Origin of the sequence: Anaerotruncus colihominis (assembly GCF_010206195.1) — a bacterium.
GTDB classification, from domain to species: Bacteria; Bacillota; Clostridia; order Oscillospirales; family Ruminococcaceae; genus Anaerotruncus; species Anaerotruncus colihominis_A.
Map to the genome: position 1 here is coordinate 460828 of NZ_VIQT01000009.1, position 230686 is coordinate 691513.

At 54.4% G+C, this 230686-nt stretch carries 231 protein-coding genes (1 of these 231 cut by a window edge); 75 read left to right on the top strand and 156 right to left on the bottom strand.

Annotated elements, in window-relative coordinates:
* Positions 1-124 precede the first annotated feature (124 nt).
* The 3 genes from FMM72_RS06400 to clpB form a co-directional block, all read right to left on the bottom strand.
* Positions 125-1720: a peptide chain release factor 3 gene (locus FMM72_RS06400; protein ID WP_160208350.1), complete on the bottom strand. Its 1596-nt coding sequence runs from the start codon at positions 1718-1720 to the stop codon at positions 125-127.
* A 333-nt stretch (positions 1721-2053) separates the two neighbouring features.
* Complete coding sequence (locus tag FMM72_RS06405; protein WP_162220908.1) at positions 2054-2542, bottom strand: GNAT family N-acetyltransferase; 489 nt, start codon at positions 2540-2542, stop codon at positions 2054-2056.
* 21 nt (positions 2543-2563) lie between these two features.
* Positions 2564-5170 carry an ATP-dependent chaperone ClpB gene (clpB, locus tag FMM72_RS06410; RefSeq protein WP_162220909.1) on the bottom strand — a complete coding sequence of 869 codons (2607 nt, stop codon included), beginning with the start codon at positions 5168-5170 and terminating at the stop codon, positions 2564-2566.
* A gap of 292 nt (positions 5171-5462) precedes the next feature.
* Here clpB and FMM72_RS06415 point away from each other — a divergent pair, with 292 nt between their 5' ends.
* Entirely contained in the window at positions 5463-6554 is a 1092-nt protein-coding gene (locus FMM72_RS06415) for a hypothetical protein (RefSeq protein WP_162220910.1), read from the top strand.
* Between the two features lie 49 nt (positions 6555-6603).
* Here FMM72_RS06415 and FMM72_RS06420 read toward each other — a convergent pair whose 3' ends face one another.
* The 24 genes from FMM72_RS06420 to FMM72_RS06535 all read right to left on the bottom strand — a co-directional run bounded on the left by FMM72_RS06420 (position 6604) and on the right by FMM72_RS06535 (position 31473).
* Positions 6604-7287, bottom strand: coding sequence for a YjjG family noncanonical pyrimidine nucleotidase (locus FMM72_RS06420; RefSeq protein ID WP_162220911.1), 684 nt, complete (start codon positions 7285-7287; stop codon positions 6604-6606).
* The gene (locus FMM72_RS06425) at positions 7253-8653 is read right to left on the bottom strand and encodes an alanine/glycine:cation symporter family protein (RefSeq protein WP_160209814.1); all 1401 of its coding nucleotides are present in this window, start codon (positions 8651-8653) and stop codon (positions 7253-7255) included. The genes FMM72_RS06420 and FMM72_RS06425 overlap by 35 nt, the downstream gene beginning before the upstream one ends.
* Before the next feature lie 200 nt (positions 8654-8853).
* Entirely contained in the window at positions 8854-9978 is a 1125-nt protein-coding gene (pheA, locus tag FMM72_RS06430; RefSeq protein WP_160209815.1) for a prephenate dehydratase, read from the bottom strand.
* A 17-nt stretch (positions 9979-9995) separates the two neighbouring features.
* A complete protein-coding gene (aroF, locus tag FMM72_RS06435; RefSeq protein ID WP_162220912.1) occupies positions 9996-11009 on the bottom strand; it encodes a 3-deoxy-7-phosphoheptulonate synthase in 1014 nt (337 codons plus the stop codon).
* 306 nt (positions 11010-11315) lie between these two features.
* Positions 11316-11612: a hypothetical protein gene (locus FMM72_RS06440; RefSeq protein ID WP_162220913.1), complete on the bottom strand. Its 297-nt coding sequence runs from the start codon at positions 11610-11612 to the stop codon at positions 11316-11318.
* Positions 11609-13069, bottom strand: coding sequence for a hypothetical protein (locus FMM72_RS06445; RefSeq protein ID WP_162220914.1), 1461 nt, complete (start codon positions 13067-13069; stop codon positions 11609-11611). Before FMM72_RS06445 ends, FMM72_RS06440 begins: the two co-directional genes overlap by 4 nt.
* Complete coding sequence (locus FMM72_RS06450; RefSeq protein WP_162220915.1) at positions 13066-13518, bottom strand: YaiI/YqxD family protein; 453 nt, start codon at positions 13516-13518, stop codon at positions 13066-13068. The genes FMM72_RS06445 and FMM72_RS06450 overlap by 4 nt, the downstream gene beginning before the upstream one ends.
* 37 nt (positions 13519-13555) lie before the next feature.
* The gene (locus FMM72_RS06455; RefSeq protein ID WP_162220916.1) at positions 13556-14611 is read right to left on the bottom strand and encodes a hypothetical protein; all 1056 of its coding nucleotides are present in this window, start codon (positions 14609-14611) and stop codon (positions 13556-13558) included.
* Positions 14612-14636: 25 nt separating this feature from the next.
* Positions 14637-15164, bottom strand: a complete 528-nt coding sequence (locus FMM72_RS06460; protein WP_160209821.1) for an RNA polymerase sigma factor — start codon at positions 15162-15164, stop codon at positions 14637-14639.
* Positions 15165-15461: 297 nt separating this feature from the next.
* Positions 15462-15758 carry a hypothetical protein gene (locus FMM72_RS06465; RefSeq protein WP_160209822.1) on the bottom strand — a complete coding sequence of 99 codons (297 nt, stop codon included), beginning with the start codon at positions 15756-15758 and terminating at the stop codon, positions 15462-15464.
* Positions 15759-15867: 109 nt separating this feature from the next.
* A complete protein-coding gene (gene purD, locus FMM72_RS06470; RefSeq protein WP_162220917.1) occupies positions 15868-17139 on the bottom strand; it encodes a phosphoribosylamine--glycine ligase in 1272 nt (423 codons plus the stop codon).
* Positions 17140-17153: 14 nt separating this feature from the next.
* Positions 17154-18374 carry a phosphoribosylaminoimidazolecarboxamide formyltransferase gene (locus FMM72_RS06475; protein ID WP_257432029.1) on the bottom strand — a complete coding sequence of 407 codons (1221 nt, stop codon included), beginning with the start codon at positions 18372-18374 and terminating at the stop codon, positions 17154-17156.
* A complete protein-coding gene (locus tag FMM72_RS06480) occupies positions 18343-19044 on the bottom strand; it encodes an IMP cyclohydrolase (RefSeq protein ID WP_162220918.1) in 702 nt (233 codons plus the stop codon). The genes FMM72_RS06475 and FMM72_RS06480 overlap by 32 nt, the downstream gene beginning before the upstream one ends.
* Before the next feature lies 1 nt (position 19045).
* On the bottom strand, positions 19046-19651 hold the full coding sequence (purN, locus tag FMM72_RS06485; protein ID WP_160209826.1) for a phosphoribosylglycinamide formyltransferase: 606 nt from the start codon (positions 19649-19651) through the stop codon (positions 19046-19048).
* A complete protein-coding gene (gene purM / locus FMM72_RS06490; protein WP_162220919.1) occupies positions 19645-20688 on the bottom strand; it encodes a phosphoribosylformylglycinamidine cyclo-ligase in 1044 nt (347 codons plus the stop codon). The genes purN and purM overlap by 7 nt, the downstream gene beginning before the upstream one ends.
* Complete coding sequence (gene purF / locus FMM72_RS06495; RefSeq protein WP_162220920.1) at positions 20685-22127, bottom strand: amidophosphoribosyltransferase; 1443 nt, start codon at positions 22125-22127, stop codon at positions 20685-20687. The genes purM and purF overlap by 4 nt, the downstream gene beginning before the upstream one ends.
* A 15-nt stretch (positions 22128-22142) precedes the next feature.
* The gene (gene purC / locus FMM72_RS06500) at positions 22143-22853 is read right to left on the bottom strand and encodes a phosphoribosylaminoimidazolesuccinocarboxamide synthase (protein ID WP_160209829.1); all 711 of its coding nucleotides are present in this window, start codon (positions 22851-22853) and stop codon (positions 22143-22145) included.
* A 45-nt stretch (positions 22854-22898) separates the two neighbouring features.
* Positions 22899-23396, bottom strand: coding sequence for a 5-(carboxyamino)imidazole ribonucleotide mutase (purE, locus tag FMM72_RS06505; protein WP_243151635.1), 498 nt, complete (start codon positions 23394-23396; stop codon positions 22899-22901).
* A gap of 315 nt (positions 23397-23711) precedes the next feature.
* Positions 23712-25061, bottom strand: coding sequence for an MATE family efflux transporter (locus tag FMM72_RS06510; RefSeq protein WP_160209831.1), 1350 nt, complete (start codon positions 25059-25061; stop codon positions 23712-23714).
* A gap of 52 nt (positions 25062-25113) precedes the next feature.
* A complete protein-coding gene (locus FMM72_RS06515) occupies positions 25114-26466 on the bottom strand; it encodes an MATE family efflux transporter (RefSeq protein WP_162220921.1) in 1353 nt (450 codons plus the stop codon).
* A 15-nt stretch (positions 26467-26481) separates the two neighbouring features.
* Positions 26482-28254 (bottom strand): ABC transporter ATP-binding protein, encoded by a 1773-nt coding sequence (locus tag FMM72_RS06520; RefSeq protein WP_160209855.1) that lies wholly within the window; start codon positions 28252-28254, stop codon positions 26482-26484.
* A 110-nt stretch (positions 28255-28364) separates the two neighbouring features.
* A complete protein-coding gene (locus FMM72_RS06525; protein WP_160209833.1) occupies positions 28365-28622 on the bottom strand; it encodes a TIGR03905 family TSCPD domain-containing protein in 258 nt (85 codons plus the stop codon).
* A 47-nt stretch (positions 28623-28669) separates the two neighbouring features.
* Positions 28670-30079, bottom strand: a complete 1410-nt coding sequence (locus tag FMM72_RS06530; RefSeq protein WP_162220922.1) for a cation:dicarboxylate symporter family transporter — start codon at positions 30077-30079, stop codon at positions 28670-28672.
* Positions 30080-30195: 116 nt separating this feature from the next.
* Positions 30196-31473: a serine dehydratase subunit alpha family protein gene (locus tag FMM72_RS06535; RefSeq protein WP_162220923.1), complete on the bottom strand. Its 1278-nt coding sequence runs from the start codon at positions 31471-31473 to the stop codon at positions 30196-30198.
* 255 nt (positions 31474-31728) lie between these two features.
* Here FMM72_RS06535 and FMM72_RS06540 point away from each other — a divergent pair, with 255 nt between their 5' ends.
* Positions 31729-33504 carry a sigma-54 interaction domain-containing protein gene (locus FMM72_RS06540; RefSeq protein WP_162220924.1) on the top strand — a complete coding sequence of 592 codons (1776 nt, stop codon included), beginning with the start codon at positions 31729-31731 and terminating at the stop codon, positions 33502-33504.
* A gap of 120 nt (positions 33505-33624) precedes the next feature.
* A complete protein-coding gene (locus tag FMM72_RS06545; RefSeq protein ID WP_162220925.1) occupies positions 33625-33921 on the top strand; it encodes a Dabb family protein in 297 nt (98 codons plus the stop codon).
* Positions 33922-33980: 59 nt separating this feature from the next.
* On the opposite strand, the gene FMM72_RS06550 is transcribed toward FMM72_RS06545, so the two are convergent.
* The 4 genes from FMM72_RS06550 to FMM72_RS06565 form a co-directional block, all read right to left on the bottom strand.
* Positions 33981-34658 (bottom strand): phosphatase PAP2 family protein, encoded by a 678-nt coding sequence (locus tag FMM72_RS06550; protein WP_162220926.1) that lies wholly within the window; start codon positions 34656-34658, stop codon positions 33981-33983.
* A gap of 47 nt (positions 34659-34705) precedes the next feature.
* On the bottom strand, positions 34706-35731 hold the full coding sequence (locus tag FMM72_RS06555) for a glycosyltransferase family 2 protein (RefSeq protein WP_162220927.1): 1026 nt from the start codon (positions 35729-35731) through the stop codon (positions 34706-34708).
* Entirely contained in the window at positions 35728-36906 is a 1179-nt protein-coding gene (gene glf / locus FMM72_RS06560) for a UDP-galactopyranose mutase (RefSeq protein WP_162220928.1), read from the bottom strand. The genes FMM72_RS06555 and glf overlap by 4 nt, the downstream gene beginning before the upstream one ends.
* A 452-nt stretch (positions 36907-37358) precedes the next feature.
* Positions 37359-38045, bottom strand: a complete 687-nt coding sequence (locus tag FMM72_RS06565) for an RICIN domain-containing protein (protein ID WP_162220929.1) — start codon at positions 38043-38045, stop codon at positions 37359-37361.
* A 513-nt stretch (positions 38046-38558) separates the two neighbouring features.
* Here FMM72_RS06565 and FMM72_RS06570 point away from each other — a divergent pair.
* Both FMM72_RS06570 and FMM72_RS06575 read left to right on the top strand, forming a co-directional pair.
* Complete coding sequence (locus tag FMM72_RS06570) at positions 38559-38939, top strand: desulfoferrodoxin family protein (protein ID WP_160210515.1); 381 nt, start codon at positions 38559-38561, stop codon at positions 38937-38939.
* 18 nt (positions 38940-38957) lie between these two features.
* Positions 38958-39140: a hypothetical protein gene (locus FMM72_RS06575; protein ID WP_160210513.1), complete on the top strand. Its 183-nt coding sequence runs from the start codon at positions 38958-38960 to the stop codon at positions 39138-39140.
* Between the two features lie 35 nt (positions 39141-39175).
* On the opposite strand, the gene FMM72_RS06580 is transcribed toward FMM72_RS06575, so the two are convergent.
* Positions 39176-39388, bottom strand: coding sequence for a hypothetical protein (locus tag FMM72_RS06580; protein WP_160210511.1), 213 nt, complete (start codon positions 39386-39388; stop codon positions 39176-39178).
* Positions 39389-39503: 115 nt separating this feature from the next.
* Here FMM72_RS06580 and FMM72_RS06585 point away from each other — a divergent pair, with 115 nt between their 5' ends.
* Complete coding sequence (locus FMM72_RS06585; protein WP_180322878.1) at positions 39504-39707, top strand: YdeI/OmpD-associated family protein; 204 nt, start codon at positions 39504-39506, stop codon at positions 39705-39707.
* Positions 39708-39763: 56 nt separating this feature from the next.
* Complete coding sequence (locus tag FMM72_RS16950; protein WP_006877216.1) at positions 39764-39913, top strand: hypothetical protein; 150 nt, start codon at positions 39764-39766, stop codon at positions 39911-39913.
* An 18-nt stretch (positions 39914-39931) separates the two neighbouring features.
* Here the strand turns inward: FMM72_RS16950 and FMM72_RS06590 are convergent, their stop codons facing one another.
* From FMM72_RS06590 to FMM72_RS06610, 5 genes are all read right to left on the bottom strand, one after another.
* On the bottom strand, positions 39932-41101 hold the full coding sequence (locus FMM72_RS06590; RefSeq protein ID WP_160210509.1) for an ABC transporter permease: 1170 nt from the start codon (positions 41099-41101) through the stop codon (positions 39932-39934).
* Positions 41098-42498, bottom strand: a complete 1401-nt coding sequence (locus FMM72_RS06595) for an efflux RND transporter periplasmic adaptor subunit (protein WP_160210507.1) — start codon at positions 42496-42498, stop codon at positions 41098-41100. Before FMM72_RS06595 ends, FMM72_RS06590 begins: the two co-directional genes overlap by 4 nt.
* A gap of 4 nt (positions 42499-42502) precedes the next feature.
* Complete coding sequence (locus tag FMM72_RS06600) at positions 42503-43351, bottom strand: carbohydrate ABC transporter permease (RefSeq protein WP_162220930.1); 849 nt, start codon at positions 43349-43351, stop codon at positions 42503-42505.
* Positions 43352-43378: 27 nt separating this feature from the next.
* Entirely contained in the window at positions 43379-44161 is a 783-nt protein-coding gene (locus tag FMM72_RS06605) for a carbohydrate ABC transporter permease (protein ID WP_367116952.1), read from the bottom strand.
* A gap of 77 nt (positions 44162-44238) precedes the next feature.
* Positions 44239-46707: an extracellular solute-binding protein gene (locus FMM72_RS06610; RefSeq protein ID WP_162220932.1), complete on the bottom strand. Its 2469-nt coding sequence runs from the start codon at positions 46705-46707 to the stop codon at positions 44239-44241.
* Positions 46708-46858: 151 nt separating this feature from the next.
* Here FMM72_RS06610 and FMM72_RS06615 point away from each other — a divergent pair, with 151 nt between their 5' ends.
* A complete protein-coding gene (locus FMM72_RS06615; RefSeq protein ID WP_162220933.1) occupies positions 46859-47539 on the top strand; it encodes a response regulator transcription factor in 681 nt (226 codons plus the stop codon).
* Positions 47532-48830: an ATP-binding protein gene (locus tag FMM72_RS06620; protein ID WP_162220934.1), complete on the top strand. Its 1299-nt coding sequence runs from the start codon at positions 47532-47534 to the stop codon at positions 48828-48830. Before FMM72_RS06615 ends, FMM72_RS06620 begins: the two co-directional genes overlap by 8 nt.
* Before the next feature lie 160 nt (positions 48831-48990).
* Here FMM72_RS06620 and FMM72_RS06625 read toward each other — a convergent pair whose 3' ends face one another.
* Together FMM72_RS06625 and FMM72_RS06630 are read right to left on the bottom strand one after the other, a co-directional pair.
* The gene (locus tag FMM72_RS06625) at positions 48991-49242 is read right to left on the bottom strand and encodes a hypothetical protein (RefSeq protein ID WP_160210493.1); all 252 of its coding nucleotides are present in this window, start codon (positions 49240-49242) and stop codon (positions 48991-48993) included.
* Between the two features lie 135 nt (positions 49243-49377).
* Positions 49378-49848, bottom strand: coding sequence for a hypothetical protein (locus tag FMM72_RS06630; protein WP_160210491.1), 471 nt, complete (start codon positions 49846-49848; stop codon positions 49378-49380).
* Positions 49849-50148: 300 nt separating this feature from the next.
* Between FMM72_RS06630 and FMM72_RS06635 the strand changes: the two genes are divergently transcribed.
* Complete coding sequence (locus FMM72_RS06635) at positions 50149-50922, top strand: HpcH/HpaI aldolase family protein (protein WP_160210489.1); 774 nt, start codon at positions 50149-50151, stop codon at positions 50920-50922.
* A 219-nt stretch (positions 50923-51141) separates the two neighbouring features.
* Here the strand turns inward: FMM72_RS06635 and FMM72_RS06640 are convergent, their stop codons facing one another.
* From FMM72_RS06640 to dpsA, 4 genes are all read right to left on the bottom strand, one after another.
* Complete coding sequence (locus FMM72_RS06640; RefSeq protein WP_347561251.1) at positions 51142-52053, bottom strand: TDT family transporter; 912 nt, start codon at positions 52051-52053, stop codon at positions 51142-51144.
* A 31-nt stretch (positions 52054-52084) separates the two neighbouring features.
* Entirely contained in the window at positions 52085-52609 is a 525-nt protein-coding gene (locus FMM72_RS06645; RefSeq protein WP_160210485.1) for a C-GCAxxG-C-C family protein, read from the bottom strand.
* 249 nt (positions 52610-52858) lie between these two features.
* On the bottom strand, positions 52859-53428 hold the full coding sequence (locus tag FMM72_RS06650) for a dipicolinate synthase subunit B (RefSeq protein WP_160210484.1): 570 nt from the start codon (positions 53426-53428) through the stop codon (positions 52859-52861).
* Entirely contained in the window at positions 53425-54312 is an 888-nt protein-coding gene (dpsA, locus tag FMM72_RS06655; RefSeq protein WP_160210483.1) for a dipicolinate synthase subunit DpsA, read from the bottom strand. Before dpsA ends, FMM72_RS06650 begins: the two co-directional genes overlap by 4 nt.
* A 288-nt stretch (positions 54313-54600) precedes the next feature.
* On the opposite strand from dpsA, the gene FMM72_RS06660 reads away from it, so the two are divergent.
* The gene (locus FMM72_RS06660; protein ID WP_162220936.1) at positions 54601-55440 is read left to right on the top strand and encodes a bacteriohemerythrin; all 840 of its coding nucleotides are present in this window, start codon (positions 54601-54603) and stop codon (positions 55438-55440) included.
* A 324-nt stretch (positions 55441-55764) separates the two neighbouring features.
* Here the strand turns inward: FMM72_RS06660 and FMM72_RS06665 are convergent, their stop codons facing one another.
* Complete coding sequence (locus FMM72_RS06665) at positions 55765-58188, bottom strand: serine hydrolase (RefSeq protein ID WP_162220937.1); 2424 nt, start codon at positions 58186-58188, stop codon at positions 55765-55767.
* A gap of 785 nt (positions 58189-58973) precedes the next feature.
* The gene (spoVG, locus tag FMM72_RS06670) at positions 58974-59300 is read right to left on the bottom strand and encodes a septation regulator SpoVG (RefSeq protein WP_160210480.1); all 327 of its coding nucleotides are present in this window, start codon (positions 59298-59300) and stop codon (positions 58974-58976) included.
* Positions 59301-59458: 158 nt separating this feature from the next.
* On the opposite strand from spoVG, the gene murC reads away from it, so the two are divergent.
* The 3 genes from murC (at position 59459) to FMM72_RS06685 (ending at position 64148) form a co-directional block, all read left to right on the top strand.
* Entirely contained in the window at positions 59459-60820 is a 1362-nt protein-coding gene (murC, locus tag FMM72_RS06675) for a UDP-N-acetylmuramate--L-alanine ligase (protein WP_162220938.1), read from the top strand.
* 778 nt (positions 60821-61598) lie between these two features.
* Positions 61599-63425, top strand: a complete 1827-nt coding sequence (glmS, locus tag FMM72_RS06680) for a glutamine--fructose-6-phosphate transaminase (isomerizing) (protein ID WP_160210478.1) — start codon at positions 61599-61601, stop codon at positions 63423-63425.
* Positions 63426-63458: 33 nt separating this feature from the next.
* Positions 63459-64148 carry an aspartate/glutamate racemase family protein gene (locus FMM72_RS06685; RefSeq protein ID WP_160210477.1) on the top strand — a complete coding sequence of 230 codons (690 nt, stop codon included), beginning with the start codon at positions 63459-63461 and terminating at the stop codon, positions 64146-64148.
* Positions 64149-64217: 69 nt separating this feature from the next.
* Here the strand turns inward: FMM72_RS06685 and FMM72_RS06690 are convergent, their stop codons facing one another.
* From FMM72_RS06690 to FMM72_RS06705, 4 genes are all read right to left on the bottom strand, one after another.
* Positions 64218-65006: an FkbM family methyltransferase gene (locus FMM72_RS06690; RefSeq protein WP_162220939.1), complete on the bottom strand. Its 789-nt coding sequence runs from the start codon at positions 65004-65006 to the stop codon at positions 64218-64220.
* Positions 64903-65298 (bottom strand): hypothetical protein, encoded by a 396-nt coding sequence (locus FMM72_RS06695; protein ID WP_162220940.1) that lies wholly within the window; start codon positions 65296-65298, stop codon positions 64903-64905. The genes FMM72_RS06690 and FMM72_RS06695 overlap by 104 nt, the downstream gene beginning before the upstream one ends.
* Before the next feature lie 62 nt (positions 65299-65360).
* Complete coding sequence (locus FMM72_RS06700; RefSeq protein WP_160210475.1) at positions 65361-67289, bottom strand: leucine-rich repeat domain-containing protein; 1929 nt, start codon at positions 67287-67289, stop codon at positions 65361-65363.
* A gap of 23 nt (positions 67290-67312) precedes the next feature.
* On the bottom strand, positions 67313-68302 hold the full coding sequence (locus FMM72_RS06705; RefSeq protein WP_162220941.1) for an asparaginase: 990 nt from the start codon (positions 68300-68302) through the stop codon (positions 67313-67315).
* Positions 68303-69308: 1006 nt separating this feature from the next.
* Between FMM72_RS06705 and FMM72_RS06710 the strand changes: the two genes are divergently transcribed.
* On the top strand, positions 69309-70478 hold the full coding sequence (locus FMM72_RS06710) for an iron-containing alcohol dehydrogenase (protein ID WP_162220942.1): 1170 nt from the start codon (positions 69309-69311) through the stop codon (positions 70476-70478).
* A gap of 268 nt (positions 70479-70746) precedes the next feature.
* Here FMM72_RS06710 and FMM72_RS06715 read toward each other — a convergent pair whose 3' ends face one another.
* From FMM72_RS06715 to FMM72_RS06750, 8 genes are all read right to left on the bottom strand, one after another.
* Entirely contained in the window at positions 70747-72108 is a 1362-nt protein-coding gene (locus tag FMM72_RS06715) for an IS4 family transposase (RefSeq protein ID WP_162220943.1), read from the bottom strand.
* A gap of 246 nt (positions 72109-72354) precedes the next feature.
* On the bottom strand, positions 72355-73107 hold the full coding sequence (locus FMM72_RS06720) for a metallophosphoesterase family protein (RefSeq protein WP_162220944.1): 753 nt from the start codon (positions 73105-73107) through the stop codon (positions 72355-72357).
* Positions 73108-73122: 15 nt separating this feature from the next.
* Positions 73123-74766, bottom strand: a complete 1644-nt coding sequence (locus tag FMM72_RS06725; protein ID WP_162220945.1) for a recombinase family protein — start codon at positions 74764-74766, stop codon at positions 73123-73125.
* Positions 74767-74795: 29 nt separating this feature from the next.
* A complete protein-coding gene (locus FMM72_RS06730; RefSeq protein WP_162220946.1) occupies positions 74796-75557 on the bottom strand; it encodes a recombinase family protein in 762 nt (253 codons plus the stop codon).
* Positions 75554-77119: a recombinase family protein gene (locus FMM72_RS06735; protein ID WP_162220947.1), complete on the bottom strand. Its 1566-nt coding sequence runs from the start codon at positions 77117-77119 to the stop codon at positions 75554-75556. The genes FMM72_RS06730 and FMM72_RS06735 overlap by 4 nt, the downstream gene beginning before the upstream one ends.
* 65 nt (positions 77120-77184) lie before the next feature.
* Entirely contained in the window at positions 77185-77334 is a 150-nt protein-coding gene (locus FMM72_RS06740) for a hypothetical protein (RefSeq protein ID WP_162220694.1), read from the bottom strand.
* A complete protein-coding gene (locus FMM72_RS06745) occupies positions 77331-79256 on the bottom strand; it encodes an ATP-dependent DNA helicase (RefSeq protein WP_162220948.1) in 1926 nt (641 codons plus the stop codon). The genes FMM72_RS06740 and FMM72_RS06745 overlap by 4 nt, the downstream gene beginning before the upstream one ends.
* A 389-nt stretch (positions 79257-79645) precedes the next feature.
* Positions 79646-79954: a helix-turn-helix domain-containing protein gene (locus FMM72_RS06750; RefSeq protein WP_162220949.1), complete on the bottom strand. Its 309-nt coding sequence runs from the start codon at positions 79952-79954 to the stop codon at positions 79646-79648.
* 482 nt (positions 79955-80436) lie between these two features.
* Between FMM72_RS06750 and FMM72_RS06755 the strand changes: the two genes are divergently transcribed.
* Positions 80437-80793 (top strand): helix-turn-helix domain-containing protein, encoded by a 357-nt coding sequence (locus FMM72_RS06755; protein WP_162220950.1) that lies wholly within the window; start codon positions 80437-80439, stop codon positions 80791-80793.
* Between the two features lie 132 nt (positions 80794-80925).
* On the opposite strand, the gene FMM72_RS06760 is transcribed toward FMM72_RS06755, so the two are convergent.
* The 6 genes from FMM72_RS06760 to FMM72_RS06785 all read right to left on the bottom strand — a co-directional run bounded on the left by FMM72_RS06760 (position 80926) and on the right by FMM72_RS06785 (position 85429).
* Entirely contained in the window at positions 80926-81069 is a 144-nt protein-coding gene (locus FMM72_RS06760) for a hypothetical protein (RefSeq protein ID WP_162220951.1), read from the bottom strand.
* 255 nt (positions 81070-81324) lie between these two features.
* Positions 81325-81972: an ATP-binding cassette domain-containing protein gene (locus FMM72_RS06765; protein WP_016215691.1), complete on the bottom strand. Its 648-nt coding sequence runs from the start codon at positions 81970-81972 to the stop codon at positions 81325-81327.
* Between the two features lie 11 nt (positions 81973-81983).
* Positions 81984-82172 (bottom strand): hypothetical protein, encoded by a 189-nt coding sequence (locus FMM72_RS06770; protein ID WP_016215690.1) that lies wholly within the window; start codon positions 82170-82172, stop codon positions 81984-81986.
* Positions 82173-82188: 16 nt separating this feature from the next.
* Positions 82189-83553 carry an ABC transporter permease gene (locus FMM72_RS06775; protein WP_016215689.1) on the bottom strand — a complete coding sequence of 455 codons (1365 nt, stop codon included), beginning with the start codon at positions 83551-83553 and terminating at the stop codon, positions 82189-82191.
* A 98-nt stretch (positions 83554-83651) separates the two neighbouring features.
* The gene (locus FMM72_RS06780) at positions 83652-84767 is read right to left on the bottom strand and encodes a sensor histidine kinase (protein ID WP_016215688.1); all 1116 of its coding nucleotides are present in this window, start codon (positions 84765-84767) and stop codon (positions 83652-83654) included.
* The gene (locus FMM72_RS06785; RefSeq protein WP_016215687.1) at positions 84764-85429 is read right to left on the bottom strand and encodes a response regulator transcription factor; all 666 of its coding nucleotides are present in this window, start codon (positions 85427-85429) and stop codon (positions 84764-84766) included. The genes FMM72_RS06780 and FMM72_RS06785 overlap by 4 nt, the downstream gene beginning before the upstream one ends.
* 322 nt (positions 85430-85751) lie before the next feature.
* Between FMM72_RS06785 and FMM72_RS06790 the strand changes: the two genes are divergently transcribed.
* Positions 85752-86246 carry a hypothetical protein gene (locus tag FMM72_RS06790; RefSeq protein WP_162220952.1) on the top strand — a complete coding sequence of 165 codons (495 nt, stop codon included), beginning with the start codon at positions 85752-85754 and terminating at the stop codon, positions 86244-86246.
* Between the two features lie 7 nt (positions 86247-86253).
* On the opposite strand, the gene FMM72_RS06795 is transcribed toward FMM72_RS06790, so the two are convergent.
* The 8 genes from FMM72_RS06795 to FMM72_RS06830 form a co-directional block, all read right to left on the bottom strand.
* Positions 86254-87759: a recombinase family protein gene (locus FMM72_RS06795; protein ID WP_162220953.1), complete on the bottom strand. Its 1506-nt coding sequence runs from the start codon at positions 87757-87759 to the stop codon at positions 86254-86256.
* Positions 87760-87889: 130 nt separating this feature from the next.
* Positions 87890-89134: an MFS transporter gene (locus tag FMM72_RS06800; protein WP_162220954.1), complete on the bottom strand. Its 1245-nt coding sequence runs from the start codon at positions 89132-89134 to the stop codon at positions 87890-87892.
* Between the two features lie 83 nt (positions 89135-89217).
* Positions 89218-89811 carry a uracil-DNA glycosylase family protein gene (locus tag FMM72_RS06805; RefSeq protein WP_162220955.1) on the bottom strand — a complete coding sequence of 198 codons (594 nt, stop codon included), beginning with the start codon at positions 89809-89811 and terminating at the stop codon, positions 89218-89220.
* 4 nt (positions 89812-89815) lie between these two features.
* The gene (locus FMM72_RS06810) at positions 89816-90733 is read right to left on the bottom strand and encodes a helix-turn-helix transcriptional regulator (RefSeq protein ID WP_162220956.1); all 918 of its coding nucleotides are present in this window, start codon (positions 90731-90733) and stop codon (positions 89816-89818) included.
* Positions 90734-90873: 140 nt separating this feature from the next.
* Positions 90874-91752 (bottom strand): DUF6017 domain-containing protein, encoded by an 879-nt coding sequence (locus FMM72_RS06815; RefSeq protein ID WP_162220957.1) that lies wholly within the window; start codon positions 91750-91752, stop codon positions 90874-90876.
* Positions 91753-91824: 72 nt separating this feature from the next.
* Positions 91825-93960, bottom strand: coding sequence for a CHAP domain-containing protein (locus FMM72_RS17135; RefSeq protein WP_257432145.1), 2136 nt, complete (start codon positions 93958-93960; stop codon positions 91825-91827).
* Positions 93961-94236: 276 nt separating this feature from the next.
* Positions 94237-96573, bottom strand: a complete 2337-nt coding sequence (locus FMM72_RS06825; RefSeq protein ID WP_162220958.1) for a VirB4-like conjugal transfer ATPase, CD1110 family — start codon at positions 96571-96573, stop codon at positions 94237-94239.
* Entirely contained in the window at positions 96566-96919 is a 354-nt protein-coding gene (locus FMM72_RS06830) for a PrgI family mobile element protein (RefSeq protein ID WP_162221069.1), read from the bottom strand. The genes FMM72_RS06825 and FMM72_RS06830 overlap by 8 nt, the downstream gene beginning before the upstream one ends.
* A gap of 101 nt (positions 96920-97020) precedes the next feature.
* Here FMM72_RS06830 and FMM72_RS06835 point away from each other — a divergent pair, with 101 nt between their 5' ends.
* Positions 97021-97353: a hypothetical protein gene (locus tag FMM72_RS06835; protein WP_162220959.1), complete on the top strand. Its 333-nt coding sequence runs from the start codon at positions 97021-97023 to the stop codon at positions 97351-97353.
* Positions 97354-97667: 314 nt separating this feature from the next.
* Positions 97668-97952, top strand: a complete 285-nt coding sequence (locus tag FMM72_RS17515; RefSeq protein ID WP_289805148.1) for a hypothetical protein — start codon at positions 97668-97670, stop codon at positions 97950-97952.
* A gap of 17 nt (positions 97953-97969) precedes the next feature.
* On the opposite strand, the gene FMM72_RS06845 is transcribed toward FMM72_RS17515, so the two are convergent.
* The 6 genes from FMM72_RS06845 to FMM72_RS06870 all read right to left on the bottom strand — a co-directional run bounded on the left by FMM72_RS06845 (position 97970) and on the right by FMM72_RS06870 (position 104197).
* Positions 97970-98815 (bottom strand): hypothetical protein, encoded by an 846-nt coding sequence (locus FMM72_RS06845; protein ID WP_162220960.1) that lies wholly within the window; start codon positions 98813-98815, stop codon positions 97970-97972.
* A complete protein-coding gene (locus tag FMM72_RS06850; protein ID WP_431603336.1) occupies positions 98816-99679 on the bottom strand; it encodes a DNA-methyltransferase in 864 nt (287 codons plus the stop codon).
* Positions 99680-99739: 60 nt separating this feature from the next.
* The gene (locus tag FMM72_RS06855; RefSeq protein WP_373925765.1) at positions 99740-100000 is read right to left on the bottom strand and encodes a formate hydrogenlyase; all 261 of its coding nucleotides are present in this window, start codon (positions 99998-100000) and stop codon (positions 99740-99742) included.
* A gap of 37 nt (positions 100001-100037) precedes the next feature.
* A complete protein-coding gene (locus FMM72_RS06860) occupies positions 100038-101834 on the bottom strand; it encodes a VirD4-like conjugal transfer protein, CD1115 family (protein WP_162221070.1) in 1797 nt (598 codons plus the stop codon).
* 163 nt (positions 101835-101997) lie between these two features.
* Positions 101998-102810 carry a DUF3801 domain-containing protein gene (locus FMM72_RS06865; RefSeq protein ID WP_162220963.1) on the bottom strand — a complete coding sequence of 271 codons (813 nt, stop codon included), beginning with the start codon at positions 102808-102810 and terminating at the stop codon, positions 101998-102000.
* Positions 102791-104197 carry a relaxase/mobilization nuclease domain-containing protein gene (locus FMM72_RS06870; protein ID WP_162220964.1) on the bottom strand — a complete coding sequence of 469 codons (1407 nt, stop codon included), beginning with the start codon at positions 104195-104197 and terminating at the stop codon, positions 102791-102793. The genes FMM72_RS06865 and FMM72_RS06870 overlap by 20 nt, the downstream gene beginning before the upstream one ends.
* 50 nt (positions 104198-104247) lie before the next feature.
* Here FMM72_RS06870 and FMM72_RS06875 point away from each other — a divergent pair, with 50 nt between their 5' ends.
* Positions 104248-104661, top strand: coding sequence for an EamA family transporter (locus FMM72_RS06875; protein ID WP_023348792.1), 414 nt, complete (start codon positions 104248-104250; stop codon positions 104659-104661).
* 2 nt (positions 104662-104663) lie between these two features.
* Here the strand turns inward: FMM72_RS06875 and FMM72_RS06880 are convergent, their stop codons facing one another.
* From FMM72_RS06880 to FMM72_RS16965, 39 genes are all read right to left on the bottom strand, one after another.
* On the bottom strand, positions 104664-104987 hold the full coding sequence (locus FMM72_RS06880; RefSeq protein WP_162220965.1) for a plasmid mobilization protein: 324 nt from the start codon (positions 104985-104987) through the stop codon (positions 104664-104666).
* Positions 104971-105756, bottom strand: coding sequence for a phosphoadenosine phosphosulfate reductase family protein (locus tag FMM72_RS06885; RefSeq protein WP_347561254.1), 786 nt, complete (start codon positions 105754-105756; stop codon positions 104971-104973). Before FMM72_RS06885 ends, FMM72_RS06880 begins: the two co-directional genes overlap by 17 nt.
* Before the next feature lie 224 nt (positions 105757-105980).
* Entirely contained in the window at positions 105981-106376 is a 396-nt protein-coding gene (locus FMM72_RS06890; protein ID WP_162220966.1) for a DUF6329 domain-containing protein, read from the bottom strand.
* 84 nt (positions 106377-106460) lie between these two features.
* Entirely contained in the window at positions 106461-106859 is a 399-nt protein-coding gene (vapD, locus tag FMM72_RS06895) for a VapD family protein (RefSeq protein ID WP_162220967.1), read from the bottom strand.
* 1 nt (position 106860) lies between these two features.
* Positions 106861-107163 (bottom strand): hypothetical protein, encoded by a 303-nt coding sequence (locus tag FMM72_RS06900; RefSeq protein ID WP_160572052.1) that lies wholly within the window; start codon positions 107161-107163, stop codon positions 106861-106863.
* Positions 107164-107248: 85 nt separating this feature from the next.
* Positions 107249-108037, bottom strand: a complete 789-nt coding sequence (locus FMM72_RS06905) for a DNA-methyltransferase (protein ID WP_243157735.1) — start codon at positions 108035-108037, stop codon at positions 107249-107251.
* A 40-nt stretch (positions 108038-108077) separates the two neighbouring features.
* Positions 108078-109052 carry a DUF3848 domain-containing protein gene (locus tag FMM72_RS17140; RefSeq protein WP_243157736.1) on the bottom strand — a complete coding sequence of 325 codons (975 nt, stop codon included), beginning with the start codon at positions 109050-109052 and terminating at the stop codon, positions 108078-108080.
* Positions 109049-109840 carry a DUF4406 domain-containing protein gene (locus FMM72_RS06915; RefSeq protein WP_162220968.1) on the bottom strand — a complete coding sequence of 264 codons (792 nt, stop codon included), beginning with the start codon at positions 109838-109840 and terminating at the stop codon, positions 109049-109051. The genes FMM72_RS17140 and FMM72_RS06915 overlap by 4 nt, the downstream gene beginning before the upstream one ends.
* Positions 109837-110043, bottom strand: coding sequence for a hypothetical protein (locus FMM72_RS06920; RefSeq protein ID WP_162220969.1), 207 nt, complete (start codon positions 110041-110043; stop codon positions 109837-109839). The genes FMM72_RS06915 and FMM72_RS06920 overlap by 4 nt, the downstream gene beginning before the upstream one ends.
* 77 nt (positions 110044-110120) lie before the next feature.
* Complete coding sequence (locus FMM72_RS06925) at positions 110121-110315, bottom strand: hypothetical protein (protein ID WP_162220970.1); 195 nt, start codon at positions 110313-110315, stop codon at positions 110121-110123.
* A complete protein-coding gene (locus FMM72_RS06930; protein ID WP_162220971.1) occupies positions 110312-111157 on the bottom strand; it encodes a hypothetical protein in 846 nt (281 codons plus the stop codon). The genes FMM72_RS06925 and FMM72_RS06930 overlap by 4 nt, the downstream gene beginning before the upstream one ends.
* 13 nt (positions 111158-111170) lie before the next feature.
* Positions 111171-111722, bottom strand: coding sequence for a hypothetical protein (locus FMM72_RS06935; RefSeq protein WP_162220972.1), 552 nt, complete (start codon positions 111720-111722; stop codon positions 111171-111173).
* Positions 111723-111756: 34 nt separating this feature from the next.
* Positions 111757-112194 carry a hypothetical protein gene (locus FMM72_RS06940; RefSeq protein ID WP_160572044.1) on the bottom strand — a complete coding sequence of 146 codons (438 nt, stop codon included), beginning with the start codon at positions 112192-112194 and terminating at the stop codon, positions 111757-111759.
* A 131-nt stretch (positions 112195-112325) separates the two neighbouring features.
* Positions 112326-113075 carry a phosphoadenosine phosphosulfate reductase gene (locus tag FMM72_RS06945; protein WP_162220973.1) on the bottom strand — a complete coding sequence of 250 codons (750 nt, stop codon included), beginning with the start codon at positions 113073-113075 and terminating at the stop codon, positions 112326-112328.
* 2 nt (positions 113076-113077) lie between these two features.
* Positions 113078-113563 (bottom strand): hypothetical protein, encoded by a 486-nt coding sequence (locus FMM72_RS06950; protein ID WP_162220974.1) that lies wholly within the window; start codon positions 113561-113563, stop codon positions 113078-113080.
* Positions 113556-114695: a methionine adenosyltransferase gene (gene metK, locus FMM72_RS06955; RefSeq protein WP_162220975.1), complete on the bottom strand. Its 1140-nt coding sequence runs from the start codon at positions 114693-114695 to the stop codon at positions 113556-113558. The genes FMM72_RS06950 and metK overlap by 8 nt, the downstream gene beginning before the upstream one ends.
* On the bottom strand, positions 114685-115050 hold the full coding sequence (locus FMM72_RS06960; RefSeq protein ID WP_162220976.1) for a hypothetical protein: 366 nt from the start codon (positions 115048-115050) through the stop codon (positions 114685-114687). Before FMM72_RS06960 ends, metK begins: the two co-directional genes overlap by 11 nt.
* Before the next feature lie 23 nt (positions 115051-115073).
* A complete protein-coding gene (locus tag FMM72_RS17520; RefSeq protein WP_162220977.1) occupies positions 115074-115841 on the bottom strand; it encodes a DUF3846 domain-containing protein in 768 nt (255 codons plus the stop codon).
* On the bottom strand, positions 115838-116317 hold the full coding sequence (locus tag FMM72_RS06970) for a hypothetical protein (protein WP_162220978.1): 480 nt from the start codon (positions 116315-116317) through the stop codon (positions 115838-115840). Before FMM72_RS06970 ends, FMM72_RS17520 begins: the two co-directional genes overlap by 4 nt.
* A complete protein-coding gene (locus tag FMM72_RS06975) occupies positions 116307-116702 on the bottom strand; it encodes a hypothetical protein (RefSeq protein ID WP_162220979.1) in 396 nt (131 codons plus the stop codon). The genes FMM72_RS06970 and FMM72_RS06975 overlap by 11 nt, the downstream gene beginning before the upstream one ends.
* A 24-nt stretch (positions 116703-116726) precedes the next feature.
* Complete coding sequence (locus FMM72_RS06980) at positions 116727-117245, bottom strand: gamma-glutamylcyclotransferase family protein (RefSeq protein WP_180322891.1); 519 nt, start codon at positions 117243-117245, stop codon at positions 116727-116729.
* Between the two features lies 1 nt (position 117246).
* Positions 117247-117498 (bottom strand): hypothetical protein, encoded by a 252-nt coding sequence (locus tag FMM72_RS06985; RefSeq protein ID WP_162220980.1) that lies wholly within the window; start codon positions 117496-117498, stop codon positions 117247-117249.
* A gap of 2 nt (positions 117499-117500) precedes the next feature.
* A complete protein-coding gene (locus FMM72_RS06990; RefSeq protein ID WP_162220981.1) occupies positions 117501-118469 on the bottom strand; it encodes an amidoligase family protein in 969 nt (322 codons plus the stop codon).
* A complete protein-coding gene (dcm, locus tag FMM72_RS06995; RefSeq protein ID WP_373925764.1) occupies positions 118466-119635 on the bottom strand; it encodes a DNA (cytosine-5-)-methyltransferase in 1170 nt (389 codons plus the stop codon). The genes FMM72_RS06990 and dcm overlap by 4 nt, the downstream gene beginning before the upstream one ends.
* Complete coding sequence (locus FMM72_RS16955; RefSeq protein ID WP_180322892.1) at positions 119625-119927, bottom strand: hypothetical protein; 303 nt, start codon at positions 119925-119927, stop codon at positions 119625-119627. The genes dcm and FMM72_RS16955 overlap by 11 nt, the downstream gene beginning before the upstream one ends.
* Positions 119920-120849, bottom strand: a complete 930-nt coding sequence (locus FMM72_RS07005; protein WP_162220982.1) for a ParM/StbA family protein — start codon at positions 120847-120849, stop codon at positions 119920-119922. The genes FMM72_RS16955 and FMM72_RS07005 overlap by 8 nt, the downstream gene beginning before the upstream one ends.
* Complete coding sequence (locus FMM72_RS07010; RefSeq protein ID WP_162220983.1) at positions 120846-121502, bottom strand: DUF4240 domain-containing protein; 657 nt, start codon at positions 121500-121502, stop codon at positions 120846-120848. The genes FMM72_RS07005 and FMM72_RS07010 overlap by 4 nt, the downstream gene beginning before the upstream one ends.
* Complete coding sequence (locus tag FMM72_RS16960) at positions 121499-122605, bottom strand: hypothetical protein (RefSeq protein ID WP_180322893.1); 1107 nt, start codon at positions 122603-122605, stop codon at positions 121499-121501. The genes FMM72_RS07010 and FMM72_RS16960 overlap by 4 nt, the downstream gene beginning before the upstream one ends.
* Before the next feature lie 2 nt (positions 122606-122607).
* On the bottom strand, positions 122608-123027 hold the full coding sequence (locus FMM72_RS07020; protein WP_162220984.1) for a synapsin-1 (Synapsin I): 420 nt from the start codon (positions 123025-123027) through the stop codon (positions 122608-122610).
* Positions 123024-123770: a hypothetical protein gene (locus FMM72_RS17150; protein ID WP_243157737.1), complete on the bottom strand. Its 747-nt coding sequence runs from the start codon at positions 123768-123770 to the stop codon at positions 123024-123026. The genes FMM72_RS07020 and FMM72_RS17150 overlap by 4 nt, the downstream gene beginning before the upstream one ends.
* Positions 123760-124683: a hypothetical protein gene (locus FMM72_RS07030; RefSeq protein WP_162220985.1), complete on the bottom strand. Its 924-nt coding sequence runs from the start codon at positions 124681-124683 to the stop codon at positions 123760-123762. Before FMM72_RS07030 ends, FMM72_RS17150 begins: the two co-directional genes overlap by 11 nt.
* Positions 124683-125054 carry a single-stranded DNA-binding protein gene (locus FMM72_RS07035; RefSeq protein ID WP_162220986.1) on the bottom strand — a complete coding sequence of 124 codons (372 nt, stop codon included), beginning with the start codon at positions 125052-125054 and terminating at the stop codon, positions 124683-124685. Before FMM72_RS07035 ends, FMM72_RS07030 begins: the two co-directional genes overlap by 1 nt.
* A gap of 86 nt (positions 125055-125140) precedes the next feature.
* Positions 125141-132553, bottom strand: a complete 7413-nt coding sequence (locus FMM72_RS07040) for a SpaA isopeptide-forming pilin-related protein (protein WP_162220987.1) — start codon at positions 132551-132553, stop codon at positions 125141-125143.
* 75 nt (positions 132554-132628) lie between these two features.
* On the bottom strand, positions 132629-133387 hold the full coding sequence (locus FMM72_RS07045; RefSeq protein ID WP_162220988.1) for a CAP domain-containing protein: 759 nt from the start codon (positions 133385-133387) through the stop codon (positions 132629-132631).
* A 103-nt stretch (positions 133388-133490) separates the two neighbouring features.
* Positions 133491-133868, bottom strand: coding sequence for a hypothetical protein (locus FMM72_RS07050; protein WP_162220989.1), 378 nt, complete (start codon positions 133866-133868; stop codon positions 133491-133493).
* Positions 133865-134674: a sortase gene (locus FMM72_RS07055; protein WP_162221075.1), complete on the bottom strand. Its 810-nt coding sequence runs from the start codon at positions 134672-134674 to the stop codon at positions 133865-133867. The genes FMM72_RS07050 and FMM72_RS07055 overlap by 4 nt, the downstream gene beginning before the upstream one ends.
* 34 nt (positions 134675-134708) lie before the next feature.
* A complete protein-coding gene (locus FMM72_RS07060; protein WP_162220990.1) occupies positions 134709-135653 on the bottom strand; it encodes a hypothetical protein in 945 nt (314 codons plus the stop codon).
* 177 nt (positions 135654-135830) lie between these two features.
* Positions 135831-136724 (bottom strand): toprim domain-containing protein, encoded by an 894-nt coding sequence (locus tag FMM72_RS07065; protein WP_162220991.1) that lies wholly within the window; start codon positions 136722-136724, stop codon positions 135831-135833.
* Positions 136725-136887: 163 nt separating this feature from the next.
* Positions 136888-137361 carry a translation initiation factor 2 gene (locus tag FMM72_RS16965; protein WP_180322894.1) on the bottom strand — a complete coding sequence of 158 codons (474 nt, stop codon included), beginning with the start codon at positions 137359-137361 and terminating at the stop codon, positions 136888-136890.
* A 440-nt stretch (positions 137362-137801) separates the two neighbouring features.
* Between FMM72_RS16965 and FMM72_RS07075 the strand changes: the two genes are divergently transcribed.
* A complete protein-coding gene (locus FMM72_RS07075) occupies positions 137802-138755 on the top strand; it encodes a CAP domain-containing protein (protein ID WP_162220992.1) in 954 nt (317 codons plus the stop codon).
* Between the two features lie 96 nt (positions 138756-138851).
* Here the strand turns inward: FMM72_RS07075 and FMM72_RS07080 are convergent, their stop codons facing one another.
* The 8 genes from FMM72_RS07080 to FMM72_RS07115 form a co-directional block, all read right to left on the bottom strand.
* The gene (locus FMM72_RS07080; RefSeq protein WP_160210669.1) at positions 138852-139868 is read right to left on the bottom strand and encodes an electron transfer flavoprotein subunit alpha/FixB family protein; all 1017 of its coding nucleotides are present in this window, start codon (positions 139866-139868) and stop codon (positions 138852-138854) included.
* Positions 139869-139886: 18 nt separating this feature from the next.
* Complete coding sequence (locus tag FMM72_RS07085; RefSeq protein ID WP_160210668.1) at positions 139887-140669, bottom strand: electron transfer flavoprotein subunit beta/FixA family protein; 783 nt, start codon at positions 140667-140669, stop codon at positions 139887-139889.
* Between the two features lie 16 nt (positions 140670-140685).
* A complete protein-coding gene (locus FMM72_RS07090) occupies positions 140686-141825 on the bottom strand; it encodes an acyl-CoA dehydrogenase (RefSeq protein ID WP_162220993.1) in 1140 nt (379 codons plus the stop codon).
* 138 nt (positions 141826-141963) lie between these two features.
* A complete protein-coding gene (locus FMM72_RS07095) occupies positions 141964-142806 on the bottom strand; it encodes a 3-hydroxyacyl-CoA dehydrogenase NAD-binding domain-containing protein (protein WP_160210666.1) in 843 nt (280 codons plus the stop codon).
* Positions 142807-142859: 53 nt separating this feature from the next.
* Entirely contained in the window at positions 142860-143636 is a 777-nt protein-coding gene (locus tag FMM72_RS07100) for an enoyl-CoA hydratase-related protein (RefSeq protein WP_160210665.1), read from the bottom strand.
* Positions 143637-143753: 117 nt separating this feature from the next.
* Positions 143754-144938, bottom strand: coding sequence for an acetyl-CoA C-acetyltransferase (locus tag FMM72_RS07105; protein WP_160210664.1), 1185 nt, complete (start codon positions 144936-144938; stop codon positions 143754-143756).
* Positions 144939-145175: 237 nt separating this feature from the next.
* Positions 145176-145529, bottom strand: a complete 354-nt coding sequence (locus FMM72_RS07110; RefSeq protein WP_162220994.1) for a hypothetical protein — start codon at positions 145527-145529, stop codon at positions 145176-145178.
* A gap of 32 nt (positions 145530-145561) precedes the next feature.
* A complete protein-coding gene (locus tag FMM72_RS07115) occupies positions 145562-146833 on the bottom strand; it encodes a DUF1576 domain-containing protein (protein ID WP_162220995.1) in 1272 nt (423 codons plus the stop codon).
* A 513-nt stretch (positions 146834-147346) separates the two neighbouring features.
* Between FMM72_RS07115 and FMM72_RS07120 the strand changes: the two genes are divergently transcribed.
* From FMM72_RS07120 to FMM72_RS17380, 3 genes are all read left to right on the top strand, one after another.
* Positions 147347-147892 carry a GrpB family protein gene (locus FMM72_RS07120; RefSeq protein ID WP_162220996.1) on the top strand — a complete coding sequence of 182 codons (546 nt, stop codon included), beginning with the start codon at positions 147347-147349 and terminating at the stop codon, positions 147890-147892.
* A 17-nt stretch (positions 147893-147909) separates the two neighbouring features.
* Positions 147910-148749 carry a deoxyribonuclease IV gene (locus FMM72_RS07125; protein ID WP_243157738.1) on the top strand — a complete coding sequence of 280 codons (840 nt, stop codon included), beginning with the start codon at positions 147910-147912 and terminating at the stop codon, positions 148747-148749.
* 123 nt (positions 148750-148872) lie between these two features.
* Positions 148873-149001 (top strand): hypothetical protein, encoded by a 129-nt coding sequence (locus FMM72_RS17380; protein ID WP_257432122.1) that lies wholly within the window; start codon positions 148873-148875, stop codon positions 148999-149001.
* Positions 149002-149055: 54 nt separating this feature from the next.
* Here FMM72_RS17380 and FMM72_RS07130 read toward each other — a convergent pair whose 3' ends face one another.
* Positions 149056-151155 carry a sensor histidine kinase gene (locus FMM72_RS07130; RefSeq protein WP_162220998.1) on the bottom strand — a complete coding sequence of 700 codons (2100 nt, stop codon included), beginning with the start codon at positions 151153-151155 and terminating at the stop codon, positions 149056-149058.
* Complete coding sequence (locus FMM72_RS07135; protein WP_162221076.1) at positions 151130-151825, bottom strand: response regulator transcription factor; 696 nt, start codon at positions 151823-151825, stop codon at positions 151130-151132. Before FMM72_RS07135 ends, FMM72_RS07130 begins: the two co-directional genes overlap by 26 nt.
* Before the next feature lie 212 nt (positions 151826-152037).
* Between FMM72_RS07135 and FMM72_RS07140 the strand changes: the two genes are divergently transcribed.
* Positions 152038-152226: a hypothetical protein gene (locus tag FMM72_RS07140; protein ID WP_160210658.1), complete on the top strand. Its 189-nt coding sequence runs from the start codon at positions 152038-152040 to the stop codon at positions 152224-152226.
* Positions 152227-152343: 117 nt separating this feature from the next.
* On the top strand, positions 152344-154338 hold the full coding sequence (locus FMM72_RS17385) for a BclA C-terminal domain-containing protein (RefSeq protein ID WP_279285980.1): 1995 nt from the start codon (positions 152344-152346) through the stop codon (positions 154336-154338).
* A 213-nt stretch (positions 154339-154551) separates the two neighbouring features.
* Here FMM72_RS17385 and rpsR read toward each other — a convergent pair whose 3' ends face one another.
* The 3 genes from rpsR to rpsF are packed head-to-tail and all read right to left on the bottom strand — an operon-like array spanning position 154552 to position 155703.
* A complete protein-coding gene (rpsR, locus tag FMM72_RS07150; protein WP_006877265.1) occupies positions 154552-154812 on the bottom strand; it encodes a 30S ribosomal protein S18 in 261 nt (86 codons plus the stop codon).
* A 57-nt stretch (positions 154813-154869) separates the two neighbouring features.
* The gene (locus FMM72_RS07155) at positions 154870-155328 is read right to left on the bottom strand and encodes a single-stranded DNA-binding protein (RefSeq protein ID WP_160210122.1); all 459 of its coding nucleotides are present in this window, start codon (positions 155326-155328) and stop codon (positions 154870-154872) included.
* Positions 155329-155349: 21 nt separating this feature from the next.
* On the bottom strand, positions 155350-155703 hold the full coding sequence (gene rpsF / locus FMM72_RS07160) for a 30S ribosomal protein S6 (protein ID WP_160210067.1): 354 nt from the start codon (positions 155701-155703) through the stop codon (positions 155350-155352).
* A gap of 300 nt (positions 155704-156003) precedes the next feature.
* On the opposite strand from rpsF, the gene FMM72_RS07165 reads away from it, so the two are divergent.
* The 13 genes from FMM72_RS07165 to FMM72_RS07225 all read left to right on the top strand — a co-directional run bounded on the left by FMM72_RS07165 (position 156004) and on the right by FMM72_RS07225 (position 164498).
* Positions 156004-156273 (top strand): hypothetical protein, encoded by a 270-nt coding sequence (locus FMM72_RS07165; protein WP_162220999.1) that lies wholly within the window; start codon positions 156004-156006, stop codon positions 156271-156273.
* 294 nt (positions 156274-156567) lie between these two features.
* Positions 156568-156780 carry a hypothetical protein gene (locus tag FMM72_RS07170; protein WP_162220853.1) on the top strand — a complete coding sequence of 71 codons (213 nt, stop codon included), beginning with the start codon at positions 156568-156570 and terminating at the stop codon, positions 156778-156780.
* Positions 156781-157060: 280 nt separating this feature from the next.
* On the top strand, positions 157061-157771 hold the full coding sequence (locus FMM72_RS07175; protein WP_162221000.1) for a rolling circle replication-associated protein: 711 nt from the start codon (positions 157061-157063) through the stop codon (positions 157769-157771).
* Positions 157758-158108, top strand: coding sequence for a hypothetical protein (locus tag FMM72_RS07180; protein ID WP_162220851.1), 351 nt, complete (start codon positions 157758-157760; stop codon positions 158106-158108). The genes FMM72_RS07175 and FMM72_RS07180 overlap by 14 nt, the downstream gene beginning before the upstream one ends.
* A 23-nt stretch (positions 158109-158131) precedes the next feature.
* Positions 158132-158320 (top strand): hypothetical protein, encoded by a 189-nt coding sequence (locus tag FMM72_RS07185; protein ID WP_162221001.1) that lies wholly within the window; start codon positions 158132-158134, stop codon positions 158318-158320.
* A gap of 49 nt (positions 158321-158369) precedes the next feature.
* Positions 158370-158537: a hypothetical protein gene (locus FMM72_RS07190; protein ID WP_162221002.1), complete on the top strand. Its 168-nt coding sequence runs from the start codon at positions 158370-158372 to the stop codon at positions 158535-158537.
* 42 nt (positions 158538-158579) lie between these two features.
* Positions 158580-158753: a hypothetical protein gene (locus FMM72_RS07195; protein ID WP_162221003.1), complete on the top strand. Its 174-nt coding sequence runs from the start codon at positions 158580-158582 to the stop codon at positions 158751-158753.
* A gap of 498 nt (positions 158754-159251) precedes the next feature.
* Positions 159252-160607 (top strand): hypothetical protein, encoded by a 1356-nt coding sequence (locus FMM72_RS17390; protein WP_279285981.1) that lies wholly within the window; start codon positions 159252-159254, stop codon positions 160605-160607.
* A gap of 74 nt (positions 160608-160681) precedes the next feature.
* Positions 160682-161914, top strand: a complete 1233-nt coding sequence (locus FMM72_RS07205; protein ID WP_162221004.1) for a MucBP domain-containing protein — start codon at positions 160682-160684, stop codon at positions 161912-161914.
* A gap of 180 nt (positions 161915-162094) precedes the next feature.
* Positions 162095-162913 carry a hypothetical protein gene (locus tag FMM72_RS07210; RefSeq protein WP_162221005.1) on the top strand — a complete coding sequence of 273 codons (819 nt, stop codon included), beginning with the start codon at positions 162095-162097 and terminating at the stop codon, positions 162911-162913.
* Between the two features lie 5 nt (positions 162914-162918).
* Complete coding sequence (locus FMM72_RS07215; protein ID WP_162221006.1) at positions 162919-163380, top strand: hypothetical protein; 462 nt, start codon at positions 162919-162921, stop codon at positions 163378-163380.
* A gap of 3 nt (positions 163381-163383) precedes the next feature.
* Complete coding sequence (locus FMM72_RS07220) at positions 163384-163638, top strand: hypothetical protein (protein WP_162220845.1); 255 nt, start codon at positions 163384-163386, stop codon at positions 163636-163638.
* A complete protein-coding gene (locus FMM72_RS07225) occupies positions 163638-164498 on the top strand; it encodes a zonular occludens toxin domain-containing protein (protein WP_162221007.1) in 861 nt (286 codons plus the stop codon). Before FMM72_RS07220 ends, FMM72_RS07225 begins: the two co-directional genes overlap by 1 nt.
* A 41-nt stretch (positions 164499-164539) precedes the next feature.
* Here FMM72_RS07225 and FMM72_RS07230 read toward each other — a convergent pair whose 3' ends face one another.
* Positions 164540-164797, bottom strand: a complete 258-nt coding sequence (locus FMM72_RS07230; protein ID WP_162221008.1) for a hypothetical protein — start codon at positions 164795-164797, stop codon at positions 164540-164542.
* The gene (locus tag FMM72_RS07235) at positions 164790-165092 is read right to left on the bottom strand and encodes a hypothetical protein (protein WP_162221009.1); all 303 of its coding nucleotides are present in this window, start codon (positions 165090-165092) and stop codon (positions 164790-164792) included. The genes FMM72_RS07230 and FMM72_RS07235 overlap by 8 nt, the downstream gene beginning before the upstream one ends.
* 544 nt (positions 165093-165636) lie before the next feature.
* Between FMM72_RS07235 and FMM72_RS07240 the strand changes: the two genes are divergently transcribed.
* The 3 genes from FMM72_RS07240 to FMM72_RS07250 all read left to right on the top strand — a co-directional run bounded on the left by FMM72_RS07240 (position 165637) and on the right by FMM72_RS07250 (position 168515).
* A complete protein-coding gene (locus tag FMM72_RS07240) occupies positions 165637-166689 on the top strand; it encodes an IS30 family transposase (protein WP_431603335.1) in 1053 nt (350 codons plus the stop codon).
* A gap of 23 nt (positions 166690-166712) precedes the next feature.
* Positions 166713-167159 carry a hypothetical protein gene (locus FMM72_RS07245; protein ID WP_162221011.1) on the top strand — a complete coding sequence of 149 codons (447 nt, stop codon included), beginning with the start codon at positions 166713-166715 and terminating at the stop codon, positions 167157-167159.
* Positions 167160-167552: 393 nt separating this feature from the next.
* Complete coding sequence (locus FMM72_RS07250; RefSeq protein ID WP_162221012.1) at positions 167553-168515, top strand: glycoside hydrolase family 25 protein; 963 nt, start codon at positions 167553-167555, stop codon at positions 168513-168515.
* 49 nt (positions 168516-168564) lie between these two features.
* Here FMM72_RS07250 and FMM72_RS07255 read toward each other — a convergent pair whose 3' ends face one another.
* Genes FMM72_RS07255 through FMM72_RS07270 form a run of 4 tightly spaced genes read right to left on the bottom strand, consistent with a single transcriptional unit; the run spans position 168565 to position 172004 of the window.
* Complete coding sequence (locus FMM72_RS07255; protein ID WP_257431077.1) at positions 168565-169593, bottom strand: XdhC family protein; 1029 nt, start codon at positions 169591-169593, stop codon at positions 168565-168567.
* Positions 169590-170387, bottom strand: coding sequence for a selenium-dependent molybdenum cofactor biosynthesis protein YqeB (yqeB, locus tag FMM72_RS07260; protein ID WP_162221013.1), 798 nt, complete (start codon positions 170385-170387; stop codon positions 169590-169592). The genes FMM72_RS07255 and yqeB overlap by 4 nt, the downstream gene beginning before the upstream one ends.
* A complete protein-coding gene (yqeC, locus tag FMM72_RS07265) occupies positions 170381-171088 on the bottom strand; it encodes a selenium cofactor biosynthesis protein YqeC (RefSeq protein ID WP_162221014.1) in 708 nt (235 codons plus the stop codon). Before yqeC ends, yqeB begins: the two co-directional genes overlap by 7 nt.
* On the bottom strand, positions 171075-172004 hold the full coding sequence (locus tag FMM72_RS07270) for a selenium metabolism-associated LysR family transcriptional regulator (RefSeq protein WP_160210070.1): 930 nt from the start codon (positions 172002-172004) through the stop codon (positions 171075-171077). The genes yqeC and FMM72_RS07270 overlap by 14 nt, the downstream gene beginning before the upstream one ends.
* A 264-nt stretch (positions 172005-172268) precedes the next feature.
* Between FMM72_RS07270 and FMM72_RS07275 the strand changes: the two genes are divergently transcribed.
* The 3 genes from FMM72_RS07275 to FMM72_RS07285 all read left to right on the top strand — a co-directional run bounded on the left by FMM72_RS07275 (position 172269) and on the right by FMM72_RS07285 (position 174590).
* A complete protein-coding gene (locus tag FMM72_RS07275; RefSeq protein WP_160210071.1) occupies positions 172269-172688 on the top strand; it encodes a GNAT family N-acetyltransferase in 420 nt (139 codons plus the stop codon).
* 241 nt (positions 172689-172929) lie between these two features.
* A complete protein-coding gene (gene selD, locus FMM72_RS07280) occupies positions 172930-173970 on the top strand; it encodes a selenide, water dikinase SelD (protein ID WP_162221015.1) in 1041 nt (346 codons plus the stop codon).
* A 95-nt stretch (positions 173971-174065) separates the two neighbouring features.
* Complete coding sequence (locus FMM72_RS07285) at positions 174066-174590, top strand: nitroreductase family protein (protein ID WP_180322895.1); 525 nt, start codon at positions 174066-174068, stop codon at positions 174588-174590.
* A gap of 74 nt (positions 174591-174664) precedes the next feature.
* Here FMM72_RS07285 and ilvA read toward each other — a convergent pair whose 3' ends face one another.
* Positions 174665-175864, bottom strand: a complete 1200-nt coding sequence (gene ilvA, locus FMM72_RS07290; RefSeq protein WP_160210073.1) for a threonine ammonia-lyase — start codon at positions 175862-175864, stop codon at positions 174665-174667.
* Between the two features lie 198 nt (positions 175865-176062).
* Between ilvA and FMM72_RS07295 the strand changes: the two genes are divergently transcribed.
* From FMM72_RS07295 to FMM72_RS07355, 13 genes are all read left to right on the top strand, one after another.
* On the top strand, positions 176063-177595 hold the full coding sequence (locus FMM72_RS07295; RefSeq protein ID WP_162221016.1) for a DUF1538 domain-containing protein: 1533 nt from the start codon (positions 176063-176065) through the stop codon (positions 177593-177595).
* The gene (locus tag FMM72_RS07300; protein ID WP_162221017.1) at positions 177596-178294 is read left to right on the top strand and encodes a transcriptional regulator; all 699 of its coding nucleotides are present in this window, start codon (positions 177596-177598) and stop codon (positions 178292-178294) included.
* Positions 178295-178861: 567 nt separating this feature from the next.
* A complete protein-coding gene (locus tag FMM72_RS07305; protein WP_162221018.1) occupies positions 178862-180133 on the top strand; it encodes a serine dehydratase subunit alpha family protein in 1272 nt (423 codons plus the stop codon).
* 64 nt (positions 180134-180197) lie between these two features.
* Positions 180198-181445: an ABC transporter substrate-binding protein gene (locus FMM72_RS07310; protein WP_347561258.1), complete on the top strand. Its 1248-nt coding sequence runs from the start codon at positions 180198-180200 to the stop codon at positions 181443-181445.
* Positions 181446-181744: 299 nt separating this feature from the next.
* Positions 181745-182620: a branched-chain amino acid ABC transporter permease gene (locus FMM72_RS07315; RefSeq protein WP_162221019.1), complete on the top strand. Its 876-nt coding sequence runs from the start codon at positions 181745-181747 to the stop codon at positions 182618-182620.
* A gap of 67 nt (positions 182621-182687) precedes the next feature.
* A complete protein-coding gene (locus tag FMM72_RS07320) occupies positions 182688-183692 on the top strand; it encodes a branched-chain amino acid ABC transporter permease (protein WP_306815396.1) in 1005 nt (334 codons plus the stop codon).
* Between the two features lie 125 nt (positions 183693-183817).
* A complete protein-coding gene (locus tag FMM72_RS07325; RefSeq protein WP_160210079.1) occupies positions 183818-184585 on the top strand; it encodes an ABC transporter ATP-binding protein in 768 nt (255 codons plus the stop codon).
* Positions 184579-185283: an ABC transporter ATP-binding protein gene (locus FMM72_RS07330; RefSeq protein WP_160210080.1), complete on the top strand. Its 705-nt coding sequence runs from the start codon at positions 184579-184581 to the stop codon at positions 185281-185283. Before FMM72_RS07325 ends, FMM72_RS07330 begins: the two co-directional genes overlap by 7 nt.
* 13 nt (positions 185284-185296) lie before the next feature.
* The gene (gene dhaK, locus FMM72_RS07335) at positions 185297-186286 is read left to right on the top strand and encodes a dihydroxyacetone kinase subunit DhaK (protein ID WP_162221021.1); all 990 of its coding nucleotides are present in this window, start codon (positions 185297-185299) and stop codon (positions 186284-186286) included.
* Positions 186287-186305: 19 nt separating this feature from the next.
* Positions 186306-186950, top strand: a complete 645-nt coding sequence (gene dhaL / locus FMM72_RS07340; protein ID WP_162221022.1) for a dihydroxyacetone kinase subunit DhaL — start codon at positions 186306-186308, stop codon at positions 186948-186950.
* A gap of 39 nt (positions 186951-186989) precedes the next feature.
* Complete coding sequence (locus tag FMM72_RS07345) at positions 186990-188672, top strand: sigma 54-interacting transcriptional regulator (protein ID WP_162221023.1); 1683 nt, start codon at positions 186990-186992, stop codon at positions 188670-188672.
* Positions 188673-188685: 13 nt separating this feature from the next.
* Complete coding sequence (locus FMM72_RS07350; RefSeq protein WP_160210084.1) at positions 188686-189174, top strand: L-2-amino-thiazoline-4-carboxylic acid hydrolase; 489 nt, start codon at positions 188686-188688, stop codon at positions 189172-189174.
* Between the two features lie 542 nt (positions 189175-189716).
* Positions 189717-190646, top strand: coding sequence for a chemotaxis protein (locus FMM72_RS07355; protein ID WP_160210085.1), 930 nt, complete (start codon positions 189717-189719; stop codon positions 190644-190646).
* A 127-nt stretch (positions 190647-190773) separates the two neighbouring features.
* Here FMM72_RS07355 and FMM72_RS07360 read toward each other — a convergent pair whose 3' ends face one another.
* The 9 genes from FMM72_RS07360 to FMM72_RS07400 form a co-directional block, all read right to left on the bottom strand.
* Positions 190774-192213: a 4Fe-4S dicluster domain-containing protein gene (locus FMM72_RS07360; protein WP_160210086.1), complete on the bottom strand. Its 1440-nt coding sequence runs from the start codon at positions 192211-192213 to the stop codon at positions 190774-190776.
* Between the two features lie 49 nt (positions 192214-192262).
* Entirely contained in the window at positions 192263-193432 is a 1170-nt protein-coding gene (locus FMM72_RS07365; RefSeq protein WP_162221024.1) for a SpoIIE family protein phosphatase, read from the bottom strand.
* Position 193433: 1 nt separating this feature from the next.
* On the bottom strand, positions 193434-195128 hold the full coding sequence (locus FMM72_RS07370) for a [Fe-Fe] hydrogenase large subunit C-terminal domain-containing protein (protein ID WP_160210088.1): 1695 nt from the start codon (positions 195126-195128) through the stop codon (positions 193434-193436).
* Positions 195125-195376, bottom strand: a complete 252-nt coding sequence (locus FMM72_RS07375; RefSeq protein WP_160210089.1) for a (2Fe-2S) ferredoxin domain-containing protein — start codon at positions 195374-195376, stop codon at positions 195125-195127. The genes FMM72_RS07370 and FMM72_RS07375 overlap by 4 nt, the downstream gene beginning before the upstream one ends.
* Positions 195377-195655: 279 nt before the next feature.
* Complete coding sequence (locus tag FMM72_RS07380) at positions 195656-196186, bottom strand: M48 family metallopeptidase (protein ID WP_243151665.1); 531 nt, start codon at positions 196184-196186, stop codon at positions 195656-195658.
* A gap of 67 nt (positions 196187-196253) precedes the next feature.
* Entirely contained in the window at positions 196254-196523 is a 270-nt protein-coding gene (locus FMM72_RS07385) for an acylphosphatase (protein WP_243151666.1), read from the bottom strand.
* 8 nt (positions 196524-196531) lie between these two features.
* Positions 196532-198016 (bottom strand): polyphosphate:AMP phosphotransferase, encoded by a 1485-nt coding sequence (gene pap / locus FMM72_RS07390; RefSeq protein ID WP_162221025.1) that lies wholly within the window; start codon positions 198014-198016, stop codon positions 196532-196534.
* Between the two features lie 133 nt (positions 198017-198149).
* A complete protein-coding gene (locus tag FMM72_RS07395) occupies positions 198150-198638 on the bottom strand; it encodes a 4'-phosphopantetheinyl transferase family protein (RefSeq protein WP_162221026.1) in 489 nt (162 codons plus the stop codon).
* Positions 198626-198985 carry a hypothetical protein gene (locus FMM72_RS07400; protein ID WP_162221027.1) on the bottom strand — a complete coding sequence of 120 codons (360 nt, stop codon included), beginning with the start codon at positions 198983-198985 and terminating at the stop codon, positions 198626-198628. The genes FMM72_RS07395 and FMM72_RS07400 overlap by 13 nt, the downstream gene beginning before the upstream one ends.
* Positions 198986-199135: 150 nt before the next feature.
* Here FMM72_RS07400 and FMM72_RS07405 point away from each other — a divergent pair, with 150 nt between their 5' ends.
* The 3 genes from FMM72_RS07405 (at position 199136) to FMM72_RS17395 (ending at position 200687) form a co-directional block, all read left to right on the top strand.
* Positions 199136-199963 (top strand): Cof-type HAD-IIB family hydrolase, encoded by an 828-nt coding sequence (locus tag FMM72_RS07405; RefSeq protein WP_160210094.1) that lies wholly within the window; start codon positions 199136-199138, stop codon positions 199961-199963.
* A gap of 38 nt (positions 199964-200001) precedes the next feature.
* Complete coding sequence (locus FMM72_RS07410) at positions 200002-200463, top strand: hypothetical protein (RefSeq protein WP_162221028.1); 462 nt, start codon at positions 200002-200004, stop codon at positions 200461-200463.
* Positions 200464-200552: 89 nt separating this feature from the next.
* On the top strand, positions 200553-200687 hold the full coding sequence (locus FMM72_RS17395; RefSeq protein ID WP_257431058.1) for a hypothetical protein: 135 nt from the start codon (positions 200553-200555) through the stop codon (positions 200685-200687).
* Positions 200688-200694: 7 nt separating this feature from the next.
* Here the strand turns inward: FMM72_RS17395 and FMM72_RS07415 are convergent, their stop codons facing one another.
* The 4 genes from FMM72_RS07415 to FMM72_RS07430 form a co-directional block, all read right to left on the bottom strand.
* Positions 200695-201726: a hypothetical protein gene (locus FMM72_RS07415; RefSeq protein WP_162221029.1), complete on the bottom strand. Its 1032-nt coding sequence runs from the start codon at positions 201724-201726 to the stop codon at positions 200695-200697.
* Positions 201723-202877, bottom strand: coding sequence for a hypothetical protein (locus FMM72_RS07420; RefSeq protein WP_160210097.1), 1155 nt, complete (start codon positions 202875-202877; stop codon positions 201723-201725). The genes FMM72_RS07415 and FMM72_RS07420 overlap by 4 nt, the downstream gene beginning before the upstream one ends.
* A gap of 64 nt (positions 202878-202941) precedes the next feature.
* Complete coding sequence (locus FMM72_RS07425; RefSeq protein ID WP_162221030.1) at positions 202942-204717, bottom strand: hypothetical protein; 1776 nt, start codon at positions 204715-204717, stop codon at positions 202942-202944.
* A 67-nt stretch (positions 204718-204784) separates the two neighbouring features.
* Entirely contained in the window at positions 204785-205450 is a 666-nt protein-coding gene (locus FMM72_RS07430) for an ATP-binding cassette domain-containing protein (protein WP_160210099.1), read from the bottom strand.
* Positions 205451-205622: 172 nt separating this feature from the next.
* Between FMM72_RS07430 and FMM72_RS07435 the strand changes: the two genes are divergently transcribed.
* Positions 205623-206486, top strand: coding sequence for a YitT family protein (locus tag FMM72_RS07435; RefSeq protein WP_160210100.1), 864 nt, complete (start codon positions 205623-205625; stop codon positions 206484-206486).
* Positions 206487-206591: 105 nt separating this feature from the next.
* Here FMM72_RS07435 and FMM72_RS07440 read toward each other — a convergent pair whose 3' ends face one another.
* Positions 206592-207443, bottom strand: a complete 852-nt coding sequence (locus FMM72_RS07440) for a class B sortase (protein ID WP_160210101.1) — start codon at positions 207441-207443, stop codon at positions 206592-206594.
* 251 nt (positions 207444-207694) lie between these two features.
* Here FMM72_RS07440 and FMM72_RS07445 point away from each other — a divergent pair, with 251 nt between their 5' ends.
* The 3 genes from FMM72_RS07445 (at position 207695) to FMM72_RS07455 (ending at position 210324) form a co-directional block, all read left to right on the top strand.
* Positions 207695-209206: a polysaccharide biosynthesis C-terminal domain-containing protein gene (locus FMM72_RS07445; RefSeq protein WP_162221031.1), complete on the top strand. Its 1512-nt coding sequence runs from the start codon at positions 207695-207697 to the stop codon at positions 209204-209206.
* A gap of 98 nt (positions 209207-209304) precedes the next feature.
* A complete protein-coding gene (locus FMM72_RS07450) occupies positions 209305-209745 on the top strand; it encodes a cell wall hydrolase (protein ID WP_162221032.1) in 441 nt (146 codons plus the stop codon).
* Positions 209746-209925: 180 nt separating this feature from the next.
* Positions 209926-210324 carry a hypothetical protein gene (locus FMM72_RS07455; RefSeq protein ID WP_160210104.1) on the top strand — a complete coding sequence of 133 codons (399 nt, stop codon included), beginning with the start codon at positions 209926-209928 and terminating at the stop codon, positions 210322-210324.
* A 90-nt stretch (positions 210325-210414) separates the two neighbouring features.
* On the opposite strand, the gene FMM72_RS07460 is transcribed toward FMM72_RS07455, so the two are convergent.
* The 5 genes from FMM72_RS07460 to FMM72_RS07480 form a co-directional block, all read right to left on the bottom strand.
* Positions 210415-211740 (bottom strand): MATE family efflux transporter, encoded by a 1326-nt coding sequence (locus FMM72_RS07460; RefSeq protein ID WP_160210105.1) that lies wholly within the window; start codon positions 211738-211740, stop codon positions 210415-210417.
* Positions 211741-211979: 239 nt separating this feature from the next.
* Positions 211980-213317 carry a uracil-xanthine permease family protein gene (locus FMM72_RS07465; RefSeq protein WP_162221033.1) on the bottom strand — a complete coding sequence of 446 codons (1338 nt, stop codon included), beginning with the start codon at positions 213315-213317 and terminating at the stop codon, positions 211980-211982.
* Between the two features lie 96 nt (positions 213318-213413).
* Entirely contained in the window at positions 213414-215732 is a 2319-nt protein-coding gene (locus FMM72_RS07470) for a xanthine dehydrogenase family protein molybdopterin-binding subunit (RefSeq protein ID WP_160210107.1), read from the bottom strand.
* Positions 215729-216214, bottom strand: a complete 486-nt coding sequence (locus FMM72_RS07475; protein ID WP_160210108.1) for a (2Fe-2S)-binding protein — start codon at positions 216212-216214, stop codon at positions 215729-215731. Before FMM72_RS07475 ends, FMM72_RS07470 begins: the two co-directional genes overlap by 4 nt.
* Before the next feature lie 13 nt (positions 216215-216227).
* Complete coding sequence (locus FMM72_RS07480) at positions 216228-217064, bottom strand: FAD binding domain-containing protein (RefSeq protein WP_160210109.1); 837 nt, start codon at positions 217062-217064, stop codon at positions 216228-216230.
* Positions 217065-217810: 746 nt separating this feature from the next.
* On the opposite strand from FMM72_RS07480, the gene FMM72_RS07485 reads away from it, so the two are divergent.
* From FMM72_RS07485 to FMM72_RS07530, 10 genes are all read left to right on the top strand, one after another.
* On the top strand, positions 217811-219013 hold the full coding sequence (locus tag FMM72_RS07485) for a CaiB/BaiF CoA transferase family protein (protein WP_162221034.1): 1203 nt from the start codon (positions 217811-217813) through the stop codon (positions 219011-219013).
* Between the two features lie 6 nt (positions 219014-219019).
* Complete coding sequence (locus FMM72_RS07490; protein ID WP_160210111.1) at positions 219020-220522, top strand: amidase family protein; 1503 nt, start codon at positions 219020-219022, stop codon at positions 220520-220522.
* Positions 220523-220545: 23 nt separating this feature from the next.
* Positions 220546-222066, top strand: a complete 1521-nt coding sequence (locus tag FMM72_RS07495; protein WP_160210112.1) for an acyl-CoA carboxylase subunit beta — start codon at positions 220546-220548, stop codon at positions 222064-222066.
* A 343-nt stretch (positions 222067-222409) separates the two neighbouring features.
* The gene (locus FMM72_RS07500) at positions 222410-224086 is read left to right on the top strand and encodes a PucR family transcriptional regulator (RefSeq protein ID WP_160210113.1); all 1677 of its coding nucleotides are present in this window, start codon (positions 222410-222412) and stop codon (positions 224084-224086) included.
* Between the two features lie 25 nt (positions 224087-224111).
* Entirely contained in the window at positions 224112-224987 is an 876-nt protein-coding gene (locus FMM72_RS07505) for a DUF2877 domain-containing protein (RefSeq protein ID WP_162221035.1), read from the top strand.
* A gap of 20 nt (positions 224988-225007) precedes the next feature.
* Entirely contained in the window at positions 225008-226561 is a 1554-nt protein-coding gene (gene fdrA / locus FMM72_RS07510; RefSeq protein ID WP_243151667.1) for an acyl-CoA synthetase FdrA, read from the top strand.
* A gap of 12 nt (positions 226562-226573) precedes the next feature.
* Positions 226574-226744: a fdrA domain protein gene (locus tag FMM72_RS07515; protein ID WP_160210116.1), complete on the top strand. Its 171-nt coding sequence runs from the start codon at positions 226574-226576 to the stop codon at positions 226742-226744.
* Between the two features lie 58 nt (positions 226745-226802).
* Positions 226803-228059, top strand: coding sequence for a DUF1116 domain-containing protein (locus tag FMM72_RS07520; RefSeq protein WP_160210117.1), 1257 nt, complete (start codon positions 226803-226805; stop codon positions 228057-228059).
* Positions 228060-228138: 79 nt separating this feature from the next.
* Entirely contained in the window at positions 228139-228939 is an 801-nt protein-coding gene (locus tag FMM72_RS07525) for a cyclase family protein (RefSeq protein WP_160210118.1), read from the top strand.
* 594 nt (positions 228940-229533) lie between these two features.
* Positions 229534-230214, top strand: coding sequence for a TIGR00266 family protein (locus FMM72_RS07530; RefSeq protein WP_160208235.1), 681 nt, complete (start codon positions 229534-229536; stop codon positions 230212-230214).
* A 229-nt stretch (positions 230215-230443) separates the two neighbouring features.
* Here the strand turns inward: FMM72_RS07530 and FMM72_RS07535 are convergent, their stop codons facing one another.
* A protein-coding gene (locus FMM72_RS07535; protein ID WP_160208234.1) for a 2-hydroxyacid dehydrogenase crosses the window boundary here: on the bottom strand, positions 230444-230686 show its end. The gene runs 702 nt beyond the window's last position; only the last 243 of its 945 coding nucleotides appear in the window; the start codon falls outside the window, past its right edge — the gene reads right to left on this strand; it ends in the stop codon at positions 230444-230446.

Genomic DNA, 230686 nt, shown 5'->3' on the forward strand with positions numbered 1-230686 from the left:
ACCGGAGCCTAATATATAGATATTATATCACTGCCCGCTGTAAAACAAAAGCCCTATTTTTTGAAGTAATTGTTAAAGAAAGGGCCGGAAATGCCCGCCCCTTCCCATTCTCCTGGCAATGCTGTCAAGACCTGCCGAATTCCGCAAGTTTCAGCCACGGATTTTTTTCCTGCGCCCATCGGATATTCCATTCATCGGTAAATAACAGAAGGTATCGGTCGCGGAAATCCTGTACAAGCTTTGTATCGGAGGTGATGTCAAGCTGCTTGGGATCGAATTCCTCATTTTCAATCCAGCGCAGATATTGATAGGAAAGGCCCTCCTGTCGGATTTCCACATTGTATTCGTTTTTCAGCCGGTACTCAAAAACGTCAAACTGGAGCGTGCCCACAACTCCGACAATGACCTCCTCCATACCGGTGTTCGGCTCGTGGAAGATCTGGATGGCGCCCTCCTGCGCAATCTGCATCGTGCCCTTGACAAACTGCTTGCGCTTGAGCGTATCGGTCTGACGCACCCGTGCGAAATGTTCGGGCGCAAAGGTTGGAATTCCCTGAAACTCAAACTTTTTATCCGGCATACAAATTGTATCGCCAATCGAAAAAATCCCTGGATCAAATACACCGATGATATCGCCCGCATACGCCTCGTCAATGATCTCACGATCCTGCGCCATCAATTGCTGCGGCTGAGACAGCTTGATCTTTTTGCCGCCCTGCATATGCAGGACTTCCATGCCTTTCTGAAAGCGCCCGGAACAAATACGCATAAACGCAACGCGGTCGCGGTGCGCCTTATTCATATTGGCCTGTATTTTAAAAACAAACGCAGAGAAACGGTCTTCAAATGGATCGATCACGCCAATACTGCTCTCGCGCGCGAGCGGCGGAGGCGTCATCTTGAGAAAGTCCTCCAAAAATGGTTCCACGCCGAAATTGGTGAGCGCGGATCCAAAAAACACAGGCGAAAGCCGGCCGTGACGCACCTGATCCATATCAAAATCATAGCTTGCGCCGTCAAGCAGTTCGATATCATCGACCAGTGTCTGGCGATGCGCGTCGCCGATCATCTCGCCGAGCCGTGTATCCTCCAGCGACAATTCCACCTTCTCCACTTGGCGCACGCCATTGGCCGCACCGTCGCCGAGAAACGAAATAATTTCGCGTTTATGCCTGTCATAAACGCCTTTAAACTCCTTGCCGCATCCAATCGGCCAGTTGACCGGATAGGTGCGGATCCCAAGCTCCTGTTCAATCTGCTCCATCAGATCAAACGGGTTGCGCGCTTCCCGGTCCATCTTGTTGACAAAGGTGAAAATCGGAATATCGCGCAGCAGGCAGACCTTGAACAGCTTGCGCGTCTGCGGTTCAACGCCTTTGGCCGCGTCGATCACCATGACCGCGGAATCTGCCGCCATCAGCGTGCGGTATGTGTCCTCCGAAAAATCCTGATGGCCCGGCGTATCGAGGATATTGATGCAAAAACCTTCGTAATTAAACTGCATCACCGACGAAGTCACCGAGATTCCGCGCTGTTTTTCAATCTCCATCCAGTCCGAGACGGCATGGCGGGCGTTCTTTTTTCCTTTGACCGCGCCCGCGAGCTGAATCGCTCCGCCATAGAGCAAAAATTTTTCCGTCAGGGTCGTTTTACCGGCGTCCGGATGCGAGATAATCGCAAACGTCCGCCGGCGCTCAATTTCGCTTCTGTAATCCGACAATCCGATTCCTCCAAAATATGACTGGCACGCCGCTGCGTGCCAGCGCTTACACATCAATAAATTTCACATAAAAAACAGGAGCCAAGGCCCCCGTGGTTCCCGTTGCGTATGATACCATGTCCGCGAAGCGGCATGGTATCATTGCCCATTGGGGCGGCAGCGGGCTGCGCCCGCGTATCACCCTGGCCATAAGGCGTAAAATAACCGCTCTGCGGTTATTTTACCATCTTTCCCCGCTGTGCGCAACTATAATCTTTAGAACGCTAAATCCTCCCTCACTCGAAAAAAACCGGCCGCCCAGCACAGAGCTGGGCGGCCGGAATGGCGGAACCATCAGATCAGCGGCTTATTGAACAGGAAAAGATCCTCATAATGGCCGTCCTTGAATCGATAGCCGTTTTTTGTCGCGCCGATCCGCTCAAAACCAAGTTTCTCATACAAGCGGATCGCCGCCGTGTTTGAACAGACGACAGCGTTAAACTGAAGTCCTACAAACCCGCGCTTCTTACACATTTCAAGCGAGTGCAGCACAAGGCGTTCGCCCATCCCTGTGCCGCGCGCGTCGGATGATACGCCATAGGACGCGTTCGCTATATGCGCGCAATGACCGGTATTATTTGGATGCAGGATATAAACCCCCACAATACGTCCGTCGCTTTCCGCAACGCCTGTAAACGACTGTGAAGCGAAAAACGCACGCGCCTCATCCGGTGTAAACGGCGTATCCTGCGGAAAGGCGTTGCCCTCTGCCACCACTTCATTCCATATTTTTGTGACTGCTGCAAGGTCCTTTTCCGTATACTGCCTGATAGTCGCTCCCAATGCTTTGTTATCCCCTCTCTGTCATGACTGCTTCGCCCGGATCGCCAGCGCGCCGCCGTTCATATACACTTCAAGATGCGTACCAGGCTCCAGATCGTCCGCGATGATCATGCGGGCCAGCATCGTTTCAACCTTTGTCTGCAAAAAGCGTTTGAGTGGACGCGCGCCGTAAACCGGATCGTATCCCTGATCGACGATATACGCCTTTGCATCCGGCGTCAACTCCAGCGTAAGCTGTTTATCAAACAGCCGATGCTGCAAATCCGCAACCAGCAGATCGACAATTTTTGTAATCTCCGTTTTTTGAAGCGGCTTATAAAATACAATCTCATCAAGGCGATTGAGGAATTCCGGACGGAACTGCTGCTTGAGCAGGCCCTCCACCGCGTCGCGCGCCTCCTGGGTGATGTTTCCAGACTCATCGATTCCGTCAAGGATATGCGGTGAGCCGAGGTTCGATGTCAGAATGATGATTGTATTTTTAAAATCGACCGTGCGTCCCTGCGAATCGGTGATGCGTCCGTCATCAAGCACCTGAAGCAGGATATTGAACACATCGGGATGCGCCTTCTCGATCTCGTCAAACAGAATAACAGAATATGGCTTGCGGCGCACCGCTTCAGTGAGCTGGCCGCCCTCCTCATAACCGACATATCCCGGAGGCGCTCCGATCAGACGGCTGACGCTGAATTTCTCCATATATTCGGTCATATCGATGCGCACGATGTTCCTTTCATCATCGAACAGCGCCTGTGCGAGCGCCTTGGCAAGCTCCGTCTTGCCGACGCCCGTCGGCCCGAGGAATAGAAACGAGCCGATCGGACGGCCCTGGTCCTGGATACCGGCGCGCGAACGCAGGATCGCTTCCGCGACCTTGGAAACGGCCTCGTCCTGCCCAATGACGCGTTCGTGCAGAATCGACTCCATATTGAGCAGCTTTTCGCGCTCTCCTTCCATCAGCCGCGCCACGGGGATACCTGTCCAGCGCCCGACAATCCGTGCGATCTCCTCCTCGGTTACTTTGTCGCGCAGAAGCGTCGAATCCTTCTCCGCTGTTTCCGCACGCTCCTCCTCCTCAAGCTCTTTTTTCAGAGCCGGGAGCCTGCCGTATTTCAACTCCGCAGCCCGATTAAGATCATATGTGCGCTCGGCCGCCTCAATATCGGCGTTTACCTGTTCAAGCTCCTCACGCAGCTTCTGCACCTTTGAAATAGCATTTTTCTCATTTTCCCAACGCGCCTTCATCGCCTTGAACTGCTCGCGCATCTCGGCAAGCTCCTTCTGGATCTCATGCAGATGCTCCTGTGACAGGCGGTCCGTCTCCTTTTTAAGGGCAGCCTCCTCAATCTCGTGCTGCATAATCCGGCGCGAAATTTCATCAAGTTCCGACGGCATCGAATCCATTTCCGTGCGGATGACGGCGCACGCCTCGTCTACAAGATCGATCGCCTTATCAGGCAGGAAACGGTCTGAAATATAGCGGTTTGACAAAACAGCCGCCGCGATCAACGCCTGGTCTTGAATTTTAACGCCATGGAACACCTCATAACGTTCCTTTAGCCCGCGAAGAATAGAAATTGTATCCTCGACGGTCGGTTCGGGAACCAAAACCGGCTGGAACCGGCGTTCCAACGCGGCGTCCTTTTCAATGTATTGGCGATATTCATTGAGCGTCGTTGCGCCGATACAGTGCAGCTCTCCGCGCGCCAGCATTGGCTTGAGCAAATTGCCCGCATCCATCGAGCCTTCCGTTTTGCCCGCACCGACAATCGTATGCAGCTCATCGATAAACAGGATAATCCGGCCGTCGCTTTTTTTAATTTCCTGCAAAACAGCCTTGAGGCGCTCCTCAAACTCACCGCGGAACTTGGCGCCTGCGATCAGAGCGCCCATATCGAGCGAAAAAATGGTGCGGTCCTTGAGGTTTTCAGGCACATCGCCGCGCACAATCCGCTGCGCCAGCCCTTCGGCGATGGCCGTCTTACCAACGCCGGGTTCACCGATTAAAACTGGGTTATTCTTCGTCTTGCGCGACAGAATCCGGACGACATTGCGTATTTCATTGTCGCGCCCGATGACCGGATCAAGCTTTTGCGCGCGCGCCTGTTCGACCAGGTCTGAACCGTATTTTTTGAGCGCGTCATATGTGTCCTCCGGCGTGTCGGAGGTGACGCGCATATTTCCGCGCACGCTCATCAGCGCCGACAAAAATGCGTCCTTTGTCAGATTAAACTGTGCAAACAGCCGTTTGAGCGGCTCGTTCGGCATCTCAAGCAGCGCAAGCATGACATGTTCAACCGAAACATATTCGTCTTTCATGCGGCCGGCGAGCTTTTCAGCCTGCACGAGCGCCTGATCGACCTCATGCGTGACATAAATCTTGCCCTGCTCACGTCCTGGCCCGCTGACGCGCGGCAGGCGCTTGACTTCATCGCGTGCGGCTTTTGCGACGGCAGCGGGGTCCGCGCCCATCTTCTTAAACATCTGGCCAATCAGGCCGTCCTCCTGTGCGGCAAGCGCGCAAAGCAAATGCTGTTGTTCGATCTGCATGTGGCTGTAATCGGTCGCGATGTTCTGGGCTTCCTGGATCGCTTCCAGTGATTTCTGTGTAAATTTCTGAGCGTTCACCGAACACCCCTCCTATATATTAAAAGTATTTTATACATTTAGCACTCTATACATCTGACTGCTAACTATATAGTACCCCTTTTGTCCGGAAAAATCAAGTCTAATTTGTAAACTTTAAAACAGACTCCGGCGCTTATTTTCCATTGTATTTGGGTTGTTTTTCACATAATCAAAACGTCAATATTTTAAAGGTTTTTTAACTTTTCGCAAATCCGGTTGACGGATGGATGATTTTGGAGCTATAGTTAGAAGTAGTCAAAGCACAGAATATATCGATAAGAAAGGGCTGCTTATGAAACAAAAATTTTCCGCCCGCATAGTGGCGCTTGTCTGCGCCTGCGCGCTCTGTGTTCCAGCGTTTGCCGCCGAAAGGGCGCATACCCTCTCTGAGCAATCCGAAGCCTCTGTCGGCGCAAAGGTCTGCGGCTATGAGCCGGTCCGCACCGACCCGACCGGCCGTTATAAAACGTATGGCAACACCGTCACGGTCGCGGCCTGTGAACGCGTTTACGACGACGCCGGCAACCTCTACCGCGTGACCGACAGTTCGTCGTTTAACGACAGCAGCGTGTTTACCCGCGCCATCAAAACAACGGTCGGCCCAATGTCCGTGGAGCGGATCAAGGCAGCCGGCGGCGAAATCGTCGGCTCCGGCGCGGCGTTCGTCATAACACTTAAGGATTACCTCGTTGACGAGGGGGTGACGGTCGGCTTTACTGTAACCTACACAGCGCAGAAAGATATTGAACTGCCGGTTGTGACGACCGGGAAGAACGCCGGCGCCGCTCAAACGCTCGATGTAAGCCGCGGCGCAAAAATCGTGCTCAACTACCGCGCGGATATCACTGGTGACGATCTATCGGTCAGCAGCTATCTGAAACCCCTTCCCGACTGGTATGGCGATGTTGTCTCCCTCAAGGAGGGCCCTTACGCGGTCGGCGCCGAGGACGTATTCCTCTATCCCAGCAAGGATGGCGAAAGCGACTATACCTGGGAGGACTCCGATATCATCGTCGCGGAGCTGAACGGGGGCGACTACACCTATATGTCGAAACTGTCCACGCGCCGTTCCGACACCGGCCGCGACCGCACCGCGCCGCTTGGAGAATACTATACGCGTTTCTTTTCAAACTATCCGTCTGTCAACGGCGCGGCATTGACGCTGACAAATCCCTTTCTCACCTACGATGGAGGCGAAACAATCCCGCACGGCGATGTGCATATCTATGAGGTGACGGAAACCGGTGATCTCCAGGATGTGACGAACCGTTTTACCTATGGAGAGGATTCAAATGGACGCGGCGCTTTTATCGCCCGTGTCGATAAACTTGGCCGGTATGTCTTTACAGCAAAGCCGATTGTATCGCTTGACGATCTGAAATAAGCATGAAAAGAGGGCCTGCAAGCAGGCCCTCTTTTTGTTTCGCGCTGATTTATGCGCCGAGCGCGATCGGCAGAAAGTCGGCAAGACGGCTCACGCGGTAATCACATCCAACTGTATCAACCGCGTCGTCCGGCGCAAACCAGCATGTTGCGACGCCGGCGTTTTTTCCGCCGGCCATATCCGAGGTCAGCGAATCGCCCATGATGATCACACGCGCGCGCGAAGGATTGCCAAGCGCCGCAAATACATGGTCGAAAAATTGAGCGCGCGGCTTGGGCGCGCCGATTTCCTGGGAAATGAAGATGTCCCGGATATAGGGCGCAATCGATGCGCGTGCAAGGCGCGACCGCTGTACTTCGGCCACGCCGTTTGTGACGATATACAGCGGCCGCTTTGCCGACAGCGTCCGGCAAAAGTCCTCCGCCCCATCCGTTAAAAAGGCCCCTTCCCCGAGCGCGCGCGTATAAAAACGGTTGACACGCGTGCAATCGGCATGGATGCCAAGAAACGCAAACAAGCTTTCAAACCGGCGCACGCGCAGCGCGTCCTGAGTGACAGCGCCCTGCTCAAACTGTTTCCAAAGCGCGTCGTTGATTTGATGGTACTGTTCAAGCACCCGGCTGTCAAACGGCGCGCCGAACGCCTCGCAGGTATGTTCCAGTGCTACGCGTTCCGCCCGGATATAATCGAACAGGGTTTCATCCGCGTCGAGTAAAATGATGTCGTATCCCATTTAACCGTCCCTTTCTTTTTCGCGCCAGATAAGCGCGCGTCGCCTGAAATACTTCTCTGGAAAGCAAGACGACTGCAATCAGGTTCGGGATCGCCATTAGACCGTTGAAGGTATCCGAGACACTCCAAACAAGCTTGAGACTGCCCGTGCAGCCGACCCATGTCATTACGATAAACAGAAGCTTATACGGCGTCAGCGCACGCCTGCCGAACAGGTATTCGACCGCGCGGCCGCCATAACATGACCAGCCTAAAATGGTTGCGAATGCAAAACAGCAGACCGCAATCGATATGAAGGCGCCGCCAAACCGCCCGAAACCCGACGAAAACGCTGCAACGGCCAGCTGAGCGCCGTCGCCTCCACCAAGATGCGCCCCGGAGGTCAGGAGCACAAGCGCCGTAATCGTGCACATCACAATCGTATCGAAAAACACCTCGAAAATTCCCCACATCCCCTGCTGAACCGGCTCCTTGACATTCGATGCGGAATTGATGATCACCGAGCTGCCAAGCCCCGCCTCGTTCGTAAAGACGCCGCGCGCCACGCCGAAACGGACCGCGTTCGCCATTACAGTCCCAGCCGCGCCGCCGCCCGCCGCCCGCAGGCTGAACGCCTCCCGGAAGATGGAGGTGAACGCGTCCGGTATCTGCGCGCGATTGAGGAAGATAATCACAAGCCCCCCGACTGTATAAAACAGCGCCATAAACGGCACGAGACGCTCTGTCACCGCTGCAACACGCCGCACGCCGCCAAGAATTACGACGCCGGAAACAGTGGCGACCGCAACGCCCGCCGCGGCCGGCGCGATCCGAAACACGTCGGAGAGCGCCCCCGCGATCGAATTGGCCTGCGTCATATTCCCGATACCAAAGGACGCCGCCGCACAAAACAGCGCGAACAGTACCGCCAGCCATTTCCAATGCAGGCCGCGTTCTATATATACCATTGGGCCGCCCACCCAGTCGCCTGCCTGATTGCGGTAACGGTAGAGGTTCCCAAGAACATTTTCAGCATATTTTGTCATCATACCGAGCAGCGCCGACACCCACATCCAAAAGACAGCGCCCGTGCCGCCGGCGACAATCGCTGTCGCCACGCCGACAATGTTCCCCGTGCCAATGGTCCCTGCAAGCGCTGTTGAAAGCGCCTGAAACTGGGAAATTGCATGGGGATCGCGATCATGCACCTGCCCGCCGCGTACAATCGCGCCAAGCGTGGAGCGTATCCACAGGCCGAACCTTCGAAACTGGAAAAAACCTGTTCCGACTGTAAAGTATGCGCCTGCCAACAGCATCAGGACGATCATTGCAGGTCCCCATACAAGGCCGCCAACCCATTCGTTGACCTTTGCGATCCACTGTACCATGCCGCTCCTCCCACGCCGCGCCTGATTTTATTATACCGGCGCGCGTTTTCTACGTCAATGCGCCGCACAATAAACGCCGAAGGCCGTGCCTTCAAAATATCATATGCGCGGCAGCGCGCTTAAAATGCCCGACGCCTCACAGGACAACAGGCTCCTGCCGGGCCGGCAGGAGCCTGTTGTAGATAAAACCGTTGCATCTTTCAAAGCGGGCGCGTATCGCTGCGGTAAGCGCCAAGCAACAGGAAATCGCGCGCGCCGCGCGAGATATCCGCGAGCACATCGCGCACATCCGCATGCCCGATGTCGCCTTCAAAGTCGAGATAAAACCGATAGTTCCACAGAATTTCCGGGATTGGACGCGATTCGATCTTAACAAGGTTGATGTGTCGTTCGGTAAAGTGGCGAAGCGTATTGTAAAGCGTGCCGGATTCGTTATCAAGCGTAAAAGCAAGGCTTACCTTGTCTGCTCCTTCAGGCTCCATCTCGCGTGCGATCACAATAAACCGGGTCGAATTGTTTTGATTGTTCTGGATATCCGGAGCAATCACCTCCAGACCGTAAAGCGCCGCCGCACGCGCGCTTGCAATCGCAGCCAGCGCCGGGTCGTTTGCGCGCGCGACGTGCCGCGCGCTGCGCGAAGTGCTGTAATAAGGCACATGCTCCCAGGCCGGATGCTGCGCAAGAAATGCGCTCGCCTGTTCGAACCCCTGTTCGTGAGAATAAACGGCACGTACCGTCTCAAGCGATGCGCCCGCCGTACCGACCAGATTTTGACTGATGCGCAGGCGGCGCTCTCCAACGATGAAAAAGCCATAGCTCCCCAGCAGGTCATAAACCTGTGTAATCGCGCCTGTCGAAGAATTTTCAATCGGCAGAACGCCATAGTCGGCGCGCCCATCCTTCAGCGCGGAAAAAACATCCTCAAATTCCTGGCTGGGTAGGCTTTCACGACCATCACCAAAATAATCAATCAACGCCTGCTCCGTGAATGCGCCCGGCGCGCCGTAAAATGCGACAGGCCCGCCAAGCGTATGCGAGCGGCGCGGAAACTCCAATGCACCGATGTCACGCCGCTGCGCCGCGCGGCTGATCGCCATGACGGCATTCATAAAACGTGTCGCTTCATCGACGTAATCTTTGTTGACAAGGCGGGCGGCTGCTTTTTCCAGAACCTCCTGTTCGCGTCCCGCCTGAAACACAGGCATCCCGCGTGTCTTCTTATACAGCGCTACCTGCCGTACAACGTCCATGCGCCGTTCAAACAGCAACATCAGCTGCGCGTCGATCTCATCGATTTCAGCGCGGTATCGTGTCAAATCATCCATACCGACACCTGCCCCGATCAAAGCTCGCGTCCGACCGCCGCCGCGATCGCACGCAATTCACGCATCAGTTCATCGAATACGGCCGGTTTGATCGACTGCTGTCCGTCGCAAAGCGCGTTGGCCGGATCGTTATGCACCTCAATAATCAAGCCGTCCGTACCGACCGCGACGGCGGCTTTCGCCATCGGCTCGACCATCCACCATTTTCCCGTCGCATGGCTCGGATCAACGATCACAGGCAGGTGGCTGAGCTTTTTAATCGCCGGAACCGCCGACAAATCGAGCGTATTGCGCGTATATGTTTCAAAGGTGCGGATACCGCGCTCGCACAGGATCACGTTCTCATTGCCGCCGGACATGATGTATTCCGCGCTCATCAGCCACTCCTCAATGGTAGCGGAAAGACCGCGTTTGAGCAGGATCGGCTTATGTGTATGGCCAAGCTCCTTGAGCAGCTCGAAATTCTGCATGTTGCGGGCGCCGACCTGGATGATATCGACATCCCGGACAAAAATTTCGATGTCGTATGGCGACATGATTTCCGTCACAATCGGAAGCCCTGTCTTGACGCGCGCCTCTTTGAGCAGCTCAAGCCCGTCGTATTTCAGTCCCTGGAAGGCATACGGCGATGTGCGCGGCTTGAACGCGCCGCCGCGCAAAAACATCGCACCAGCCTTTTTAACCTCCCCGGCGATCCCGCAGATCTGCGCTTCGCTCTCCACCGAGCAGGGACCGGCAATGATTGCAATCCGTCTGCCTCCAATTGGATTGCCGTTGACAGTGATCATTGATGGGTCCGGGTGGAACATCTTATTGGCCTTTTTGAACGGTTCAGCGACATGCATCACACGCTCAACGCTGCGGTTGGCCTCAATCCAGGTGTCATCAATCTTGCTCGTATCGCCGACAAGACCAAGAATAATCAAGTCCTTGCCGATCACGGGATTCACTTCGACACCCTTTGCAATCAACGCATCGGTGAGGCTGTCAATCTCCTTTTGCGGCGTGCCGCGTTTCATAATAACAATCATATCTGTTTCCTCCCTGACTAAGATCGCAGCGGGTCCTGTTTTCTGCAACAAAAAAGAGAACCCATTGCGTCAATGAGTTCTCTTGCATTTCTGCTTAAAAAGGCCGCAAAACAACCACACTACTCATCAAACACAATCCGATTTTCACAGCAAAAAAAGCCGGCGCTAAAGAAATAGCCCTGGCCCTGAAAGCTGTAAAATCGATTCTGTTTATCGATGACATGGTTCATTGCGATTCCCCTTAAACCACAATTGGTTTTCTTTATTATAGCAAACCTGCACAATCTGTCAAGCAATTATTTGAAATTACGAGCAGCAGCTCTGCAGCTGCTCTTTCATCCCGGCGTGATCTCCGGCATTGGCCAGCGCTACCAACATGCCGCCCGCCATAATCATGGTATCCCCGCGCGAAACCAGCTCACGTCCGCCGCACCGCATCGCAACTGGCGGGCAGTTATGCGGAAGCATCCGGTCGCTGACGCTTTTTCCGATGACATCCGGTCCTTGCCGTACCACCGCAAGCGTCAGAATCTTCTCGCTGGTATCCCCGGCACCTCGATACCCCGGCGGCGCAGAATATCTTCCAAGCGGCTCAAAAATCAAGAGGCCCCCTCCTGTAGCTCCAAAGCAACAACACTTGAAAGCCCGGAGACTGGCTCATAGATTCTGACACCATCCCCCTCTGGAAACAATTGGACCATCACCGCATAATTCTTATGGGAAAACGGAATTTCCACCCCTGTTTCCACCGTGCGCTGCTTCTGTCCCTGCGCATCAAATATATCGATCAACAGAGGCGTTTGCTCATCAAACGAACCGCTTTCACCCCAACCGCCTACGCGGTAAGCCACTATCCATCTTTGATTGTCCGTATCCCATGAGCAGCCGAGCGTGAACCAATCGGGTTCATTGGGCGTATCCCCATAATCAAATGCAAGCTGCTCCGCGGCCGGCGCTGCTGTATCAGCGTCATAAACCGTCATGGAACCAAGCCGGTTGACCAAAAACAGATGGCCCGGACCAAATTCCGGAATTGCCAGCCCGTCTTCATCGCTTAAATATGTCAGCGTCCCAGTGGCAGCGTCTTCAAGCACCAACTCGCTCCAAAACCCATCTCCAGCGCCGCCGGTTTGCGCGCTCCATAAAATTTTCTGCCCGTCGGCGCTTTGTGCGAGCTGTTCTTCCAACCGATCATGCGTATACTGGCGCTTCAGGCTCGCGCTCCCTGCTTCAAAGTCGATCAAAACAGACGTCGTCTCCGCATCTATACTGGCAGTCTGCGCCTGCGCATCCAGCATAAAAGCAATTGGGTCGCCGCCGTCGCGCGCGACATTGTCCAACCGCATTCCAAGCCCGGTGCCAAGCTTAGGCAACAAAACCGTCTTCAGGACCTCCCCCTCTCTTACAAGCCGGACGGCACGTTCCGGTTCATAATCATACAGCGCGAAAAACGCCCCGTCCATACAGACGCGCTGCGCAGGTTCCGACCGTACCTCTCCGGTTTCATCATTGATAAATATATAGGCGGGCCACAAATCCCCTGCATGGAACGAAATCCAATCCCCCTGATAGGCGCACGGCGCATAATCGAGCACCTCTCCCTCCATGGAATCGGTCATGGGCAAAACGTCTGTCCTGATCCGGCGCAAAGGCGTTCCATTCCGATCGAATGTCTGCACCTCTACCCAAGCGTCCTCACGATATGTCTGCCATGGATATTCGCCCCGGTACGCCGAGCAATTATAAATCGCTGCAAACTGTTCCTTTTCTTCATTCCATACCACGGATGACACAGCGAACGGACGCTCTGACGGCTCGCGCAGACGTAAACGCGTTTGTACCGCTCCATCCGGGGACACCGCCTCAATCCAGTCCGTTTCCGGAGTCTGTGCCAAAAGCGTCTCGTCTGGCATGGCCGCTGAGGGAGCTGAGGAAACGGTAAGCTGATCCGGCATGGCGGACTGTTCCAAACCTGTACCCGTGTCCTGCGGCGTGGCGGTGCGCGGCGCGCAGGAGCAGAGCAGGCAAGCTATCAACATGGCTGTGATAAACTGCTTCATTTCTCCACTCCCTCCTGATTGCATTGAAGCATCTCTTTGAGCGCTTTCTCGAATCGCATATCCATTTCCTCCGTCCTTTTTTTGACCCCGCGTGTACGCCCGCCAGCGCGCCGTACCTTCTGCCCGATGTGGCGTTCAAACAACAGGCGATCCATATTATCAGCGCTGTAGACCAAACCGTCCTGGTTAATCGCATGCGCCCCTCTGCCAAGCGCCATTGCGGCAACGCCGTAATCCTGTGTCACAACGATATCACCGGCACGCATGAGGTTGGCCAAATAATAATCCGCGCTGTCGCGTCCTGTATCAACAGTGACCACTTGACTATAACCGTCGCTGAACACATGGCTCGAATCCAGCACCATCACTACGGCGATTTTGCGCTGCCTTGCAAGGCGCGTGATGATAGCTTTAACAGGGCAAGCATCCGCATCGACCAGAATCCGCATTCAATCCCCCTCCTAAAAGAAAAAGCCGCAAAGCAAGTCACTCCGCGGCTTTTCTCGTTGTATCAATAATATTGTATAATTCCTGCGGTGAAAGATCGACTACATTGTAGCGGACAAGTATATCCGCCCCGTATAAAACGCCAATGTGGCCGTAATAAGCCTTTTTGTCGCCCGGCTCGCTGCTTGGCACCAAGCGCGCTTGTAAAATCTGTTCTGTTATATCCTCTGCTGAAAAAGTAGCGTTTCTACAGATTTCAGCCAGATTTTCAGGGATCGAATTGGCGTATGGCTTGGAATAAAGACGCAGATCATATGTTTCCGGCCGGGAGGTATCAACCACATACGCCTGCTCCGCTTCGGTCAGAATAGTGACACTCATTTGCAGTTCCTTGTTGCCGCCTGGCTGCGAAAACAGAACAGAAACACCGCTCCCACTTTCCATTCCATCGGAATAAACCGTTCCAACCGGTGCTTGTACCGGCACATAAGCACCATAGGTCTGAACTGCGCACGCATCGGAAAGCTCCAGTAGCGGAAGGAGATCGCCCGTCAGGGTATCGCTGTCAACAAGCTCCGCCGCACGGCCGGCGCCCACAGCAGGCGCATCAGCCGCTGCATCGGCAAACCCTGTCGGCTCCGCCGCCAAAAGGGGCGCTTCCCCCGAGGCTGGCGCAGCCTTTGGAGCCGCTGCGTCCATCCCCTCCTCCAGATCTTCCGGAAATACGGAATATTCCGCAATTCCCGCATCAGCCTCCATCGACACAGACTCATCCAATAAGGCAGCTTCTGCCGCGGGAGCCGCTGCACCGGCGCTTTGCGGCACAGCCGGGCGCGACATGGCATCGCCGCCCTGTCTTGACAGCATCACACTCGCGCCCAACGCCAAAACAAAACATGCCGCAATACTCACTCCCGCCCGCCAGCGGCGTTTTCGATGCGTGGATGTGGGAAAGGGAACCACATGATTTAACTGTTCACGCAGCACGTCCGCGTCGAGAGAATGCGGAAGACGAATACCACTGCTCAGTTCGTCAAACTGGCTGCGCAGCAAATCGATCGATTCCTGAATCTCTCTGTGCATATCGGAATTCATGGCTCGTTCACTCCCTTCCCAATCATTATTTCTCCAACTGTGCGCGCAGCTTTTTCAGGGTCCGATGCAGCTTGGAACTGACTGTCCCCTGCGGCGCGCCGAGAATTTCAGCTGTTTCACGCACCGTATACCCCTGTACAACAGCCAGCGCCACAATCTGGCGCTCCTGCGGAGAAAGCGTCTCCAGAGCAGAAAGCAACGCCATCTTTTGGGTGGAACGCGTCTCGACGCTCTCCCCTTCCTCGGAAAGGTCAAGGAAATCGTCAATATCCAATTCGTTGCGTCCTGATATGTACTGGCCAATTTTACGCTTGCAGCGGATGGAAAGTATCCGCATGATCCATGGCTTGAAGCTGTTCTCGTCGCGAAGGTTTGCGATGCCCTTATACGCCTCAATAAATGTTTCACTGACAACATCCTGCGCATCATGGGAATTGCCGAGAGAATAGAGCGCAACACGGTAAAGGTCGTCGGCAATCTGCCGGTAGACCTCCGCGAAACTGTCCTTATCCCCGCGCCGCGCCTTTTCGACGGCAGCAACATCCACAACCATGTTCTAACCCACCATTTTCATCAAACGGCTCATTGATACAGTGATCAAATTCCTGCATTTTACTGCATCCGTCTGAAAATATTTCACGCAAACCGCCTCTGCACGCAGGCGGCATCCGAGATGTTCTATCAGTATATCATATTTTCCGCCGGTTTTCTACTACAAAATACCCCACGGCCCGGATAAGCCTCCAACTGTCCGCCGGCGATTTTCCATCTGCATACATCCTTAAAAGCAACCATACCCAAAAGCACAAAACCGCGCCGGTAAGCGGGCTTTCGCCCGCTGGCCGGCGCGTCAGGCTTCAATGATGTCCGTCGGATTTTCAACCGTCAGAATCGCATATACGCAGGTGGTAATAACCGACAAAAAGTTGGCCAGCAGGTTGATCTGCACCTGTGTCAGGTTGTCGCACAGTACATTTGCGACCGTTGCCGCGACAAAAACAAACTGCGCGCCCTGCCCGCTCATCGCCTGCGGGTTTGCCAGCCCGCCTGCATTTCGCGGCTTGTTTGCAGCGTTTTGGGCTTCCTGGGCGATTTCGCCGGTTGACCCGGCCGCGGCGACGACGCCAGGCGCTCCTGTTTCCGCCATTGTGCGTCACCTCCTCACACCAGTTTATGCGAAAACGCACGTGCGCGTCATCCGTCCTCCATTTTTAAAAATCCGGCCGGGCATTGCCCGGCCGGATTTTTTCAATTGTTCATATTCGATTGCGGGCGCCGATGTCACGGCGCATATGCATCCCGTCAAAACGTATTTTTTCCGCGGCGCGGTATGCGTCCGCAATCGCGGACGCACCGTCCGCCGCGACACAGGTCACGCCAAGCACACGGCCTCCAGCAGTTTTGTAAATGCCGTCCTCGCGCTTTGTCCCCGCATGGTATACAGTTGCTCCCTCAATCTGTCCGTCCTCTCTAAGCCCATCGATCACAAGACCCGTCTCATATCCTGCGGGATAGCCGCCGCTGGCCAATACGACACAGGCCGCGCTCTCGTCGGAAAATCGGACTTCGATCTGTCCAAGGCGCTTTTCCCAGATCGCCTGCATCACATCAAAAAGATCTGTCTTTAAAAGCGGCAGGACAACCTGAGCCTCCGGATCGCCGAAGCGGCAGTTATATTCAATCACAGCAGGCCCCTTCGGTGTGAGCATCAGCCCAAAATACAGGCAGCCGGAGAATGGGCATCCCTCCGCTTTCATTGCGTCAACGGTCGGACGGAAAATGGTTTCCATACATTGCCGTGCAATCTCCGGCGTGTAACAGAGATTCGGCGCAACCGTCCCCATGCCGCCGGTATTCGGACCCTGGTCGCCGTCAAATGCACGCTTATGATCCATGGAGGAAACCATCGGTACGACCGTTTCGCCGTCACAGAACGCCAAAACGCTGACCTCTGGGCCAGTCAGAAACTCCTCTATGACAATCTGATTGCCGGAGGCGCCGAATTTTTTATCCTCCATGATGGAACGGATCGCTCTGGCGGCTTCATCAAGCGTGTTTGCAATGACGACGCCCTTGCCCAGCGCCAATCCGTCAGCTTTAATGACAACCGGGAATTCATTTTTACTGGTTACAAATCCGAGTGCCTCGGACGGATTTGTAAACGTATGGTAATCCGCTGTTGGAATACCGTACTTTTTCATCAGGTTCTTTGCGAACACCTTGCTGCCTTCAATCCGCGCGGCCGCACGGTTCGGGCCGAAAGTCGCGATCCCAGCCTTGTTCATCGCGTCGACCATGCCGAGCACAAGCGGATCGTCCGGCGTGACGACGCAGAAATCGACGCCGCGCTCCTTTGCCAGCGTAACCATTCCGTCAATGTCCGTCGCCTTGACAGGCACGCAGACGGCGTCCGCTGAAATACCGCCGTTGCCCGGCGCACAATAAATATCCGTCACTGCCGGGTTTTCACGTAGCTTGCGTATCAGGGCATGTTCACGGCCACCGCCGCCGACCACCAGAATTTTCATCGCAAACCCTCCCGTCAATGATGAAACAAACGGATACCCGTAAACGCCATCGCGATGCCATATTTGTCGCACGCATCGATCACATTGTCATCGCGGATCGAACCGCCCGGCTGCGCGATATAGCGCACGCCGGAGCGGCGCGCACGCTCGATATTGTCTCCAAACGGGAAAAACGCATCGGAACCGAGTGAAACACCGTCGAGTTGGTCAAGCCACGCGCGTTTTTCCTCGCGCGTGAGCGGCGCGGGCCGCTCAGTGAAGAAATGCTGCCACGCGCCGTCCGCCAGCACATCGTCGCTGTCGTCAGAGATATACACATCGATCGTATTATCGCGATCCGGGCGGCGGATATCGGATTTAAACGGGAGCGTAAGCACGCGTTCATGCTGACGCAACCACCAGTTGTCGGCTTTCTGGCCGGCCAGCCGCGTGCAGTGCACACGGCTTTGCTGGCCCGCGCCGACGCCGATCGCCTGGCCATTTTTCACGTAGCAGACAGAGTTGGACTGCGTATATTTGAGCGTAATCAGCGCGATGAGCAGATCGCGCCGCGCGCTGTCCGGAATCTCCTTGTGTGCTGTTACGACGTTTTCAAGCAGCGTCCTGTCGATTACAAGCTCATTGCGACCCTGCTCAAACGTCACGCCGAACACATCCTTATGCTCCACAGGCGCAGGGACATAATCCGGATCGATCCTTACAATATTGTAACCGCCGCCGCGCTTACCCTTGAGGATTTGGAGCGCTTCGTCCGTATAACCGGGCGCGATGATGCCGTCGGAAACCTCACGCGCGAGCAGACGCGCCGTCTGTGCATCGCAGATATCAGAGAGGGCCGCCCAGTCGCCGTAGGACGACATGCGGTCCGCGCCACGGGCGCGCGCGTAAGCGCAGGCGACCGGCGAAAGCTCCAGGTCGTCGACAAAGTAAATCTTCTTTTCAACCTCGGACAGCGGCAACCCCACCGCCGCGCCCGCCGGACTGACATGCTTAAAGGACGCCGCTGCCGCAAGCCCTGTCGCGGCCTTCAGTTCGCGCACAAGCTGCCAACTGTTGAGCGCGTCGAGAAAGTTGATGAAACCGGGTTTCCCATTGAGCACCTCAACGGGAAGCTCTCCCTCCTGCATAAAGATGCGCGCCGGCTTCTGGTTAGGATTGCAGCCATATTTCAGTTCCAGTTCCTTAGGCATAACCACGTTCCTCCTATTTATTTTTGTTGACGATGCGCGTCTCATGCCGGTCCGCCGCGACATCGATATACCGCACAAACAGCGACACCTTGTTTTCCTCATTGAGGCTGTCCCAGAGACATTCTGTAAACGAATCGATACCGCCCTCTATTTCCACACGCTCCGGCTCGCCTTCAAACGACGGCAGCGGATTGCCGTCGCCGCGGTACGTGTGCAGGAAATGGCCCTCGCCCGCAATTGGATTCTCATATTGGTAGAAATAACGCCGCGTCGAATCCGGATTGCCGTCCGCGCTTTTGAGAATCGACAGGCGATAATCGAATCCGTGCAGCAGCCCCGAGATGCGCGGCGTAAAGTTCGGCTTGTCCGGTTCAAAAGTCCGCGTGCGCAGAGCGTCTGCGAACGACTTGCCGCTGGACAGGAAGCTGTAAATCGTATCGGTCTGATCGCCGTTCGTAACGATGGTGTCGCCGCCAAGCACGCGCACCGGCGCATAGATGATCAGCGACGGATCGCTTAGTTTCGCGGGATCAAACGCCTCTGTGCGGATGCCCTCTCCGTCCACGACAAACACACGGTTGCGGCTGTTTTCACTGCGTCCCATGATAAAATACGCAACGACGGCATATCGTCCGTCCGCGCTGCGCCCAAGCACAATCCCGCGGCCCGGATACGGGTTTTCCCGCAGCAAATGTTCCAATTTCAAAAGTTCCATCTCATCGCACCTCCACCGCGTCACGGCAGACCAGCTCGGCCGCCTGTGGCAGCAGCAGCCATTCAGCCTGTTCCATCACGCGCTTTTGCAGTATTTCCGGCGTGTCTCCTTCAAGAACGTCGACCGCTTTTTGCAGGATAATCTGGCCGCCGTCCGTAATTTCATTGACAAAATGGACCGTCGCGCCCGTCACCTTGACGCCATAATCGAGCACTGCCCGGTGCACGCGCAACCCATAAAAGCCGTCGCCGCAAAACGATGGGATCAGCGACGGATGCACATTGATGATGCGCCGCGGATACGCCTTGACGATCTGCGGCCCCAGGACATACAGAAATCCCGCCAACACCACAAGATCGGCGCGCGCATCGGCAAGCGCCGTAAGCAGCGCCGTATCAAACGCTGCGCGCGTATCATAATCGTTTGGGCAAAGCACCTGCGTTTCAATTCCGGCGCGCGCCGCCCGCGTCAGCGCGAACGCATCCGGCTTCGAACTGATGACGCGCACAATTGCGCCGCTTTTGAGCACGCCGCTGTGCTGTGCGTCAATCAACGCCTGCAAATTGGATCCGCCGCCGGACACCAGAACGACGATACGCTTTAACACAGCTCAACACCCCTTTCACCGTCGTCAACATATCCGATCACCTTGGCGTTCTCGCCGTTCTCAGTCAGAATCGAAATGGCGCGCTGCGCGTCGTCCTTTCCGACTATCAGCGTCATGCCAACACCCATATTAAAGGTGTTGTACATATCGCGTTCAGGGATGTCCCCTGTTTTCTGGATCAGTTCAAACAGCGGGAGGCGGTCGACAAGGCGTTTGCAGATCATCGCACGACGGCCCTCAGGCAGCGAACGCGGGATGTTCTCATAAAATCCGCCGCCGGTGATGTGCGCGACCGATTTGACTGTCAACTGCTTCATCACGGCAAGCACGGGCTTTACATAAATACGCGTCGGCGCAAGCAGCGCCTCGCCGAGCGTCATGCCCAGGTCGTCGTAACGCTGAGACAGGACGCCGGGGCGCTCCACATCGAACACGCGGCGCACAAGCGAAAATCCATTTGAATGGACGCCGCTTGAAGCGATTCCAATGATCGCGTCCCCGGGCGCGACAGCGGAGTGATCGAGGATGCGCGCGCGGTCGACCGCACCGACGGCAAAGCCTGCCAAATCGTACTCGTCCGCTGCGTAAAAACCGGGCATCTCGGCCGTCTCGCCGCCGTTTAGAACGCAGCCTGCCTGCACGCAGCCCTCTGCGACGCCGGCCACGATCGAAGCGATCCTTTCCGGTACGTTTTTACCGCACGCGATGTAGTCGAGAAACAGAAGCGGCTTTGCCCCGCAGCAGATAATATCGTTGACGCACATTGCCACGCAGTCGATGCCGACCGTATCATGCTTATCCAGCAGAAAGGCAATTTTCAGCTTGGTGCCAACGCCGTCCGTCCCCGCGCAGAGTACAGGATGCGGCATATCAGATAAGTCCAGCTCGAACAGGCCACCAAAACCGCCCAAGCCGCCGAGCGCGCCCTTTGTCATCGTGCGCGCCACATGCGCTTTCATCAGCTCGACTGCCCGATAGCCCGCCGTTACATCCACGCCAGCGGCTTTATACGATTCCGAATAACTGTTTTCCATCATCTGACACCCCGTTTGTCCCTGTCGCTGATTTTACATTCAAATTTGTCCTTCGGCAGCTCCCCTGGCACATCGATCGGATATTCGCCTGTAAAACACCCCACACAAAAACCGCAGTTCGCGCCCTCGGCGATCGCCCGGACGCCATCTACGCTCAAATAGTGCAGCGAATCAACATCGATTGATTTGGCGATCTCGGGAATCGTCATCCGGCAGGCAATCAGCTTGTCGCGGCTGTCGATATCCGTACCAAAATAGCACGGATTGCGAAACGGTGGAGACGATACCATAAAATGGACCTCCTTCGCGCCAGCCTCACGCAGCAGCTTTATGATGCGCCCGCAGGTTGTGCCGCGCACAATGGAATCGTCGATCAGTACAACCCGCTTGCCGCGCACCGTCTCATTGATCACATTGAGTTTGATACGCACAGCGTCCTCGCGCTGGCCCTGCGTCGGCTGAATAAATGTACGCCCGACATAGCGGTTTTTGATAAAACCGACGCCGTACGGAATACCGGATTCCTGCGAAAAGCCAAGCGCCGCGTCAAGCCCGCTGTCTGGAACGCCGATTACGACGTCCGCCTCGACAGGATGCTCGCGATACAGAATACGGCCTGCGCGCTGGCGCGCCTCATGGACGCTCACGCCGTTGACAACCGAATCAGGACGTGCAAAATAGACGTATTCAAATACACAAAAACTGCTCGCTCCGCCGCAGTGTGTACGGATGCTGCGCAGCCCGTCCTCATCGGCGACAACAATTTCACCCGGCTCCACATCGCGCAAAAAACGCGCGCCAATGCTGTCGAGCGCGCAGCTCTCCGACGCAAAGACATAGCCCTTTTCAGTCGCGCCGATACAGAGCGGGCGAAACCCGTTGGGATCACGCGCGGCAATCAGCTTTTTCGGCGACATAATGACAAGCGAATACGCGCCCTTGATCGTATACATCGCCTTGGCGACCGCCTCCTCGATGCTCGGCGACAAAAGGCGTTCACGCGTGATAATATAGCTGATAACCTCGCTGTCGTTTGTCGTGTGGAAAATCGATCCGTTGTTTTCAAGCTGGCGGCGCAATTCGAGCGCATTGACAAGATTCCCATTGTGCGCGAGCGCCATCGCGCCCTTACAGTGGCGCACAACGAGCGGCTGCGCGTTGATGGCGCTTACATTTCCGGTGGTTGAGTAGCGGCAGTGGCCGACCACCATATTGCCGCGGCCAAGGCGATCGAGCGCCTCCCGGCTGAACACCTCGGGAACCAGTCCAACATCCCTGTGACAATTGATGACGCCGTCGTCGTTGACCGCGATTCCGCAACTTTCCTGGCCGCGGTGCTGCAAGGCATACAGCGCAAAATAGGCGCTTGTCGCCACATCGGCGCGCTCCTTCTCATAGATGCCAAAAACGCCGCACTCCTCATGCAATCCATTCACCAACATGCATTCCTCCCGCGTTTATTCCCCAAGCAGACGGCGCATCACCTCATGATAAGCGCCCTCGACGCCGCCCATATCGCGGCGGAAACGATCCTTGTCCAGCTTTTCACCGGTCCTGCTGTCCCAAAAACGGCAGGTATCGGGCGAGATTTCATCGGCGAGAATGATTGTCCCATCAGAGGTTTTGCCAAATTCGAGCTTAAAATCGATCAACTCGATATTGAGATCCTTAAGGTACGCCGACAGCAGCTCGTTGATACGCAGCGCGTAACCGGAAATCGTGGAAAGCTCCTCCGGCGTGGCCAGCTCCAGAGCGAACACATGGTAGTCGTTGATCATCGGGTCGCCAAGCTCATCGTCCTTATAGCTGTATTCCAGCACCGTCTTTTTGAGCTTTGTACCCTCCGGCAGGCCGAGGCGCTTAGAGAGCGAGCCGGCCGCAATATTGCGCACAATCACCTCAAGCGGTACAATCGTCACCTTTTTGACAAGCGTCTCGCGGTCTGACAGCTCCCTGATCAAATGTGTGGGGACGCCTTCCTTCTCCAGCATACGCATCAAGTGGTTGGAAACGCGGTTATTGATGACACCCTTTTCAGCAATGGTACCCTTTTTCTGCCCGTTGAAGGCTGTGGCGTCGTCCTTGTAGGAAACGATATACGCCTCGGGATCGTCCGTTTTAAAAACCTTTTTCGCCTTGCCCTCATAGAGCTGTTCGAGCTTTTCCATTTTTACCTCCACTGTGCATTTGTATTTTCCTTCAAAGCCCGCCTGTCAGCGGAGCTGTTCACGTAGCTTTTCGTCCTTTTCTGCCACCTTGCGGCGCATCTCCTCGCGGCGCACGGAAAGCTTGTAGGCGATCTCCGCATCCGTGATGCCGATGATCTGCGCGGCCAGGATCGCCGCGTTTTGCGCGCCGTCGATCGCGACCGTCGCAACGGGGATGCCGCCCGGCATCTGCACGGTTGCGAGCAGCGCATCCAGCCCGTCGAGTGCCGATGATTTGATCGGGATACCGATCACCGGCAGCGTCGTATGCGCTGCAAGCACACCGGCCAGGTGGGCCGCCTTACCCGCGGCGGCAATGATGACCGAAAAACCGTTTTCACGCGCGCCTGATGCGAAGGCGGCAGCCTCCTGCGGCGTCCGATGCGCACTGATCACGCGCGCCTGTACGCCGATCCCAAAGCTTTTGAGCGTATCGATCGCGGCGCGCACCACGCCCAGATCGCTATCGCTGCCCATTACGACCGCAACTTTTTTCTCAGCCATAATCAGATCGTCCCTTTCCATCGGCGAAAACCGCCATTTTCTGTAAATGAAAACAGGCTGCGATTGATTCGCAACCTGCAAAAACCCTATGGATGTCGATGGGCCGCCAAACCAGCGGCGGCCCATCCGCTCCGATTTTTCTGTCCGCAGATCTGAAAGCGCCGCATCCCACCGCCACCTCCCGCAAAAAGATACTTCCAGTTTACATGAAATCCCGACGCATTTCAATTGAAAATAAAGGGATTTTAAAAGATTGGAGACATCTTTTAAAATGCGTTGGCGTCTGTACACGATTTTGTAAACTAATACCACTTGTCATACTATTTTACCGTCCGACAAACGCGCATCCAGATGCAATTTGACCGGATAAAAGGCAAGAAATGTAAGCGCCTCCGCAGCAAACAGCGCCAGCCATACGCCTGTAAGTCCCCACAGAGACGAAAAAATCCACAGTGCGGCATATACCAGCACAATACCGCGCAGTACGGCGATCAGTGCCGTAATACGTGCATGTTCGGTGGATTGGAAATAATACATCAATATGGTGTTGAGTCCGGTAAACGGCAGGGACAAAAAGTACAGGACAACGGCAGGCGCGCCCATGGCTATGATCTGCGCGTCGCTTGAAATAAACAGTGTGATGATCTGCCCAGGGAACAGCACAATCAGCCCGAACACAGCCAGAGAAAACCCGAGCGCCGTGAGCATGGCAAAACGGTTGACCGTTTTCATGCGCCCATATGTGCCGCTGCCATAACTGATGCTGATGATTGGCTGCGCTGCCTGCGCCATACCGTTGAAAATGCCCTTGCCAACATAGCCGATGTTTGAAATAATTGAAAAAATCGCAACGGCTGTTTCACCGCTGACACGCAGCAGCGTCAGGTTGAACATCAAAATCACAAAGCCGGACGACGTTTCCAGCACGCCGGAACCGGCCCCATTGCGCACCATGCGGACAAAAAGCCGCGGCGAAAAAAAGCGCCGGGTAAAATGGACCTGATTATAATGCCGCAGAAAATGCAGACTCAGTAGCAGGCATGTCACAACCGGTCCAATAATCGTCGCAAGCCCCGCGCCGAATGTCCCCATATTAAGCGGCAGCACGAACACATAATCGAGCACAATGTTCAATATATTTCCCGTAGTGGCGGCAACCATCACAAGGCGCGGGTTCCCGTCGCTGCGCACAATGACGCACATGGAGCTTGAGAGCATATAGATAAAACTGAACGGGCTGATTGGAGCGAGGTAATCGACCACATGGTCTACAATCAGGTCTGTCGCGCCGAATAAATAGGCTATCTCGCGCAGAAAAAGCATCCCAAATACGGACAGCAGCGCCCCCAGAATCAGAACCGTCACAACCGCCATCGTAAATATACGGTTGACATTCTCCTCCTCGCCGCGGCCGCGGCATACAGAGATGGTTGTCGCAGCGCCCACGCCGACCATGATCGAAAATGTTGTGTAAACCGTAAAAATTGGCAGCGCAACATTGAGCGCCGCCAAACCATCCTTGCCGACGCCAAGACCGACAAAAAACACATCGGCCAGACAATAGCAGCAATGCGCTACCTGCCCAATGATTGTCGGGATCAGGTATCTGAAATATTCCGAACGGATTTCGGCGCGCCGGGCGCGCGCCGCGTTTTTTCCTGTCATGAACTCTGTCTCCCCCGCCAGTTTCAAGGCCATTTGCAAAAGCAGGCCGCCTTTATACCGGCGCATCCTTCACAATCGATTTATTTTTCCAACCACCGGTAAAAAACCGCACTCCGGAGATCAGCAGCCCAACGGTCCAGCCCATCGGGATTGACCACCAGATCGCGGCTTCACCCATCACAGCCGCCAGAAGATAGGCCATCGTCACGCGTGTAAAAAAATTCATCAACGTGCTTGCCATAAAGACACGCATATCGCCCGCCCCGCGCAATACGCCGTTAAAATCGCTCATAATTCCCATCACTGTATAGAACACGGACACAACCGTCAGGTATTCGACCCCTGCTCGAATCACATTTTGGTTGGAAACTGTATCGACGAACAGCCCGACAAACCGTGCGCCAAACAGCCACAGCACAATCGCCGTCAGTCCGCCGATCACCACGGTCAGCAAAATAGCGGTACGAAGCCCGCGCCGCACGCGTTCCGGTTTTCCTGCGCCGATGTTCTGCGCTGTAAACGACGAAACGGCGTTGCCGACATTGAGCATCGGCATAATAGCGATGCTGTCAATTTTGGTCGCAGCCGTATAGCCGGCGATGACGGCCGGCCCATAGCGGTTGACAAGCGCCTGTACGAACAAAAAACCCATCGATACGATCGATTGCTGGACGACCGACGGCACGGCGATCCGGCAGATATGCCGCAAACGCGCCGCCTCAAATAAGCGCGGGCGACCTTCGCACTTGATTGTATACAGGCGGCGCATTAAAATGGTCAGCGCCAAAACCGAAGCTGCCGCCTGAGCGATCAGCGTCGCCCAGGCGACGCCTGTCACGCCCATCGCGCAGCGGATCACAAACACCAAATCAAGCCCGATATTAAGCGCCGAAGAAAACGCAAGCAAATAAAGCGGGGTGCGGCTGTCTCCAAGGGCGTTAAACGCTGCTGTCGCAGTGTTGTACAAAAACATGAACACAACGCTTAACACATAAATCCGCAGATAATCGCACGCGTCGGTATAGATATCTGCAGGCGTATCCATCAGGCGCAGCACAGGCCCGCAAATCGGCAGACCAATCACCATAAGCAGAACACTCGCCGCCGCCATCGATGTCAGCGCCGTGAATATGGAGGATTTCATTTCGAGGCAGCGTCCCGCGCCATAAAACTGCGAAATCACAACCGAACAGCCGATAGACGCGCCCGTTGCAAATGCGATGAACAGGAATGTAAACGGATATGCGGCTCCAACTGCGGCAAGCGCGTTGGAGCCGACAAAATTCCCGACCACAACGGAGTCGACGATATTATACATCTGCTGAAAGATATTGCCAAAGATCATTGGCAGCGCAAATCCTATGATGATTTTTGACGGGCTTCCGACCGTCATATCCCTGATCATCCATACTCCTCCCGTCTACATCTCTGTGTACATGCTGTACAGACGATGATACAGGCCGCCCTTTTCCATCAGTTCAGCGTGCGTTCCCTGCTCTGCGATGCCGTCCTCGGTCAAAACAAGGATCAGCTGCGCGCCGCGGATCGTTGTCAGACGGTGTGCAATCGTAAAGGTAGTCCGTCCGCGGGCGAGCTGCTCAAGCGACTGCTGTACAATGCGTTCGCTCTCATTGTCAAGCGCGGAGGTCGCTTCATCAAGAATCAGGATCGGCGGGTTTTTCAAAAACACGCGCGCAATGCTGATACGCTGCTTTTGACCGCCGGACAAGCGCGCCCCGCGCTCCCCGACATAGGTATCGTACCCATCCGGGAACTCCATAATAAAATTATGCGCGCCGGCCAGACGCGCCGCCTCGGTGACCTCCTCGCGCGTCGCGCCGGGACGACCATACGCGATATTCTCATAAACGCTGCCCGCAAACAGGTAGACATCCTGCTGCACAACGCCGACATTGCGCCGCAGCGAATCGAGCGTCAGATCGCGGATATCCCTCCCATCGATCAGAATGCGGCCCGCCGTAACGTCATAAAACCGCGGGATCAGATTGCAAAGCGTCGATTTACCGCCGCCGGATGGACCGACCAACGCCACGCTGTCGCCTGGATGTACATGCAGATTGATATCGGAAAGCACGCAATGCTCATCGTCCGAATAATGGAAATTCACGTGCTCAAAGGCGATATCTCCCCGGACATCTCCAAGCGGCAGCGCCGCCGGCGCGTTTTTGATATCGACCGGCGCGTCAATGACCTCGGTAAACCGTTCAATCCCGGTCATACCGCGCTGGAATTGTTCGGTAAATTCCACAATACGGCGGATGGATGTCAGCAGCGCCGTCACATACAAAAGATACGCCATCAAATCGCCGGCCGTAATCTTGCCATCGATCATGAACAGCGCACCCGCAACAAGCACCGCCACATACATCAGCCCATCAAAAATGCGCGTCATGCTGTTAAAGCCGGCCATATAAAAGTACTGCTCCTTTTTGATATCAAGGAACCGCCCGTTGCCTTGGCTGAATTTTTCCTCCTCAATGGATTCGTTTGCGAAGGATTTGACGACGCGCACGCCAAGCAGGCTGTCCTCGACCTGCGCGTTCAGTTCGCCGATCTGGTTACGCGATTTTTTAAACGCGCGGCGCATACGCGTATTGAAATACATTGTGCATAAGAGCATAACCGGCAGCAGAGAAAAAATAATCAGCGTAAGAACCAGATTCGTATTTGCCAGAATTACAAACGACACGATGATTTTCAGAGCCGCGATAAAATATTCCTCCGGACAGTGGTGCGCGAATTCCGTTACATCGAACAGGTCGCTTGTAATGCGCGCCATCAGCTGACCTATTTTGGTGTGGTCGTAATAGGAAAACGGAAGCTTCTGCAAATGCTCAAACAGGTCGCGGCGCATATCTGTTTCGATATAAGCGCCCATCACATGGCCGATATTCTGCATATAGTAGTTGGCCGCCGCGTCGATGATACGCAGCACCAGATAAAGCCCTCCGATTTTCAGCACAAGCGCAACGGTCAGACTTGCCATATCGTTCATGCCGCGCTCCGTGATAAAGCGTACCATCAACGGCAGTACCAGTTCGCAGACCGTCGTCAGAGACGCACAGAACAAATCAAGCGCCAACACCCCCCTGTACTTTTTAAAATACGGGGCGAAACGCCGCAAAAGCGTGCTTGTTTTAATCTGTCGGTTCAAACTTCTTCCTCCCTCCATCAATTCAAGGCCGCGATGACATATTATAGCACAGATAACCTGCGAAAGCTACGTATATTTTCCACATAAAGAAGCGCCGGACCGAATGTCCGGCGCTTCTTTATTTATATTTATGCATTCAGTTCATTGTACTTTTCACGCACGGCATGCGCCAACTGCATTGAGCAGGAGGTTGTGTTGCTGCCGCAGGTGATATTGCTGAAATACTGTTCGATCTGCGAAACGGTCATTCCATTCACGACAGCACTGAGCGCCTTGAGATTGCCGTCGCAGCCGTCTGTAAACTTGATGTTGGTCACAACGTCGCCGTTGAGATCAAATTCGAGCTTCGACGGGCAGACGCCCTTGGGTGTGTATTCACAATGCATACGGATTCCTCTTTTCTGTTTAGATTGATTGCCGGACTGCCTGTTGTTCAACCCTTAGGCTTCGATTTCTCCTGCTTGAGGCTCATGTCCTGATAAGCCTTCGCATCAAAGGTGCCGACACGTTTGTCAACGATTAGAGCGTTTACAATCGATCCGGTAACGTTCAGCCAGGTACGGCCCATGTCGATCAGCGGATCGATCGCAAGGATCGGGCTGACCATCGCGAACGAGGAGGCCATTCCAACGCCGGACAGACCGACCGAGGCGGCCATGGTCGCGGTGCCGGGGATACCGGCGATGCCGAGGGAACCAATTGTGACAACGATAATCGTCATGACAATCAGCGTCACATCGATCGGCGTACCGGTAACGTTTGCAACATAGATAATGAGCAGCGACGGGAACACGCCGGCACAGCCCTGCATACCGGCAGTCGTGCCGAAACCAGCCACGAAGCTGGCTGTACCCTCATCAACGCCGAGACGCTTGTTAAGCGTTTCGATTGTCATAGGCAGGCAGCCGACGCTGGAACGGGACGTAAAGGCAAGCAGCATGCATTCAACCGATTTTTTCAGATAGAATACCGGATTGATGCTATGAACCGCCAGCGCGGCCAGCTGAATCACAAATTGAATCGCAACCGCCAGATACAGCACGACGATAAATTTTCCGACTTCGATGATACTCGCAACGCCTCTCTGCGCAATGGTGTTGGCCAGGAGCGCCATAACGGCAAACGGCATATAATCCAGAATCAGATTTGCCATATTGATCATCGTCTTATGAAAGCCGTTGATTACATTGAACATCGGCTCGCCGAATTGCGGAAATTCCTTGCCGACCCACCAAGCCGCGTAACCAAAGATGGCGGAGAAAAGCACCAATCCGATGATATTGCTGTTTACCATGCCGGTCACAATATTCGCCGGGATCAGGCCGCGCAGTGTGGAAACGATGGAGGAAACCTCTTTAATTTCGGCGGTACCCTCCGCAATGCCGCCGGCTCCGACATTAAAGGCCATACCGAGCGCCACGCCGACGGCCGCTGCGATGGCAACCATTGTCATCGTGGTGATGATGGTCACTTTGACAAGGCGGCCCATATCGCGGCCTTCCTGCATGTTGATGATGACCTGTGTGATCGACACCATAACGAGCGGCACGACCAGCATCTTGATCAGGTCAATAAAGCCGTTGCCAAACAGCGAATACCAGGTCGTTGTCTCGCTGACAAACGTAACCTCCATCGGATTGTCCGGAAATCCGGCGACCACCTGGATGACAAGGCCAAGCACCAGACCGATGCCGGTTCCGATCATAACAACCGCGGCAAAATCCATATGCTTTTTCCGGTACAGCACATGAATCAGGTAGAACAGCGCCGCCAAAACAATCAGAAATACGATCGTTTTCACATCGCTGATCATCAGGAAATCCCGCAAGAACGCACGACCCATATCAAGTCCTCCCTTTTTTCAGCTTCGCGGCTGGACTCTGTCCGGCTCCTGCAGCACGCACCACAAAACGCGCTCTCTTCCCTAAAAAGCATCTGCGTCAAAGCTGTCCGGCGCATTTATTTTTCAATCATTATATTCAGGATTTCAATATCTGTGGCTTTCATTCCTTCACGGCCAACCCGGCCGAGGCTTTCAATTGTGCCCTCGACATCATCCTTGACAAGCCCTTCGCCGGCGTGGAATGTCTTGGAGTTTTCCGTCATACAGTGGGCCATCACCGCCGCATCCACCGCCGACGCAATCTTTGCCGCGCAAGAGGATTTCGCTCCGTCGCAGACGATTCCCCCGACATTCGCAATTGTATTGGTGATTGTCATCGACACATCGTCCAGATCGCCGCCATACAGATATGTGATTGCCGCGCCGCTTCCACAGGCGGCGCTGACCGCGCCGCAGTATGCCGAAAGGCTTCCGATATACTTTTTCTGATGGATTGAAATCAGATTGCTGACCGCCAGCGCCCTGTAAAGCTTTTCATGTGAAACACCAAGCTCTTTGGCATATTCAATCACCGGCAGCGAAACCGTCATGCCCTGATTGCCGCTTCCGGAATTGATAACGACCGGGAGCGAGCAGCCGCCCATACGCGCGTCGCTTCCAGCCGCTGCTGCGGCACGCGCGCGGATTTTGACGTCGTTTCCATAATACTTGAGCAGTGTTTTTCCAACCTCCGCGCCATAATCGCCGGAAAGCCCTTCCTTTGAAATTGCGCTGTTCATCTCGATCTGGCGGTCGAGCACCTCGCGGACATCGTCAATTTTGACGCAATCTGCAAATTCCAGGATATCCTTGACGTTTAGCAGCGACTTATCAAGCTTAACCGCCTGATGCGGCGCAAGCTCCGCATGCTTGCCGACATCCCATTCCTCGCCGTCCTTCACAATGCGCGTGATATTCGTATGGCGGTTTGCAATTTCCACCTCGGCACTGTGTTTGCCTTTAAAAACTTTTGCGATAATGAACAGGTTCTCCACGTTTTCGACCAGATGGCACGAACAGAAATCCTCCTGCAAAAGCTCTTTTGTACGGTCGATATCCGCCTGTGTGACCGATTCGAGCACTTCCAGCTCTTTATTAGGATTTCCGCCGACCAACCCCAGGATACCCGCAACATCAATGCCATACAGGCCGCCTGAATTGGGCACGACAACGCCCTTGACATTTTTGATGATGTTTCCGCTGCACCACAGCTCCAGCCGCTCGGGCATTTCACTGAGCACGTCGCGCGCCTTGGCGGACGCATACGCAATCGCGATTGGCTCCGTGCAACCGAGCGCCGGCACCAGCTCGCTTTTCAGAATCGATACATATGTATCATATACTTTTTGGTCCATAGTTTCACTCCTTCCGAAAAATTTTGCTTTTGATGTACCGCTCTATTATACAGCAAAATCCATGCCAAACATCTCGATTTATACAAAAAATTATAAATTTTTTCTCTCCCACCCGATATTTTCTTGTTTTCTCAACGCGCTCTTGCCTGTCTTTCCAATTTTTTGCTTCTGGTTGACGAACCCTTCTTTTTGGGGTATCATAAAATTGTCCATAAAATTCCGATTTTAAGAACTGGCCGGCAGGAGGTTCTGACCATGGCTCCCAGCGCACTGCTTGCAATCCAGAATACTGTAATCGAATTTGCAGATGTCATTTCAGAGGTCACAGGCGTCAACGTCGATATTATGGACCGCGACTATATCCGTGTCGCAGGGTCCGGATTTTATGCCCTGCGTACCGGCGAAAGTATGCGCAGCCGGGCGAGTATATATGAGCGCGTTCTTGAAGACGCGCGGCCCATTGTCGTTTATAATCCCGGGCGCGATGAAATCTGCCGCGCCTGCGCCAACAGAGACTCCTGTACCGAAACCATCGAGATTGCTGCTCCCATCCGGCTGGCGGGCCATGTGGAAGGCGTCATCGGGCTGATGGCCTTTACTGAACGTCAGCGCGATATACTGCTCGAAAAGCTTGACAGCTATATCCATTTCGTTGAACAGATCGCCGACCTCATCTCCAAAAAGGCACAGGAAAACACGCAGATGCAGATGATCCGCATCTACACCGACACGCTTACGCAAATCCTTGACAGCATTGACCAGTGCGTTTTGATTTTAACGGATGATTTTTATGTACGCAGCGCCAATTCTGCCGCCTGCAAGAATCTACAGCTTCCGGAAAGCTGTCTTGGCACGCAGGTCCGGCTGCATTCTACAGGCGACAGCATCCATGGTATCACAGAGTACCGCATGGAATTGTTGGGGTACAGCTATTCCATCATGGGTGAGCTGTATCCGATGTATGTCGGTACAGCCGACGCTATACAGGTCTTGCTGTTCCGTGAAAAAGGGCAGATGCAAAATGATGTTTATGAGCTGACAAGCAGCACATTTGAACAATCGCTTGACAAAATCGTTGGCGCTTCCCCCGCGACCCTGCACTTGAAAGAACGGATTTTACAGGTTGCGCAGTCGATGTCCACTGTGCTGATCACAGGCGAAAGCGGTACCGGTAAGGAATTGGTCGCCAACGCCATCTGGAAAGCCAGTGAGCGCAAGGATGAAATGTTTGTGGCGCTCAACTGCGCCGCTATCCCTGAGGCGCTCCTTGAAAGCGAGCTGTTCGGTTATGTCAAGGGCGCGTTCACCGGCGCGAATCCCGGTGGACGCATGGGAAAATTTGAACTGGCTAACCACGGCGTACTGTTCCTCGATGAAATCGGGGATATGCCGCTGTATTTACAGGCCAAGCTCCTGCGCGTGCTCCAGGAGCGCACAATTACGCGCATCGGCTCCAATAACCAGATTAAAGTCGATATCCGCGTGATCGCCGCTACCAACAAGGACTTGTTGCGTGCCATCCGTGAAAATAAATTCCGTGAGGATCTTTACTACCGGCTCAACGTTATCCCGTTAAAAATTCCGCCGCTGCGTGAACGGCCCGAGGATGTTGACGATCTGGCGGCGCTCATGATCCGCCGGTACAGCGACCGCTTCCAAAAGCGTGTGCGCCGTGTAGACGTTGATGTGATGAAAACGCTTCGCCGCTATGCATGGCCAGGAAACGTCCGCGAGTTGGAAAATACAATTGAGTTTATGATTAATATGATGGATTCATCGGGCGTGCTGACCTGTGCAACCTTGCCGGACGCGCTGCGTGAGCATCCGGCCGGCGCAGTTGGCGCCGGTTCGGTCCCCACGCTTGAGCAGGCGGAACGGCAGGCAATTTTATGCGCGCTGCGTGTATACGGATTTGACACAAATGGGAAAAAAAACGCCGCGCGTCATCTTGGCATTGCCACCTCTACGCTTTATAAAAAGCTTGAAAAATATGGAATTCGTCCCGATTCCGATTTTGAGAATAATTCCTGAAATCGGAATGGATATTGCCCTAACCAATTGTTTATGATAGAGTATGTAATATCAATCAATTGATCTGGGGTGGTTTGCCTTGCATTCTGCCCTACAGCATCAAAAAAGGGGAGATTACATATGATCAAGCATATTGTTATGTGGAACCTTGAGGATGTCGCTGAGGGTAATTCCCGCGATGAAAACGCACGCCGCATCAAGAAGGGGCTGGAGTCTTTAAAGGACGTTATTGACGGAATCATTCATCTGGAGGTTGGCGTCAATGTCAATCCGAAGGGCTCTGACCTTGTCCTCTACTCCGAATTCGCTTCCATGGAGGCCCTGAAAGCGTATGACTGTCATCCGGAGCATCTGAAAATGCGTGAATTTATCCATAAGGTCATCACCGAGCGCGTTGTCGCCGATTATGAAATATAGAACGCGTTCGATATATAAATAACAGCGCCGGCCCCATTGGGGGCCGGCGCTGTTTATGATTATGCGGGACCTCGTGAGAGGCGGTGCGCGCGGCGCTGTACAAAATGATCACGGATTTGATCGAAACGGTATGCCAACAGATAAAGCGGAATGCTCAAAATGACAGCTGCCACCACATCGATGATCGAATGCTGTTTAATAAACACCGTGGAAAGACAGATCAAAACCATCAGAACGCCCGAACCATAGCGGACCGCACGGCTGCGCTGACCAATCTGTGACCGGTGGATTGCAATGTGAGCTCCGATCGAATTAAGACAATGGATGCTCGGGCAGACGTTGAAGGACGGATCCAGCAAATAAATCGTCCGTACCAGATCGGTAAAAATATTATCCCGTTTAAATATAAGCGGACGCAGAAACTGACCATTGGGAAGAATGGTGTAAATCAACAGACAAATGGTCATGCCTGTGAACAGAAAAGTGCACAGCTTTAAAAACTCTGTGCGCGACTGAAACAAAAAATATGCCATCGCCGCGGCAATGTAGAAAAACCAGATCAAATACGGAATTACAAATACCTCTAAAAATGGGATATAGCCGTCAATCCATGAGCACACCCACACCACCGGACGCACATTTTGCTGAAGCCATCCAAACCACAGCATATATGGAATGAAATACAGCAACAAAGCCGCATGCCGATACTTATACAAAAAATCTCCGATCGCTTTCATCGCAACGCCTCCAATATCATTTTGACCGTTTATGCGAAGCGGCCCTTTCAGTTGAATTTATACACACGACGGGCTAAACGATAGTTGCCAATGCTCAGCCGCCGTCCAAATTCACCTGGGAAATTGACAAATGTGGCAACAGACCGATAGCGGATCGGCGCATACCAATCCGGATTTTCCGTCTTCAGATATCGCCAGATATCAACACGCTTCTGCAATGCGGCGTCGCTGCCATCCAGTGTCAACAGGATGGTTGAAATGGTCATCATCATCGTGACATAGTTAAACATGTAGTGTGCAAGCTTGCGGTTGAGACGCTTGAGATCATCACTTTTATATGCCCGGATCATCAAACGCGTTATGAGCAACTGTTGGTCGACGCGGCGGATCATCACCGCTTCGTTGACCGACTGGTCGGCGCGTCCAATATAATAACGATACAGATCGGTATCAATGTAATAAAGCGTCTTGACATGCGCCAAAGGAATATATGCAAACAGATTGTCTACATAAAATGTGTGTTTCGGCAGCTCGAGATCACAGGCGCGCAGCAGCGCCGTGCGGTAAACCATCGTATGCATGAGCAGATACTGCCAAGGCTTGAACGCCTTTGTCTCCGACCAGCCAAAAATACGGTTGCGCGGCAGCGTTCTGCGATAACGCATCACACGGCTCCCCTGCTCCTCATGCTCATAAACGTAGTTGCACAGGTACAGGTCAATCCGTTTTCCATCCCTGATATGGCCGCGCATAACCGCCAGCAAACGCTTGACGCTCGCTACATCAACCCAGTCATCCGAATCGACGACTTTATAGTACAGGCCTGACGCATTTCGGATCCCCTGGTTGACGCCTTCTCCATGTCCGCCGTTTTCCTGATGGATCACATGGACAATATCCGGATATTTTTCACGATATGCATCGGCGATATGTCCTGTGTCATCCGTTGAGCCATCGTCCACAAGGATAATTTCAATATCCTCTGCACCGCCACAGGCCAACAACGTCGATATGCAGTGATCCATATACGCCTGGGAATTGTAGCATGGCACAGCGAATGTTATCAGCTTCAAACAGAACCCTCCAAATCCTGTAAAATTTTCTTTGAACGCGAAAGCGCCTGTCCAACAATTGCGTCCATATTATAATATTGATATTCCGCCAGCCTTCCTATAAGATAAAAACGAGACAGACCAGCAATTTGCTTCAAATAATGGGCATAAAGCGCTGCGCTTTTTTCACCAAGCACAGCATAATAGGGGATTTCCCCGCTGCCACCGGTATAGTCGCGCGCAAACTCCTTAACAATAGTGGTCTTATTTTCAATTTTTTGTGCAGAAAAATATTTAAATTCCGTAATTCTTGTAAAAGGCTGATCAACCGTATAGTTGACTGTAGCGCATGGCTGATACCAAGTAACCGGAAGTGTTTCAAACTGGAAATCCAATGTGCGGTATGGTAAACGTCCAAGCGAACAGCCAAGGAGTTCATCAAGCGCGCCTGTATAGACGACCACTCCTTCAAATGGAGCGTCTTCGAACCGGACGCCGGCTGTTGAAATATCAAGCATGGAACGCGCGTCGATGCCTAAACGCACCTCTATGCCGGGATGGTCGAGCAAACATTCAAACAACGCCGTATAGCCATCCCGCGGAATTCCCTGAAAACGATCCTGAAAATACCGGTTATCGCGTGAAACAAGTATTGGCACACGCGACAAAACAGACGGATCAACCGCATCCGGCGGCGTACCCCACTGCTTTTCTGTGTAACGGGCAAATACATTTTCGAAGATAAATGACGCAAGCTCCGAAAGCTCCGGATCGTCGGCCTGCCTCAATGTATGGATGAAAACCCGGCTGCCAGCGCCATATTGTTCCACGAGGCGCTGTTCCAGGCGCCTCGCCTTTTCAGTACTGAAAAGGGCGTCGATTGAATTGAGATTAAACGGTACAGGCACAAGCTTACCATGAATGTTTCCAAGCACCGTATGGCTGTATGGCAGCCACTCTGTAAAACGGCTGAGATAACGATAAACATGTTCGTCATTTGTATGAAAAATATGCGGGCCATAACAATGTATGCGTACTCCCGCCGCATCCAAACAATCGTACGCGTTTCCGCCGATATGCGGCCGCTGCTCCAGCACAAGCACCTGTGCGCCGCCCTGCTCGGCCAGTTCACGCGCTGTTACTGCTCCTGCAAAGCCGCTTCCGACGACGATCGCATCATACCGTTTTAATGTCATAATAAACTCCGTTTCTTTTTACATTCCATCGTAAAAGACGGTATCGTTTCATGGTTACTGTTCTATGCCCGCGAAGCGGCATGATATAATTGGCCATTTGGGCGGCAGCGGGCCACGCCCGCGTATCGCCCTGGCCATAAGCTTTGCGGCTATTATACCATGTCCGCGAAGCGGCATGGTATAATTGGCCATCAGGGCGGCAGCGGGCTGCGCCCGCGTATCGCCCTGGCCATAATCTGGTATAATAACCGCTTTGCGGTTATTATACCATACAGTTACCCTTCGTCAAGCACAGAACGACATCATCTAATCACAAAATACGTTCTTCTGTCGCATATCCTTATGATGTTAAATATCCCCTGCGACTCTTACAACGTATTTGACAAAATCTCAAAGGCGGCTAATCCCTACCAAAAAATCCGCGGGCCATGTATTGGTCCGCGGATTTAAAGTCATTCGCCTTTCTTTTCGTTGTCGGCCTTTGGAGCATCCTTCTGAACCGCTTTTGCCGCTGTCTTTGCAGCCTTTGATTCGGCCGCCTTCGTCTGTGTTTTCGCAGGCTTTACGACCTTTTCAGCCGCCGGTTTGGATGCTGTTTTCGCTGTTTTGGCAGCAGGTTTCCCGGCTGTCTTTGCAGCGGATTTTTTTGCGGACGAAGCGGCCGTTTTCTTTGCTGGTTTTTCAACAGCCGGTGCAGCCGGATCCACGATCTTCCACTGCTGATTGTCGCCACCCATATAATCCCAAATCTGAATGCCCGCTCCATCCTCTATTGACATGCCCACAACATCGAGGCAGCGTCTGGACAGCTCAGAGACAATTTTGCACAGGCCGTCGCCGACCGACTCAAGAATCCACTTCTGGTTATCGGCTCCAACATCCTCCCACAAATGAATCTGCGCACCGTTTTCACTGCCGGAAAGGATGACATCCATAACATCTTTGGTCGGCTTGCTGACAATCTGCCAGATATTGCCCTCAACCTGTTCAAAACTCCACAATTGGTTGTCATTTCCGGAAACACCGTGCATTTCAATTCGATTGTTCGGACAAGCAGTTATGGCCTTGCCGCTGCGTGCAGAAAGAATCATATAATAGACACCCATTTTAATTGCTGTATTCTCCGTTTTTCTGTTCATCACATACACTCCTTCACTCATACATTACTTTACCATTTAACCTGTCTATGGCTCTATGTTCATAAAATATACGGAACGTAACAAAATCGCTGTAATCAACGCATCGTGATTTCAAGGCATCATAACGACCCACCAAAGGCCGCGCCCGCGTATCGCCCTGGCCATAACGCTGGTATAATAACCGCTTTGCGGTTATTGTACCGTGATCGCGAAGCGGCATGGTACAATTGGCCATTTGGGCGGCAGCGGGCCGCGCCCGCGTATCGCCCTGGCCATAATATGGTATAATAACCGCTTTGCGGTTATTATACCACGTTCGTTTTATTTGTCAATTTTCTGGAAAGAAAAATAGTGACTATATACAAAAATATATGATCTATCACAAGATTGTGAACAAATTCAATGTCAGATTTCCCATATAAAGGTTCCGGCAGCATACTTCATATGCTCTGTATAAGCAACCACAAGCTGCAAACACTATTGATATTCATCAGGATTGGAGGTCCAAAAACAATGAATCAGCCAAAATTTTTCGCCACTAAGTCAGGCGACGTACTTGCTGCGCTGATCTGCGGCAACGGCAGCCTTAGCTGCGGCGGGCAGGCGATGGAATATCTGAATGCAAACACTTCCGATGGGGCGACTGAAAAGCACGTCCCTGTTGTTGAAATGGAGGGCGGTTCCCTCAAAGTCAGCGTCGGCAGCGCCTTCCATCCAATGACAAAGGAGCACAGCATTGGATGGGTCTGTCTTGTGACGCGCCGAGGCTGGCAGCTTCGTGCGCTGCCGGTTGACGAGGACCCGGTCGCGGTTTTCACTGTCGCCAGAGATGACAGTCCCGTTTGCGTTTACGCCTGGTGCAATCTGCACGGACTTTGGAAAACAGAGCTTTAAAATACGGAGGAAATAAATATGTCTCATAAAAAGAATACCACCGGTTTGAATGAACTTCTCAGCGCCGACAGCCGCGCGAAATCCTATTTTATGTCCCTGCCCGATTATGTTCAGGGCATGATCCAGCAGCGCAGCGACAATGTCCATAGTATGGACGAATTGCACCGTTATGCGGAAAACCTGCTTGCGGGTGACAAATAAGACGAGGGCGGGGCGGATGCGCCCCGCCCTCTCTTCTACATAGATTCAAGTTCTCTAACCAGCTGGTCCAGTCTGGCACGCGGCACATAGCGCGCTGCCATTTGCAGCGCGCCGTTCAATGTAAGTCCATTAACCCGCGCCGCAAGCGGGCTGTTTAATACTCCCGGAAAGGCGTTCTGTACTCTTGCCCGCACATCCGGCCGGGACAACAGTTCGCCGATCGTAATGCGTCCGCCTCTTAAATCCACTGCTTCGCCTTCTTTCATATGTCAGATAGTTCAGTTTATGCCGGATAACGCCAACAGTTCCCGCAACGTTTAAACGGACGCACAAGGTTTATACTAATCATTGAGGTGATTTTTTGTGGCCAACTATGTAAACGGTCCTGAAATTCCGATGGGACTGGGGATGGCGCTCGCCGAAAACCTCAACGCGATGGAATATTTCGCATCGCTTTCACCGGCACAGCAGTACGCTGTTATTGAACGCACACATCAAATCCGCTCCAAACAGGAAATGCGGGCGTTTGTCCAAAGCCTGCCATCTACACCGCCAGCAATTGGATAAATTTCTCTGACTGAACGCCCAGCAGACAGGATAAAATATGTTTGGAGGTGGTAAGCATGCCGGATTGTTTTAACGACCCGCAGATGCAGCAGTATTTCGCTTCTTTGCCAATGTATGTCCAAGAGACGATCAAGCAGAGCGCCGTAAAAATTACGACGGAGAATGAGCTGCGCAAGTTTGCAGAAAACCTCATGGGTTCTAACTGAAAACGGCAAAGGGCGGGATCAAACGATCCCGCCCTTTGCCGTTGTTTCCAGAAAGCGCCGGAGTATAAAGAAAAGCGGCGCGCAAATCCAAAGCATCCACGCTGTGCCGCCAGTGAGAAGTACGCCGCAAAAAGCGCTCAGCAGACACACAGCCAACGTAAAAAGAAAGTCCCCCAGTCCCGCCACTGGCGAGCGGCGCGCGCCGCTCCAAAAAAACAAGGCGCCGCAGCCAGCCAAAGCCGAACTACCCAGCCGGGTCAAAAGCAGGATATCTGGGCGTTCCTTTTTCATCCAGATATATTCCATCAGCTCCCTGCGGCGCTCCTCAAACAGACGCGCCCAAAATTCAAAATCGGACCACCGGGTCGGTACCAAATCCTGCGGGACAGCGGGGTGTACATCCATGATCCATAAATACAAAACCAGGACCGCCGCTGCTGCCGACATCCAACAAGCCATCCGTACCGGCCAGGCGCGCCTGCTATGCGCCATCGTAAGCCATGCACAGATCAGCGCGCCGCCCATCACGATACCGGGCAGACGCATAAACAGCCCACCCCAGGCTGCGATAGATTCAGTTGTAATGATCAGCGAGTCCGTGAGGCTATGCCGTGCAGCGAACTGCCGCGCGGCTTCACGCCCGGAAAGCTGCCCTGCGGTATCAAGCGTGATACGGTCAAACATCATTGTTTCGGAGGACGGCGCGCGCAGAACGACCGTGCCAGATAAAGACGCGAATACACCGCGCACTGTATAAACACGCTCATCGTATAATAGCTGCGCGCCAATCGGACTTTCATCGCCGTATAGCGCCAAAGCTGTCTCCCGGTCGATCAAGCAGCCGGAACGGTCCTCGTCGGAAAGCACGGCGCCGGACGGCAGCATCAGGGACGCATCGCCGCGCACCAACAGAACAGAAGCTGTACAGGACCGTCCGAGCTCCTTATTTTTAACTGTTTTCCGGTCATCCTGCCGCCAGACCGAAAACCTGACAGACGACGGCAGGCGTGCCTGTGTGTCAAACAACGCGTCCACGGCCGCTGCGTTGAGGGTATATCCATCAAGCCGAAGCACGGCGCGCCCGCCGCATTCAAAAGCTGCACGCGCATATGTAATCGAAAACGACCAGCAAATAATTGTCAACGCCAAGGCAGCCCAGCAGGGCGCGCGGCGCAGAAGGGCCGTCATTCAGCAGCCTCCACGCGCGCACGGTCGCCGCTGCCGATCGTTTTATTGCTTGTCACAATCACGTCGTCTGTGGAATCGAGCGCACCTGTGACGGCGGCGCGCGACTCATTTTTCTCCTGCACGGTCACATCGACGCGTTGGACGGTCTGTTCCGTTCCCAGCACAGTTTCTGTGGTCCGCAAAACATAAACATAATCCTGATTTCCATCGCTGTGCAGCGCGTCGACCGGGATGCAGGTCGGATAACTGGAGCTTCGCTTCTGTGCCGTCATGGATGCAAGCGCGCCGGGCGTCCCCTCACCCGCCGGCAAAAGCGCCGTCAGCCTGAGCCATCCGTTTTTTTCCTCAATGGCCACGATGCTTTCCACAACCGCCTCCACCTTTGAATGGTCAGGCAACGCCAACATAACCGCGTCGCCGGAGGAAATATATTTCTGCTCCTCCTTTGGGATTTCCGCTGTAAAACGCAGACCCGTTTCCTGACCGGCAAGCATCACAGCGGCCTGCGTCCCTGTCTGACCGCCAGCCTTGACATCAATCGAGGTCACTATGGCGTCGGACGGCGCCGTCACCTCGCCGCCTGCGGCCGAAAGTTCTGTCAAGCGTGCGATCTCCAACTGCTTCAGGCTGCATTCAACCGCTTGAATCTGCGCCTGATTATCAACATCTCTAAAACGCAAATCCTCCAGCGCGCGTTCCAGCTTCACCTGCTCGTCGCGCTGTTCGGCGACAGCCTCCTCGTAAGCTAGCTGTTTGGCCCGATAATCATCTCGCAGAGAGATATAGGTTGGATCGAGGTCGTAGTCGTTTAAATCCTCGTCCGCCTCCTCGAAATCCGTTTCATTTTTATAGTCGCGCAACGCGTTTTTAGCGCGGCGGCGGTCCTCCCCCGCCTGCTTGATCCGCAGGTCAAGCTTATCCGCAGCGATGTCAAAATCCTCCTGCGCGCGGATTTCAGCAAGCGCGTCGCGCTCAGCCTGCGTCTTTGCGTTCTGCTGCATCTGGCTGAGAGAAAGCTGGAGCTTTTGCAACTCCAACTGCTGTTCGGTCAGCTTGCGCGCGATATCGTCCGGATCGACCGTGAACAGGACATCGCCAGCCGCTACGCGCTCCCCGGCCCGGGCGCCCACGCTGCGCACGCGCATCCCTTCAAGCGTGAAAACAGCGATTTCCCCCTGCGCTTCAAGCGTCCCGTCGGCTTCGACGGTATGCTGCACCGCGCCGGACTCCGGATGCTGTGTCGTTACAACGGCGACCGTGAGAGAATCAGCGGCACGTGAAAGCACGGTACATACAGCCATAACCGCAAGGAATGCCGCCAGCCAACGCAACGCGCGCTTTCGCAGCGGGACAGCCGTGCGATCGGGGCTGTAATTGAGAACATCTTCAAGCTTCATCGTTTCATTCCTTTACACCGGCTGCAATGATGCCTTGTTCCAAATAGGTCTGCCCATACAGGAACACCAAAATCGCCGGAATCAGCGCCGTCACCGACGCGGCAAGCGCCAGCCCTGCACGGCCGGCTACAATATCCGGCAGATAGAGCGAAAGCGGCCAGAGCGAACGGTCTTTCAGAAATGTCATCGGCTGTTCTATCATGCTCCAGCATTCGAGAAAGCCGAGGACCATCGCCGACATGACGCCGGCCGAACCAAGCGGCAGGCCAATGCGCCAAAAGATTTGCCACTCGCTCGCTCCATCCAGCCGTGCGGATTCGATTAATGAATGCGGAATCCCGCGAAAAAACCGGTACATGATGAATACCGGGAAGGTGGAAAACACGGCGGGCAGTATAATTCCCAAGTGCGTGTCCAGCAGAGAAAAACGATTGAGTACCAGATAGTTTGATACCATCGTGACCTGAAACGGCATAAGCATCAAAACAATATAGAGCGTAAACAGCGCGCCCTTTCCAGGAAAATCGTACCGTGCAAACCCCCATGCCGCCGGAACGCCGACAAGTACCTGACCAATCAGGACGCCGGCTGTCAAACGGGCGGAATTCCAGAACATTACAAAGAACTGCGGCGAATCAAGCAGCAATTCCACATAGGGACGCAGCGTCGGATACTGCGGAATCAGGCTCCAGGAAGCGAATCCCTTCATATCGCCGAGCACAGGACCAAGCTTTTGCAGCACCTCCTGCGTCCCTATAAACGACCCGCTCAGCAAAAATGCGAGCGGAAACCACACCACGATCGACAGTATGATCAAAAAGAGTAAAATCAGCCACTTTTTCAGCCTGCGCATGAAATCCTCCCAACCCAGAAATCTTTTCTATTCTGTTTCCCATGCACGGCGCAGGAGCAGGATTAAAAACAGGATGACCCCAGCCGTCATCACCGCCCCGGCCGCCAGCTTATCCATGGAAAGCTCCCGGAACCAGTTGTTAAAAAGATGTTGGAGCAGGTACATGCTGTCATGCGGATAATCACCCGCTACAAGGTATGCTTCCCGGAACACCTTGAAGGCGTTGAGAAATGAAAGCACCGTGATGGTGAACAGGGACGGCAGCAGGTTTGGCAGCGTGATACGCCAAAAAATGGTCCACGCGCCTGCGCCGTCCACGGCGGCCGCCTCATAGATGGACGGAGAGATCCCCGCCAGCCCGGCCAGCCACAGCACCACATTATAGCCGAGATTTTTCCAGATATAACTGCCGACCAACACATAGAACGCTGCGCCGCTGTCCATCCAGGCGACGGGTTGGCCGCCGAATCGGTCGATCAAACCGTTCAACAAACCGTTTTGATGAAACAAAGCCTGCCACAACAGCACGACCGATGCGATCGGTACCGCCATTGGGATCAAAAACGTTGTTTTAAACACGCCGGCACACCGCGGATTTCCGTACAGTGCAAGCGCAACTGTCAGCGACAGCACAAGCAGCAACGGCATACAGACCCCCATAAATCGCAGCGTATTGCCCGCCGCGAGCTGAAAAGCCCTGTTTTCCAGAACCGAAGCGTAGTTTTGCAGCCCCACAAACATCCCGTTCATCGCGCCGAAAAATGAGCGGCGCACCACATCAAGAAATGGGACAAGGACGAACACAAACACGCCCAGTACGCTCGGAAGGATAAAGCAAATCCCTGCGCGGGCGCCGCGCCCGCTTATCCCGCGTATACTCAAACGCATTATTCAGAAAGATAGAGATTCAGTTTCTGCGTAAAGGCGTTAACCGTCTCATCGAGCGATTTTCTGCCTGCGAAGTAATCCTTTGTTTCGTCTGTCAGCATTTGCTCAATGACCGCATTGGACGGCGACGGCGTGTCAAGTCCCTCCAGCATCGCGGCTGTCTCCTTCATAAACGCTTCGGATGGCCAGCGCACCCTCATCTCAAGCGACACCTCCACGTTCTCGTCGTCGGTATAGGAGAGTGAGAGATACATTCCATCGTCATATGGCTGATACGGATCTTTTTGTACCCCGGCAAACGCATCCGCATTGACCGGCATCCCATCTTCAAAATCATTTTGCTGGATCTGCTGTGATAAAAGCAAATCGATAAACAAGAGCGCTCGATCCTGTTGTCTGCTGGAAGCGTTCACGCCCAGCACCGTGCGCGGTATAAAGACGTTTTGCGCCTGTCCCGGCAGCGGGGTCAGACGCCCCTGCCCCTTGTGCTGGATATACGCGTCGGGATAAGCGATATCCGCCATGGACAGTACTTCCCCAAGAGACGCCGCCAGCTTGTTGTAAGCCCATTTGATGCCATCCCATTTAAAATCAATGGCATTAAAATCAATGGCAGCCGAGCCGTCATCCTCCTGAAACTGCGGATCGTGTTCCAAATCTGTCAGGCGCTTGATGTCTGACAAAAATGCACGGATCTGTTCTGTGCGTACCGTACCGTCCTCGTTATACCACGCGGGCGAACACACAGGATAGAACACCGGCAGCAGGGCATTCGCAGACAGCTCCGCCAAAACGCCGCCGATCCGGCTGGATTCCAGCGTTCCCTCCTGCGCGATCAGCCAGTCGACAAACTTGGTAAGGTTCTTTGGATTGACACCGTCGTCCGCCAAAAGCAACGGCGCGCCGAAGCGGGCAGGAACCGCCGGCAATGTTCCATCTGTCTGCCGGTAGCTTTCAGCCACATTTTTCAGCAGTCCACCGGATGTAATACGTTCGTTATAGGTGGGCGCGAGATCAAGCAGCACGCCTTTTTCAATGTAAGAAGCGACCGGCATACCGTCCAGAATTAAAATATCAGGTCCTTCGCCTGCCAGCAGCTCGGTAGACAGTGTGCGCATCGCATCAGAAGCGGTCATGGCGCTGTCACTTGTGAGCGCCGCCTCGTAGCTTATGCGTACATCAGGATTTTGGCGCTGATAAACGCCCATCGCCTGACGAACGGTGGCGTTTTCATAGAGCGAAAAGACGCGCAGTTCCGTTGAGGGAACGGTTGGCGTATCAGCGGAATAGGCATAGTGAAACAGCGGCCACTCCCCCACATCGCCATAAAGCATCGTCACCAGACTTCCGTCGTCGCAGACGACCAGATTATACATCAAATATGACGGCATGGTCAGCGAGCACAGTTCGCCGTCGACCAGCTTTTCTGTTACGGATCCGCCGATCACATGGCGATAAATGCCGGTTTTGTCGGCAAAATAGAGCGATTCTCCGTCCGGGTCCAGCGCCATAGCCCGGGTGACGCTGTTCTCCCCAATGTTCATGAAAACACCGCGTGTCTCCTTGTCGTTTACATCGGCCGAGGCGGCGATGGTCCCAGCCTTTTCCCCTGTATTCAAATCGTACAGATCAATTTCCGGTCCGCCCTCCGAAACAGCAAGCGTGTTCTTAAAGCTGATGTAGGAGAAGTTCTGTGAAAAGTGATCCTCGAGATAACGGTTTTTTACCGCACCTGTCTCAGAGTCGACCTGGGCGATGCTGAAATAACAGTTTATCAGCAGATCTCCATTTTCCGCCACTTGCAGGCCGATTGGGCCCGCACCGCTTTTATCGGTGGGCAATTCCCAGTCGATCACGCGAATGGTTCCGTCCGGCGCGATATAGAGGAAGGTGTCCGACGGAATCTGCTCCTGCGTTTCACCGGTATCCTCCCGGCCGGCTTGCGCGTCTGCGGACGGCGCGTCGTCGAAGGACGCCTGTGCCTGTCCTTCCCCAGCTGGTGCGGACGCCGTCTCATCGGAAGTCGCGCCGCCCATCATCGCGTCGAGCTGTTCCTGTGTAATCGTCGAATAATAAAGATATAGACCGCCCTGGTTATCCCAAGCTGCGAACTGCATGTTTGAAAGCTCTGTATTCAGCTCCTCCGGCCAGGCGATTTGCTTTTGTGTCCAACGCGCTCCATTGTCGGAGGAGGTATACAGATACCATGGGCCGAGCATCCGGCCGGCATCGAGATTGCAGACCATCTCCAGCGTACCGTCCGCCAGCCGGGTCATGCCTGAAATATAACCGGCGCCATCCGGCACCGCATATTCCTCCTCTATGTAGCGTCCCATGGCAACGCCGTCGCCGCTTCCGTCCGGCAGACTGCTGCCGCCCGGCTGCATACCGCCGGAGCATGCGCTGAGTATAAGCATGGCGGCCGCCAGCATACATGCGGCGGCCCGTTTCAAAAAACCGTTCATCATTCGGCCTCCTGTTTTTCTGAATACAAACACTTTATCACACAAATCTCTAAGTTTTCTGCAAATTTAAAGAAACATTTTAGGAAGCTATGTTATACTAATTTCAGGTCAAATGGCTTGACCTTGAGTATGACAGCAGCAAGGAGGAACCGCTATGCGGATTCTGATTATTGAGGATGACGAAAAGCTGTGCGAAGCGATGCGTTTCGCACTTGAAAGGGAAGGTTATACTGTCGATGTATGCCATGACGGCGACAATGGGTTTCGCTGGGCACGTGAACAGGCGCATGATCTGATCCTGCTGGACCGGATGCTACCGTCTGCGGACGGTGTGGAGCTACTAAAGCGTCTGCGCGCGCAGGGGCATACGGCGCCGGTTCTGCTTGTGACGGCGCTCGGCGGTATTGGCCAGCGCGTTGAAGGGCTCGACGCAGGTGCAGACGACTATCTTGTCAAGCCGTTCGCCGTGGAGGAGCTGCTCGCGCGCGTACGCGCCATGCAGCGCAGGCCTCGTCAATGGGAAAGCGCACGTGTGCTTCAGGTTGGGGACGCCGCCTTTGACGCCGCACAAAAAACCCTCACTGGACCAGGCGGCGGCTGCTCTCTCTCCAAGCGTGAGGCCGCGCTTATGGAAATCCTGCTTGCAAATCACGGGCAAACCTTGCCGCGCTCTATGTTGCTGACACGTGTCTGGGGACCTGATGCGGAAGTGGAGGACGGCAATCTTGACAATTACATCCACTTTCTCCGCCGCCGCTTAAAAGCGGCCGGAAGCACCGTCTCTATCCGGACTGTCCGCGGCGTCGGTTATCAGTTGGAGGATGGCTGTGTTTGAGCAGCTTCGCCGCCGTTTGACGCTTGTCTGTACAGCCGTGACCAGCATTATCCTGATCGGTATGGCGGCCGGATCGTTTGCCGTCTCATCAGTGCAGCTCCGCGCGCGTGATGATAAGCTCTTTTTGAGCGATCTCAACGCGGTATTCTACCACCTTGCCAGTCAAAATGTGATCAGCCATACCTGGTATACACAGACGGAATCAAACACTGGTATGTTATTGTATATCGAGGACGGCGGCAAGCCCCTTCTCTACAACAACGCGTGGGACGACGGACTGCACGCCTCCCTGTCAGCCCGCACCAAAGCAGAATCGATGCGCCTGTTTGGGTTCGACGCGTCAAAGCCACCCCAAATGCGTGTGCAGCCGCAAACAGTCATTTTTATGATGAATGATCCTGTTCTCGGCCAATGCCGCGCGGCGGTTTCATCTGTACCGATTCCGGGAGGCTGGCTGTCGCTGTCGGCAGTCAAACCGCGTACAGCTGAGCGAATTTCGCTCCTTCGCCTCGGCGCGACCTTTGCGGTATTGACTGTGGTGGCAATTTTGCTGCTGTGGTTGTTCGCACGGTATTTCACAGCGCGCGCCATCAGGCCGATTGCCGTCAACCGGCAGCGACAGGCTGATTTTGTATCCGCGGCCTCGCATGAGCTGCGCTCTCCGCTCGCTGTCATACAGGCGAGCGTCTCGGCGGTGCGTGAGGCGCCGCCTGAACGGGCCGCGCATTTTTTCGACAGTGTGACCAATGAATGCGCGCGCATGAGCCGCCTGGTAGACGATATGCTAACGCTTGCCAGTGCGGACAGCGGCTCCTGGTCCATTATCCGCGAGGAAACAGATTTGGAAACCCTGCTGCTCAACGCCGCTGAATGGCACGAACCAGCCGCGGCACAAAAACAAATCCGCATCCATGTTTCCCTTCCCGACGATCCCCTTCCAAAATGCTGTTGTGACCGCCAGCGCATCGGGCAGGCGCTGGCGATCCTGCTTGATAATGCCGTCTCATATACGCCCCCCGGCGGTGAAATCAGGCTTTTTGCAGCCAGGCGGCGCGGCGGTATTGAACTGATCGTCTCCGACAACGGTCCCGGGATACCGGATGCGCTGCGGGAGCGTGTGTTTGAACGCTTCTACCGCGCGGACGTGTCGCGCAGTAAAAAGGAGCATTATGGACTTGGCCTTTCAATTGCGCGGGAAATCGCCTCTCTGCATCGCGGCAAGCTGACGCTGCGCGACACGCCCGGAGGCGGCGCGACATTTATCCTGTATCTGCCATGCGGCATCCAGTGACCGCCGGTCAGACTCCATTAACAAGCAGCGGGCCGCCCACTTCACATGGGCGGCCCGTCGGTTCATTTTCATTTTTTTAACAGCCCCTGGCTTCGCTTCAATAATGCAACTGGAAGTTTGCGGCAAATCGGCCCTGCGCCATAGACGGATCACGCCCCCCTCAAAGGCGTTGCGCCTGCGCCACAGCTTCCAGATGCGCGCGCAATTGCTCGGGCGTAATGTCCGTCCCATTAAAATCAACCGTCATATGCGCCCCATACTTTTTATTGACCTCGTTAACAACCTGTTGGTATTCCGGTCCGCGGCTGCCGCAGCCTGAGAGCAACAGGCCGCCCGCGCCCACGAGTGCCAGACATGCGAGTAAAAGGAACAGCCATGATATCAGGGTTCTGCCGCTGATCTGGTGTTTCATAATCCTGCCTCCCACTTAGGATCTGTTTTTAAGAAACATATGTTATGATAATAGATAACGATCCGGAACCGCGGATTTACACAAGAATTCAAAAATAAATTTCACAAAATATCATGCAGAATATTGCGCATGATATCAGCCAGAGACAGCAGCGCATGTCCGCATACCACATAATTTGCCAAACGAGCCTTCCAGCCGGGCTGCGACAGCCCATTCCGGCACACGCTGGATATGCGCCAATTCCCGCAGGGAACATCCATACACACAGATGAATACAACTGCTATACGCTCCTGAAAATCAAGATCAGATAAGTTTTTCAAAATCTCCATCGCACGCGCACTTTGCAAAGGTACAATTTCGTCTGAACCATATGGCTGCTGTGCGTACCGCATGCAAAGCGCAAAGAGATGGCGCGCCGCCTTGAGGCGAAAAACACGCTCATCAGCGACATGAAGCTCCAGAAACGCTGCGGTAAAAGCCTGGCCGGCCGCCTCCTCGGCCGCAGCGCGATTTCCAAGCAGATAAACCGCCGTATGGTACAGCCGCGGCATATAAAGCTGATGGAGCTGTTCGAACATATTGTCCACCGATGTTCGCCGCTGCATTTCAAATCCTCCTTTGTCGCATCAAATTGCTGTTATTACTAATAACCAAAATTCCCCCCGCTTGGGGACAGCATCCTGAAAAAAATAATTTTATTTTCCAACTGTATGACTCGATCTAATACAATGGTACAATATGTCGTTCCTCTTGTCAATAGGAAACCTGTGTGCCGTAAGTTATAACGAAACATATCCACATTTTTTAGTCAAAGGGTAGAATTTATCTATTTATATTGCCTTTCTTTGTCTATTGTATTACGCTATACCTGTACTACTATCATACATATGAACGGAGTGTAATGCGTGAACAGAGCCAAACAACTGATGGATAAATTTTCAAGTCCAGAACTTGCTGTCGGCGGCCATGTTTTTTTTACCGACGCTTCCATTTCCGAGGAAATGGCCTGTTGGGGATACGATTTCATCTGGATCGACGCCGAGCATGGCCCTTTTGACAAAGAAAAAATCCTGCAAAGCATTGTCGCCGCCAACAACGCTGGCGCGGCTGCGATCGTCCGGGTGACTGTCAACGATCCCGCCTTCATCAAGCCGGTTCTGGAAATGGGTCCGGACGGTATTATTTCCCCCATGGTCTGCACGCGTGAGGAAGCGCAGCGGTTTGCAGACGCGTGTCTTTATCCTCCAAAGGGCGCACGCGGATTCGGCCCTCGCCGCGCCAACCGCTACGGTGCGATACCAGGCGACAGCTATCTTGAAAACGCCTCCAAACGCTTTTTACGCATCGCCCAGATTGAACATATCAAGGCTGTTAAAAATCTTGAGGAAATCTTTCAGGTCGACGGGATTGACGCATATGTTGTCGGTCCAAACGACCTGTCCGGCTCCATTGGACGCCTGGGCGACACGCAACATCCTGAGGTTGTCGCTCTTTTTGACGAAATCGCACAAAAATGCAAAGCTGCCGGCAAAATTTTCGGCACCTCCATTGGACCAAACGACCGCCAATATATCCGGGATTGGATTGCGCGCGGCATCCATTTCATATCCTGCGGAGACGACATCTCCTTTATTGCCAACGGTACGCGTGATACCATCGCCTTTATTAAAGGCTGCTGATGGTTTACTGCTTATTCATTACAAAAACTATAAAGGAGGGCGAGAGGCAACAGCCTCTCGCCCTCCTTTTTCCCAATGCATGCTGATCTATTACTTAATATAAATCACTGCCACCGCTTTATGATCGATTGCCTGCCTGGGGCTGTTTAAAAAAACAAGATTTCCAAATATTTCTATTTTCAGGCAAACCCCAAACATCTTTGCTGCTGCGTATCCATTCTATTTCTGGCTTGCGAATAGGAAAATCATAAACCTGAAATAGGTATATATCACCAATAGGACCGCAATGACCGTCTCAATGAGCACCACATACTGCAAAAACGGCGCGGGACACCCCATATTCGCCATACAGGCCATGGTTTGTTTTGCAGCGATGGCGCTGATTACAAATGGAAAAGTGAACGCGGCATAGCTCGGATAAAACGGCAGCTTCAAATATCCAATCGCTTTTACCAATGCAAAGATATAAAGAGCTGTCGCAACCACAAATAAGCCCACCAGGAAGCTGTAAGATTTCGGCGACACAGATTGGATATAGCCGGCAAGGCAAAGGCTGGTGGGCGCTGCATAAATGCACAACAATGGCTTTGCAGGATCAGGGACTTTTGGAAATTTTATATATCTGTAAGTCACCAGGAGCAATAACAGGAGCAATGTAACAAATCCAAACCAGAATGCCGCACTGCCGATGGCCTGTTTTTCATAGACAGGCGCGGTGATCGCTGCAACTGCAATTCCCACATATACAATATAATAGCTTGCAAATACCTTCTCAATTTGTAATTTTATCAGAAACTTTATTGTGAAATATACAATCAATACAATATGAAGAACGATTGCAAGGAGCCAAATATAATATGCAGCCTGTCCGATCATCGGTTTCACATATGTACTTAAAATCATCAACGCCATGGAAAATGTCCCTGCGACGCTTGCCATGATCGGGTTATTCATATCTTCTTTGACTGCGTTTGGAAACATAATTAGCTTTAATATCACCAAAATAAGGAGAAACGCTGCAAAGACACCGCACAATTGACGAATTGTCTCCGAATAGCTTTGAAGCAAATTACCCAATGCGGCTGTTCCAAGCATCACTCCACAAATTGGGACTGGTACTTTCTTGATCATATTTTTCATCCCTTACAGGCGTGTTTTTTCGTTAAATTTCAGCTATACTGCGTCGCTGCGCAGGTGCATCAATCTCATCAATATTTTTAATACCAAGCTCACGGCAGACGATCTGCGCCACCTTCCATGCGCATAATCCCGTAAAGAATATACACTGCTCTTTATGTTCGCCCTGCCCCATGTTGAATTCCTTGGTCAAAACCCTACAACAAATAGCGTTTTTACCATTTTCCGCCTTAAACCAATCATGCAGCTCATGTGTCAGCTCCATACATTTGACGCTCTTTGGGTCTGCCGGACCGTTCTGTTCTGTGCGCCCAAAGAACATTCCCAGTGCCAAAACGCCGCCGTTAAACGCACCGCAGACACATCCTGATTTTCCCGCTCCCACCGCCATTCCAGAAGCCATCGCAATCACTTCCTCTGGAACATCCAGCTTAAATTCATCGCGCATAGCACTCATAAGCGCTTCACAACAATAATACCCGCCTTTAAAGCGTTTTTCTGCCTCTCTTTGTACAGCCCTTGGACTAATCTGCGTTACTCCGATATTCATCTGTTAACCTCCTCATTTTTGCAGCTTTCTATTTCACACAAAATAGAACCGCCCATCTGATGTTTTAATTTTATCATGCGTAATTTTTGAATTCAAATTATGATTTTCTATGCTAAATGTCTATAATATTTATTTTATCTATTGATCATCCTGTCAACGGATATATAAAACAGAACGGCACAGCCTGGCAGGCTGTGCCGTATAATAAAAAGGAACGGGAGCAAACAGAAATGGCGCCGCTTGGTACATTCAACTATATACCGGCTGAAGCTGCCGGCCCTTGAAGGCTTCCGACAGCGTTTCGTTGATCCGTTCAAAATGCGCCACCACGGATGCCGGTTTCCCATTTGGATCATCCTGCGCCATCGGGACAAAATAAACGTTGCGCGCATTCATAAGCTGGCCGATATTGCGCGCCGAAGCGCCAAGCGCATCGTTTGTCGAGACAGCCAGAATCAGTGGATTTCCGTTTCGCAGATTGGATTTCGCAGCCATTACGGGCGCCGTATCAGTGATACCGCCCGCCAGCTTGCCGAGTGTATTGCCTGTGCATGGCGCGATCACCAGCGCGTCAAGCAGATTCTTAGGGCCAACCGGTTCCACCTGTTCAATGGTATGCCAGACAGGTCTGCCGCAAATTTCCTCAATCTGTGCGCGCCAATCGGCCGCTTTCCCAAATCTATTGTCCGATATGTAAGCAATCGGAGACAGAATCGGGAACAAATCGTATGTAGAGGATAATTCCTCCAGGATGGGTATCACGCGCGCCCAAGTACAAAAGGACCCTGTCAATGCAAAACCAATCCGTTTTTTAGTCATACGGTTTCCTCCAATTCAGACAGGCAATTTTCAATCGTATGCAAAATAATTTCCCCCGCCGTGATCGGCGCCGTTTTTCCAGGAAGTGACAGCGCCCAAATCGTTTTAACGCCCAGCCTCCCGGCGGCCGCCAAATCCACGCCGCCTGGACGCGACGCCAAATCAATTACAAGCGCGTCACGCTTGAGGGTTGAAAGCACCGCCTCGGTCAATATACGCGCCGGAACGGTATTGATCACCACATCGGCTGCTCTGACGCTCGCTTCCAGCGCGTCCGTCCGCACTGCCCGACATCCTTCAGCTTCAATCTCCGCCAGGCTTCCATAGCTGCGCGCCGCAACCGTGACAGACGCTCCCATTCCGCGCAAAATGCGAACCAGCGCCCGGGCGATGCGTCCATGTCCGACGATCAGGCACCTGGAACCAAATAATGCGATAGGCAGCTCCTCCATTGCGATGGCGACAGCGCCCTCCGCTGTGATCACAGCGTTCTTGACAGCCAGTTCCTCCCGCTCAAGATAATCAATCATCTTAACGCCAAGCTGTTTGGCCAGAGCGTGCATCTCCGGACTGATCTTTCCGGCCAACACAGCCGCTCCTGGTCTCAAGGCCGACAAACAATCAGCCACACGCACACGCCGCGCGGAAAACGGCGCGCTGACAAATTCATCATCGGCGGTCAGCGGCAATGGAAATACAACAGCATCGCACAATGGAAGGATTTCGCTGGGTGTTTTTTCACAAATCAAGGTACGGTGCAGCGCCTCGTTTGTTTCCAATAGCAATGCGTAAACCGTTTTTCCCTGCGCCGCCAATTGATTTGCAACATGCGCCTGCCGTAAATCACCGCCAATGACGGCAAAGCTTTGATAGGAATGCATCATACAGCCCCCCAACAGGTCATTCGAATCATCAAATTGATATCCTATCCTATGAACAGCCGCGCCGTTGCGTGATTTATACCTGTTAAAGCACAGCCTTTGACGGTGGATATTAGGGGATGTTTGAAAAATCAAAATTTCCGAATTTTTTGCAAACAAGCCCTAAATACACAAGATTTGTCGATTTTATTTGACATCCGCTGAAAATAGTGTATGATGAGGATAACGAATCTTATAAAGGACTATATGCATCAGCATGGAATATGGCTTTCTATTTTGGGGGATGTCATCATGTGGAAAGAAAGTTACAGGATTGGTATTGATTTGATTGACCGGCAGCATGAGGAGCTGTTTCGAGTGACGGATACGCTTGTCCGGACAGTCGAAGCAAACGCAGACAAGCAGACATTCCGGCAGACTATCGCCTTTTTAAAGGACTATATGGTCCAGCATTTTCACGACGAGGAAGCCTATCAGGCGTCCATCCATTACAGCGGCATGGAGGAGCATAAAAAGGCGCACAGAAAATTCACCAGTATCATCCTCGATTATGAGCGCCGGTTGGCTGAATCCGATTTTGATACCCGTATTGTCAAGGATTTGGCCGGCATGCTGACTGCCTGGTTGATCTATCATGTCGCGGATGCCGACCAGCGTATTGCCAAAGGCGATAACAGAGCCGGACACACGCTGGCGCAATCATTGTTAAATATCTTTTCCGACAGCGCGCTCGATGTTATGGAAAAAATGGCTGGTTTTGGTGCAAACGACATTGAGGCGCAGCTTGTTGCTGACAAGCGTATTCAGGGCGACATTTTTGTTGAGATCGGCCTGATCGGTGACCTGAAGGGCCGTATCATCTTTGGATTCTCCAAAGAGCTGGCCTTTCAGCTGATCAAAATTATGACCTTTGTCAAACCGGCCGAGATCGACGAGCTTGTCTGTTCCGCGCTCGCGGAGCTTTCCAATATCACATGCGGGAACGCCGCGACAGCGCTTACAGAGCATGGAAAGGTCTGTGATATCAAAACGCCTGTTGTAACGGTTGAACCGCCGTGTGGATCGATCGATGGCATGATGCTCCAAACCAATGTGGGTGAACTGGAGATTGTTGTACAAATGGACGCTTAATCGTTAGGGCTTGTTTGAAAATAGAGTAATTGCCGGATTGTTCGCAAACAGCCGGAGAATACAAGGCAAAAAACTCAGGAATCCTTTCGGATTCCGAGGCTTTTTAACGCGGCGTTCGCCGCTGTTTGCAGAAAAAGACGGGAATTTTGATTTTTCAATCAGCCCCTAATCTGTCAATAAAAATGAAAGAACCGCCGGCCATGCCGGCGGTTCTTTTCGTATGAAATACCACAAAAAGTAATGGCGCCCATTGTCTGATCCTTTGGAACAACCGGCATTGCCGTACTGAAGGGCGGAAATAGAATCGGTGGTTTTTATGTGAAATTATAGCTGTGTGCGGCCATCCGCCGGCTGCTCCAACGCGTCCGAACGACGCGCCGCCCCCGGGCGCGGACGCGATTGGAGGGATGATGCTGAACGTTGTCTCAGAGGCGTTTGCGCATTCTCTGTATACATCGTCCTTCTGCGCGAGCGGCGCATCGCCTCGTCGTCGGCGCGCGGCACTGTCTCCATCCGCGAGCGGCGCGGCGGCGTTTCTTCCCCTTGGGCTGGCGGCGTCTCCCGCATGGGCGCTTCGCGGCCGGCAGGCTCCTGCGCGGATTCATCCTCCTGCTGTACAAGCGTGCGCCTGCGTGAGCGGCGCATTGCCTCGTCGACTGCACGCGACGCTGTCTCCATCCGCGAGCGGCGCGGCGGCGTTTCCTCCCCTTGGGCTGGCGGCGTCTCCCGCATGGGCGCTTCGCGGCCGGCAGGCTCCTGCGCGGATTCATCCTCCTGCTGTATAAGCGTGCGCCTGCGTGAGCGGCGCATTGCCTCGTCGACCGCACGCGACGCTGTCTCCATCCGCGAGCGGCGCGGCGGCGTTTCTTCCCCTTGGGCCGGCGGCGTCTCCCGCATAGGCGCTTTCTGATCGTCAGGCTCCTGCGCGGCGGCGTTTCCCGGCTCCTGCTGCATATTCTGTTGTGCGGCAAAATCACCGCGCGTCTGGGCCGGTTCCCATCTCATTTCCGGCTGCATCTGCAAAGAAGTTTTATGCATATCCGCAGACAGCTCCTCTGGCTGCGCGCGCAGACGCGCCAGCGTCGCATCGATTGTTTGTACAGCAGCTTCGATGCTCTGATCCGATGGCGGCGACGACAGCTCCTGCATCCTGACCGAGCCTCTGCGCCTTGTAGGCGGCGCGGCTGCCCGGCCGCCTGTCAACAGCCCTGGAGGAGGCGAAGCCCGGCGCGAAGCTTCCGGAGCCAACAAGCCCGGAGGCGGCCGCCAACGGGAGGGCGCGGTACGTGTGGACGGCGACACGGCTGGCGTCGGCACAGACCACAGATTGGATAGCTGCGGCGAGGCTGGCTCCTGCCTGACAGGTGGAGGTGGCTCCGGCGCCCGTATAACCGGAGGACGCTGCGTGGCCTTTTTTTCTGCGGCGCGCCGTTCACGCTCCTCGACCTGACGCAGGCGTTTATGCCGGCGCGCTTTATAACGCCAACGGATCCATGTGCGTATGAGCAGCCATAGCACCACCAGCGCGGCAAAAACAATGCCGGCCTTCAACACAACAGGCGGCAGCGAGAACCACCCGCCTTTGGCCACATCATCCGACGGTATAACAGCCGACTGTATCAATTCAAATGTCAGCGGAAACGCTCCGGCCGCACGATAGGCAGTGCGCACCGTTTCCGGAAAATAAAGCTGCACTTCGCCCGGCTGGTCCGCGGCCAACATATCTGGAATGGAAAGCTTTACTGACAGGTCATCGATTGTCACTCCCGGCGGCAGCAGAACGGGCATGTCCTCTGTGCGTGTCAGACGCGCCTGCTGCTGTGTACCATCCGCGCCGGTCAGAAGCACGGTTTTCGGCTCCACACGGTCCTTGGATACAACCGCACGGGTAAAATTATCAAATCCATAGTCCAAAATAGCTGTCGAATCGATATATTGCGCGTCAACAACACCATCGGAATGCATAACGATACAGATCAGCGTAACCCCATTACGCTCCGCGAGCGTCACAAGCGTGTGCCCCGCTTCCTCTGTCCATCCGGTTTTTCCTGCAAATGCGCCCGGATATGTGTCGTTGAGTGTAAACATATAGTTGCGGTTATTCAGCCGCCGTGCCTCCGACTGCTTATTTGTTGGCGGAATCTCATAGGCGGCGGCACCCGCCAACGAACGGAACTGCGGATGCTGCATAGCCGCGCGCGTGATCAAAGCCATATCATAGGCGCTTGTATAATGGGATGGATCAGGCAGGCCGTGTGCATTTGTAAAATGCGTGTCCTTCGCGCCAAGTTCCTTGGCGCGGTCATTCATCAGCATGGCGAACGCCTGTGTGCTGCCGGAAATATGTGCCGCCAGCATGTTCGCAGCATCATTCGCGGATTCGACCATCATGGCATATTCCAGCTGCTCCACCGTCAACTGTTCGCCGCCAGTCAACGCAATATGCGTGGTATTACGCGGTACGGCGGCCACAACCTCGTCTGTGACAGTTACAACGTCTCCCGGCTTGGCACGCTCCATCGCCAAAAGGCAGGTCATAACCTTTGTAATGCTTGCCGGATACATCTTTTTGTTCATATTTTTTTCAAGCAGGATTTGTCCCGTATCAGCATCAACCAAAATAGCCGATTCCGCATAAAGCTCCGGCGGATTGGACAACTTTTGCGCGTCGTCCGCAAATACCCCTGCTGGAAACAGCAGCGACAACGTCAGCGCCGCCAGCAGCGTCATCAACAGCCTTCTATACATGATTACCTCGTCGTTTACAATCAATTGTTCATTGAAATTTTCTGTACTTACAAGTACACATGATAGATTCTCCCTATCCGCACAGCAGCATGGAAAATCGCCCTGGCCATAGAAAGGCAGATTAAACACAGGGCGGCAGCGGGCCGCGCCCGCATATCGCCCTGGCCATGAAGGATAAAATAAACGCCCTGCGGTTATTTTATCATGTCCGCAAAGCGGCATGATAAAATTGGCCGTCTGGGCGGCAGCGGGCTGCGCCCGCGTATCGCCCTGGCCATAAAAAATAAAATAAACGCCCTGCGGTTATTTTATCATGTCCGCAAAGCGGCATGATAAAATTGGCCGTCTGGGCGGCAGCGGGCTGCGCCCGTGTATCGCCCTGGCCATGAAGGATAAAATAAACGCCCTGCGGTTATTTTATCATGTCCGCAAAGCGGCATGATAAAATTGGCCGTCTGGGCGGCAGCGGGCTGCGCCCGTGTATCGCCCTGGCCATGAAGGATAAAATAAACGCCCTGCGGTTATTTTATCATGTCCGCAAAGCGGCATGATAAAATTGGCCGTCTGGGCGGCAGCGGGCCGCGCCCGCGTATCGCCCTGGCCATAAAAAATAAAATAAACGCCCTGCGTTTATTTTATCACAATCAGGCAATCAATTTATAGGACTGTTTTTAAAATTCACAGATGATTTACAATTTTCACGACCAACACATGCCGCCGACATAAAAGCATAACAAAAACGCCCCTCCTTCTCAGAGGGGCGCCTGACAAATGCGTCTGTTTTTTTACTCTGCCCGTAGCTCACCATCCTGAGAATTGCCGCGCGCCTCCTCAAGCTGACGGGCGGCCGCCTGTGCTGCCATATGCTCAGCATAAGCCGACAAAATCGCGTCCTCCAGCTGACGGCGCGACCCAGTCGTAATCGGATGGGCGATATCGCGGAACACGCCGTTTTCATCGCGCCTGCTCGGCATTGCGACAAACAGGCGTTCCGGACCTTCTATTACCTTGATATCGTGAACGGCTAGTTCGCCGTCAATGGTCAATGAAACGAGCGCGCGCAGGCGTGTGTCTTGATAGGTGCGGCGTATTTTAATATCTGTAATCTGCATGGTGTGAATCCTCCCGTTGTATTGTCGGTTCCGGCTACAGATAGTTTCGGCGATTTTATAAAACTTATGCACCAATGCGCGCCGCCCTTGAATTTTTCACGAAATCAGCCTATACTACATAAAAATGGTTATCTGAATCTGATGGAGTTGAAATTACAATGTTAGATGGGAAAATCCTTCAAAACGCACGGCAAATCCATTTCATAGGCATCGGCGGTTCCGGTATGTTTCCGCTTGTACAGATCATGCAGCAGCAGGGATACAAAATCACAGGCTCCGACAACAATGAATCCGACACACTTGCGCTTGAGCGTGATATGGGTATCAATATCATGCTGGGGCAGCGTGCCGAAAACATAGCGGGCGCGGATTTGATCGTCTATACGGCCGCCATTATGGACGATAATCCCGAGCTACAGGCGGCGTTTGACTCCGGCGTGCCGACTGTCGAACGCGCGGAGCTGCTCGGTTTTCTCACCGGGCTTTACGAGGACTGCATCTGTGTTTGCGGCACGCACGGTAAAACAACGACAACCTCCATGCTCACACAGATACTGCTCGGCGCGGGACTTGACCCAACTGCCGTCATTGGGGGGAAGCTGCCCGCCATTGGAGGAAACGGCCGTGCCGGCGAAAGCAGCCTGATGGTCTGCGAAGCTTGTGAATTCAAAGATCATTTTCTTCAGCTCCATCCCGATATTTCCGTCATTTTAAATGTAGACGCAGATCACCTGGAATATTTTGGGACAATCGATAACATCATTAAATCCTTCCGCAAATTTGCCGGGATGACATCCAGAACCATTCTTGTCAATGGCAGTGATCCCAACTCCATGCGTGCGGTTGAAGGGATCAACGGTAAAGAGATCATTACCTTTGGATGGGACGAACAGTGCGATTATTATCCCGCTAATATCAAACGCAAAGGTGCGCGGGCCGAATTTGACCTTTGCTGCGGCGGCCGTGCGCTCACGCATCTGACGCTGCATGTCCCCGGACTGCACAATATCCTCAATGCGACAGCCGCCTGTGCCGCAGCCATCAAGTCCGGCGTCCCCGTCACTGCGCTCGGGGAACATCTGGCACAGTTTCGCGGCGCGGGGCGTCGCTTCGAAATTCTTGGCGACGTGCGCGGCGTTACAATCGCGGACGATTACGCGCATCACCCCGCTGAAATCGCCGTCACGCTGCGCGCCGCGCGCGAGATGGATTTTCGCCGGGTATGGGCCGTATTTCAACCGTTCACCTATTCGCGCACAAAGCTTCTGATGGATGATTTCGCAGAGGCGCTTTCTCTTGCCGACCGTGTCGTCATGTCTGAAATTATGGGGTCGCGTGAAAAAAATACCGACGGCGTTTATACAAGCCAGCTTGCTGAAAAAATTCCCGGCTCCGTCTGGTTTGCTGGGTTTGAGGAAATTGCTGATTACGTAATGGAGCACGCTGAAAGCGGCGATCTTGTCATTACGCTCGGGTGCGGCGACGTTTACAAGTGTGCCAAGCTGATGCTGAAAAAATAACCATTCACCATACAGAAAGCCGCGCGCAGGAACATCCCGCGCGCGGCCCTTTCTATTGCTGTGGCGCGTCCGAAGACGCCGCAGCCTCCTCACAGGACGCATATCAGCAGCAGGCTGGCAGCGAGTTGTTTTTTCACCTATTCGCCCTCCTTTACCTTTAACTTGGTACGCGCCTTTTTCCTCATTTTAGCAGGTTTTAACGCATAAATCCATTAAAAGCCGTGACGCGATCCCAATCGCGCGCATAGGATGGATTGCGTTTATGGGCGCTATTTGGTATAATTATACCGGATTATGCCCAACGATTCGCCGCTTGTGCGGCAACCGCCTTTTGACGGGCAATGATACCAGGCTTTGACCGGGGCGATACGCAGGCGCGGCCTGCTGCCCCCCGATGGTCAATGATATCATGCTGCTTCGCGGCCATGGTATTATAAAATACAATTCTGTTTGGAAAGGAGGGCAGGCTTAAAAATCAGAATGGAGGTGTGGCAATCAAATCATTTGTCAAAAGCGCCAGAACCGCCTAAGAGCGGTTGACGAGGCGGGAGGAAGATCGAAGGTTCGGCGGATGCCTCCCCGTCCCTGCTTCCGGACGCAGCCTGTCCGAAAACTTCCGGGCAACCGGATCGACAGACGGACCGGCGGGAAGCAAATCTTCTTAAAAACGATCCGCGTCCGGCCGCCGCGCGCGGCGCGGCCGGACCTTGATACATTGCGGGGCTGACCACGCACGCCCCGAGATCAAATTTACCGCGCGGGAAAGACAGGTAACAACATGTGCGGAATTGTAGGTTATACCGGCGGCAAAAGCGCCGTCCAGATTCTGCTGGATACGCTTTCAAATCTTGAGTACCGCGGCTATGATTCGGCCGGTATCTCTGTATTCGGCGATAGCGGCATTGAGACAGTCAAAACAAAAGGACGGCTGCAAAATCTGGCTGATTTGCTGGAACATGAGTATGCCAAGCTGTCCGGTCACTGTGGTATCGGCCATACACGCTGGGCTACGCACGGCGAACCGTCTGATCTCAATGCCCATCCCCATGCAACTGAAAAGCTTTCGCTTGTCCACAACGGCATCATCGAAAATTACCAGCAGCTCAAGGCGTCGCTCACAGCGCAGGGCTACACCTTTGTCTCACGCACTGACACCGAGGTCGCCGCAAAGCTGATTGATTCGCTCTACCACGGGGATCCGGTTGCCGCCATTATCAAGGCGCAGGAGCTGCTGGAGGGCTCTTATGCATTCGGCATCCTGTTTGCCGATCATCCAGGAGAAATTTTTGCCACGCGCCAGGGCAGCCCGCTGATTGCAGCGGCTGGCAATGGCGAGGCGTTCATCGCCTCGGATGTTCCGGCGATCTTAAAGTATACACGCGACTATGCTCTGATCGGAGAACGCCAGATTGTACGCGTCACAGCGGACGGCCTTTCCCTGTTCGAACCGGACGGCACTCCCGCTGAAATAAAGACGCTGACCGCCTCCTGGACGGTTGAACAGGCGCAAAAGGGCGGCTATGATCATTTTATGCTCAAGGAGATTTACGAGCAGCCGCGCGCGCTGGCAGACACGGTTCATCCGCGTATTTCCGACGGCCTGCCGTCGTTTGATTTGCAGGACGATATACCGGATGGCTTTTGGAAACAGTTTGATTCCATCTCCATCGTTGCCTGCGGCACAGCGATGCACGCCGGCATGATTGGTAAATCATTGATTGAGCGGCTCGCGCGGATTCCTGTCGAATGCGATATCGCCTCAGAATTCCGTTACCGCGACCCGATATTGACAAAACGCTCGCTTGTGCTGCTGATTTCACAGTCCGGAGAAACGGCCGATACACTCGCTGCATTGCGTTTGGCCCGCAAAAGCGGGGCGACAACGCTCGCGATTGTCAACGTCACTGGTTCTTCGATCGCGCGCGAAGCCGACTATGTAATCCATACATACGCCGGACCGGAAATCGCCGTCGCCTCCACAAAGGCATACTCCGTACAGCTTGCGATTATGTATCTGATCGCCATTCGCTTTGCGCTCGCGCGCAGCGCGTGTACAGGGGAACAGGCGCGCGCGCTCACGGCCGGGCTGCTCGACGCCATTGGACACACAGAACAGGTGCTTGGACTCGATGTGGAGATCAAAGAGTATATCCGCCGTTATGAATCGCTTCGCGATCTCTTTTTCCTTGGACGCGGTCTTGATTATGCGCTCGCGATGGAAGGCTCGCTCAAGCTCAAGGAAATCAGTTACATTCATTGTGAAGCATACGCGGCCGGCGAACTCAAGCACGGAACGATTTCGCTGATCACCGAAGGCGTGCCTGTTATCGCGCTTGCGACTCAGGAAAACCTGCTGCCCAAGATGGCCAGCAACATCAAGGAGGTGCGCAGCCGCGGCGCGGATGTGCTGTTTATCTGCAAGCGTGGTATGGCGGCAGACCGTGAAATTTATGAAAAGCGCCTTGAGCTGCCCGCGATCGACGATCTGTTCATGCCGATTGTCGGCGTGATCGTTTTGCAGCTTCTCGCCTATCATACGGCTGTTCTGCGCGGCTGTGATGTTGATAAGCCGCGCAACCTTGCCAAATCGGTGACTGTAGAGTAATTTGCAGACGATTGAAAAGAAAGGATCTTTTTTATGAAAACCATCGGCCTGATCGGCGGAATGAGCTGGGAAAGCACGGTGACATACTATCAGATCATCAACGAAACCGTCAGGCAGGCGCTCGGCGGCCTGCATTCTGCAAAGTGCCTGCTTTACAGTGTCGATTTCCATGAAATCGAAGCCTGCCAATCAAGCGGCGCATGGGAACAAAGCGGCGAACTGCTCGCCGACGCAGCGCGGGCGCTTGCCCGCGCTGGCGCCGACTGCATCGTGATCTGTACAAACACGATGCACAAGGTCGCCGGTCAGGTGCAGGATGCCGTCACAATCCCGTTGATTCATATCGCGGATGCAACGGCCGGCGCCCTGACTGACGCCAAAATCTATACGGCTGCGCTGCTTGGAACAAAATACACAATGACACAGGATTTTTACAAGGCGCGCCTGATTTCACACGGGATTCATGTTCTGACTCCGGAAGGACATGATATTGATACTGTCAACCGTATTATCTACGATGAATTATGTCTCGGCGTCATCTCCGGCGAATCGAAACGCGAATATCTGCGGATCATCGATTCGCTTGCGGCGCGCGGCGCACAGGGGGCTATTCTGGGCTGTACGGAAATTGGCCTGCTTGTCGGGCAGGCCGACACAAGCCTTGCGCTATTTGATACAGCCCGCATTCATGCACAGCGCGCTGCGTATTTCGCGCTCAGTTAAAACCAAAAAATCCGTCCGCAAACAGTATTGTTTGCGGACGGGTTTTTAATTATCTTTTAACATCCTTTATTATAAAACGGCATATAATACCGTCTCATAGGTCAGGGACCCATAATGGCGCAGGTAAAGCTTATATTCCGGCACAAGGCTTTTGATAAATTCCGCTATCTCAACAAAATCCTCCGGCTTATGATAAACACAAATGGCCAGCAGGGGCTTGTTATCAGCAATGGTACGGCGCGCTCCATGAAGCGCCTTCAATTCAGCTCCCTCGACATCCATCTTGATAAACGAGACGCGTTCCTGTTTTATGATTTGGTCCAATGCCACCATCCGCGTTGGAACGCCATTTTGGCTGTCAAGATGGGAATCTATCTGACCACATTCACTGAAATACAGCACTTCCTCCTTGTCCCACAGTCCGGCGGGGATCAATTCGATATTCTTTATGCTGTTTTCCTCGGCGATTTTTTGACAATTGATCATATTCAGCCGGTCAGGCTCAAACGCAATAATCTTATCATACAAGCCACCGGTGATTTCAATAAAGCGCAGATCCGTCCCACAGTCAAAGCACCCCGCATCGACAAAGGCGCCTCCTCCTGGGATCGGAAACTCAAAATACTGCTGTGGCACACCTGCGAGATGATCCTCCAGGAAATCCAAAATATGATCCGCCGGAAATCCATCGCGCAGCAGCGCAGCTCGAATTTCCTGTTCATAAAGCGGCGTCGTAATCAGCACATAGTCGTCTTTATGCTCTCCCATCAGTTTCTGATGGGAGAGCACCGGCTTTTTGTGGAAAGCCGGCTTTTTGCTTTTCTTCGCTTCGATCGCAAAATCCATAAATCTCCACATGTTCGGGATCTTCGGAAAATCGTTGCAGATATTCAAGTCCTCTGGTTCCCGCTCCGTAAAAAATGATCTTACGACCTGCCTCAACGATTTGTCTGCATCGCTTTGAAAAGCCCTTGGCGTGCGCAAGGGTCTGTTGATCGTAATTTCCGGACGTTCCCGCCAGATGTACTACATCGTCAAACGAACGGGTGATATCATAGGTAAGCCGCGCCTTGAAAACCTCCTTGGACAAATCGTCCTGCAAAAGGCGATACGCCTTTTGCAGACGTGCAAACGCATGGGCCATTGACATCAGTAAACAACCTTTCTTTTATGAAAATCCTGCCTCGCAGGCGGCTTTCGCATAACGGAACGCTATGCAACAGGGTTCTCCTGTGTAAACGCAACCTCCAGATGCTCAAGACCTTCAAGTGGCGAAAGGTCTGTGATGTAATTGTCACTCACATCAAGATAGGTCAGACTGGCCATCCCTTCAACAAATGAAAGGTCGGTTAATTCGTTGCCGCCCGCGCTTAAATAGGTCAGATTGGAGAGCTGTCCGACAAACGGCATCATATCCTGTACGGTCAGATCATCATAATCGATGGAGGTAAAAAATCCATCGCTCCAGACATCGACGTTTGCAACCAATTTCACCTCATCCATCGCAAGGCTGTGCAGATTGGTCAAATTTGCGATACCGCGGAAATCCCCGCCGATCGTGCATCCCGACAGATCCAGCAGCACCAAATTAGGCAGCGCATAGATATTTTCCGTTCCTCTCCACAGCTCCACACGGTTCAGCGTGAGTGCACGCAGATTTGTCATGGAGGGTAAAAATGTCAAACCGGAGTTCCCGATTGCATAGCCCGTGCCGCTCAAGCTCCAAACATTCGGAAGGGCGCCCAAAACGGAATAATCACCCTGGCAGTAGTAAAGCCCTATCTCCTCAAGCGAGACTGCGCCTGTAAGCGCTGACAAATCGTCAGCATTCAAAAGATTGAGTACGCGCAGATTCGGCAAATCCGACAGGCTGGGAATTGACTTCAGTTCGTCCGCGTCAAGCGTCAGTTCCTCAAGCATTGTGCAGCCGGACAATTCCGGAAGCTCGAGCAGCGCGTTGTTATCGCACGATGTAAACGACTTTAGCCCGGTCATACCGGACAAAAACTGCATCCGTTTGATCTCACTGTCCTCAATGGAAAGATGTTCAAGCTGCGGCATATTGTGCAGCGCCGAAAAATCCAGCTCCTCCTGATCTTCGATTGATAACGCGCGCAGGCTGTCCATTCCCGTGAGAAAATCAAGATTATAGAGGTATTCGTTGTAATTTAACTCCAATTCCTCCAAACCATCCAGGGCGGAAAGCGCGCTGAAATCGGAGATATCCGTGCTGTACAGGCCGAGCTTGCGCAGATGAAGCTGTTCGACGCCGTCAAGCGATTCGATGCTTCCATCCAGTGTCAGCTCGCTCAGATTGGGCATTCTGCTGAATACGGAAAAATCAGCAAATTCATAAGCCTGCCCCAGCGTCAACCGCTCCAGGTTAGGCAGCTGCATCACTTCAGACGGCTCGTAGGAAGCGCCGTCAATCATCAGATCCTTTAGCCCCTGGAACATCTGAAGTTCTCCAACGGATATCCAATCCGTTATGTCCTTCTCAAGCTGGAACCAACTGTATGTAGACGCATATACCTCCCCAGGATTGAAGCTGTGCGCATCCTGTGCAGGTTCAACCAGACTCAGGCCGATCAATATGCGTTCATTGCGGATTGTCCAATCGTCCGTAAAGGGATTGAGCAGCTCATTTGTTACACGCAGCCCGCGAATCCGGCCAAGCTCATCAAAGGATATTTCGTCTGCCGGCTTGTTAAAAAACATCGAGACAGCTTGTGACAGGACCGGATCGGTCAGCCCGCCATTTTTCTCGTATTCGGCGCGTAATTGCTCTAACCTGCCCTGCGCCGTCTGCTCGTGTTTTGGCGTTTGCGTCCACGGCGCTTCGATTTCAGACGCGCCCGAACCGGAAGCGCCAAGCATTTCCTGAAAGCCGATGCGTATGATGAGCATCAACCCAAGCAGGACCACAACAACGATGAATACAATCAGGCCGACCGCCACGCCGCTGCGCGGCGGCGGGACAGGACGCGCGTCTGAATTGCCGCCGGGGCGGGGCTGTGGACTGGATTCAGAGTGTGTCCGTGATGAGGATGCCCCACTGTACAGCACACAGCCGCAGCGCGTGCAAAATTCGTCACGGTCCGTATCATTACGTTTTCCACAATTTGGACATTTTATTTTCATCTCGATACCCCTTCCCCAAAACTTTATAAGGTAATCTCTCCGGCATAATCGGTTTCAAAGATGCGGCGGACATCCTCCAGACAATCCGTTTGGCCGAGCGCCCACATCAGCTTTGTAACAGCAGATTCTGTTGTCATATCACGGCTTTCAATCACGCCTGTACCGAGAATTCTGCGCCCGGCTTCATAGATAGAAAAATCGCTCCCGTCATAGAGGCACTGGCTGCACGTTACGACCGCCACGCCGTTTTCAACAAGACGGCGCACCTGTGCGGAAAGATCGCGCCGGATATAATGCATCCCACCCGCTCCGAACGCCTCAATCACAACGCCGCGATATTTCAGCTCAAGCAGGCTGTCAAAAATTCGGGGATTCGTTCCAGGAATCAGCTTGAGCAAAAATACATCGTTGCACAGCGCGTCGCGCAGGCAAACCGGGGCGGATGGCCGGACACGCCGGTTATACAGCCGCACACCGTTTGAAAGTATCTCTCCACAGTCGGGGCTGTTGACGCTTTCAAACGCGTCAAAACCCATTGTACGCACCTTGACAGCCCGGCATCCACCGATAATTTTATGATTGAAAGCAATATGCACACCGCACACACCGCTGTCAATCGCGGCGAGCGCCGTCTCCAGATTGGACCGGGCGTCCGACAACGGCATCCCAATCGGAATTTGTGAGCCTGTCAAAATAACGCCTTTATTCAGATTTTGCAGCATAAACGACAGCATTGACGCTGTATATGCCATCGTATCCGTCCCATGCGTAATAACGACGCCATCGTATTCAGGCAGCGCATCGTATACGCTGCGCGCAATTTGCTGCCATTCCTCCGCCTGAATATTCGAGCTGTCCAAGCTCATAAGCGCACGATAGGTCAAATTGTAATATACGCTCAATTCATCAAGTGTATGCAACAGCTCCGACGGCGCAGGCTGCGGTTCCAGCCCATCTTGCCCTGCGCGCGAGGCGATGGTTCCGCCTGTGGCGAGCAGCAGAATTTTTTTCATTTGCGGTTCACTCCATTCGCGGCGACCATCCATAACGCGCGGATTCGATCCAGCCATGACATGATCGGCCCAGCCATAAGGCCGTATAATAACCGCTTTGCGGTTATTATACCATGTCCGCGAAGCGGCATGGTATAATTGCCCATCAAAAGGCGGTTGCCGCGTAAGCGGCGAGCCGTTGGGCATGGCCCGGTATAATAACCGCTTTGCGGTTATTATTCCATGTCCGCGAAGCGGCATGGTATAATTGCCCATCAAAAGGCGGTTGCCGCGTAAGCGGCGAGCCGTTGGGCATGGCCCGGTATAATAACCGCTTTGCGGTTATTATTCCATGTCCGCGAAGCGGCATGGTATAATTGCCCATCAAAAGGCGGTTGCCGCGTAAGCGGCGAGCCGTTGGGCATGGCCCGGTATAATAACCGCTTTGCGGTTATTATTCCATGTCCGCGAAGCGGCATGGTATAATTGCCCATCAAAAGGCGGTTGCCGCGTAAGCGGCGAGCCGTTGGGCATGGCCCGGTATAATAACCGCTTTGCGGTTATTATTCCATGTCCGCGAAGCGGCATGGTATAATTGCCCATCAAAAGGCGGTTGCCGCGTAAGCGGCGAGCCGTTGGGCATGGCCCGGTATAATAACCGCTCTGCGGTTATTATACCACAACGGCAATCTCTTTCAAACTTGTCTACCGCTTTGCGGCAGTTAAACCGGCAAAGCCGGTTTAGGCTGTGGCGCAACATGTGCAGTCCGCTGCCTTGCAGCGGTTGCCACCGTCCGGCGGCAACCAGCGTTACTGTTTGCCCTGCGCATATTATACCGTTCAAAAGCCAATTTTGCAACGGATTGGCAAATCGTTCAAAAAAAGTAGAAAAAAATTCATATGTTTATGAGGTATATTTAACAAATTGGCCTTGATTTTTTGCTTTTTCAGTGGTATATTATAAATATCAAATTTGTTTGTTAAAAAACAAACAATCCCATCAATTCATACAGGAGGTTTACATAGCATGGCTCGTTTTACACTTCCCAGAGATCTCTACTATGGTGAACATGCAATCGATGAACTCAAAAATTTGAAAGGCTACAAAAAGGCCATCATTGTTACAGGCGGCAGCTCGATGAAGCGCGGCGGGTTCCTCCAGCAAACGGAAGACGCCCTCCATGCAGCTGGCATGGAAACGATGCTGTTTGAGGGCGTCGAGCCGGACCCCTCGATTGAAACTGTATTCAAGGGCGCTAAGGCGATGCAGGATTTTGGTCCGGATGTCATCGTTGCCATCGGCGGCGGTTCGCCGATCGACGCCGCTAAAGCGATGTGGGTTTTCTATGAGCACCCCGAGAAAACTTTCGACGATATCAAAGATCCCTTCACGATGCCGCGCCTGCGCGAAAAAGCGATCTTCGTCGCCATCCCTTCGACCTCTGGCACTGCTTCCGAGGTAACAGCTTTCTCCGTTATTACCGACTACTCCACCAATATCAAGTATCCTCTGGCTGATTTTGAAATCACGCCTGATATCGCAATTCTTGATACCTCCATTCCGCAGACCATGCCGAAGAAGCTGACTGCGCACACCGGTATGGACGCCCTGACCCATGCGATTGAGGCTTATGTCGCTACGGCGCGTTCCTCCTTCTCCGATCCCCTGGCGCTCAAAGCGATTTCCGATATTTTCGACGATTTGGTCGATTCTTACAATGGTAATATGGAGGCGCGCGGCCGGATGCATATCGCCCAGTGCCTGGCTGGTATGGCTTTCTCAAACGCGCTGCTCGGTATTGCACACAGCCTGGCGCACAAGACAGGTGCCGTCTTTGATATCCCGCACGGCTGCTGCAATGCGATTCTGCTTCCGTTTGTCATCCAGTACAATTCCCGCGCCTGCATGGAGCGCTATGCGCAGATCGCACGCGCCATCGGCCTGCCGGGCAGCACGGATAAGCAGTTAACGGATTCTCTTGTCAATGCGGTTCGTGAGATGAATAAAAAGCTTGGAATTGCGCAAACTTATCGTGAGAACGGTGCTACCGAGGAGCTTCTCAACGCCAACATTGATAAGATTTGTGAAAACGCGGTCAAAGACCCCTGCACCAGCTCCAATCCGCGTCCGATCGACGTCGAGAACATGAAAAAGGTTCTCCTTTGTGCCTTTAACGGCGATGACGTCACCTTCTGATTTTGCCTTCTCCTTTTCTTTCTCTCCATTTTTTCATCAATCCCCGTCTGGATTTCCAGGCGGGGATTGCTGTATTTTCCTTCTGTAGATAAAAAAGATGCACCTGGGTAAGCGCAATGTCAATAACCTAACAAGCAAGAGCTAAGAATTATCGTAAAATAGAGGGAAAGCACTGATGAGGGCGCTAGATGGGTCAGGAAATGGGCATGATAAAGTGGCAGATCAAACATCTGCAAAAGGCACGTAATATGAGAAATTCTTAAATAAATTATGGCAACCTGTAAAGGAAGCTGACAGGATATTTAACCGTCGGATGTCGAGGCGATGCCCGGCCTGGGCGTATAGGAGAAACAAATCTGGGAATGAGCGCCTCCAAATCAGTTGGAGCAACTCTTCCGAGAAAAAAGTTGCGGCAAATATGCGCGGCAGCAGAAAAGTTGGCCCTATAGGCATATTTGTTGCCGGATCGTTCAATGACTACGGACATGGAGATCAGCTCAGAGAAATTATACATGGTCAGGCGGGCAAATATCTCCTGAAGGATAAAGTCCGGCCTTTTGGCATGAAAGTGCGAGAGTCCAATGGTATATTTTAACTCGCGGAATGAAGTTTCGATCCCCCAGCGCATGGCATAGAGCTGCTTCAGTTCATCAGGAGGGAAATCAAGATTCGTCAGGACGGTCTCAAAGGATGAATCAGACAATTTGAAACGGACTACGCGAAACGAGATGATGTAAGGAGGAATGTCAAGCCCTTTTTTATTTTTCATGGGAAGATAATCAAACGTATAGTTGCGCAGCTGTTTGAACTCATTTTTGCTGCCAAGCAGGCCCTTGAATTTGTTCGTCTGCTTACGGGAAAGCGCAAGCCGGATCGGAACATCAAACTCGTCTTGGGCGGGAAGCTCTAACCCATTGACAATGCCGTTGCTGCTCCTGTCCTTGACTCGGATCAGGAATTTCCAACCTTTTTCCTGAATATGGGCAAGGACGTTATAGGACTCATAGCCTCTGTCAGCGATGATGATAGCAGGGTATGCGGCATTGGCTCTATCTACCATATCGCAGAGTGCGCGGCGCTCATCATACTGATGCCTGCCCTGAACAACAGCGTCCATGTAGATATGAGAGCAAAGGTCATATAAGGCGTTCAGGTGTTGCAGGTTGCAGGGTTTCTGTCCGCCAGAGCCAGGGATAAACGACGCGGTATCGTCAGGATTTGTGGGGGTGTGCAGGTCGGAGCCATCAACAGCAAGGAGCCGGAAGCCCTTATAACGGTTTGAGGCTCGAGTGTTTTCAACAAACAAGTGGAAGATAGTTTCCAATGCCTCCGGCAAAAGACGGCCGCGACGTTTTACAAAAGCCGGTTCGGATACCAGAGTTTTTGTGCAGCCAAAGTGTTCCATAAGCTCACAGGTGATACTGCTGCCTTTCAAGGACAGGATCAGAGTAATCAACTTTGCAAAGGGCAGCTTGACATTCCTGGTAAAATCTCTGCCTGGAGAACGCGCAAACAGCCATGAAACAGCGCTGACGGAACGGATCGCACTATACAGAGTTTCTCGTATACAGATTGCTTTGCTTGACATAGGAGAACCCCCTTGTAATTGATGAGGCGCAACACCTTTCAATTACAAGGGTGCTTTTTCGCCGAGGCGAAAAAGCACCCACAGTTTTTTCCTTTTGTCAAGTGTTTTTGAACATTCCATTCATATTTTTATTCAGATATCCCTCCATGGGCTTAGGTTATTGACATTGTGGGTAAGCGTTGCAGCGCAAGGAATTCAGGCACATACTGCCAGCCTGCGGCGAATTGTGGCTTTAACGGAAAAGAGTCCGGCAGGGCGGGAACAAGTTCCCGCCCTGCCGGACTCTTTTCACAGTTTAAGTTTAATGATTTGTTCGTAGAGCATCACATATTTCTTTTCTATGACCATATCCTCGTGGTAGTGTCCGAAAAACCAGTATTTGAACCGGCACCGTTGGCGTACCTCATCAAAGAACTCTGTTAGGGCGTCCCTCTGATAAAGCCCGCCGCTGAATATGTCCTGCACACTGGTGGGACAGCAGTGGGTGAGGATGTAGTCCACCTCCCAGCCCGCTCTGTCCAGACTGGCTCTGGTGGTCTGGTACTCATCCTCGCTGGGCAACTCATTCTTCCACCAGGACAGGTGGTTCACCCGGTACATCGCGCCCCTGGCGTCCAACTCCCTGCATTTCTTCTTAAACAGAGGATCGTCCGGCTCCAGGATGCCGTCCTGAATGTCATGGCTGCTGGCTCCGCCCATGGTGAAGAATCGTTTTCCGCCCAGGTCAAATATTTGGCCCCGTTCCAGCAGGATCACCGAGGGACGGATTCGCCGGATGCTTCCGCCTCGCCACTCCGCCAGCGGATATTTCCGCAGGGCATCGTAGTTTTCGTGGTTCCCGGTCACAAAGGCCGTGGTGAAGGGCCGTCCCTCCAGCCAGTCCAGGCCCTCGTCATCCCGCTCATCGCCGTGCCACACACAGCCGAAGTCACCTGCCACCAGTACGAGGTCCTCTTTTGTAAGGCCCTCCTGCTCGTAGAAGATTTCCGGTTGGAAGCGCCGGAGATCTCCGTGGAGGTCTCCCGTGATGTAAATTTCCATGGTGTATTCTCCTGATTATGTCCTGACAGCCCTGTCGATCTCAACATCGGTATATCGGAACTTGATGCGGATGGTTTCGGCATCCACAACGGTGATCCTCTCCACATACCTGCGGGTGATAGAATCATCGTACTCGGCAAATTCGGACTTCTGCTTCTTCAGCCACTCCGCCAGCTCCCGCAGTCTGGCCTCCTGACCGGCCCGCTGTTCCTCGTCCTGCTGGAGTGCGCCAAGCCGCCCCAGGATTGCCTGTTTCTCCTCCATGGTCGCCTTGAGCTGGGCGTTCAGTTCCTCGTTCTCCATGTCCTCCAGGACCTTGTCCAGCAGCTCCGCCTGCTGGGCGGTCAGCGCATCCAGTCGGTTGCGCAGGGTCAGCGGGTCGATGCCGTCCGCACTGCCGCCCTGCTGGACGATACTGGCGAGGTCCAGCAGTTCGTCCCCAAGGCCCTGCCCCGCCTGAACAAATTCGTTGATGCCCTCCAGGATGGCCTGATGCAGCTTGTCCTCATCCATGCTGGGTGAGTCGTGGCAGTATTTCGTTCCGAACTCCAGCCGGGAGACACACCGCCAGACGATCCGCTTTTTGCCGTTTCTGGCCCAGGTACATCGCTTGTACGGTGTACCGCACTCTCCGCACACCAGCAGCTCGGACAGGGCGTATTTGGCGGAGTATTTGCCCTGCTCGGTCTTACCTGTTTTCTGCATCACCTTCCGCTTGCTGGCCCTGCGGGCCATCTCCTCCCGCACCTGATAAAACATAGCCTTGGAGACGATGGCGGGGTGGTTCCGTTCCACATATACCATGGGGCGGTCACCCTGGTTTTTCTTCACCGTCTTGCTGATGCAGTCGGTGGTGTAGGTCTTTTGCAGCAGGGCGTCGCCAATGTAGCGCTCATTGGTCAGGATATTGCGCACCACCTGATACGTCCAGCCCTGGATGCCGCTGGCGGTGGGTACGCCGTCCGCCTCCAGCTCCCTCTTGATCTGTGCCAAGCTGCACCCGTCCAGGTAGCGGCGGTAGATGCGTTTGACCACCTCCGCTTCCTCCGGCACGATCTCCGGCTGACCGTCAGGCCCCCGCCGGTAGCCCAGCAACTTCGAATACTGGAAGGGGACGTTCCCCGCCTCCCGGCTCTTTTGGATGCCCCAGATTACGTTTTTACTGATGGACTCGCTCTCCGCCTGGGCAAAGCCGCTGAACAGCGTGAGCAGGAACTCGCTGGACTCGGTCAAAGTGTTGATATTTTCCTTTTCGAAGATCACACCGATGCCGTTGGCCCGGAGCATCCGCACCACCTCCAGGCTGTCCACCGTGTTCCGGGCGAAACGGGAGAGGGACTTGGTGAGGATCAGGTCAATTTTGCCTCGCTTGCAGGCGGCAATCATCTTTTTAAACTCCACACGCTTTTTCATGCTTGTGCCGGTGATGCCCTTATCGGCGTAGATGCCGGCCATCTCCCAATCGGGGTTCTCATCGATTTTCTGGGTGTAGTAGGCTTTTTGGGCGGTGTAGCTGGTGAGCTGCTCCTCACTGTCGGTGGACACCCGGCAGTAGGCGGCCACCCGCTGGCGGCGGCCAGAGGCCCGTCCGGGGACCGCCGCCTGTTTTGTGGCGGGAATGACGTGTATCCGCCGTTCCTGCTGTGCGGTTTGTTCCATGATGGCTCCTTTCCCAATCGTCTTGCCAATTACCTGAAGGTCACTGTCACCGCGTTCTCCGCGGTGATGGTGATATATCTGATTGCCTGATCGTAGTCTTTTTCCTTGAGCAGGCGAAGGATATCCGTTGAGGTCATCTGCGTTGGGAAGCAGGCGTACCGGGCAGAGATACCCTGCATGATCAGGGCAGTCACCTCCTCCGGGTGTTCCGGCTTCTCCAGACCCCGGTTGATGGCGTTGGTCAGGCGGACGGAGTCCTCGGAGGGAGCATAGCCCGGAGAGTCCGCTGGAGGCGTGTACTCCGCCGCTTGCCGCTCCACCTCCGACAGCAGGTCCGCATCGGGAATGGTGACGCTCATGCCGCACCCGTCACAGTGGAATCGAAGGGTATCTCTCCAGTAGTTGTTTGTGATCCGGCGCAGGCTGTGGCCGCAATGACCGCAGTGAAGCTTTGGGGTCAGGCACAATGCTGGATGATTTCCCCGCTTGCGGGTCCTTTTTTCTTTCATTGCCTGTGCCATGCGGAAGGTCTCATCAGCTATAATCGCTGGGTAGTCGTGCGCTCCCATATAGCGTGGATTTTCAAGCGCCTGCCTGACTCGGTTTTTATCCCACTTGGGGCTTTCCGCACTGTAACAGTAGCCCTCCGTATTTAAGGCGTCCGCAATCTGATCCCGGCTTTTTCCCGCGAGGTAGAGGGAAAATATCCGTTTTACTCCCGCTGCTTCCTGGGATTGGGTAACGATCATCCCGCTCTGTATCCGATAACCGTATGGCATTTTTCTGTTCATCTCGTTTCCCTCCAGAGCGGTTCAGCCACATCAAAGCCGCCTCTCAGGCGGAACCGCAGAACATGGTCGGTATCCACTGTGATTTTCTCAACCATCTCGTTGAACAATTCCTCATCGAACTCATCCATCTGTTCCGGCCCTTGATGAAGTGTTTCCACAGTCTGACGCAGGGCATCCGCCATTTCGCTGATGTCATCATTTCTCAGCAGTCTCCGCCGTTTGGCCCGGAGCTGGGTCAGCTGTGCGTCCAGGGCGGCCAGCTTGGCGGCACAGGCGTCCGCGTCCAGCAGACCGCTGGCGCGGAGTTTGCTGATCTTATAGTTCTGTTCGGTAGCCTGGGCGATGGCCCGATTGACCTCCAGCATGGCTGGATTCTCCCGCTGCACAGCGGATTCCAGAGCCTCCATCTGGTCAAGAGCGGGCCGCAGGATGATGCCCTCATGGAGCCGCAGCTTGTTGTACATCCGAATAAAGGCCGTGTAGATATCTCTCTCCCGGACAGACAGGTTTGGGCAGGCGCCCTTCCCATTCCTATTGCCGTCTTTGTGGCCTGAACAGACCCAATTATTTGCCCCGTGCCGGTCAACCGTGCGGTAAAATGTTGCGCCACACTTTCCGCAGATCATTTTCCTCGTCAATGGGAATTTGGACGGCGCAGAAGCGGGCGCTTTTTTCTTCTTTCGGAGGGCCTGCACTTTGTCGAATATTTCCTGGCTGATGATAGCGGGATGACTGTTTTCTATATAGAACTGATCCACTTCGCCCCGGTTTTTCACGCTGATGTATGGAAATCCGGTTGTAAAAGTTTTCTGACATAGGGTATTGCCTGTGTATTTTTCGTTTCGCAGCCAGCAGGCGACAGCATACGGTATCCACGCTGTCGCCCCGTGTTTCTTGGGAACACCTCTGCGGTTCATTTCTTCCGCGATTGCGACGATGCCCTGTCCGTTCAGATAGGATTCAAACACCCAGCGGATCACTTCCGCCTCCTCCGGCACGATCTCCAGCCGTCCGCCTCCCGCGTTCCGGTATCCATACGGTGGGCTGCTTGCTATGAATTCACCCCGTTCCATTCTCCGGCGATACCCCATGCGGATATTCTGTGAGATGGACATGGACTCCTGCTGGGCCAGGGAACCGGAAACGCTCACCATCAATTCTGTGGTGAGCGTTCCGGTGTCAATATTCTCTTTTTCAAACTGAACGGTCACGCCCAGCCGCATCAGCTCCCGCAGAGCGGCAAGGCAGTCCTTGGTGTTCCGGGAGAAGCGGGAGATGGACTTGACCAGCACCCGGTCGATCTTGCCCTTCCGGCAGTCGGCCAGAAGCCGGTTGAAGTCCTCCCGCTTGTCCGTTTTCGTGCCGCTGGCCGCTTCGTCAGCGTAAATGTCCACCAGCTCCCAGCCCTCATGCTGGCTGATCAACTCGGTGTAGCTGCGGATCTGGGAGGCGTAAGACGATGCCTGCTCATCGAGGTCCGTGCTGACACGGCAGTATGCCGCCACCCGAAGGGTATCGGGCCTGCCCTCGCTGGGCGGGATGATGGTGATATTCTTGCTCATCTGGCGTGGCCTCCTTTCCTCTGGGTACCGACAACACTACCACACCTTGGCGGGAATAGCTATCACTATTCCCAAACAGTCTGGGGGCGGTACTTGTCCCGCGCCAGCCGTTTGGCGGCGTACAGTTCCTCCAGAGTCAGCAGTCCAGCGGCGGCGGCCTTTTCCAGCAGGCGGGTCAACAGGATATACCGCAGTTCGCTCTTTGTGTCGATCATGCGGATGCCTCCCGGAAATAGTCCGGCCCTTTCACCTGCTGAATAAATCGTGCCACGTCCTCCAAGCTGCCGGTAATCGGCATCTCCGGCAGGGCGGCCAGCGCGTCCTTGCTGTAACGCTTGCCCTGGGCGACCCGCTCATCCAGGATCGCCACCACGCAGGTGTCGGTTTCGGTGCGAATGGCCCGCCCGAAACCCTGCTTCAGCTTGATCTGCATCTCCGGCACTACCACCGCCTTGATGAACAGTCGGAGGGTGGGATGATTTTCCCGCTCCTTTTCCTTCAGAGCGTCCGGCACGGCGAAGGGCAGGCGGGGGATGATCAGCAGGGATACACAGTCGCCGGGGAAGTCGAATCCCTCCCAGGCGGCCCCCGCCGCCAGCAGCACACTGCCGGGGCTGGCCTTGAACTGCTCCGTGGTATGGATGGCGCTGCGGCCCATGGTGAACAGCGGATAGCGCAGGCCGTGGCCCGGCAGACGTTCCTTCACCGCCGACATGGCGGCGTAGGACGTGAACAGCGCCAGGGCATGGCCTTGGGCCGCGTCCAGCAGGGCGGCGATCTCCTTCGCCAGTTCGTCATAGTAGGCGGCTTTCTGCCTGGGCGGAAATTTGGGTAAGTACAGCAGACAGTTTTGCCGGTAGTCGAAGGGCGAGGGGGCGACAGACTCCGTGACTCGGCTGTCGGTCAGCAGGCCCGTTTCCTCCTTGAATCGCCGGAAGTCCTTGCCCACAGCCAGGGTGGCAGAGGTGAGGACGGCGGGCCGCTCCTGCCGCCAGAGCGTCTGACGGAGCTGGGCGGTCAGGTCGGCAATGGTGGCGCACAGCATGGTGCCGCCATGGGTATCCTCCTCGGTGTAAAACACCATATCCGGGTGGCCCTGGTGGAACAGGGCCACGCTGGAGGAGACGTTCTTCAGCCGCCTGCGGGTTGCGGGTGTCAGCAGGCCGTGGAGCTGCCGGTTGATCACCGTCAGGCTTCGTTCCGGCGTGGCCAGCGATTTTTGGTAGTGGTTGAAGGGTTTGCCCTCTGGCGGGCGGTCCAGCTTCCGCAGCAGGGACTTGGTACTTTCGGTCAGTACTTCCGCTGCCAGCAGGAAGCGTTCTCCCCGCAGGCTGTGGGTGAGGGCGTGGATATCCTCCGCCGCCAGGGTCACCCCGAACATCTGACGAGCTGTCTCTGGCAGCTTGTGGGCCTCGTCCATGATGAGGGCGCAGGCATCCGGCAAAATGGGCTTTCGCCCGCTGCCCCGGTGGATGGCATCCGCCAGCAGCAGGTTGTGGTTGCAGATCTGGAAGAGATACCGCCCGGAGTCACAGTCCTCCAAAAATGCGCGATACCGGCAAACTTCCCGTCCGCAGTCACAAATCCGGGGGACGCAGACGCGCTCCCGGTCATAGCCGCTGAGATGGGCCGCCTCGTCCATGTCAAGCTGTCCCCGCAGGGAGAGCAGGGCCGCGCCGGCTTTCCAGTTCTTCTTTTGAAGATCCAACTGGCCCAGCCGCTGTTCCAGCCGCGCATCGCAGACGTAGTGGGACTTCCCCTTGCGGATCACCGCCTGGAGGGGCTGGACGATTATGCCGTCCTCCGTCAGCACATCGGACAGCAACGGGAGATACTCGTCCCGTGCCGCGGTCTGGAGGGCAATGCTGGATGTGGAGACGAGGATGGGCTTCGCTCCCAGCCCGCAGGCGGTCCGGAAACGGCTGTACACCGTCCCGGCCACCAGGTAGGCGTAGGTCTTGCCGATCCCCGTCCCGGCGTCGCACAGGGCGATGCCGCCCTCCAGCATGGCGTCCAGCATCCGGTGGCAGAGCGCCGCCTGTTCGGGGCGCTCCGCCATGTTCCGGGTGGGGAAAAGGACTTTGAAGATCCTATCGATTTCGTTATGGGCATTCTGCCTGTTATTATCATAATTCATCCGTAAAATTCCCCTTGTTGGTTCATTTTCTCTTAGGTACTCATCGTATTCTCAGCTCGACCCCCGATGAGATATAGGGAACAGTAGCGGATAAGGCTTGGCAGACCTTCACGGACACATTCCAGGGGTCTCTACTGCTTTCAACCCAGGGGATGGCGGGCAGCTTTGCCAGAGCCGCCCCGCACAGGCTTTATCGCGGCCCGGAGGAAGCAACGCTCCCTCCGGGTCATGGCGCGCACTGTGCGTCTGTCCGTGTGGTGATCCGTACTGCTGGTATGAAATTGTCAAGGTGCAGGGGCTTTCGCCTTGGTTATATTGTAAAGGGCGCGGCTTCCGCTGAATAGAGAACGATAGACACACTCCCGTGACCATTGGACACACCCGCCGTCTTAAAGGTTGGCCTGGAGTGTTGTCAGTCGGTCGATCAATTCGGCAATTTCCTTTTTTAACTGCACCATGCTTTTATGCTCCAGTGCATTGTCTCGTTCCGTGCCAAGGATGAGCGAGTCCATGGAGATATGGAAAAACTCGGAAAGCTGTATGAACAAATCTACTGAACAGCCTTTTGCCCCGGACTCGATCCGGCTCAAATAGCTTCGATCCATATTCAGTGCCTTGGCCATCTGGCCCTGGGTGTACCCATGTTGGATACGAAGGCTCTGGATATATGCGCCGCTACGTTTTGTGTCATAATTCATTTGTATGTACTCCAATCTTAAAATTCGGGGCTGTGCGGTTTGAGATTGGAGGTCATGGGTATTCCGCTACGTAGGGCAGCCATTGGCATCTGTGTACCAGAAAATTCGGCCAAAAACGACAAAACAGAGCGCCAGACAGTCTTAGAGACCGTCCGGCGCTCTGCATTTCTATGCATATGCTATCAAAGCACAGATTTAATACATACTTTGATGCCGATTCATGGATAGAAAGATGCCACAAGGAAAACGCAATTTTTTTGAGAACTTGTCCCTCAAAATCAAGAAACCGCCCATAGCACTCCTTTTCGGCATTTCATAGGCGGGCAGCACAAATAGGCCCTGCCGTGAAAGCCGTTTTTTTAATGCTTCCAGCAGAACCTCTTATTTTCTGAAATGGATATTAAAGTATGTATTTTTTACATACTATAAGGGAATGTATTTCCGCTTTCCGGCACGATAGAATATATTTGAGGTGAGTTACTATGCCGGAAACCAAATTACGATTTTTAGGAAGCCAAATTCGTGCCGCAAGAAAAAGAAACCATCTAACCCAGCAAAAATTGGCAGATAAAACTGGCTTGGCAATTAAAACCGTCCAAGAAACGGAGAAAGGTAAGAAAAATGCTACATACGATACACTTTCCAGGCTGATCGAGTGTCTGGGCATATCGGCAGACACATTGTTTCCAACAAAAACACCGATTTCAGATGAAAAATTGCAGAACCTTATCAGGAAGGTTCAATCATGCAATGCAAAAAATCAGGAAATACTGTTGAATACAATCAACTTTCTGGCGGATCAACTGTTATCTGAGCAGGAAAAAAACGATTCCGATTAAATCCAGTAAGGGTTAGCTTTTATCCCTGCTGGATTTTTAGTGAAAAAAGCGGTAGCAAGGGCAATCACTCCCTTGCTGCCAGCATGGCTCTTTCAACAGAAAGTTGATTAGTGTATTCACTTTAGCTGCCATTCAATAGTCTACCGGCTCGTCGGAGTAATGCTTCTCCGCGTTGGCCTTTGCCCGTTTGAGATTTCTGCTGAAATTCCGGGCCACTGTCTTGGTAAAGGAATCCACCATGGCAATGATCCGTTTTTCGTCAGAGGGAGACATCATGCCGCATCCCTCCTTTTTTGCAGATTTGAGCTGGTTAGTCTGTTTCGCCTCCTCACATAACCAGAACACATCTCAAGGGTGCAAACCGGAAAGTTTTTGAAAAATATTTTGAAAAAATTTTTTTGAGTGTATAAATCTATCTAAAAACTGGTTAAGAGCCGCACATACAATTTCCCTCCTTAGACAAAATGGGCCAATCCGCACAAGGCAGACTGGCCCATTTTGGCAAGTGCTTGTCTTGCCCTGAAAAATAAGTTATGAAGATTTCTCGCTTTGCTCTATCTGTAATTCACCCTTTTTCAGCCGGAACACCACATCCGCCTGTTTTGCCAGCTCACCTGAGTGGGTAACAACTATCACGCATTTCTTCATCTGATGGGCGCTTTCTTTCAAGATTTCCGTAATATCCCCAGCCGTATCCTCGTCCAGATTGCCGGTAGGCTCGTCCGCCAGAATCACCGGAGCTTCGCTTGCGAGCGCCCTTGCAATGGCTACCCGCTGCTGCTGGCCGCCGGAGAGTTTCAGCACGTTCCGTTTGGATTCCTCCCTCGTCAGCCCCAGCCGTTCCAGAAACGGGAGTGCCGGTTTCTTTGAAGTCAGCCGGACATTCTCCTGCGGGGTCATATAGTCAATCAGGTTGTAGCTCTGAAAGATAAAAGAAACATTCTTTTTCCGATGGCCTGCCAATCCGGCCTGTGCAATGTCTTTCCCTTCAAACAGGATATTCCCGCTTGTGGGGCTGTCCAGACCGCCCAGCAGGGATAGAAGGGTTGTCTTGCCGCACCCGGACGGGCCGAGAATGGCATACATTTTTCCCGCCTCCATCTGCGCATTGATCCCTCTCAGCACCTTCCTCTTTTTGTCATAAGAGTATGTTAGATTTTGCAGTTCCAAAATTCCCATAGAGGCACCTCCTATTCACCTTCGGGCACAAATTCATAGTCAAAATCATAGTCCTTTACTTTATCCGGCACCTCGTAATCTATGATGGGCGAGCCGGATTGCTCCTGCGTTTCGTCTGATTTATTCTCCTTGGGGGTACACCCTGTGAACAGCAATCCCACAAAAAGGAGGACAGAAAACATTTTCCATACTTTTTTCATATCGTTACCGCCTTTCTCAGCTCATTTTCGATAGAATTTCCCGCGGTTTCAGCCGCATGACGGAAATTGAGGATATTCCAGCGGATACCGTTACAATCCCGATCCCCAGCAGGAATAGGAGGCCCATTTCCTCAAGCTGTACACGAACCTGTAATTCCGGGGTTTCGATTTCCGGCTCACCGGTATCTGTTCCGGCCTCCCCACGGGTTCCGGCAGATAAGCCGTCTTCCTGCTGCGCCTCCGTTACCGCCTGCCCGGATTGCAATACGTTTCCCATCTGGCCCGCAATGGCGCTGGCGGAGAAATAAGAGAGGGAAAATGCTAATATCGCAATCAGCAAAACCTCGGCAATATACTGCCCTAAGATGGACAGCTTGCTGATCCCAACCGAGAGCAGGACGCCGGTTTCATGGATGCGGGTTCTGGCCCACATGGTTAGAATGAGCGAGAGGATGGCGATGCTTACAATCAGCGCGATCATCAAAATGGTGGATACCAGCTCCGATAACTGTTCCAAAGAGGACGCGGCGTTTTCATAGTCCTCGTTGTCAACCAGAAAAGAAAAGCCTTTCCAGTCCACGCCGCTGATTTCCTTTACTTTAGAAATGATTTCCTCCATGTTCTGCGGGTCGTTCACCGATACCGTCAGCTCGTTAAAGCCCTGTATTGCGGGGCCGTTTTCGTAAGCCACCAAAGTGGCAAGGTCGGTGATGATAAGGTTTTGTATTTTATCGTAGGTTGTCACCTGATCGTTGATGCCTTCGATTTCTTTTGGAGAGAACAGGCCCACAATCTCAATCTCCACGCCTTTGTCCGTCTGGATTTTGTCACCAATTTTCAGGCCGTTTTTCTCAGCCAAATCCTTGCTGATCAGCCCCTTGTTTTTGTCGTCCGGCAGGATATGCCGCCCCTGCGTCAGCGTAAGCTGCCCGGAAGTAAACCGGGTAAGCTCCTCGCTTTTCCATGTGCTTAAAATCTTTGAGGATGCGCGAAATTCTTCCTCAATGGGGATATTGCCGGTAAATAGTTCCAGAGAGGGGAACGCCGCCAGCCCCTCCACGGTGGCGCTGCACTCCTTGATCCCCTCAATTTCCCGGATTTGCTCTACCAGCTCCGGGCTGATCTGCTGGGTGGAATACATCAGGGTTCCGCCCTCCACGCTTTCCACCTTCAAATAGGGGTTGTTTTCCGTGTAGTCAAAGCCAATGAGAAAACTCCCGCCAAGGCTTTGCCGCAGCTCCTGCTGGGCGGCTTTCGAAGCGTTCCCCAGTGCCAGAGCGGTCAATACAAAGGTTGCCATCACCAGCAAGATGACAAAAAGAAGGATACTCTTGCCCCTCTTGCGGACGATATACAGCCACGCTCGATTCATAAAGTTCATAGAATGACCTCCGTTTCATATAGGATAAGTGTTGCAACGCTGACAGCATAGCACCCCAATATGGAACCAGTATGAAACGGATAAAAAAAGCCATCGCTTTATGGGAGATAAAGGGTAAAGCACATTCCCGGCGGGTTTTTGGTCGCCTCAAATTGATAGGGCATCCCAAGGGCCTTTGAAAGCGTATCTACAATATATAATCCCAGCCCATTCCCTCCATCTTTGCGATCTCTGGCAAAGTCTGGGCGGTAGAACGGCTCAAATACATGGGCCAGCTTATCCGGCGGGATGGGCGTACACTCATTTTCTATTTTTATCTGTCGGGCGTTCAATATAACGGTGATCTTGCATCCCGGCTTTGTGTAAGCGACCGCATTGGAGAGCAGGTTAGACAGGATCTTTTCAAGGCTTTTCTTTGACGTGTGGACAGGGCACTTTCCCTGTATGCTGAAAGAAAAGTCGAGTCCCTTTGCCTTCGCAATCAACTGATAGGGCTCGCAGATTGCCGGAAGACGCTCAGACAGGTCAAAGGTTTCCGCGTCCTGTTTCTCCTGTGTAAAATCCAGCCGGGAGGTATCCAAAATTTCTTTAATCATAAAGGATAGCTGCCCGGTAATCTCCTTACATTCCAACAGACAGCGATCCCGGTCTTTGTATTTTCCAATGCCTAAGATCATGTTTTCCAAAATCGCGTTCAGGGCAGTCACCGGCGTTTTCAGCTCATGGGAGGCGGCCCGCAGGAAATCAATTTTCAACCGTTCCGCCTCACGGACGTTTTGCTTTTCTTCCTCCAGATTTTCAATGGTGGAAAGCAGGCTGGCATACAGCTTATTGACGCGGGCGGCCAGCTCGCCAATCTCGTCCTTCGTATGCACCACGCAGGCTGCAGCCTTATCCAGCTTTTCCATCTTTTCCGTTGTAACCGCAATCTGCTTGATCGGCCTCGTCATGGCTCTGGAAAACAACAGGGAACACCCAGCGGAAATGATGGCGCAGCAAAGCAGGGATACCGGCAGTGCTTTTCCGATAGCGGATTTTATCAAAATACCAGTATTCACATCACTCTCAATAATGGCTCCTTCCACAAAACGGTTGGTGCTTACGGTCATTTGCGGCGCAAGCACATAGAGAAAAACATGAGCCATCACGGTGACAAACAGCATTACCAGAAAGGTGTATAAGAAGATTTTAGTAAAGAGCTTTAAATTTCTCATGGGTGTTCCTCATACTTGTAGCCAACGCCTTTTACCGTTACAATCCGGTTAAGACTCAGCTTTTTCCGTAAATTTTTAATGTAGGTATCAATCGTGCGGTCAATGATGGGGTAATCATATCCCCACAACTCGTCCAAGATCTGCGACCGTGTAAGCACCAGACCTTTATGCTCTATCAGCAATTTCAGCAGGTCGATCTCCTTTGGTGTCAGGTCAATAGGGCCGCCCGGCCCGGAAGCAGTATAGCCGCCAAAATCCACCGTAATATCGCCCATCTGAATTTGTTTCAGTTCCGGACTTTTCCCACACCGCCGCAGCAGGGCCGTCACCCGTTTTCCCAGCAAAAGCATGGAAAAGGGCTTTGTGATATAGTCGTCCGCCTGTTCATCAAAGCTGGCCGCCTGAGTAGGCTCATCGTCAAGGGCGGTAAGCATTAAGATAGGAATGTTGCTTGTTTGGCGCAATTCTTTTAATACCTCCAAACCGGTTCGCTTCGGCAGCATAATATCCAGAACCACTAAATCAACCGATTTCTCCCTTGCAATCTGCAAACCCTGTTCACCATCAAGGGCCGACAAGGTAATATGCCCTGCGGATCTCATATATTCACAGATTGCCTCGTTGGTGGCAGTATCATCTTCCACAATCAATAAAACAGCCATTTTTACACCTCCTCACATTATTATACCAAAGCAATATGGAAACAGTATGAAATGCTTTGTGTCAGATTGACAGTGTACTGAACTTAATGGGAAAAAGCAAGCCTTTCATAACGGATCAATCCACACAAGGCAGACTGGCTCATGTTGACAGGAAACTGGCCCGCCTTGCTGTAAGTGAAATACTTTCCCTATTTACTATTTCTATTAGATTCAGAAAAAAAGTTACTTTATTATCAAAAAAGCCTTGCTTTTCCACCCGTGATGTGTAAGCTGTCACTCGCAAGGCACAAGCCAAGCACAAAAATGAAAGGTGGAAAATAAAATGAAAACAGGAAAAATCACAGCGAAACTGAGGGACGCAGTTCCGGTTTGCCTCATGGTAAACGGCGAGGAAGTCAAACGGTATAAGAACATTGAGCTACCGGATATGCTTAAAGAGGTGGAAATGACCGACTTCCATTTCAACGTACACATGGATGGAAAAATCACCTTTGAAATCCACTATGAAGAAGGTGTATTGCCGGAGGTATTCCCGGAAGCCCGAACCAGAGTAAGCCGGGCGGCAAGAGCCGTCGCCAAGACGGCTATGCCGCAGCCTGCGGAGGACGAGGCGGCAGAGAAAGTAGAAACAGAAGCCACGACAGAAGAAAGCCATCAGACAGACGAAATCCCGGCAGAAAATCCAAGCGAATCTATTACCGAGGAAACCGAGCCGAAAGGTATCGAAGCTATATACGACCTTTCTTGTTTCGCAGATTCGTCCCTGGTACCATCTCTTGACAAGGGCATACAGCCCATAGTCAAGTGCGATGAATAGTTGAAAGTCAGATTTTCCACTCAATGGCGACACATTCACCCGTGGCGCGGATTTGAGAAATAAGGCTGTCGGCCACTTGCCGCCTGTCATCGAAGTCAATTTCTTCCCAGCGGTTGAGATACACCGATAACCGCTCGATCTGTTCCGGCGACATACTTTCCGCAGACAGGGCCGCGATTTCCTTTGACAGCGTTTGCCGCTGTGCGTCCAATTCCTCAATCTTGGTGTTGGCGTAGGAGATCAAAACCGCGCTGGCCCCGGTCAGGGTATTCAACAGCTTTTCGATTTCATCTTCCATATGGGCCAATTCCACCTTTAAGGCGGTGAGCTTGGGATTAACCGTTTCCCGCTTGCCTGTCAGGGTATGGAATTGAGCCATCTTTTTTACCATTTCACCGTAAATAAACTGCTCAAATTCCCTTGTGCGGAGCGTCCCACAGCCCGGACAGCTCTTGTTGTCCGCCCGCTTGGAGCATCGCAGGTATTGAACGCCTGACGGGTTCCCCACGCTCATTAAGGCGTACCCACAGCGGCCACACTTCACTTTCCCGGCCAGCCAGGTATTTTTCGCCTTGCGCCCGTTCTGGAATGTGGTGTTTGCCATCAGCTTTTTCCGACAGCGGAGCCACACATCCGCCGATACCAGCCCCTCGCTGGGGGCCACCACAAGGATCTGGTCTTTCAGGTGTTTGTTTTTCCGTGCCTGTACATCCCGGCCCTGGTAGAGATAACAGCCGTTTGTCCCCGCGAAGTCAGCCGCCTCGTTGATCACCACCGTACCCTGGCCTTTGAAAAATTCGTACATTTCCAGGTCGGCCTGGGCGTAAATGGGGTTGCGGAGCATTTGGGAGATAAAGCCACGGGTCAGTTCCTTGTCGTAAATCAGGATGCCCTCGTCCGCGAAGTGCCGGGCGATGTCCCCGAAAGAGGTGGAGGGCTGGGCGTACATTTCAAACATCAGCCGGGCGATGTCCGCCGTTTCCGGGTCGGGCTTCATCATTTTTGTGCGGATGCCCTGAATGGTGGTGGGTTCCAGTTGGAAGCCGAACGGGGCCGCGCCGCTCATGTGAAAACCGCGCTGGCAGCGGGAATAGTAAGCGTCCGTCACGCGCTTCTGAATGGTTTCCCGTTCCAGTTGGGCGAACACGATGCAGATGTTCAGCATAGCCCGGCCCATCGGGGTTGATGTGTCAAACTTTTCTGTGGAGGACACAAACTCCACGTTGTACGCCTGAAAGGTTTCCATCATGGTTGCGAAGTCCAGAATGGAGCGGCTGATCCTGTCCAGCTTGTAGACCACCACCCGCTTAATCAGGCCCCGCTTGATGTCGGCCATCAGCTCCTGGAATTTGGGGCGGTCGGTGTTCTTGCCGGAATAGCCCTTGTCGGTGTACTGGCGGAAGTTACCTCCTCTCAGCTCGTACTTGCAAAACTCGATTTGACTTTCAATGCTGATACTGTCCTTGCGGTCTACCGATTGCCGTCCGTAAATTGCATCTTCCCGAATGTTCATTTGGTACTCCTTTCCGTTTCAGGAGCTACCAAACCTTACACCCACTTTGTCCAGCCACTCAGATACCAGCCGCCGAAACAACGGTTTCCTATTTCCCGTTGAGCAGATGATGGTTTTTCATTGGGACGTTCTACAAATGGCGATAAGCTTTTTTACCAATATAGCCTACGGCTAATATTGAGGCTGAGGTCAAAAACATTATAGCTGGGAGATGATTTATAAATTTTTCATATAGAAAGCCATAGAACAAAATTCCTGTGGGTAGGGCAACACTTACTATTGCTGAATAAAAGGACATTATACGACCTAACATATCATCAGGCACATTCTGTTGAATGGCTGACATAATAAAAATCCCCGCTATGCTTGCACTTATGAAAACAACAATGCTAATAATTACAAATATGATATAGATCAAATTTGGTGAGAATTTGAACAAAAGACTACTGCCAAAAGCCGCTATGGATATGCCCATAATCCAAAACAGCCAATAGATTTTGTCCGTTCTGAATTTATTAGCAATTATTCCGGCAATTATCCCGCCTATCAGTCCGGCTGCTCCCATAAAAGCCTGTGACAGACCATTTAACACAGAGCTTAAATTAAGTACAACTCGAATTATGAATGGTGCGCCTGTTGTAATTAAGGGCTGTATCAAGAAAACAAACACAGTATTTAGGAGGATTGCCTTGAAGACATATATTTGTTTTGATGTTAGGAAATAAAGGCTTTCACCCAAGTCCTTTTTTATTGCGTGTAACGGGTTGCTAATTGGGGTCAATGTGATCTTCGGTATTTTTACGAACGCCTCAAGGATAGCGGCAGAGAAAAAGCAAATGGCACATCCCCAAAAGATAATTCGTACACCCTGCAAAGTTGTCTTTCCGACTACGCTATAAAGCAGTCCCGCTAATAATGGCCCAATCAGATTAGCAAGCATATTTATTTGACTTACGATAGCATTGGACTGTATAAGGTGATGTTTTTCTTGAATAAGCGGTATGCTTGATTGTACAACAGGAGTTTCAAAAGAAGATACAACTGCCAATCCCACCATGATAATCGTTATCCAAATAAGTACATTAGAAAACGATAATGAAAGCACTAACAGAACAGCCATAATACCATACAAGCCGTCTAAAGCAATCATAAGATTTCTCTTATTATTGCGATCTGCTATAATACCAGCGATAAGAGATAAAAAAACAGGTGGTAGGTAACTTATCGCGGTAATTGTTCCAAATAAAGCGGCAGAGCTGGTTAAATCAAGTATCAACAAAGACACAGTAAATTTGAGTAAGACGGTTCCAAACATTGATAAAGCCTGCCCTATTATCAAAAGTACAAAGTTTTGGTTTAATGCTTTTGCTTTCATACCCTACCCCTTAAAGTTTTTCTATATTATATAAAGAAAAGCCTGACAACGGTTGTCAGGCTTTCAGAATTTTTATATGGGCTTTACTTGATTATTTCTAACATAGTTGCAATATCCTCGGTTGCCATTGTTACTTTTGATTTTTCGATCAGGATGTTTCCCCCTGTCATTATATAAGACGGCATAACTCTAATGCCCTCATAATAGATTTCGCTACTCCGCAATTTGTAGGTGGAAACAGCGGGAATAGCATTTTTCTTTGTTGCCTTTTTCGTAATCATGTTAAAGGCTTTTTTTGCAACATCACCCATGAGCATAATAACCTTTATATTGGGGAATAAAGCAAGCTCCTCTTCCAAATAGGGCAAACTCTTTTCAATGCTGCTTTTATCGATGGCATATTCTGTCTTAGGCGTTTTTACAGCATTTGTAATATAGATACCCATTCGCAATGCGTCTTGTATGGATGTAACCTCTGCTCCCGCCCTCTGCAAAAGAGGGATAGTGGTTTTCAGATAATCAGCATCAGGGCCTCCATAAAAATCCTGCACAGGATCAGCGGGGACAACTTCATTTATCATAATTGCCCTGATCGTAAGCGGGTCAATATCAATGTCATTTAGATATATGCCGCTTGCTATACCGGCTTTCGTTTCAAGTGCTTTCTTAATATTCATATCTTTATTCTCCTGTATGGTGCTTTCTTGCGGCCTCATGTTTTTCTTTCAATGATTGACGCACAGACTCTGGCTGAATTATTGTTACTCTGTCTCCAAATGACATAAGAAAATCATAAAGCCAATTATTTTCTGGCAGGGTGAACTTAACAGTATATCCGTTCTCATGCTCTATAATGGCTGCATCGTCCAGCGTATCAAATAACCGATACCCAACATCTAAGGTAAATTCCAATTCCAAGTCTATCAATTCCCCGATTTCCTCTGGCATTGGAAAAACTGAATGAAATTGATGTATATCTGTTTTGCGTTCAAAATGTACTTCGGTTAAAAATAGATTTTTCATTCTTGAAAGACGAAATAACCTATTCTCATTCCTTAACAGACAAAAAGCGTATAGATACCATGCCTTATCCTTGTATACCAATTTGTACGGATATACGTTTCGTTTGCCACTATCCCTGGAAGAATTGTAATAATCAAATGTGATTTCGCGGTTTTCAAATATAGCTTGTTTTAGTAGTCTAAACAATCTATTTTCATTTTCTGCAACACTACCCCAACGTGAAAAATCCACATCAATCCAATCCGTTAATCTGGTTTGAAAAACTGCACCGATTTTTTTCAGAATAGTATCCACCTCTGGGTATTGAACGGCTGATAGACTTTGTAAACCAGATAATATCTCTAACTTTTCACTATCTGAAAAAAAGGATTTATCAAGGACATAATCATCAAGAAACTGTATTCCGCCGTTTCTTCCAGTTGTAACATAGATAGGAATACCCGCACTACTCATAACGTCCACGTCACGATAAATCGTGCGAACAGACACTTCAAATTTTTCTGCTAATTCGGGAGCAGTAGCACGTCCCTTATCCAATAGATAATACAAAATTCTAAATAGTCTGCTTTCCTGCAACTTATCACCCCCCATAGCTTGATTATATTTTATAGGTTACTGTTAAGGTGGAGGGTTTTATTATACCTCATCTGGTTTACCTTTGCAACGATATAGACATGAAATAAAATACTACTAAAATATAAAATATCGTTTCGTTCTCATATTCCATCTCCGCCGTAGAGATCGTGGTTGACCTGGGCGGCGTAGTGGTTCTCAATGGTGGCCGGGGCGTTGTACAGCACAGTCAGCAGGTACTGCTTCATGTTCCGTACCTGGGTGGTGTTCTCCCGGAGGCAGTCGAACACGAAGCGGATATGTTCCCCGTCCAGCTTCAGTAGCCGGGACTTCACCACCGCTTGGGGGAAATCGTTCCCAGCCACCCGGATATTTTTCTTTTTGGAGCAGACCGTCTCCACCATCAGCTCCACCATCTCGTCCAACTGTGCGGCGTCATAGGGATGCTCCCGCACGAAATCGTCATAGCCGATGTTCTCCCGGATCATCTCCCGATAGGTGTCCATTTCGCCCTGACTCACTCCGCTGCTCCTGCTCCGCTTCCTTCCCTTCGCTTCAGATGGCTGTGCTGGCACAGACGCAAAAGCCGTGGGAAGGGATGAAGGGAAGGGAAATGATTCCGTAATTTGTGAATCAGTTATTTTGTTTTTGTCTTTATTTAATTGCGTTGTGTCCTCCAACGTTGGATTTTCCGACGCAGGTTCCTCCAACGCAGGCTGGGCCGAAAAAACAGGCCGTTCCCGGATAACGTACTCAGTCCCTTGCAGATGACCTTTTTCATTTCTCACACGGGAGCGGGTGACATACCCGGCTTTCTCCAGCTCCACCACGGCGGCCCGGATAGCGTCCTTGCCCTCCAGGCTGATGCGGGTGAGGCCGGCCAAGGTATAATCCCAATCTTCCGGGAGACTAAGCATCAGGGACAGCAGGCCCTTTGCCTTGAAGGAGATGGTCTTATCCCGCAGGTGGTAATTGCTCATGACGGTGTAATTCTGGGTGCGTTCCACACGAAAAACTGCCATAACATTTCACTCCAACTTCATAAAAATTAGAGCCGGGAAACAGGACAATCCTGTTCCCCGGACTCTTGAAAATTAGTTATAAATAGGGCAGCCATAGCCCCAGATCTCATAATGGCCCACACTATAGCTGCGCTGGCGGCAGCTATCGCCGGAGTTGCCCTCCACGGTGTAGACCACGCCATTCTCCACCCGCTCCACGATGCCCACATGGTCCGGCACATCGTCCTGCGGCCCGGAGCCGCCTTTATTGTTCCAGTCAAAAAATATCAGGTCTCCGGGACGTGGCTCATAGTCGCCATCCTGCCACTGGCCCCGGTCTTTAAACCAATTAGAGCCGCCTGTGCAGCCGGCGAACTTGGGAATCACTCCAGCGTCAATGTAGCCGCACTCGTTGGCGCACCAGCTCACGAAGCAGGCGCACCACTCCACCCGGCTGTTGAAGCCGTACCAGCTCCAGTAGGGCTGGCCGCCCACGTTGCCCACCTGGGACAGCGCCACGGCCACGATCTCGCCGCTGGAGCCGTAGAGGAGGTTGTGCCACATATCACGGGTGGCCGCTGCCAGCAGCTCGTCCAGGGCGGCGTTCTGCTGGCCTGTGAACGCATAAAATACCCGCATATCATCTGGGGTCCTGGGCGTGACCGTGATGGTCAGTACCTTCTCCGTCCAGGCGGGTGTTTCATCCTCGGCAGGATGCTCTACATCCGCTTCCGCAGAGGTGATCTTGGTCATATCCCAGAACACCACCCGCAGCTTCTCCACCGTAGCCGTGTCCAGGACGGCCACAGACACGCCGTCTGATCCGCTGGCAGTCTTGGCGGCGAACACCGCGAACACATCCGCCCAGGAAGGTGAGCCGCCCTGGATCTCCACCCGGTCATAAGTCCCCCCGGCCTGGAGGGCGGACAGCCTGTCTGCGTACTCTCTGTTAATCTGGGCGATCACCGCAGTGGGGGATGCCGCGTCCGGGGAGCCGCTGCCGTCCGAGAAGAAGATGCCGAAGGGCGAGGCGATGAGCAGGCCGATCATGCAGATCACCAGCACCACCACAATCACCACCCAGCCCCCGGCGGCGATGGCGGCGATCAACTCCTGCATGGCCGCAATGGCCGCTTTTATCGCCGCCACGGTGGCTTTCGCCGTGGCCTTGGCGGTGGCCGCCGCCGCTTTTGCTGTGGCACGGGCGGTCTGTACGGCCCGCTGGGTGGCCTTTACGGTAGCTTGGGCAGACTTTTGGGCCGTCTTGACCGTCTGCTGGGCAGTTTTCGCCGTCCGCTGGGTGGTTTTGATGGCCTTTCTGGAGGAGCGTTCCGCCGTCTTTATGGCATGGCGGGCGGTGCGCTCCGGCACTTTCCGTGCTGAACGTGCCGTTTTGACGATGGTTTTTCCACTTTTCTGCACAGGCCGGGTATCGGGATTCCCCGGACTCACCGGCTGGCGAACAGGGTGGGCTGGCGCATATCCGCGCCCGCTGGACGCATGGCCGCGCTGCACCGGAACAGAGGGTGCCGTGTTTCCAGAGCCCTTGCCCTGCGGAACAGAGCCATTGCCCAAACGCTGGGCCTCCGCCCGTTTCACAGCGGCCCTCCGACCCTGTTCCTTCGCAAAGCCCTGCTGCCCCTGGGTAAACGCCTGGGGTGGCTGTTCCGGGGCCTCTGCGGGCTGCCGCTGGATGTAGGCGTCCTTTGTCTTGATGGACAGCCGATCAGGCGTCCCTGGCCTATGGTCAGCAGGAGGAGCGGTGCTGTCACCAGAGGGGTTGCTGATGACAGCATCCCTTGTCTTGATATTCGGTCGCTCCTCTCTCACCCGTGGGGCCGATCCCGCATCCGAGGGAATACCCTGGACAACAGTCTCCCGAATCCTGACCTGGGGCGGCCCCGATCCGGCCTGTGGCGCGGGCGGCGTATCCGGGCGGGAATCATCATGCAAGGCGGACTTTCTTGTTTTGATCCGCCTCTGCTTCATCCGCTCCCCAGGGAATGGTCCAGCACTGGCGCCGCCCTCCCTGGCGGAAACAGCTTCCCTTGTCTTGATCCGGGGACGCTCCTGCGGGGACGGCTCATGGGACGGAGGCTGTTCCCCTGGGGCTTCCGGCGATGGCGAGTCTGCCGGGATCTCCTGCGTGGGTCGGTCTGCGGTGGTGCGCGGCTCCCCATCCTCCTTCCGGCTCTGGGCGGACTTTTTCTTCTTCAGCAGAGCTTCCACACCGCGCCGCGCCTGATAGGCCCCACGGGCGGCGGTGTCCTCGATTCGGCCGCCGCCGTAGTCGCTGGCCTGCCCCCGCTGGGCTGTCTCCCGGAGTTGGCCCCGCAGGCGTTCCGTACCGTCATCCAGCCCACGGCGGACAAGTTCTTTCGGCGTAGACGTAACCTTCTCTTTTAATTTGCCCTTTACTGTGCGTTTTTCTTTGATTTTTGCGATGATCTATCACCTCCCACAACGGGGAACAGGGCCGCAGACACGGCCCTGTTCCCGATATTCTCACGATGTCTCCTGCTCCGATAATTTGGTGGTCATCAAGCGGTAGAGCCGGTTCTTGGGGAAATTGTCCATAAACGGCACGATGGCGCTGCCGCACTTGATGAGGCCCCTGCCGAAGTCCACGTTGGTGATGTAGGAGAGCTGGTTGTCCGAGATGTTCAGCAGCCGAGCCAGCTCCGCCCGGTCGGTGGCCGCCTGGTTCAGCATGACCAGGAACTCGCTGTTGGCCAGCATGGTTCTGGCGGTGTGGGACTGGAGCAGATCATCGACATTCTGAGTTAAACCAGTACAGCAGGCACCGTACTTTCTGACACGTTTCCACAGGGTAAACAGGAAATTTGCGCTGTATTCGTGCTGGAAAAGGAGATAAATCTCGTCAATATAGACCCATGTGTTCCTGCCCAGCGCCCGGTTTCGGATGACCCGGTTAAACACGCTGTCCAGCACCACCAGCATCCCCACCGGCAAGAGTTGCTTACCCAGATCCCGGATGTCGTAGCACAGGATACGGGCGTCTGTGTCCACATTGGTGGGCTTGGCAAAGGTGTTGAGGCTGCCCTCGGTGAACAGCTCTATCGCCAGGGCCACGTCCCGCGCCTCCGGCTCAGACTGGCGGAGCAGCTCGGCGTGGAAGTCCTGGAGGGTGGGGGCTTTCCCCTGGTAGCCGCCCTTGATGTAGCTGTGGTAGACGCTGGCGGTGCAGCGGTCGATGATGGATTTCTCTTTGGCGGACAGCAGCCGGTCCCCCATGAGCTGCTCACACAGGGACAGCAGGAACTCGGATTTCAGCACCACAGGGTTCTCGCCGTCCCCGTAGCCCTGCTCCATGTCCATGGCGTTGATGTGGTTGGGGGAGGTGGCGGAAATATTGATCACCTCGCCGCCCAAACCTTCAATGAGGGGCCGGTACTCGCTTTCTGGGTCGATTACGATGATATCGTCATCGGTGGAGAGGGCCAGATTGACCATCTCCCGCTTGGCGGTGAAGGACTTGCCGGAGCCGGATACACCCAGGACGAAGCCGTTGCCGTTGAGCAGTTCCTTCCGGTTGGCGATGATGAGGTTCTTGCTGATGACGTTTTGCCCGTAATACACCCCGCCCTGGTCCCGCACCTCCTGGGCCTTGAAGGGCATGAGGACGGCCAGCGCCTCGGTGGTCAGCGTCCGCAGGGCATCGATCCGCCGCAGGCCCAGAGGAAGGGCTGTCACCAGCCCGTCCGCCTGCTGCCAGTTCAGGGTGGAGAGCTGGCACAGATGCTTCCGGGCGGCGGACTGGAGGGCATCCGTGTCGCTGTCCAACTCCTCTTTGCTGTCCGCCAGATGCACCAGGGTCACCACGGCGAACATCATCCGCTGATCGCGGGTGGTGAGATCGTCCAGCATCTCACGGGTTTCTTTCCGCTGCTGTTCCAAATCGTAAGGAACAACGGCGGAGAAATTGTTGTTGCTGTTCTGCCGCCGCTGCCAGTTGGTCACGTTGGTCTCAACACCGAGGAGCCGGTTCTGCATCTCCCGGACGGCCTCATCCGTGGGGACGGGGATCACGTCAATGGACAGCATCATGGTGCGGTTCAGTGCCGTCAGCTCGGAAATCATGCTGTCCTTGATATAGCTGGCGTACTCCTTGAGGAACAGCACCCGGCCAAACTTGTCCCCCATGACAAAATAGTCCTTCTTGAACTCCAAGCTGTCCGGGCAGATGGAGTCTTTGAAACTGTGGCCCTTCCGCATCAGGTCCCGCAGATCCACATGGAACTCCGTTTCCTCGCCGGTGCGGTAGAAGTCGTGCAGCACCCGGAGACGCTCCACCGCGTCCAGTTCCTCGCTGTGGGCGTCCAGGTGGCTCAGGCGGGTGGTGACGTCCGCCGTCACCCGGTCGAAGAAGGCGCGGGCCTCCTCAATGGTCTTGCGGTGGACGGAGAGGGTGATGTACCGCTCCTGCACCACGCTGTTGGAGGAGTCGGTGACCTTGTCCATGAGCATGGCGTTGTACTCCGCCCGGTAACCGTCCAGATAGTCATCCTGCCGGGGCAGGAGGATCTTCTGCTCGAAGTCCTGGCGGTTGAGGCGCTTGTTGTTGATGGTCAGTTTGGTGGTGGAGCCGGTGTCCAGGGCGTTCAGCAGCTCCGAGTAGCCCAGGAACATGGACGTTTTGTCCTCTTTCGAGGCGATGGCGTAGTTGATGTCCGAGAAGCGGATGGTTTTGGAGAACTTGCTCCCGAACTGGAAGATTCCATCCGGCCACAGGCGGCGGATGGGGATGGCGTCCTGCACGGACTTGGGGAGGACAAAGCCCTCCCGGTCCTGCTTCAGCGTATTTTGCAGGGTTTTAATCAATTTTCAATGCCTCCTTTACTGCGGAATACTCCATCGCCTGGGCGTAGAGGTTCTCCGCCCGGAACACCAGCTTTCTGGGATACAGCAGCTCCGAGCGGATGACGGCGAGGAGGAAGCGTTCAAAGGTCATGCCGTTGTAGGTAAAAAAGCCGCAGAGGGCGAAGGGGAAGGCGGCCAGGACGCAGATCCAGCCGATTTCCCCGCTGCCCACCACGTTGCGCAGGCCGAAATACAGCCCCACCGCCACCAGTACGGCCAGCAGGGCGAACAGGAACTGCCGCAGGGACAGCCCGAAGAACAGGCTTTCCTGGTAGTCCCGGACTTCTTTGTTGATGCGGACTTCTATGGGTGATCACCTCCAGAATGAAAGAATCGGCAGACAGACCGTTGCAAGGCCCGCCTGCCTATGGTAAGATGCGACAAACCAGAAAAAGGGAGGTCTGTCACATGACGCTGTTTATATTTGGATTTGGTTTGATGTTGCTGCCCATCCTGTTCCGGCTGGCCGTGAAGCTCCGCTTGGGCATCCCCATGCTCTACGCAGTCCTGATGCTCACCGTGTTCCACGGCTGGTATCAGGCTCACATAGCCCTGGCGGACGGCATCTTTTTCGCCCTGATCGGCCTCACTGCCCTGTCCTGGGTGGTGACGCTGCTCCGCCGCCTCTGGGAACTGCTGGAGGATTGGCGGGAGGAACGGGCCATGGCGGAGCTGCTGGCCTACCGCGTCCGGCAGGCCAGGGCCGCTGGCGAGTATGCCATTGACACCCAAGGACTGTGACGTTGATTTTATCGCTCTCCTGTGCTACAATAAGGCAGCTTATTTAAGGGTGAGGAGGCGGATTAGTGAAGGGTTTCAGCCGAAAAAATCTATTATTTTCCCTGTGCGGACTTAACTGCGGACTATGCACCATGCGATTGGGTGGACATTGCGGCGGGTGCGGCAATGGAAACCAATCCTGCAAAATTGCCCGATGCAGTTTGGAACATGGGGGCATGGAGTATTGTTGCGAGTGCCCTCAGTATCCTTGCGAAAAGTACGAGAAGATTGGCGAATACGACTCCTTTATCACCGCACGGAGGCAAAAAGCCGATATGGAAAAACTGCGGGATATCGGAGCTGAGCGCTATAATGCCGAACAGGGGGAGAAGGTGCAGTTGCTGGAGTATCTGCTTTCTTCCTGCAATGACGGGCGCAGGAAAACGCTCTTTTGTCTGGCAGTCAATCTGCTGGAGCTTTCCGATGTGCAAAGTGTCGTTGATCAGCTTATGGCATCTGATCTGCCAACCGTGAAAGAGCGTGCCGTGTATGCAGCGTCACTGTTCCAAAAAGCTGCCGATGAAAAAGGAATTTCCTTGAAATTGAACAGGAAAAAGTAACCGTATTTCTTGATTTGTCAGCCCAGCCCCATCAGTTCCCGGATCAGCCTATCGCTCATTTTGATGCAGCCCACCAAGACAAGCATATTAAAAATCACCTCGCCTACATAGTTCCACACGATGGTGGCCGCCGCCAGGGTATCGTCCGCGATGGCGGGCGGTGTGGAGGCAAAGGCCGAGAAGATCACACAGGCTAACACGATGATGCAGCCCTCCAGACAGATGGCGGCGTAGCTCTTGAGAAAGGCAACGCCAATACTGCTGGAGGGCTGTCCCGCGAAGCTGGCCATGGGGATGGGCGCGATGGCCGTGGCGAGATAGAGCTTGAAAAACCGGGAATAGACGGTTAAAATCATGATCAGGGACAGCACCCAAATAAACAACGACCCCAGCAGGGTAATGGCCCAGAGGGGGATGCTCTCCAAAAAGCCTACGTCCTCGATGATGGTTACCATCTCGGCGGGCAGAGTGGTGTCGGTGAGTGCCGACAGCCCGGAGGCCGTCATGATGGTGGAGATTATCCCCTGGGCCACCTTGAACAGCGCCGTCATCAGTTCCATCCCGTGGGTCACCGCCGCCTGGGCCAGCACAAAACGGATAAAGCACTTGAATACCATCTCCGGCTTCTTTAATTCCGTAAAACTCGAGCAGGTTTTGACGATGCCCATCACAAAGAACAGCACCAGCAGGGCGCAGCCGATGGCTTGGAGCGCGCCGTTGATACCTTGGATGACCGTCCAGACTCCGCCGCCCTTGAACTCCTCCGGGGTGGTACTGAGGAGCTGCCAGATCTCCGCCAGCTTCCCGTTCCAGGTCCCCAGGGCGGAGTTCAGGTTGTCCACGATCCAGTTTCCGCTTCCCACTCACACCACCTCCTTTGCGTCCGAAATTCGTTTCGCGGCCATGGCGCAGTAGTCCGGGGATAGGTCGATCCCGATAAAACTCCGGCCCAGGCGTTTCGCCACAGCGCCGGTTGTACCGCTGCCCATGAAGGGGTCCAGCACCGTGCCGCCAAGGGGGCTTCCCGCCAGGATGCAGGGTTCCACCAGCTTCTCCGGGAACACCGCGAAGTGCGCCCCCTGGAAGCTGCTGCTGGGGACTGTCCAGACGTCCCGCTTGTTCCGGCCCAGCGGGTTGAGGGGAAGTCCGGCAAAGTTCCCCCTTTGCGGAAGGTGTCCGGCATCCAGATCAAAGCTGGAGGCACAGCCTGACGGATAACTCCGGCGTTCTCCCGAACGGGTGGGTGTGATGAAGGATTCCCGGATGGCATCGGCGTCAAAATAGTACCGCTCTGATTTGGACAACAGGAAGATATATTCGTGGCTTCTGGTGCAGCGGTCCCGGACTCCCTCCGGCATGGCGTTGGGCTTGTGCCAGACGATATCTTGCCGCAGATACCAGCCATCCGTTCGCAGGGCCATGGCCAGTGCCCAGGGAATGCCCAGCAAGTCCTTGTTTTTGAGGCTTCTACAGTTTTTCCGGCAGTAGCTGTCGCCTATGACGAGCCACAGGGTCCCGTCCTTCCGCAGTGCCCGCCGCAACTCCCGAAACACCTGGACAAGCCGTTCCAGATACTTCTGGGGCGTTGGCTCCAATCCGATCTGCCCCTTTATCCCATAGTCCCGCAGTCCAAAATAGGGCGGCGAAGTAACACAGGTATGGACACTCTCCGCATCCAGTGTTCGGAGCTGTTCCACGGCGTCGCCGCTGATCAATCGTTCAAATATGGTCAATCACCTCCCCTAAAAGGCGGAGGGCGCGGATGCGCCCTCCTGCTGCTATTTTCCTCATCCGCCCGTGATGAGGGTGAGGATCTCCTTCGTGAAAGTTATGACAATGCCGCCGGCGATGGTGAGCATACCGTTGGCCCGCTGGGAGGGGTCGTGGCTCTTGAGGGACAGGCCCAGCTGGAGGATGCCGAAGCCAAGCAGGATCAGGCCGATGGCCCGGATCAGGGAGAAAATGAACTCGCTCAGATTCTCCACAATCTGGAGGGGATCGTCCGCCGCGAAGGCGGGCACGATCATGACGGCCATGGACAGCACCATGCAGGCGAAGAGGGCGAAGGCCCGCTTGGCGCGGCGCTCAATCTTCTTCTGGCGCTCCAGGGTGTTCATGGGCTTCTGGGACTTCTTCATGATCTTCATAGGTTGCAGTCTCCTTTTCTTCATCAGATGGTTCGGTTTCCGGGGCGAACAGCGGTTCCCCCTGGAACTTCAGTTCAGGCTTTTCCTGATGGTGGATGTAGGGCGGCCCACCGCCGTCAACGGTGTGACGGATGGCGGGGTGTTCGGTCAGCTCGTACTTCAGATCCATCACCGGCTTGGTGCCCCGGATGAACAGGATGGCGTAGCGGTTGTCCAGCCCACGCACCTCATCTGGAGTCAACAATTCGCGGCCGCTCATTTGAAAATTGGTGGAGTACGATCCGGATTTGCCCTTGGTCTGACCGTGGGTGCGGGTGTCAATCGTGGCTTTCCCAAGGGCCTCTGAGATGTACTTGTGGGTGGACGATTCGTTGCCGCCCAAGTACAGAATTGTGTCACTATTGCCCGGAATTGTCTCCCAACTATCCTTAAAAAGTTCCTTGATTTGTGCCATGTTCTGAATAATGGTGCTTGCCGAAATGTTGCGGGAGCGCATGGTGGCCAGCTCACGGGTGAAGCCTGGGAGGGGCATGGCGGCGAACTCATCCAATATAAAGTGGACGTGGCAGGGCAAGGCCCCATGGTGGATCTGGTCGGCGCTGTAGTAGAGGGCCTGGAACGCCTGGGCGTAGAGCAGGCTCACTAAAAAGTTAAAGCTCTGGTCGTTGTCGGGTATGACGGCGTAGAGCGCGCACTTCTGCTCCCCCAGGGTGTAGAGGTCCATATCGTCCCTGTCGGTGATGGCCTTGATCTGAGGCAGGTTGAAGGGGGCCAGCCGGACGGCGGTGGACACGAGTATGCTTTTTGAGGTCTTGCCGGCAGCCATTTTGAAGACTTTGTACTGCCTCACCGCCACACTGTCCGGCTTCTCCCGCTCAATGGCCTGGAAGAGCAGATCCAGGGGCGAGACGTATTCCTCGTCCTCCTCCTTGACCTCGGCGTACTCCAGCACCCGCATCACCATGGAGAAGTTCTGTTCGTATTCCGGAGCCTCCTGCCACAGCATGAGGATGATGGCCTGGAGCAGAGCTGTCTCTGATTTCTCCCAAAACGGGTCGGAATTGTGACTGTTTTTAGGCGTAGTCGCTTGAATCAGGTTGTTTACCAGCCGGAGAGCGTCCTTTTCGTCCCGGATGTAGCGGAAGGGATTATAGCCGTCCGACTGCTCCAGGTTGACGAGGTTCAGCACCCGGATATCGTAGCCCTGGCTTTTCAAATATCCACCCGTAGCCAGCAGGACTTCGGACTTGGGGTCCGTGATCACATAGTTGGTGTTGGCCTCCAGGATATTCGGCTTCACATAGGTTCTCGACTTGCCCGCACCGGAGCCGCCGATGACCAGCACGTTGAGGGAGCGGCGGTGCTTGTGGGTATCCAGCCCCAGGCGGACGTTTTTGGTCAGCAGCTTGTTCTGTTTCTGAGCGAACATAGCGTTGACCTGCCGGGGGGAGGCCCAGGCGGCGGAGCCGTGTTCCTCGCCGTCACGGGTTCGGCCCTGCTGGTCGGCGTAGAGGCATATCCCCATGATGTACGCCCCGGTGCAGACCAGGATGGTCACAAGGCTGTGATTCGTCCACTGGATGCGGAAGGGGTGTTCCATGGCCGCCGTCAGGTTGGCAATGATGTCGGGCAGGCCACCGCCCAGGGACTGAGCCAGCAGCAGCGCCGCCCAGACCACGGGAATATAGAGAAATAGGTAAACGGCGAATTTACCCGTCCGGGATGGTTGATTCAGATCTTCCTCACCTCCAAAAAATACAGCAGCCCGAAGAATCTGCGCCTTGACAGATCCTCCGGGCCTGTGTTACGATAGCTGCGGTACTTCCCTGTGATCCTAACGCACGTTTTTATTGGGATTTTGATCCCTCTTGTGCTGTGACCGCAGGGGAGTATCTTTTTTATCTTGTTTTGGGCCTGTTTTTTGCAACAGTTTTTGCTTTTTCTCTGGCCGGAGCGGACGGTCTCCTCACCTGCGCCCGATGCGCCTCCAGACGCGCCGCAATGGAGGGACGCTCACTCGTCCCCCTCGAAGCGCCGCTCTCTTTGGGCATAGAGGAGTTGATTTTTGTAACGTGCGAGTCTCGTTCCGACCGAGAACCGTTTTTTCCCTTGTTCTCCTGACGCTGGGCCACAGGGGCCTGCTGGCGGCCCTGGTCTGGGGACCGCTGGGATACCTCTTGCTGTGGCGGCGCTGGCCTTACAGTGGCCTCCTGGGGCCTGCGCTCCTGCCGCCTGACCTGCACCTGCTCCGGGGCATCACGTTCCGGGGCCTGCCGTTCATGAAATACCTCATACCCCCTCTGGAGCGGCTTGGCGGGCCTGCGCTCCGGCTCCGGGGGCAGGGTGTAGAGGATGCGCTCAAAAATGGCGTTGGCCCGTTCCAGTTCTGTCACCGGCAGGATCACGTCCAGCACCTTGCCCTTGTCATCCTTGTCTTTGATGACCGAGAACAACAGCTTGTGCTTTTTCGCCAGCTTTTTAAACTGCTTGTATTGCTCCGGCGTCATGGGGAACCGGCGCAGATCCCGCGTCTCCCGCAGCATCTTGCCCATGTTGACCTTGCCGGAGAGGACTTTGCGGTTACTGGCCAGCGCCATGGTCAGGGCCAGCAGGTTCTTCAGGGCCGAACCGGACAGCCGCACCATTACCTCCGTGCTGGAGAGCATCATGCGCACCATCTGGTCAGCGGCCTCACCGCCTCCTACGTTCATCTCGTTCCACCTCCTTGGTGTGTTCTTCGATTTTATTGATGTCATGTTCCATCTGGGGCAGCCGGTCTAAAATGTCACGGCAGAGGGCCAGCTTCTTCCGTTCCACCCGGATCTGCCGGTTGACCTCCGCCACCTGTTCATAAATTTCCGCCTTTTCCGCAGAGAGCCGTTCTCTGGGGATGCCGCACTGTTCCAGCACAGCCACCGCATCCATGTACCGGGCGTACTCCGTCTCCATCCCGGACAGGCCGTCCTCGTAGAGCTGTTTGGCCTGGGCCAGAGCGGACACATCCGTCAAAGCGTTGTACAGCCTTTTCCGTTTCATTTTCCGCACATTGAGGATCGTGCGCTGCTTGGTCAGGGTGGCCAGCGCGTCCTCTGTGCGGGCCTGGAGCGCCGCCGCGTCCCCCTGGGTGGCGATACCGTTCTCCCGGAGGAAGTCAAACTGCTCCCGGTATCGCTCCGCCTGCATCACCTCCTGCCGGAGCTGGGGCGTCATCCGGGGCGGATACCGCCGCTGCCCGATCTTGCCCAGGACGTAGAGGTAGTGGACGTACAGCGCCATAATTCCGGTATATTTCGGATATTTTTTGTAGGGCTTGTAGGCTGGCCGGTAAATGACGGCGGGCCTGCGTCCGGCCTCGATGTCCCCCAGACCGCTCTGGATGGCGGCCCGGATGCCCTCCTCGGTGAACAGCGGATTTTTCCGGCCTGGGTACATGAACCGATCCTGGCCACGCAGGCGGAAGCCCAGGCGGTTGCCGTGGCTGATCTCCCACCCCATGTGTTCCATGAGCATAAAGAAGTGGCCCAGGTCGTTGGCGTCCTCAATGGCCGTCCGCAGGTCCGCCTCCAGCATGGAGCGGAAGGTGGGCTGGCCCCTGGACTGTCGGAGCCATTCGATGTAGCTGACCGCCTTGCCAGAACTGCCCTCCATGATGATGGACAGCCCATGCTCCCGGCACAGCCGGTCCGAGGTGGCCCGGATCTGCTGGTAGTAGCTCTGGGTGTTGCTGTGGTACTTCTCGCCGGTGTCCGCGTTCACAGAGTTGAAAACCAGGTGGGCGTGGATATGCTCCCTGTCCACATGGACCCCGATCACCGTCTCGTACCCCGGCAGATGCTCTTTCGCAAACTCTGTGGCGATCTCCAGAGCCTGCTCCGGGGTGATCTCCCCAGGCTTGAAGGACTGGATGATGTGATAATACTGCACACCATCTTCCTTGCCGTAGGCCCGCTTGGTGTCCAGCATCTGGCGGCACTCCCGGCCTGGGTCGCAGTTCAGGTGGGCAGTGAGGACGCGCTCCTGGGTCTTGTCCCCGTTGAGGACGTAGTTGATGCCCACGTCCAGTCGGCCCTTCCGGGCCAGGATTTTTGTGATAGCCATGTTCCTGACTCCTGTGGTATAATGATCCCAATAAACTTTAGGAGAAAAATATGTGGTTTTTATTTGCGTTAGGCTCGTCCATATTTGCGGCGCTGACCTCGATTTTAGCCAAGATCGGCATTGAGGGGGTAAACTCCAACCTTGCGACAGCCATCCGCACCTTCGTTGTGCTGCTGATGTCCTGGGGGATGGTGTTCATCACGAACACGCAGGGCGGCATTGCGGAGATCAGCAGGCGGAGTTGGCTGTTCCTGATCCTGTCCGGTATTGCCACGGGAGCCTCTTGGCTGTGTTACTATAAGGCCCTGCAAATTGGTGAGGCATCCAAGGTGATACCCATCGACAAGCTGAGTGTTGTGATTACCATGATCCTGGCGGCTGTCATTCTGCATGAGCAGTTCACGCCCAAGTCCATTTTGGGCTGTATCCTGATTGGGGCCGGAACGCTGTTGATGGTGCTGTAACGCTATTTTTTAGCGATCTGATACATCAACTCGTAGACCTGATCCAGCAGGTATAGCCCCCGCTTGGCGTCCTCGGCCTTGGCAATCCCGGCGTTGACGCTGCGGGCGATCTGGTTAATATTGTTGCCGATGTGGTGGATCTCCGTCCGCAGCTCCTTGATCTCCTGGGAGGGGCGGGCGCGGACGGGCGTACCTTCGATCAGCCGGACGAGATAGGCCCTCCGGGAGAGGCCGCACTGCTTGGCCTGGGCTACCAGCCGCTGGTACTGCGCCGGCGTCAGTTCGATGTGGACATGATGCCGGCCACGCTTATCTGCTCTGCTCATGCCGCCTCCTTTTTCCCTTGGGAGAGCTGCCGCTGTTCTCCGCCTGAATTTCCTGTTCAAACACTTTTTCCAAATCAAACACATTGCCATAAGGGACGCCCTTCCGGCTGTAGGGCTTCATAGGCATGGGGATCTGGGCCTGCAGCCCCTTCAGCTTCTCCCAATATTGAGGCAAAAACTGATAAATATTTTTCAGTTCCTTCCGGTTCTTATTTTTACAGCACCAGCAGGACACCCTGTCCAGGATGTCATACAGCCGGACACCATTCTCCTCCCAGAAAAATCCCCGCTCATAGCAGAATGCCAGACAGTCCGCCTCCGTCATCCCCGCATCGGCCAGGGGCGAACACTTGGGGGCCTCCAGCCGTTCCAACCGTTCCGGCTCGTCCGCGGCGATGCCCACATAGTGGACGTCTGCGTCCAGGGCTACACCGTCCAGGGTGCGGGTCTTGAGCTTGGTTCCCCAGCGGCAGGGGCCGCCGCACCAGCCGTAGCCCAGATGGAAGCCGTTCTTTTTGGAGTCAACTGGCCTGTCCAGCATATTGTATAAAAACGGGACACCCGGCTTCACCTCAGTGAACCGGATGCCCCTCTGCTCCAAGACCGGCTTGATCCGGTCCCGGATATGATAAATGCAGTCAAATTCCATTTCCGAATTGTAAAAAATCACTTCGTCCAATGGCATTTTCTTTTCCAGTAACAGCAGTAACATGGCTAACGAGTCCTTGCCGAAGCTCACGCTGGCGTAAAATGCCACTCTGCGTTTCACGCTCCCTTCTGCGGCTCCGCCGTCGATCTTCCGCCCGCAGGCGGCATAGGGGACAGGGGGATGTTCCCCCTGCAAGCGCGCAAAATGTACATTTGCGCTATGCTTGCGCCCTCACCGCCCAGGGGGCGGTGAGGGCCTTGGCCCCGCCGCTGGCGGGGCTGCGTTCCAAGCGGTAGATTGATTGGAATGGGCGGGCGGAGCCCGCTCTCTTGAAGGGAAACTCATTACCGCTCCCGCTGGCTCCGGGGCTGCCGGAGCTTCAGGTCGTAGTGGTCTACCGGCACATCACGCAGATCCAGGCTCCGCTTTTCGGGGACATAGCACGAATACCGGGCGTAGTTGTAGCCTTGGCAGTCCACCAGGATACCGTCCCTGCGGCCCCTGGTGGTCACCAGCAGGCAGCGGGTCACTCCTTTGTCGTAGCCAGTCAGGTGCTTATTGGGGATGAGGAAGGGCATATCCCGCAGCAAATTGGCGGAAAAATTCTGAAACTGCTGGCCGGTCAACTGGAGGATCTTGACCACCTCCACCAGGATGAGCTGGGCGGTCTTAACCTCCACCAGCTCCTGGGCGTGGCTGGCTTTGAAGAAGAAACAGCCGCAGATCGTAGATTTTGGCAACTTCCCACCTCCTGTTGGGTGTAATAGATTCACCCAGATTTCTGTAAAAAAGAGAAGCAAGGTGAATTGTATTCACCCTGCCGTCTATCGTTCCTGCATTGCTTTTCTGTTTTTCTGCCGTCCCCGCCGAACAGGCGGCGGCAGGAGTTCAGTGGGCGGCGTATGGTCGCGCAGCAGGCCCAGGAGGCTGTGCCGCGCCCCGATGTTTGTTGCCGTGATTTCCCTGACGCAGTGCCGCAGCCAGGGAAGCTGTTCCGCCATCTTCTGGGTCAGGAGGGCAACGTCCAGTGCAGTCAGCTTCTCCGTGGAGACATACACGGAATACTGTCGCCGCTCAAAGCCGTTGGTCTCCATGAACCGCTGGATATCCTTGTAGGCCCGCTTGAAAAACTGCGGGTCCCGGCCCGTCTCCTTGCGGGGATAGTGCTGTCTCAGCGCCTCCTGGCTCAGATCGAAGGTGATTTCTTTCCGGCTCATCCCCATGTTACACAGCACCCCGTGCCTTTCCGGCCTGGGCGAGTACGTCCTCCTCGCCGTCCTCATCCTGCCAGACGCAGGCGGTGGCGCAGGCCATGAACCAGTCCGAGCGCAGCAGAGACAGGATAATATCCCACATACACGCGAAGTCATCGCCGTGGCCCTTGTCCTGGAAGGACAGGGGGTCACCCTCGGAGACACAGGGCAGGCTGTGGGCGGCGAACAGGCTTTTTACCGTCCGGTGAACATCCTCCAGCGTGTGGCCTCGCCGCTCTACGGCGGCTTTGTCAAAGGAAAATTTCACTTTCATTTTGCGACACCTCCTGTTGTTTGGTAGCCCACATCATACCGCACCTTTTTGACAATATCCAGATGAATCGGCAGACAGTTATCGGTCACGCCGCCTGGGCCAGCTCCTGGGCGATCCGCTCTCTGGCGAGGCGGGCGTACTCGTCTGTCACCTCAATGCCGGTGGCGGTGTAGCCCTCCAGCACAGCGGCCAGGATAGTGGTACCGGACCCGGCGAAGGGGTCCAGGATGCGGCCACCCGGCTCGGTGATCCTCACGATGTCCCGCATGAGCTGGAGGGGCTTTTCCGTCAGGTGGATGCGGTTCTGGGGGTTGCCATACTTGAACACCCCCGGCAGGCAGGGGACGGGGCGGTTGATGGGCATATCGCCGTTGGACCCCCAGACGATGTACTCGGCCTGCTGGCGGAAGCGGCCCTTCTGGGGGCGGGAGTTGCCCTTGTCCCAGACAGCGGTGCCGCGCCAGATCCAGCCCGCCCACTGGAGGGCGTCCGAGGCGGCGGGGAGCTGCCGCCAGTCAATGAACATACACACCGGCGCTCCGGGCTTGCACAGCTTCCGGGCGTCCGCCAACCACTCCGCCGCCCAGCGGGTCCAGGAGCGCTGGTCCTTGGCGTCCCCCTCGAAGGGCGGAGGCGCGTGGTTCCCCATGCTGGAATACTTCTTGGCGGTGGACTTGTTCTTCTCCGCCTGGGTGCGGCCTCCGGAGGCGTAGGGCGGATCGGTGATGACGGCGTCGAAGATTCCGGGGGAGAAGCCCCCCAGCAGCTTCAGGGCATCGCCCTGGATGATCTCCCACGTCGGCACAAGCTTCGTATCGGTCGTTTCCACCTTGCGGTGAAAAGCTCCCTCACTCCGCTGCGCCTCCTTTCCCATTGCGACTCGCTCCGCTGGACTCGCAATGGGGGCCCAATTATTATCGCTCATGTGTGTTCCTCGCTTTCTTCTTGTTAGATTTTTGGGGTATAGCAGGCGGAGACAGCTCTGTCTCCACATACTCGCTGATGATATTGAGGGCTTTGCTGTAGTCCCCGCAGGTGGTGACGCGCTGGACCATGTGGCTGACCAGATCCCCCATGCCCGCCTCTTTCAGCAGCGAAGAGGCTTTGCCCATGACCGCAAAGATGTTGCCGTCCATTCCGATCAGGCTCATGGTGGGCTTTTGTCTGGACGGCTGGTGCAGAAAGCCGCCCAGCCGGTTGGGGACATAGTCGGACAGCCATGTGCCACCGTATCGGTCATGGGTCTGGATGCGCCACATGGCGAACTTCCCGATATTCAGTTCCGTATCTCCAAAGGGAAACAGCAGACAGGTCACCCCATCGTGCCGGAAGGATACGACATTCTCTAATTTGCCGCCGTCCAGCAGAATGCCGGCCTCGGTGAGTTCCCGGTTGATGCCGTCCACCCACTCCTGGGGGTCGCCGCCGCAGCCCTGGAGGACGAGGCCCTCCTGACCCTCCATGCGCCGCAGGTCCTCTGCGTTGATCTGTTTCACATCGCTCATGGGATTTTTCCTTTCCGCCAGATTTTCAGGCTGAACAGCGCCGCCCACGTCCTCCGGGGCCTGGGCAAGCTGCTCTTTTTCATGCAGTTCTCTGTCACGGATCTCCCACAGCATATGGCCCATCTCACCGCTGTGGTCGTAGCCGGTGATCTCGGACTCCCAATAGCCGCGCACAACCTCCAGTGGATCGTCAAATCGGAGCAGAAATTCCACGTCCTCCTCATCGCAGGCATCCAGCAGCTCCTCATGGAGCTGCTGGGCGGCGGTGATCTCTGGGGCCATGGCAATCAGCTCAGAAACTGTTTTTTCTTGAAGAGATTCTATAAAAGCTGTGTAGTTTTCATCCAGCCGCTTCTTCAGGGTGTCCTTCCGTTCACTGCTCATCGCGCACCTTTGCCTTTCCGGGGTACCTGCCTGCGGGGCGGGCTGTGCCCAATGGTCTGCTGGTCAGTCTTGACCTCAATGCCCAGATCCATGGCGTGGCGGATCTCCGCCCACATTCCCTCCGTCCACTCCGGCCCGTAGACATTGACCTGCTGACAGGACTCCACCAGCCGCAGGCCCATCTCCTGCGCCGCCTGATCCTGCTGGGGATTTTCCGGGTCAGCGACAGGCGGGAACATGAGATGGGGGCAGACAGGGATGTCGCCCGCCTGGAACACCTCCTGGGCTTTCTGGCGGGCGAACTCAATATTTTTCTCCACATCACCCCGAAGAGGGGCGCAGATGTACACCAGCTTGGGGCCGTCCTGGTTCTGGACGCGCTCCTGCTGCCGGTCCCGGAACACATCCAGGTATTGCTTGGCGGCCTGCCGGATCGTTTCGTAGTCCGCTTCAGTGGGGCGATAGGCGTACCACTCAAACTTCCCATAGTCCTCCCAGATGTGGGGAGTCACCCCGCTGCGGAAGTTGGGGTTGCCGGGGACAGGCTTCTTGCCCAGCAGGTCTTTCAGCTTCAGCGTCAGAGTATCCACCGGCCCGTCCGTGCGGTTCAGCACCGTCAGCTTCAGGGCATTGTACTCGCCAGAGATGTGGGTGGAGATAAACTGCGCCCGCACCCGCAGATCCCGGCCCAGCGTTCCGAGACACGCCCAGCCCGAACAGGCGGGGTTGTCAAAGGTCTTTCCATCTCCGAACAGATGCCACAGCTCCTGCTCAAAAAAACTGCTCATTTTTCACATCCTTCCTCATAAATGATGTAGTATTCGGTATCGTCATTGCCCCAGCGGATGGTTTCCATGCACTGTAATTCTCTGACCAGCCACCCGGCTTCGCCCATGACGGCGGCCACATCGGCGGCCCGGACACAGCGGACAGTCCGTTCGACCCAGCTTCCACGGGGCTTGATTTTTGCGGTGAATGCGTTCCGTTTCATCCGCCTGAACGCCGGGGAGGATGCCTCCACAGACATTCCAAAGGTTGTCCCGCTGAATTCCCTCATGTGAAGGTCCATTATTCTTTCTGCGCCTCCTCATCCCTGCGGTAAAGCGGACAGGTCATGCAGACCGTGCTGTTGGGCAGCTCATAGTGCCGCCCGGTGAACAGACACGCCCGATTGTCACAGCCGCTGTCCACCCGCCAGGGAGCCTGTTTCCGCTTCCGGCTGTGGACGCAGGTTTCATAGCCATGCAGATTTCTGATTTTCATCTGTCCCGCCCTTTGGTTCCACGCTTTTTCTTGGGAGATTTTTCCTGCTCTATGTGGGCCGGGAGAGGTTTCTGGCTGTCCTTGTCTACAGCCGGAAGCTCGTCCGGGTCACGGTATTCATAGCTATTCCCATCCGCAGTCAGGCACAGGTCATAGTCAGAGAGATCGGTGTCCATGATCTCCGCCGCCATCTCATAGGCTTCCCGGCTGCCGCCTTCCGGCACGTTGATGTCGATAACCTCGCCGCCCTTCATCGTCATCTCGCCCACATTGTAGCCGATGTTTTCATCCGCCCAGCGGTAGGTGATGGTCTGCTCCGGGTACTTCCTGGATAAAAGCGTTACGATTTTTGGAACAGAATCCCAGGCAGTGAAGAATACCATGGTATGGTCATCCTCTCGCAGTGGGCGGGGCTGATAGGCGTTCCATTTTGTCCCCCAATTGAGATTGCACCACTCATACCATGTGGGGCTGCCGAACCGTTGGACATTGCTGTATGCCTGTTCTCCCAAGGCCCAAGTCACCGGGTCGGCCAACCGTTGCTTCTGGTACAGCTCCTCGCACTTATGAAGAGCCAGCGCATATTCCGCAGGGGTCAGCCCCGGTTTCTGCCGCTCCAGATCCGCCAGCGTGTGATGATACTCCCGTACCAGCTTCAGCCCCCGATCCGTTCTGGTGCCGGCCTCCATATCCAGCTCCTTGGGCATGGGAAGCAGTTTGTTAAAATCGATACTGCCCAGGGGCTGGCCATCCATCCGCATATCATGGAGCATCCGCTGAAAAGCGGCCAGTGCCGTGCTGTCCGAACCGAATGTGATCTGATTCGTGATATTGTTTGGCATTACGTCCTCCTTTCTACCATCGCAGGTGTTCTTCCGCCCCGCAGCGGCGGCAGGACAGGGTGCTGGTCCCGTTCTCCGGGTCCGCTGTTTCCTTCCACAGATGGCCTTTAGCCTCGCAGATCATTATTGTCTCCAGACACTTCCGGGCTTCGGCAATGACCTCCGCCTGGAGCTGTTCCATGGTTGGCATCGGAAGTCCCTGGGACTTATAGTCATTGATCAAAGCGCCGATATCCATTTGAAAAAGATCCAGTTCCATATATTGGGTCAGACGTTCCTGCAGCTTCGCCTCGTCCACACACGGTTCCATGGGTGTCTGGGGCAGTTCCAGGCCGCAGTCCGCCATGGTTTCCAGAAGCCTCTGGCGTTCATCGGCGCTCAGGCTGCCGTCCTGACAGGCGGCCTCGATCTCACCGGCAATCTTCAGCAGCTCGGTTTTCTGTGCGTCCGTCAGGGAGAACCCGATCATGATTTTTGTGACATCAAATATCTGAGCGTCAAATTCCTGGTACTTGCTTATGGTACACACCTCCCTATGATCTGCGGCAGCAGGGGAGCTGTCCAATCGGACAGTCCCCCTGCTGCGCAAGATCGTGTTTTCATTTGCCCGCGGACTCCACCGGCCCGTTCCGATCCAGCCACTCATCGAAGTCCAGGGCGTCCGCCAGCAGGAGCGCCATCTGGTGGATGGCGGCCCGTTCCTGGGCATCGTCCAGCCGGACGGCGGTCTCGAACAGGCCCCAGATCAGTTCGGCGGTCATGGGGCCATCGTAGCACTCCAGGAGCTGATCGTCCGGCAGGGCGGCCTTGCCGCTGGCGGTTGCCAACAGCTCCTTCTGGTGCTGGATCAGGGCGGTGCTGCTCTCCAGCAGCTCCTGGGGCAGCCCCCAGGCTTTGACCGTCAGGGCCGCGCCTGTCTCCAACAGGGATACGTCCGCGGGCTTATCCTGGGTACCCAGGGCCAGCAGGTTGACGGCCTCCGTAGTGATCTGTAAAAGCAGCTTTTCCGGCGCGGGGTGGCGCTCGTATCTCGTCATTTCGCTCGTCCTCCTCATCATGATTTTGTGGCTGTGCCAGCAGCAACGATACCAGCTTTTACCGGGAAAAGCTATTCACGATACCCAACAAGAATGGACTGTGAAAACCGGGCAATACCAACAATTCCTGGCTATGCCGCCGCCTGTGCGGTTTCCTCGTCCTCCTGCCGGAACATGGCGTCGATGTCGGAGAACTTCTGGGTGCGGTTGAACTTTTCCGTTGTCTTGCCGGGAATGGCCTGCAACTCCAGCATCCTGGCCCACAGGTCCGGGTGGCAGTCGTAGAGGTGGCGCAGCTCCGCCCGCTTGGCGTTGGGGCAGAACCAGCACCCGCCCCGGTCGGTGAATTCGTAGACAGGAGAAAGCAGCCCCGCGTCCTCGCAGAGCTGCCATGCGTCCTGTTCCGTAAAATTGTACTTAGCCAGCAGAGAAACCTGCCTGCCGTTCTCCAGACGCAGCAGCCGTTCCTGCTCATCTTTGGCGATGCCGATGTATTGGACCGTCCCAGGCGGCAGGGTTTTCTGGTACCGCTGGATGGGCCGGACCTTGCAGTCCCGCTGAACAGCGCACCGCCCACAGATGGGGAAGGAGCGCACCATGCCCTTCTTCGGGCCGCGGGTCACCCGCCCGGTGAACAGCTCCACATAGGTCTTTTCCGAGCGGAGAACGATTATTTTTACCCCCATCCGCTCCAATGCAGGAATAGCGGTGTTGTAGATGAAGTCCCGATGCTCCGGTACCTCACCGGAGATACCCTTGTCAAACATCACTTCGCAATAGACCGCCTCATCCAGAGGCACCCCATGCTCTTTTGCAAGCAAAATGGTGGCCAACGAATCTTTCCCGAATGAGCATGAGGCGATAAACTTGGGCCGCTCCACTGTCACCGCTCCTGTCTGGGCGCTTTCTTTTTGGAAGCGGTCTTTTGGCCAGACTTATCCTTTGCCGGAGACTGCTTCTGTGCCTTGTCCTTTGTGCCGAAGATCGCATCCTCCAGCCGATCCAGCCACGTCATGTCCGCTTCCTCAGCTTTACATTCGATTTTCCTGATCTTACAGCCAAACTCCTCCAGCGCCTCCTGAACACACTGTACACTGTAGGTGGAGAAGCTCTCCGCTTCAGCCTCGTTTTCATCATGGCAGTGAAAGGTATATTCCAGATGCACCATACGGCCATCAAACTGGAAATTGAGATCGCTGGAGACATAGCCGCTGCCCAAGGTGTTGTCCTTCTCATAGACTTCCTTAACGTGCTGCACAAATTGCTTCTGCACATCCGGGAGCAGCAGCATATTGAATTCGCCAGAACCGTCAAAGTCGAGACGGAAACTCACTTTAGTCTGAACATCATAATCCATTCCGTCATCCATTGGAGCGGTCACCTCCCACAGCGTCCACCAATACGGCGGCCCGGTCCGTCTGCTCCCAGGGGGCGTCCTGGTGAGTAAAGTGGCCATAGTTGCAGAACTGCGCGAAGATGGGCCGGTCCAGCCCCAGGGCGGAGATCATCCCGGAGGGGGTCAGGTTGAATGCAGCCCGGACGGCCTGCTCCAGCACAGCCTCCGGGTACTTCCCGGTCTGGTGGGCGTCGATGTCCACCGCCACCGGCTCGGCCCTGCCGATGGCGTAAGCGAGGCTGACGGTGCATTTCTCCGCCAGCCCAGCGGCCACGATGTTCTTGGCGATGTATCGGGCCATGTAGGCCCCGCTGCGGTCCACCTTACTGCCGTCTTTGCCGGACAGCGCCCCGCCGCCATGGGGGACGAGGCCGCCGTAGGTGTCCGCCATCAGCTTCCGGCCCGTCAGGCCGGTGTCCGCCTCGAAGCCGCCCAGCACAAACCGCCCGGAGGGGTTGATGAACACCTCCGTTTTCGGGTCGGGATACAGATCCCGCAGGGCGGGGACGATGACGTGCCGGGTGATCTTCCGGCGCAGCTCGTCCAGATCCTTGTCCGCGTCATGCTGGCAGGAGACCACAACGGCGGCGATCCGGCAGGGCTTACCGTTCTGGTACTCCACGGATACCTGGGCCTTGCCGTCCGGCCCCAGGCCCTGGATGGTCCCGGTTTTCCGGGCGTTGGTGAGCAGCAGGGTCAGCCGGTGGGCCAGCACCACGGGCAGAGGCAGGAGTTGGGGCGTTTCCGAACAGGCGTAGCCGTACATGATGCCCTGGTCGCCGGCGCCCATCCGGGTCTCCTGAGCCACAGCGCCGGCGATGTCGCCGCTCTGGTCATGGGTGATGACCTCCACCTCATAGTCCGGCCCATAGCCGGTTTCCCGAACAGTCTGGCAGACGATGGCCGGGATGTCCGGCAGCTCGGCGGCGGTGATCTCCCCGGCCACGATGATCTTCCCTGCGGTGGCCATGACCTCGCAGGCCACGCGGGCAGCGGGGTCGTGCTTCAGGCAGGCGTCCAGGACGCTGTCGGCAATAGCGTCGCACAGCTTGTCCGGGTGGCCCTCGGTGACCGACTCGGCGGTCAGAATGTAGTTATCTCTCATAAAAGATATTTTTCCTTCCTTTTTGTTTTTTGGTAGGCGTCCCCACATCAGGCTCCCGGCATTGGGGCAGATCGAAGCCCAGAGAGCGGATCTCCTGATCGGACATTTCCAGGGTGTCATGGAGGATGCCGTACAGCTCGGCGCTGTCATACCGCTCTCCCATATAGCCGATGATGGCCTCCATCAGTTCCCGCTGGGGTTCCAGGGATTCCGCCGCCTTGGTCAGCGCGTCGGCGTAGCCGTGGAGCCATGCGGCATTGTAGCTGTCCTGGTTCGGCTCCTGATTGGCGCGGATATGGGCCAGCTCTGCGGATGCTGAGACCGCCGCGATGCTGGACAGGTTGTAGTCAGGCATATGCCCCCTCCCATCTCACGGCGTTATCGGTCATGACCGTGTCCCTTCTTCTTTTCCTGGTTCCCACGGGCCTTGTCCGGCTCTCTTACGGGGTCCGGTTCCAGTTCCTCCGCAAAGCAATCGATCTTTTCTACTTTGCAGCCAAATCCCTCCAGCCGGTCCTGCACATCCCGCACACACTGTTCCGAGAATACCTCGGCACTTGTCTTGTCTTTCTCCTGGCTGGCAAACGTATAACGAACTTCAGCACAACCATCCCGGAAGTCAAAGTCCAGCCCCCCGACTGTCCGCTCCGCCAGAGGTGTGTCCTCGTTAAACACTTCTGTGACGTGGCTGATGAACGCATCTTTTGATTCAGCGGCTTCCTGCCCGTCACGAGCAAATCGGAACGTCAATTGGCAGTCTACAGCGAAGTCCAGCATGGTGGCCTCCGGCGCGATCTCTGCCTGGGCGGCAGGGCGCTCCGCTGTTACGACCATGACGTTGTCATAAAGGGCCTTGTATCGCTGGATCTGATCATCCGTAAGAGAGATGAAGTCCTCCGGGCCAACGCCAGCCAGAAAAAATGTCCCGCAAATCATCTCGTAGGGGACGCCCCGGTCGTTGGTCAGGGGGCGGTTATAAGGCAGACCCAGATTCCGCCCCTCCTCATTGCACACCAGGGCCACGTCATCCCGGAAAGGATAGACGGCCTGGATGTGTCCGCCCACGAGCGCCTGCATAACCTCCAGCGTATCGGAGATTTCCCTCACCTCGCAAGGCTTCATCGGCTCCACTACTAAAATTTTCATGTTCGTTCACCTCGATTTTTCTTCTTTTTTATCTTCTTTCGATAGGTATAGTTAAAATCCGGCTTGGGCAGATCCTCCCTCATCCGGTCAACCTGATAGCAGAAGATGTGGAATTTCCTCTTTTGCGGGAAAAAACGCAAATGATACCGATGCCGCTGGGTGTCGATGCGGAAAGCGTAGAAGGTCTGCCTGCCGGACATCCGCGCCTGGGGATGCTCCAGGCAGAATTGCCGCATAGATTGAAAATCCTTCAGCGGCCCATCCTGCTGCAATGCTTCAAACAGGTCCCGCAGTTCCGTATCAAAAGCGGGGGATTTCAGGGCATCGTTTCCCCTGATCCAATCGGTTGTTGTCCCGTTGCCGTCAAACACACCCCGCAGGCAGCCCACATGGGCGGCCTCCTGGAGCTTGGTCGTGAACAGCGGAGAGACATCGTCCTCCGGCACATCGAAAAACGGATATTTTTCACCGATCATGGTACTTGTTCCTGTCTTTTTTGGGGTCCCGCGCCGGTGTTTGGGGAACAGGCGGGCGCTCCTGTTCCCGATCCATCTCCCGCAGCATCTTCAGTGTGTCCCGGAAAGCCAGATACCGCTGGATCTGTCTGGGGTCATCGGTCAGGGTACGGACCGTCTCCCACAGGGGACTCCCGTGGTGGCTGATATCCTCCTGCACAACAAGGGCGGGGCGGTCCCCGCTCTCATCCAGCGCGACACATTGGTCCCTGCTCTCCTCCGCGTGGCTGTAGAGGCCGTAGGCCACGCCAATGACCTTCATGGCCTCCAGCGCGTCCACGGTGGTATAGACGCTGCCAGTGCTGATATGCACCTCGCCGGTCAACGAGATTTTTTTACTGGACATAGTGTTTCTCCTCCCATCATGACCTCAGCGGTCATGACCGTCCCGCCGTTTCGGCGGCTTGGGGCGGTCAAAAATGCTGGCGTTGATCCGTTCCGTCTCCTGATGCACCTCCCGCACAGCGTGTTCCCATGCCTTTTTCAACGCAGACACCGGCAGTCCGTTCTGTTGGTAGCCCTCCAGGATACCGTTGTAGTAGGACTCGGCGGGCAGCATGGGTTCCCGGAAGCGGTCATCCATAATATAGGCCATAACAGACAGAGAGCGGCCCTCGCTGTCCCGGACGATGACCATCTTCTTGTCATAAAAGCGGGGATAGCCCTCGTAGCGATCCAGGGAGCGCTCACACGCCGGGGTGATGCTCCACAGCAGGCCCTGGACGGTCTTGCCCTCCTTGGGGGCGATGGTGGCGAAGCCGCCTCTGCGGAACAGCAGTTCCCAGCCCTCCAGTACCACCGGCCCCACCACCGAGGCGTCCGGGCAGCGGTACTCCATCTGGCCCAGGTTGATGTTGCTGCCATAGGCGAAATACAGTGTATTTTCCATCTCAGTTCTCCTCCAGAATGACCAGCGCCCCGGCCTTGGCCAGATGGGCGAACATGGCCAGCGCCTGCCCCTCCACACCGGAGTCCGGCAGGGGGCAGTCCAGGTCGGTGGTCCGGATGAAGTTGCTCCGAAGCTGGTAGATATAGCTCTCCGTATCCGGGTACTCGGTGGGGTCGAAGGTCTGCTGCCGGAGCTGCTCCATGATCTCCGTGGCGCTGCCCTCATAGGTGCGCTCGTCAATGCAAATTTTCATTGTCATCTCTCCGTTTCACGGCGGTTTTTCTTCTTTTTATTGACTTCATAGCTGTCCTTATCGTGTCGCCACGCCCTATCTCCTTCCAGGTGGGCGAGTAAATGGTCACGGGTGTGCTTGAACTCCTCGCCGTTGAGCCCCAGCCGCACCAGCCAGACCCGGAAGGTGAACAGCTCGTTCTCGCTGTGGGTCTTGCGCATGACGGTGCTGCGCTGGGCGATGGCCTGGGCGGAGATGGCGAGGCACAGGTTGACGTATGCGGCCACCTTCCCGGCGTGGAGGGTAGAATTAAAGCACCGCCATTCCACGGTGCCGCGGTAAAAGACAGAATGCAGATTTAAGGCGTGGTATCTGGTCCAGTTATAATGTTCTCTGTCTGCCACATCCCCCTCATACCAGACTTGTTCCAGTTGGGTGAGGTCTGTGGTTTCATCTGAGGACAGTGTCCGGGCCTGCCGCAGCATGGGTTCCCGTACCTTTTTGCACCAGCGCTCTGCTCTGGACTCGCTCACCTGCAAGGCTTTGAACAGGATATCCTCTTTGGAATACATGATGCCGATCAGGTTCTTCAGGCTCTGGCGGTTGTGATTGGAAGCATCCACATGGACGTGGATGCCGCAGGAGCCGTTGGCCTTGGCCCCGGCCTTTCGCACCCGGCGCACACATTCCTGGAGCTTGGGCAGTTCGGCGTAGGTCAGCTTTGGCGTGACCATCTCTACCTGATACTCGCCATCACTGGTGGATCTGTAACCGAAGTCTATTTTCCGCTCCCCACGGATACTGCTGTCGCTCATCAGCTTCCACACCTTGCCCTCCGGGTCGGTCACGCCCCAGGTGTCGTAATAGGTCCCCAGGTATTGGGGCGATGTCCCAAAATAGGTGGCCAGAGCTTCAGCGGCCTGCCTGCGGGTGATGCCCGTCATCTCCACCTCCACACCGAAGCATTGGTCCTTGATGCCGATCTCACTCATGCGGCCGCATCCTCCCTTCGGAGCTGTTCATCCACCGCCCGGATTCGGCGGCCTATGGCCTCAATCACATTGACGGTGACAGAATTGCCCGCCTGTTTATACGCCTGGGCGTCCGAGGTGATGGCCAGCAGGCGGTCGATCTGATCTTCTGCGAAGCCTTGGAGCCGGAGACACTCCCTGGGCATGAGGCGGCGGATACGCCCGCCCCGTTCCACGATGCCCTGCACACTGGCGGCGTCATGGGCCAGCTTGCTCACCCGGCCCGCTCTGGTTCTGCTGTTTGGAAATCCCAGGTCCACGCTGTCGCCGGGGGCGGCCTCCGCATAGCCCTGTTTGGTTCCCTCTTTGATAAGCAGCACCCCGGATCGCTCAGCTCTGTGGTTGGAAAGGGTGGTCTGCCCGTACCGGGCGGTGAGGCACCGGGCGGTATCGGTCCGTCTGGGTTCCCCAACAGACAGATCCACAAAGGCGGCGTCAGGCGGAATCAGGTACAGTCCTGTTTTGGCTCCGGTGCCGCCTGAGCCTGCGGTTTGGGTGCAGGCGACTCCTGCGATATCGTAGACCCGGTATCCCTGCGCTCCTCCAATGAGCTGTATAAGAGCCTTGCCGTCATTTCCGGGGAGAGGAAATACCTGGCCGGCGCATCGGGGATCAAGATATCCGACAAGGAACAGCCTTTTCCGCGATTGAGGAGTCCCGTGGTCTGCGCTGTTGCACACATTCCATTCGAGACCATACCCCAGCTCATGAAGCGCGGCGAGGATGGTCGCAAACGCCTGTCCCTGGTCATGCTGTAAAAGGCGGGGAACATTTTCAAGCAGCAGATACGCAGGCTTTCGGGCTTCAGCCAGTCGGGCAATCTCAAAGAAGAGAGTTCCTCTGGGGTCAGCGAAGCCAAGTCGATTTCCTGCCGCTGACCAAGATTGACAAGGAAATCCGCCGCAAAGCAGGTCGAAGTCCGGCATTCCGCCGGGGTCAATTTCTCTGGCGTCTGGATAGTATACTTCCTCCTCTCCGATGTCATGGATGGCACGGTAGCTGGCGTCGGCGTACTTGTCGATCTCGCAGTGGCCGACACACTGGAAACCGCCCGCGCGGGTCAGTCCGGCCCGGAAGCCGCCGATCCCCGCGAACATATCAAAATAACGGATCAGATCATTCGTCACCTCCATCATTCTGCAGCGCAAGCAGAAAGCCGAGGACGCTTTCATCCACGTCCCCGGCCTGCGGCTGCTCGGTTTTTTCTTGTGCTGAGATAAATTCCACGTCCCGCAGTTCCTCCCGGATGACCGCTCGGATCTCCTCCAGCAGCCTGTCCCGCCTATGTCCCTTGCAGATCATCCGGCACAAAGCGTCTGTCCGCTGGCCAGCGGGGATAGCGCGGATGATGCCCCACGCCTCCCGGTGGTGGGGCGTGGAGAGGTTCAGCGAGAGGTTCACCCGCCGCTTCTCACCCATTGCCAACGGCCCGCGACAACTGGCCCACAAGGCGTTCGTAGCCTTTGGCGTTCAGACATACGTCATCCAGGATAAAAGGCCGGCAAAGGCCGTCTGTGGCCCCAACGTGGCGCTTCAGCAGCGCCGCCCCGCCGCCCAGGAAGACGGCGGGCATGGCGCGGGCGTCCAGACCGCTCTCCGTGATGGCGGACAGCAGGCGGCGGACATAGGCCCCAGCTTCTCGATGGATGATCTCCCTGGCCTGTTCGCCCATGCTGCCTGCCTCGCCCCGGAGGATGCTTTCGATCTGTGCCGCCGTCATGGACAGACCCAGGGCGCGGCGCACCTGCTCCGCGATCTCATCCAAGCAGCGGATCATGCCCAGCTCCAGGCTCCGGCAGGTGGCGGCGTTGGGGACGCGGTTGTCCAGCCGCATCAGGTCTACCGTCCAGCCCCCGATGTCCGCCACAATGACGGAGGGTTCGTCCAGCAATTCCTGCTGGGCCAGCACGGCGGCGTACCCCTGGGGGAACAGGGACACCTCCGCGATGGTGACGGTGTAGGCGATACCCTCGTAGCGGAAGGACACCGGCTGGCCGTCCCGGAGCAGGTAGGCCCGGAACTTCTTCTTGTCCCGCCCGAAGCTGGTGAGGGGCAGGCCCGCCGCAAGATGGACAGCGGCGGTGGGTTCCGCACCCCGGTGGGCCAGCTCTTTGGCAATAGCGGCGAGGGTCAAGAGGTAGTAGTCCTCTGTGACCGTTTTGTCTTTCTGGAGCGGCTGCCGCCCGCTGCCCACCACATAGAATTTGCCGCCGCATTCCAGTACATCTTTGCTGGTGTAGGGTTCATGTTCGTACTGAACCAGCCCGGTGGGGAACGAGAAATGCGTTGTTTTCATAGCGTAGTAGCCGTGGTCCACCCCGATGGTGATGGTCTCGCTCATCTGGAATCACCCCGATCCTTCTTGATTTTTTTGCTTTTCTGAGCGGTTGCGCGGGCCGCTCTAATCTCCAAACTGTTTATATTCCAAGTGCCGATGTTCACCCCTTCTGGCATATATCTCTGGCACAGGCGGGGCAGATAGACCTGTGCGTCGGCGGCGTCATAGGGATACCCGATCCCATCGCCGTACACGATGTCCTGCTTCAGTTCCGATTTCAGAGCGTCATACCCAGCCGGGTCAAAATCCTCATATATCTCTCGGCCCGTGAGTTCCTCGTAGGCGCGGTCCCCCATGTGGGGGAGACAGACAAAGCGCTGATCCTGATAGTCCGCCGCATCAGCCAGGGAGTCCGGGTCCTTCAGCGCCGCCATGTACACCTCCCGGCCCTGGGCGATCAGCCAGCCCCGGAAATCGATGAAACCGTCATCCGTGCAGCCACCGCGCTCCATGACGGAGGCGGCGGTCCACAACCCGTACTGATAAGCCAAGCTGGTGTAGGCACAGGCAATGTCATCAAACTTTTTCGCCTGCTCCGGCCCCAGGTCCATCAGCCGTTCCATCAGCCACTCGCTGGGGCCGCCCGGATGCTCCTTCGCCTGGGCAATCAGCGCCCAGAAGGTGTCCTTGTTGACCTCGGTGATTCTGCTGCTCATCGCGCGTCACATCCTCGTTTCGGTTGATGCGTGGGACGGCTGGGCGATTTCTCCGGTTCCAGTTCCTCTTTTGTCAGGATAAAAAAGTCCTTGTCACGCCAGAAACTGATGTACATCTCTCCAGATGAGGTCTTGTGGGGATGCTGCTCATAGCCCATGCCCCAGCCGCCCACATACTGCGCCGTACAATACTCCTTCAACTCGGCCAGTTCGAGCAGGGTAAGTTCATCCTTGATCTGGCAAACGGCAACGCCGTATAATTCACCGTCTATGACTTCCACCGAAGGGAACAGCGAAACGACCTTTTCATTCACAGCCTCCAATCCGTCATAGTAGACCATGAGGCCCCTTTTTTCCTGCTCTGGTGTCAGTTCGTCCTTGAGTCCTTGAAGGATTGCGTCACGAAATTCGGGGGCAGACAGTTCATCCCCTGCCAGGAGTCGTGAAGCAGATTCGCCCCCTGCCATCTCTGCTCTTAAAGGGCTGTACAGCTTCAATTCTGTTACTAAATTCGCTTGCGGATCGGGTGCTAAAATATCTTGAAATCCCATTCGTTCCAGCACCTTCCCATAGAGCTGCTTTTCAAATGCCTGGTATTCGGGGGTGGAGGTGTCCACCTCCCGCAGCGTGGCGGCCTCGTAGGTGGTGCCGGGGATGATATCCCAATCCACCGCCTGGAAGTGAACGGCGGTCAGCCAGTCTAAAAGCTGATGCCCACTCATCTCCTCAAACAGTCCGCGGTTGTCCTCATAAGGGAAACAGGACGGCACATCGATTCCCGTCAGTTCCTTCGCCATGCGGTACAGCGTGAAGCCGCTGGGGTCCATGTCGGGGGAGATGGCATCGTAAAACCGTTTCAACTCCTCCGGCGTGGACAGCCGGGGGCAGAACTCCTCCAGGGCGGCCTGGAGCGCCTCTGCTTTGCTGGACAGAAACTTCGTGTGGTCCTTTTGCTCATCCAATGTGAACCACAGCGATTCGCACGTTTCCCTGCTCTGTTCCAGCTCCTGTTGGGCCTGCCGCAGCTCAGACCGGGCGGTCTCCAGCTCGGCGCGGGCGGCGGGGTACTCCCGGATGGCCCGGATGATGTCTTTCAGTCCCATCCTCACCCCACCTTTCGGAACCGGGAGAGCAGTTGATCCAGCACACGGATGCGGCCCCGCACCTTCCCGGAGGATACGTCCAGCCCCTTCATCTGGCGCCGGATGCGGTAACGGATGGCTTTGAGGTCTTGCCGGTCGCTGCAGCACTCTATCACGATGTACTCGCTGCCGCGGGCCAGCACCTCCCGCCTGCCGTTCTCATCCCGGATGCTGGACATCAGCCGCTGGCCCAGCCGCTTCCGGTAGCTGTTCTGGAGAGCTTCCGCGTCCCCGGACACACCATGTTTTTTCAGAATGGCGGCGATCTCCCCGGAGCTGATCCGCATATTGGCGGACAGCACGTCCATGATCTCGTCCTCCGCCGCAGGGGGCAGGAGGGGCTTGGGAGGCCCCGCCGCCCGCGCGGGCTGCTGTTTGCTCATCGCTCCACCCCTTTCTTTTTACGAGATTTTTTGATATTTTCTGGATGCCCCGGCAGCGGTACCCCAACATCCTCCGGGCAATAGAGATACATCCCTTTGACGGCATGGGCCTGCTCGGAAACGAAACCGGCAGGCGCGTCCTCCGGGCTGGCCGCCGCCAACACAGTCCGTTTGCGCCGGTCCTTCCGGGAGGTGTAGCTGTATTGATTCTCCCCGTCCCGGTAGATATGGAGGCCCTCCGGCTCCCCGTGCTGTCTGGCATAGGCGGTTACAGCGTCTTTCTCCGCAATAAACATGGGAATGACGCCCTTCTGCAGCTCCGGGCCGATACTGTTGACGTAGCGGATCATCTCCCGGATATCCCGGCAGTCAAACTCCGGCGCGTCAAAGCCGTACCGCTCCGTGACCAGCGCCCACTTCATGCGCTCATGAGGACTGTCCAAGGAGATCACAAAATATTTCCCATCCCGATTCCCGGACAGCGGCTCGAAGCGGGCATCGTCATACAGCGGCCCATTCAGGGGGCAGTTGTTCTTGAACCAGACGTAGTAATTGTCCAGGATAAACGGGTCGGTGATGCCCATGACCACCCGGCCTATCTTCTTCAGCCGCCCGGCCAGGGCGTGATCCTGGCAGAACCAATCGTACCAGCCCGCCTTGCATTGTGTGGCGTAGTCGGAGCGCTCAAAGGCCCCGGCCCGGAACTGTTCCTGCCACTGGCGGACAGACAACTCATCCGGCATCGCCGTCACCTCCCGGCAGCAGCGTTTCCAGAATGCCGGCGATAGCGGTGAACACCTCCGCCAGCTCACGGGCGTCCTTCATACTGTCCTCGATCTCCTCCCGCGTCATGCGGGTACATTCCGCCCAGATGCGGACGTTTTCCTCTGTGGGGGTCAGCAGCACGGCCTTTTCAAAGGCTTTGCAGAACAGATCAGCGATTCTGCCCCTTCGGTCGGCCTCCGCGTCACACTGCCGGATCTCCTTTTTCGCCTTTTCCAGCTCCACCGCCAGGGCGGCGGCTTCCTCCCGCTGCTCCTCCGGCAGCTCCCGCACCTGCCGGGTGATGTTGTAGCCCTGGTGGATGGACAGGTCGCCGCTGTCCAGGGCCTCCTTCACCGCAGGAGGGGCGTGTTCATTGATCTGCATCACCTTGCCCATGGTGCGTTCCCCCAGGCCGACAGCGTCCGCCAGTTCCTTGCGGGTATCCACAGGATCAGAGTGGACTTCCGGCAATGTTGCCGAAAGTCCACTATCATACTGATTCCCATGGTATTCCTGCTGATTGGCCCTCGCCCTGGCCTCAATGTCTGGCTTCAGCCGAAGGGCGATCTTGCCCAGCTCCCACTTGTCCAGGTTGCGGCGGCCCTTCTGGGTGTCCAGCGCCCACTGCTTGGCCTCCAGCATATCCTCAAACGAGAACACGGCCATCTGGTAGGGCAGGCCGTGCTGTTCGCACAGCCTCTGCCGGTTGTGGCCGTCAATGACCACCATGTCCTCGTTGACGATGACCGGGGAGTAGCAGCCGTTTTTCAGAATGTCCGCCTCCAGGGCGGCGAGCTGCTCCCCTGTCAGCGGGGGGAGCAGTTCAGCCATCTCAGGCAGGACGGTGGGGCTGCGATCGGTGCTGCTGTAGATGGTGCCGGTGTTCCGCATCAGGCCGCCTCACTGGCACAGCCATCCTCGCTGGCCGCGCCAACGGCCTCATCCACCTTCCGGGGGGACAGGAACTCCACCTCGTTGGCCTTGATGAGAAATCCCGGCTGGCGGGTGGGGTCCTCCGCGAAGGTGATGGTTTCGAAGTCGCCGGAGGCGGCCAGCTTGCAGCCCTTCCAGGCGAAGGCGGCGCACCGCTCCGCCAGCGCGCCCCGGACCTTGATGGAGATGAAGTCGGTGAGCTTGTTGCCCTCCCGGTCCCGGTAGCGGCGGTCGGAGGCGATACGCAGGATGGCGTAGGGCTTGCCGTCCTCATGGCACTTCAGCTCCACATCGTTGGTCAGGTTCCCGATTGCGGTAATTTTCAGCATAGCTATTCTCCTTTTTCAAATGATGTTATTTATAATGTATAGGGGAGCCGCCTGTTGGCGGCCCCCCTGGGTGCGAATGGGAGGGATCAATATCCGGTCTTGGGCAGCGGGGTGGGCTTGCCGTAGACGGTGGTCACCCAGCGGCTGATGGCCTGCACCCAGACCCCATTGTACACACCGCCCACATCCGCGATGTTGACGAAACTGCTGCCAGCGGTCAGGCCGGCCACGGCGGTACACTTGATCTGGGGCTTCTCCACCTGGGCGAAGCCAGCGGGGGCCTGCCCGAAGACGAACATCACTTCCGTCACCCGCTCATTGGCCGCGAGGCCCAGGGCGGCGGGGGATGCCTGCAGGGTATAGTTTCTGCTGGTGGACAGGTTATCCGCCAGTGTCCGGTACTCGCCGCCGTTCACCCGGTAGGTGATCTTATACACGCCGGGGAAGTTGTAGGTGCCGGTGACGATGGTGTTCAGCCGCACCTGGGCGGGGAGCGTATCCCTCCAGTAGAAGGACTGGAGCATGACGTTGGAATTGTTGGCGATGCCGGACAGCACATAGTTCACCGGCTGGCCTGCCATGGCCTCCCTGGGTCCGGTCTTGGTGATGGACACCCCGGTGGTCAGGCTCTTGTTGGTCACCTCGAAGCGGAGGATCTGGCCCTCATGCTCCAGGTAGGCGGTCAGCTCGGTATCGCTCACGCCGTAGTTGGCAGGGGCCTTGGTCTCCCGGATGGTATAGCGGCCCAGAGGCAGGGGCTTGGAGGAGGCCAGACCGCGCTGGTCGCTCTTGATGGTGTCCACAAGGTTCCCGGCCTTGTCGTAGATCTCGAACACAGCCCCCTCCAGCGGGGTACCCGCAGGCAGACCGTTGGTGGAGTTGTAGTCGGCGGACTTCTTCACGATTTGGATCTGAGCGGTGATGGGGATGTTTTTCCACTCCACCAGGGTGGTCTCGCCAGCGGTCACATACACGGTTTTCATCTGGGTATCGGGGACGTAGCCCTCGTTCTCCAACTCCCGCAAGTAGTACCGGCCAGAAACCGTCAGGTTCTCGATGTAAACATACCCGGAATTGTCGGAGGTGTACTGCCCGATGGGGGCGTTGGCGCTGTCATACAGCAGGAAGGTCACGCCCTGGATGCCTTTGCCGGTGACGCTGTTGGTCTTGTGGATGAGAATGCCGCTGAAAGGCTTGTTTTCCACAGTCAGCGTGGTGTTTTTGCCATTTTTCATGGTGAAATAGTGGCGCGTGGCGTCCAGCTTGAAGCCCTTCGCCGCCTCGGTCTCCACCGCGTAGTAGTCTCCGGCGTCCAGCTTGAGGGACACCCGGCCATCGCTGCCGGTGGTGACTGTCTCCACCAAGGCATCATCCGAGGCGCGGCGGATCTCGAAGGTCACGTTGGGGATGCGCTTCTCCTTGTTCCCCTCTACCACTTTGATGAGTTCAAAGGTGCCGATGGGGTCATTCTCGAACACCAGATCATTGCCGCCGTTGGTTCCGCCGCCCACATTGGTGCTGCCGCCAGTATTGCCGTTGGTGGTCCCGCCTACGGTTCCGCTGTTCACAGAGTTGGAGCCGTTTTTCACGATGATGGTCTGGGGCGTGGGATTGAGAACATAGCCGTCCGGCACTTTGGTCTCGGTGACCACCACGGTGCTGCCGGGAACAAGGCCCGTCACAACGACAGTCCCATCCTTGCCGGTAGTATAGCGGCCCAGCACAGTGCCGTTGCCGTCCTTGACCGTGAACTCGGTGCCGGGAATCGGCTTTCCGGTGACGGAGTCCAGCTTGGTCAGGGTCAGGCTGCACAGGGGTTCATTCAGGAACGTGAGGGTCTGGGTATCCAGGGGGTTGACGGTGACCGTTTGGGTCTGGGTACTCTGGTCAATGACATAGCCGGGGGCGGGCTTGGTCTCCTTGACCACCACCGTGCCGGTGATGCCGCTGATACGGATCTCACCCTTGTCATCGGTGGTGTAGAGGCCGTTGCTGCTGAGATGCCCGTTGTCGTTATCAACGTACCCGCCGTTGGCGTAGGTGAGCTGGAATTGCGCGCCAGGGATGAGCGCGCCGGTTACGCTGTCCTTCTTTTGGATGACCAGGGTCCCGGCTTTCTTGTTCCAGAAGATGAGTTCGGGGGCCTGGGGGCCTGCGGTGATCTTCACGCTCTTGGGTGTTCCATCCAGCACATAGCCGTCCACGGTCTTGATCTCCCGTGCGGTGATGGTGGTTCCAGGCTCCAGGTTCTCCACCACGATCTCCCCGGCGGCATTGGTGTAAAACACGCCATCGCCGGGGCCAACAGGTGCGCCGCTGCCGTCTGTGATCTTGAAGGCCACGCCAGCGAGAGGCTCATTAGCGGTCCCCTCAATGTACTTGCGGATCGTGAGGTTCACAGTGGGGTCATTTTCAAAAGTCAGGTCGTTGCCATTGCCGGTATTGGTGCTGCCGCCAGTATTTCCTCCCGTGGTTCCGCCGCTGTTCACGGTATTGGAGCCATTCTTCACAATGATGGTTTTGGGCGTGGTGTCCAGCACATAGCCATACGGCACCTTGGTTTCGGACACCACCACAGTGCTGCCGGGAACAAGGCCCGTTACAACGACAGTCCCATCCTTGCCGGTGGTGTAGCGGCCCAAAATCGTCCCGTTACCGTCCTTGACCGTGAACTCAGTGCCGGGAACAGGCTTGCCGGTGACGGAGTCCAGCTTGGTAAGGGTCAGGCTGCACAGGGGTTCATTCAGGAAGGTGAGGGTCTGGGTGTCCAGGGGGTTGACGGTGACCGTCTGGGTTTGGGTACTCTGGTCGATGACATAGCCGGGGGCGGGCTTGGTCTCCTTGACCACCACGGTCCCGGTGACACCGTTGATGCGGATTTCGCCCTTATCATCGGTGGTGTAGAGGCCATTGGAGGACAGGTGGCCGTTGTCGTTATCAACGTACCCGCCGTTGGCGTAGGTGAGCTGGAACTGCGCACCAGAAATGAGCGCGCCGCTCACACTGTCTTTCTTCTGGATGACCAGGGTTCCGGCCCGCTTGTTCCAAAATGTCAACTGCTGCGCTTCGCCGCCCTTGATGAGAATATCCTGGGGAGTTCCATCCAAAACGAAGCCCTCCACGGTCTTGATCTCCCGCACCTTCACGGTGGTGCCGGGTTCGATGCCCTCCAGCACGATCTCACCGGCCTTGTCTGTGTAGTAGATCCCATCGTCCGGGCCGACAGCGCCGCCGTTGCCGTCTACAACCTTAAAGGCCACGCCGGACAGCGGTTCGTTCTCAGTTCCCTCGATAAACTTCCGAATAATCAGCGTAGTGCCCGGTTCATCGTCAAAGATCAGGGTGTTGGCCACGCCGGTGCGCACCACAGTATTCTTAGGGGTCTCGTCCAAAATGTACCCGTTGGGGGCCTTTTTCTCGGAGACGACCACAGTGGAATTGGGAGCCAGCCCGGTAACGGTGACAGTGCCGTCCGTGCCGGTGGTGTAGAGGCCGTTATTGGGGCCGATCACATGGCCGGAGCTGTCCCGCACCATAAACTCAGCGCCCCTCAGGGGCTTTTTGGTTACCGCGTCCCGCTTCAGGATGGTCAGGGTGCAGAGAGGGTCGTCGTAGAAGCGCAGGGTCTGGGTGTCCCCGGCGTTGACCACAACCATCTGGGGCGTGGGGTCCTTGCGGTAATTGTCCGGAGCCTTTTCCTCAGACACCACATAGGTTCCGGGGAGCAGCTTGGACAGCACGATCTGCCCGTTGACGTCGGTGGTGTAGAGGCCGTTGGAGGAGGTCATCCCCTCGTTGTCCGGGGTCAGTTCACCGTTGGCAGTCATCACCTTGAACTGCGCTCCAGCCAGGGGCTGACGGGTCACGCTGTCGTACTTCTCAATGATCAGGCCGCCCTTGCGGGTGTTCTTGATCACCACGGTCTGGGTGTCGCCGCCCTGCCCGATGACCACGTTGGTGGAGGGCGTGTCGATGACATACCCGCCGTCCGGGGCCTTGATCTCATTGATCACATAGGCGCCGGGGGCCAGATTGGTGATTCTGATCTCTCCCTGAGCGTCGGTGGTGAAAATGCCGTTCTGGGTCAGGGTAGACGAGCCGATGACCCCGTCCAGGCCCACCTCGCAGCCAGCGGCGGTGGTGATTCTGAACTCCGCGCCGGGAAGCACCTCATCGGTCTGGCTGTCCCGCTTTTGGATGATCAGGCTGCCCTTCGGCTGATTTTTGAAGGTGAGGGACACGGTTTTGCCCGCCTGGATCTGGATGGTCTGGCTCTGGGTATCCAGGATGAAGCCAGCGGGGGCGCGGACCTCGGTGACTACCACGCTCTTTCCCGGCTTCAGTCCGGGGATGCGGATCTCGCCATTTTCGTCTGTTCTGAAAATGCCGTTGGAGTCGCCAATCAGGGTCCCGTCCGCGTACATGATCTTGAACTCGGCGTTCTGGAGGGTCACGCTGGGGTTGGTGGCGCAGACCTTCCGAATGAGCAGGATGCCGTCCGGGGCGTTGTCGAAGGAGACGGTGACCACGTTCTGCTCACCCTTGTCGGAAATATAGACCGTTTCAGAGGCATTGATGATGGAGTAGCCGTCCGCCGGGTCGATTTCCTCCACGATGTAGGTGCCGGCAGTCAGCCCGGTCCAGATGGCGGTTCCGTTTTTCCCGGTCACCTTCGTACCGATGACCGTGCCGCCAGTGCCGGAAGTGCCGCCCAAAAAGCGGAGCTGGAAGGTACAGCCGGGGAGGGCCTCATGGGTCACGCTGTCGTATTTCTCCACTACGATGGCGTTTAACGGCTCGTTGAAAAAAGTGAGCGTCTTGCTCTCGCCGCCGTGGAGGATCACCTTCTGGGTGAGAGGTTCCTTCATCTGGAAGCCGGGAGCAGGCTCCACCTCGGTGACGGTGTATTCTCCGGGGTACAGCTTCTTTCCTTTCTCGTGGAGCTTGATCTGGCCGCTGGCGTCGGTGACGAAGATGCCGAAGTCCATGGAGGCGGGAGCGCCCGCAGCCTCACCATTGCTGGTGTAGGTCACACGGAACTTGGCGCCCTCGATGGGAGCGCCGGCCACGCTGTCCTCCTTGAAAATGGTCAGCTCCGGGGTCTTGTGGTTGCGGAACACCACCGTTTTCTCATCGCCAGGGTTCAGGGAGATAGTCTGCACCCGGTCGGCGTCCTTGTCCGGCAGGTAGTAGGGGGCGGGGACGGACTTCTCCGTGATGCGGTAGGTTCCGGGATCAACACGCAGAGCCACTGTGCCGTCCGGCCCGGTTCTCCAATCATCCTTGTAGTCGCTGTCAATGCCCTCCACGGTGAGGACCGTGCCGGGGACCGGCACTCCGGTATCGGCGTCGATCTTCGAGAGAGTCAACAGGGGCTTCTTGCTGTTTTTGAAGATCAGGGTCTTTTCATCGCCGCCGTTCAGGCTGATGGTCTGGGTCCGGCCGGCTTCGTCCTCCGGCAGACAGTAGGGTTCGGGGACGGACTTCTCCGTTACCCGGTAGCTGCCGGGGGCGACGCGCAGAGTGACGAAGCCGTCCGCCTCGGTGGTCACATCCTGGCGGTAGTCGCTGTCGATGCCCTCCACGGTGAACACAGTGCCGGGAATGGGGGTGTTGGACCCCTGCTCTACCTTGGAGATTTTCAGGACAGGCTGCTTCAGGTTGTCAAAGACCAGCTCCTTGCTGTCTCCGGCCCCCAGCCAGATCGTCTGGGTGGGTTCGTCTCCCACCACATAGGGATCAGGGACGGACTTTTCCGTCACCTCGTAGCTGTCCACAGGAATATTGGAGAGGACCGCCCTGCCGTCCGGCCCGGTGGTCACATCGTTGTGGTAGCCGTAATGGATGCCGCGAATTTCAAAATGAGTGTTGGGGATCACATCCCCGGTCTGCGCGTCCCGTTTCAGAATCGTCAGATTGGGGAGCCGCTTGTCGGAAGCTGTCACGGTGACCGTGCCGCCGCCGTTGACAGTTGCCTGATCCACATGGGCGATTACCGGCTCGGTAAGGGTGGCCCAGGGAGCCGGTACGGACACCTCCACGAAGGCGTACATCCCCTCGGTCACATCGGTGACGGTGATGGAGCCGTCCGCTTTGGTGGCCTCCGTGCCGATAATCTGTCCATCCTTCACGATGTTGAACACAGCGCCAGGGAGAGGGTTATCAGAATCGTCTTTTTTGATGAGACGTACCTTTACCTTGGCGTCATTCTCAAAAACCAGGGCCACGTCAGTTTTGCCGTCCCATACAAAGGTCTGCTTGGTCTTATTCACATCGGGGCTTTTGGTGTACCCCTCCGGGGGAGTGACCTCCTCGGCGGTGTAACTGCCCAGGGGCATATCCTTCCAGGGCACGTCCGTCAGGTAACCGCCCGCGCCGGTGACGTAGGTCCCGGTGAAGTCGTTGTCCACGCCCTCGATTTTAATGACCGCCCCAGCGAGGCCCCTGGTGGGATCGTCCGCGTCCACCTTGCGGATACTGCCCTCGCCGGTGATTTCAGGGGTGTCCGTAAAGGTGACGGTCACAGTTTTATCGCTGCCGCTGGGCAGAACAACATACTGAGGCCCAGGATTGTCGATCTCATAGCCCTCCGGGGCCTCCAGTTCGGTTACAGCATAGGTGCCGGCCTCCAAATTGGGTACGGTCACAGTGCCGTCGCTGCCTGTCACCACTTCCTTGGAGTAGGAACCGTTTTCGGAGGCAACAAGAAAACGCGCTCCGGGCAGAGTCTTATTGGGATTGGTGGAATCCACCTTCTTGACCGTCAAGCTGTACTTTTCACGGGTGACGTTCAGTTCCCCTACCATGACGGCCTGCACATCATTGGAGGGGTGGTAGCTGGAGCCAGGGCCTGTGTAGGCGTACTCGTAGACCTCACACTCGCCCCATACACCCTGCGCACCCAGGTCGAGGATATACTGCGCCCGGTCCCGGAACGATCTGCCGTCCATCGTCTCGTCAATACTGGAATAATTGGTGTGTTCCAGATTGTTGTAGACGCACAGCAGTTCCTCAGCGCAGGCAACCACAGGGTCGGACAGCAGACCGGCCTTGTAGCGCCAGACGATGGCCTGGGTCCAGGAGTTCATCGTCCATGCGTAGTTGCTGTCCCACACATCATCTACACCCAAAGCCTTGGCTTGATCAGTAAAGACGCCGGTGGAGTGGGCGTAGAAGTACGCCATCATGGTTTTGACGGTGGGGTCGTTGACCGGCTTGGGACTCCCCCAGGTGTGGCCCTCCAGTGACCAGCCCATGCCCTTGCCCTTCTCGGCACAGAAGCCCATGGTGCTCTTTCCGTTAAGTCCAAAGTGCATCTGGTGCAGATGGCAGGTACCCAGAGCTGGGGACTCATACTTGACCCCATTGTGGGTGCAGTCGTCCATCTTGATGGTGTCCGGCGTGGCGGCGAGGGCTGTGCCGGGGAGCAGGCCCAGCACGCAGACCAGGGCCAGCAGAGCCGCGATCAGGCGGGTTCGGGGAAAATGGAACTTTTTCATAGCTTGTCAGCCTCCTTTTTGACAGAAAACGGCCCTCCAGCTTGCGCTGGAAGGCCGTTTTGGTTTTATTTTCGCTTACGCATAAAAATTGACGCTGTTTGGGATTCCGACGAACATGTAGCAGTAGGTGATGCCGTCGTACTGGGTCACACCCACGCCGATGCAGTCGCATCTTGAGTCGATCATGGTCTCGAAGTGACCGGGAGAGTTGATCCAGTTGTCGACGGCGCGCCGGGCGGCGTCGTCTGTGCCGGTGAACACGGTGAGGTTATCTCCGAAACCGTAGGGGTAGCCGGCGTCAGCGGCGGCTTGGCCCTCCTCTGCGGCGTGATGCCAGGTGTAGCGCCGGTCGGAGCAGGCTTGGGCGGCGGTCATCAGGGCCTCGCTGACCGGCAGCTCCGACACGCCGTTGGCCTTGCGGGTCTGGTTGATCAGGCGAATCAGCTCCTGCCGTATCTCCATGTTGTCCGGCTGGATTGCGCTGTCTGGGCTGGCAGGTGCATTGGCGGAGCCGACTGTGAGCGTCAGGGTTCCAGACGCTCCGGCTCGGTTGGCGGCGGTAATCTCTGCGGTTCCCTCCGACTTGGCGACAGCTACCCAGAAGGTCAGCACCTGCTCCACCGCCACGATATCCGGGGCGCTGGAGGTAACGGTGTACTCCTCACCGCTGGGGCCGATGATGAGGCTGCTGCGCTCTCCCACCTCCAGGGTACTGCCCTTGTAGCTGCTTACCCGAATTGTGTCAGGAAAGTCTGCCGCCTGGGCGGGGACAGCCAGCAGGGCCGCGGTCATGGTTCCAGCCAGCAGCAGGGACAGGATTTTTCTGTTTTTCATGCTCAATTCCTCCGTTTCGTAATATGGTGGGGCTTTGCAAACCGAACCATACCACAGAAGGCGGGGAAAGTCGAACACAATCCGCAGACAGTTTTTAGCCGTATTATCTCGTCATGGAACTGCGGCGGTGTGGCTTTTTCTTTGTTCCTGCCTGCTGGCTATCCCGCTGCGGTGTATCACCGCACAAGATTCTGACACAACGGATGAGGGCCTCGTCCTGGGGACGATCCAGCCCCGTCAATTTCAGCCACTGATCCGCCACAGCTTTCAGCGGGTCCTCCAATGCCAGCAGGGCCACAGCGTCCGATTCCGTAACCAGATCCTGGAGTTTAGCCGCTACATTCCGGGCTGCAAGGATATTTTCCAAATCGTCCTGCCGCTTACCGGGCGTACTGGCCTCCCAGCCCCGCGCAAGCCGCGCAAAGCGGTTGGCCAATACCTGCGCCAATTCCTCTATGGCACTCTGGTATTCCACGCTCATCCTTCCACCGCCGTGACCTTCCAGCGGTACTCCGGCTGGTCCATCACGCAGGTATAGAGCGTCACCCGGTTGTCGGTGGTGGGGGCGGTGCCGCTGGAGTCGTTCACGCTAACCTTCTCCACGCTGGCAACGGAATAGGTCCGGGTCCCCAGCAGGGTGGTCAGGGTGATGGTGTCGCCAGCCTCCAGAGTATGAATCTTTCCGAAGTGATTGTTCACCCCTCGGTTATGTCCGGCGAAGCAGACGTTGCCATCCCAGATGCTGGTGTTGGCGAAGTGGCCTGCGCCCTTCTTCAGCGCGGCGCTGTCCGTACCCTGGTAGACCTTGACGGTCAGGTTGATGGCGGGGATCTTTAGCGTCCCCAGGCTGCCGTTGCTGTAGTAGAGATCGTCTGTCACCTCGGTGTAGCCGCCCGTGGTATTGCCCTGGGCGATGTCGGTGGGGTTGCCGCCGGGGATCTGGGTCATGGTGACATTGCCGCTCACCGAGGGGTACTGGCCGGGGATGACGGAACTGCCCGCCGTCCCTCCGTTGATGTTGGCACTGCCCACCTGATTCACCAAGCCGCCGGATAGTGCGCCGGGGACGAGGTTGGGGGTAAGGTACTCGCCGCTGCCGGGGAGGTAGCTGGTGGGAGTCCCGAAGCCGGGGGCGGTCAGGGCGGTGTTCTTGCTCCGGTCCACATTGGGGTTCTCCCACTCGTAGATGGTGTCATCGCTGGTGGGCTGGCCGAAGAGGTAGTCCTCCGGGGCGTCAAAGGTGTACTCCAGGGCGCTGGCCTGGGTGACGCACAGGGCGCACAGCATCATGGCCAGCAGAAAACTTCGCAATTTCAATCGATCATCTCCTCTCACGGAATTTTTTGTAAGCGAACACACCTCCAGCGCCCAAGGCCAAAACCACCACGCCAATCATCACAGGGCGTTTCAGGCCGGACAAATCCACAGGCTCTTTGGCGGTGTCCGGGGTCTCCGTCTGGCCGGGGTCAGAGTCGTGCTGTTCATCGCCGTCAGGGGCTTTGGACTCCTCCGGGGCCTTTTCGCTGCCGAAGATGGCGGTGTAGGTGACCACGGCACAGTTGGCCTTGGACACCTCGCCGGTGTAGCTGGCGCTGACGGTGTAGCCGGTAGCGTACCGGCTGCTGGCGGTCCCGGTATAGCTGGCGGTGGCGGTGTACCGGGTGACAGGGTTGCCCTCGCCGTCCACATCGGCGGTCTCGCTCCACTTCACATCCCCCAAGGTCAGGGTCTTGCCCTTGTCCTCGATGCTCTTGGGGATGAGGGAGGTATCCGCTTCGGACAGGTTGGGATAGCTGCGGCTGGCGGAGAGGGTGCTGGTCTTGGTGGCGTAGCCGTCCGTGGTCACCTGGACGCTGGTGTGGTCCAGCCGCAGGATGCCCACATAGCCGTCCTCTGTGGTCACCTCCATCTCCGCATCCAGCCGCTGGAGGATAGTCTCCAGATTATTGGTATCGCTGGCCTGGGTGATGGTCTCGGTGTGGGTCTGGATGTCCACCCCCACCTCGTCCTTCCGGGTCATGTCCAGCAGATAGTAGCGCCGCCCGTTGCGGATGAAGTCCTCGGTGGGGATGAGGCTGGGATCGTCTGCCAGCGAGAGCTGATAGGTCTTGTTGATCCGCAGCTCGTCAAAGTCGCCGTAGGTGTATTCCTCCACGGAAATGGGGTAGTAGCTGGCGCTCTGGCCCGTGTCCTCTGCGGCCAGGGCGGTGGCGCTTCCGGCCATGACGAGGGCAAGGGCGCACAGGATGGTGAAAATGCGTTTCATGGTATTTTCCTCCGTTTTTTCGTATTTTTTAGCCTGGATGATGAATTATCTGGCAGCGGCCTGACTGCGTCGTCGCAAGCTCCGTATCCCTCGTCCCGCCGCAAGCGGCAGGACTCGCTCACTTCGCTGCTCCTCCTTTTCCCACGGCACCCGCTTCGCTGGGCTGCCGTGGGAGCCCTATTTCCCCCTTTCTCTGGTCCGGCCTCGCTGTAGCAGGCACTCGTTCCAATCCTTGCCTTGGGCAGGGGCGCGGACGGATACGGTGTAGCCTTTTTCTGCGTACTCCGCTTGGAACTTCTCTGTGGCTTCCCTCCCTGGCCCGTCCGCATCCAAGCACAGAACGATCCGCTTCAGGTGTGGATTCTCCCGCAGGTAGGTGTCCAGCGGGCCTTGGTACAGGCCGCACAGAGCCACGGCGTTGCTCCGCACCTGCCGGTGCAGGGTACAGAAGCTCATCAGGTCGATGGGAGCCTCGAACACCGCCACCCAATCCAGGGCCGGGTCGCAGGGGAGGCGGAAGGCCACGTTCTTGTCGCTGCCTACCGCATCACCCTTGAAACCGGAGCCGTTCAGGTCATAGGTGCCGCGCTTGCTGGCGAACACCGGCTTACCGCTGACCTCCCGGCCCACGAACACGCAGTTGTGGTGCAGGCTGTCCTCATAGAGCAGGCCGGAGTCGATGAAGCCCCGGATGACCTGGGCGGAGATGCCTCTCTTTTGAAGATAGGCAAACACTCGCCGCTGATCTGCATGGGCGATGGGCAGGGTGAAGACAGGTTTTTCCTTCTTCTGGACAGGCTTGGGGTGGGGGATGGGGGAGTCCCTGGCGCGGCCTCCATTGAACTCCAGCAGGTAGTTCACCGCCTCCCGGAAATCCTTGCCGCAGAACTCCTGCAAAAACGTGATGGCGTCCCCGCCCGTGCCGTTGGAGTAGCGCTTCCAGGTCCGGCGGTCCTTGATGCGGAGGCTGTCCATCTCCCTGGTGGTGTGATACCGGCTGCCCAGGCGGCGGACGGTGTAGCCCAAGTGTTCCAGCAGGTCCGGCAGGTCTGTCCCCTTGGCGGTCTCCATCTCTTCGTCCGTGAATTTCCAGAAATCCTCTGGGTTTGGGGTTCGTCTCGTAGTAGTCACCTCCTTTGGCGAAAACGAAAAGAGGCCCCCAGAGCATCCCGGTCTTGGGATGCTCTGGGGGCCTCTCATCTGCTGTTTGGTTGTCGCCGCCTCACACGGCCCACTACGCGCTCAACGCGGCGGGGGTGTCCTCCTCCTGGGGCTGGGCGCTGCCGTCCTCCGACCCGGCCTCACAGGGGCTGACACCGGCCTCGTCCACGTCCATCGGCTCACTCATGTTCAGCACTCCGATGATTGCGTTCAGGACGAACTCCCGCTGGGTGACCTTCCGGCCCAGGCGGGCGCTCTCTCGCTCCAGGTGCGCCTTGATCCGCTGAAAAAGTTCTTCATCGATTTGGAAGGCCAGGGTTCGATTCTTGCCATTCGTCATAGCTGCATTTCCTCCATTTTCTTTCATTTCATAGTATTCGAGTAACAGATTGGTGATGTACTGCGCGGTGGTCAGGCCCGATTCCTCTCTGGCCTCCGTTACTCGGTCGTGGAGGCTGAGTGGTATCTGAGCGCATAGGTTCTTTTTTTGCTCCATACTGCTGTTCTCCTTTCCGCTGATTGCAAGGCAAGTATAGCCGAAAGGCATTGAGAAAGCTATTACCAACACCACCAAAGAACCAGAGTGCAAATGAAGCAAATGTAACAGTGGTGGGAAAACAAAAGCCCCCAGAGCTGCCAGACTTTTCCGGTCACTTTGGGGATAGGCGGATAGCGAGTTTACTCCATCTGTAAAAGGTGGATTTTGCATCTCTGGTGCGTAATTTTTTTGAAACGGGAGACCGTTTTGAAAAAGCCAACTTTTTGATTTTCTTTCCCGCCTCAATGTTTCTCTTTTGCATGAAATATGTGATTTTATTTTTCTGTTTTTGGGCGGTATCTTTTTCATCTATACAAGGTTTGGAAAAATTAACGATGCGTTCATTGTACCGCCCCGCAATTTATGTTAATATAAATATGTTCAATATTTGTTTCACCCTAAAATGCTGTATTCTTCCGGCATTTTAAGGTTTTGGAAGGAGTTTCCCTATGAAGAAATATGCATATATATTGGCATTGTTGGTTCTTTTTTCCGGCTGTTCTGCATTACAGGAAAAGCCGGAACCGTCGTCTGTCTCCGCCGTCTCCTCCCTGGCCTCGCCAACAGCTCCAGACGAATCCAGCGGTGCATCCGCGCAGGAAGATACCCAAGCTGCGCGCGCCCAATTGTACAGCATGATTATGAATACATCCGCTGATATCTCCAAAATGGATCAGAGCGTGACTGATGCTTTGATTCGTTTGGCGCAAGCTCTCCCAGCTCAGCGGACTGCCGTCCAGGAGGAGGCGCCAGCCGAACCAGTGGTGGTATCGCCGGACTCTGACGAGCAAATTTCGGCTCAAGCAGAACAGCAGCCTGCCGTTCAGGAGACGCCTGTAACGCAGATGCCATCCGCCCAGGAAGCAAGCGCGCCCCAAAAAGATACGGCGCCTGCTCAGCCGGCGGATACACAGCCGGCTGATACGATTGAGGAACCTGTCTTAAAACCAAAAGCGACTATTTCCAGCACCAATTTTTTAAGCAAAGTCGAGGACCAGGTGTTGGCGCTTATCAACGAGGAGCGCATAAATCAGGGGTTCAGCCCGCTTACCTCCGATCCGGACCTGAAAACGTCCGCACGTATTCGCAGCAAAGAACTTTATGAAAGCGGGACGTTCGCACATCAGCGCCCAAATGGTGATGAATGGAGTACTGTAATTACACAGGATGTGCCAATTAAATTCATCGCAGCTGGCGAAAACCTTTGTACCACCGCTTACAACGATCCTAATCTAAACAGCGCCTATGACGCACAGTTTTGGTTCGATCGCTGGTATAACAGCCCGGATCATTATGAAAATATGGTGCGGCCCAATTTTACACATGTGGGTGTCGGAATTTATTGTATGGAGAAAGACGGCTTCATTTACGCTTACGCTACCACGATTTTCGCAGAATTTTAAATTTGCATTGCTACAATCAACACCGTTCTGAAAAAGAGCGTGCAATCCGAATGGATTGCACGCTCTTTTCAACAGTACACTTGCTCTACAAAAGCTTCAGGCATTCTTGGAAGCGCGGGCTTTCTTGACCTCCTCGGTAAAGAGGGGCAGAATCTTGCAGACATCGCCGACAACACCGTAATCAGCGACCTCAAAAATCGGAGCAGCCGGGTCCTTATTGATCGCAATAATGATATCCGATTCCTCCATGCCAGCCAAATGTTGAATCGCGCCGGAGATGCCACAGGCAATATAAAGATTCGGACGGACGGTCTTGCCGGTCTGGCCGACCTGACGATCCTTTTCCACCCAACCTGCGTCGACACAGGCGCGAGAGGAAGAAATGGTTCCACCGAGCGCCTCGGCCAGTTCTTCGAGCATCTTAAAGTTTTCTGGGCAGCCGACGCCGCGACCGCCGGAAACAAGCACTTTCGCATCTTGAATGTCCATCTTCTCGCTGACCTTCTTGATCACCTCGACGATTTCGACATTTTTATGTGCGGCGATGTCTTTCAGCTCAAAGTTTTCAACCTTGCATTCCGCACCTTCGATCGGGCTGATGCGCTGCATCACGCCCGGACGTACCGTCGCCATCTGCGGGCGGTGCTCAGGGCACAGGATCGTCGCCATGATGTTGCCGCCGAACGCCGGACGGGTCATCTGAAGATTCTTTGTCTCCGGATCGATCTCAAGGCCGGTGCAGTCGGCTGTCAGACCGGTATGTACGCGCGCGGAAACACGCGGAGCCATATCGCGGCCGATGGCTGTTGCGCCATAGAGCACAACCTCCGGCTTGTGCGCTTTGATGACCTCAGTCATCGCATACGCATACGGCTCAGTCATATACGTCTCCAGAGCCGGATCGTCAACGACGATCACACGGTCTGCGCCGTATTTGGCCAGCTTCTTCGTCAAATCCCCGACCTGATGGCCGAGCAGAACGGCTGTGACCTCCGTGCCGAGATCAGCGGCGAGCGCCTTGCCCTTGCCGATCAGCTCGTAGGAAACGCCGGTGATTTTATTGTCAACCTGCTGCGCGAAAATAAACACGCCTTTGTAATCAGATACAGCCATTTCGTTCACCACTTTCCATTACAGAATGAATTTTTCATGAAGCCTGTCGACCAGCCAGTTGGCCGATTCCTGCGGGTCGAGGGTCACAACGGTGCCCTTGCCCTTGACGGGCTTCGTGAACGATTTGAACACGCGTGTCGGCGAACCCTTGAGTCCGATGTTGCTGTCGTCGACCTTCAGGTCCGGGCGCGTCCAAACCTTGACTTCCTTCTCGCGGTATGCGTCAAAAATACCGCCCGGCGTCATATAACGCGGCTGATTCATCTCGCTGAGGGCGGTGATCAGGCAGGGCATCTTACATTTGACGATGTGATAGCGATCCTCATACTGGCGCTTAACAACAACGCTGTCGCCTTCAATCTTGAGATCCTCGGCATAGCTGATGTTCGGCAGTCCCAGATGCTCGGCGATCTGCGGACCGACCTGAGCTGTATCGCCGTCGATGGCCTGACGGCCGGTGATGATGAGATCATATTCCAGATTCTCGATCGCGGAGGCAATCGTGGAGGACGTGGCCCATGTATCGGCGCCGCCGAACGCACGGTCAGTGACGAGAATAGCCTCGTCAGCACCCATCGCAAGCGCCTCGCGCAGAGCAAGATCAGCCTGTGGCGGACCCATGGAGACGATCGTGACATGCGCGCCGTACTGATCTTTCAGCGCAAGCGCGGCCTCAAGACCGGCCTTGTCGTCAGGGTTGATGATGCTCGGAACACCTTCGCGGATCAGGGTACCGGTTACCGGATCGAGCTTGACCTCGTTGGTATCAGGTACCTGCTTAATGCAGACGATAATTTTCAAGACTTGCAACTCCCTTCTACTTCAGAAACCCGCCGGAAATAACCATACGCTGGACCTCGCTGGTGCCCTCGTAGATCTCCGTAATTTTCGCGTCGCGCATCATGCGCTCGACGGGATAATCCCTTGTGTAACCGTATCCGCCAAAGAGCTGCACGCATTTTGTGGTGACTTCCATCGCCACTTCCGCGGCAAACAGCTTGGCCATGGCGGCATCGGTGGAGAAGCGTTTCTTTGTATCCTTGGCGACGGCTGCGCTGTAAACAAGCAGACGCGCCGCTTCGATCTTCGTCTTGAGATCGGCCAGCTGGAACTGTGTGTTCTGGAACGCGGAAATCGAGCGGCCGAACTGCTTGCGCTCCTTGACATATTTAACCGTCTCGTCAAACGCGCCCTGCGCAATACCGAGCGCCTGCGCGGCGATGCCGACACGGCCGCCGTCGAGCGTCGTCATAGCGATTCCAAATCCCTTGCCCTCCTGGCCAAGCAGATTCTCTTTCGGAACGATGCAGTTCTCAAAGATCAGCTCGCAGGTGGAGGAGCCGCGGATACCCATTTTAAGCTCCTTCTTACCAATGGAGAAACCAGGGAAATCCTTCTCGACGATGAACGCGGAAATACCCTTGACGCCCTTCGATTTATCGGTCATCGCAAAAACGATATAAACATCGGCCTTACCGCCGTTGGTGATAAAGATTTTACTACCGTTGAGCACATAATGATCGCCTTCAAGGACGGCCTTCGTCTGCTGACCGGAAGCGTCTGTACCGGCGTTCGGCTCCGTCAAACCAAACGCGCCAAGCAGCTTGCCCTGTGCCATCGGAACAAGATACTTTTTAATCTGCTCCGGGGTACCGAATTTCTTAATCGGATCGCAGCCAAGCGACGTGTGCGCTGAAACAATAACGCCTGTGGTGGCGCAGACGCGGGAAAGCTCCTCCACGCAGATCGCATAGGTCAGAGAATCGCAGCCTTGGCCTCCCATATCCTTCGGGAACGGAATACCCATGAAACCGAATTTCTGCATCTTAGCGACCGTCTCAGCCGGGAAACGCTCCTCCTCATCGACCTCCTGGGCCAGGGGCTTCACTTCTTTTTCAGCGAAGTCACGGAACAGCTGTCTTGCCATTTCCTGCTCTTTGCTCAATACAAAGTCCATGCAAGTTCCTCCTAAGTTCATCTTTAAACGCTCTTGCGCCGGGGAAGAAAAACCCCCTGGCGCGGGGCAGACCGCGCCGGGCAAAGGCCCCGCGCGGTCCTATAAGCCGGATGCGCCGCACCCGTGTGATCCTGTCTCTTACTTTTTGCTGTAATCGTAGAAGCCCTTGCCGGTCTTCATGCCGAGCAGCCCGCCGCGGACCATTTTGCGAAGCAACGGATGCGCGCGGTACTTCGGATCGCCCGTCTCAGCCAGCAAAACATCCATGATCGCCAGACAAACGTCAAGGCCGATCAGATCACCAAGCGCCAGCGGTCCCATCGGGTGGTTCGCGCCGAGCTTCATGGCGGTGTCGATACCTTCAACAGAAGCGACGCCGTCGGCATAGATGCCGATCGCTTCGTTGATCATCGGAACAAGGATCTTGTTGACAACAAAGCCTGGAGCCTCGTTAACCTCAACAGGGACCTTGCCGATCTCCTTTGTGATCTCGATGATCTTAGCGACCGTTTCCGGTGTAGTATGCGCGCCCGAAGTCACTTCAACAAGCTTCATGACAGGCGCAGGATTGAAAAAGTGCATACCGACGATCGCACGGTCCAAGCCCTGCGACATCTCGGTCAGGGAAAGAGAAGATGTATTGGAAGCGAAAATCGCATCCTTTTTGCAGATTGTCTGGAGCTTGCCGAACAGTTCCTTTTTCAGGTCCATCTTCTCAAGCGCAGCCTCGACAACGAGATCACAGTCGGCAACCTTGTCGTTGAGTCCTGTGGTGATCTTTGCAAGAACCTCGTCCATTTTTGCCTGCTCCATGCGGCCTTTGGCAACCTGCTTGGACAAAGATTTCTCAATCTTCTTTTTACCGCCCGCAGCAAATTCCTCGGTGATGTCGCACAGGACGACCTCGTAGCCGTCCGTTACGGCGAACGCCTGTGCAATACCGGAACCCATGGTGCCGGCGCCGATGACTCCAACTTTCATAGCTATGTAACCTCCATCTATTTTTAATTGCATCCGCAATAAAAAGCTGTGACTTACTTGTTCTCAAACGGGTCGGGCTTGCGCTTTTCAACGAACGCGGTCATCGCATTGCGCTGATCCTGCGACTCGAAACAGCTTCCAAACAGCTCCTCCTCGACCTCAATCGCCTTGTCCATATCGACCTGCAAGCCGTCGTTGATCGCTTTCTTTGTCGCGCGGACCGCGATCGGCGCGTTGCGCGCAATCTTTTCAGCCAGCTTCATCGCTTCATCCATCAACTGGTCAGCCGGATAGACGGCGTTGACAAGTCCAAGCGCAAGCGCCTCGGGCGCTTTGATCTTGTTGGTCGTGTAAAGCAGTTCTTTTGCCTTGCCCACGCCGATGATGCGGGCCAGACGCTGCGTGCCGCCGAAGCCGGCCGTAATGCCGAGTGAAACCTCCGGCTGCGCGAATACTGCGTTTTCCGAGGCGATACGGATATCGCAGCTCATGGACAGCTCGCAGCCGCCGCCAAGCGCAAATCCGTTGACCGCCGCGATAACAGGTACCGGCAGCGTTTCAATCTTGCGGAAGATATCGTTGCCCTTTTTGCCGAACGCTTTGCCTTCGGCCTTGCTCAGGCCGCTCATCTCGCCGATATCCGCGCCTGCCACAAATGATTTCTCACCCGCGCCGGTCAAAACAACGCAGCGCGTTTCATCGACGGAGATCGCATCAATCACTTTCTCCAGATCTGCCAGAACCTCGCTGTTGAGCGCATTGAGCGCCTTGGGACGGTCGATCGTAATGACGCCGACAAAACCCTTCTGCTCATAAGTGACAAAACTCAAGTTTGCCGCCTCCTTCATATTTGCGCCTATCCCTGCCAAACATGCACGGGATGAACGCTTTCAGACAGACCAAGGCCCCCGGAAATCCGGAAGCCTTCGTCCGTTCGGTATTTTAAATCACTGGATGTTTTCGACGATTTCGGAAACGCCCATGCCGCCGCCGACGCACAGCGTCGCCAGGCCGAGCTTGGCATTGCGGCGCTTCATCTCGTAAAGCAGTGTGACTAGGATACGGCAGCCGGAAGCGCCAACCGGATGGCCGAGCGCGATCGCGCCGCCATTGACGTTGACCTTGGACGCATCCCAGCCAAGCTCAATGCCTACGCCGAGCGACTGCGCGGCGAACGCCTCATTGGCCTCAATCAGATCCATATCATTGATTGTATATCCTGTCTTTTCAAACACTTTACGGGTCGAGAAAGCAGGTCCAATACCCATGACGGACGGATCGACACCAGCGGAAGCGCCAGCAACAAACTTCGCCAGCGGTTTCACGCCAAGCTCTTTCGCTTTCTCGGCGCTCATAACAACGATCGCAGCGGCGCCGTCGTTGATACCGGAAGCGTTCGCGGCGGTCACAGTGCCGTCTTTCTTAAAGGCGGGTTTGAGCTTGGCCAAGCTCTCAGCGACAACGCCGGCGCGTGGGAACTCGTCCGTGTCGAACATGACCGTGTCCTTTTTGACCTTGATCGGAACGGGAACGATCTCATCCTTGAACTTGCCGGCCTTCTGAGCGGCTTCGCATTTCTGCTGGCTGCTGGCGGCAAACTCATCCTGCATTTCGCGGGTGATGCCGTATTTCTCGGCGACGTTTTCAGCAGTGATGCCCATGTGATAGTTGTGGAACGCATCGGTCAACGCATCGTTGATCATCGTATCAACAAACGTACCGTTGCCCATGCGGTAACCATAACGGCCCTGCGGAAGCGCATACGGCGCGCCGGACATATTCTCCATACCGCCTGCGACAATGATGTCGGCCTCACCGCTGGCAATCAGAGATGCCGCAAGATTGACACACTTCAAACCGGAACCGCAGAGGTTATTGAGGGTCGTGGCCGGAACCTCGACCGGAATGCCCGCGTGAAGCGCGGACTGGCGCGCGACGTTCTGTCCCTGGGCAGCCTGCAAAACGCAGCCCATAAAGACCTCTTCGACCTGCTCGGGTTTAACTCCCGCGCGGTTGAGCGCCTCTTTGATGACAATTGCGCCGAGCTGCTCGACAGGGACATTGGCGAGCGAACCGCCGAACTTGCCGATTGCGGTGCGGCAGGCACCAGCTAATACAACTTCTCTTGACATGTTTACGCCTCCGATATTATATTTTTATTGGTTAACAATAAAAAGCATAAAGAGATTCCACACAGCGGCTTCTGCCGCCATGCGCTTTTCAGCAGCGGACAAACCCTTCGGTTTTTATTATACGATAAAAATTTTATAATTGCTATCTTTTTAACAAAGATTTCAGACGAAATTTATAGTTTGTACAAATATTGTGCCTGTCCAGTTTTTTCCTTTGTAAATTATCCACATCTATGCTCATTCTCTGGCCTTATAGAGCACCAACGAAACGCTGTCATCCTTAATTTCAAGCTTTCTGCATTCCACCATCTGCCCAATCAGATGCAGTTCTGTATCCTGCCCAAGGCCGCTTACACCCGCAAGCTGCCAGAAAAATTCCTCCAGCCCCTCATTGCGCTGCGCATTATTGAAAAAGCGGTCCAAATCGTCAATTTTCTTGCGCTGCGCCGGATCATAATTGCTCTCAAGCGACAGTTCGTAACCGTCCTGCTGTTTTTCCAAATCTATACGCACACCGCCTGAGCCGGCGCTGATAAAAAAAACGATCAGCTCGTCGATCACTTTTGTCATTTTCCTTGCAGTGGCATTCATGCCGATCCCCTCCTTTTTACCGCTTTCACGGCTCATGTTTCCTTGCGAAGCGACTCAATAAGCGGCACGAGGACAATGCATACGAGCCCCGCAGAAAACCCGTTATTGTAAAGATTCAGCCCTCCGTGCAAAAATCCCGTGTTAAGTACAACGGAAGCGTGGACCGCTCCCGCCAGCATCCCCCAGCCCCAGCCGAACTGCCCCGCGATCGGCGCCAGGCCTGTTGCAAACAATGCAGCAAGCAATGTGTTGGGCTCGTCAAGCGTCCATACCGTAAAAATAGAACTGACAATGACACCCAGAATAACAGGCGCAATGTTTTTCAGATGCTTACCGAACGCGCCAAACCCGCAGATTGTAAAAATTCCTCCGATCGTCGGGCCGTTCAGCTCTCCTCCAACAAACAGCACATATGCTGTCGCAGCCGCTCCGACACAGGCCATATTCATCATCGTGACCGGAAAGCCATCGTGCAGCACAAAGTCGGCCACCAAGCGTCCGGAATGGCGCATAATGCGCAAAAATCCCCGCGGGCTGTGTCCATTCCAAAGAAAGCCGGCCGCGCCCATCACCCCGAACAGGCAGAACAAAAAAGCCGCCAGCGGCAGGTTATTGCCCTCGCTCCATTCAAGACGCGTCTCAAAAACATGGCCGAACGATTTAAAAAAGGAGGCGAGCACCATGCCGATCAAGCCCGCTGTAAAGCCAACATTATAGAGATTGTACCCCTGATGGACACGCAATGTAAACGACGCTACAGCCGGAAGGATAAAGCCGATTCCCACGCCGATTCCCACGCCGACCATATACCACGCCGCAGCGTTTTCGCCGCCTACGTTGACAATCTCCGTCACCACCGGAGAAAGCGCAGTGCCAAACAGCGATATGTAAATATAGCGCCCGAACGGTTCCTGTCGGAACCTTGCATAAAGAAACCCGCCAAAAATAATCGGGAAAATATTCCATATATCTTTGCCAAACAACGAAAAACCCGCCATCAGAAAAAGACAAGCGATGCTAATTCCGGTGAAGTGCATACGCAATAGGCACAGAAGCCCAATACAGATCAACATTACAAGCCCTGAATTGACAAACGCAGCGCCCATGCCTCCGATTGCAATCGAGTCAGTGATCAAGCCGGCCTGCGAACGGATAATCCGCCAGATACCGCCCACAATTCCGGCAGGTGTATCCCAAAAGAAACCGAATACAATCAGCGACATAGCGAACACCACGAGCGCAGCGGCAATCCGCGCGCTCTGGAGCTTTTCTGGACTGTCGGATAAAAAGGCTCGCAAGCACATCTCCCCTATACGTCAAACGATTGAACCTATGCTGAAGGTGTGGCACAATTATTTTATCATGCCCGCAGCGCGGCATGATAAAATTGGCCATTAGGGCGGTAGCGGGCCGCGCCCGCGTATCGCACTGGCCATAAGGCGTATAATAACCGCTCTGCATTTATTTTAACATAGATCGTCCGTTTTGGGAACGGTGTTTTTGTAATTCTTTCATATTTTTTCCGAATCGTTCCACCTGTTTAATATTCAATTACTGAAAAAATCAAAAATCCTTCAATTTTGCATTTATGGAAAAGACGTTGTATAGTATAATAACCATAAAGTGGTTATTATACGCCTTATGGCCTGGGCGATTCGCCGGCGCGGCCCGTTGCCGCCCCGATGGCCAATTATACCAGTTATGCTCAGCGGCTCGCCGTTTGCGCGGCAGCCGCCTTTTGAAGTATGCCGGTCTATGGGGGACGCCATTATATCAGAAACTGGAAGCGCCCCCCTGTCATGGTTGGAGGAATTGCCATGCCGCAACGTATCCATGTCGTCCCTTATGACCCAGCTTGGGAACGTCTGTTCAATGAGGAAGCCGCTTTGATCAGTCAAATTATCGGTCCGAATCTGGACTGCATCCACCATATCGGCAGCACAGCGGTTTTAGGGCTGTGTGCCAAACCGATCATTGATATGCTTCCTGTGGTATCTGATCTATCCGCTGTCGACAGCCAAACCGACGCGTTTTCGGCTGTCGGGTACGAAGCGATGGGTGAATTTGGAATACCAGGACGCCGCTATTTCCGCAAAGGCGGTGACCGGCGCACGCATCAGCTTCACATCTTTGAAAAAAGTAATGTACGGGAAATCGAGCGGCACCTTGCATTCCGTGACTATTTGCGCGCGCATCCAAAAAAGGCGTATGAATACGGCGCGCTGAAAAGCCGGCTGGCCGCGCAGTATCCCAACAGCATCGACCGGTATTGCGACGGCAAAGACCAATTTGTCAGGCAAATGGAAAGGGCCGCGCTTCTCTGGCGCCGCGGGCAAACCGGCGCTGCTTTTTTGAATGAATGATGGTCAGGAGGTTGTTTATGTATATCGGTTGTCACCTGTCCGCCGCCAAGGGCTATGCACATATGGGCAAGGACGCACTCTCCATCGGGGCGAATACCTTTCAGTTTTTCACCCGAAATCCGCGCGGCGCGCGCGCCAAGGCGCTCGATTTGGACGATGTGCGCGCGCTTTTGGAGCTGATGGATGTAAACGCCTTTGGCACAATCGTCGCCCATGCGCCGTACACACTCAACGCCTGTTCGTCAGACCCGCATCTGCGGGAGCTTGCCCGTGATATGATCGCGGACGATCTGGAGCGGATGGAGCATTTGCCCGGAAACCTCTATAATTTTCATCCCGGCAGCCATACCGGACAAGGTGTTGATTCAGGCATCGTCCAAATCGCAGACATGCTTAACAGCGTACTGCGCCCCGGCCAGCGCACAACCGTCCTTTTGGAAACGATGGCCGGAAAGGGCAGCGAGGTCGGCAGCCGCTTTGAGGAGCTGCGCGCCATTCTCGACCGCGTCACGATCTCCGAACGGATGGGCGTCTGTCTTGACACCTGCCATGTATCGGACGCCGGCTATGATATTGTGAACGATCTTGACGGCGTGCTTACGGAGTTCGACCGTATAATCGGGCTGTCGCGTCTGCGCGCCGTCCATCTGAACGACAGCATGAACCCGTGCGGCAGCCGCAAGGACCGCCATGCCCGCCTCGGCGAAGGGACGATCGGTGTTGAAGCGCTTGTGCGCGTTGTGTGCCACCCAGCGCTCAAAGGTTTGCCCATCTGCCTTGAAACGCCGAATGAATTGCCCGGTTATGCGGCTGAAATCCGCCTTTTGCGCGAACGCTGCGGTGATTTGGACATGTGACGGGGCATTTTGCACTCCGGCTGAATGACGCGCTGTTTTCAGGGAATGATAACCGCGCCGGACCGCGATGGCGGACCGGTCAGTAAACGGAGCGCACGCTCCGCGTGCAAGGTGGTATCACCGATGGCAAAGCAGGGTATGAAACGCCCGGAGGTTGGGCCGAAGCAGAAAAACACCGTACCGCCCGTCCCGGAATTGCAGGGCGGCGCGAAACGTACAAAGGAAAAGGCCAAGCCTGTTACAGAAAAATAACGCTGACGCGCGGCGGGGTATATACCCCGCCGCGCGCCTCTCTTTTCCACATGCTTACTCGTTTTCTACGCTATCAACGGTGGTAACCGGCGCTTTTTCCTGAGACAGCTGCTCCTGCGGATCGTCTGGCAATCCGCAGGGCGGCCCGTCATTCTGCGGTTCATATGCTTCCTGTTGTATTTGTATGGCTTCCAATGCTTCCGGCATATCCTGAGCACAGAGCGGCAGCGTGACGATCGCTTTAAACAGGTCGCCGTCAAGCTCGATACGCAGCGTTCCGCCGCTTAACTCCGTGAAGCTTTTGGCGATCGCCAATCCCAGGCCGCTCCCCTCTCCCGTGCGTGATGCGTCGCCGCGCTGGAATCGCTCGACGATATCGTCGGCCGAGAAGGTCATCTCATAGTTGGCGATATTTTTAAAGGAGACTTCCGCCGAATCCCTATCCCGGCGAACAGATACATAAACACGCGTGCCGGACATGGAATATTTCAGCGCGTTGCCAAGCAGGTTTTCAAACACACGATGCAGCATCTTTCCATCGGCCCACACAAACAGACGCGCAGCTGCAAACTGCGGCTTGATTTCAATGCCGCTGGTACGTGCATCCATCTCCGCGATCGTCTGATCGACAAGCGACACCACGTCAATCTGTTCCGGATGCGCATCGATCGCCCCACTGTTCGCCTTGGAGATTTCAAAGAGATCCTGTACAAGGTTTTTTAACCGCTTCGCCTTCTGATCGATGATTTGGACGTAATCATTGGCAAAATCGGGGCTGAGCTGTTCGCGTCCAAGCAGGTCGACATAATTGATGATCGAGGTCAGCGGCGTCTTTAAGTCGTGCGATACGTTTGTGACAAGCTCAATCTTCATACGTTCGCTGCGCATCTGCTCCTCGACAGCGCGGTTGACTCCATCCATGATATCGTTGAGATCTGCTGCAAGCCCTGCAAAATCGCCGTTTACACAAAGAGGCTCGCACAGGCTGCCGCTGCGCATCTGTTCCACATAATCGACCACACGTCCAAAGTCGTCCATATTCCGGTTATACTCCCGCACATAGCTAAACAGCAGAAACAGCCCCAACGCGGCCAGCACCAGAACAACCGCAATCCAGATTTCCTCGATCCAGTCCAACAAGATCCAGGCCGTCAGAAAGCCGGCCGGAACCGCAAGCACACATTCCGCAGCCAGAAGCAGGATCAGCCGCCGTTTCATTCGCGCCAAAAAATCATGTCTGCTCTCCAGCCCGCGCAGAAAACGCGCGGCCGACATAAAGCTGTTGTTGGAAAAGAACGCCTGTATCCCATTGACAGACAGATCTGTGAGCAGCAGCCAGGCGCACCAGAAGCAAGCAAGAATGACGGCTAGCCCGGGGAGCGTCCCAATTTCGCGGAACGCGAATGTATCCACCGCCGTCCAGGCGCCAAACGTCAGCGATCCCAGCAGCAGCATCAGCTTTGGCTCCATCCAGATATGGCCAAGCGCGGCCGCAATGCTGCGATGCGCCTCGGCGAGCGTGCGGCGGCGCACCAGCGTGCACAGCAGAATAATCAGCGCGACAGCGACAACCGCCGCCCCAGCCGCAAGGAGCATGGACGCATAATACCATTGATAATAGGCGTCATAGATCAGGCCGTAATTCACAAGCCCGCTTTCAGGCCGTATTGCCAAACAGAAGGAATTCTGCTGCTCCGACCCCGGCCATTGATAAGCGGCCGCGTTGGAGCCTTGGCCGCGCGATGTCTGCATTTGCTGCGTGATAACGCCATCCGCGGCATAGATCACGTGCGCATAACCTGCGGCATCCATATTGCTGTTTACCCGCTCATACATCGCCTTGGCCGTTGCATCGGAAACAGTATCCGACCAAAGCCGGAAGGATCTTCCTTCTATAAAGTAATCAACGTTTAAATCATTGCGCAGCGTAAGCCCTGCGTCTCCATCCGGGCCGTTTTCGGCAATTGCATAAGCGTCTGCAATCATTCTGTTGACTGCCTGCTGGTAGCGCGGCGTCTCTTTATAATCAAGCGCGATCACGCCGGCCGCCCACAGATACAGCCCTCCGGCCATGGCCGCAACCACAATTGTCAGCGACAGTGCAAACAGGACGAACGCTGTTCCCGGCCTAGATTTTTTCAATTTTGTAGCCAATGCCCCACACCACCTTTAAATATTTTGGTTCCTTTGGATTGATCTCGATTTTCTCACGGATACGGCGTATATGAACCGCCACCGTATTTTCAGGCGCAAAGCTTGGTTCGTTCCAGACGCGTTCATAGATCTCATCGATCGGAAACACTCTCCCCGGATGGCGCATTAAAAGCTCGGTGATCTTGTATTCGATCGGGGTTAGCTTGACCTCTTCACCATCGACCTCCAATCGTTTCTGCTGTACATCAAGCGTCAGACCGCCGCAGACGATCGTTTCCGCAGGCCCGCCGCGGTCGCGCGCCGTGCCAAGCGTTACATAGCGCCGTAACTGGCTTTTGACCCGTGCAATCAGCTCCAGGGGATTGAATGGCTTTGTGATGTAATCGTCCGCACCAAACTCCAGGCCAAACACCTTGTCCGCGTCCTCGCCTTTGGCCGATACAAGAATGATAGGGATATTATTGCGCTCACGCAGCTTCAACATCGCTTTAATCCCGTCCATCTTCGGCATCATAATATCCATCAGAATCAAATGGATTGTATGGTCCGCGACGATATCAAGCGCCTGCAGCCCATCGTAGGCCTTATAGATCGTCAGGTTTTCCCGGCTCAAATAAATTGCGATTGATTCGACAATTTCACGGTCATCATCCACCACCAGCACACTCAACTTTTCCTCCATGATCCCATTCCCCCATCTGGAAATTCACGATATAGCCGTGTTGTGCAACCCCAGTATAGCACAAATTACGCCCCGCTTCGCGTTGATCTGATTATATACAGCAGTTCTTACCATCTATTCGACAAAATCCTTACAATTTTCTTAAGGAACTGTTTAAATTACATCAAGTCAGGCAATACTTTGTGTGAGGTGAAGCTTCCATGAATAACCAGAAACCGGCAGCCGGAGGGTTAGCCGTTCTGCTCAAAAAAAACGGCCAGGCACATCAGTACTATACATCGCTGCCAAGCTATGTGCAGGATCTCATCGGACGGCGTTCCGTTGATATCCACTCAGAATACGATCTGCATCGTTGTGCAGATAGCATTCTATACAGCCTGTCGAGGTAGGACACTGCGTCCTGCCTCTTTTTTATTTGTATATCTCTTTTCGGAACAGTTTTACAATCCCGTGCATATTTTGTTGTGGGGGATTTCCCATCATCCTGATTAGGAGGTATTCTATTTATGAATAGATTCACCGGCATGAACTTTATGACAAACGCCGGCCAGTCCTGTCCTACGCCTTGCCCGCCGCCTTGTCCGCCCCCATGTCCCGGCCCGCCCGGACCAGTCGGTCCGACCGGAGCCACAGGTCCACAGGGACCGATCGGACCAATGGGACCGCAAGGTCCTGTTGGTCCAATGGGGCCACAGGGCTTTCCAGGAGCCACGGGACCAACGGGACCGCAGGGTATTCCTGGCAGCGCGACCATGACTGGCGCGACAGGACCAACCGGGCCTGAGGGTCCTCAAGGACCTATGGGACTGCCCGGACCTGTCGGCCCGCAGGGACCGCAAGGACCCGTCGGCGGAACCGGACCGCAAGGCCCGATCGGCGCGCCTGGCGCAACCGGCGCAACCGGTATGACTGGACCGACTGGTCCAACCGGCGCAACTGGCGTAACCGGACCGCAAGGCCCACAGGGGCTTATCGGTTTGCAGGGGCCGACCGGTGCGACTGGCCCGACCGGTGTAACAGGGCCGCAAGGCCCAATTGGCGCGGCAGGCCCGCAGGGCTTTGTTGGACCGCAGGGACCACAGGGCGTCGTGGGGCCAACCGGCGCGACCGGACCACAGGGAGCGCCCGGCCCAACTGGACCGCAAGGTCCACAAGGAATTCCTGGCGTAACTGGAGCCACCGGACCACAGGGACCGATTGGCGCCGCCGGACCGCAGGGATTCACAGGGCCGACTGGACCCACTGGTTCAACGGGATCAACAGGTCCGACAGGTCCGTCAGGAGCGACTGGTTCAACCGGTGTGACCGGACCAACTGGGCCAACCGGCGTCCCAGGCGCGACCGGCGCTACTGGCGCCACTGGCCCGCAGGGGCCGATCGGTTCAGCCGGACCACAGGGCATTGTTGGTCCCACAGGTCCGACCGGGCCGCAGGGGTCCACAGGACCGACTGGAGCTACCGGGGCCGCCGGCGCCGCTGGCGCTCAGGGTATCGCTGGGCCAACTGGGCCGCAGGGGCCCACGGGACCCACCGGCGCGACTGGCGCCACTGGGGCCGACGGCGCTCAGGGTATCGCTGGTCCGACCGGGCCGCAGGGACCCACGGGACCGACCGGCGCGACTGGGGCCGATGGCGTTGCCGGTGCTCAGGGTATCACTGGGCCGACTGGGCCGCAGGGGCCCACGGGACCCACCGGCGCGACTGGGGCCGACGGCGCTGCCGGCGCTCAGGGTATCGCTGGTCCGACCGGGCCGCAGGGACCCACGGGACCGACCGGCGCGACTGGCGCCACTGGGGCCGACGGCGCTCAGGGTATCGCCGGTCCGACTGGGCCGCAGGGGCCCACGGGACCGACCGGCGCGACTGGGGCCGACGGCGCTGCCGGCGCTCAGGGTATCGCCGGTCCGACCGGGCCGCAGGGGCCCACGGGACCGACCGGCGCGACTGGCGCCACTGGGGCCGACGGCGCTGCCGGTGCTCAGGGTATCGCTGGTCCGACTGGGCCGCAGGGACCCACGGGACCGACCGGCGCTATCGGACCGCAGGGGTTGATTGGCGCAACTGGCGCGACAGGTGCAACCGGACCAACAGGCGTCAACGTAACCTCCAACAGCATGAGCGCGCTGAACACCAGCGGCGCTACCATTGCGGTGGTATTGGGAGGAACCGACATTGCGCTGCCTGATGATCAGCTTTTGGACAGTTTTACTGCAACTGGCGGAAACACCGTGTTTACCGTCCCTGCCACAGGAACCTATCTCGTGAGCTATTCCGTCAGCCTTACAGCGGCTCTTCTCCTGTCTTCCAGAATTCTGCTAAATGGTGCGCCCTTGTCCGGTTCTGTGGTGTCCCCTATCGCGGCTACCAACCGCTTTGATAATATGCAGATAGTAAATCTCGCAGCCGGCGATACGTTGCAATTGCAACTATTCGGTCTTTTGGGGGCTGCTGTTTTACAGGGAGGTACGGGAGCTAGCCTGAATGTTGTCCGGTTGGCTTAACCGATTTCCTATTTTCCTAATAAAAACGGCCGCACAGGTCTGCAAGGGATTACAGGCGCTACCGGACCGCAGGGACTGATTGGTACGACTGGTGCAACTAGTCCCGCAGCTACACCGGCAAGCCGCACCTGTGTTCAGCAGATGCGCAATATCTTTTTCAATAAAATCAAAAAGCGCGCCGCCCAATAGGGGCGGCGCGCTTTTTGATTTTAATTAATCGCTGATATAAGGCAGCAGACCGATATGGCGCGCACGCTTGATTGCAAGCGTCAATTGACGCTGATGGCGCGCACAAGTACCTGTTACGCGGCGGGGAACAATCTTCGCACGCTCGCTCAGATACCTTCTCAGGCGAGGCACATCCTTATAATCAATCGGGCCGAGCTTGTCGACACAGAAAGCGCAGACCTTTTTCCTGCCTTTCCGGTTTCCGCGCGGGCCGCGGCTATCCCTTTCGGATCTCTCATAAGCCATGGTTCAAACCTCCTTATAAACATGTAAAACAAATCGGAACAAGCAAATGGGCGCCTGTTAGAACGGCAGATCATCCGAATCAGACGAAATCTCAGAAAAATCACCCATGTCACCGCTGGCATAGGAAACAGACGGTTCCGCTGGCGCCTGAATCGGCGCCGGCGGAGAAAATGGCTGCGCAGAAGCACCGCCGGCGGGCTTGCTGTCAGCGAAATAGACATTATCGGCGACAATTTCAACCGCTGTGCGTTTATTTCCATTCTTGTCCTCATAACTACGCGTTTGGATGGAACCCTCGAGCGCAATCATACGACCCTTTGTAAAGTACCGTGTGACAAACTCTGCGGTCTGCCTCCAAGCGACAATATCAAGAAAATCAGCCTGCCGCTCGCCGCCTTTGGAATTAAAATTCCGGTCGACAGCAATCCGAAACGAGGTCACCGAAACGCCGTTCGGCGTCTGGCGCAGCTCCGGGTCGGCAACAAGGCGGCCCATGAGAATCGCTCTATTCAGCATCACGGCGCACCTTCCTTTGTCTTATTCCTGGGCGGCGGGAGCCTGCTCGTCCGCCGCAACGGGCGCCGGCTTCTCCTCCTCCGGTTCCTTCGCAACGATCAGAGAACGCAGGACGCCGTCGGTAATCTTGTAAATACGGTCGAGTTCAGCCGGGAAATCAGGTTTGGACGTGAAGTTGATTACCACATAGTAACCGACTGTTTCATCGTTCATCGGATACGCAAGCGCGCGCTGGCCCCACGTATCAACCTTGGTGATTTCGGCGTTGTCGGTGATAAGCGTATTGAACTTTTCAACGAGCGTGTTGACGCCCTCCTCACCGTTCTTCATGCTGAGCACCATGACTGTTTCGTAATTTGCTGTAAGCTGTGCCATTTGAACACCTCCTTTTGGACTTTAGGCCCTGCCTCTGCGGACAGGGCAAGGATGTTTGCGCCCTCCGGACAGGCCGGCTGGCTAACTAGTAAATTATAGCAGTCATCCGCGCATTCGTCAAGGGTTATCCAACAAAATTTCCAAGCTTGAAAAATGTAATATTAAATGCGAAAGGAAAGCGCGACAAAAAGCGCGGCCTTTCGCAATTTTTTATTTACCTCTGGCGCGCGATTAAGCACAAAACTTTTGTTAAAAATGGTATCCGCGCCGGAAAAACACTAAGACGAGGGGGGTACAACAATGGCGGAAAAGTGTCCGTGCCGCATGTGTAATAACGCACGAGTAGATGACGAACTGACGGAAGATAACGACCTTTCATATTTTTCAGTTGGAAAATGTGAGAAGCCGTTCCGCATTCAGCTTGCATCAGGGGACGGTAAGCCTGTAAGACTTTTATTTGAATTTTTATTCGGTAAACGGTGGTCTACAGTAGCGGTTTATTACCCGAAACACTGCCCTAATTGCGGCAGAGAGCTTTTGGAGTATGGCCCGGCGCAAGATTTTAGATGAAGCCTGGACAGAAGATGACAGCTGCGCCGGGCAGTCCCGCCATTATCAAGCAAGCAGGAGGTGTGTCATTTGTGGGTTTATACATATGTTCACGCAACAAGCGCAACCGGTTGACAGCAGGCCGCCTTTATGAAGGCAGCATCGCTTACTACGGCCGCACGCCGTATTTGTACTGCACAGACGATTCCGGGAAACAGAGGATTTATCCCGAGGCTTATTTTGTGAGAGCGGGTGTTTCATTTGCCGGGAAAGCCCAAACGCAAACACAAACCAGATAACAGGAGGAACACAACCATGTATGAGACAACCATTTTAAGCGTACAACAGACGACTTTCAAGGGCAAAGACGGAGAACCTGACCGGATTATGTGGAAGGTTTACTGCGCTGACAGCACGGGCGCGGTCGGCTGCATCTATTCCACGAAGGAACGCAAAGCCGGAGAATTGGCCCAACTTGACCTTGTGGTAAACCGTGACGGTCGGTTTACCGCAAAGCTTTTGGATTAGCCCGCCTTTTGGGGGCGGCATCCATAACCGGGGCGCCGCCCCCGGAGGGGGCGCTACTTGATAAGTGCCACAAAGTGTCATCACATCAGATGATTGCATTTTGTCCCCGGCAATGGACTATGAAGTTAAATACAACTGCAAAGTCCGCTATTTTCCTGACAACCAAATCAAGATCACATGCTTTTCAAGGCCGGTATTCAATCCACTGAAAGCCGAACCTTACGGAACCGAACCAAAAGAACCCGTATCCTTAAAAGAATACGACCCGGAGACTGGCGAAATGGCTTATAAATTTGTAGAAGGAAAGACAATTTACTCCCCGTTTGAAGGCCGGTACGTACCGATCACCTTGTATAAAGAGCCGGGAGAAAAGAGGACGCGCACTGACAGCGTCAAGCGGGCAATTGATAAGGCGTTTGAAATCGGGCTGGCCAATCAGTTCCGGTATTTCATAACGCTGACGCTTGATCAGGAGAAGATCGACCGGTACGACACGGCGAAGATTTACCCGAAGCTGCGCGTCTGGTTAAGCAACATGGTACAGCGCCATAAAATGGATTACCTTCTGTTCCCGGAATACCATAAGCCCCGCCCGGGCGAAACCGAATGCGCAATTCACTTTCATATGCTTGCAAACGCGGACAGGCTGAATCTTTCCGACAGCGGCAGACAGACGGAGAATGGGCAGGCGATTTACAACCTTCCGGGCTGGAAGTACGGCTTCAGTACCGTCATAGAGCTGGACGGACGGCCCGCAATCATCAAGTATGTGACGAAATACATCACCAAAGGCAATGAGAAGATTTTTGGCAAGTTCTATCTTTCAGGCGGCAAGACGCTCAAACGGGAAGTCCCCGCCGAATTCATGAATATTGATTACGCATCGTTCGAGGGGCAGGAATACGCAATCCCCGGCACGGGTATGCGTGTCAAATACAAGACGTTCAATTTAGATTGGGACGAAGGGGAATTGCCGCATGAACCGTCATAACCGCTTTACCCCGCAATGGGTGTTCCTGCTTTGCGGCACGCTGCTTGTTTTCATCGCGCTGTTTCTGGTTCTTCCTGTCGCCATATCCGCCGAGGATACCGAACCGGAAATGATGGACGTGCAGTCCGGCGCGGGATGGATTTACCCCGAGCCTGTTCTGGATTCAGGCGGCGCGGATTCCTTACAGCTTACAAGCCAACAGCTTGACGATCTCGCGGCTTTGCGCCGCAATTCGGATATTGTCCTGTACGGCGTATTCCCCGTTGCTGTCAGCCTGATTCTGCTGATATGGGGTGCGGTCTGGTTTTACCGCACCTTCATAGAAAGCGGTTTGTAAATCAAAGGAAAGGAGGAAAGCCCATGCCGACAATGGTAATCCTTGATTCGGGCGTCCCGCCGTCCGTACTGACGCCAGAGGACATGACGCCGATCATGGACAGCATAACCGCCAATATCGGGGTGCTGCTCCCGATTGTGCTTGGCCTTGCGGCGGTCTTTATCGGGATTAAGATTGTGCCGTGCCTGCTCTCCCGTTTCACCAGATTCTGATTGTTCCCGCCACAGCGGTAACATAACAAAATTTTAAAGGAGGTTTATCATGGACAAACTGCCGACAATTGCCATTACGGAGGAAATGCTGACGCCGCTTGTTGAGGGCGTTGTCGCCAACATCGGCGTGATTTTGCCGATTGGCCTTGGCCTGTTTGCAATCTTCCTCGGCATCCGCATTATCCCCGGCCTGATTTCGCGTTTCGTTCGCATGTGATAGCGGCGATGAGACAGCAAAAATTTCAAGGGAGGTGCAGCCATGCCCCAAACTACGCTTCCGTTTCCTGACATTACGCAGGATTTGCTTGTTCCAATTCTTTACGGCATTTACGCCAATATGAGCACGATTCTGCCGATCGGGGTTGGCTTGTTTTCAATCTTCCTTGGCATCCGCATTATCCCCGCTGTACTCTCCCGTCTGTTTCACACGTAATCAGCGCCTTGCGGCGGCGGCCTGACAAGGCCGCCGCCCATTCTTATCAGGAGGGATTTAACAATGTGTATCTGTCTGACCGCTTCGCAGGCTGTCTTGGAACAGATTGCAAAACAATTCGGAATATTGGCCGCCCTGTTTTTCCTGTTAGGTATTACGTTTTCTGTCGGATGCACATTCGGCGCGAAGCTTTTATATTCTCTTTTCCTGACCATCAAAAATAAAAAGATAAGGAGGGAGTGTAATGTTTAATTCTCCAATTCTCATGCAGGCCGCGACCGCAATCATGTTATCGGGTGAAAGCCGCATATCTCCATACATCGCAAACCGCAAGGAATACGTTCCATGGAATCCGATGTTTCTTGAGGAAGGGAAGGATGTGATTAGATATTACGTCGGTGTTGCGTTCAACGTCGGCTTATGGGCATTTTTTGTTATTTCTTTGGTATATATTCTCATTAAGATACTTGACAAATATTCCAGATAGGCGGTGACAATATGAAACGTTTTCTTTCCATCTTTACAGCCGCTTTCCTGCTTCTCACCTGCTCCATACCTGCGTTTGCCGACTGGTCGGACGACAGCGCGGACAAAGTCTTTATCCCGGATGTACCGTCGTTTGTATCCCCAAACGGCAATACAACTGTAAAGTTTGAGACTACCAACAAAGATATCCAGTCTGACTTTATAGACAATTTAAGCGACGCGCCGTATCTGGTGCTTTTACGGCAGGAGCTTACAAACGGCTACTACGAGGGCAAATACATCGGCGACGACCGCCGCTGGTGGGTGTACATTGTACGGTTCCCAACCCAAAAGCCCGCAAGCACGCTTTTAGGCGAATTTTCTTATCGCAATCCGCGCGACGCTGACCCGATGCAATTCATGCCGCATGTGCAGGGGGCAAAGTACATCCTTTTGCAGTACGACTTTAAAAAGGACAAGCTGATTTGCAACAACCAGATTTACGACGCGACGCAGATGCTTCATTTTTCCTATGTGATCGATGCGTCGCCGCTGGCCGGTTCGATTCCGAATTATCCGTTTAAGAATACGCTTGTCGCTTCTGCCGCCAGTTCGGGGAAATTCAACGTACTGCCCGAAAAATTCGAAATACCTGTCAACGGGAAAGACATCAACCGGTATTATGACTGGTGGCTTCCAATCCGCACAGGGACGATGCCCCCGGAGATTACAGACCCCGATCCTGACCCTGACCCCGACCCGGATATCAATATAGATACGGACGGCGACGGGATACCAGATGTCAACATCGATACAGACGGGGACGGCAAACCGGACGTCAACATTGATACCAACGGGGACGGCAAACCGGACGTCAACATTGATACCAACGGGGACGGCAAACCGGACGTCAACATTGATACCAACGGGGACGGCAAACCGGACGTCAATATCGATACGGACGGCGACGGCAAGCCGGACGTCAACGTCGATACGAACGGCGACGGCAAGCCGGACGTCAACGTCGATACGAACGGCGACGGGAAACCCGACGTCAACATAGATACGGACGGGGACGGCAAGCCGGACGTCAACATTGATACGGACGGCGACGGGAAACCGGACGACAACATAGACACAGACGGCGACGGCTGGCCGGATGAAAACGTAAAGCCGGGAGGTTCCGGCGGCGGTCCCGGTGGGGGCGGCGGCGGAACTTCCGGCGGTGGATTGGATATCCCGCCGAAGGATGACGACTGGGACTACAAAGGATGGCACTTATTTGACCCGTTCGACTACGACTACACACCCCCCCGGCAGTTCGTGGGACGATTACGACCCATTAGACGGGTACGACCCGTTCGGTTCTTCTATCCCGTGGGAATTTGATATCCCGGACGACAATATTTACCATTACCCTTGGTGGGTGCCTGACTGGGCAAAAAATACAGGAGTGATGATTCATGAAAAAATGGAAACGGTTCTTAGCGAGTGTCTGCGCAGCCGTATGCGCGGCGGGCTTTTCGCTTCCTTCCTTCGCGGCTGACCGGCCGTTTAACCATTGGGACAGGATTTCCCAGGCGCTTTCAGATATCAACGGTTTGATTGGCACGAATGATCTAAACGATATGGAAACGCTGGCTGCGGCTGTACCACAGGTTGTTTCTGTTTCGGATTATCCGGATATTGCGGAAAACCTGACGAAGGTTTCTGACGGGGTATATTCGTTTGATGTATATTTAGCTAACGCAAAGGCAGAAGCGCAGGAAGCATGGAAAACGGTCATGGACGAATGGCAGGCCGATGATAATTATGTGATTTTCTTTTCATTTAGAGGTACTGTTTCCAGTCCCGCATTTTTATCCGTAGATGCTGGCCCTGTTTCATCCCTTTCTTTGTCAAACGGTATTTTATCGCTTTCTTCTGGATATTCTTTCACTTTCAGACCGGATGGGACATTCTATTCATTCAACAGTTCTCCCGTTTTAGGCCGTGGCCGTATCTTCTTCAACAATTATGCTTTCCCGGAGAATACAAGGGGCGATTATCCATATTTCGGAGATATGAGCGAGCTCCAGGTAATAGATGACTTGGACAGGGAACCGGAAGCGCCGACAGAGCACATCCTGACCATCCAATACCAGTATGAGGACGGCTCGCAGGCTGCTGAACCGGCTATTAAAACATACGAGGCCGGGGCGGCGTATCAGGTTGTATCGCCTGTTATCGGCGGTTTTTATACCGATCAGGCAATTGTATCCGGTACGATGCCCGATAACGACCTGACGGTTACTGTTACATATCTTCCTGTTCCGGGCGAACTTTTATACACGCTGTCGGTTGTCTATCAGTTTTCAGACGGTGCAGCAGCGTCCGATATCGTAATCAAGCATCTGGAGGCTGGCGCGCCGTATTCCATCGTCTCCCCCGTCATTACAGGCTACACAGCGGATAAGCCAACAGTTTCCGGAACGATGCCTGAAAATGATTTAAGGATTCTTGTAACCTACAATAAGAATTCCGGTTCTGAGAGCGGCGGCATCCCCGGGGAATTCCCTGATATCGGTGGTCATATAGACTGGCACGACCCGTTCGCGTGGTTTGACACTGCGTCTGGCGTGGATTGGCATGACCCGTTTGCATGGTTTGACATTGCGGCGAACGTTGAATTTCACAATCCGTTTGCCTGGGGGTGATTCTCATCAATGAGGAATATGTTGTTTTCTCTATGGATGCGCTTAACGAAATGTCGTTTACTCTCTGGACGAACATTGGCGCTATTTTCAATGTCTGTCTTTGGACATTTATGACTGTCTTAGTTGTTTATGTCATTTTGCAAACCGTTAGTCATATTGGCCGATAGAGGGGGCGACCAATTGAAAAAATCCGCTGTTTTTCTGGCAGTAATCCTTCTGCTGGCGTTCTGCTCCGTTCCGTGCTTCGCGGAAATCCAATGGCCGCCGCCCAATTACAACATGCCCCGGACTGTGTTAAGCGAATCGTCTTTTGATTATCTTTCCGAAAGCCTCAAAATCTCATACGGGGCGCTCTCCAGCACGGGGCTTCGGATAGCTGGCGTTGTGTTCTCCGTCTGCCTGATCTCCGGCATTTTCCTGCGTCTGTTCCTTGATAAGCTGAACCTGTATAACAGCGTCTGGAAACGGGAATTTCACCGCAAAGTCAAGGCCGAGGACAGGCGGCGCAACCTTGATTCCATTGTTGAAGATCGCGTCGCTGAAATGGAAGTCGGCTTGCTTGCAAAGGCACGTTTCCGGCTGCGCAATCCACTTGCGGATTTGAACGAAAAAATCTATCAGCGCGAATTATCCTATCAGGCAGATCAGGCAATCCGCCAACGCCATCCTGAACGCGCTTATGAGGAGGCCATATACAGGCGGCAGATTTCAGCGGCGGCGGGTATTGAATTTGTGCGCCGCAATCCGGTTTTGTCCGCTGAAAGCAGGATTTCCAGCCGTGAAAACAATTTTGTTGCCGAAGGGCTTTTCAGGCAGCGCAATCCAAATTATACGGTGATGCGCAAGGTGGACGACCGGTTCCTGTCAGATGAGGCTGACAAGCAGTACAGGGAACAATTCCCTGAACGATATGACCAGCGGCGGGAAATGTACGAAAACCTTTCCCGTGAATACGACGAAGCGCGGCACAGGCGTCCCCGCCGCCGCCGATGGAGGTAATACGGATGCGCAAAAAAAGCCTGATTATCCTTGTAGCCGTGCTGGTCGCGTTTACGCTGTCCGTCCCTGTCCTTGCTGCGGACGGCCAGAGCCGGGGATTTTTTGACACGCTCGCAGACATCGGGATGTTTATCCGTGATCTGTTTGTACCGGACGGCAATTATTTCAATGACCAGCTTTCCAGCTTAAACGACCACATCAACAGCCGCTTTGCGGGGCTGGGGCAGCTTTACCAGATGATCAACGACTTTTTCAGGGTGCTTGCCAGCCCACCCGACATAAGCCTTAGGCTTACAATACCGAACAATTTTCTATTTCCCGGCTATCGCGGAACAAGGGTTGACTTCTTTGCATCAGCTCGCCCATATATAGATTTTCTTCGTAATGTTTTAAACGCGAGCGCCTGCTTGTTTACTGCGATTGCCTGCTATCATAAATTGCGGCATTTCTTCACCGAGGAGGGATAGCGCGTGATCATTGAGTTTTTCTGCAACATCTTCTTTGCGCTGGCACACTTTTTAATCAACCTGTTCCCGAAATTCCCCAGCTTCAGCGGCCTGAATATGTCCATGTCGCCGCTGCTCTATGTGATCAAATTCGTCAACATGTTTGTATCCGTTTCCCTTCTCAGCCGCTGCGCTATCATCGTGCTGATCGTCTATAATCTCAAATTCGTCTGGTCTATTCTGATGTGGTTAATCCGCAAGATACCGGGGGTGTCATAATGATTGATTTGGGTTCTGTGGTTGGAAACATGTTCGCGCCAATCGGCGCTTTTCTCGGTCTGGTTATTAAAATCATCGTCTGCGGCGGCTGTGCGCTCCTGTTTGGCGCGCTGGCCTATTTCTTCATCCGGTATCATTTTAACCCTCTGCGGCTGCGTGTGGACGATCTGCGCGCGCCGTACATTAAAAACAAATGGCTTGATCTGTTCCGCTGGCTGCTCGTTGATTTCCTTGAACGCGACCTGCACCGGGGCGAATTCAACGAATATGGTTTCACGTTTTATGTAGGCCGCCAGGGCGCGGGCAAAACCATTTCCATGGTGCGGTATCTGGAGCTGATGAAAGAGAAGTACCCCAAATGCATCATTGTAACCAACTTTGCTTATTACCGCTCCGACCATATTATGACCGACTGGCGGGACATGCTGACGCTTCGCAACGGCACGGACGGGATTATCTTTGCAATCGATGAAATCCATTCGGAGTATTCGGCCAAAAGCTGGAACGACGTGCCGGAATCGCTTCTTTCCGAGGTATCCCAGCAGCGCAAGCAGCGGGTGAAGATTGTGGCGACGGCGCAGTTTTTTACACGGGTCGCAAAGCCTTTGCGCGAACAGGCCGCGACGGTGGTTAGCTGCTCCACCTGGGCGGGACGGCTGACCAGAAACCGCGAATACGATGCACTCCAATATGCCATGGTCATTGAAAACCCGGTTGCGGTCAAACGCAAGGTCAAACCGCTGCGCAAGGCAAGCTTTGTGCAGTCCGACGCTTTGCGTGCCTGCTATGATACCTTTGAAAAGATTCGGCGCATGGAAAAAATACAATTCTCCCCGCGTAAAGACCGTGGGGACAATTAACGCAAGACAGCCGCCCCGGCCGGGGCGGCTGTCATTTTCCTTTATGGCCTAAATGGATATACGCTTTCATTTGGCAAGCTGTCGTAAAGCTGTACCCAGTAGCCGGGCATCTTCTCCCACATTTGGCGGCGCACGTCGAATTCGGCTGTTACTTCCGATTCCACGACGGAGCATGGCACGCCGTTGATCTGCTTCTTGCGGACATGCTTTTCGATTCGTTCCAGCTTTTGCGTCAGGTAATTATACCGGTATTCGCAGCGTTTGGCGGGGTAAATATCGCTATATACGGGTTCATTCATGGCAATTTCCTTTCAGATTCTCAAGTCTCTTAGCCAAACGCTCAAGTTTGTACTTTTCCTCCTGCGTGGTATCTCCATAGATCAAACGCATCTGGTCTATCATGATCTGTACGTCCGCAATTTCCTCCCGGATATTCGTCAGCTCGTGTTCATTACAGGTTTGTCCAAACCGGTCATTCCTGCGGTATTTCAGCAGCGCCTTGGTCAATTCGCTGCATTCTTCTATGCAGATGTCGGTCTGTGCATCCTTCCCATAGGCCGCAATGGCTTGCTTTATGATTTCGTTTCTATTCATGTTTTCCACTCCTTATTTGTTGACAAAATTCGATTGATTTGCTATTATTTGGGTGGATAAAGAAACCGCCTTTTTGCTATTGGTTAAAGGTTGTGCTTTATTCCGCTATCCGCAGATACCATGTGCCGTCATGGTATCTACAGAAGTAGCGGTTTTGCGGGTTTGCCATGATAAAACACAGCAGGTCGTAAAGCCGTTTGCTTTGCACATTCTCACCGCCTTTCTTTTTTAGAGGGCGGTTTCTTTATCCGTGCTTACCCCGTCCCCCAAGCTTGGAGTTGCCCCGTCGCCGGGGGTGGAGGGGCTTGCCCCTCCTTGTTTACAAGGAGGCCGCAGGCGCGGCGGACAGTCAATAGACCGTGGGTTACAAAATGGTTACAAATGCGTTTTCGCACGCTCTGACAGGCTTTTCAAACGCCTTCATTTGTAACTGTTTTGTAATCCGCGAAAGCTATTGACGGTTTGCCAAGCCTGTGGTACAAGCGCCTGCCCCATTCGATGAAAGGATGAGGCAGGAACACAATCGGCATGTAACGGCGACGGGGTGAATGTTTTGAAGGGTACGGGGACTTTTCGTCATTTAGGATATGCGGACAGGATTAAGATTGAGGCGTTACGGAAAACGGGGACATGCGTTAAAGAGATTGCGGCGCATATCGGCTGTTCTGTCAGTACGGTCTATCGGGAACTGAAACGGGGGAACTACAAACGGTTAACCTCCGAATGGGAGACGGTATCTGCTTACAGCGCGGACATTGCACAGCGGGACTATGATTACAAGGCCACAGCCAAGGGTGCGCAGCTTAAAATCGGGGATGACCATGCCTTTGCGGCGTACATAGAAGGAAAGATCATTTCCGAGCGGTATTCCCCGGCTGCTGTGTTGGGAGAAATCCGGGCGCGGGGGCTGGCTTTTCAGACGACGGTCTGCGTTAAAACGCTGTACAACTACATTGACCGGCGCGTATTCCTGCGGCTCTCCAACGAACACTTGCCGCGCCGCAAGGATTCCAGGCGGCCATATTGCAAGGTTCATGTCAGGACAAAAAAGCCCCTATGCCAAGGCATAGAGGCTCGACCGGCTGATATCCAGCGGCGTATTGAGATTGGCCATTGGGAAATGGATACGGTCATAGGCAAGGCCAAGGGGAAAGGACAGGTTTTGCTTGTGCTGACGGAACGCTTTACCCGGCAGGAAATTATTATGAAGCTGCGGCATAAGACGACAGCCGAGGTTGTCCATGCGCTTAACCGCCTTGAACGCAGGTATGGGCGGCGGTTCTCTTTGCTTTTTAAAAGCATCACGGTTGACAATGGCTCCGAATTTATGGATTGTGCGGGGATGGAAAAGTCTTACTGCTCAAAATCCCCGCGGACAAAGATTTACTATTGTCACCCCTATTCCGCTTGGGAGCGCGGCTCCAATGAGAACGCAAACGCGATGATTCGGCGTTTTATACCCAAGGGGACGCCGATAGAGGGCTACAGCGAGCAGGACATCCAACGCATTCAGGATTGGATGAACCGCTACCCCCGCAAGATTCTTGATTACAAATGCTCTGACGACCTTTTTCTTGCCCACCTGAAAACCTTATGACTGTTTGAGGATGTGTGACAGCTATGCCGAGTTTGCCAAGATTGAATGAAGAAATGGTTAACGAAATATTCTTTTCCAACTTTTTGAAAGTTGTCCTGCCGTTTGCGATTACGATGATTGTTTTTATGATCATTCGTATCTTATTTCGCAGGGCGTTTTGGGATATGCCAAAGGTAAAGGCGATTGTTGATGCTGTTCTCGTTTTGATCTTCCTTCTGGTATGTGTTGTTTTTGTGTGGCCTTTGGTCAGGTATTTGATTGAAACGAATGATATTCCGGACGGTGACGTATTTATGAATGAGGACGGGACGCCATATGAATATGATGCTTCTACGGAATGGTTTGACATGGCATCCGGTATTGAGTTTCACGACCCGTTCGACCCGGAGAATTGGCCGGATGCTGCGTCCGGGGTTGAATCTGATGCGTCCACACGATCGGACGATTATGACGCATCTTTGACGGAATAATACCATTGAGTTTCTATAGACGCAGAACATCATAAAAAAGGTTGAGGGGCAAGTATGCCCTTCAACCTTTTTCCTATTTTATGGATACCTCTTTTGTTGAAATTGAACGAACTTTTAAATTTCCACTACTTTTTTCGCAATTTCACTTGCAATTCACCCAAAATTTCCAAGCAACATCAATGAAAACGCCCCGTGAAATCACAGGGCATTTTCATAGGGAAACTATATTTGTCTTGCAGAATAAATTATATCAAATTTTTTCTGTTCTGGCAATGCCGATTGGTACTGGTACTATGTGCAAATCTGTAAAGCCGATTATTCACGGGTACGTCCACTGAAACATAGACTGAATCAGGCGGTATTCAAGCCGCTCAAATACAGGAGAAATGTACTATGAGAAAACAAGGTATCGACGTATCCTATGTACAGGGCGCCATCGACTGGCCCGCCGTCACGGCTGACTTTGCGATGATCCGCGCCTGTTACGGATGGGATAATGATCGGCAGATTGATAGTAGGCTTTATGAAAACGCGCGCGGCGCCAAAGATAACGGCATCCCATACGGCCTGTTCCACTATTCCTACGCACGCACACCCGACGATGCGCTCAGGGAAGCAGATTTCTTCCTGCGTGTTATCAAAGGACTCCAGCCGGAATATCCGGTCGCCTACGACTTTGAGGAGCCGTTCCAGATCGGCGGGTCGCGCGGCGGCGTCAGCTATGCGGGCATGGAACCGGCGCAGCAGTTGGCGATTATCGACGCGTTTTTGCAGCGTGTCGAACAGGCCGGTTACTTTGCGGCGATCTATATGCCTGCTGCGGCTCTGACACGGCTTTACCGCTACGCGCCCGCGCGTATTGCGCGCTACGCGGTCTGGGTCGCGCATATCGGCGCAGCGTCCCCATCCTATCCCGGCAATGTGGGAATCTGGCAACATAGCTGGACCGGCCGCGTTCCCGGTATCGCGGTGGATGTCGACCTCGATTACGCCTATCAGGATTTTCCGGCCATCATCCGTGCCGCGGGGCTTAATCATCTCGATCCGCTGCCCGAACCAGATCCCGAACCGGATCCCGAGCCGGATCCTGAGCCAGATCCCGAACCGGATCCTGAACCCGAGCCGGATCCCGAACCGGATCCTGAGCCGGATCCCGAACCGGATCCCGAGCCGGATCCTGAGCCGGATCCCGAACCGGATCCTGAACCCGAGCCAGATCCCGAACCCGAGCCGGATCCCGAGCCGGAACCAAATCCCGGAGGCGGCGGCTGCCTAATCTTTGGGTTTCTTGGCATCATCACCGGCGCGGTTCGAACTGCATTCCGTTCTGTAAGGCGCTTCTTTACAAGACGCTGACTCACAGACCCAAAGCGCCGCTGTACCTTTACGGCACGGCGGCGCTTACCTATTGAATCGGTTCAAGCAGCACAGTCGTAATCCCGCCGCAGACCATACCAGCCTTACCCGCATCCTGATTGGTCATATCACATTCCACCAGACGCGGGGCGCCGGAATCCAGCACTTCACGTGTCAAAGCCATAACCCGCGCTTCCCCTGCGCCCCCTCCGATCGTTCCGAACAATCGTTCTCCATCGGTCAGCAGCTTTGCGCCAACTGCGCGCGGCGCTGAACCGCGCTTTGAAATAACCGTAGCAAGCATCATTGGAACGCCCTGTGCCAATTCGGCGAGTGCAGCGCGGTCAAACCCATCGCCGGCGCGGCCGCTGCGCACCTGAATCAGCTGCGCGGCGATACATACGGCAATCTCCGCAGGCGCCTGCGCACCGATCCGCAGACCAATCGGCGCATAGACACGGTCAAGCAGCTCCCTGGCATAGCCGGAACGCTCCATCTGCTCCATAACAACGGAAACCTTTTTCCGGCTGCCGATCATACCGCAATAAGCAAACCGGCCGCGATCCAGAACCTTTTGCAGGCAGCCGCGATCATGCAGATGGCCGTTCGTAACAATAACATAATACATTTCATCGGACCGTTCCATCGTATCAAGCGCCTGCTCAAACGGGGCGCAGATGACCTCGCGCACAGCCAGAAAGCGCTCGCGGTTTGCAAATTCCGGGCGATCGTCGATCACAGTCACATCAAAGTCAAGCAGCGCGCCAATTTCGGCCAGCGGCTTTGCGATATGGCCGCCGCCGCAGATTACAAGCTGCTGGTGCGGTGAAACCTGCTCAAAAAACACGCGGACACCGTCTACGTCTGCCATGCAGGGCAAAGCGCCCTGCGGCAGTTCTGCGGCAGCCCGCTCCCAGAAGGGGCGCCGCGCCTCGTCATCAAAAGTAAGACAGCCGTCATCCAAAAGCGCCTTATACGTTTCAAAGCGTCCGTCCTTTTCAATCAGAGCGGTCATCAGGATACCGCTTTTACCCATATCCAACAAATTGGAAATCGCACGATAAAATGCACGCCTCACAAGCGAACCCTCCCCTTTAAAAGATGCAGCACCGCTTCAAGCGCGCCGCCTGCAATCGCGCGCGCTTTATCCGAAATGGTATAGCAGTATTCAACGATACCGCGCGGATCAACGTCTCCCGATTTCATCCCGGTATGGACAGGCGTCCCGCCGGGCAACAACCCTCGCACAACGCCGCCGATCTGCGCGCGCACCGGCAGCTCGCCGACATAAGCGACGGTATCACCTTCTCGCACAAGGCATCCGATCTCTGTAACAGGTTTAAAAATACCGTCGCCGGAAGCGCGCAGGATCCGTTCGCTTGTAAAGCCGCCGATGTTTCCGGGCACGCCTGTATTTGCAATGGCGCGGCCCTCATAAATCACGCTGCCAAGCGAATGGCCGCGTTTTGTTTCAATCACCGCATGACAGTCGACGCCGGCCTCAAACCCCGGGCCAAGTCCGACGACAGCCGGCGCATCAGTAATACAGGTGCCTGTATTGCGCTTTGCAAGGATCGCATCAATGACCGCATCCGGCTGAAGCTGTTCCAAAAAGCGCGCTGTCGGATCGACCATCACCGCGATTTCACCGCGCGCCGTCACCGCACGCGCCTCGCCGGCGTCCATCGCCAGACGCGCCGTCACGCCCTCCACCTCACAGCTTCCCTGGTAAACGGCGCGTGAAAACGCCACTGTGCAGCGCACGGTTGTCGGCTGCGCCGTTTCGGTCATGACAATTTGAAATCCACAGCCGTGCAGGCGGCGCGCCACCCCTGTAGCCAAATCCCCGGCGCCCTTTATATAAATCAACATTCCAAATATCCCTCCTGTAAAAGTGACATCACACAGACGCGATCAAAAGCGCCGCGAAGCAGCGCCGCAGCTTCCTCACCCGCACGCAGGCGCTCCGGCGTATCCGCCTGGTTGAGCAGCACAATCGGCTGATAGCGGGCATATCCCTCCGTCACAAGCCGCGCGATCACCCGCGGCGTGACAGGCTCCTTTGGTGAAAGATCCAGCCGTTCGCACGCGAGCGGCGCGCGGTGGCAGACCTCCTCCATAGACCGGCCAAGCGCGGACAGGCCCGCTACAACGACGACACGGTTTGTCTGCGGCAGCAGCACTGGCTCGGTATCGTTCGGAAATTTAATTGGAAGCAGCTTGGAGCCGTCCGCTTCAATGATCAACGCCTGCGCGTGATCAAGCAGATATTTCACTGTTTCCCCAGACGGGGCGGTCATTTTGAAGCGCTCTGCATCAGGACTGCCAGCGGCGACAAGTTTCCCCTGCGAAAACGCCCGCGCGGCTTCCTGCGGACCGCCGGTCACAACGGCAAGCGTTTTGGAGGGCTTTGGGCAAAGAATATGCGTTGTTGTCATCACAGCGGCCGCACGGCCTTCACGCGCGCGCTCACGCGCCAGAGCGAACATCAGCGTCGTTTTGCCGCCAGCTCCCGCGATTGATATGACGCGGTCACGCGCCGGATCAAGGCCGATTTTTTCATCCAGTGTCACGGTTATCCCCCGCATTCTTCTGAAAGTTGGATATGGTTTCATCTAAAAATGCCTGGGCTACAGGCGAAAGGCGCGCACCCTTCCGGCAGCCGATATACAGCCTGCGTTCGATCATTCCGGTCGTAAGAGGCAGGGCGAGCAGCAGTCCGAATGAACAAAATTCCTCTATCGCGCGCCGTGATAAAATCGAAATGCCAAGCCCTCTGGAAACTGACCGCTTGACGGACTCCGGATCCTCCAATTCGGCGACAACCCGCATCTGCTCGGTGTTGATCCCCGCAGCCGCGAGAAACCGCTCATAAGCGCGCCGCGTCCCCGAACCTGCCTCGCGCTGAATAAACGGCTCCCGGATCAGGACCTCCGGCGGGATACCCTCTCTTAAAAACACACTGTACCGCGGTGTGTTCGGCGTGACGACAACCAGCTCGTCCCCGGCAAAATCGCGCCAGGAACAGCGCGAGCCGTTCATCAGCGCTCCAGTTATGCCGATGTCGGCTTCCCCATCGGCTACAAGGCGTTCGACGCCGGCGCTGTCGCAGCAAATGTGCCGGAAAGTCACATAAGGATACGATTTGCAAAAAGCGGCCATTGCATCCGGAAGGATATACTGCGCCGGAATCGTGGACGCGGCGACTGTGACAACGCCGCGAACCACTGGAACCGCCTCAGTCATGGCGGCGATTGCATCGTCCCGCATACGCAGGAGGTTCTGCGCATAGGCGTAAAACCGTTTGCCCTCCTTAGACGGGTAGACCTCCTTTGTAGCGCGCACAATCAGCTGTACGCCAAGCTCCCGTTCCAGCGCACGGATATGCGCGCTGATCGTCGGCTGCGTTAAAAACAGCCTGTCCCCCGCCTTGGAAAAGCTGCCCAAATTTACCACGGCGGCAAACGCCTCAAGCTGTTTAAAATCCATGACCGCTCCTCCCATCACGCCAAACCGCTGTTGTTCCCCCTTATCGCAGCCAAGCCAAATATTCAACCGCCGTCTTTTCAGCTCTATTATAGCAAATTGTTTCCAAAAAGTCATCCCTTCAAAAGCAATTCCTCCCGCCTGCTGTTTCGGTCAAATCCTTCCGGTCTATTGGGAAAAATAACGCAGGCTGCGGCTTGCTGAACGCAAGCTGGTATGATATGATAAAAGCCGTTAAAGCGTAATTTTTAATGAAGGCGGAAAAGCATGATACGGAATATGCAGTCCCGCGATTCACAGCGGGCAATGCAACTCTGGCTGAATGGAAATTTGCAGGCTCATGACTTTATCCCGGCAAAATTCTGGGAATCAAATGCTCCAAGCGTATATGAACAGCTTCTGCAGGCCAATGGATATGTATACGAGGCAGACGGCGAAATTCTGGGCTTTGTTGGGATGCAGGGAAATTACCTTGCCGGGATTTTTGTGGACGCCAAGTCCCGTTCTCTTGGAATTGGGAAAAAGCTCCTCAACCATATCAAAAGCAGGTATTCCACCTTTTTTCTGCATGTCTACCAGGCGAATCGCCGCGCGGTGGCTTTTTATCAGCGGGAGGGGCTTTCCATTGCCTCGGAAGGCGTGGACGAGACGACCGGAGAGCCTGATTTTGTTATGACATGGGGATGACAGAAGCCTGCCTGATCGTCCACCGCTGGTAAGCAGCTCAGGATATAGCGGTCAGGCTGTCAAACCCCTTGTATTTTAGCGGCAATTCGGTTATGATAAAATAAATGCAAGGCATTTATTTTATTCTTTGTATATGGCCAGGGCGATTTGCGGGCGCGGCCCGCTGCCGCCCTGATGGCCGATTTTATCATGCCGCTTTGCGGACATCATAAAATATCCATCGAAAAGGAGGCTTGATTGTATGGCGGAAAACCAGAAGCGTCTGACGCAGATGACTGCCAGCGCCGGTTGAGCGGCTAAAATCGGACCAGGGGTCCTTGCACAAGTTTTGTGCAGCTTACCAACTTTTAACGATCCGGATCTGCTTGTCGGATTTGATAAGAGCGACGACGCCTGCGTATACCGCGTCAGCGATACGCTCGCACTTGTGCAGACAGTCGACTTTTTTCCGCCGGTTGTCGACGATCCGTATGCCTTTGGGCAGATCGCCGCGGCGAACGCGCTGTCCGATGTCTATGCGATGGGCGGCACGCCGAAGCTGGCGATGAATCTACTTTGCTATCCAACCTGCCTCGACAAGCAAACCGTGCGCGAAATCCTCGCAGGCGGCTGCGACAAGGTCAAAGAGGCTGGCGCTGTTCTTGCGGGCGGCCACACCATTCAGGACAACGAACCGAAATACGGGCTGTGCGTCAGTGGATTTGTCGATCCTCACAAAATACTGACAAACGCGGGTGCGCATCCCGGCGACTGGCTCATCCTGACAAAACCGCTCGGCGTGGGCGTTTTGAACACGGCGGCCAAGGCGGATCTTTTGACGCCCGAGCAGTTCGCCCCGGCGATTGAAAGCATGGCGACGCTCAACCGCGCTGCCGCTGAAGCGGCCGCGCCGTTCCAGATTAACGCCTGCACCGATGTTACCGGCTTCGGCTTGCTCGGCCATGCGTTTGAAATGGCCGATGGTTCGGGCGTCACCATCCGGCTGTTTGCAAAGGAATTTCCTCTGCTTGGACAGGCCAGGGAGCTTGCGTCAATGGGCGTTCTGCCCGCGGGCGCTTATGCAAACAGCGTCTATCTGGAAGGGAAGGTCTCTTTTGCGGATCACGTTCCGCGTGAGCTGCGCGATCTGGCCTTTGACCCACAGACCTCCGGCGGCCTGTTGCTGTCGCTGCCGGAATCCGAGGCGCGCGCGCTGATGCGCAGCCTGCCGGACGCGGCGCCATGGGCGCGCGTCATCGGCGAGGTGCTGCCTGCCGGCCCGTCGGCGATCCTGATCGAATGAAACAGGGCTATCCGTTAGCAGGATAGCCTTGTTTTTTTATCTCCGGCGTATTAAAATGGAAAGTACAAATATGAAACAGCAGGGAGGAACCGTAAATGATGAACGAAACACTTAAAACGATCTATGCCAGGAGAAGCGTACGCGCCTACAAGCCTGAACAGATCACCGACGACGAGCTTGAAACTGTTCTCAAGGCTGGCCAATACGCACCAAGCGCCAATAATCAGCAATCGCAGGTTTTTGTAGCTGTACAGAAAAAAGAGGTGCTTGACGAATTGGCCGCGCTCGGCATGAAGGTCAAAAACGCCGACAGCAGCCCCTATTACGGCGCTCCGACCATCATCCTGGTATTTGCAAAGGAGGGCTGTTCCGAACCTTTCGCGGACGGCTGCCTCGCACTGGAAAATATGTTCCTTGCCGCCGCCTCCATCGGTCTTGGATCGTGCTGGATTAACTGCGGCAAAAAGATTTTTGCAACCGATGAAGGTAAAGCTTTGAAAAAGCGGCTGGGTATCGGCGACGATTATATCACCGTTGGCTCCTGTATTCTCGGCTATCCGGCGCAGGAGCTGGGCGAAGCCGCCCCGCGCAAGGATGATTATGTTATCTATGTAAAGTAAAGGCGTCCACTGAAAAAAGCCGCGGCCTTTTGACGCGGCTTTTTCTGTATCTGCGTTTTATGCTCCTCAGGCGGTCAGTCTAAAATGACGCGGTAACCGTTGCTCTCCAGTGTCCGCACCACCTCTTTTCCGTGCTCACGGCCTCCCACCTCACAGGTAACGCGCACAAACGTCTCGTTGAGATGCAGATCCGCGTGCATACGGTCGTGCGACAGCACGGTGATGTTGGCGCCTGTCTTGGCAAGCAGCGCGGTGAAATGACCAAGCGTACCGGGGATATCAGGAAGGATCGTTGTAAACTGAAGCTGCCGCCCGCGTGCGACAAGGCCGCGCTCCACAATCTTTTGAATAAAGCCCATGTCGATGTTGCCGCCGGAGAGCAGGCACACAACACGCCGGCCCGAAAGATCAAGCTTGCGGTTGATCGCAGCCGCCAGGGACGCCGCGCCCGCAGGCTCCACCACCATTTTTGTACGCTCAAGCAGCAGCAAAATCGCCTCGGCGATTTCATCATCGTTAACTGTGACCATCTCATCGACATACTGCGCGATCAATCCGACGGTCAGATCGCCCGGAACGCGGACGGCGATACCGTCAGCAATCGTTGTGGAGGTCTTTGTGGTCACAAGCTTTTTTTCGCGGAAGGAACGCACGATGGCGTCGGCGCCCTGCGCCTGTACGCCGACCACCTGGATACGCGGATTAATCTGCTTGATACAAAACGCCATACCCGCCAGCAATCCGCCGCCGCCCGCCGGAATGATCACTGTGTCAACGGTTGGGATATCCCGCAGGATTTCCAAAGCGATGGTCCCCTGTCCGGCCACAACATCCTCGTCATTAAAGGGGTGGACGAACACCGCTCCTGTTTCCTGCTGGATTTCAAGCGCCTTGCTGTAGGCTTCGTCATAACAGTCGCCATAAAGCAGTACCCGCGCGCCGTAGCCTTCCGTGGCGGCAGCCTTTGCCAACGGGGCGCTGCGCGGCATTACAATCGTTGATTGGACGCCGAGCGACGTTGACGCGAAGGCGACGCCCTGCGCATGATTGCCCGCGCTTGAAGCAACCACTTCGCGCACGCCCTCACCAGCCAGACGGGCTATTTTGTTATACGCGCCGCGCACCTTGAAGGAACCTGTCTTTTGCAGATTTTCACATTTCATATACAGTTCCGCGCCGCTCATATCTGAAAATGTCTTTGAGGAACTGACCGGGATGCTGTGGATTACGTCGCGCAGCCCTGCGGCAGCGCGCTCGATTTCACGAATCGTCATGATACCCCTCCTGACTTGCTGGCAGTCCGATTGCTTTCATCATACCACATCAGGAACAATCGAGCAATCATTTCCACTCAGGGCAAGGTGTTTATTGTAAATTTTCCTATTCCAATTCCGTTTTACAGCTGCATATGTTATAATGTAAAATTGTAATATTATACTTTCAGACCTTATAAATGAAAGAGAGGTGCATGCATGAGGAAAAACTTAAAACTGAAAATTAATGAGGCACTCTCCTCCGTTCTCCCAATCACATTGATCGTTCTTCTCCTGAGCTTTACGCTGACGCCCATGCCGACCGGCACGCTGATGCTGTTTATTTTTGGCGCGGCGCTGCTGATTATTGGGATGGGCTTTTTCTCACTCGGCGCAGATATCGCCATGATGCCGATGGGCGATGGGATGGGGAGAAAGCTTGTCGGTCACAACCGGACGGCGCTCGCCGTAATCGTCTGTTTTCTGATCGGCGCAGTCGTCACAATCGCAGAGCCCGATTTACAGGTGCTCGCGCGGCAGGTGCCCGCCGTGCCCGATATGACCATCATCCTGACAGTCGCTGCCGGCGTCGGCGTATTTTTGGCCGTGGCAATGCTGCGCACCAAGATCCGGATTCAGCTGCGTACCATGCTGCTGATTCTTTATCTGGCTGTTTTTGTGCTGGCTGTTTTTGTTCCACGCGCCTTTTTGGCGGTTGCGTTCGATTCGGGCGGCGTTACCACCGGTCCAATCACCGTGCCGTTTATCATGGCGCTTGGCATCGGTATGGCAGGCGCGCACGGCAATAATGAAAACAACTTTGGTATGGTTGCACTGTGCAGCACTGGTCCTATTCTCGCAGTTATGCTTTTAGGGCTTTGCTACAGCTCCACCTCGGTCAATTACACCCCCTTTTCAATTCCAACCGTCTTTACGTCGCAGGATGTCGGCAAACAATTTGCCGCCGGCTTCCCCACCTATATCCACGAGGTTATATTCGGGCTTTTGCCTATCCTCATTCTGTTCGCAATTTTCCAGTTTGCGGCGCTGCGCCTGCGGCGGCACGCAATTGTCAAAATCCTGATCGGCATGTCCTATACGTTTATCGGGCTTGTACTGTTTTTGACCGGCGCGAACGTCGGATTTATGCCAGCCGGTTATTTCATCGGCGGCGAGATGGCCAGCCTGCCGCAAAAATGGATACTGATGCCGCTTGGAATGATCGTCGGTTATTTTATCGTCACAGCCGAGCCAGCTGTCCACGTTCTCAACAAACAGGTCGAAGAAACCACCAGCGGCGCGATTTCACAGCATGTGATGCGTCTGAGCCTTTCCATCGGCGTAGCGGTTTCCATCGGACTTTCAATGGCGCGCGTCCTCACCGGGATTTCCATCCTCTGGTTTCTTGTCCCGGGTTACGCACTTGCACTTGGCCTGATGTTCGTTGTCCCAAAGATGTTTACCGCAATCGCGTTTGACTCGGGCGGCGTCGCAAGCGGTCCCATGACGGCGACCTTTTTGCTCCCGTTTGCGATGGGCGCGTGCGAATCGCTCGGCGGCGATGTTTTGATGGATGCATTCGGCATTGTGGCCATGGTCGCAATGACGCCGCTGATTACGATCCAGATCGTCGGGCTTGACTACAAACGCAGGCTCAAAAAGGCTGAAGCCGCCGCCATTTCAGCAATCGACGATGAGGTCATCGACTATACCGACGCGGCCAATGCACAAGCATCGCAGGAGGATTTGTAAATGGAACAGCATCTGATCAAGCTTCTGATTACGATTGTCGACCGCGGAAAGGGCGCCAAAGCGGCTGCGCTTTATCGGTCTGAGCATCTCTATTTCAATTATATCTGCCTGGGACTCGGCACGGCCAACAGCGAAATCCTGGACTATTTTGGGTTGAGCGAAACGCAAAAGGACGTTGTTTTTACGCCTACGCCGGCCGTTAAGCTACACAGCGTCATGCAAAAAGCCGGTGAACGTTTCCGGATCATGCATCCCGGAATGGGGATTTTATGCGCCTTGCCGTTGTCCGGCGTCAGCGGGCATATTCCCAAGTCAACCTGTAGGCCGGAATTCCTGTCAACTGAAAATGGAGGGAATGAATTGGAAGCAAGCGTTCAGTATGATTTGATCTTAGCAATTGTAAACCATGGATGCACAGATACCGTCATGCGTGCCGCACGTGCCGCAGGCGCAGGCGGCGGCACCGTTCTTCATGCGCGCGAGGTCGGCGAGGAGGACATTAAAAATCTTCTTGGCATCACAATTGAGCCGGAACGGGAAATTGTCATGATTCTCTCGCCGCGTGCGCAAAAACAGGCGATTATGCAGGCAGTGAACAAAGCCGCCGGCTTGGCGACAGACTGCCGCGGCGTTCTTTTTTCCCTGCCGGTCGACGCGATTATGGGACTTCATAACGCAGAAGCAGACATACAAAAATAGCTTTCGTGCGCTGGTTTGCGCACCTGTCCGACGGCGAACCGGCCTATTTTGACGCGCTTACGGAGGAGTTTTCCCATTTATCCGGCGATCAATCGACAGCACATCACAGTCAGAATAAAACAGCTTTAAAAGCAGCCGCCTTGAGGCGGTTCAATTTAGGATCTCGTATTGTTCAAGGTATTTTGAGAAAGGGCGTAGCCTGCGGGCTACGCCCTTTCTCTGTTATGCAGGTCGTTCAAACAGGACGGGGGGTATTCTCACAGGCTCGCGATCTTCTGCGCCTCAAATCCGATCGAACAATTTTTGTCTCATTTTGAGACCAAAAGAGCAGATTCTGTTCTTATTAAGAGAGACTCAAAAGTTCAATAGTATCAAAATAAGACATATTTTGTTATTCATTTTTGCTACTTTCTATAAAAATCACATGTTTATAATAGAGAAATATCCCTTAAACATATTTTAAATCGACAGAAACACTTGAAATATTTCTTGTGGTAATTATAATACAGCTACCAAAAACAAGATAGTATCAAAATAATACATTTCAAAATGTGGAGGTAAAATAAAGTGACACGAGAAGCTTACCAAAATTATCTGAAGATTCTTCAGGAGGAGCTGGTTCCGGCGCTGGGATGCACCGAACCGATAGCAATCGCTTTTGCAGCGGCCAAGGCGCGCGATGTACTCGGTATGCTTCCCGACCGCATCGTTGTGGAGTGCAGCGGAAATATCATCAAAAATGTAAAAGGCGTGATCGTGCCCACCACCAAAAATCTGCGCGGTATGGAAGCTGCGGCAATCATAGGTATTGTGGGTGGAGATCCATCCAAGGGCTTGGAGGTGCTCTCCGGCGTCTCCGAAAAGCATCTTGCAATCGCGAAGGAGTGGCTTTCAAAAGGCATTTGTGAGACGAAATGGCTGGACAGCCCTGCCAAGCTGCATATTATTGCGCGGCTGTTCGCGGGAGAACACAGCGCGATGGTAGAAATTATCCATAGCCATACCAATATTGTTCATGTGGAAAAGGACTGCAAAGTACTGACAGATATCCCGCACAGCGAGGAGGATGAAGGCCGGCAGACTGATTATAGCTGCCTCAATATCTCCGATATCTGCGATTTTGCCCGGACGGTTAAAATTGACGATGTAAAAGAAATTCTTGACCGCCAGATTCAGGATAACACCAGTATTTCTCAGGAGGGGCTGAAAAACTCCTATGGCGCATGTGTGGGCAAAACACTGATCGACGCATATGGAAACGATATCGAGGTGCGCGCGCGGGCTGTGGCAGCCGCCGGCTCGGACGCCCGTATGGGCGGCTGCGAGCTGCCGGTGGTTATCAATTCCGGCAGCGGCAATCAGGGCATGACGGTTTCGCTGCCGGTAATTGAATATGCCAGGGAATTGCAGGCAGAGCAGGAAAAGCTTTACCGGGCCTTGTGCATCAGCAATTTGACCGCAATCCATATCAAGTCCCGCATGGGGCGTCTTTCAGCCTTCTGCGGAGCAGTCAGTGCTGCGGCCGGAGCAGGAGCCGCGATCGCTTATCTGAAGGGTGGTGATGAAGCGGTTATTTCCCAGACGATTGTCAACACGCTGGGCAATGTATCCGGGATCGTTTGTGACGGGGCAAAGCCATCATGCGCCGCGAAAATTGCGTCCAGTCTGGACGCGGCGATCCTCGGCTGCGCCATGGCGATGAAACAGCGCGGCTTTCGGCCCGAGGAGGGCTTAATCAAGCCGACGATTGAGGAGACGATTGCCAGCATAACCCGGATGGCCAAGGACGGTATGCAGACCACCGACGAGGAGATTTTGCGCATCATGGTGGGAGCGTAAAGGGTAAGGAATCTGTTTGGGAGCGATCTATACAAAATAACAAAAAATGATTGACAAAGGGAGGATGGTCATCAGAAAATGCGTGATGCGCCGCATTGGCACAGATGACCAAATTGGAAAGATGAAAAAATTTCTCAGTATCACATTAGCGATGTCTATGATGCTGGCCGCTATGGCCGGCTGCGGCAATGCATCCGCCCCTGTTTCTTCTCAGGCCTCCGGCGGGGCGGCTGCGACGGAGCCTGCAGCGCCCGCCGCAGGCGATCCTGTCCGGATTGCAGTTGCAGCCCCTATGACCGGCGACAATGCGGAGTATGGCATTGGTTTTTACAATGCCGCCACCCTGATGGCGGAAAAATGGAACGCACAGGGCGGCGTGTTGGGCCGTCAGATCGAGATTGTGCAGTATGACGACAAAAATTCCTCTGAAGAAGCGGCATCGATTGCACAAAAGATTGTGAGCGATGGAACGATTGCCGGCGTAATCGGACATTTTGCGTCCGGCGTGTGCATGGTTGCCGCGCCGGTTTATCAGGAAAATCAAATCATTGAGATTTCCCCATCGTCCTCACATCCGGATTATTCCGGAATCGGTGATTACATATTCCGCAACAACACCGTTATAAACGTTGAGGCGTCCGCCAGCCTGGATATCGCGATCAACGACCTGGGAAAGAAGAACATCGGCATTATCGCGATCCAGACCGATTGGGGCCAGAACACGGCGTCCATCGTAGAGGAACTGATTGCCGGCGAATACGGCGAAAGCGGCGCTACGATTGTTGCCCGCGAGGATGTGATGGAGGGTTCCGACGATTACAGCCCTGCAATCACCAAGCTCGACGCGGCCGGCGCTGATGTTGTAATTTGCTGCGGCATGTACAGCCTGGTAGGTCCGGTAGCCAAGCAGTATAAGCAGGTTAATCCCGATATCAGCATCGTCGCATTCTCCAACGCTTACAGCCAGCAGCTGATTGAGCTTGGCGGAGAGGCTGTCAACGGCGTGCGGTTCCCCGTTATCTTCTTTTCCGGTTCCGAAGATCCGGTCATCAAGGAATATGTCGAAACCTATACCGCACAGTTTGGTTCAGAGCCAAGCGCGCTGACCTCACAGGCATATGATTCCACGGGCATGCTGTTGGAAGCGATCAAAGCCGCCGGCGCCACAGACAGCGCCGCTGTAAAAGACGAGCTTTACAAGCTGAACTATCCCGGCGTGACAGGCGACACGCAGTTTGATGAAATCGGCGACGTTCACAAGGCGTTTGTAAAAGTCGAAATTCAAGACGGCAAGTTTGTCGAGCTGACATAAAAGCCCGGCAAAGGGAGACGGACCGCCCCAGGGGATACCGCCCTGGGGCCTCCTTCACAAACACAAAGGGGCGTTTGCATCGCCGGAACGCATCTGGATTTTGGCAAAGTCAAACAATTCGGCCAAAGAACCAGCGCGTGTTTTTGGCATATGCCCCGAAACGGGAGTTTTTCCTGATTCCCGCGGAGTATGTTCGCCTGTTCATGAAGCCTATGCCTGAGTGGTTCAGGCATACTCCTGGGAACAAGTAAACAGGAAGGAGTATGTTGAGGTCCTCGCGGATCTCAACAGTGACGACTGTGGTTATACAGCAACTTTTTAATGGTCTGGCACTTGGGATGGCATATGCTCTGATTGCGGTGGGCTATTCCCTCGTCTTTGGTATTTTAAGGCTGACCAATTTTTCACATGGTTCCATCTATGCATTCGGCGCACATATGGCAGTGTCCTTCGCCGGTTTTCAATTCGGTTTGTTTTTTGCGATCGTGCTTGCGATTATCCTCACAGGTATCTTAGATATCCTGGTGGATAAAGCGGCCCTGGCCCCACTGCGAAAAAAGAATTCGATGCCGATTGCATCGCTGATCACCACGATCGGCATCTCGCAGATTATCCAAAACCTGCTGACGATTTTTTATGGAAGCCAGCGGCGTTCTTTTCCGGCCCTTTTCGATTTTGGAATGATCAGCATCGGTTCGATTCAAATCCATTCCACGCAGCTGATGATGTGCGTGGTTTCCCTAATTCTGCTGCTGGTGCTGACAACCATCATTGAAAAGACAAAAATTGGCCTGGCCATGCGCGCTACCGAACAAAATACAAAAGCGGCCAACCTGATGGGCATCAATGTCAACTTTGTGATTTCGGTGACGTTTTTTCTGACCGGCGCTTCCGCTGCGATCGCCGGCTCGCTTATCAGCGGATATTATCAGATCGTTTACCCAACCATGGGATTTATGGCCGGGCTGAAAGCGTTTGCCGCAGCGATTTTGGGCGGCATCGGTTCCCTGCCCGGCGCTGTGATCGGCGGCTTGGTGGTGGGCGTGTCCGAAAGCCTGGGCGCAACGTTTCTTGGTTCCACCTACCGCGATTCCATTGCGTTTATCATTTTGATCATTGTATTGATTGTACGCCCAACCGGCCTGTTTGGCAAGAAAGCTATTACAAAGGTGTGAAATCATGGGGAAAATTTTAAAACCTACAGAAAGCCGCCTGGGCAAACACAGAGGATTCATATTCTCAATGGAGTCCTTCTGTGAAAAATATAAGCTGCCGATTTGGGCTGCGGCGGCTGTCATACTGCTTGGTCTGCCCCTGTTGGGCTTGAGCCAATACTTAATCCGTATTTTTATCATGATTGGTATTTACTCGATGCTGGCGCTGGGATTGAATCTGCTCACTGGTTATACAGGGCAGGTTTCTCTCGGCCATGCGGGATTTTTTGCGATCGGCGCATATGTTTCCTCGCTGATGTCCATCAACCTGGGATGCAGCTTTATTATTTCGTTTATTGCGGGTGCGCTCATAACGGCGCTGTGCGGTTTTCTTCTGGGGCTTCCGACCATGCGCCTTTCAGGCAGTTATCTTACCATCGTAACGCTTGGCTTCGGAGAGATTGTTAAAATGGTGCTCCTCAACTGGACGGATGTCACCAACGGCCCAATGGGTCTGAAAAATATTCCCAAGCCGAATCTGTTCGGTCTGGATCTGACACTGGCCAACAACGGCCTGTACTATCTGATGCTGCTTCTCGTTTTACTGGTATCGGCGGTATGCGTGGTGCTCATCCGCTCAAAAACCGGCCGCGCTTTCATCGCGATCAAGGACGACGAGCTCGCCGCCACTATGATGGGGATTCACACCTCCCGCTTCAAAATTTTATCCTTTGCTTTTTCGGCCGGGATCGCTGGGCTCGCGGGCGCGTTCTATGCGCCGGTTATCGGCTTTATCGACCCAAATACCTTTGTCTTTGACGTTTCCACGCTGATTATCAGCATTGTAATTTTAGGCGGCATGGGCACCATGCGCGGCATGTATCTGGGGGCGGCGATTCTGATCGCGTTTCCTGAGGTAGCGCGCTTTTTGATGGACTGGCGTTTTGTTGTATACGGCCTGGTCCTTGTGGTGATGATGCGGTTTCGTCCGCAGGGTCTGCTCGGCTGGAAATCGCAGATGCCCTATAAACTGCCAAAGCTGACCCGCATCGCTTTAGAGGAGCGCAAAGCCCAAAGGGCGGCCGAAGCTTGACGCGACGGCGGCAGGATTTTGCAGAGAAAGGAGCGCGGCCCGACCTTGGCCAGAGGCCGTTTGAAAAATCGGTAATCCCTCTATTTTCAAACAGGCCCCGATCAGGATGGGCCAAAACCATTACAATGGCTTTATTATCCGTAAAAAATGTCACAAAGCGATTCGGCGGCCTGATTGCGGTGGATCACGTCAGCTTTGAAGTCAATCAGGGCGAGGTCATCAGCTTGATCGGCCCAAACGGAGCGGGCAAAACCACTGTGTTCAACATGCTCACAGGCGTGTACCAGATCGACGACGGCGAAATTATTTTTGAAGACCGCCCCATTCATAACCTGGCTCCACAGGAGATTGTAGATGCGGGTATTTCACGGACCTTCCAGAATATCCGCCTGTTTGGCAGTATGCGCGTGGTGGAAAACGTATTGGTAGGCACCCATATCCGCACGCAGTACAGCTTTTTTGATTCCTTTTTCCGCACTGGACGTTACCGGCGGGAGGAAGCAAAGCAGACGCTCAAAGCGCTGGATATTTTGGATTCGATCGGTCTTGGTCATTATGTGGACGATTACGCATCCAGCCTGCCGTATGGCGACCAGCGCAAGGTGGAAATTGCCCGCGCCATCGCTACCGACGCGAAAATAATCCTGTTGGACGAACCTGCCGCAGGCATGAACCCACAGGAATCGCTGGAACTGATGGAGTTTATCCGTTCCCTCACCCGCAAAGGCTATACCATCGTGTTGATTGAGCACGATATGAGCGTGGTGATGAATGTTTCCGACCGTATTTATGTGATAGATCACGGCAAGCCGATCGCGCAGGGCCTGCCTGATGAGATCGCAAACAACGAAAGAGTGATCGAAGCTTATCTGGGAGGAGTGAAAAAATGCTGAAGGTCAGTGGGCTGCATGCCTTCTACGGCAGTATTCACGCCTTGAAAGGCATCGACCTTGAAGTGCATCAAAGTGAAATTGTCTCATTGATCGGTTCAAACGGAGCGGGTAAGAGCACCGCCCTCGGCGTTATCGCCGGTCTGGTGCGTTCTTCGTCCGGAAGCGTGGAATTTGAAGGAAGAAACATCACCAATTGGCCTGCGTTTCAAATGGTGAAGCTGGGGATCAGCCTTTCTCCGGAGGGGCGGGAGGTTTTTCCGGCCTTAACAGTAGAGCAAAATCTGCGTCTGGGCGCTTATATCAAGAAGGATAAAGCGATTGAGGATTCTTTTACCCGCGTGTACGATTTGTTCCCGCGCCTCAAGGAACGCATGAAGCAGCAGGCGGGAACCCTTTCGGGCGGCGAGCAGCAGATGCTTGCCATCGGGCGCGCGCTGATGTGCGAGCCGCGCCTGCTGATGCTTGACGAGCCGTCGCTCGGTTTGGCTCCCAATATTGTATTGCAGATTTTTGATCTGATCGAATCGATTAACAAGCAGGGCACCACCATCCTGCTGATCGAACAAAACGCCAATATGGCCATGTCGATTTCCCATCGCGCCTATGTGATGGAAACCGGTACAATCGCCATGCATGGCGACGCCGGAGAACTGGCGAACGATCCGCGCGTTAAGAAAGCCTATCTTGGCAACAAATGAGGAGGGGTTTCCATTGAAAAAAATTATCAACAACGCCAATGATGTTGTTTGCGAATGCCTTAAGGGGTTGGCCAAGGCAAATCCCCAATTATGTTACACCGAACAGCTTGAAGTGATCTCGCGCAAAAGCAAAACGCCAAACAAGGTGGGGGTAGTTTCAGGCGGAGGTTCCGGCCATGAGCCGGCCCATGCCGGCTACGTCGGCAAGGGGATGCTGGACGCGGCTGTCGCAGGCAACATGTTTTCCTCCCCAAGCCCCGATCGTATTATCAAGGGTATCCAGGAAGCCGACAGCGGTGCGGGCGTTTTGCTGGTGATCAAGAATTATTCGGGAGATATCATGAATTTTGACATGGCCAGGGAAATGGCCGAAATGGACGGCATACGCGTTGAAAGCGTTGTGGTGCGCGACGATGTTGCCGTCCCGGACAGCACTTACTCCACCGGCCGCCGCGGCATAGCGGGTACAGTCTTTGTCCATAAGATCGCCGGAGCCAAAGCGGAGATGGGGGCGAATCTCGATGAGGTCAAGGCAGCTGCGGAAAAGGCGATCGCCAACATCCGCAGCATGGGGATGGCGATGACGCCCTGCACCCTGCCGGCAGTTGGAAAGCCGGGGTTTGAACTGGCGGACGATGAAATTGAGATCGGCATGGGAATCCATGGCGAACCTGGTGTGGAGCGCACCAAGGTGCTATCCGCCAGGGAGACGGCGCAGATTCTATTGGATAAAATTCTGGATGATTACGACTTTATAGGCAGCGAAGTGGCGCTGATGGTCAACGGGCTGGGCGGCACGCCGCTTATGGAGCTGTACATCCTCAACAATGATGTCCAGGATATTCTGGCCCAAAAGGGAATCAAAGTCTATAAAACCTTTGTAGGCAACTATATGACTGCGATCGAGATGGCGGGCTGCTCGCTGACGCTGATGAAACTGGATGAGGAGCTGAAGGAGCTGTTGGACGCCCCTTGCGATACAACCGCGCTAAAGCTTCTGTAATAAAGGGAGGGATAGTCTTATGGGCTTTCAGTTAACGACGAAGGAGTATGTGGAATATATCAAAAAAGCATACGAAAAAATTCATGCCAACGGCGATTATATCACAGAGCTTGATTCCGCTACCGGAGACGGCGATCACTGGACCAATATCAATATGGGGTTTGAAAAGCTGGTCGAAGCATCCGGCGAACTGGAAACAATGAGCCTGTTCGACGCTTTTAAAAAGATCAGCATGATCATGATGTCCGTGATCGGCGGTTCAGGCGGCGTCTTGTATGGCTCCGCTTATATGGAGGCGGCAAAGCTGCTCAATGGCAAGGAAACGATTCAGAATGAGGAGCTTTGCGGCATCCTCGAAGCGATGATGAACGGTATTATGAAGCGGGGCAAAGCAAAACCCGGTATGAAAACCATGCTGGACGCCCTGGCGCCGGCTGTCGCATGTTATCGCAGCTGCATCGCCGATGGACTCGATGAAAAACAGACGCTTGCCAGAGTTAAACAGGCTGCCCTGCTGGGAGCGGAAAGCACCAGGGAGATGGAAGCTGTACGGGGCCGCGCATATTATCAGGCAAATAAGGGCGTGGGAAATCTCGATCCGGGTGCGGTTACAATGTCCTATCAAATCGAAACCCTGATGGACTATGTGGCGGGCAAATTATAAGCCGCGCAGGATATGTCCTGCGTCGGAAAGGAGCTTGGAATGACCAGGAAGCTGGCAGAGATCAAGGAGGATACCGACAAGTTTGGCGAAGTGATCGCCCGTACTCTGGATGTGGACGTCTTGATTGTGGACAGCGGATTGAAGAATGTCAGCAATACGTTTCGTTATTTTGATAAATTCACAGTGATCCAACCCTCGTCTGTGGTGGGCAGGGTGATCGCCACCGGAGAAACGGTAACAGTACGTGACCGCCGTAATTATGATGGCTGCCGGAGATGTCCTGATTATGACGAATGTGAAATGGTTGGGTTTATCGGCGTGCCGATCCGTTACCAGAACCGGACGGTCGGAGCGATCGCGCTTGTTCTCCCAAAGCATCGTGTGGAGCACATCTTTGACGATATCCATAACTCGGTAGCTTTTCTGGAAAACATGGCTGATTTGCTGTCCAGTAAAATTCGTGATCACGATGAGTATGATGCACTGAGAATTATTCATCGGGAACGCGAAATATTGATGGACACCATTGAAAACGCCATTGTTTTAGTGGACGAACTGGGTTATGTCACCTATTGCAACCGCAACTTTCAGGAATTTTTTCCTTCAAGAACCGATTTGACGGGAAGCCCGATTTGCGAGCTGGTGCCGCACAAGCTGGTTCTTGAATTGCTGGATACGCCGCAGGAGATCAACAACCGCCTGATTCAAACGGATTTGGAAGGCAGCGCCTTTTACGGCCTGCTTTCCTGCCGGAACATTAATATCGATGGCGTACGCAGAGGCATCCTGCTTATTTTCAAGTCCGCAAGCTATATGAGCAGCGATTACAATGAGCTTGTTCATTGTAATGGGAACATGACCTTTCAATGGGGAAATCGCCGCCTGTTTCCGCAGCGGGTGGAGGAGGAAGCCAAGCGGCTTTCCATCTCTGATAAACCGATTTTGCTGACAGGAGAGCATGGAACAGGCGGCTATATCCTTGCCAAATGTATCCACCAGTTTTCCAACCGAAAGGAATATCCCCTGCTGACAATCAATTGCAGCCGTTTATACCGGGATTTGTTATACGATATGATATTTGGAGTGTTGGGCCGGTTGTATCTGGCCAACAACAGCACCCTGCTGCTTCATAATATCGATCAGGCCCCTCTTTACATACAGGGGAAGCTGGCTGATTTTATTCGGACAAGCTCTCTGCGCACCGGTGAAAACGGCGTTGTACTCAAGTTGAATGTGCGATTGATTTTTTCAACGCACGCTGATCTAAAGGAAATGGCGCGCAATGGGCTTTTCGACGAAAATCTGTATTACCGCATATCAGAAAATGTCATCCATCTGCCCCCGCTGCGCGAGGAGCCTGACCTGCTGAAAACGCTGATCCGTTCGGGTAGGGATTTTTATTGCGCACAGGCTGGCGGAGAAAAAATGTCGTTCAGCCCGGAGGTTTATCGCGCTCTTATGCATTACCCATGGCCGGGCAATGTACAGGAGGCGGAGTACGTGATTGATCAGATCGCGTCACATTGCGGCGGCTTGATCAAAATGGACGACCTTGCCAAGCTGAATTTAATTCAGCCTGAGAAGGTGAAGTCTATGAAGGAGATCGAGCGGGATATGATTACCGCTCAACTGAAATCGAGCCGCAATAAGGACGATATTGCGAGGTCGTTGGGAATCAGCCGTGCTTCGCTGTATCGGAAAATTAAAGACTATAATTTATAAAGGAGATATTGTCATGATTGAAAACAAATGTGAAAACAGAGGCCAGCACTGCGAGGATATGCGCGCAGCATTTGAACACCGTGCCACGTGGTTTTATACCCTGATCAATGAGGCGCGCAAAAAGGGCTTGGATTATGATTTCGCCCGCGAGGCAATTCTGGCCTGCGGCCGTTTTCACGGCGATCACAAGTACACCAAGACAGATGACCTGAGGGTTTTTGCCCCTGAATTTGCAAACCAAAATGTTGTCGATATTTTTGAAATGGAAGTTTTAAAGGCGGATGATAAAAATCTGGATATCGATTTCCACTATTGCCCCCTTGTCAACGCCTGGAAAAAGCTAGGTGTTCCGGAGGAGGAGATCGCCACACTGTGCGATATCGCTATGGACGGTGACCGTGGTATTATCAGCACCTTTCCGAAGTTCCGTTTTGAACTGGGCGAGACAATTGCGAAAGGCGATAAGGTTTGTCAAATCCGTATCAGCAAAGTTGGCGAATAAGTTCTTGGCTGAAAGCATATAGAAGCGGACGTTAAGCGGGTTTGGGCCAAAATCCAATATGGATATCAAAAGAATGTATGGTCCCATAAAATGGGACCATACATTCTTTTTGGCGCGCTCTGCGAGCGCCATATGTTTGGCCATGCCGTTCAATCGTCATAAAAACGCCCGCTGGCCCCTCTGTCGAGGCTCTTTATCCGAAAGATTCCCCGCCCGGTCAAAGATGAACGGTTCTGCTTCTCCGATAACCTCCACATCTGGCGGTAAATCAGAGGTACCTGTAACATTTGGATCCATTCCGTTCTCCCCTGAAATTTTTCCTGCTCTCATCCACGATCAATACCATGTTTACTAGGGATGAAGCACATCATTTATTCCAATTCCTATACGGCTTCGGATAAAATTTTTCATTTGACTCATTTTTTATTTGACTATTATGCAGTATGTAGTAAAATAGAAGGTGGATAATAATATTGTGGCGTCTTTGCGGAGGGAGTGTCTTCGCTCTTCCGCGTGAAATCCACGGCCACAGGAGGGTAATTATGGGCATGAATAATCAAACGGAAATTTTGCTGGAATCCGGAACCAATGAGCTTGAAATTATGGAATTCACTGTCGGTGGCGAACTCTTTGGAATCAATGTCGCCAAAGTGCGCGAAATCATGACGTACTGCGCTGTCAAGCCGATGCAAAACGCGCATCCTGTCATTGAGGGCGTTTTTAAACCGCGTCAGGAATTGATCACTGTCATCAACCTGGCGGATTATCTGGGGCTTGCGCCTTCACAGGACATTGATCACGATATTTTTATCATTGCAAATTTTAACTCCCTGAATTTTGCTTTCCATGTACATAGCGTTGTAGGGATCGACCGAATTTCCTGGCGCAAAATTCAAAAACCCGATAAAATCATCTACGGCGGCTCCGAGGGAATCGCTACCGGTATTGCCGAATATGAGGATCGTCTTATCACCATTCTTGATTTTGAAAAAATCGTCGCGGAAATCTGTCCTGAAACCGGCATCCAGCTTGAGGATCTCGACCAACTCGGCAATCGTGAACGTTCCGATAAAAAAATCCTGATTGCTGAGGACTCCATGCTACTTTCCAAGATGATTATTGAGAGTCTGCACCGCGCCGGTTATGTCAACACCATTAAAACCGACAACGGCCAGGAGGCGTGGAATTATCTTGAGGAAGCCAAGGTAAGCGGCGACCCCATCTATGATCATATCAACCTTGTAGTGACTGATATTGAGATGCCGCAGATGGACGGTCATCGTCTGACAAAGCTGATCAAGGAAGATCCCCTGCTCAGGCGTCTGCCAGTCATTCTGTTCTCCTCGCTGATTAATGAGGAAATGCGGATCAAGGGCGAACAGCTTGGCGCTGACGCACAGATCACCAAGCCTGAAATTGCCGGCCTTGTCGAATTGATCGATGGTCTGCTCGAACAGCAGGGCGAAGCGTAAAAAAACCTACCCGCCACATCAATACCCCTGTATATCTGCGGCGTATCGCGGATATACAGGGCGTTTTTTCAGGACAGAAAGAAAGAGCCGGACGGTTTTACGCCGTCCGGCTCTTTCTCTTAGCTTATCAGATACGCGTGACCGCGATTGCGTCAAGAATCGTTTTTTCCTTCGCAAGCTGGCCGTACTTGTTAACCTCGCTCTTGTCCTTGGGACCGTGCGTGATACATGCCGCGCCGCCGATGCAGCCGCCAATGCAGGCCATCCCCTCAATGAAGTTATTCGGCAACATATTCTTGCGCGCCTTAAACAACGCGGTACGGCATTCCTCGATACCGTCGCACGCGATCGGATTGGCTTGAAACCGCTCCTTGGTAATCCCATGCTCTTCCAATGCCTGTGCCACAGCGTCGGAAAGGCCGCCGCTGCGGGCGAAGATACGCCCATAATACGAGGCGTTGTCAAGCACGCTCTCCTCCAAGTGCTCGACTGTCACGCCGCGCACGTCAAAAAGCGCCTGAAGCTCCTCAAAGGTGATCACACAGTCAATCCCCGTGCAAGCCTCCTGCCTGAATTCCATTTTCTTGGCCGTACACGGGCCGACAAAAATGCATTTCGCTGTCGGATCGGTGCGCTTAATAAAACGCGCCACCGCCTCCATCGGCGACGGGTTGTGCGAAATATGGTCCGCCAAATCAGGAAACGCGCTTTTGACATAGGCGACAAACGCGGGACAGCAGGAGCTTGTCAAAAAGCCCTTTTCCACAAGCTCAGCGGCTTCGTCATACGCGACCATATCCGCGCCGAGCGCGGCCTCAACAACGCTGTGAAAGCCGAGCTTTTTGAGACCTGTGACCACCTGCCCTGTTTTGGCGTAACTGAACTGACTGGAGATGGACGGCGCCACCACGGCGTATACACGGTATTTTGCATTGTTTTCGGAATCGCGCATCATGGTCAGCGCATCCAGCACAAACGACTTATCGACGATCGCACCGAACGGGCATTGATAGACGCACGCGCCGCAGGCAATGCACTTGTCATTATCAATCTTTGCGGAATTGTCGCGGTGCATACTGATCGCCTTGATTTTACACGCGTTCTCACAGGGGCGCGTATACTTCATGATCGCGGAGTATGGACACGCCGTGGCGCAGCGGCCGCATTCGACGCATTTTTCCTGATCGATGTGCGCTTTTCCGTCGTGCACGGAAATTGCGCCTGTCGGGCAGGCGTGCTCGCAGCGGTGCGCGATACAGCCGCGGCATGCCGAACCGACGTGATAGCGGTTCACCGTGCATTCGTCGCAGGCGATGCGGATCACCTCGACTGCATTCGGGTTTTCACGGTCGCCGCCCATTGCCATGCGCACACGCTCCGTAATAACAGCGCGCTCCTTGTATACGCAGCAGCGCATGGTCGGCTTGGGGCCGGGCGCAATCGCAAGCGGGATATCGCGGTATGCGCTTTCAAGCGTCCCCTTGTCAAAATGCTCGACAACCCCCTTGATCACCTTATATTTTAAAAGCTGCACATTGGTGTCAAAACTTCTTTCTGTCGTTTCCATCTGGTTTCCTCCCTCTGCGAAACGATCAGGACTTGTTTGAAAACAATCCCTAATAATAATTAACCGAAACGATCTTCCCCATCTTCTCAAGGCACCGGGCCAGATCGTCGATCAGGCGCAGCTTAATTGAGAGATCAATCGGCATATCGGGGTTCTGGTGCGCCGGATTCATCGCGCGGCCGACAAAGAGATTGACATCCGTCGCATCCTCAAACAGCATCTGCGCGATCAACGAAGCGCCGTCGCGTTTGGCCATCCATTCGCTGTAGGCGTCCGATGAGGACGCATACCGCTTCGCAATTTCCACGACGCGTTTCATCGTCAGCACGCCCTCCGTGCACAGGTCGACGCCTTCAATATAACCGATCGGAGGAATATCCGGATCAAGATAGTCGATTTTCGTTTTGACATCCGTGCCAAGGTAACGGGCTACGATCGACGATGTCGTGCCGCCGCAGACAATGGTTTTCCCTCCCTGCGCGAAAAACGCCTCCATAATTTCCTTGTCCTCGGCCGGATTGACCGGCGGGCCGATCATCAGGCTGACAAGCTCGCGCTCACGGATGCGCAGCGCGGCCACGGTCGTGTCGTCGCCGGGACGGTCCATATAAAGCTCCCGGCACGCGTCGCTGATCAGCGACGCGATCGCCTTTGCGGACATGCCGGGCGTGTATTTTCGCTCCGTGTATTCAACGACATTCGGCCGTTCCCATCCGAAGTTGAGCGACTGCCCGACGCCGGCATGAATGACACCGTCGCTCATCGCGATAAACACATCGCCCAGGCGCACCGGAAAGCGCGATTCAAAAATTCGTTTGCCCGCTATGACGCGTTCCGTCTTTTCATAGTCGAAGCTCTTACCGTCGCGCAGCATAATCACATCGGGATTGTCGTACTGGACGAGCCGTACCTCGTTTTTATGTACCTGGATCGCTGTAAACGTCGCATAGGCGACCTGACGCACCGAACAGACCGGAAGCGTCTGCGCGATCGTGTTGACGCAGTCCTCGACGGTCATTTCCGAATCCATCATCGTCGCAATGATCTTTGAAGTCAACGTGGACAGGATATTTGCTTTGACACCGCTGCCAAGGCCATCGGCCAGCACCATTGTAAAATCGCCGTTGGGATTATTTTTGACCTCGACGCGGTCGCCGCACAGCTCCTCGCCCATCTTATTCAGGCTGATATAGCCGTTTTCCATAAAATATTTATCCATGCTACTCGTCCTCCGAGCGCACGATATTTTTGATCTGCGACAGCGCGATCTTTGTTTCCGCCGTCGTTTCACCGAGCAGTGACGCGATTTCCTGCACGATGCGCATCTGCTTTTCAATCACCTTATCGGTGATATCGATCGTCTTGGCACGTTTTTCAATATATTTTTCGCGCCGGTTATGCTCAGCTGTGATATCCTTAAAGATGCCAAACAGAGAATGGTGCTCAGCGTCAAGCACAATAGACAGCTCGACATACAGATCGTATTCCGGTATATATATCTTTTTATCAATGATATCGTTGCCTGTGTCAAGCACACCCTGGAATTCGGTCGGGTCAATCAGATCGATGATGCTTGTACCGATAACTTCCTGCGAACGCGCAACGCCGAACATATGGCAGGCAGGCATATTCATGCGCTGAATCCGCAGCTGCTCGTCAAGCACAAGAATTGCATTTGGAGAAACAGCGAATACGTTGTTGGAAAACGATTCCGCATTCTCAAGCAGATACGGCAGGCACATGGTGATGTCGGCCTTGCCGTTATAGACGGCTTTCGCCTTCTCCCGGCAGGTTGGATAGCCGCATGACCCGCAGTTAAGCTCATGCTCCGGCCGCGTCTTGCCCATGCGCGCAAGGATTTCCGTAATCGTGGCTTCCGGCGGTTCCGGCTCGTGGACAAATTCGTTTGCAATGTGGCGCGAAAGGCCGAATTCACACGCGACGTCAAAGTCCGGCTTTTGACGGATATCCGGCTGTGCATATTCGTCGACGCGCGCGCGGCTCGTCAGGATATTATCCCTGTAGGCGCGTGTGGACGGTCCGTTGATGCAGCTCCCTTCGCACGCGCTCATCTCGACGAAATAGCCCTTCAGGCCGCCGCGTTCAATTTCTTTAATCGCCTGCACACAATTTTCCACACCGTCGACAGCGATGTATTTATATGTACTTTCCTCCATGTGCATACACGCGATGATTCCGCCTGTACGCGGGAAAAAACGCGAAGCGCGGCCACCCTGCGCGTCAACCGCCTGCTTTTGAAACTCAACGCCGCGCTTTTCAAACCACTGCCACAGCTCATCAAATGTCAGCACGCAGTCGACATAGCCCGGCAGTTTCTCCATCTCGTCCTTTTTGGAAATACACGGCCCGATAAACACGACATACGCGTCGGGATATTCCTGCTTGATCTGCCGCGCGCATGCCATCATCGGGGAGATAACCGGCGCAATATATGGGATCACAGCGGGGTAATATTTCTGAATCAGCGTGACGACCGTATGGCAGCACGACGAGATAATAACGTCCTGCGTTTTTTCACGGATCATCCGCTCGTAGTCGCTTTTAACGATATATGCGCCCTGCGCAACCTCGCGCGCGGCAAAAAAGCCGTATTTTTTGAGCAGCTCCTCCATCTCCTCAATCCCGGAGACGGGAAATTCGCTGATAAACGCTGGCGCCAACGCTGCGATGACGCGTTTGCCGGAACCGATCGCCCCAATGACCTCGGTAAGATCGCTGCGCACGCGTTTGGCGTTTTGCGGACAGACAACGACGCAGCGTCCGCAGAGGATGCATTCCTCGGGAATAATTTTGGCCTGGTTATCGGAAAAACGGATGGACTTGACCGGACAGGACCGGATACATTTGTGACAGTTTTTGCAGTTTGCCTTTTTCAGGCTCAAAATGTCATTCATGATTTCTTCAGCCCCTCCACTACCTCTTTTTGAAACACTTCGGCCGCGTTTTCGGCGTTTAAGCCTGTCACTATACGGTCGTCAATCTTAATGGTGACGCCGTTCTGGCAATGTCCCAGGCAAAAGGACGCATTCAGATTGACCTTATCCTCAATCTGCTGCTGCGCAATCTGCTGCTTGAACACATTGATAATGTCATACGAACCCTTGAGGTGACACGAGCTTCCGATGCAAACATAAACTTCCATTTTGCTTCCTCCAGTACCACAGTTTCGGCCGCGTCGCACGCGCCTATTGTTAAATTTCTATCAATATAATAGCACAATCACGCCCCATGTGCAACCATCCACCGCAAATTTACGAGTCCGGGGCTTGTTTGAAAATAGAGGAATTACCAAATTTTTTGTAAACAGCAGGAGAATGCAAGGCAAAAAACGCAGGAACCCATTCGGATTCCGAGGCTTTTTAACACAGCCTTCGCCGCTGTTTATAGAAAAAGCCGGGTATTTTGATTTTTCTAACAGCCCCTACACAGACAGCAGCTTCCTGCGCATTTTATAGTCGGGCATCAGGCGCGCCATCATGTCGTGGAAGCCCTTCTGATGGTTGGGGTGCAGAAAATGCACATATTCATGCAGCACAACATACTCAACCGCCGCGGCCGGCCGGTCCATCAGCTGTGTGTTGAGCGTGATGCGGCAGCGCGCCGGATTGCAGACGCCCCACCGTGATTTCATCCGCCGCACGCGGATCTCCGGCTTTTGCGGCAGCACAGATGCAAACAGCGGATAAATCCGATCGCTGACCGCACAAAAAACCGCGAGGCATTCCTCATCCGTGTAGGCGGCGGATGAATACATCTGCTGCGCGCGCAGCCGGACGCGCTCACGCGCCTGTTCAATCCAGCCGGCGCGCGCCTGCACAAACGCATCGATCTGCCACAATGGCACGCGGCGCGCGGCCGAAACGCGCACGGAGCCATCTTCGCCGACGCGCAGGTTCAGGTTTTTAACGCGCTTATACGTCAGCTCATATTCCATGCCTTTGGCCGTTCGCATCAAACGTACCATCTCCCTTCCCATCACTGCGTGCTGTTTCATGCACGTCTTATTCGATCGTTTCCGGTCAAAAAATAATTTCGAAATGATACCCTCTCTCAGGGTCGACCCGCCGCCGCGTCAACGACCGCACCTCGGCGAAACGCGGACCTTCGCGCACAAGCTCAAAAAATGCCTCCAACGCGGCCGGCTCTCCCTGCGCTTCAAGCTCAACCGCGCCGTCGCAGCGGTTGCGCACCCATCCGGTCAAAGAGAAGCGCGTGGCGCAGCTACGCACAAACCACCGGAAACCGACGCCCTGCACTTCCCCTTCGATCAACGCGTACTCGCGCGCCATCCGCGCGCTCATAAGCGTTTTTCGATCGCATCGATGACAGCGTGCAACGTGCGCAGGCGCGCGTACCGCTTATCGTTCGATTCAACGACGAGCCAGGGCGCGAAAGATGTGTTTGTGCGCAGAAGCATCTCGTCGACCGCCTGCTCATATGCGTCCCATTTTTCACGGTTCCGCCAGTCCTCATCGGTGATCTTGTAGCGTTTTTCCGGCGTATTCTGACGGTCGTTAAAACGGCGAAGCTGTTCGTCCTTATCGATATGCAGCCAGAATTTCAGGATGATCGCGCCCCAGTCGGCCAATCCCCGTTCAAAACGATTGATCTCGTCGTAGGCGCGGCCCCATTGCTCGTCGGTGCAAAAGCCTTCGATATGCTCCACAAGCACGCGTCCATACCAGGTGCGGTCATAAATGGCGACATGCCCATCCTTTGGCAGGGTATTCCAGAAACGCCACAAATGCGGGTGATTCTTTTCAACCGTGCTCGGCGCGGCGACGGGGACCACCTCATAGCCGCGCGCGTCAAGCGCCTGCGCGATCCGCTTGATATTGCCGCCCTTCCCGGCTGCGTCCCATCCTTCATATGCGAGGATAAGCGGGATTTTCTCAAGATACAGCCGCCCATGCAGCTCGGAGAGGCGCTTTTGACAGACCTTGAGTTCCTTGCGGTATTCCTCATCAGAAATCGACCTGTTCAAATCCACATCGCAAAGGCGCACGCCTGGCTCCGTGCGGATATCGTCGGACACACGAATTCCTGTAAACGGCCGCTCGACGCTGTTCTCCCGATCCTCTATCGCGCGTCCAAGCGCAGCGATCACCGTTGTAAACACCTTATGGGTCGCATAACGGCGGTCCGTCGCCGCTACGACGGTCCAGGGCGCGTTGTGGCGGTCCGTGCGGGAAATCATTTCATCGAACGCCGTCAGATAATCGTCATAATGCTCATTATGATCCCAGTCAGCCTTTGTTACGCGCCAACGCGTCGCCTTTTTTTCCTCCAGAGCTTTAAAGCGTTTTTTCTGTTCTTTTTTCGAGATGTGGAAAAAGAATTTGACGAGCACATAGCCGTCGTCTGTGATCTGGTGTTCAAAATCGACGATCTCATCATAGCGGTGGTTCAGCTCGCGGCGCGAAAGCGCCTCATCCTCGCGCGCCACCGAAACCTCCCGGTACCAGCTGCGGTCGAACAAGGCGATATCACCATACATCGGCAGCTTTTCCCAAAACCGCTTCATCCACGGGTAACGGCGTTCGTCTGTGCTTGGCGCAGCGATACTGTGCACTGAAAAGCCGCGCGGGTCCAGATTTGTGATGAGCCGGGAAAGCTTGTCGCCCTTGCCGGACGCGCCCCATCCCTCAAACACGATCACTGTGGGAATTTTGAGGGCGCGCGCACGCTGCTGGAGCACGCCGAGCTTCTTTTTTAATTCCCCTGAAACAGCGTCCCATTCCGCCTGATCCATCCACATGTCAAGGTCCAGATTTTCCAGCATATGATGTCCCGCCTTTCCGCGCGGCGCCGGCTGCGGCATCCGCATGATTCATTTGTTTTTCTGGTATTATATCATTAAAAACCGCGAATTACAATGAAATTATCGTACATTATATACAAAATCCACTTCTCGTTTATAATGTTACTGTCAGAAGGACAAAATTTGCGGCTTCTCCGCAGACAGATATTACATATCCCTGCTCCACATATGTCGCAAGGTCGGTACGTCCACATGTCTCCACTGTGTTCAGCGGCAGCGTAAAACCGCGTCCATCGCGCTTAACAAACGCTTCCTTGCGCGTCCAGACCTTTAGAAACCGTGCGGCATCCACCGCATAGACACGTTCGCGCGGCGTAAAGCTGCGCTCCGCAACCCGCATATTCACCCGGCGCGTACAGGACTCAATATCCACTCCAACCGGATGCGGCGACACCGCACAGACAACCGCCCCGCGCGTATGTGCAAGGCTGATCTGCTTTCCCGGTTCCTCCGGCAAAAACGGCTTTCCATGTGCGCCATACGCCAGACGCGGCATGTAACCGAACTCCCGCGCCAATAGTTGCCGCACTGCGGCCGACTGGTCGGATGCGTCCGTCCTCGCAAACCAGATCACATGCTCCATGTTGCGCCCTCCCTGCGGTAAAATACAATCCAAAAATCCGCCTCCATGCGCAGGCGATCGCACAAGGACAGCCTTTGCGCTCCCTGCGCGGGCGTCCTGTAATAATAGGGCGTCATCATAAAAAGGCTCTCAATCAAATCGTTTCCATCCAGCGTAAATTCATCCGAAATCCTGCGGAGGCTTTCGATACAAAAACCTTCCAGCTCAAACGATTTATCCGGATTTTCATACGGTTGGTCATACAAAATTTTTTTAAGGCCGTACAGATGGCGGGCAGCCAGGTATACAGCCGCAAGCGGCAAGCCCTTTCGGGCTTGCTTGCCGCAAAGCGGCAGCGAAACCGGCAAAGCCGTTTGCCCTGCGCATATTGTATCAGGATTCGGCTTACCCGTCAATTTACGGCTTTTCCCTCCATATTCGCAGCACTTGCGGCATTATACGATTGGCATTATAATAGAGATAACAACGCTCAAAGGGAAAGGACAGGAATTGACTGTATGTCTATCAAACTGATCGCTCTCGATATGGATGGAACCACGCTTTGCAGCGACCATCACACGATTTCCCAGGAAAACCTCGACGCTATGGCGTCTGCCGCCGCGCAGGGCATTTTGATCGTCCCGGCCACCGGGCGCATTTGTAACCGCCTGCCTGAAATGATTGAGGATCAGCCATGGCTGCGCTATGTCGTTACAGTCAACGGCGCGGCCGTGACTGATCTTCATACCGGAGAATCGCTCTATAAAAATCCGCTGGAACGCACAGTCGCATTACAGGTGTTTGACCTTGTGGAGCCATATCCGATCTTTATTGAAATCTATTGTGACGGCTTTGATTATATTGAGGAACGCCGTATGCCATATTTTGCTGAACTGCCCATCAGTGAGGACCGGCGCAATATGATGCTGCGCGGCCGCCGGTTTGTCGTCAGCCAGCGCGCATTTCTTGAGGAAACTGACGGCGCGATTGAAAAATTCAACCTTCCCTATCTGGAGGACGACCTCCGGTTGACCATCTGGAAACAACTCGCCGCTCTTGACGGTGTGACGCTGACTTCTTCCATTGCAAAAAATATTGAGATCAACGCCGCCGGAGCCGACAAGGGCGACAGCCTGGCGCATCTGTGCGCGCATCTTGGCATCGCGCCTGATGAGGTGCTCGCCATCGGCGATGGCGAAAACGATCTGACTATGCTGCAATTTTCCGGCACATCCGTCGCTCCCGCCAACGCTTGCGAACAAGCCAGAGCAATCGCAGATTGGGTCTCCCCCTCCAATGATGAAAGCGCCGTGGCACGCACACTTGAACATTATCATATCCTTTAACGGAAATAAGGGACCGTTCATACCTTGGGGAGAACCGTATGACGCCATTGGAGCATATTGACGCGTATAAGATCGGCCTTGAGCTGGGGCTTTATGAATTGGATGATCTTTCCGATTTTCTTGACCGGCAAATAGCGGGGCTTGACGACGTACCATATATATACATTGATCTGGCTTTGGCGATTCCTTTAGGCATTAAGCATGTCTTTCACTGTATCTCGGAGTATTTTTCAGAGAATCGATATACCCCCGAAAACCGGCCGGACTGCCCTGTGGAAAAAAGCCTGATCGGCCTGATTCGTGACCGATACCAATCCGGCGAGGCGACGCTTGAGCAGACCTGCAGATGGCTGCACTGGCTTTCCCTCCACTTTGAGCCTTACTCTGCCATGAACGCTGCCGAGGACTATTACACGCTGGCATGTGAGGGGATTGTATTCTCGATCGATCAGGTGGAAAACATGGTTGAAGCAATCCTTTTGCGCGGCACCCAGGGATAACTGTCCTGCGGCTGGTATCACCTCTGCGCTTTTGACTGGAAGCCGGCAAATGCTTCCGCCCGCTAAAGCAAACAAATGCGTCCGCTCCGATGAAGCGGACGCATTTGTTTTTCCGCGATTTCCATACGATTGCCAAAGGATACGCTCCCATCAACGGTCAGGACGGCATCGGGACGCGTCTGCATATCGCTCCGGCCACAAAGGGACAGATATCAGTTCTGTGATCATTCGTCACAGGATCGCCATCAGACGCAGGCAACACCAGGCTGGCGACAGAAAGCGCAGCACGCCCAAGCCGGCAGGCAGCAGCACAGGATCGACGATCGCTCCTGAACAGACAACGCAAGTCAGCAAAAACAGAGGCAAAAGCGCAATAACAATGCCCGTCCACCGACGCAGCCGCGACATAAGCGGACTGATGACAGCCGTCAATATAGACAGCGCGCAAAATGCCAACACACGCGCACCCCCGTTGTATGCGCCGTCTTTAAGAAACAACGCGTGCATAAGTCCATCTGCGGCAAGCAGCACCGCCAGGTTAATCATCACGCCAGCCAGCGCTGGTGCGAATGCAGTCACGATCCTATGGCCGGAAAATACAGCCAATTGACGGTATGCAGCGGCGCGCCCCTCCCCCTCCAGCAGGGCGGACAGGACCGCCATGCCGAAAAATACTGTTATAAGCACGGCATAAAGCAGCGGCTGTACACCGCTGTCCGCCAGCGCCTCTATGGGAGCGCCCTCTCCGCGTGTGCGCAGTTCAAGCGACAGAGGCGGTTCGCTGACACGCAGGCGCTCATAGGTGAACGCCGCGTTGCTGCCGTCGATGCCATTGTCCTCCAGAAAGGCTTTCGCCATCCCAGGTGCGCGCGCATCCATATATGCCGCGAGGACGATTTCGTCGGTCAGGGGACGCATATAGGAGGCGTCTGTCAAATAAACAGTCACAGGCGGTTCCATCTGATCGTCCAGCCGGTATCCACAGTGGAGCGCACCCGCGCGCACATCGCGGCGCAGCGCGTCGTCGTCCATGTAGCGCGTCACTGTAAACCCTGCGTTTCCAAGCAAGGCGTCTGCCGCCGCCGACGCTATATCGCCGGATGCTGTCACGCCGATCTGCAAATTTACGCCGTTGTTCTCAGGAAGCACCGCGGCCAGCAGAAGCATGACAGCGAGAAAAAAAGCTGTCGACACATAAAACGCCGCTGACCGCAGCGCCGATTTGAGCTGCACAAAAAGGAGCGTTGCAAAATAGCGCATCATTGTCCGGCCACCTCCCCGCGCCACCAGAAGACCGCTGCGGCCAAGTACAACAGAACACCCATTACCAATGGCTGCCAAAGCTGTGCGGCCGAAAGCTGTTCGCCGAACAGTGCGGCACACAGGCGCAGGCCCTGGCCGACAGGCGTAAACGGCGCGATCCGGGAAAACACCTCCGGCATCAGAGCCAGCGGCAAAAAGCAACCCGCACACAGCCCTGTCCCCACAGAAAGCAGCAGGCATGCGCCAGCGCACATTTTCCACTGTAAAAAAAGCGTCGACAGCGCCGCAGAAAACGCAGATGTAACAAAGGCAAAACCAATATAAACCGGCAGCTTGCCAGCTGCAAAGCCGTCGAGCCAACATGCAAACAAAAAGATCGGGAGCGCAGCCATGAGCATGAGCAAAAAGACATGAAGCCCAGCCACGGCAAATAGCCCGCGTGCGTGCGCAGCGCGGGCAAAGCGCCGCAAATCCCGGATCACGGGCTGAAAGAGAAAGCCATAACTGAAAAACAGGACGGAAACCGCTGCCGCCAAATAATAAAGCGGCAGCGACAACGCGCCCGATGCGGAAAGCGTCTGCGCCTCTACCAGAGAGAGGCGATCCAGAAACGCGCGCACAAACAGCATATTGATCCCCATAACCAGTTGATCGTATTGCTGCGCCGACATCCCTTCTCCATAAGAAACGGACTCCTGCACAGTGTAAACGCCGAGCTGTGCCGCGGTTAAATCGGTGGCCGCCGCGTCAAGAAGCTGGCGTACCCACATCGCTTCCAGAGGGGATGAAAGGTCCAGCTCAATAACAGGGCTTTTATTTTCTCCATTTAAAATACTGTCAATGAATCCCTCTGGAATGGTTATGACGGCCGCATATGAACCGTCACGCGCCTGCTGCGGCGTTACAAACTGCATATCGAGCAGCTTTTCGGCGCTCTCCATTGAGGCGGCCGAACGAAGCGCCATCCGGCTGATTGGATTGGTATCAAGATTGACGACGGCTACCGCCGCCTTTGGCTGCTCCTGTTGCGGCAATACGGAAAAAGCCGCGTATACGAGCGCCGCGCAGACTCCAAGCACGCAAAGCAAGCACAGCAGCCGACGGCCGCTGTGCTTGCATGCAATCAGAAATGAGGTCGCAAACAGTCTCATATCGTTCCCTTCGCCGGCTCTTTTCAGCCGTTAGGACTTATTTGAAAAGGTCTCATAAAACCGATCAACCCATAGAGGCGCTCATAATCAAAGGCAGCAGCTTGCCGAGCGTCGCGTTGAGTCCGTCGTTATATTTCTGAAGTTCAGCGTCAAGCTCTTCTGCCGTCATGCCAAACAGGGGCGTCTGCTCGCCGCTGAATTCATACGGACCTTCAATCGGTTCCGAATCGGCCTTGAGGCTGAATACGATTCCCATCTTTTCACCCGCCGCGGTCACAGACGCCGACAGCGTCGGAAAATCATACGTCATTTTGCCGCCGTCGGCTGTGATGGCGCCGCTACAGCTGATATCATAAGCAAAATCGCTCATCAGGACATCCATGGGGATTCCCATATGAATATTCATATCAAACTTGCCCTCCTGGTCGGCCGTCATATCCACCGACATATTGAGAGCGACCGGATCGCCGCCCATGCTGCCGGGCGCGTTCTCCAAATTCATATCCATGGTAAAGTCAACGGCATATACGCCGTTCTGATAGGAATCGGACATATCCATTACAAGCGTCATTGCCTCGTTATTCTGGGATATGACGGCCTGCGCCATAATTGATTCGTCTCCGCTCTCAGAGATATTGAAATCAGCAGTCAGCGATTCAATCATCACACCGTCAACCGGCTCGGCCGGCGGCGTCACCTCGAAGTGCATGGTCTGAATCTGGTTTTTCGCACCGACGCCGATTGTAATGGTTGTATCCATCTCAGGCATGCCGGCCTGGAGCGGCTCAATCAGTTCTTTTGTAAACAGATCGGCAAAGGAATCCGCGCCGTCCAACCCGGCGGCGAACATACCGCTGTATATCTGGCCAAGCTCCGAATCGACATAGATATAATTGACCAAATCGATCACAAACGTCTTAACGTCCTTACCCGGCACTTTGATCACATACTGCTGCAAACCATCTGTCTTAGCGCCCTTTTCATAGGCTGCGTTTTCGAGCGCCTTGCCGGCGATCGCATACATATCGGCCTGCATTTTCTTATAATCCAGCCCATAGAATGCGCCTGACATACCAAGCTCGGAGCTCAGAAGCTCCTGCATCGCCAAAAGTTCCTCGTCGCTTGAATAGCCGTCGTAAAACGGGCTGTTTTTATAATCCTGCGCAAAGGTCTGCGGATTGATTGACAGCACAGTGTCCGAGAAGGTCGGAACATGAAATGCCAGCAGATCCGGCGAAATATAACCGTACAGCTCCACCAGATCCAGATCCCCTAAATGCAGCGAACCGCTCAGTTCCGTGATGGAATTTTCCGGATCGGAAACGAGATTGCCGCGGACGCCGGCGCCGGCCAGCAGGCTGTTGATCAGGGCGATATCCTCCCCGCCGCCCGCAACGTCTGTCTCAATCCTGGCAAATTGCAAATCATACGCCGTTTTGGACGCCTTCGGCTCCAAATTGCTCATCGCGCCCATACCGGGCACTTCCGCCATGATTTTATCCGCACGCGCCTGAATTGATTTGTTCGTCGCTTCAAATGCCTTGTCAACTGCGGCCTTCGGGTCGCCCGACGAGAAAACGCCGGAAAACAGCAGCACAATCGCGGCTACAAGCACAACGATCACACCGCCGATGATCAGCGGCAGCTTATTGGAACCGGGCTTGACGACCCCGGCGCCTGTGTCCGGAGCGGGTTCCCCCGTGTTCTCCGGCTGTGCGTCCGCCTGCATGGGCGCAGGCGCCGCTTTTTGCAGATCAATCTTTGGCGTACCGTCAGCGCCAGCATCAGGCTGCGCCGAGCTTTGTTCGTTCATACCCTCCGGCAGGTTCTGTTCATCCATTCAAAATGCCTCCTTTTCTTCCTTTCAGCGGACCATGCGGTCCGCAGCAACAAGGGCGTGGAGCATCCTACGCCCGGGATAACTGCTCCGCCGCCTGCGCCAGGCGGCATGCTTCATCACCTGTCAAGGCTGCCGGCGCGTCGACGCGGCCGCCGCGCAGCAAAACCATGACATCCGCGATGGACGCGATGGCGGAAGGATCGTGCGATGAAAAGAGCAGCCCAACGCCGCGCTGCTTTAAACCGCGCAGCAGTGCTGTGATATCGGCCCGGCCTGTCACGTCGAGCGCCGTAAACGGCTCATCCATGATGAGATAATCAGGCTGCGCCGCGAGCGCGCATGCAATAGCCGCGCGTTTTTTAACGCCTCCCGAAAGCCGCGATACCCGCCGGCCAGCAAATTCATACAGCCCGAGCGCCCGCTCGGGTGAATCATTGGCAAATAGCTTGGAACGCGGCCGATTACAAGCGGCATACCAAAGCGCAAGGTTGTCGCGCACCGACAGGTCGGCAAGCAGCGCCGTCTCCTGCGGGACATATCCCACGATTCCGTCGCAGCAAACCTCGCCGCGGTCAGCTTTCTGAACGCCGGCGGCAATGGTCAAAAGCGTCGTCTTTCCCGCCGCGTTCGCCCCCGCCAGGCATACGGCCTGACCGCGCTCGCAGCGAAGCGAAGCGCCGTCGAGCACATGCGCGGGACCATATGATTTGAAAATTCCCGCCAGTTCCAGCATCCGCATCCCATCCTTTCAAAGCAGTATATCATACTTTCCTCAAACAGGCAATCGACTTCCTAAAGTTTCCTTTTTATTCTTTTGCCAAATGCATTTTTCTCTTGCGGTGCAGAGGCCCTCTGGCGTATAATGGACTTGTATCCGGAATGCTTGCAATTTAAGAGGAACAGCCATGTCGAATCATTTCCGCATCGGCCGAAGCGATCTGAAAAAATTCTTGATCATTACGGTCAGCACCTTGATTGTTGTATGCGGCACGCACTTTTTCAAATTTCCCAATAACTTTTCCTTTGGAGGTGTAACAGGCTACGCTGTCGTGCTTGCGGAGTTTCTGCCATTTTCAGTCTCCACCATCAATTTTGTGATCAGTATGGCTCTGATCGTAATCGGCTTTATCTTTCTCGGACGGTCGTTCGGCGCACTGACCGCCTATACCAGCGTGCTGGTATCCATCGGGCTGTCTGTACTGGAAAAGCTCTATCCGATGAGCGCGCCGCTGACCGATCAGCCTATGCTGGAGCTGTGCTATGCGATTGCGTTGCCTGCCTTTGGTTCCGCAGTTCTTTTCAATGTCGGCGCTTCAAGCGGTGGCACCGACATCGTTGCCATGATTTTGAAAAAGTACACCAGCGTTGATATAGGTATGTCGCTCTTTCTCACTGACCTTGTGGTTGCCGTGTCCGCCTGCTTTGTTTTTGATATCAAGACAGGGCTTTTTTCCTTTATTGGGCTTATGGTTAAATCGCTGATGATTGACAATGTAATTGAAAACATCAACCTTTGCAAATATTTCAATATTATCTGCGATGATCCGGAACCGATCTGCCGCTTTATCGTCCACGAGCTGCACCGCAGCGCCACCGTCTGCGAAGCGCAGGGCGCATACACGCATGGAAAAAAATATATTGTCTTTACAGCCCTGCGGCGCCCACAGGCTGTCGCCTTGCGTCAGCACGTGCGCGCGGTTGAACCGAGCGCGTTTATCCTGATTTCCAACACCAGCGAAATCATTGGCAAGGGCTTTTTGAACAGTTGACGTTCGTCATAAAAAAAAAAGAGGCGCGTTCCCGCATGTGCGGGAACGCGCCTCTTTTTTTCATCCATATTGCACGCCATACAAGGGGCGGGACCAGCTTCAGCGTCAGGCCGCTGTATTCAAAAACGCAGGCGCCTTTGGCGTTTCATTGATCTTCAGCAACGCCTGTTCATGATAGCCTTCACCGTCGCGTACAAGCCGTCCCATTACAACATATCTCTGGTCAGGATTTTGTGAATAGGCGCCGTATTTATAAGAACAGGTTGAAAGTGTCAGAATTTTATCCTCGGGCGTAACTTCTACATCATAGCTGTACATGGAACGGGCACGCACATCAGCAAGCAGCATGTTCAGCCGTTCATCCGTATACTCGGCCAGATGATACGGGACAGGCGTCATATCAGCTTCGCAGTAAAATACGGCGAAAATTTCAAATACATGCTGTCCGCCAGGTGTTGTAAAATAGATATACGGCGTTTTTTTGGCGAATTCAACATCGTCGAATTTGAGCAGCTGCGCAAACTTGTCCGCTTCCGGATCGTCCTTTGTACCAAGCGGATTTCCAAGGTTATGGCCATATATGATCGCATTTTGCGGCAAATCCTTACCTTCATCAAACAGAACGCTCTCATAATCAAGGTAATAACAGCCGGCATAGCTGTAATTTTTTTTGTAGTCGCGGCGCAGATAGTATTCATTGTCCGTCGTCTGTACAACCGGCTCATTGATCTTTGTATCCGGAAGCTGAAGCCAGCCTACGACATCGGAATTATCCTTAATCGCCTGTCCAAGCTCCTTTGAAACATCCGGTATCGCGGGGACATAGTTGCCGCCGGCGTCATAACCGCCTTCCTGCGGCACTTTTGACGGCTCCTTTTTGCCACAGGCTGCAAACGACGCCAGCATAGCCGCCGCCACAAACAGGGCTGCGGCCCTTGTTCTCTTTATTTTAAACAAACTGGATCAGTCCTTCTGCAAAAATATTGTTACAGATAGTTTGCGCAGATCCTTGCGGTCTAACAGATAAAAACCAGAAAGAAATTGGTTCATGTGGAAGCTCATTCCTATAATTTTTTTCAGAGGGCTTTTTGTCACGGATGTTTCATATATTTTTATAGATTGCAACTATTCTTTGTGCATTTGCCGCCCTGCGGCAGGCGCATCTAATCAAAATGATCCCGGACCAGAAACGGCCCGGATGGTCAATTTTGAACCGTGGTGAAGCTATGAAAAAAGTACAGCGTTTTTTAATGAACGCGATGATCATGACAGCGACCTCCTTATTGATGAACGGGATCGGCGTCTGGTTCAACGTCTATATTTCCAACCGTCTCGGCGCACAGGGCATGGGCGTGTTCCAGTTGCTTATGTCGGTTTACGCATTTGCTGTAACGTTTGCGACTTCCGGCATCAGCCTTGCGGCGACGCGTCTCGTCGCAGAGGAAACAGCACGTCCCGGCGGCAGCGCCGCTGCCGCGATGCGACGCTGCCTGATTTATGCGCTGACCTTCGGCGGCGCTGCCGCGCTGTTTTTATATGTCAGCGCGCCGGCGATCGGACAATTTTGTTTGGAAAGCGTTCAGACCATCCGGCCTTTACGCGCGATGGCTCTGAGTATGCCGTTTCTTGCCATGTCCTGCGCACTCGGCGGCTATTTTACAGCCGTTGGCCATGTGGCCAAATCGGCGGCTTCACAGATTCTTGAACAGTTTTTAAAAATCACACTGTCTATCATCGGGCTTACATATCTGATTACAGATAATCTGGAATCCGCCTGTATGGCCATTATGTGGGCTGGCGTTATAGCAGAAGGGCTTTCATTTCTGCTGGCACTCCTCCTGTATCTATACGATGTACATCACAGGCGCGGTCCGGCCCGGACAGCCGGCCTTTCACGCCGGCTGCTTGGGATCGCGCTGCCTGTCGCAGTCAGCTCTTACCTGCGGTCAGGATTATCCACTGTCAAAAACCTGCTTGTTCCTGTGCGCCTGCAGGCGGCAGGACTCGCGCGCGGCGACGCGTTCGCAGCGTTCGGCGCGGTGCACGGGTTAGCCTTGCCCGTTATCCTGTTTCCCGCCGCGCTGCTTAATTCCTTCTCAAGCCTGATCGTCCCGGAGGTCGCCGAACGCCATGTCAGGGAACGCAGCGTCGCACATCTGATTGAGCGCATGTTCTCACTCAACTTGTTTTGCTCGCTTGGCATCTGCGGCGCGTTGTTCGCATTTGCGACTGAAATCGGCGCTGCACTCTCTCCCAACCCTGATGTGGGCGTCTATATCCGTCTGCTCGCGCCGGTTATCCCTATTATGTATCTGGACACAGCGGTCGACTGTATGCTCAAGGGAATGGATGAACAGCTAAGCGTTATGCGGTACAATGTCGTTGACGCGGCACTGAGTATGGCACTTGTCTATATTCTGCTGCCGATTATGGGTATTAAAGGTTATATTCTGGTTATCTGCTTAAGCGAGGTGTTCAATTTTTCTCTCAGTCTTGGCCGCTTGATCAAGGTGACAAAGTTCGAACTTGATTTGACAGAACGTGTTATAAAGCCGATTCTATGTATCGCAATCTCTGTACTGGCGGCCAAAATCCTGTCTCAGGCGGGGCTTTTTTCAGATGTCACCGCCCTGTCTGGCGCCTGCGCGCCTGTAGCCGTGGCAGCAGTACTTTATCTGTTGCTGACATGGGTTTGCGGCATCGATCCACGGCGAATTTAGAAGGCGGCTGGCTTCCTGTTTTCCGGATCTGTTCAGGTATAATCGCAGATGTCTCCATCATATCCATAAAGAGGAACTGCTTTGAGAAAAGAAGGTGTTTGTTGATGGATGACAGGGAGCTGTTTGCCCGATTGATCCAATGCGAGGCGGGAGGTGAAGGCGATAACGGTATGCGCGCCGTCGCAAGCGTCGTTATGAATCGTGTAAACGCGCCGGGCGGCGAATATAAACGTGTTGGGCAGGGCAGCATCCGCAAAATCCTGTACCAAACCGGCCAGTTTGTATGTATGTCCGAAACAGAGCGCGGTAAATATAACCCACAAAATATCTATAATATGAGTCCAGAACAAATTCATTATGACATCGCCGATTGGGCGATCGCAGGCAACCGCCTGATGGATCTTGGTACAGCACTCTGGTTTTATAATCCCTTTTCACCTACCTGCCGCCAAAATTTCCCCAGCCAGATTGGATACCTGATCACACGGATCGGCGATCATTGCTTTTATAACCCATCCGACGCTTATTTTAAAACTTAGAAGCTGTGCCAATTGGGGGAAGCGCATGGATGCGAGGAAATTTTTTTGTCCGGCAAGGAAGGAAAGCGCGGGAATTCTCACAGATTTCAAGCTTTCCTGACACGGTCCGAACGGGAAATTTTCCGCCAGGGCGCGTGCGTTTTCCATTGGTACAGCTTCTTAAAGAGAGGTGCTGCATAAATGCCAAACAACGACGGTTCTGTCAACATGGGACCATATGAGCCGACTCAGGAAGTCGCAGATCCCCAAAACAACGAGGAGGTTTACCTCGGGTCATTTAGTTCAATCATCCAAAACAATCTGGGAGCTTATGTTGCATGCGAGTTTTTAATCGGTACCAACAACCTGGAGCGTCGGGAGGGGATTCTTTACAGCGGCGGGATCAACTATGTCACACTGTACCAGCCAAGCGACGAAGCTTACATCGTCTGTGATTTGTATTCGTTGAAATTCCTGACTATCTATGATACGCGAAAGCGTCCGCGCGGCGGTATCAGTGGTTCTCCAGGCCCACGCAGATATGCGAACAACGCGCCGCAGTCACCCAATGGTTCCACTCCGCGTACGGCATGGCAATAATACACGGGCTTAGAAAAATCCCGGGAAGCAGCCGATCGGTTGCCTCCCGGAATTTTTCCAATGATTTGAAAGCGTCCCGCTCCATCTGTTCTAAATAAACTGCCGATTCTGCCATTTTCCACTCATAAGGCGCACCAAAAATACAACCGCACGGAACAGCCAGTCAACAAGCATCGCACACCATACGCCAAGCACGCCGAGTCCAAACATCAGACCCAAAATATAGCTGAATCCAACACGGAACACCCACATGGAAACAATGGAAATAATCATAGTAAATTTGACATCATTGGCGGCGCGCAAGCCGTTTGGAAGGGCAAACGAAGCCGGCCAAAAGGTAAAATTGCCAATGCAGCAGACGAGGCCAAGCTGCCAGGCCAGGGCAGCAGTCTGCGCTGAAACCTCAAACATACCGATGATCGGACGCATCAGCAAAATAATGGAAAGATTGAGCGCCAGATTCATCACATAGGCCGCGCCGGTCAACGCCAACATATAGTGCTTCGCCAGCTTATATTCACGCGCCCCGATACATTGTCCAATCACCGTCACCATCGCCAGGCTGATCGCGGCTCCGGGCATCTGCGACATCGTCATAACGCTATTGCCAACAGCATTGGCCGCCAACGCAATTGTCCCAAAGGTCGCAATCAATCCCTGTACCATGACTTTACCAATATGAAAAATACTGTTCTCCACGCCGTTTGGCACGCCAATGCGCAAAATATTACGGATCATAACCGGATGCGGCGAGAGATCACGCAAATTTTCGATATGTACGCGGTTTTGCTTGTGTGTTGTCAAAATAAAAAGGAATGCCGCAGCGGTCAAGCGCGCGATTAAGGAGCCAAGCGCCGCGCCCGCAACCCCCATCTTCAGTCCATAAATGAATGCCGCGTTAAATGAGATATTCACAATGTTCATAATCAATGCGGCAGCCATCGATATTTTGGAATTGCCCTGCGCCCGAAATAATGCAGCACATCCGTTGTAAATTGCAATCAGTGGATAAGAAAGCGCCGAAATTGCAAAATACGTCCGGGCATTTTCCATGACCTGCGGCTCAGCCGAACCAAACAAGGTGTCAAGAAGCGGTATCTTCCAAATCAGACAGGCGGTCATTAAAATAAAGGAAAGCAGCGTGACAACCATCACAAGCTGTTTCGCCGCAATATTGGCGTTTTCGCCGTCCTCTTTTCCCAAATATTGTGAAACAACAATTGCGCCTCCGGTCGCCAGGGCGGCAAATACCTGGAGCAAAAGTATATTGATTGTATCAACGAGCGATACGCCGGACATCGCCGCCTCGCCCACGCTCGAAACCATAAACGTATCGGCCACGCCGATCGTGGCGGCAAGGATCTGTTCAATAATCAATGGAATAATCAGACGCACAAGGTCACTTCGCTTAAACATATCGGCACCTCTTTCCAATGATTCCATTTTGCGCTTTTTGAATAAAAACTTCAAGCCACTTGCAAAATTTCGTAATATCAGCTGTTATGCCCATCTATTTCAATGTTAAATCTGTATAAATTTTCCGAATCCATACAATGGAAAAAGGCAGCCCCCATATAGGAAGCCGCCCTTTTCCATTGTCTGCAAGAATGCAGAGAAATGGAGCAAACACTTACAGTTTATATGTCGGATAACATTCAACCAATGACTTCTTTGACTTCATCGCGCACTGCATTCTGAGTAAATTCTTCCTCGCTGAACTCATAGTCGTTTCCAGGGAAGATCGCGTTGAGCAGGATACCAAGGAGCGCTGCAACCGCCAAGCCGCTAAGCGTAATGGATGCGCTGCCTACATGGAATGTAATACCGCCGATGCTGTTGAAACCAAGGCCGCTGATCATGATAATTGCCGCGATCAAAACGTTGCGCGATTCTGTAAAATCGACCTGATTTTCAACAACATTGCGCACGCCGATGGCGGAAATCATGCCATAGAGGATGAACGAAACACCGCCAATGGTGGCAGTCGGGATTGTGTGAATAAATTCCCCGAACTTCGGAACAAAGCCAAAGCAGATCGCCACAACGGCTGCAATTTCCATGATGACTGGGTCATAAACCTTTGTCAGCGCCAGAACGCCCGTATTCTCACTGTACGTCGTGTTGGCCGGGCCGCCGAGCATACCGGCGATGCTTGTTGCAACGCCATCGCCGATCAAAGTTCTGTGCAAGCCGGGGTTCGCGAGGAAATTGCGGTTACAGGTCGCGCCAATCGCCGCGATATCGCCGACGTGCTCCATCATGGTCGCCAAGGCAATCGGAACCATGATGATAATTGCGCTGACATCAAATTTTGCGAGAGTGATCGGTACCATTCCAATCATAGGGGCTGGGCCGACAGCGGAGAAATCAACGCCGCCGGTGACAACCGCCACAATATACGAGCCAATAATACCGAGCAGAATTGGAATAATTTTGATCATGCCTTTGCCGAAAATATTTGCGGCAACGACAATCACAATTGCTACTACGGCAAGCAGCCAGTTTGAACTGGCGTCATTAACCGCATTTGGGGCAAGAATCAGGCCAATGAGAATGATAATCGGACCAGTGACAACCGGCGGGAAAAAATGCATGATCCGCTTGATGCCGCAGGTGCGGATCAGCGCCGCCAAGACAGCATATACCAAACCGGCAATTACAATACCGCCGCACGCATAGGGCAACTTTTCCGCCTCCGTGAGCGCATTGCCCGCCGCATCGGTGAGCGGCAACGCCTTGACCGCTGCGAAGCCGCCCAGGAAAGCAAAGGACGAACCAAGGAAAACCGGAGCCTTACGCTGCGTCACCAGATGGAAAAACAGGGTACCGATACCTGAGCAGAACAGCGTCGTCTGGACATTCAGACCTGTGATAATCGGAACAACAACAGTCGCGCCGAACATTGCGAACACATGCTGAAAACCAAGCACAACGGTTTTCGGCCAGCCCAGTTCCTTGGGGGCGTTGTAAATCCCAGTATTTTTGTTGGCCATAAACTTACCTCCTCAATCGTGAAATCTCGTCTCCATTTCTCTATGTATCCAAGAGCCTACGCTCTGTATACCAGGCGCCCGGGGCGCGGGAGGCCGTCAGGCCTCCTGCGCTTTTTTCTCTTTCAGGGCTTTAAGCACATCGTCCGCTGTAATCGGCATCCGATAGAACCGGACGCCAAGCGCGTTGGCAACCGCATTGGCGATTGCAGGCGCCCCAGGAACCATAACCGGCTCGCCAATGCCGCGCGCACCGAACGGACCAGTCGGCTCCGCATGCTCCGCAACCTTAACGACCAGCTCCGGCATATCGTCAGCGGTCGGAATTTTATAGTCGACAAAACTCTTATTGAGGACCTTGCCATCCTTGAGCTTCAGCTCCTCAAACAGCGCTGTTCCAAGCGCCTGTACCATCGCGCCTTCCACCTGCGCATCGTACAGCTTCGGATTGATAACCTTTCCAGGGTCAAAGCAGGAAACCATCTTCAGCACGCGGATCTCGCCGGTTTCTGTATCGATTTCGACCTCGGCGCCGTTGACGCCCATTGTCCAGAATGCGACGGGCTTTGTCCCCTGCCCTGTTTCATGGTCAAATCCCATGTTGTTCGGCACAACAAACGAGCCTTTGCCGATCAGAGGACCGTGAATGCCCGAAGCGTCCGGCATCGTCAGACCGAGCGCAAACGTGCTGATGGGCACCTTTATCTCCGGATGCATCTTATGTACGACAAAACCGTCACGCAGCTCCAGATCGCGCTTCCCATAGCCCATCTTGATCTGCGCCAAATCAAGGATTTCATCGCGTGCGTCCTCGGCCGCCAGTTTGACCGCATTGCCTGCGCAGTATGTTGTGCGGGAAGCGACCGTCTGCCATTCATACGGCGTATGGTCGGTGTCGCCTGTGCGGATCGTGATCTTGGAAGGGTCGACGCTGAGAACCTCGGCCGCAATCTGCGTCAATGCCGTATCGGAACCCTGCCCGATATCCTGGCCGCTTGTCATCAGGAAGAAGGTGCCGTCCTCATTCATGCGGATAATTGCCGCTGAGGCAACGTCCGTAGGCATAGACGGCGATTTCCAGCCGCCGGCAATCCCTTTGGCGCGAATCTTTGTCGGCGAAGGCGAAACGGACGGTGTGTCGTAATCCATTTCCTTAACAACCGTCTCAAGGCAATCCTGATATCCCGAATCCTCAAGCACCTGTCCGGTCCCGGTGATACCACCGGCACGCAGGCCGTTGATTCGACGGATCTCCACTTCGGAAATGCCGATCTCACGCGCGACCATATCAAGGTTCTGCTCCAGGCCGAAATGGATTTCGCACATGCCGAAGCCCCTGTATGGACCGCCAACCGGATGGTTTGTATAAACGCAGTAGCTGTCCGCCCATGCGTTCGGGATATCATACGGGCCAAGCGCCGCCAGTCCGGCCGCCTTGACAATATTGACGCCGTATTCGGTATACGCGCCGGCATCCCAGACATATTCAACCTTTTCTGCAAGGATTTTGCCGTCCTTGCGCACGCCGGTCTTGATTTTGATATGTACGCCCTGACGGACATAGGAATCCTCGAATTCTTCCTCGCGCGTATAATTAAGCTTTACCGGCCGTCCGCAGTTGAGCATGGAAAGCGGGATTACGATGCCTTCAAGCGTCGTGCCGGCTTTCGCTCCGAATCCGCCGCCAACATACGGCGAGATGACGCGCACCTTGTTCAGCGGCAAATCGAACGACGCGGCCAACGCCTGACGAACCGCAAACGGCGATTGGCAGCTTGCCCAAACGGTCAGTTTACCGTCCGCTTCATACTGTGCGACCGCAACGTGCGGTTCGATCGGCACATGCTGGACATGCGGCACATAATAGGTGTGCTCCGTTACATAGTCGGATTCGGCGAAACCCTTCTCCACATCGCCCTTGCGCAGCTTGAAATGGTGCGAAATATTGGTACCCGCAATCGGGTGGAAGATCGGCGCGACCTTGTAGCTTCCAAGATCCGGATGAATGATCGGCGCATCGGGCTTCATACCCTCGATTGCATTCGTAACGGCAGGCAGCTCCTCATATTCAACCTTGATCAGATCGACCGCCTGCTGCGCGATCTCAAGCGTCTCAGCCGCGACAGCCGCGACAGCCTCGCCGCGGAATTTGGCTGTGCCCACCGCCAAAAAGTTTTTATCCTCCAGATAGAGTCCGCCGCGCTTTTTATAATATTCGCCGGTGATGACGCTCTTAACGCCCGGCAGCTTTTCAGCCTCCGAGGTGTCAATGCTCAAAATTTTGGCGTGCGCGTACGGGCTGCGCTTGACCTGCGCGTACAACATACGCGCCATTTTCATGTCGTCAACATATTTTGCCTGGCCTGTTACCTTTTTGATTCCGTCAACACGATCAATCGATACGCCTACACTTTTCATTTGCGCACACCTCCTTCAGTATGTTCGGCCACATCTTCAATGGCCTCGATAATCTTCTTATATCCAGTGCAACGGCACAGGTTTCCGCTGATTCCCCGCGCGATTTCCTCACGGGTCGGATGCGGGTTCTCACGCAGCAGCGCTGTCGCCGTCATCAAGAATCCCGGCGTGCAGAAACCGCACTGAAGCGCAGCGTGCTTGACAAACGCCTCCTGAAGCGGAGATAGATTCCCCTCGCGGTCGGCAAGTCCCTCGACGGTTGTAATATGCGCGCCGTCAAGCTCGGGGGCCAGCACCAGGCAGGCATTGACCGGTTTGCCGTTCATAATCACCGTACACGCGCCACATTCGCCGGCGCCGCAGCCCTCCTTCGCGCCGGTGAGATCCAACTCCTCACGCAGCACGTTCAGCAGCGTTTTATTCGCGTCAACATAAAGCTCGACCGGCTCCTCGTTGACGAAAAAGTTCACCTGATATTTCATCGCTTCCCCCTCCTTATTTCGCAAGCGTTTCAAGGCCTCTGCGAACGATCAGCCCAACGATATCCATACGGTATTCCTTTGAGGCGCGCACATCGCTGATCGGCGCAACCTCCGAGCGGGCCAGCTCAACCGCCTGTTCAATCAGAGCAGCGTCCGGCTTTTTACCGCGCACCAATTCCTCGGTTTTCACGAGGCGAAGCGGCGTCGGCGCAACCGAACCGAATGCGAAACGGAATTCGTCGCCGCAGCGCAGCACGGTCGCGCAAACGGTGGACAGGTCGACCTCGCGGCGGCGGGCCACCTTTGTGAACACACCCTCGGCGCCGGCTATGTAGGGGACACGGATCGCCGTGACGATTTCGCCGGGCTTCAGGGACGTCTTGCGCACAAAGATAAAGAAATCACGAATGGGGATCTCCCGCCTGCCGTCGGGTCCTTCCGCCAGGATGACCGCATCGCACGCGAGCAGCGGGGTTCCTGTGTCGGCCAGCGGGGATGCATTGCAGATATTGCCGATACAGGTGGCGCGGTTGCGCACCTGGCGCGAGCCGACCGACAAGGCGGCCTTGGCGAGGAACGGATAGTGTTTGCAGACCGCCTCGTTCTCGCCGATCGCATTCATCGTCGCGCAGGCGCCGATGGTCAGACCGTTCTGTTCGTCAAACGAAATGTCATCAAGCCCAGGGATATGTTTGATATCTACAACATAATCTGGTGCAATCAGCCGGTCGCGCAGACGGACGACGACGTCGGTTCCGCCGTTAAATAAAACGGCGGATTCTTTATAATCGGCGAGCATCTGTAACGCTTCCGGCAAGGTTTTTGGTGCTAAATAATTAAATTGCTTCACGATCAGCACTCCTTTTTATGCAGATTGTCACTTACCACTGTAATCATTATACAGTCGCCCCCCGATGAAATCAATCATTTGCAGCCATTTTTTCTGTAATGTCCAGAATTATCCTTATTCTTTATGCAGTTTTGATCACATCCTATTGTAAAATGTCCATAAGAAAAACCATAAACACATATCCTTTTTTGTAAAAAGGACTTTTATGCAGAAAGCCATCTCTTTCTCACAATGCCTCAGGCAAAAGTTGATTCAACTAAAAACCACAAATCAAAAATTACAATTATTTACATTTTTAAAATCAAATTGTGCAATATGCACTAATTTTTTCAATTTAATCTGTCACACAAAGTCGCTTTATCTAGTTTACAATTCCAAATTTATAAACTATAATGTATACATACAACAAATTAGCGGCGTACACTTTCCAGAGGCGGGATTTCAATGCTTCCAGAAGGACTGCCGCATTTTTGCATTTTGGAGCAATTTATTCAAATCCATTGAATATTTTAAACTTGTAAATACATCACAACCGTTCCCCTTTTTCGCATGTATTATCTCCACTTTCCCCTCTCTCTATTGTTATAATATCATAATTCGCAATAGAACACAACTTGTAATCTATTGCAACCTCATTACATTTTATTATCTTTTGTCGCTTGACCATGAACCCGGCTTCGGATTTTTGGAATCATCAGCCATACGCACTCGTACACATTAAATTTAGAAACGGGAGGAAAAACAACATGGCAAAGCCACTCGACGGAATCAAGGTTCTCGATATGACAAAGGTCCTCGCGGGACCGTACTGCGGCATGATGCTGCGTAACCTCGGCGCCGAGGTCATCCACTGCGAGATGCCCGGCACAGGCGACGACGCGCGCGCCTATGGGCCGTATGTCAACGGTGAAAGCATCTACTTTTTGAGCATTAACCGCGGTAAAAAGAGCATCGAGATCAACGCAAAGACGCCCGAGGGCAAAAAGGTCCTGACGGATCTCATCAAGAAAGTGGACGTGTATGTACAGAACTTCAAGCCCGGCGCGCTGGATAAGATGGGCTTCGGTTATGAAGATGTCAAAAAGATCAACCCGCGCTGCGTTTATGTTGCAATCTCCGGCTTTGGACAGACGGGTCCGTATGCCTCCCGGCCGGCTTACGATATGATCGTGCAGGCTATGGGCGGCGTTATGAGCATCACCGGCGAGCCGGACGGCAATCCGGTGCGCGTCGGCACCTCAATCGGCGATATCATCGCCGGCATGATGGGCGCATATGGCGCGCTGGCCGCCCTGTATGAGCGTCAGACAACCGGCGTCGGCCAGCTTGTCGATATCTCCATGCTCGACTGCCAGGTCGCCATCCTCGAAAACGCCATCGCCAAGTACTCCGCGACCGGCCAGGTGGCACGTCCGCTCGGACTCAAGCATCCTTCAATCACGCCGTTTGAAGCGTACCGCACCAAGGACAGCTGGGTCATCGTCGCGGCCGGCAACAATAAGCTGTTCGCCAAGTTCTGCGAGGTCACCGGCCGTCAGGAGCTGATCAACGATCCGAAGTTCTCGACCAACCCCGAGCGTAATAAGAATATGCATGAGCTGTCCAATCTCATGCAGGAGAAAATCAAGGATAAGACAACTGACGAGTGGCTTAAAATATTTGTTGACAACGGTATCCCCTGCGGCCCGATCAATTCGATCGACCGGCTGTTCGAGGACCCGCAGATCAACTACCGCAATATGCTCGTCGAGGTGGAGCAGCCGCATATGGGCAAGGTTCGCGTCGCGGGCAACCCGGTTAAATTAAGCGGTGTTCCCGCTGAAGATGAGCTGCCGCACGAGCCTGCCCCGCAGGTTGGCGAGCACAATGTCGAAATTCTGCGCGACGTGCTCGGGTACAGCGACGGCGAGATCAAGGCTTACATCGACACCCTTCCCAAAAAGGAGTGATTACATATGGAGGAAAGATGCGCATCGCACGACCGCCCGTTCGTGCTGGAGGAAACAACCATCGCCGCCATCCATGAGGCGATGCTCGACGGCAGGCTCTCCTGCCGCCGGCTGATCGAAGGATATCTCGCACGCATTGAAGCATATGACAAAAAGGGACCGAACCTCAATGCGATCATCCTCGTAAACCCACATGCGCTCGAGGAGGCCGACCGGCTCGACGCGCGCATGAAGCAGGACGGCCTGACCGGCCCCCTGCACGGGATCCCCATCCTTTTGAAGGACAACGTCGAAACCTACGATATGCCGACGACCGCCGGTTCCCTCTCGCTCGAAAACTTCGAGACGCACAAGGACGCCTGGATCGTCAAAAAAATGCGCGAAGCCGGCGCAGTTATTCTCGCAAAGACGAATCTACATGAATTCGCGGTCTGGGGTGAGACGATCAGCTCCATTCTGGGTCAGACATACAACCCCTATGACCACACCCGTACCCCCGGCGGTTCGTCGGGCGGGACGGGGGCCGGCCTGGCCGCCAACTTCGGCGTCGCCGGAATCGGAACGGACACGATCAACTCGATCCGTTCCCCTTCGTCGGCCAATTCCCTCGTCGGCATTCGTCCGACGATCGGGCTTGTCAGCCGCGACGGCATCGTCCCCTATTCGCTTACGCAGGATACGGCCGGTCCGCTTGCACGCACCGTCGCCGACGCCGCGCGCGTGCTCGACGTGATCGCCGGCTGCGACTCAAAGGACCCGGTCACAGAAAGCTGCATCGGGCACATCCCGTCAAGCTATCTCGACTCGCTCAACGACGACGGCCTGCGCGGCAGGCGCATCGGCGTGCTGCGCAGTTTCTTCGGTACCAAGGACATCCACCGCGATGTGAACGCTGCGATGGAACACTGCCTCGACATCATGCGTGAAAACGGGGCTGAGGTCGTTGATATCGAGGAGACAATCGATTCCGGTTATCTTGTCAAAAACGTAAGCGTCCATATCCATGATCTGAAAACGCATCTCGGCCAATACCTCGCGGCCTTCGGCGACGCCGCGCCCGTCCATTCGCTCGCCGATGTGCTCGCCAGTGGGAAATACCATCCGGGACTGCAAAGCAATTTGGACGAAGCAATGGGCTACGATGTGGGCACGCCTGCATATAATGAACGCCTGCGCCAACGCGCCGAGCTACAAAAGCAAATCCTTGCAATTATGGACAAATACCAGGTCGACGCGATTGTTTATCCGCACCAAAAGCAGCTTGTATGCAAGGTCGGCAAAAGCCAGGAGGAACGCAACGGCGTCATTGGTTCGGTGTCCGGTTATCCGGCAATCGTCGTTCCCGCCGGCTTTTCCGAGCCGTCCAACGACGCGCCGATCGGCGTCCCGATCGGCATGGAGATGCTTGGCCGCCCGTTTACGGAGCCGACGCTCATCGAAATCGCGTATGGCTTTGAGCAGCACAGCCATCTGCGCCGTCCGCCGGTTTCCATACCCGCGCTCGATTGATAAACCGTTTGGAGGGATTACATATGAACAAAATAGAGGATCTTATCACCCGAAAAACAGCTATTTACCAGGGCAACGCCAAGGCGATTGAAAAGCAGCATTCCAGCGGCAAGCTGACGGCGCGCGAGCGCCTGGGCCTGCTGTTCGACCCCGGCACCTTCGTAGAAATGGACACCTTTGTTACCCATCGCTGCACCTATTTCGATATGCCTTCAAAGCATTCCCCGACCGACGGCGTTGTCTGCGGCTATGGCAAGGTTGATGGGCGCATCGTATTCTCGTATGCGCAGGACTTCACGATCATGGGCGGTTCGCTCGGCGAGATGCAGGCGAACAAGATCTGCCATGTGCTTGAGGCAGCCGCAAAGGTCGGCGCGCCTGTCGTCGGCATGAACGATTCCGGCGGCGCGCGCATCCAGGAAGGAATTGACGGACTGTCCGGTTATGGTAAAATCTTCTTCCGCAACACGGCGGCTTCCGGCGTCATCCCACAGATTACAGCCATCATGGGGCCGTGCGCCGGCGGCGCGGTCTACTCCCCCGCCCTGACCGACTTTGTATTCATGGTCGATCAGACGAGCAAAATGTTCATCACAGGTCCGGACGTCATCAAAACCGTTACGGGCGAAGTTGTCACTGGGGAGGCGCTCGGCGGCGCGACCACGCACAACAAAACGAGCGGCGTCGCGCACTTTATGGCCAAAAGCGATCAAGAATGTATTCAGCAGATTAAACGGCTGCTTTCGTTTTTGCCTTCCAACTGGAAGGAACAGCCGCCCGAGGTCGATCTCGGCGACAATCCGTACCGTCTTGTGCCTGAACTTGCTTCCATCCTGCCCGACAACGCGAACCGCGCTTACAATATGTACGATGTGATCCGCGGCATTGTCGACGGCGGCGACTATCTTGACAGCCAGCCGCTTTTTGCGACGAATATGATCACCTGTTTCGCACGCATCAACAAACGCGCAGTCGGCATCATCGCCAATCAGCCGCGTGTCGGAGCCGGCTGCCTGGATATCAATGCGTCCGATAAGGCCGCGCGCTTCATCCGTTTCTGTGATGCGTTTGGTCTGCCGATTGTCACGCTCGTCGACGTACCCGGATTTTTGCCTGGAACCCATCAGGAATACGGCGGCATCATCCGTCACGGCGCGAAAATGCTTTACGCATACAGCGAAGCCACTGTGCCGAAGATCACGCTGATCCTGCGCAAGGCATACGGCGGCGCTTATTTGGCGATGTGCTGCCGCGAGCTTGGAGCGGACGTTTCTTTCGCCTGGCCCGACGCTGAAATTGCCGTCATGGGGCCCGAGGGAGCCGCCAATATCATCTTCCGCAAGGAAACGCCTGAGCAGCGCGCGCAATCGATCGCGCAATATAAGGCTGAATTCGCGACGCCCTATAAAGCGGCCGAGCATGCATTTGTCGACGACGTGATCCATCCCGCTGAATCGAGGCAGAAGATCGTCGCCGCGCTTGAAATGCTGCGTACGAAGGAACAATCCATTCCAAAAAAGCGCCATGGAAACATCCCGCTCTAGCGGATGCTTCGCCGCCCGCCGCAAAACAACGGCGGGCGGCAAAGGTAATCGTATGTGTAATATACATATATAATTTTATTAACCTCACGGCACCGATTGTTTAATTTACGGCGTTAATTGTATTTTTAGTCTATTTTACACACGATTTATTTAAAATTTTTATGCAAATCATTCATGACAAAGTAAATCAAAACAAAGTGAAAAATTTTATATTATGTATTATGCACAATGTCTATTGATTTCCTAATTATTTGTAGTATGATGGAATCAATGACAGAGCCAGACAACTTCCAGGCGAATCAGAATTGCGGCGCATGGCGCCATCCGTCAGGGAGGTTTCTAAATGGAAAAAATATACGGCATTTCTGTCAGATCGGTGCTCGACATGGAAGTGCTCAAGGGCGCCAAGCTGTTTGCCGGACGCGGCGGCCTGGACCGGATCGTTACATCAATGAACGTCATGGTGGAAACACCGGATATCATCAAATGGGTTTCGCCGGGCGATCTTCTTGTTACCACTGCTTATTCGATCCGGGACGACGTCAAGCGGTTGGCCAGCCTCGTTCCTGTGCTCAACGCCCACGGCGTTGTGGGGCTTGGTATTAAACCGAAGGAGTTTATTCCCGAAATGCCGCGCGAGGTTATCGAAGCGGCCAACGCGCTCTCATTCCCCGTCTTTGAGATACCAGCCGAATTATCATTTTCAAAAATCATCACGCCTGTGCTCACCACAATCCTGAACAACCAGGCGCAGGTGCTCATGGACATTTACGACCTGCAAAAATCGTTGACTGCCACCATGTTAAGCGGCGGCAATTTGCAGGCCATCACACAAACGCTGCACAACCGTTATGGCAACAGCGTCGCAATCTACAACGAATTTTTCTCTTCCTATGTCATATCCGCCGCTTTCAGCCGCCGGGACGCAATTTACCGCCAAATGGAAAATTGTGTGCGCGGTAGCGGCATGAATGATCTCGCAGCAGATTTTTCAAACACTTTGAGCCGCCGCGAACCTTGTATGGTCGACGGAAAGGACTGTACGAAGATTACGGTTCCGATTTACAGCGATAAAAAGCTGTATGGATATATCTTCATGTGGGAGGATAACCGGGAAATCACCAGCGTCGATCTCGCCGTCATTGAAGCCTCCACTTCCCTGATCGCGCTCGACATGATTAAGAAAATCTCCATTTTTGAGATGGAAAACAACCACAAGGTCAGCTTTTTAGACGATCTGCTCGTCAACGACGATCTGTCCCAGCGCCGGGCGCTTGCAAACGCCGAATATTTCGATTTTGATATTGAAGCGGTCCATCAGGTCGCGGTTGTCCAGGTCTGCAACACAAACAATTCCCTTTCTCTTTCCAGCGGCGCGCTCTACAAGATGAACAACAGCATTGTGCGCGTGTTGCGACGCCTTTCCAGAAATGCAGCCTGCAAGCTTCTGTTCGTCAATAAGTGCGATAACATTGTGCTTGTTTTTGAAAACAAGCTGCGTTCCACCAACCTCTGTAAGCAGGAAGTTACACAGTTTATGGAGACGTTGTGCGGCGCTCTGCACGGCGACAGCCTTTTGGAGTTCATCTGCATCGGCATAGGCCGCGCCTACCGCGAAGCGGCCGACCTTTGGAAAAGTCTCGCCGAAGCAAAGCGCGCCGCTTCATGTGGTCCCATCAACCGCAAACACGCGCTCTGTTATGAGGATTTGGGCGTTTATCGCTTTTTATCTTATGAAAACCTCCATCCGGAGCTTCTGTCCTTTTACGAGGAAACGCTCAAGGTGCTTGTGGACTATGACCGCGAACATGACTCCGAGTTGGTCCACACATTGTCGCTCTACTTCAAATGCAACGGCAATCTCAAGCGTCTCGCGGAGGAGCTTGGTGTCCATTACAATACCGTCGCCTACCGTATTCAGCGCATCAAGGAACTGGCGGGCGTCAGCTTTGATAACTCCGATCAGCTTTTAAATCTGCAAATCGCCTTAAAAATTCATGAGATACATAAAACAAGATGATACTTTACGTGCGGCGGAGCTGTGCTTGCATCTGCGGCAAATGCTTGACAAAGGGTTTCTTTCAGGCCGCGTGCTCTCTGTATTCGATCACGCTGTGAATCTTGAAACATCGGTTGGACTGGTGTCCCTGATCACCGCGGATCGGGCGCTTTACCCTGATTCCATTCGGCTGTCCATACGCGGACCGTTTAGCGCCTGCGGACTTCTGCCTGGTATCCAGGTAGAGTTTGCCGATAATCACTGCTTTTTTCCTCAAATCAGTTTGATAATCGATTTGCAGGATGTTCCCACAAAAGATCTCTCGATTTTCCACGTACCCGGCTTGATTGTGCCGGACGGATTGGATAAACGGCTCGCTTACATCATCGAAGCAACCGCACAACGCGGTACGGCTGAAGGTTTGGCCCCGCTCCTTTTTTCTGTGGGGCGCCGCCCCGACCAAGACCGTTTCCCGTCCAACTGCTATACAAGCTTCCTTTGGCCTAGGTTTGAAACTCTGTTCACGGCGGTCCGGTCCGGTGATTTGGATGAGGCCGCCGCCGCAGTCGCCCGAACGGCCGGCTGCGGCCCGGGTCTGACGCCGTCGTCCGACGATTTTCTGACCGGGTTTATAGCCGCACTGCTCACAAGGGCGGCTGCGGACAACCGCATACAGCCGGTCTTGACGTTGACAAGACGGATGGCGGATGCGGCCCGCCCCAAGACAAACGCTATCAGCGGCGGTTTTTTAGCGCAGAGCGCACAGGGATTTTTTTCAGAGGATGTGCTTGCCGTCATGACCGCCCTCTTTTCGGAAAGCGATCCCCAGGCTCTATTGAATGCGGCCTGTGAAGTCGCCTGTTTTGGTGAAACCTCCGGAACGGATATTTTAACCGGTATCTATTTCGGCACAAAAATATAACACAATTGGAGGAATCGTCATTGGTCAAGCTGGATATTAAGCCGAATACCTATTACGACTCGGTTACGCTCATGATCATCTCCAAGGACCTCAAAAAGCTCGATGGTGTTGAAGAAGCACTCGTCGGCATGGGTACCGATCTGAACCGTGAGCTGGCGCACAACCTGGGCATCAATTCGCCCGAATTTGAGGCGGTCACGCCGAACGACTTCTTTGTTGCAGTTAAGTGTGACAGCGACGAGGTCATGGCTGCCGCGCTCGCCAAGGTTGAAGAAATGCTCAACAAGAAAAAAGAAAACAGCGCCATGAACTATTATCCTCCGACGCTGTCCTCCGCGCTCAAGATGGATGATCAGCTCAATATGGCGGTCATCTCTGTTCCCGGCAAATATGCGGCCGAGGTTGCGCAGAGCTGCCTTGATAAGGACATCAACGTGATGCTGTTCAGCGACAATGTCACAATCGATGAGGAAAAGCGCCTTAAAGAGTGCGCCGCTTCCAAAGGACTTTTGATGATGGGACCCGACTGCGGCACCGCGATCATCAACAACGTCCCGCTGGCGTTTGCCAATGTGGTCAAATCGGGGGACATCGGTATTGTCGGCGCTTCCGGAACCGGTACGCAGGAGGTTTCCTCTCTGATCGACCAGTTCGGCGGCGGTTGCTCCCAGGTGCTTGGTACCGGCGGGCGCGATCTCAAGCTCGAAATCGGCGGCATTATGATGACGCTCGGACTTGACGCATTGATCAACGATCCCATGACAAAGGTGATTACGCTGATTTCCAAGCCGCCGGCAGAGGAAATCGCGGATAAAATCCTCAAGCAGGCTGCCGGCGCGGGCAAGCCAGTTGTTGTCTGCTTCATTGGCGGCGACCCCGCACAGGTTGAAAAGTACGGCCTGACAGCTGCCTGCTCGCTTGAGGACGCGGCCCGCAAGGCTGTGGCGCTTTCAAAAGGTGAAAAGCCGGTCGATTTCATTGGGTTCACTGCTCCCGAAGCTGAGATCGACAAGCTGGCGGCTGATGAAGCTGCGAAGTTTGCCTCCACTCAGAAATACATCCGTGGACTATATACAGGCGGAACGCTGTGCGATGAATCGATGAAGCTGCTTACAAAGGATCTCGGCGGCATCTATTCAAATATCCCGTTGTCGCCGGAGTTTAAGCTTGCCGATGTCAACAAGAGCGTTGAGAACACCTGCCTTGATTATGGCGACGACGACTTCACGCGCGGACGCCCGCATCCGATGATCGATCCGTCCCTGCGCGCCGAACGTGTTGTGGCCGAGAGCCTCGATCCCTCAACGGCCGTCATTCTCGCTGACTGCGTGATCGGCTATGGCTCCCATCCCAATCCGGCCGAGGATCTCTGCGACGCGATCAAAAAGGCAAAAGCCAACGCCGAGAAGGATGGCCGCTACATCAGCGCCGTTGTAGCCGTATGTGGCACCGAGGGCGATCCGCAATGCCTGTCCAAGACACAGCAGCAGTTGCGTGAAGCAGGCGCGATCGTCATGCCGTCCAACGCACAGGCCGCACGCTTCTCTGAAAAGATTCTTGCCAACATCAAGTAGGAGGTGGATACAATGAGCAAAGTTAATGAGTTGTTCCAGAAAAAGCTGCACATTGTCAACTTTGGTATCGAGTCGTTCTATGAGGACCTCAAGAGCCAGAAGCAGGAAGCCATTCACGTCGACTGGAAGCCTGTCGCGGGCGGTAATAAGAAAATGGCTTCGCTTCTTGGTATGCTCAAGTAATTTGGGAATCAGAAACATTTCATAACATACATTCAAACATGAACGGGAGGAATTTACAATGACGCTTGGCGAAAAGATCAATCAGGCAAACGCTGAAGCTCTTAAACGCATCCTCGGCGCACAGCCGACGCTTGTCGGCATGGGAACCGCCGGCGAGGACATCCCCGGTATGACCAAGAAAACCATTCTCCATGCCGGCCCGCCGGTCACATGGGACAAAATGTGCGGTCCAGTGCGTGGCGCGATCATCGGCGGCCTGATTTACGAGGGTCTTGCCTCCAACAAGGAGGAAGCCGAAAAGCTGGCGGCATCCGGTGAGATCACTTTCGATTCCTGCCATCACCACAACGCGGTCGGCCCGATGGCCGGTATTGTTACATATTCCATGCCGGTTTGGAAGGTTGTCAATAAGACATACGGCAACTATGCCTACTGCACTTTCAACGAGGGCCTTGGCAAAGTTCTTCGCTTTGGCGCGTTCGGCGACGAGGTTATCACACGTCTGAAATGGCTCCAGAACACCTTGTATCCGATTGTCAAGGAGGCGTTGGAGATTCATGGCGAGATCAACCTCAAAACGATGATCGCACAGGTGCTTCAGATGGGTGATGAAGGCCACAACCGCAACAAGGCCGGTACGTCCCTGCTCATCCGTGAGATCGCCCCGGCGATTGTCGCAACGCGCTTCTCGCAGGAAGAAAAGATTGAGGCGCTTAAATTCCTCAACAGCAACGACCACACATTCCTGAATCTGACAATGCCCGCCTGTAAGTCTACGATGGACCCGGTTGGCAATATCCCGTACAGCACCATCGTCTACACGATGGCCCGCAACGGCACAGAATTCGGTATCCGTGTTTCCGGACTCGGCAACCGCTGGTTCACCGCTCCGGCTGAAATCATTGACGGACTCTACTTCCCTGGCTTTACCTCAGCGGACGCCAATCCGGATGTCGGCGATAGCTGCATCACTGAAACAACTGGTATCGGCGGCTTCTGCATGGCGGCAGCTCCTGCGATCGTTCAGTTCGTCGGCGGCACTGTGGCTGATTCCATCAAGTACTCCACCCAGATGTACGAGATCACCGAGGGAGAAGGCAACACCTATCAAATTCCGGCGCTCAACTTCCGCGGCAGCGCCACCGGCATCGACATCCGCAAGGTTATTGAAACTGGCATCCGCCCGATCATCAACACTGGTATCGCCGCCAAGGAAATGGGCGTCGGTCAGGTTGGCGCCGGCCTTGTCAGCCCGCCAATGAAGTGCTTTGAGGACGCGCTGGAAGCTTGCACCGCCTGGGCGCAGGAATCCTGATTTTCCCCTTGCCGCTTTATGGCGGCGCAGCAATCTGTTGGACCGTATTTTATATACATAATTTAAAGGAGGCATTCTAATGAGCAAGTGGAGCGATATCAAAATGTACGACCTGAGCATCCCGATCGGTATTCTGACCCCGCCGTGGCCGACCTACGAGCCAATGCAGGTGAAGTTCTTCAAGCGCCTTGCACCAAACGGCGCCAATGGTCAGTTGGTTACGCACTCCAACCATGTTGGCACGCATCTGGACGGTCCTCTGCATTTTGACACCGCCGGCCGCGATATCGCGTCCCTCGAGCTGACCAAGCTGTGCGCGCCGGGCGTCGTGGTTGATCTCTCCGATATGGCACAGGATTTCGGTATCTACACACCGAAGGATCTGATGGACCGCGCTGAAATCCGCAAGGGCGATATCCTGATTATCAACACTGGCTATCATAAGTACGGCTTTGATCAGCCGACTGCTGATGAGCGCCGTTATATGCTGCGTCATCCTGGCCCGTCGATGGACTTTGTCCAGTGGATCCGCGACATGGAAATCAAGTGGATCGGCGTCGACTGTGGTTCCGCTGACCATCCGATGAACACGAAGATCCGCGATTGGGAGCCGATGGAGGCTGAAGCTTGCGATAAGATTTTCATGGAGCGTTATGGAAAACATCTCAATGATATTTACGAGTGGCCGAAGAACTATCAAGCCATGCACATCCAGCTTTTCTGCCAGCCGTATGAAGCGATCCATGCGGAGTGCCTGGGCGGCGAAATCGATAAGTTGAGCAACCAGCGCTGCGTTATCGGCTGTTTCCCCTGGAAGTTCACAGAGGGCGAAAGCTGCATCAGCCGTATTGTCGCTTTCACCGGTTTCGAAGACGCATAAAATTTGCTTTTCCCACATTGTCCATATAGAGAAACATCTTCCTCACACATGGGAAGACCGCCTGCATTCGTGCGGGCGGTTTTTCCATTTCAGAACACAAATTATCTTTTCTTTCAACACAAACCATGGTATAATAACCGCAGGGCGGTTATTATACGTTTTATGGCCAGGGCGATTCGCGGGCGCGGCCCGCTGCCGCCCCAATGGCCGATTATCCCATGCCGCTTCGCGGACATGGGATAATAACCGCAGGGCGGTTATTATACGTTTTATGGCCAGGGCGATTCGCGGGCGCGGCCCGCTGCCGCCCCAATGGCCGATTATCCCATGCCGCTTCGCGGACATGGGATAATAACCGCAGGGCGGTTATTATACGTTTTATGGCCAGGGCGATTCGCGGGCGCAGCCCGCTGCCGCCCCAATGGCCGATTATCCCATGCCGCTTCGCGGACATGGGATAATATGCGCAAGGCAAACGGCAAAAGCTGTTTGCAGCAGACAAGCCCGAAGGGCTGCCTCTGTGGTATGCTGAATCTGAAAATAATCCCTTACCAGAACCAATATGATTAAATACATATGAAAGGCGGAATATTCATGCGATACGAAATTCAGGGCGAGCCGCTTCCGGTTGTTGTCTGTGAGTTACAGCCAGGTGAAAAAATGATCACAGAGCGCGGCTCCATGAGCTGGATGACATCAAACATGCAGATGGAAACGACCTCAAACGGCGGCCTGGGCAAGGCGCTTGGCCGTATGTTTTCAGGTGAGGCTCTGTTCCAAAATATTTACACTGCAATAGACGTTCCTGGAATCATCGCGTTTGCCTCCAGCTTCCCTGGCTCCATCCGCGCGGTTGAAATTTCGCCGAATAACGAACTGATTGTTCAAAAATCGGGATTTCTTGCCTCCGAGGCGGGTGTCGAACTTTCGATCTTTTTTCAGAAAAAGCTTAGTTCCGGCTTCTTCGGCGGCGAGGGCTTTATTATGCAACGCCTGTCTGGCAAAGGGACGGCTTTTGTAGAAATTGATGGTTATGCTGTTGAATACAACCTCGATCCTGGTGAAAAGCTGGTGGTAGATACTGGTTATCTCGCTGCGATGAGCGGTTCGTGTTCCATCGATATCCAGACTGTCCCTGGTCTTAAAAACAAACTCTTTGGCGGAGAAGGGTTTTTTAACACGGTTGTCACCGGCCCAGGCAAGGTCATTCTACAGACCATGCCCATCAGTACAGTAGCCGGCGCTTTACGCCCCTTCTTCCCCACTACAAAATAAATTGCGAAAAATAAAAAGAAAGCCTTCGGCGCTGATGCTTTGAAGGCTTTCTTTTATTGTATCATCGCAGTGACAAGCCCAAAAGGGCTTGTATGTCGCAAAGCGATAGTAAAACCAGCAACAGTTTTGACATGTTGATTGTGTCATAATTAAATTGACCGTCAAAGCGACCGTGGATCGCGCCCGTATATCGCCCTGGCCATATGGTGATCAAATAAATGCTTTGCATTTATTTGATCACATTTTGCGGCTTTCCTGCGATCCACTTTTCAAGATTGTCACATGCAATCACCGCACGTTTATACAATGCCTCCTTTGTCGCAAACGCGACATGCGGCGTTGCGATCAAATTTGGCGCATAGAACAACGGATGCTCCGGATCAACTGGCGGTTCAATCTCAAAGACATCGACGCCTGCACCCGCGATTACACCTTCCTTGAGCGCCTGCGCAAGCGCCTGGCTGTCAACAAC

Excerpts from the sequence above, each read along its gene's own strand:
- FMM72_RS06415 (WP_162220910.1), top strand. The coding sequence starts at position 5,463 with ATGAAACAAAAATTTTCCGCCCGCATAGTGGCGCTTGTCTGCGCCTGC.
- FMM72_RS06420 (WP_162220911.1), bottom strand. The coding sequence starts at position 7,287 with ATGGGATACGACATCATTTTACTCGACGCGGATGAAACCCTGTTCGAT.
- FMM72_RS06425 (WP_160209814.1), bottom strand. The coding sequence starts at position 8,653 with ATGGTACAGTGGATCGCAAAGGTCAACGAATGGGTTGGCGGCCTTGTA.
- pheA (WP_160209815.1), bottom strand. The coding sequence starts at position 9,978 with ATGGATGATTTGACACGATACCGCGCTGAAATCGATGAGATCGACGCG.
- aroF (WP_162220912.1), bottom strand. The coding sequence starts at position 11,009 with ATGATTGTTATTATGAAACGCGGCACGCCGCAAAAGGAGATTGACAGC.
- FMM72_RS06445 (WP_162220914.1), bottom strand. The coding sequence starts at position 13,069 with ATGAAGCAGTTTATCACAGCCATGTTGATAGCTTGCCTGCTCTGCTCC.
- FMM72_RS06450 (WP_162220915.1), bottom strand. The coding sequence starts at position 13,518 with ATGCGGATTCTGGTCGATGCGGATGCTTGCCCTGTTAAAGCTATCATC.
- FMM72_RS06455 (WP_162220916.1), bottom strand. The coding sequence starts at position 14,611 with ATGAATTCCGATATGCACAGAGAGATTCAGGAATCGATCGATTTGCTG.
- FMM72_RS06460 (WP_160209821.1), bottom strand. The coding sequence starts at position 15,164 with ATGGTTGTGGATGTTGCTGCCGTCGAAAAGGCGCGGCGCGGGGATAAG.
- FMM72_RS06465 (WP_160209822.1), bottom strand. The coding sequence starts at position 15,758 with ATGGCGGAAACAGGAGCGCCTGGCGTCGTCGCCGCGGCCGGGTCAACC.
- purD (WP_162220917.1), bottom strand. The coding sequence starts at position 17,139 with ATGAAAATTCTGGTGGTCGGCGGCGGTGGCCGTGAACATGCCCTGATA.
- FMM72_RS06475 (WP_257432029.1), bottom strand. The coding sequence starts at position 18,374 with ATGAGACGCGCATCGTCAACAAAAATAAATAGGAGGAACGTGGTTATG.
- FMM72_RS06480 (WP_162220918.1), bottom strand. The coding sequence starts at position 19,044 with ATGGAACTTTTGAAATTGGAACATTTGCTGCGGGAAAACCCGTATCCG.
- purM (WP_162220919.1), bottom strand. The coding sequence starts at position 20,688 with ATGATGGAAAACAGTTATTCGGAATCGTATAAAGCCGCTGGCGTGGAT.
- purF (WP_162220920.1), bottom strand. The coding sequence starts at position 22,127 with ATGTTGGTGAATGGATTGCATGAGGAGTGCGGCGTTTTTGGCATCTAT.
- purC (WP_160209829.1), bottom strand. The coding sequence starts at position 22,853 with ATGGAAAAGCTCGAACAGCTCTATGAGGGCAAGGCGAAAAAGGTTTTT.
- purE (WP_243151635.1), bottom strand. The coding sequence starts at position 23,396 with ATGGCTGAGAAAAAAGTTGCGGTCGTAATGGGCAGCGATAGCGATCTG.
- FMM72_RS06510 (WP_160209831.1), bottom strand. The coding sequence starts at position 25,061 with ATGACAGGAAAAAACGCGGCGCGCGCCCGGCGCGCCGAAATCCGTTCG.
- FMM72_RS06515 (WP_162220921.1), bottom strand. The coding sequence starts at position 26,466 with ATGATCAGGGATATGACGGTCGGAAGCCCGTCAAAAATCATCATAGGA.
- FMM72_RS06520 (WP_160209855.1), bottom strand. The coding sequence starts at position 28,254 with ATGGAGGGAGGAAGAAGTTTGAACCGACAGATTAAAACAAGCACGCTT.
- FMM72_RS06525 (WP_160209833.1), bottom strand. The coding sequence starts at position 28,622 with ATGCATTGTGAATACACACCCAAGGGCGTCTGCCCGTCGAAGCTCGAA.
- FMM72_RS06530 (WP_162220922.1), bottom strand. The coding sequence starts at position 30,079 with ATGGGTCGTGCGTTCTTGCGGGATTTCCTGATGATCAGCGATGTGAAA.
- FMM72_RS06535 (WP_162220923.1), bottom strand. The coding sequence starts at position 31,473 with ATGGACCAAAAAGTATATGATACATATGTATCGATTCTGAAAAGCGAG.
- FMM72_RS06540 (WP_162220924.1), top strand. The coding sequence starts at position 31,729 with ATGGCTCCCAGCGCACTGCTTGCAATCCAGAATACTGTAATCGAATTT.
- FMM72_RS06545 (WP_162220925.1), top strand. The coding sequence starts at position 33,625 with ATGATCAAGCATATTGTTATGTGGAACCTTGAGGATGTCGCTGAGGGT.
- FMM72_RS06550 (WP_162220926.1), bottom strand. The coding sequence starts at position 34,658 with ATGAAAGCGATCGGAGATTTTTTGTATAAGTATCGGCATGCGGCTTTG.
- glf (WP_162220928.1), bottom strand. The coding sequence starts at position 36,906 with ATGACATTAAAACGGTATGATGCGATCGTCGTCGGAAGCGGCTTTGCA.
- FMM72_RS06565 (WP_162220929.1), bottom strand. The coding sequence starts at position 38,045 with ATGAACAGAAAAACGGAGAATACAGCAATTAAAATGGGTGTCTATTAT.
- FMM72_RS06570 (WP_160210515.1), top strand. The coding sequence starts at position 38,559 with ATGAATCAGCCAAAATTTTTCGCCACTAAGTCAGGCGACGTACTTGCT.
- FMM72_RS06575 (WP_160210513.1), top strand. The coding sequence starts at position 38,958 with ATGTCTCATAAAAAGAATACCACCGGTTTGAATGAACTTCTCAGCGCC.
- FMM72_RS16950 (WP_006877216.1), top strand. The coding sequence starts at position 39,764 with ATGCCGGATTGTTTTAACGACCCGCAGATGCAGCAGTATTTCGCTTCT.
- FMM72_RS06590 (WP_160210509.1), bottom strand. The coding sequence starts at position 41,101 with ATGACGGCCCTTCTGCGCCGCGCGCCCTGCTGGGCTGCCTTGGCGTTG.
- FMM72_RS06595 (WP_160210507.1), bottom strand. The coding sequence starts at position 42,498 with ATGAAGCTTGAAGATGTTCTCAATTACAGCCCCGATCGCACGGCTGTC.
- FMM72_RS06600 (WP_162220930.1), bottom strand. The coding sequence starts at position 43,351 with ATGCGCAGGCTGAAAAAGTGGCTGATTTTACTCTTTTTGATCATACTG.
- FMM72_RS06610 (WP_162220932.1), bottom strand. The coding sequence starts at position 46,707 with ATGATGAACGGTTTTTTGAAACGGGCCGCCGCATGTATGCTGGCGGCC.
- FMM72_RS06615 (WP_162220933.1), top strand. The coding sequence starts at position 46,859 with ATGCGGATTCTGATTATTGAGGATGACGAAAAGCTGTGCGAAGCGATG.
- FMM72_RS06625 (WP_160210493.1), bottom strand. The coding sequence starts at position 49,242 with ATGAAACACCAGATCAGCGGCAGAACCCTGATATCATGGCTGTTCCTT.
- FMM72_RS06630 (WP_160210491.1), bottom strand. The coding sequence starts at position 49,848 with ATGCAGCGGCGAACATCGGTGGACAATATGTTCGAACAGCTCCATCAG.
- FMM72_RS06640 (WP_347561251.1), bottom strand. The coding sequence starts at position 52,053 with ATGATCAAGAAAGTACCAGTCCCAATTTGTGGAGTGATGCTTGGAACA.
- FMM72_RS06645 (WP_160210485.1), bottom strand. The coding sequence starts at position 52,609 with ATGAATATCGGAGTAACGCAGATTAGTCCAAGGGCTGTACAAAGAGAG.
- FMM72_RS06650 (WP_160210484.1), bottom strand. The coding sequence starts at position 53,428 with ATGACTAAAAAACGGATTGGTTTTGCATTGACAGGGTCCTTTTGTACT.
- dpsA (WP_160210483.1), bottom strand. The coding sequence starts at position 54,312 with ATGATGCATTCCTATCAAAGCTTTGCCGTCATTGGCGGTGATTTACGG.
- FMM72_RS06660 (WP_162220936.1), top strand. The coding sequence starts at position 54,601 with ATGTGGAAAGAAAGTTACAGGATTGGTATTGATTTGATTGACCGGCAG.
- FMM72_RS06665 (WP_162220937.1), bottom strand. The coding sequence starts at position 58,188 with ATGTATAGAAGGCTGTTGATGACGCTGCTGGCGGCGCTGACGTTGTCG.
- spoVG (WP_160210480.1), bottom strand. The coding sequence starts at position 59,300 with ATGCAGATTACAGATATTAAAATACGCCGCACCTATCAAGACACACGC.
- murC (WP_162220938.1), top strand. The coding sequence starts at position 59,459 with ATGTTAGATGGGAAAATCCTTCAAAACGCACGGCAAATCCATTTCATA.
- glmS (WP_160210478.1), top strand. The coding sequence starts at position 61,599 with ATGTGCGGAATTGTAGGTTATACCGGCGGCAAAAGCGCCGTCCAGATT.
- FMM72_RS06685 (WP_160210477.1), top strand. The coding sequence starts at position 63,459 with ATGAAAACCATCGGCCTGATCGGCGGAATGAGCTGGGAAAGCACGGTG.
- FMM72_RS06690 (WP_162220939.1), bottom strand. The coding sequence starts at position 65,006 with ATGTGGAGATTTATGGATTTTGCGATCGAAGCGAAGAAAAGCAAAAAG.
- FMM72_RS06695 (WP_162220940.1), bottom strand. The coding sequence starts at position 65,298 with ATGTCAATGGCCCATGCGTTTGCACGTCTGCAAAAGGCGTATCGCCTT.
- FMM72_RS06700 (WP_160210475.1), bottom strand. The coding sequence starts at position 67,289 with ATGAAAATAAAATGTCCAAATTGTGGAAAACGTAATGATACGGACCGT.
- FMM72_RS06705 (WP_162220941.1), bottom strand. The coding sequence starts at position 68,302 with ATGAAAAAAATTCTGCTGCTCGCCACAGGCGGAACCATCGCCTCGCGC.
- FMM72_RS06710 (WP_162220942.1), top strand. The coding sequence starts at position 69,309 with ATGGCTCGTTTTACACTTCCCAGAGATCTCTACTATGGTGAACATGCA.
- FMM72_RS06720 (WP_162220944.1), bottom strand. The coding sequence starts at position 73,107 with ATGGAAATTTACATCACGGGAGACCTCCACGGAGATCTCCGGCGCTTC.
- FMM72_RS06725 (WP_162220945.1), bottom strand. The coding sequence starts at position 74,766 with ATGGAACAAACCGCACAGCAGGAACGGCGGATACACGTCATTCCCGCC.
- FMM72_RS06730 (WP_162220946.1), bottom strand. The coding sequence starts at position 75,557 with ATGAACAGAAAAATGCCATACGGTTATCGGATACAGAGCGGGATGATC.
- FMM72_RS06735 (WP_162220947.1), bottom strand. The coding sequence starts at position 77,119 with ATGAGCAAGAATATCACCATCATCCCGCCCAGCGAGGGCAGGCCCGAT.
- FMM72_RS06740 (WP_162220694.1), bottom strand. The coding sequence starts at position 77,334 with ATGATCGACACAAAGAGCGAACTGCGGTATATCCTGTTGACCCGCCTG.
- FMM72_RS06745 (WP_162220948.1), bottom strand. The coding sequence starts at position 79,256 with ATGAATTATGATAATAACAGGCAGAATGCCCATAACGAAATCGATAGG.
- FMM72_RS06750 (WP_162220949.1), bottom strand. The coding sequence starts at position 79,954 with ATGAATTATGACACAAAACGTAGCGGCGCATATATCCAGAGCCTTCGT.
- FMM72_RS06755 (WP_162220950.1), top strand. The coding sequence starts at position 80,437 with ATGCCGGAAACCAAATTACGATTTTTAGGAAGCCAAATTCGTGCCGCA.
- FMM72_RS06760 (WP_162220951.1), bottom strand. The coding sequence starts at position 81,069 with ATGATGTCTCCCTCTGACGAAAAACGGATCATTGCCATGGTGGATTCC.
- FMM72_RS06765 (WP_016215691.1), bottom strand. The coding sequence starts at position 81,972 with ATGGGAATTTTGGAACTGCAAAATCTAACATACTCTTATGACAAAAAG.
- FMM72_RS06770 (WP_016215690.1), bottom strand. The coding sequence starts at position 82,172 with ATGAAAAAAGTATGGAAAATGTTTTCTGTCCTCCTTTTTGTGGGATTG.
- FMM72_RS06775 (WP_016215689.1), bottom strand. The coding sequence starts at position 83,553 with ATGAACTTTATGAATCGAGCGTGGCTGTATATCGTCCGCAAGAGGGGC.
- FMM72_RS06780 (WP_016215688.1), bottom strand. The coding sequence starts at position 84,767 with ATGAGAAATTTAAAGCTCTTTACTAAAATCTTCTTATACACCTTTCTG.
- FMM72_RS06785 (WP_016215687.1), bottom strand. The coding sequence starts at position 85,429 with ATGGCTGTTTTATTGATTGTGGAAGATGATACTGCCACCAACGAGGCA.
- FMM72_RS06790 (WP_162220952.1), top strand. The coding sequence starts at position 85,752 with ATGAAAACAGGAAAAATCACAGCGAAACTGAGGGACGCAGTTCCGGTT.
- FMM72_RS06795 (WP_162220953.1), bottom strand. The coding sequence starts at position 87,759 with ATGAACATTCGGGAAGATGCAATTTACGGACGGCAATCGGTAGACCGC.
- FMM72_RS06800 (WP_162220954.1), bottom strand. The coding sequence starts at position 89,134 with ATGAAAGCAAAAGCATTAAACCAAAACTTTGTACTTTTGATAATAGGG.
- FMM72_RS06805 (WP_162220955.1), bottom strand. The coding sequence starts at position 89,811 with ATGAATATTAAGAAAGCACTTGAAACGAAAGCCGGTATAGCAAGCGGC.
- FMM72_RS06815 (WP_162220957.1), bottom strand. The coding sequence starts at position 91,752 with ATGGCAGTTTTTCGTGTGGAACGCACCCAGAATTACACCGTCATGAGC.
- FMM72_RS06835 (WP_162220959.1), top strand. The coding sequence starts at position 97,021 with ATGACGCTGTTTATATTTGGATTTGGTTTGATGTTGCTGCCCATCCTG.
- FMM72_RS17515 (WP_289805148.1), top strand. The coding sequence starts at position 97,668 with ATGGAAAAACTGCGGGATATCGGAGCTGAGCGCTATAATGCCGAACAG.
- FMM72_RS06855 (WP_373925765.1), bottom strand. The coding sequence starts at position 100,000 with ATGGTGCTGTCCATGGCCGTCATGATCGTGCCCGCCTTCGCGGCGGAC.
- FMM72_RS06865 (WP_162220963.1), bottom strand. The coding sequence starts at position 102,810 with ATGAACGTAGGAGGCGGTGAGGCCGCTGACCAGATGGTGCGCATGATG.
- FMM72_RS06870 (WP_162220964.1), bottom strand. The coding sequence starts at position 104,197 with ATGGCTATCACAAAAATCCTGGCCCGGAAGGGCCGACTGGACGTGGGC.
- FMM72_RS06875 (WP_023348792.1), top strand. The coding sequence starts at position 104,248 with ATGTGGTTTTTATTTGCGTTAGGCTCGTCCATATTTGCGGCGCTGACC.
- FMM72_RS06880 (WP_162220965.1), bottom strand. The coding sequence starts at position 104,987 with ATGAGCAGAGCAGATAAGCGTGGCCGGCATCATGTCCACATCGAACTG.
- vapD (WP_162220967.1), bottom strand. The coding sequence starts at position 106,859 with ATGGGGATGAGCCGGAAAGAAATCACCTTCGATCTGAGCCAGGAGGCG.
- FMM72_RS06900 (WP_160572052.1), bottom strand. The coding sequence starts at position 107,163 with ATGAAAGTGAAATTTTCCTTTGACAAAGCCGCCGTAGAGCGGCGAGGC.
- FMM72_RS06905 (WP_243157735.1), bottom strand. The coding sequence starts at position 108,037 with ATGGGAAAGGAGGCGCAGCGGAGTGAGGGAGCTTTTCACCGCAAGGTG.
- FMM72_RS17140 (WP_243157736.1), bottom strand. The coding sequence starts at position 109,052 with ATGAGCAGTGAACGGAAGGACACCCTGAAGAAGCGGCTGGATGAAAAC.
- FMM72_RS06915 (WP_162220968.1), bottom strand. The coding sequence starts at position 109,840 with ATGAGCAGTTTTTTTGAGCAGGAGCTGTGGCATCTGTTCGGAGATGGA.
- FMM72_RS06920 (WP_162220969.1), bottom strand. The coding sequence starts at position 110,043 with ATGAAACGGAACGCATTCACCGCAAAAATCAAGCCCCGTGGAAGCTGG.
- FMM72_RS06925 (WP_162220970.1), bottom strand. The coding sequence starts at position 110,315 with ATGAAAATCAGAAATCTGCATGGCTATGAAACCTGCGTCCACAGCCGG.
- FMM72_RS06930 (WP_162220971.1), bottom strand. The coding sequence starts at position 111,157 with ATGCCAAACAATATCACGAATCAGATCACATTCGGTTCGGACAGCACG.
- FMM72_RS06940 (WP_160572044.1), bottom strand. The coding sequence starts at position 112,194 with ATGACGAGATACGAGCGCCACCCCGCGCCGGAAAAGCTGCTTTTACAG.
- FMM72_RS06950 (WP_162220974.1), bottom strand. The coding sequence starts at position 113,563 with ATGGATGACGGAATGGATTATGATGTTCAGACTAAAGTGAGTTTCCGT.
- metK (WP_162220975.1), bottom strand. The coding sequence starts at position 114,695 with ATGAGAGATAACTACATTCTGACCGCCGAGTCGGTCACCGAGGGCCAC.
- FMM72_RS06960 (WP_162220976.1), bottom strand. The coding sequence starts at position 115,050 with ATGCCTGACTACAACCTGTCCAGCATCGCGGCGGTCTCAGCATCCGCA.
- FMM72_RS17520 (WP_162220977.1), bottom strand. The coding sequence starts at position 115,841 with ATGAAAATTTTAGTAGTGGAGCCGATGAAGCCTTGCGAGGTGAGGGAA.
- FMM72_RS06970 (WP_162220978.1), bottom strand. The coding sequence starts at position 116,317 with ATGATCGGTGAAAAATATCCGTTTTTCGATGTGCCGGAGGACGATGTC.
- FMM72_RS06975 (WP_162220979.1), bottom strand. The coding sequence starts at position 116,702 with ATGTCCAGTAAAAAAATCTCGTTGACCGGCGAGGTGCATATCAGCACT.
- FMM72_RS06980 (WP_180322891.1), bottom strand. The coding sequence starts at position 117,245 with ATGGAAAATACACTGTATTTCGCCTATGGCAGCAACATCAACCTGGGC.
- FMM72_RS06985 (WP_162220980.1), bottom strand. The coding sequence starts at position 117,498 with ATGAAAATTTGCATTGACGAGCGCACCTATGAGGGCAGCGCCACGGAG.
- FMM72_RS06990 (WP_162220981.1), bottom strand. The coding sequence starts at position 118,469 with ATGAGTGAGATCGGCATCAAGGACCAATGCTTCGGTGTGGAGGTGGAG.
- FMM72_RS16955 (WP_180322892.1), bottom strand. The coding sequence starts at position 119,927 with ATGGGTGAGAAGCGGCGGGTGAACCTCTCGCTGAACCTCTCCACGCCC.
- FMM72_RS07005 (WP_162220982.1), bottom strand. The coding sequence starts at position 120,849 with ATGAGCGAGACCATCACCATCGGGGTGGACCACGGCTACTACGCTATG.
- FMM72_RS07010 (WP_162220983.1), bottom strand. The coding sequence starts at position 121,502 with ATGAGCAGCAGAATCACCGAGGTCAACAAGGACACCTTCTGGGCGCTG.
- FMM72_RS16960 (WP_180322893.1), bottom strand. The coding sequence starts at position 122,605 with ATGGGACTGAAAGACATCATCCGGGCCATCCGGGAGTACCCCGCCGCC.
- FMM72_RS07020 (WP_162220984.1), bottom strand. The coding sequence starts at position 123,027 with ATGAGCAAACAGCAGCCCGCGCGGGCGGCGGGGCCTCCCAAGCCCCTC.
- FMM72_RS17150 (WP_243157737.1), bottom strand. The coding sequence starts at position 123,770 with ATGCCGGATGAGTTGTCTGTCCGCCAGTGGCAGGAACAGTTCCGGGCC.
- FMM72_RS07030 (WP_162220985.1), bottom strand. The coding sequence starts at position 124,683 with ATGCGGAACACCGGCACCATCTACAGCAGCACCGATCGCAGCCCCACC.
- FMM72_RS07035 (WP_162220986.1), bottom strand. The coding sequence starts at position 125,054 with ATGCTGAAAATTACCGCAATCGGGAACCTGACCAACGATGTGGAGCTG.
- FMM72_RS07040 (WP_162220987.1), bottom strand. The coding sequence starts at position 132,553 with ATGAAAAAGTTCCATTTTCCCCGAACCCGCCTGATCGCGGCTCTGCTG.
- FMM72_RS07045 (WP_162220988.1), bottom strand. The coding sequence starts at position 133,387 with ATGAAAAACAGAAAAATCCTGTCCCTGCTGCTGGCTGGAACCATGACC.
- FMM72_RS07050 (WP_162220989.1), bottom strand. The coding sequence starts at position 133,868 with ATGAGCGTGGAATACCAGAGTGCCATAGAGGAATTGGCGCAGGTATTG.
- FMM72_RS07055 (WP_162221075.1), bottom strand. The coding sequence starts at position 134,674 with ATGCTGTGCGCCCTGTGCGTCACCCAGGCCAGCGCCCTGGAGTACACC.
- FMM72_RS07060 (WP_162220990.1), bottom strand. The coding sequence starts at position 135,653 with ATGAAACGCATTTTCACCATCCTGTGCGCCCTTGCCCTCGTCATGGCC.
- FMM72_RS07065 (WP_162220991.1), bottom strand. The coding sequence starts at position 136,724 with ATGGAGACCGCCAAGGGGACAGACCTGCCGGACCTGCTGGAACACTTG.
- FMM72_RS16965 (WP_180322894.1), bottom strand. The coding sequence starts at position 137,361 with ATGCCTTTCGGCTATACTTGCCTTGCAATCAGCGGAAAGGAGAACAGC.
- FMM72_RS07075 (WP_162220992.1), top strand. The coding sequence starts at position 137,802 with ATGAAGAAATATGCATATATATTGGCATTGTTGGTTCTTTTTTCCGGC.
- FMM72_RS07080 (WP_160210669.1), bottom strand. The coding sequence starts at position 139,868 with ATGGCTGTATCTGATTACAAAGGCGTGTTTATTTTCGCGCAGCAGGTT.
- FMM72_RS07090 (WP_162220993.1), bottom strand. The coding sequence starts at position 141,825 with ATGGACTTTGTATTGAGCAAAGAGCAGGAAATGGCAAGACAGCTGTTC.
- FMM72_RS07095 (WP_160210666.1), bottom strand. The coding sequence starts at position 142,806 with ATGAAAGTTGGAGTCATCGGCGCCGGCACCATGGGTTCCGGTATTGCA.
- FMM72_RS07105 (WP_160210664.1), bottom strand. The coding sequence starts at position 144,938 with ATGTCAAGAGAAGTTGTATTAGCTGGTGCCTGCCGCACCGCAATCGGC.
- FMM72_RS07110 (WP_162220994.1), bottom strand. The coding sequence starts at position 145,529 with ATGAATGCCACTGCAAGGAAAATGACAAAAGTGATCGACGAGCTGATC.
- FMM72_RS07115 (WP_162220995.1), bottom strand. The coding sequence starts at position 146,833 with ATGTGCTTGCGAGCCTTTTTATCCGACAGTCCAGAAAAGCTCCAGAGC.
- FMM72_RS07120 (WP_162220996.1), top strand. The coding sequence starts at position 147,347 with ATGCCGCAACGTATCCATGTCGTCCCTTATGACCCAGCTTGGGAACGT.
- FMM72_RS07125 (WP_243157738.1), top strand. The coding sequence starts at position 147,910 with ATGTATATCGGTTGTCACCTGTCCGCCGCCAAGGGCTATGCACATATG.
- FMM72_RS17380 (WP_257432122.1), top strand. The coding sequence starts at position 148,873 with ATGGCAAAGCAGGGTATGAAACGCCCGGAGGTTGGGCCGAAGCAGAAA.
- FMM72_RS07140 (WP_160210658.1), top strand. The coding sequence starts at position 152,038 with ATGAATAACCAGAAACCGGCAGCCGGAGGGTTAGCCGTTCTGCTCAAA.
- FMM72_RS17385 (WP_279285980.1), top strand. The coding sequence starts at position 152,344 with ATGAATAGATTCACCGGCATGAACTTTATGACAAACGCCGGCCAGTCC.
- rpsR (WP_006877265.1), bottom strand. The coding sequence starts at position 154,812 with ATGGCTTATGAGAGATCCGAAAGGGATAGCCGCGGCCCGCGCGGAAAC.
- FMM72_RS07155 (WP_160210122.1), bottom strand. The coding sequence starts at position 155,328 with ATGCTGAATAGAGCGATTCTCATGGGCCGCCTTGTTGCCGACCCGGAG.
- rpsF (WP_160210067.1), bottom strand. The coding sequence starts at position 155,703 with ATGGCACAGCTTACAGCAAATTACGAAACAGTCATGGTGCTCAGCATG.
- FMM72_RS07165 (WP_162220999.1), top strand. The coding sequence starts at position 156,004 with ATGGCGGAAAAGTGTCCGTGCCGCATGTGTAATAACGCACGAGTAGAT.
- FMM72_RS07170 (WP_162220853.1), top strand. The coding sequence starts at position 156,568 with ATGTATGAGACAACCATTTTAAGCGTACAACAGACGACTTTCAAGGGC.
- FMM72_RS07175 (WP_162221000.1), top strand. The coding sequence starts at position 157,061 with ATGGCTTATAAATTTGTAGAAGGAAAGACAATTTACTCCCCGTTTGAA.
- FMM72_RS07180 (WP_162220851.1), top strand. The coding sequence starts at position 157,758 with ATGAACCGTCATAACCGCTTTACCCCGCAATGGGTGTTCCTGCTTTGC.
- FMM72_RS07185 (WP_162221001.1), top strand. The coding sequence starts at position 158,132 with ATGCCGACAATGGTAATCCTTGATTCGGGCGTCCCGCCGTCCGTACTG.
- FMM72_RS07190 (WP_162221002.1), top strand. The coding sequence starts at position 158,370 with ATGGACAAACTGCCGACAATTGCCATTACGGAGGAAATGCTGACGCCG.
- FMM72_RS07195 (WP_162221003.1), top strand. The coding sequence starts at position 158,580 with ATGCCCCAAACTACGCTTCCGTTTCCTGACATTACGCAGGATTTGCTT.
- FMM72_RS17390 (WP_279285981.1), top strand. The coding sequence starts at position 159,252 with ATGAAACGTTTTCTTTCCATCTTTACAGCCGCTTTCCTGCTTCTCACC.
- FMM72_RS07205 (WP_162221004.1), top strand. The coding sequence starts at position 160,682 with ATGAAAAAATGGAAACGGTTCTTAGCGAGTGTCTGCGCAGCCGTATGC.
- FMM72_RS07215 (WP_162221006.1), top strand. The coding sequence starts at position 162,919 with ATGCGCAAAAAAAGCCTGATTATCCTTGTAGCCGTGCTGGTCGCGTTT.
- FMM72_RS07225 (WP_162221007.1), top strand. The coding sequence starts at position 163,638 with ATGATTGATTTGGGTTCTGTGGTTGGAAACATGTTCGCGCCAATCGGC.
- FMM72_RS07230 (WP_162221008.1), bottom strand. The coding sequence starts at position 164,797 with ATGAATGAACCCGTATATAGCGATATTTACCCCGCCAAACGCTGCGAA.
- FMM72_RS07235 (WP_162221009.1), bottom strand. The coding sequence starts at position 165,092 with ATGAATAGAAACGAAATCATAAAGCAAGCCATTGCGGCCTATGGGAAG.
- FMM72_RS07245 (WP_162221011.1), top strand. The coding sequence starts at position 166,713 with ATGCCGAGTTTGCCAAGATTGAATGAAGAAATGGTTAACGAAATATTC.
- FMM72_RS07250 (WP_162221012.1), top strand. The coding sequence starts at position 167,553 with ATGAGAAAACAAGGTATCGACGTATCCTATGTACAGGGCGCCATCGAC.
- yqeB (WP_162221013.1), bottom strand. The coding sequence starts at position 170,387 with ATGTTGATTTATATAAAGGGCGCCGGGGATTTGGCTACAGGGGTGGCG.
- FMM72_RS07270 (WP_160210070.1), bottom strand. The coding sequence starts at position 172,004 with ATGGATTTTAAACAGCTTGAGGCGTTTGCCGCCGTGGTAAATTTGGGC.
- FMM72_RS07275 (WP_160210071.1), top strand. The coding sequence starts at position 172,269 with ATGATACGGAATATGCAGTCCCGCGATTCACAGCGGGCAATGCAACTC.
- FMM72_RS07285 (WP_180322895.1), top strand. The coding sequence starts at position 174,066 with ATGATGAACGAAACACTTAAAACGATCTATGCCAGGAGAAGCGTACGC.
- ilvA (WP_160210073.1), bottom strand. The coding sequence starts at position 175,864 with ATGACGATTCGTGAAATCGAGCGCGCTGCCGCAGGGCTGCGCGACGTA.
- FMM72_RS07295 (WP_162221016.1), top strand. The coding sequence starts at position 176,063 with ATGAGGAAAAACTTAAAACTGAAAATTAATGAGGCACTCTCCTCCGTT.
- FMM72_RS07300 (WP_162221017.1), top strand. The coding sequence starts at position 177,596 with ATGGAACAGCATCTGATCAAGCTTCTGATTACGATTGTCGACCGCGGA.
- FMM72_RS07310 (WP_347561258.1), top strand. The coding sequence starts at position 180,198 with ATGGTCATCAGAAAATGCGTGATGCGCCGCATTGGCACAGATGACCAA.
- FMM72_RS07320 (WP_306815396.1), top strand. The coding sequence starts at position 182,688 with ATGGAGTCCTTCTGTGAAAAATATAAGCTGCCGATTTGGGCTGCGGCG.
- FMM72_RS07325 (WP_160210079.1), top strand. The coding sequence starts at position 183,818 with ATGGCTTTATTATCCGTAAAAAATGTCACAAAGCGATTCGGCGGCCTG.
- FMM72_RS07330 (WP_160210080.1), top strand. The coding sequence starts at position 184,579 with ATGCTGAAGGTCAGTGGGCTGCATGCCTTCTACGGCAGTATTCACGCC.
- dhaL (WP_162221022.1), top strand. The coding sequence starts at position 186,306 with ATGGGCTTTCAGTTAACGACGAAGGAGTATGTGGAATATATCAAAAAA.
- FMM72_RS07345 (WP_162221023.1), top strand. The coding sequence starts at position 186,990 with ATGACCAGGAAGCTGGCAGAGATCAAGGAGGATACCGACAAGTTTGGC.
- FMM72_RS07350 (WP_160210084.1), top strand. The coding sequence starts at position 188,686 with ATGATTGAAAACAAATGTGAAAACAGAGGCCAGCACTGCGAGGATATG.
- FMM72_RS07355 (WP_160210085.1), top strand. The coding sequence starts at position 189,717 with ATGGGCATGAATAATCAAACGGAAATTTTGCTGGAATCCGGAACCAAT.
- FMM72_RS07360 (WP_160210086.1), bottom strand. The coding sequence starts at position 192,213 with ATGGAAACGACAGAAAGAAGTTTTGACACCAATGTGCAGCTTTTAAAA.
- FMM72_RS07365 (WP_162221024.1), bottom strand. The coding sequence starts at position 193,432 with ATGGATAAATATTTTATGGAAAACGGCTATATCAGCCTGAATAAGATG.
- FMM72_RS07370 (WP_160210088.1), bottom strand. The coding sequence starts at position 195,128 with ATGAATGACATTTTGAGCCTGAAAAAGGCAAACTGCAAAAACTGTCAC.
- FMM72_RS07375 (WP_160210089.1), bottom strand. The coding sequence starts at position 195,376 with ATGGAAGTTTATGTTTGCATCGGAAGCTCGTGTCACCTCAAGGGTTCG.
- FMM72_RS07380 (WP_243151665.1), bottom strand. The coding sequence starts at position 196,186 with ATGCGAACGGCCAAAGGCATGGAATATGAGCTGACGTATAAGCGCGTT.
- FMM72_RS07385 (WP_243151666.1), bottom strand. The coding sequence starts at position 196,523 with ATGGCGCGCGAGTACGCGTTGATCGAAGGGGAAGTGCAGGGCGTCGGT.
- pap (WP_162221025.1), bottom strand. The coding sequence starts at position 198,016 with ATGCTGGAAAATCTGGACCTTGACATGTGGATGGATCAGGCGGAATGG.
- FMM72_RS07395 (WP_162221026.1), bottom strand. The coding sequence starts at position 198,638 with ATGGAGCATGTGATCTGGTTTGCGAGGACGGACGCATCCGACCAGTCG.
- FMM72_RS07405 (WP_160210094.1), top strand. The coding sequence starts at position 199,136 with ATGTCTATCAAACTGATCGCTCTCGATATGGATGGAACCACGCTTTGC.
- FMM72_RS07410 (WP_162221028.1), top strand. The coding sequence starts at position 200,002 with ATGACGCCATTGGAGCATATTGACGCGTATAAGATCGGCCTTGAGCTG.
- FMM72_RS17395 (WP_257431058.1), top strand. The coding sequence starts at position 200,553 with ATGAAGCGGACGCATTTGTTTTTCCGCGATTTCCATACGATTGCCAAA.
- FMM72_RS07415 (WP_162221029.1), bottom strand. The coding sequence starts at position 201,726 with ATGATGCGCTATTTTGCAACGCTCCTTTTTGTGCAGCTCAAATCGGCG.
- FMM72_RS07420 (WP_160210097.1), bottom strand. The coding sequence starts at position 202,877 with ATGAGACTGTTTGCGACCTCATTTCTGATTGCATGCAAGCACAGCGGC.
- FMM72_RS07425 (WP_162221030.1), bottom strand. The coding sequence starts at position 204,717 with ATGGATGAACAGAACCTGCCGGAGGGTATGAACGAACAAAGCTCGGCG.
- FMM72_RS07430 (WP_160210099.1), bottom strand. The coding sequence starts at position 205,450 with ATGCTGGAACTGGCGGGAATTTTCAAATCATATGGTCCCGCGCATGTG.
- FMM72_RS07435 (WP_160210100.1), top strand. The coding sequence starts at position 205,623 with ATGTCGAATCATTTCCGCATCGGCCGAAGCGATCTGAAAAAATTCTTG.
- FMM72_RS07455 (WP_160210104.1), top strand. The coding sequence starts at position 209,926 with ATGCCAAACAACGACGGTTCTGTCAACATGGGACCATATGAGCCGACT.
- FMM72_RS07460 (WP_160210105.1), bottom strand. The coding sequence starts at position 211,740 with ATGTTTAAGCGAAGTGACCTTGTGCGTCTGATTATTCCATTGATTATT.
- FMM72_RS07465 (WP_162221033.1), bottom strand. The coding sequence starts at position 213,317 with ATGGCCAACAAAAATACTGGGATTTACAACGCCCCCAAGGAACTGGGC.
- FMM72_RS07470 (WP_160210107.1), bottom strand. The coding sequence starts at position 215,732 with ATGAAAAGTGTAGGCGTATCGATTGATCGTGTTGACGGAATCAAAAAG.
- FMM72_RS07475 (WP_160210108.1), bottom strand. The coding sequence starts at position 216,214 with ATGAAATATCAGGTGAACTTTTTCGTCAACGAGGAGCCGGTCGAGCTT.
- FMM72_RS07485 (WP_162221034.1), top strand. The coding sequence starts at position 217,811 with ATGGCAAAGCCACTCGACGGAATCAAGGTTCTCGATATGACAAAGGTC.
- FMM72_RS07490 (WP_160210111.1), top strand. The coding sequence starts at position 219,020 with ATGGAGGAAAGATGCGCATCGCACGACCGCCCGTTCGTGCTGGAGGAA.
- FMM72_RS07495 (WP_160210112.1), top strand. The coding sequence starts at position 220,546 with ATGAACAAAATAGAGGATCTTATCACCCGAAAAACAGCTATTTACCAG.
- FMM72_RS07500 (WP_160210113.1), top strand. The coding sequence starts at position 222,410 with ATGGAAAAAATATACGGCATTTCTGTCAGATCGGTGCTCGACATGGAA.
- FMM72_RS07515 (WP_160210116.1), top strand. The coding sequence starts at position 226,574 with ATGAGCAAAGTTAATGAGTTGTTCCAGAAAAAGCTGCACATTGTCAAC.
- FMM72_RS07520 (WP_160210117.1), top strand. The coding sequence starts at position 226,803 with ATGACGCTTGGCGAAAAGATCAATCAGGCAAACGCTGAAGCTCTTAAA.
- FMM72_RS07525 (WP_160210118.1), top strand. The coding sequence starts at position 228,139 with ATGAGCAAGTGGAGCGATATCAAAATGTACGACCTGAGCATCCCGATC.
- FMM72_RS07530 (WP_160208235.1), top strand. The coding sequence starts at position 229,534 with ATGCGATACGAAATTCAGGGCGAGCCGCTTCCGGTTGTTGTCTGTGAG.